The organism is Luethyella okanaganae, assembly GCF_042660285.1.
Lineage (GTDB): Bacteria > Actinomycetota > Actinomycetes > Actinomycetales > Microbacteriaceae > Luethyella > Luethyella okanaganae.
Genome location: NZ_JBHSTP010000001.1, coordinates 1,265,492 through 1,493,884, shown reverse-complemented (window position 1 = coordinate 1,493,884; position 228,393 = coordinate 1,265,492). Strand labels below are relative to the sequence as shown.

General features: G+C 65.7%; 214 protein-coding genes, 3 tRNA genes, 1 other RNA gene and 1 pseudogene (1 of these 219 running past the window's edge). 137 read left to right on the top strand and 82 right to left on the bottom strand.

Annotated elements, in window-relative coordinates; translation table 11 throughout:
• Positions 1-1,487, bottom strand: the 5' portion of a protein-coding gene (locus ACFQB0_RS07050; RefSeq protein ID WP_386729269.1) for an AMP-dependent synthetase/ligase. It extends 343 nt beyond the left edge of the window; 1,487 of the gene's 1,830 nt are visible here — the first part of the coding sequence; the start codon lies at positions 1,485-1,487; the stop codon falls past the left edge of the window.
• 175 nt (positions 1,488-1,662) lie between these two features.
• Here ACFQB0_RS07050 and ACFQB0_RS07045 point away from each other — a divergent pair, with 175 nt between their 5' ends.
• The 3 genes from ACFQB0_RS07045 to ACFQB0_RS07035 all read left to right on the top strand — a co-directional run bounded on the left by ACFQB0_RS07045 (position 1,663) and on the right by ACFQB0_RS07035 (position 4,831).
• On the top strand, positions 1,663-2,610 hold the full coding sequence (locus tag ACFQB0_RS07045; protein ID WP_386729266.1) for an ROK family glucokinase: 948 nt from the start codon (positions 1,663-1,665) through the stop codon (positions 2,608-2,610).
• A 67-nt stretch (positions 2,611-2,677) separates the two neighbouring features.
• On the top strand, positions 2,678-3,367 hold the full coding sequence (locus tag ACFQB0_RS07040) for a lysophospholipid acyltransferase family protein (RefSeq protein ID WP_386729263.1): 690 nt from the start codon (positions 2,678-2,680) through the stop codon (positions 3,365-3,367).
• A gap of 90 nt (positions 3,368-3,457) precedes the next feature.
• Positions 3,458-4,831 carry a class II 3-deoxy-7-phosphoheptulonate synthase gene (locus ACFQB0_RS07035; protein WP_386729261.1) on the top strand — a complete coding sequence of 458 codons (1,374 nt, stop codon included), beginning with the start codon at positions 3,458-3,460 and terminating at the stop codon, positions 4,829-4,831.
• Between the two features lie 104 nt (positions 4,832-4,935).
• Here ACFQB0_RS07035 and pknB read toward each other — a convergent pair whose 3' ends face one another.
• Positions 4,936-6,849 carry a Stk1 family PASTA domain-containing Ser/Thr kinase gene (pknB, locus tag ACFQB0_RS07030; RefSeq protein WP_386729258.1) on the bottom strand — a complete coding sequence of 638 codons (1,914 nt, stop codon included), beginning with the start codon at positions 6,847-6,849 and terminating at the stop codon, positions 4,936-4,938.
• An 83-nt stretch (positions 6,850-6,932) separates the two neighbouring features.
• Positions 6,933-8,282 carry a muramidase family protein gene (locus ACFQB0_RS07025; protein ID WP_386729255.1) on the bottom strand — a complete coding sequence of 450 codons (1,350 nt, stop codon included), beginning with the start codon at positions 8,280-8,282 and terminating at the stop codon, positions 6,933-6,935.
• A 147-nt stretch (positions 8,283-8,429) separates the two neighbouring features.
• Here ACFQB0_RS07025 and ACFQB0_RS07020 point away from each other — a divergent pair, with 147 nt between their 5' ends.
• Complete coding sequence (locus ACFQB0_RS07020) at positions 8,430-8,771, top strand: Rv2175c family DNA-binding protein (RefSeq protein WP_386729254.1); 342 nt, start codon at positions 8,430-8,432, stop codon at positions 8,769-8,771.
• 198 nt (positions 8,772-8,969) lie between these two features.
• Positions 8,970-9,410 (top strand): SRPBCC family protein, encoded by a 441-nt coding sequence (locus ACFQB0_RS07015; protein WP_386729251.1) that lies wholly within the window; start codon positions 8,970-8,972, stop codon positions 9,408-9,410.
• Positions 9,411-9,454: 44 nt separating this feature from the next.
• Here the strand turns inward: ACFQB0_RS07015 and ACFQB0_RS07010 are convergent, their stop codons facing one another.
• Positions 9,455-10,576, bottom strand: a complete 1,122-nt coding sequence (locus ACFQB0_RS07010; RefSeq protein WP_386729248.1) for a polyprenyl synthetase family protein — start codon at positions 10,574-10,576, stop codon at positions 9,455-9,457.
• A gap of 76 nt (positions 10,577-10,652) precedes the next feature.
• Here ACFQB0_RS07010 and ACFQB0_RS07005 point away from each other — a divergent pair, with 76 nt between their 5' ends.
• The 21 genes from ACFQB0_RS07005 (at position 10,653) to dnaE (ending at position 34,617) form a co-directional block, all read left to right on the top strand.
• Entirely contained in the window at positions 10,653-11,030 is a 378-nt protein-coding gene (locus ACFQB0_RS07005; RefSeq protein WP_386729246.1) for a DUF3040 domain-containing protein, read from the top strand.
• Positions 11,031-11,393: 363 nt separating this feature from the next.
• On the top strand, positions 11,394-11,825 hold the full coding sequence (mraZ, locus tag ACFQB0_RS07000) for a division/cell wall cluster transcriptional repressor MraZ (protein ID WP_386729243.1): 432 nt from the start codon (positions 11,394-11,396) through the stop codon (positions 11,823-11,825).
• 100 nt (positions 11,826-11,925) lie between these two features.
• Entirely contained in the window at positions 11,926-12,879 is a 954-nt protein-coding gene (gene rsmH, locus ACFQB0_RS06995; protein WP_386729242.1) for a 16S rRNA (cytosine(1402)-N(4))-methyltransferase RsmH, read from the top strand.
• The gene (locus ACFQB0_RS06990; RefSeq protein WP_386729239.1) at positions 12,876-13,514 is read left to right on the top strand and encodes a hypothetical protein; all 639 of its coding nucleotides are present in this window, start codon (positions 12,876-12,878) and stop codon (positions 13,512-13,514) included. Before rsmH ends, ACFQB0_RS06990 begins: the two co-directional genes overlap by 4 nt.
• 38 nt (positions 13,515-13,552) lie before the next feature.
• The gene (locus tag ACFQB0_RS06985) at positions 13,553-15,328 is read left to right on the top strand and encodes a peptidoglycan D,D-transpeptidase FtsI family protein (RefSeq protein WP_386729236.1); all 1,776 of its coding nucleotides are present in this window, start codon (positions 13,553-13,555) and stop codon (positions 15,326-15,328) included.
• Positions 15,329-15,341: 13 nt separating this feature from the next.
• Complete coding sequence (locus ACFQB0_RS06980; protein WP_386729233.1) at positions 15,342-16,886, top strand: Mur ligase family protein; 1,545 nt, start codon at positions 15,342-15,344, stop codon at positions 16,884-16,886.
• Positions 16,887-18,299, top strand: a complete 1,413-nt coding sequence (locus ACFQB0_RS06975; RefSeq protein WP_386729232.1) for a UDP-N-acetylmuramoyl-tripeptide--D-alanyl-D-alanine ligase — start codon at positions 16,887-16,889, stop codon at positions 18,297-18,299. It begins immediately after the preceding gene.
• Complete coding sequence (gene mraY, locus ACFQB0_RS06970) at positions 18,296-19,390, top strand: phospho-N-acetylmuramoyl-pentapeptide-transferase (RefSeq protein WP_386729229.1); 1,095 nt, start codon at positions 18,296-18,298, stop codon at positions 19,388-19,390. Before ACFQB0_RS06975 ends, mraY begins: the two co-directional genes overlap by 4 nt.
• On the top strand, positions 19,375-20,949 hold the full coding sequence (murD, locus tag ACFQB0_RS06965; RefSeq protein ID WP_386729226.1) for a UDP-N-acetylmuramoyl-L-alanine--D-glutamate ligase: 1,575 nt from the start codon (positions 19,375-19,377) through the stop codon (positions 20,947-20,949). The genes mraY and murD overlap by 16 nt, the downstream gene beginning before the upstream one ends.
• Positions 20,915-22,195, top strand: a complete 1,281-nt coding sequence (gene ftsW, locus ACFQB0_RS06960; protein WP_386729223.1) for a putative lipid II flippase FtsW — start codon at positions 20,915-20,917, stop codon at positions 22,193-22,195. The genes murD and ftsW overlap by 35 nt, the downstream gene beginning before the upstream one ends.
• Positions 22,192-23,292, top strand: a complete 1,101-nt coding sequence (locus ACFQB0_RS06955) for a UDP-N-acetylglucosamine--N-acetylmuramyl-(pentapeptide) pyrophosphoryl-undecaprenol N-acetylglucosamine transferase (protein ID WP_386729221.1) — start codon at positions 22,192-22,194, stop codon at positions 23,290-23,292. The genes ftsW and ACFQB0_RS06955 overlap by 4 nt, the downstream gene beginning before the upstream one ends.
• A 46-nt stretch (positions 23,293-23,338) precedes the next feature.
• On the top strand, positions 23,339-24,739 hold the full coding sequence (gene murC, locus ACFQB0_RS06950; protein WP_386729219.1) for a UDP-N-acetylmuramate--L-alanine ligase: 1,401 nt from the start codon (positions 23,339-23,341) through the stop codon (positions 24,737-24,739).
• A gap of 103 nt (positions 24,740-24,842) precedes the next feature.
• On the top strand, positions 24,843-25,781 hold the full coding sequence (locus ACFQB0_RS06945) for an FtsQ-type POTRA domain-containing protein (RefSeq protein WP_386729216.1): 939 nt from the start codon (positions 24,843-24,845) through the stop codon (positions 25,779-25,781).
• A gap of 149 nt (positions 25,782-25,930) precedes the next feature.
• A complete protein-coding gene (gene ftsZ / locus ACFQB0_RS06940) occupies positions 25,931-27,136 on the top strand; it encodes a cell division protein FtsZ (protein WP_386729213.1) in 1,206 nt (401 codons plus the stop codon).
• Between the two features lie 27 nt (positions 27,137-27,163).
• Positions 27,164-27,841: a YggS family pyridoxal phosphate-dependent enzyme gene (locus ACFQB0_RS06935; RefSeq protein WP_386729210.1), complete on the top strand. Its 678-nt coding sequence runs from the start codon at positions 27,164-27,166 to the stop codon at positions 27,839-27,841.
• Positions 27,842-27,876: 35 nt separating this feature from the next.
• Positions 27,877-28,359, top strand: coding sequence for a cell division protein SepF (locus ACFQB0_RS06930; RefSeq protein ID WP_386729208.1), 483 nt, complete (start codon positions 27,877-27,879; stop codon positions 28,357-28,359).
• Positions 28,360-28,366: 7 nt separating this feature from the next.
• Positions 28,367-28,663: a YggT family protein gene (locus tag ACFQB0_RS06925; RefSeq protein WP_386729206.1), complete on the top strand. Its 297-nt coding sequence runs from the start codon at positions 28,367-28,369 to the stop codon at positions 28,661-28,663.
• A 127-nt stretch (positions 28,664-28,790) separates the two neighbouring features.
• Positions 28,791-29,489 carry a DivIVA domain-containing protein gene (locus ACFQB0_RS06920; protein WP_386729204.1) on the top strand — a complete coding sequence of 233 codons (699 nt, stop codon included), beginning with the start codon at positions 28,791-28,793 and terminating at the stop codon, positions 29,487-29,489.
• Positions 29,479-30,084, top strand: coding sequence for a signal peptidase II (gene lspA / locus ACFQB0_RS06915; RefSeq protein WP_386729201.1), 606 nt, complete (start codon positions 29,479-29,481; stop codon positions 30,082-30,084). The genes ACFQB0_RS06920 and lspA overlap by 11 nt, the downstream gene beginning before the upstream one ends.
• A 4-nt stretch (positions 30,085-30,088) precedes the next feature.
• On the top strand, positions 30,089-31,009 hold the full coding sequence (locus ACFQB0_RS06910) for an RluA family pseudouridine synthase (protein ID WP_386729198.1): 921 nt from the start codon (positions 30,089-30,091) through the stop codon (positions 31,007-31,009).
• A gap of 140 nt (positions 31,010-31,149) precedes the next feature.
• Positions 31,150-34,617, top strand: coding sequence for a DNA polymerase III subunit alpha (dnaE, locus tag ACFQB0_RS06905; protein ID WP_386729195.1), 3,468 nt, complete (start codon positions 31,150-31,152; stop codon positions 34,615-34,617).
• A 26-nt stretch (positions 34,618-34,643) separates the two neighbouring features.
• Here dnaE and ACFQB0_RS06900 read toward each other — a convergent pair whose 3' ends face one another.
• Positions 34,644-35,174, bottom strand: a complete 531-nt coding sequence (locus ACFQB0_RS06900) for a flavin reductase family protein (protein ID WP_386729187.1) — start codon at positions 35,172-35,174, stop codon at positions 34,644-34,646.
• A gap of 104 nt (positions 35,175-35,278) precedes the next feature.
• On the opposite strand from ACFQB0_RS06900, the gene hisD reads away from it, so the two are divergent.
• The 3 genes from hisD to ACFQB0_RS06885 all read left to right on the top strand — a co-directional run bounded on the left by hisD (position 35,279) and on the right by ACFQB0_RS06885 (position 38,230).
• Positions 35,279-36,583 (top strand): histidinol dehydrogenase, encoded by a 1,305-nt coding sequence (gene hisD / locus ACFQB0_RS06895; RefSeq protein ID WP_386729184.1) that lies wholly within the window; start codon positions 35,279-35,281, stop codon positions 36,581-36,583.
• A gap of 62 nt (positions 36,584-36,645) precedes the next feature.
• On the top strand, positions 36,646-37,119 hold the full coding sequence (gene nrdR / locus ACFQB0_RS06890) for a transcriptional regulator NrdR (protein ID WP_386729182.1): 474 nt from the start codon (positions 36,646-36,648) through the stop codon (positions 37,117-37,119).
• 49 nt (positions 37,120-37,168) lie between these two features.
• Positions 37,169-38,230, top strand: coding sequence for a quinone-dependent dihydroorotate dehydrogenase (locus ACFQB0_RS06885; protein WP_386729179.1), 1,062 nt, complete (start codon positions 37,169-37,171; stop codon positions 38,228-38,230).
• On the opposite strand, the gene ACFQB0_RS06880 is transcribed toward ACFQB0_RS06885, so the two are convergent.
• On the bottom strand, positions 38,208-39,284 hold the full coding sequence (locus tag ACFQB0_RS06880) for an App1 family protein (RefSeq protein WP_386729176.1): 1,077 nt from the start codon (positions 39,282-39,284) through the stop codon (positions 38,208-38,210). The two genes, ACFQB0_RS06885 and ACFQB0_RS06880, sit on opposite strands and share 23 nt — an antisense overlap.
• Positions 39,285-39,454: 170 nt before the next feature.
• Between ACFQB0_RS06880 and ACFQB0_RS06875 the strand changes: the two genes are divergently transcribed.
• The 5 genes from ACFQB0_RS06875 (at position 39,455) to ACFQB0_RS06855 (ending at position 43,338) form a co-directional block, all read left to right on the top strand.
• Entirely contained in the window at positions 39,455-40,078 is a 624-nt protein-coding gene (locus ACFQB0_RS06875; RefSeq protein WP_386729173.1) for a TetR family transcriptional regulator, read from the top strand.
• A gap of 95 nt (positions 40,079-40,173) precedes the next feature.
• Entirely contained in the window at positions 40,174-40,986 is an 813-nt protein-coding gene (locus ACFQB0_RS06870) for an ABC transporter ATP-binding protein (RefSeq protein WP_386729170.1), read from the top strand.
• Positions 40,983-41,672 (top strand): ABC transporter permease, encoded by a 690-nt coding sequence (locus ACFQB0_RS06865; protein ID WP_386729166.1) that lies wholly within the window; start codon positions 40,983-40,985, stop codon positions 41,670-41,672. The genes ACFQB0_RS06870 and ACFQB0_RS06865 overlap by 4 nt, the downstream gene beginning before the upstream one ends.
• A complete protein-coding gene (locus ACFQB0_RS06860; protein ID WP_386729163.1) occupies positions 41,669-42,406 on the top strand; it encodes an ABC transporter permease in 738 nt (245 codons plus the stop codon). The genes ACFQB0_RS06865 and ACFQB0_RS06860 overlap by 4 nt, the downstream gene beginning before the upstream one ends.
• A gap of 2 nt (positions 42,407-42,408) precedes the next feature.
• Positions 42,409-43,338: an ABC transporter substrate-binding protein gene (locus tag ACFQB0_RS06855; RefSeq protein WP_386729161.1), complete on the top strand. Its 930-nt coding sequence runs from the start codon at positions 42,409-42,411 to the stop codon at positions 43,336-43,338.
• Between the two features lie 145 nt (positions 43,339-43,483).
• On the opposite strand, the gene ACFQB0_RS06850 is transcribed toward ACFQB0_RS06855, so the two are convergent.
• The 3 genes from ACFQB0_RS06850 to ACFQB0_RS06840 form a co-directional block, all read right to left on the bottom strand.
• Positions 43,484-44,170, bottom strand: a complete 687-nt coding sequence (locus tag ACFQB0_RS06850) for a DedA family protein (RefSeq protein ID WP_386729158.1) — start codon at positions 44,168-44,170, stop codon at positions 43,484-43,486.
• Between the two features lie 68 nt (positions 44,171-44,238).
• The gene (locus ACFQB0_RS06845; protein ID WP_386729155.1) at positions 44,239-45,171 is read right to left on the bottom strand and encodes a M56 family metallopeptidase; all 933 of its coding nucleotides are present in this window, start codon (positions 45,169-45,171) and stop codon (positions 44,239-44,241) included.
• Positions 45,172-45,175: 4 nt separating this feature from the next.
• Positions 45,176-45,553, bottom strand: a complete 378-nt coding sequence (locus tag ACFQB0_RS06840; RefSeq protein WP_386729153.1) for a BlaI/MecI/CopY family transcriptional regulator — start codon at positions 45,551-45,553, stop codon at positions 45,176-45,178.
• A gap of 92 nt (positions 45,554-45,645) precedes the next feature.
• Here ACFQB0_RS06840 and ACFQB0_RS06835 point away from each other — a divergent pair, with 92 nt between their 5' ends.
• From ACFQB0_RS06835 to cydC, 4 genes are read left to right on the top strand one after another with little or no spacing between them, the layout of a single operon-like run.
• The gene (locus ACFQB0_RS06835; RefSeq protein WP_386729151.1) at positions 45,646-47,052 is read left to right on the top strand and encodes a cytochrome ubiquinol oxidase subunit I; all 1,407 of its coding nucleotides are present in this window, start codon (positions 45,646-45,648) and stop codon (positions 47,050-47,052) included.
• Positions 47,053-47,061: 9 nt separating this feature from the next.
• The gene (cydB, locus tag ACFQB0_RS06830; RefSeq protein ID WP_386729148.1) at positions 47,062-48,087 is read left to right on the top strand and encodes a cytochrome d ubiquinol oxidase subunit II; all 1,026 of its coding nucleotides are present in this window, start codon (positions 47,062-47,064) and stop codon (positions 48,085-48,087) included.
• Positions 48,088-48,140: 53 nt separating this feature from the next.
• The gene (gene cydD / locus ACFQB0_RS06825) at positions 48,141-49,811 is read left to right on the top strand and encodes a thiol reductant ABC exporter subunit CydD (RefSeq protein WP_386729146.1); all 1,671 of its coding nucleotides are present in this window, start codon (positions 48,141-48,143) and stop codon (positions 49,809-49,811) included.
• Positions 49,804-51,660: a thiol reductant ABC exporter subunit CydC gene (gene cydC, locus ACFQB0_RS06820; RefSeq protein ID WP_386729143.1), complete on the top strand. Its 1,857-nt coding sequence runs from the start codon at positions 49,804-49,806 to the stop codon at positions 51,658-51,660. Before cydD ends, cydC begins: the two co-directional genes overlap by 8 nt.
• 52 nt (positions 51,661-51,712) lie before the next feature.
• Here cydC and ACFQB0_RS06815 read toward each other — a convergent pair whose 3' ends face one another.
• Positions 51,713-52,528 carry an aminotransferase class IV gene (locus ACFQB0_RS06815; RefSeq protein ID WP_386729140.1) on the bottom strand — a complete coding sequence of 272 codons (816 nt, stop codon included), beginning with the start codon at positions 52,526-52,528 and terminating at the stop codon, positions 51,713-51,715.
• 41 nt (positions 52,529-52,569) lie between these two features.
• On the opposite strand from ACFQB0_RS06815, the gene ACFQB0_RS06810 reads away from it, so the two are divergent.
• The 5 genes from ACFQB0_RS06810 (at position 52,570) to holA (ending at position 61,248) form a co-directional block, all read left to right on the top strand.
• The gene (locus ACFQB0_RS06810) at positions 52,570-54,003 is read left to right on the top strand and encodes an anthranilate synthase component I family protein (protein WP_386729138.1); all 1,434 of its coding nucleotides are present in this window, start codon (positions 52,570-52,572) and stop codon (positions 54,001-54,003) included.
• Positions 54,004-54,222: 219 nt separating this feature from the next.
• Positions 54,223-56,808, top strand: coding sequence for a leucine--tRNA ligase (leuS, locus tag ACFQB0_RS06805; protein ID WP_386729135.1), 2,586 nt, complete (start codon positions 54,223-54,225; stop codon positions 56,806-56,808).
• A 123-nt stretch (positions 56,809-56,931) separates the two neighbouring features.
• Complete coding sequence (locus tag ACFQB0_RS06800) at positions 56,932-57,627, top strand: ComEA family DNA-binding protein (RefSeq protein ID WP_386729132.1); 696 nt, start codon at positions 56,932-56,934, stop codon at positions 57,625-57,627.
• On the top strand, positions 57,624-60,026 hold the full coding sequence (locus ACFQB0_RS06795) for a ComEC/Rec2 family competence protein (RefSeq protein WP_386729130.1): 2,403 nt from the start codon (positions 57,624-57,626) through the stop codon (positions 60,024-60,026). The genes ACFQB0_RS06800 and ACFQB0_RS06795 overlap by 4 nt, the downstream gene beginning before the upstream one ends.
• A gap of 178 nt (positions 60,027-60,204) precedes the next feature.
• On the top strand, positions 60,205-61,248 hold the full coding sequence (gene holA / locus ACFQB0_RS06790; protein WP_386729127.1) for a DNA polymerase III subunit delta: 1,044 nt from the start codon (positions 60,205-60,207) through the stop codon (positions 61,246-61,248).
• A gap of 104 nt (positions 61,249-61,352) precedes the next feature.
• Here the strand turns inward: holA and rpsT are convergent, their stop codons facing one another.
• From rpsT to ACFQB0_RS06775, 3 genes are all read right to left on the bottom strand, one after another.
• On the bottom strand, positions 61,353-61,613 hold the full coding sequence (rpsT, locus tag ACFQB0_RS06785; RefSeq protein ID WP_386729125.1) for a 30S ribosomal protein S20: 261 nt from the start codon (positions 61,611-61,613) through the stop codon (positions 61,353-61,355).
• A 118-nt stretch (positions 61,614-61,731) separates the two neighbouring features.
• The gene (locus ACFQB0_RS06780; protein ID WP_386729122.1) at positions 61,732-62,484 is read right to left on the bottom strand and encodes an alpha/beta fold hydrolase; all 753 of its coding nucleotides are present in this window, start codon (positions 62,482-62,484) and stop codon (positions 61,732-61,734) included.
• Between the two features lie 4 nt (positions 62,485-62,488).
• Positions 62,489-63,385, bottom strand: a complete 897-nt coding sequence (locus ACFQB0_RS06775; protein ID WP_386729120.1) for an NAD-dependent epimerase/dehydratase family protein — start codon at positions 63,383-63,385, stop codon at positions 62,489-62,491.
• 293 nt (positions 63,386-63,678) lie between these two features.
• Between ACFQB0_RS06775 and lepA the strand changes: the two genes are divergently transcribed.
• The 3 genes from lepA to hemW are packed head-to-tail and all read left to right on the top strand — an operon-like array spanning position 63,679 to position 67,421.
• Complete coding sequence (gene lepA, locus ACFQB0_RS06770) at positions 63,679-65,529, top strand: translation elongation factor 4 (RefSeq protein WP_386729117.1); 1,851 nt, start codon at positions 63,679-63,681, stop codon at positions 65,527-65,529.
• A 5-nt stretch (positions 65,530-65,534) separates the two neighbouring features.
• Positions 65,535-66,182: a DUF1990 family protein gene (locus ACFQB0_RS06765; RefSeq protein ID WP_386729114.1), complete on the top strand. Its 648-nt coding sequence runs from the start codon at positions 65,535-65,537 to the stop codon at positions 66,180-66,182.
• Between the two features lie 9 nt (positions 66,183-66,191).
• On the top strand, positions 66,192-67,421 hold the full coding sequence (hemW, locus tag ACFQB0_RS06760; RefSeq protein ID WP_386729112.1) for a radical SAM family heme chaperone HemW: 1,230 nt from the start codon (positions 66,192-66,194) through the stop codon (positions 67,419-67,421).
• A gap of 7 nt (positions 67,422-67,428) precedes the next feature.
• Here the strand turns inward: hemW and ACFQB0_RS06755 are convergent, their stop codons facing one another.
• Together ACFQB0_RS06755 and ACFQB0_RS06750 are read right to left on the bottom strand one after the other, a co-directional pair.
• Positions 67,429-67,803: a DUF4870 domain-containing protein gene (locus ACFQB0_RS06755; RefSeq protein WP_386729109.1), complete on the bottom strand. Its 375-nt coding sequence runs from the start codon at positions 67,801-67,803 to the stop codon at positions 67,429-67,431.
• A gap of 126 nt (positions 67,804-67,929) precedes the next feature.
• A complete protein-coding gene (locus ACFQB0_RS06750; protein WP_386729107.1) occupies positions 67,930-68,367 on the bottom strand; it encodes a DUF4870 domain-containing protein in 438 nt (145 codons plus the stop codon).
• 209 nt (positions 68,368-68,576) lie between these two features.
• On the opposite strand from ACFQB0_RS06750, the gene hrcA reads away from it, so the two are divergent.
• The 15 genes from hrcA to leuA all read left to right on the top strand — a co-directional run bounded on the left by hrcA (position 68,577) and on the right by leuA (position 86,086).
• The gene (gene hrcA / locus ACFQB0_RS06745; protein WP_386729104.1) at positions 68,577-69,599 is read left to right on the top strand and encodes a heat-inducible transcriptional repressor HrcA; all 1,023 of its coding nucleotides are present in this window, start codon (positions 68,577-68,579) and stop codon (positions 69,597-69,599) included.
• A gap of 75 nt (positions 69,600-69,674) precedes the next feature.
• Positions 69,675-70,781 (top strand): molecular chaperone DnaJ, encoded by a 1,107-nt coding sequence (gene dnaJ / locus ACFQB0_RS06740; protein WP_386729101.1) that lies wholly within the window; start codon positions 69,675-69,677, stop codon positions 70,779-70,781.
• A gap of 309 nt (positions 70,782-71,090) precedes the next feature.
• Positions 71,091-71,831 carry a 16S rRNA (uracil(1498)-N(3))-methyltransferase gene (locus tag ACFQB0_RS06735; protein WP_386729098.1) on the top strand — a complete coding sequence of 247 codons (741 nt, stop codon included), beginning with the start codon at positions 71,091-71,093 and terminating at the stop codon, positions 71,829-71,831.
• A gap of 19 nt (positions 71,832-71,850) precedes the next feature.
• Positions 71,851-72,243, top strand: coding sequence for an HIT domain-containing protein (locus ACFQB0_RS06730; RefSeq protein ID WP_386729096.1), 393 nt, complete (start codon positions 71,851-71,853; stop codon positions 72,241-72,243).
• A 61-nt stretch (positions 72,244-72,304) separates the two neighbouring features.
• Positions 72,305-73,324 carry a PhoH family protein gene (locus ACFQB0_RS06725; RefSeq protein WP_386729701.1) on the top strand — a complete coding sequence of 340 codons (1,020 nt, stop codon included), beginning with the start codon at positions 72,305-72,307 and terminating at the stop codon, positions 73,322-73,324.
• An 11-nt stretch (positions 73,325-73,335) separates the two neighbouring features.
• On the top strand, positions 73,336-73,797 hold the full coding sequence (gene ybeY, locus ACFQB0_RS06720) for an rRNA maturation RNase YbeY (protein WP_386729093.1): 462 nt from the start codon (positions 73,336-73,338) through the stop codon (positions 73,795-73,797).
• Positions 73,798-73,800: 3 nt separating this feature from the next.
• Complete coding sequence (locus ACFQB0_RS06715) at positions 73,801-75,120, top strand: hemolysin family protein (RefSeq protein WP_386729091.1); 1,320 nt, start codon at positions 73,801-73,803, stop codon at positions 75,118-75,120.
• Positions 75,113-76,012, top strand: a complete 900-nt coding sequence (gene era, locus ACFQB0_RS06710) for a GTPase Era (RefSeq protein ID WP_386729088.1) — start codon at positions 75,113-75,115, stop codon at positions 76,010-76,012. Before ACFQB0_RS06715 ends, era begins: the two co-directional genes overlap by 8 nt.
• Positions 76,013-76,015: 3 nt before the next feature.
• Positions 76,016-77,224 carry a sensor histidine kinase gene (locus tag ACFQB0_RS06705; RefSeq protein ID WP_386729086.1) on the top strand — a complete coding sequence of 403 codons (1,209 nt, stop codon included), beginning with the start codon at positions 76,016-76,018 and terminating at the stop codon, positions 77,222-77,224.
• The gene (locus tag ACFQB0_RS06700; RefSeq protein WP_386729083.1) at positions 77,221-77,892 is read left to right on the top strand and encodes a response regulator; all 672 of its coding nucleotides are present in this window, start codon (positions 77,221-77,223) and stop codon (positions 77,890-77,892) included. The genes ACFQB0_RS06705 and ACFQB0_RS06700 overlap by 4 nt, the downstream gene beginning before the upstream one ends.
• Before the next feature lie 126 nt (positions 77,893-78,018).
• Complete coding sequence (locus tag ACFQB0_RS06695) at positions 78,019-78,780, top strand: ABC transporter ATP-binding protein (RefSeq protein WP_386729080.1); 762 nt, start codon at positions 78,019-78,021, stop codon at positions 78,778-78,780.
• The gene (locus tag ACFQB0_RS06690) at positions 78,780-80,189 is read left to right on the top strand and encodes an ABC transporter permease (RefSeq protein WP_386729078.1); all 1,410 of its coding nucleotides are present in this window, start codon (positions 78,780-78,782) and stop codon (positions 80,187-80,189) included. The genes ACFQB0_RS06695 and ACFQB0_RS06690 overlap by 1 nt, the downstream gene beginning before the upstream one ends.
• Before the next feature lie 149 nt (positions 80,190-80,338).
• Complete coding sequence (locus tag ACFQB0_RS06685; protein ID WP_386729075.1) at positions 80,339-81,679, top strand: alpha/beta hydrolase; 1,341 nt, start codon at positions 80,339-80,341, stop codon at positions 81,677-81,679.
• Positions 81,676-84,168 (top strand): rhomboid family intramembrane serine protease, encoded by a 2,493-nt coding sequence (locus ACFQB0_RS06680; RefSeq protein WP_386729073.1) that lies wholly within the window; start codon positions 81,676-81,678, stop codon positions 84,166-84,168. Before ACFQB0_RS06685 ends, ACFQB0_RS06680 begins: the two co-directional genes overlap by 4 nt.
• A gap of 139 nt (positions 84,169-84,307) precedes the next feature.
• A complete protein-coding gene (gene leuA, locus ACFQB0_RS06675; protein ID WP_386729072.1) occupies positions 84,308-86,086 on the top strand; it encodes a 2-isopropylmalate synthase in 1,779 nt (592 codons plus the stop codon).
• Between the two features lie 57 nt (positions 86,087-86,143).
• Here the strand turns inward: leuA and ACFQB0_RS06670 are convergent, their stop codons facing one another.
• Complete coding sequence (locus ACFQB0_RS06670; protein WP_386729069.1) at positions 86,144-86,803, bottom strand: trimeric intracellular cation channel family protein; 660 nt, start codon at positions 86,801-86,803, stop codon at positions 86,144-86,146.
• A gap of 71 nt (positions 86,804-86,874) precedes the next feature.
• Between ACFQB0_RS06670 and recO the strand changes: the two genes are divergently transcribed.
• The 4 genes from recO to ACFQB0_RS06650 all read left to right on the top strand — a co-directional run bounded on the left by recO (position 86,875) and on the right by ACFQB0_RS06650 (position 89,311).
• Complete coding sequence (gene recO / locus ACFQB0_RS06665; protein ID WP_386729066.1) at positions 86,875-87,609, top strand: DNA repair protein RecO; 735 nt, start codon at positions 86,875-86,877, stop codon at positions 87,607-87,609.
• Positions 87,606-88,409: an isoprenyl transferase gene (locus tag ACFQB0_RS06660; RefSeq protein WP_386729064.1), complete on the top strand. Its 804-nt coding sequence runs from the start codon at positions 87,606-87,608 to the stop codon at positions 88,407-88,409. Before recO ends, ACFQB0_RS06660 begins: the two co-directional genes overlap by 4 nt.
• Before the next feature lie 66 nt (positions 88,410-88,475).
• Positions 88,476-89,183, top strand: a complete 708-nt coding sequence (locus ACFQB0_RS06655) for a DsbA family oxidoreductase (protein WP_386729062.1) — start codon at positions 88,476-88,478, stop codon at positions 89,181-89,183.
• The gene (locus ACFQB0_RS06650) at positions 89,180-89,311 is read left to right on the top strand and encodes a hypothetical protein (RefSeq protein ID WP_386729060.1); all 132 of its coding nucleotides are present in this window, start codon (positions 89,180-89,182) and stop codon (positions 89,309-89,311) included. Before ACFQB0_RS06655 ends, ACFQB0_RS06650 begins: the two co-directional genes overlap by 4 nt.
• 165 nt (positions 89,312-89,476) lie before the next feature.
• On the opposite strand, the gene ACFQB0_RS06645 is transcribed toward ACFQB0_RS06650, so the two are convergent.
• Entirely contained in the window at positions 89,477-89,971 is a 495-nt protein-coding gene (locus ACFQB0_RS06645) for an aminoacyl-tRNA deacylase (protein ID WP_386729058.1), read from the bottom strand.
• Positions 89,972-90,004: 33 nt separating this feature from the next.
• Here ACFQB0_RS06645 and dusB point away from each other — a divergent pair, with 33 nt between their 5' ends.
• The 11 genes from dusB to ACFQB0_RS06590 all read left to right on the top strand — a co-directional run bounded on the left by dusB (position 90,005) and on the right by ACFQB0_RS06590 (position 103,071).
• The gene (gene dusB / locus ACFQB0_RS06640; protein WP_386729055.1) at positions 90,005-91,165 is read left to right on the top strand and encodes a tRNA dihydrouridine synthase DusB; all 1,161 of its coding nucleotides are present in this window, start codon (positions 90,005-90,007) and stop codon (positions 91,163-91,165) included.
• A gap of 4 nt (positions 91,166-91,169) precedes the next feature.
• A complete protein-coding gene (locus tag ACFQB0_RS06635; protein ID WP_386729053.1) occupies positions 91,170-92,429 on the top strand; it encodes a deoxyguanosinetriphosphate triphosphohydrolase in 1,260 nt (419 codons plus the stop codon).
• A gap of 229 nt (positions 92,430-92,658) precedes the next feature.
• Positions 92,659-94,524, top strand: a complete 1,866-nt coding sequence (dnaG, locus tag ACFQB0_RS06630; protein ID WP_386729050.1) for a DNA primase — start codon at positions 92,659-92,661, stop codon at positions 94,522-94,524.
• 155 nt (positions 94,525-94,679) lie between these two features.
• A complete protein-coding gene (locus tag ACFQB0_RS06625) occupies positions 94,680-96,311 on the top strand; it encodes an ABC transporter substrate-binding protein (RefSeq protein ID WP_386729048.1) in 1,632 nt (543 codons plus the stop codon).
• A 91-nt stretch (positions 96,312-96,402) separates the two neighbouring features.
• Entirely contained in the window at positions 96,403-97,491 is a 1,089-nt protein-coding gene (locus ACFQB0_RS06620) for an ABC transporter permease (RefSeq protein WP_386729045.1), read from the top strand.
• 1 nt (position 97,492) lies between these two features.
• The gene (locus tag ACFQB0_RS06615; RefSeq protein ID WP_386729043.1) at positions 97,493-98,572 is read left to right on the top strand and encodes an ABC transporter permease; all 1,080 of its coding nucleotides are present in this window, start codon (positions 97,493-97,495) and stop codon (positions 98,570-98,572) included.
• Positions 98,569-100,257: an ABC transporter ATP-binding protein gene (locus tag ACFQB0_RS06610; RefSeq protein WP_386729041.1), complete on the top strand. Its 1,689-nt coding sequence runs from the start codon at positions 98,569-98,571 to the stop codon at positions 100,255-100,257. Before ACFQB0_RS06615 ends, ACFQB0_RS06610 begins: the two co-directional genes overlap by 4 nt.
• Positions 100,258-100,262: 5 nt before the next feature.
• Entirely contained in the window at positions 100,263-101,123 is an 861-nt protein-coding gene (locus tag ACFQB0_RS06605; RefSeq protein WP_386729039.1) for an ABC transporter ATP-binding protein, read from the top strand.
• Positions 101,120-102,118: a D-isomer specific 2-hydroxyacid dehydrogenase family protein gene (locus ACFQB0_RS06600; RefSeq protein WP_386729036.1), complete on the top strand. Its 999-nt coding sequence runs from the start codon at positions 101,120-101,122 to the stop codon at positions 102,116-102,118. Before ACFQB0_RS06605 ends, ACFQB0_RS06600 begins: the two co-directional genes overlap by 4 nt.
• Positions 102,119-102,215: 97 nt before the next feature.
• A tRNA-Asn gene (locus ACFQB0_RS06595) sits at positions 102,216-102,288 on the top strand.
• Between the two features lie 540 nt (positions 102,289-102,828).
• On the top strand, positions 102,829-103,071 hold the full coding sequence (locus ACFQB0_RS06590; RefSeq protein WP_386729699.1) for an SOS response-associated peptidase family protein: 243 nt from the start codon (positions 102,829-102,831) through the stop codon (positions 103,069-103,071).
• A gap of 353 nt (positions 103,072-103,424) precedes the next feature.
• Here the strand turns inward: ACFQB0_RS06590 and ACFQB0_RS06585 are convergent, their stop codons facing one another.
• On the bottom strand, positions 103,425-103,832 hold the full coding sequence (locus ACFQB0_RS06585; protein WP_386729033.1) for a hypothetical protein: 408 nt from the start codon (positions 103,830-103,832) through the stop codon (positions 103,425-103,427).
• A 35-nt stretch (positions 103,833-103,867) separates the two neighbouring features.
• The gene (locus ACFQB0_RS06580; protein ID WP_386729696.1) at positions 103,868-104,818 is read right to left on the bottom strand and encodes a DUF2599 domain-containing protein; all 951 of its coding nucleotides are present in this window, start codon (positions 104,816-104,818) and stop codon (positions 103,868-103,870) included.
• Between the two features lie 975 nt (positions 104,819-105,793).
• On the opposite strand from ACFQB0_RS06580, the gene ACFQB0_RS06575 reads away from it, so the two are divergent.
• The 6 genes from ACFQB0_RS06575 to ACFQB0_RS06550 all read left to right on the top strand — a co-directional run bounded on the left by ACFQB0_RS06575 (position 105,794) and on the right by ACFQB0_RS06550 (position 110,198).
• Complete coding sequence (locus ACFQB0_RS06575; RefSeq protein WP_386729030.1) at positions 105,794-107,023, top strand: sensor histidine kinase; 1,230 nt, start codon at positions 105,794-105,796, stop codon at positions 107,021-107,023.
• Positions 107,020-107,682, top strand: a complete 663-nt coding sequence (locus tag ACFQB0_RS06570) for a response regulator (RefSeq protein ID WP_386729027.1) — start codon at positions 107,020-107,022, stop codon at positions 107,680-107,682. Before ACFQB0_RS06575 ends, ACFQB0_RS06570 begins: the two co-directional genes overlap by 4 nt.
• Before the next feature lie 156 nt (positions 107,683-107,838).
• Positions 107,839-108,156: an SHOCT domain-containing protein gene (locus tag ACFQB0_RS06565; RefSeq protein ID WP_386729025.1), complete on the top strand. Its 318-nt coding sequence runs from the start codon at positions 107,839-107,841 to the stop codon at positions 108,154-108,156.
• Positions 108,157-108,265: 109 nt separating this feature from the next.
• On the top strand, positions 108,266-109,171 hold the full coding sequence (locus tag ACFQB0_RS06560) for a sensor histidine kinase (RefSeq protein ID WP_386729022.1): 906 nt from the start codon (positions 108,266-108,268) through the stop codon (positions 109,169-109,171).
• On the top strand, positions 109,168-109,896 hold the full coding sequence (locus tag ACFQB0_RS06555; protein ID WP_386729019.1) for an AzlC family ABC transporter permease: 729 nt from the start codon (positions 109,168-109,170) through the stop codon (positions 109,894-109,896). The genes ACFQB0_RS06560 and ACFQB0_RS06555 overlap by 4 nt, the downstream gene beginning before the upstream one ends.
• Complete coding sequence (locus tag ACFQB0_RS06550; RefSeq protein ID WP_386729016.1) at positions 109,893-110,198, top strand: AzlD domain-containing protein; 306 nt, start codon at positions 109,893-109,895, stop codon at positions 110,196-110,198. The genes ACFQB0_RS06555 and ACFQB0_RS06550 overlap by 4 nt, the downstream gene beginning before the upstream one ends.
• Before the next feature lie 83 nt (positions 110,199-110,281).
• Here ACFQB0_RS06550 and def read toward each other — a convergent pair whose 3' ends face one another.
• Positions 110,282-110,848 carry a peptide deformylase gene (def, locus tag ACFQB0_RS06545; protein ID WP_386729014.1) on the bottom strand — a complete coding sequence of 189 codons (567 nt, stop codon included), beginning with the start codon at positions 110,846-110,848 and terminating at the stop codon, positions 110,282-110,284.
• Positions 110,849-110,888: 40 nt separating this feature from the next.
• On the opposite strand from def, the gene ACFQB0_RS06540 reads away from it, so the two are divergent.
• The 4 genes and pseudogenes from ACFQB0_RS06540 to ACFQB0_RS06525 form a co-directional block, all read left to right on the top strand.
• A complete protein-coding gene (locus ACFQB0_RS06540; RefSeq protein WP_386729011.1) occupies positions 110,889-111,803 on the top strand; it encodes a DMT family transporter in 915 nt (304 codons plus the stop codon).
• Between the two features lie 151 nt (positions 111,804-111,954).
• Positions 111,955-113,214: a glycosyltransferase gene (locus ACFQB0_RS06535; RefSeq protein ID WP_386729008.1), complete on the top strand. Its 1,260-nt coding sequence runs from the start codon at positions 111,955-111,957 to the stop codon at positions 113,212-113,214.
• A 10-nt stretch (positions 113,215-113,224) separates the two neighbouring features.
• Positions 113,225-113,298: transfer RNA gene (locus tag ACFQB0_RS06530), tRNA-Ile, on the top strand.
• A gap of 150 nt (positions 113,299-113,448) precedes the next feature.
• A pseudogene (locus tag ACFQB0_RS06525) lies at positions 113,449-114,174 on the top strand (DDE-type integrase/transposase/recombinase); the annotation flags it as partial.
• 323 nt (positions 114,175-114,497) lie between these two features.
• Here the strand turns inward: ACFQB0_RS06525 and ACFQB0_RS06520 are convergent.
• The 3 genes from ACFQB0_RS06520 to ACFQB0_RS06510 all read right to left on the bottom strand — a co-directional run bounded on the left by ACFQB0_RS06520 (position 114,498) and on the right by ACFQB0_RS06510 (position 116,979).
• On the bottom strand, positions 114,498-116,186 hold the full coding sequence (locus ACFQB0_RS06520; protein ID WP_386729006.1) for an Eco57I restriction-modification methylase domain-containing protein: 1,689 nt from the start codon (positions 116,184-116,186) through the stop codon (positions 114,498-114,500).
• 140 nt (positions 116,187-116,326) lie between these two features.
• A complete protein-coding gene (locus ACFQB0_RS06515) occupies positions 116,327-116,737 on the bottom strand; it encodes a DUF6527 family protein (protein WP_386729004.1) in 411 nt (136 codons plus the stop codon).
• Complete coding sequence (locus ACFQB0_RS06510) at positions 116,734-116,979, bottom strand: hypothetical protein (protein ID WP_386729001.1); 246 nt, start codon at positions 116,977-116,979, stop codon at positions 116,734-116,736. The genes ACFQB0_RS06515 and ACFQB0_RS06510 overlap by 4 nt, the downstream gene beginning before the upstream one ends.
• 181 nt (positions 116,980-117,160) lie before the next feature.
• Between ACFQB0_RS06510 and ACFQB0_RS06505 the strand changes: the two genes are divergently transcribed.
• The gene (locus ACFQB0_RS06505) at positions 117,161-117,787 is read left to right on the top strand and encodes an alpha/beta fold hydrolase (RefSeq protein WP_386728998.1); all 627 of its coding nucleotides are present in this window, start codon (positions 117,161-117,163) and stop codon (positions 117,785-117,787) included.
• A gap of 237 nt (positions 117,788-118,024) precedes the next feature.
• On the opposite strand, the gene ACFQB0_RS06500 is transcribed toward ACFQB0_RS06505, so the two are convergent.
• Positions 118,025-118,912 (bottom strand): CPBP family intramembrane glutamic endopeptidase, encoded by an 888-nt coding sequence (locus ACFQB0_RS06500; protein ID WP_386728996.1) that lies wholly within the window; start codon positions 118,910-118,912, stop codon positions 118,025-118,027.
• Between the two features lie 140 nt (positions 118,913-119,052).
• Between ACFQB0_RS06500 and ACFQB0_RS06495 the strand changes: the two genes are divergently transcribed.
• The gene (locus tag ACFQB0_RS06495; protein WP_386728994.1) at positions 119,053-120,246 is read left to right on the top strand and encodes a sensor histidine kinase; all 1,194 of its coding nucleotides are present in this window, start codon (positions 119,053-119,055) and stop codon (positions 120,244-120,246) included.
• A complete protein-coding gene (locus ACFQB0_RS06490; protein WP_386728992.1) occupies positions 120,243-120,884 on the top strand; it encodes a response regulator in 642 nt (213 codons plus the stop codon). Before ACFQB0_RS06495 ends, ACFQB0_RS06490 begins: the two co-directional genes overlap by 4 nt.
• Positions 120,885-121,012: 128 nt before the next feature.
• On the opposite strand, the gene ACFQB0_RS06485 is transcribed toward ACFQB0_RS06490, so the two are convergent.
• Positions 121,013-121,630, bottom strand: coding sequence for a hypothetical protein (locus ACFQB0_RS06485; RefSeq protein WP_386728990.1), 618 nt, complete (start codon positions 121,628-121,630; stop codon positions 121,013-121,015).
• A 190-nt stretch (positions 121,631-121,820) separates the two neighbouring features.
• On the opposite strand from ACFQB0_RS06485, the gene ACFQB0_RS06480 reads away from it, so the two are divergent.
• Positions 121,821-122,717: a COG4705 family protein gene (locus tag ACFQB0_RS06480; RefSeq protein ID WP_386728987.1), complete on the top strand. Its 897-nt coding sequence runs from the start codon at positions 121,821-121,823 to the stop codon at positions 122,715-122,717.
• On the opposite strand, the gene ACFQB0_RS06475 is transcribed toward ACFQB0_RS06480, so the two are convergent.
• Complete coding sequence (locus ACFQB0_RS06475; protein WP_386728985.1) at positions 122,659-123,996, bottom strand: sensor histidine kinase; 1,338 nt, start codon at positions 123,994-123,996, stop codon at positions 122,659-122,661. The genes ACFQB0_RS06480 and ACFQB0_RS06475 overlap by 59 nt on opposite strands.
• 23 nt (positions 123,997-124,019) lie before the next feature.
• Complete coding sequence (locus ACFQB0_RS06470; protein ID WP_386728982.1) at positions 124,020-124,682, bottom strand: response regulator transcription factor; 663 nt, start codon at positions 124,680-124,682, stop codon at positions 124,020-124,022.
• Positions 124,683-124,786: 104 nt separating this feature from the next.
• Here ACFQB0_RS06470 and ACFQB0_RS06465 point away from each other — a divergent pair, with 104 nt between their 5' ends.
• Complete coding sequence (locus tag ACFQB0_RS06465; RefSeq protein ID WP_386728979.1) at positions 124,787-126,499, top strand: bifunctional 3'-5' exonuclease/DNA polymerase; 1,713 nt, start codon at positions 124,787-124,789, stop codon at positions 126,497-126,499.
• 99 nt (positions 126,500-126,598) lie between these two features.
• Positions 126,599-127,441, top strand: a complete 843-nt coding sequence (locus ACFQB0_RS06460; RefSeq protein WP_386728977.1) for a DUF1684 domain-containing protein — start codon at positions 126,599-126,601, stop codon at positions 127,439-127,441.
• Between the two features lie 34 nt (positions 127,442-127,475).
• Here ACFQB0_RS06460 and ACFQB0_RS06455 read toward each other — a convergent pair whose 3' ends face one another.
• Positions 127,476-128,018 (bottom strand): PadR family transcriptional regulator, encoded by a 543-nt coding sequence (locus tag ACFQB0_RS06455; protein ID WP_386728975.1) that lies wholly within the window; start codon positions 128,016-128,018, stop codon positions 127,476-127,478.
• Between the two features lie 239 nt (positions 128,019-128,257).
• On the opposite strand from ACFQB0_RS06455, the gene ACFQB0_RS06450 reads away from it, so the two are divergent.
• Entirely contained in the window at positions 128,258-128,779 is a 522-nt protein-coding gene (locus ACFQB0_RS06450) for a DUF3145 domain-containing protein (RefSeq protein ID WP_386728973.1), read from the top strand.
• Positions 128,780-128,951: 172 nt separating this feature from the next.
• Here the strand turns inward: ACFQB0_RS06450 and ACFQB0_RS06445 are convergent, their stop codons facing one another.
• The 6 genes from ACFQB0_RS06445 to aceE all read right to left on the bottom strand — a co-directional run bounded on the left by ACFQB0_RS06445 (position 128,952) and on the right by aceE (position 136,601).
• On the bottom strand, positions 128,952-130,187 hold the full coding sequence (locus ACFQB0_RS06445) for a beta-ketoacyl-[acyl-carrier-protein] synthase family protein (RefSeq protein ID WP_386728971.1): 1,236 nt from the start codon (positions 130,185-130,187) through the stop codon (positions 128,952-128,954).
• Positions 130,188-130,288: 101 nt separating this feature from the next.
• Complete coding sequence (locus ACFQB0_RS06440; RefSeq protein ID WP_386728969.1) at positions 130,289-130,537, bottom strand: acyl carrier protein; 249 nt, start codon at positions 130,535-130,537, stop codon at positions 130,289-130,291.
• Positions 130,538-130,598: 61 nt separating this feature from the next.
• Positions 130,599-131,603: a beta-ketoacyl-ACP synthase III gene (locus ACFQB0_RS06435; RefSeq protein ID WP_386728967.1), complete on the bottom strand. Its 1,005-nt coding sequence runs from the start codon at positions 131,601-131,603 to the stop codon at positions 130,599-130,601.
• Positions 131,600-132,553 (bottom strand): ACP S-malonyltransferase, encoded by a 954-nt coding sequence (locus ACFQB0_RS06430; protein WP_386728965.1) that lies wholly within the window; start codon positions 132,551-132,553, stop codon positions 131,600-131,602. Before ACFQB0_RS06430 ends, ACFQB0_RS06435 begins: the two co-directional genes overlap by 4 nt.
• A gap of 108 nt (positions 132,554-132,661) precedes the next feature.
• On the bottom strand, positions 132,662-133,825 hold the full coding sequence (locus ACFQB0_RS06425) for a PucR family transcriptional regulator (RefSeq protein WP_386728964.1): 1,164 nt from the start codon (positions 133,823-133,825) through the stop codon (positions 132,662-132,664).
• A 49-nt stretch (positions 133,826-133,874) separates the two neighbouring features.
• Positions 133,875-136,601 carry a pyruvate dehydrogenase (acetyl-transferring), homodimeric type gene (gene aceE, locus ACFQB0_RS06420; RefSeq protein WP_386728961.1) on the bottom strand — a complete coding sequence of 909 codons (2,727 nt, stop codon included), beginning with the start codon at positions 136,599-136,601 and terminating at the stop codon, positions 133,875-133,877.
• A 180-nt stretch (positions 136,602-136,781) separates the two neighbouring features.
• Between aceE and ACFQB0_RS06415 the strand changes: the two genes are divergently transcribed.
• Complete coding sequence (locus ACFQB0_RS06415) at positions 136,782-137,258, top strand: peroxiredoxin (protein ID WP_386728959.1); 477 nt, start codon at positions 136,782-136,784, stop codon at positions 137,256-137,258.
• A 116-nt stretch (positions 137,259-137,374) separates the two neighbouring features.
• Here the strand turns inward: ACFQB0_RS06415 and ACFQB0_RS06410 are convergent, their stop codons facing one another.
• Positions 137,375-138,109 carry a hypothetical protein gene (locus ACFQB0_RS06410; RefSeq protein ID WP_386728956.1) on the bottom strand — a complete coding sequence of 245 codons (735 nt, stop codon included), beginning with the start codon at positions 138,107-138,109 and terminating at the stop codon, positions 137,375-137,377.
• Between the two features lie 106 nt (positions 138,110-138,215).
• On the opposite strand from ACFQB0_RS06410, the gene ACFQB0_RS06405 reads away from it, so the two are divergent.
• Positions 138,216-138,291: transfer RNA gene (locus tag ACFQB0_RS06405), tRNA-Val, on the top strand.
• Positions 138,292-138,511: 220 nt separating this feature from the next.
• Here the strand turns inward: ACFQB0_RS06405 and gap are convergent.
• Positions 138,512-139,510 (bottom strand): type I glyceraldehyde-3-phosphate dehydrogenase, encoded by a 999-nt coding sequence (gap, locus tag ACFQB0_RS06400; RefSeq protein ID WP_386728953.1) that lies wholly within the window; start codon positions 139,508-139,510, stop codon positions 138,512-138,514.
• Positions 139,511-139,604: 94 nt separating this feature from the next.
• On the opposite strand from gap, the gene ACFQB0_RS06395 reads away from it, so the two are divergent.
• Complete coding sequence (locus tag ACFQB0_RS06395) at positions 139,605-140,057, top strand: MarR family winged helix-turn-helix transcriptional regulator (RefSeq protein ID WP_386728950.1); 453 nt, start codon at positions 139,605-139,607, stop codon at positions 140,055-140,057.
• 57 nt (positions 140,058-140,114) lie between these two features.
• Here the strand turns inward: ACFQB0_RS06395 and ACFQB0_RS06390 are convergent, their stop codons facing one another.
• Entirely contained in the window at positions 140,115-140,681 is a 567-nt protein-coding gene (locus ACFQB0_RS06390) for a TetR/AcrR family transcriptional regulator (RefSeq protein WP_386728948.1), read from the bottom strand.
• A 71-nt stretch (positions 140,682-140,752) separates the two neighbouring features.
• Between ACFQB0_RS06390 and ACFQB0_RS06385 the strand changes: the two genes are divergently transcribed.
• Entirely contained in the window at positions 140,753-141,328 is a 576-nt protein-coding gene (locus ACFQB0_RS06385) for a dihydrofolate reductase family protein (RefSeq protein WP_386728947.1), read from the top strand.
• Positions 141,329-141,426: 98 nt separating this feature from the next.
• Here the strand turns inward: ACFQB0_RS06385 and ACFQB0_RS06380 are convergent, their stop codons facing one another.
• The 5 genes from ACFQB0_RS06380 to ACFQB0_RS06360 all read right to left on the bottom strand — a co-directional run bounded on the left by ACFQB0_RS06380 (position 141,427) and on the right by ACFQB0_RS06360 (position 146,759).
• Positions 141,427-141,864 carry a hypothetical protein gene (locus ACFQB0_RS06380; protein WP_386728944.1) on the bottom strand — a complete coding sequence of 146 codons (438 nt, stop codon included), beginning with the start codon at positions 141,862-141,864 and terminating at the stop codon, positions 141,427-141,429.
• Between the two features lie 295 nt (positions 141,865-142,159).
• Complete coding sequence (gene soxR / locus ACFQB0_RS06375) at positions 142,160-142,618, bottom strand: redox-sensitive transcriptional activator SoxR (protein WP_386728942.1); 459 nt, start codon at positions 142,616-142,618, stop codon at positions 142,160-142,162.
• On the bottom strand, positions 142,615-144,168 hold the full coding sequence (locus ACFQB0_RS06370; protein ID WP_386728940.1) for an MFS transporter: 1,554 nt from the start codon (positions 144,166-144,168) through the stop codon (positions 142,615-142,617). The genes soxR and ACFQB0_RS06370 overlap by 4 nt, the downstream gene beginning before the upstream one ends.
• Before the next feature lie 298 nt (positions 144,169-144,466).
• Positions 144,467-145,480, bottom strand: coding sequence for an MFS transporter (locus ACFQB0_RS06365; protein ID WP_386728937.1), 1,014 nt, complete (start codon positions 145,478-145,480; stop codon positions 144,467-144,469).
• 10 nt (positions 145,481-145,490) lie between these two features.
• Positions 145,491-146,759, bottom strand: coding sequence for an MFS transporter (locus ACFQB0_RS06360; protein WP_386728935.1), 1,269 nt, complete (start codon positions 146,757-146,759; stop codon positions 145,491-145,493).
• Positions 146,760-146,830: 71 nt separating this feature from the next.
• Between ACFQB0_RS06360 and ACFQB0_RS06355 the strand changes: the two genes are divergently transcribed.
• Positions 146,831-147,799 carry a GlxA family transcriptional regulator gene (locus tag ACFQB0_RS06355; protein ID WP_386728932.1) on the top strand — a complete coding sequence of 323 codons (969 nt, stop codon included), beginning with the start codon at positions 146,831-146,833 and terminating at the stop codon, positions 147,797-147,799.
• Positions 147,800-147,979: 180 nt separating this feature from the next.
• On the opposite strand, the gene ACFQB0_RS06350 is transcribed toward ACFQB0_RS06355, so the two are convergent.
• Complete coding sequence (locus ACFQB0_RS06350) at positions 147,980-148,573, bottom strand: TetR/AcrR family transcriptional regulator (protein ID WP_386728929.1); 594 nt, start codon at positions 148,571-148,573, stop codon at positions 147,980-147,982.
• A 62-nt stretch (positions 148,574-148,635) separates the two neighbouring features.
• Here ACFQB0_RS06350 and ACFQB0_RS06345 point away from each other — a divergent pair, with 62 nt between their 5' ends.
• Positions 148,636-149,481: an SDR family NAD(P)-dependent oxidoreductase gene (locus tag ACFQB0_RS06345; protein WP_386728927.1), complete on the top strand. Its 846-nt coding sequence runs from the start codon at positions 148,636-148,638 to the stop codon at positions 149,479-149,481.
• A 207-nt stretch (positions 149,482-149,688) separates the two neighbouring features.
• Here ACFQB0_RS06345 and ACFQB0_RS06340 read toward each other — a convergent pair whose 3' ends face one another.
• Complete coding sequence (locus tag ACFQB0_RS06340) at positions 149,689-150,576, bottom strand: PhzF family phenazine biosynthesis protein (protein ID WP_386728924.1); 888 nt, start codon at positions 150,574-150,576, stop codon at positions 149,689-149,691.
• A gap of 30 nt (positions 150,577-150,606) precedes the next feature.
• Here ACFQB0_RS06340 and ACFQB0_RS06335 point away from each other — a divergent pair, with 30 nt between their 5' ends.
• Positions 150,607-151,263, top strand: coding sequence for a TetR/AcrR family transcriptional regulator (locus ACFQB0_RS06335; RefSeq protein ID WP_386728922.1), 657 nt, complete (start codon positions 150,607-150,609; stop codon positions 151,261-151,263).
• On the opposite strand, the gene ACFQB0_RS06330 is transcribed toward ACFQB0_RS06335, so the two are convergent.
• A complete protein-coding gene (locus tag ACFQB0_RS06330) occupies positions 151,214-152,905 on the bottom strand; it encodes an MFS transporter (RefSeq protein WP_386728919.1) in 1,692 nt (563 codons plus the stop codon). The genes ACFQB0_RS06335 and ACFQB0_RS06330 overlap by 50 nt on opposite strands.
• 147 nt (positions 152,906-153,052) lie before the next feature.
• On the opposite strand from ACFQB0_RS06330, the gene ACFQB0_RS06325 reads away from it, so the two are divergent.
• Positions 153,053-153,442 carry a MerR family DNA-binding transcriptional regulator gene (locus ACFQB0_RS06325; RefSeq protein WP_386728917.1) on the top strand — a complete coding sequence of 130 codons (390 nt, stop codon included), beginning with the start codon at positions 153,053-153,055 and terminating at the stop codon, positions 153,440-153,442.
• A 476-nt stretch (positions 153,443-153,918) separates the two neighbouring features.
• Here ACFQB0_RS06325 and ACFQB0_RS06320 read toward each other — a convergent pair whose 3' ends face one another.
• Positions 153,919-154,230: a helix-turn-helix domain-containing protein gene (locus ACFQB0_RS06320; protein WP_386728914.1), complete on the bottom strand. Its 312-nt coding sequence runs from the start codon at positions 154,228-154,230 to the stop codon at positions 153,919-153,921.
• Between the two features lie 578 nt (positions 154,231-154,808).
• On the opposite strand from ACFQB0_RS06320, the gene ACFQB0_RS06315 reads away from it, so the two are divergent.
• The gene (locus ACFQB0_RS06315) at positions 154,809-156,623 is read left to right on the top strand and encodes a hypothetical protein (protein ID WP_386728912.1); all 1,815 of its coding nucleotides are present in this window, start codon (positions 154,809-154,811) and stop codon (positions 156,621-156,623) included.
• 409 nt (positions 156,624-157,032) lie between these two features.
• On the opposite strand, the gene ACFQB0_RS06310 is transcribed toward ACFQB0_RS06315, so the two are convergent.
• On the bottom strand, positions 157,033-158,337 hold the full coding sequence (locus ACFQB0_RS06310; RefSeq protein ID WP_386728909.1) for a LuxR C-terminal-related transcriptional regulator: 1,305 nt from the start codon (positions 158,335-158,337) through the stop codon (positions 157,033-157,035).
• Positions 158,338-158,466: 129 nt separating this feature from the next.
• Here ACFQB0_RS06310 and fdhA point away from each other — a divergent pair, with 129 nt between their 5' ends.
• A complete protein-coding gene (gene fdhA, locus ACFQB0_RS06305; RefSeq protein WP_386728907.1) occupies positions 158,467-159,687 on the top strand; it encodes a formaldehyde dehydrogenase, glutathione-independent in 1,221 nt (406 codons plus the stop codon).
• 46 nt (positions 159,688-159,733) lie between these two features.
• A complete protein-coding gene (locus ACFQB0_RS06300) occupies positions 159,734-160,135 on the top strand; it encodes a GlcG/HbpS family heme-binding protein (RefSeq protein WP_386728905.1) in 402 nt (133 codons plus the stop codon).
• 93 nt (positions 160,136-160,228) lie between these two features.
• Here the strand turns inward: ACFQB0_RS06300 and ACFQB0_RS06295 are convergent, their stop codons facing one another.
• Positions 160,229-160,384 (bottom strand): hypothetical protein, encoded by a 156-nt coding sequence (locus tag ACFQB0_RS06295; protein WP_386728902.1) that lies wholly within the window; start codon positions 160,382-160,384, stop codon positions 160,229-160,231.
• Positions 160,385-160,571: 187 nt separating this feature from the next.
• Between ACFQB0_RS06295 and ACFQB0_RS06290 the strand changes: the two genes are divergently transcribed.
• Complete coding sequence (locus ACFQB0_RS06290) at positions 160,572-161,276, top strand: metal-dependent transcriptional regulator (RefSeq protein WP_386728901.1); 705 nt, start codon at positions 160,572-160,574, stop codon at positions 161,274-161,276.
• Between the two features lie 17 nt (positions 161,277-161,293).
• Here the strand turns inward: ACFQB0_RS06290 and ACFQB0_RS06285 are convergent, their stop codons facing one another.
• From ACFQB0_RS06285 to ACFQB0_RS06270, 4 genes are all read right to left on the bottom strand, one after another.
• Positions 161,294-161,548 (bottom strand): TFIIB-type zinc ribbon-containing protein, encoded by a 255-nt coding sequence (locus ACFQB0_RS06285; RefSeq protein ID WP_386728899.1) that lies wholly within the window; start codon positions 161,546-161,548, stop codon positions 161,294-161,296.
• A gap of 60 nt (positions 161,549-161,608) precedes the next feature.
• Positions 161,609-162,856 carry a sodium:proton exchanger gene (locus ACFQB0_RS06280; protein ID WP_386728897.1) on the bottom strand — a complete coding sequence of 416 codons (1,248 nt, stop codon included), beginning with the start codon at positions 162,854-162,856 and terminating at the stop codon, positions 161,609-161,611.
• A gap of 506 nt (positions 162,857-163,362) precedes the next feature.
• Positions 163,363-163,656, bottom strand: coding sequence for a hypothetical protein (locus tag ACFQB0_RS06275; RefSeq protein ID WP_386728894.1), 294 nt, complete (start codon positions 163,654-163,656; stop codon positions 163,363-163,365).
• 137 nt (positions 163,657-163,793) lie between these two features.
• Positions 163,794-164,741 carry an NADP-dependent oxidoreductase gene (locus tag ACFQB0_RS06270; RefSeq protein ID WP_386728891.1) on the bottom strand — a complete coding sequence of 316 codons (948 nt, stop codon included), beginning with the start codon at positions 164,739-164,741 and terminating at the stop codon, positions 163,794-163,796.
• Between the two features lie 70 nt (positions 164,742-164,811).
• Here ACFQB0_RS06270 and ACFQB0_RS06265 point away from each other — a divergent pair, with 70 nt between their 5' ends.
• Positions 164,812-165,768: a GlxA family transcriptional regulator gene (locus ACFQB0_RS06265; RefSeq protein WP_386728888.1), complete on the top strand. Its 957-nt coding sequence runs from the start codon at positions 164,812-164,814 to the stop codon at positions 165,766-165,768.
• A 178-nt stretch (positions 165,769-165,946) separates the two neighbouring features.
• Here the strand turns inward: ACFQB0_RS06265 and ACFQB0_RS06260 are convergent, their stop codons facing one another.
• Both ACFQB0_RS06260 and ACFQB0_RS06255 read right to left on the bottom strand, forming a co-directional pair.
• Complete coding sequence (locus ACFQB0_RS06260) at positions 165,947-166,348, bottom strand: RidA family protein (RefSeq protein ID WP_386728886.1); 402 nt, start codon at positions 166,346-166,348, stop codon at positions 165,947-165,949.
• 123 nt (positions 166,349-166,471) lie between these two features.
• Positions 166,472-167,899: an MFS transporter gene (locus ACFQB0_RS06255; RefSeq protein WP_386728883.1), complete on the bottom strand. Its 1,428-nt coding sequence runs from the start codon at positions 167,897-167,899 to the stop codon at positions 166,472-166,474.
• A gap of 92 nt (positions 167,900-167,991) precedes the next feature.
• On the opposite strand from ACFQB0_RS06255, the gene ACFQB0_RS06250 reads away from it, so the two are divergent.
• Complete coding sequence (locus ACFQB0_RS06250; protein ID WP_386728880.1) at positions 167,992-168,417, top strand: winged helix-turn-helix transcriptional regulator; 426 nt, start codon at positions 167,992-167,994, stop codon at positions 168,415-168,417.
• A gap of 63 nt (positions 168,418-168,480) precedes the next feature.
• Here ACFQB0_RS06250 and ACFQB0_RS06245 read toward each other — a convergent pair whose 3' ends face one another.
• Positions 168,481-168,687, bottom strand: coding sequence for an imine reductase family protein (locus ACFQB0_RS06245; RefSeq protein WP_386728877.1), 207 nt, complete (start codon positions 168,685-168,687; stop codon positions 168,481-168,483).
• 53 nt (positions 168,688-168,740) lie between these two features.
• On the opposite strand from ACFQB0_RS06245, the gene ACFQB0_RS06240 reads away from it, so the two are divergent.
• The 3 genes from ACFQB0_RS06240 to arfB all read left to right on the top strand — a co-directional run bounded on the left by ACFQB0_RS06240 (position 168,741) and on the right by arfB (position 170,119).
• Entirely contained in the window at positions 168,741-169,157 is a 417-nt protein-coding gene (locus ACFQB0_RS06240) for a MerR family transcriptional regulator (protein WP_386728874.1), read from the top strand.
• Positions 169,154-169,582, top strand: coding sequence for a carboxymuconolactone decarboxylase family protein (locus ACFQB0_RS06235; protein ID WP_386728871.1), 429 nt, complete (start codon positions 169,154-169,156; stop codon positions 169,580-169,582). Before ACFQB0_RS06240 ends, ACFQB0_RS06235 begins: the two co-directional genes overlap by 4 nt.
• Before the next feature lie 114 nt (positions 169,583-169,696).
• Complete coding sequence (gene arfB / locus ACFQB0_RS06230) at positions 169,697-170,119, top strand: alternative ribosome rescue aminoacyl-tRNA hydrolase ArfB (RefSeq protein ID WP_386728869.1); 423 nt, start codon at positions 169,697-169,699, stop codon at positions 170,117-170,119.
• Positions 170,120-170,140: 21 nt separating this feature from the next.
• Here the strand turns inward: arfB and ACFQB0_RS06225 are convergent, their stop codons facing one another.
• Together ACFQB0_RS06225 and ACFQB0_RS06220 are read right to left on the bottom strand one after the other, a co-directional pair.
• Positions 170,141-170,863 (bottom strand): TetR/AcrR family transcriptional regulator, encoded by a 723-nt coding sequence (locus ACFQB0_RS06225; RefSeq protein WP_386728867.1) that lies wholly within the window; start codon positions 170,861-170,863, stop codon positions 170,141-170,143.
• 20 nt (positions 170,864-170,883) lie between these two features.
• Positions 170,884-172,341 carry an MFS transporter gene (locus tag ACFQB0_RS06220; RefSeq protein WP_386728864.1) on the bottom strand — a complete coding sequence of 486 codons (1,458 nt, stop codon included), beginning with the start codon at positions 172,339-172,341 and terminating at the stop codon, positions 170,884-170,886.
• Between the two features lie 215 nt (positions 172,342-172,556).
• Here ACFQB0_RS06220 and ACFQB0_RS06215 point away from each other — a divergent pair, with 215 nt between their 5' ends.
• The 5 genes from ACFQB0_RS06215 (at position 172,557) to rnpB (ending at position 175,898) form a co-directional block, all read left to right on the top strand.
• Positions 172,557-173,459 carry a DMT family transporter gene (locus ACFQB0_RS06215; protein ID WP_386728862.1) on the top strand — a complete coding sequence of 301 codons (903 nt, stop codon included), beginning with the start codon at positions 172,557-172,559 and terminating at the stop codon, positions 173,457-173,459.
• A 9-nt stretch (positions 173,460-173,468) separates the two neighbouring features.
• A complete protein-coding gene (locus ACFQB0_RS06210) occupies positions 173,469-174,290 on the top strand; it encodes a Nif3-like dinuclear metal center hexameric protein (protein ID WP_386728859.1) in 822 nt (273 codons plus the stop codon).
• A 59-nt stretch (positions 174,291-174,349) separates the two neighbouring features.
• Positions 174,350-175,087 carry a zinc ribbon domain-containing protein gene (locus tag ACFQB0_RS06205; protein WP_386728857.1) on the top strand — a complete coding sequence of 246 codons (738 nt, stop codon included), beginning with the start codon at positions 174,350-174,352 and terminating at the stop codon, positions 175,085-175,087.
• Entirely contained in the window at positions 175,087-175,509 is a 423-nt protein-coding gene (locus ACFQB0_RS06200) for a reverse transcriptase-like protein (RefSeq protein WP_386728854.1), read from the top strand. The genes ACFQB0_RS06205 and ACFQB0_RS06200 overlap by 1 nt, the downstream gene beginning before the upstream one ends.
• A 15-nt stretch (positions 175,510-175,524) precedes the next feature.
• An RNA gene (gene rnpB / locus ACFQB0_RS06195) (RNase P RNA component class A) lies at positions 175,525-175,898 on the top strand.
• Between the two features lie 22 nt (positions 175,899-175,920).
• Here the strand turns inward: rnpB and ACFQB0_RS06190 are convergent.
• From ACFQB0_RS06190 to map, 3 genes are all read right to left on the bottom strand, one after another.
• Complete coding sequence (locus ACFQB0_RS06190; RefSeq protein ID WP_386728852.1) at positions 175,921-176,616, bottom strand: response regulator; 696 nt, start codon at positions 176,614-176,616, stop codon at positions 175,921-175,923.
• Positions 176,617-176,822: 206 nt separating this feature from the next.
• On the bottom strand, positions 176,823-177,584 hold the full coding sequence (gene ppgK / locus ACFQB0_RS06185) for a polyphosphate--glucose phosphotransferase (protein ID WP_386728849.1): 762 nt from the start codon (positions 177,582-177,584) through the stop codon (positions 176,823-176,825).
• 10 nt (positions 177,585-177,594) lie between these two features.
• The gene (map, locus tag ACFQB0_RS06180; protein ID WP_386728846.1) at positions 177,595-178,476 is read right to left on the bottom strand and encodes a type I methionyl aminopeptidase; all 882 of its coding nucleotides are present in this window, start codon (positions 178,474-178,476) and stop codon (positions 177,595-177,597) included.
• Positions 178,477-178,488: 12 nt separating this feature from the next.
• Here map and ACFQB0_RS06175 point away from each other — a divergent pair, with 12 nt between their 5' ends.
• Positions 178,489-178,677 carry an SPOR domain-containing protein gene (locus ACFQB0_RS06175; RefSeq protein WP_386728844.1) on the top strand — a complete coding sequence of 63 codons (189 nt, stop codon included), beginning with the start codon at positions 178,489-178,491 and terminating at the stop codon, positions 178,675-178,677.
• Positions 178,678-178,756: 79 nt separating this feature from the next.
• Here the strand turns inward: ACFQB0_RS06175 and panB are convergent, their stop codons facing one another.
• Positions 178,757-179,611: a 3-methyl-2-oxobutanoate hydroxymethyltransferase gene (panB, locus tag ACFQB0_RS06170; RefSeq protein ID WP_386728842.1), complete on the bottom strand. Its 855-nt coding sequence runs from the start codon at positions 179,609-179,611 to the stop codon at positions 178,757-178,759.
• Positions 179,612-179,756: 145 nt separating this feature from the next.
• Between panB and glnA (ACFQB0_RS06165) the strand changes: the two genes are divergently transcribed.
• Both glnA (ACFQB0_RS06165) and ACFQB0_RS06160 read left to right on the top strand, forming a co-directional pair.
• Positions 179,757-181,094, top strand: a complete 1,338-nt coding sequence (gene glnA, locus ACFQB0_RS06165) for a type I glutamate--ammonia ligase (protein ID WP_386728839.1) — start codon at positions 179,757-179,759, stop codon at positions 181,092-181,094.
• An 18-nt stretch (positions 181,095-181,112) separates the two neighbouring features.
• A complete protein-coding gene (locus ACFQB0_RS06160) occupies positions 181,113-184,145 on the top strand; it encodes a bifunctional [glutamine synthetase] adenylyltransferase/[glutamine synthetase]-adenylyl-L-tyrosine phosphorylase (protein WP_386728837.1) in 3,033 nt (1,010 codons plus the stop codon).
• A gap of 74 nt (positions 184,146-184,219) precedes the next feature.
• On the opposite strand, the gene glnA (ACFQB0_RS06155) is transcribed toward ACFQB0_RS06160, so the two are convergent.
• Entirely contained in the window at positions 184,220-185,644 is a 1,425-nt protein-coding gene (gene glnA / locus ACFQB0_RS06155; protein WP_386728836.1) for a type I glutamate--ammonia ligase, read from the bottom strand.
• A gap of 137 nt (positions 185,645-185,781) precedes the next feature.
• Here glnA (ACFQB0_RS06155) and ACFQB0_RS06150 point away from each other — a divergent pair, with 137 nt between their 5' ends.
• Positions 185,782-186,261 carry an RDD family protein gene (locus tag ACFQB0_RS06150; RefSeq protein WP_386728833.1) on the top strand — a complete coding sequence of 160 codons (480 nt, stop codon included), beginning with the start codon at positions 185,782-185,784 and terminating at the stop codon, positions 186,259-186,261.
• Here the strand turns inward: ACFQB0_RS06150 and ACFQB0_RS06145 are convergent.
• The 3 genes from ACFQB0_RS06145 to lipB are packed head-to-tail and all read right to left on the bottom strand — an operon-like array spanning position 186,246 to position 188,622.
• Entirely contained in the window at positions 186,246-186,953 is a 708-nt protein-coding gene (locus ACFQB0_RS06145) for a DUF4191 domain-containing protein (protein WP_386728831.1), read from the bottom strand. The genes ACFQB0_RS06150 and ACFQB0_RS06145 overlap by 16 nt on opposite strands.
• A gap of 47 nt (positions 186,954-187,000) precedes the next feature.
• Complete coding sequence (gene lipA, locus ACFQB0_RS06140; protein WP_386728829.1) at positions 187,001-187,990, bottom strand: lipoyl synthase; 990 nt, start codon at positions 187,988-187,990, stop codon at positions 187,001-187,003.
• The gene (gene lipB / locus ACFQB0_RS06135) at positions 187,987-188,622 is read right to left on the bottom strand and encodes a lipoyl(octanoyl) transferase LipB (RefSeq protein ID WP_386728826.1); all 636 of its coding nucleotides are present in this window, start codon (positions 188,620-188,622) and stop codon (positions 187,987-187,989) included. Before lipB ends, lipA begins: the two co-directional genes overlap by 4 nt.
• A 162-nt stretch (positions 188,623-188,784) precedes the next feature.
• On the opposite strand from lipB, the gene ACFQB0_RS06130 reads away from it, so the two are divergent.
• Positions 188,785-190,311: a hypothetical protein gene (locus ACFQB0_RS06130; protein ID WP_386728825.1), complete on the top strand. Its 1,527-nt coding sequence runs from the start codon at positions 188,785-188,787 to the stop codon at positions 190,309-190,311.
• A 29-nt stretch (positions 190,312-190,340) separates the two neighbouring features.
• On the opposite strand, the gene sucB is transcribed toward ACFQB0_RS06130, so the two are convergent.
• The 3 genes from sucB to ACFQB0_RS06115 form a co-directional block, all read right to left on the bottom strand.
• Positions 190,341-191,825, bottom strand: coding sequence for a 2-oxoglutarate dehydrogenase, E2 component, dihydrolipoamide succinyltransferase (sucB, locus tag ACFQB0_RS06125; RefSeq protein WP_386728822.1), 1,485 nt, complete (start codon positions 191,823-191,825; stop codon positions 190,341-190,343).
• Positions 191,826-191,889: 64 nt separating this feature from the next.
• Positions 191,890-193,260: a dihydrolipoyl dehydrogenase gene (gene lpdA, locus ACFQB0_RS06120; RefSeq protein ID WP_386728820.1), complete on the bottom strand. Its 1,371-nt coding sequence runs from the start codon at positions 193,258-193,260 to the stop codon at positions 191,890-191,892.
• Between the two features lie 105 nt (positions 193,261-193,365).
• Positions 193,366-194,850: a leucyl aminopeptidase gene (locus ACFQB0_RS06115; RefSeq protein WP_386728819.1), complete on the bottom strand. Its 1,485-nt coding sequence runs from the start codon at positions 194,848-194,850 to the stop codon at positions 193,366-193,368.
• A 122-nt stretch (positions 194,851-194,972) separates the two neighbouring features.
• On the opposite strand from ACFQB0_RS06115, the gene ACFQB0_RS06110 reads away from it, so the two are divergent.
• The 5 genes from ACFQB0_RS06110 to ACFQB0_RS06090 all read left to right on the top strand — a co-directional run bounded on the left by ACFQB0_RS06110 (position 194,973) and on the right by ACFQB0_RS06090 (position 200,887).
• On the top strand, positions 194,973-195,905 hold the full coding sequence (locus tag ACFQB0_RS06110; RefSeq protein ID WP_386728816.1) for a proteasome assembly chaperone family protein: 933 nt from the start codon (positions 194,973-194,975) through the stop codon (positions 195,903-195,905).
• A gap of 9 nt (positions 195,906-195,914) precedes the next feature.
• A complete protein-coding gene (locus tag ACFQB0_RS06105; protein ID WP_386728813.1) occupies positions 195,915-197,246 on the top strand; it encodes an MFS transporter in 1,332 nt (443 codons plus the stop codon).
• A gap of 251 nt (positions 197,247-197,497) precedes the next feature.
• Positions 197,498-198,886, top strand: a complete 1,389-nt coding sequence (locus ACFQB0_RS06100) for an RNA polymerase sigma factor (protein ID WP_386728810.1) — start codon at positions 197,498-197,500, stop codon at positions 198,884-198,886.
• A gap of 4 nt (positions 198,887-198,890) precedes the next feature.
• A complete protein-coding gene (locus tag ACFQB0_RS06095; protein WP_386728808.1) occupies positions 198,891-200,156 on the top strand; it encodes a MurT ligase domain-containing protein in 1,266 nt (421 codons plus the stop codon).
• Positions 200,153-200,887 (top strand): type 1 glutamine amidotransferase, encoded by a 735-nt coding sequence (locus ACFQB0_RS06090; RefSeq protein ID WP_386728806.1) that lies wholly within the window; start codon positions 200,153-200,155, stop codon positions 200,885-200,887. The genes ACFQB0_RS06095 and ACFQB0_RS06090 overlap by 4 nt, the downstream gene beginning before the upstream one ends.
• Before the next feature lie 3 nt (positions 200,888-200,890).
• Here ACFQB0_RS06090 and ACFQB0_RS06085 read toward each other — a convergent pair whose 3' ends face one another.
• A complete protein-coding gene (locus ACFQB0_RS06085; protein ID WP_386728803.1) occupies positions 200,891-201,127 on the bottom strand; it encodes a DUF7455 domain-containing protein in 237 nt (78 codons plus the stop codon).
• 209 nt (positions 201,128-201,336) lie between these two features.
• On the opposite strand from ACFQB0_RS06085, the gene ACFQB0_RS06080 reads away from it, so the two are divergent.
• Positions 201,337-203,415, top strand: coding sequence for a DNA gyrase/topoisomerase IV subunit B (locus tag ACFQB0_RS06080; protein WP_386728800.1), 2,079 nt, complete (start codon positions 201,337-201,339; stop codon positions 203,413-203,415).
• A gap of 10 nt (positions 203,416-203,425) precedes the next feature.
• Here the strand turns inward: ACFQB0_RS06080 and ACFQB0_RS06075 are convergent, their stop codons facing one another.
• Complete coding sequence (locus ACFQB0_RS06075; protein WP_386728797.1) at positions 203,426-205,897, bottom strand: DNA gyrase/topoisomerase IV subunit A; 2,472 nt, start codon at positions 205,895-205,897, stop codon at positions 203,426-203,428.
• Positions 205,898-206,066: 169 nt separating this feature from the next.
• Here ACFQB0_RS06075 and ACFQB0_RS06070 point away from each other — a divergent pair, with 169 nt between their 5' ends.
• Complete coding sequence (locus ACFQB0_RS06070; RefSeq protein WP_386728794.1) at positions 206,067-207,116, top strand: alkaline phosphatase family protein; 1,050 nt, start codon at positions 206,067-206,069, stop codon at positions 207,114-207,116.
• Between the two features lie 7 nt (positions 207,117-207,123).
• Here the strand turns inward: ACFQB0_RS06070 and ACFQB0_RS06065 are convergent, their stop codons facing one another.
• Positions 207,124-207,723 carry a DUF3043 domain-containing protein gene (locus ACFQB0_RS06065; protein WP_386728791.1) on the bottom strand — a complete coding sequence of 200 codons (600 nt, stop codon included), beginning with the start codon at positions 207,721-207,723 and terminating at the stop codon, positions 207,124-207,126.
• A gap of 38 nt (positions 207,724-207,761) precedes the next feature.
• On the opposite strand from ACFQB0_RS06065, the gene ACFQB0_RS06060 reads away from it, so the two are divergent.
• The 5 genes from ACFQB0_RS06060 to ACFQB0_RS06040 all read left to right on the top strand — a co-directional run bounded on the left by ACFQB0_RS06060 (position 207,762) and on the right by ACFQB0_RS06040 (position 212,875).
• The gene (locus ACFQB0_RS06060; protein WP_386728788.1) at positions 207,762-209,183 is read left to right on the top strand and encodes a dipeptidase; all 1,422 of its coding nucleotides are present in this window, start codon (positions 207,762-207,764) and stop codon (positions 209,181-209,183) included.
• 90 nt (positions 209,184-209,273) lie between these two features.
• Positions 209,274-209,630, top strand: coding sequence for an iron-sulfur cluster insertion protein ErpA (gene erpA / locus ACFQB0_RS06055; RefSeq protein WP_386728786.1), 357 nt, complete (start codon positions 209,274-209,276; stop codon positions 209,628-209,630).
• A 201-nt stretch (positions 209,631-209,831) separates the two neighbouring features.
• Positions 209,832-210,719: an aa3-type cytochrome oxidase subunit II gene (ctaC, locus tag ACFQB0_RS06050; RefSeq protein ID WP_386728783.1), complete on the top strand. Its 888-nt coding sequence runs from the start codon at positions 209,832-209,834 to the stop codon at positions 210,717-210,719.
• Between the two features lie 3 nt (positions 210,720-210,722).
• The gene (ctaD, locus tag ACFQB0_RS06045; RefSeq protein WP_386728781.1) at positions 210,723-212,459 is read left to right on the top strand and encodes an aa3-type cytochrome oxidase subunit I; all 1,737 of its coding nucleotides are present in this window, start codon (positions 210,723-210,725) and stop codon (positions 212,457-212,459) included.
• Positions 212,459-212,875 (top strand): cytochrome c oxidase subunit 4, encoded by a 417-nt coding sequence (locus ACFQB0_RS06040; RefSeq protein WP_386728778.1) that lies wholly within the window; start codon positions 212,459-212,461, stop codon positions 212,873-212,875. Before ctaD ends, ACFQB0_RS06040 begins: the two co-directional genes overlap by 1 nt.
• On the opposite strand, the gene ACFQB0_RS06035 is transcribed toward ACFQB0_RS06040, so the two are convergent.
• The 5 genes from ACFQB0_RS06035 to ctaE are packed head-to-tail and all read right to left on the bottom strand — an operon-like array spanning position 212,876 to position 217,990.
• Positions 212,876-213,709 carry a methyltransferase domain-containing protein gene (locus tag ACFQB0_RS06035; RefSeq protein ID WP_386728776.1) on the bottom strand — a complete coding sequence of 278 codons (834 nt, stop codon included), beginning with the start codon at positions 213,707-213,709 and terminating at the stop codon, positions 212,876-212,878.
• A 32-nt stretch (positions 213,710-213,741) separates the two neighbouring features.
• A complete protein-coding gene (qcrB, locus tag ACFQB0_RS06030) occupies positions 213,742-215,337 on the bottom strand; it encodes a cytochrome bc1 complex cytochrome b subunit (RefSeq protein WP_449280267.1) in 1,596 nt (531 codons plus the stop codon).
• Between the two features lie 35 nt (positions 215,338-215,372).
• Positions 215,373-216,446 (bottom strand): cytochrome bc1 complex Rieske iron-sulfur subunit, encoded by a 1,074-nt coding sequence (gene qcrA / locus ACFQB0_RS06025; protein WP_386728772.1) that lies wholly within the window; start codon positions 216,444-216,446, stop codon positions 215,373-215,375.
• A gap of 38 nt (positions 216,447-216,484) precedes the next feature.
• A complete protein-coding gene (qcrC, locus tag ACFQB0_RS06020) occupies positions 216,485-217,297 on the bottom strand; it encodes a cytochrome bc1 complex diheme cytochrome c subunit (protein WP_386728769.1) in 813 nt (270 codons plus the stop codon).
• A 24-nt stretch (positions 217,298-217,321) separates the two neighbouring features.
• On the bottom strand, positions 217,322-217,990 hold the full coding sequence (gene ctaE / locus ACFQB0_RS06015; protein WP_386728767.1) for an aa3-type cytochrome oxidase subunit III: 669 nt from the start codon (positions 217,988-217,990) through the stop codon (positions 217,322-217,324).
• Positions 217,991-218,094: 104 nt separating this feature from the next.
• Here ctaE and trpD point away from each other — a divergent pair, with 104 nt between their 5' ends.
• Complete coding sequence (gene trpD / locus ACFQB0_RS06010) at positions 218,095-219,147, top strand: anthranilate phosphoribosyltransferase (RefSeq protein ID WP_386728764.1); 1,053 nt, start codon at positions 218,095-218,097, stop codon at positions 219,145-219,147.
• A 33-nt stretch (positions 219,148-219,180) separates the two neighbouring features.
• Here the strand turns inward: trpD and glpK are convergent, their stop codons facing one another.
• Both glpK and ACFQB0_RS06000 read right to left on the bottom strand, forming a co-directional pair.
• Positions 219,181-220,695 (bottom strand): glycerol kinase GlpK, encoded by a 1,515-nt coding sequence (gene glpK / locus ACFQB0_RS06005; protein WP_386728761.1) that lies wholly within the window; start codon positions 220,693-220,695, stop codon positions 219,181-219,183.
• 90 nt (positions 220,696-220,785) lie between these two features.
• On the bottom strand, positions 220,786-221,559 hold the full coding sequence (locus ACFQB0_RS06000; RefSeq protein ID WP_449280265.1) for an MIP/aquaporin family protein: 774 nt from the start codon (positions 221,557-221,559) through the stop codon (positions 220,786-220,788).
• 202 nt (positions 221,560-221,761) lie between these two features.
• Between ACFQB0_RS06000 and dhaK the strand changes: the two genes are divergently transcribed.
• The 4 genes from dhaK to ACFQB0_RS05980 all read left to right on the top strand — a co-directional run bounded on the left by dhaK (position 221,762) and on the right by ACFQB0_RS05980 (position 224,507).
• The gene (gene dhaK / locus ACFQB0_RS05995; protein WP_386728758.1) at positions 221,762-222,763 is read left to right on the top strand and encodes a dihydroxyacetone kinase subunit DhaK; all 1,002 of its coding nucleotides are present in this window, start codon (positions 221,762-221,764) and stop codon (positions 222,761-222,763) included.
• A gap of 9 nt (positions 222,764-222,772) precedes the next feature.
• A complete protein-coding gene (dhaL, locus tag ACFQB0_RS05990) occupies positions 222,773-223,411 on the top strand; it encodes a dihydroxyacetone kinase subunit DhaL (RefSeq protein ID WP_386728756.1) in 639 nt (212 codons plus the stop codon).
• The gene (gene dhaM, locus ACFQB0_RS05985; protein WP_386728754.1) at positions 223,404-224,120 is read left to right on the top strand and encodes a dihydroxyacetone kinase phosphoryl donor subunit DhaM; all 717 of its coding nucleotides are present in this window, start codon (positions 223,404-223,406) and stop codon (positions 224,118-224,120) included. The genes dhaL and dhaM overlap by 8 nt, the downstream gene beginning before the upstream one ends.
• Before the next feature lie 108 nt (positions 224,121-224,228).
• The gene (locus ACFQB0_RS05980; protein WP_386728753.1) at positions 224,229-224,507 is read left to right on the top strand and encodes a hypothetical protein; all 279 of its coding nucleotides are present in this window, start codon (positions 224,229-224,231) and stop codon (positions 224,505-224,507) included.
• Between the two features lie 64 nt (positions 224,508-224,571).
• On the opposite strand, the gene ACFQB0_RS05975 is transcribed toward ACFQB0_RS05980, so the two are convergent.
• The 4 genes from ACFQB0_RS05975 to ACFQB0_RS05960 all read right to left on the bottom strand — a co-directional run bounded on the left by ACFQB0_RS05975 (position 224,572) and on the right by ACFQB0_RS05960 (position 227,909).
• Entirely contained in the window at positions 224,572-225,822 is a 1,251-nt protein-coding gene (locus ACFQB0_RS05975; protein ID WP_386728752.1) for an MFS transporter, read from the bottom strand.
• Positions 225,815-226,198: an ArsR/SmtB family transcription factor gene (locus ACFQB0_RS05970; protein ID WP_386728750.1), complete on the bottom strand. Its 384-nt coding sequence runs from the start codon at positions 226,196-226,198 to the stop codon at positions 225,815-225,817. Before ACFQB0_RS05970 ends, ACFQB0_RS05975 begins: the two co-directional genes overlap by 8 nt.
• A gap of 90 nt (positions 226,199-226,288) precedes the next feature.
• Positions 226,289-227,014, bottom strand: a complete 726-nt coding sequence (locus tag ACFQB0_RS05965; RefSeq protein ID WP_386728747.1) for an ABC transporter permease — start codon at positions 227,012-227,014, stop codon at positions 226,289-226,291.
• Positions 227,015-227,048: 34 nt separating this feature from the next.
• Complete coding sequence (locus ACFQB0_RS05960) at positions 227,049-227,909, bottom strand: ABC transporter ATP-binding protein (RefSeq protein ID WP_386728745.1); 861 nt, start codon at positions 227,907-227,909, stop codon at positions 227,049-227,051.
• Between the last annotated feature and the right edge of the window lie 484 nt (positions 227,910-228,393).

Genomic DNA, 228,393 nt, shown 5'->3' with positions numbered 1-228,393 from the left:
TGATCGCCGACCACGATGACCTGGCCGACGAGCGGGTTGGCACGGATCGGATCCTCGAGTGCAGCCGGCGCGACGTTCTTACCGCCGGCCGTGACGATGATCTCCTTCTTGCGACCCGTGATCGTGAGGAAGCCGTCCGAATCGAACGAGCCGATGTCGCCCGTCTTGAACCATCCGTCGCGGAAGGCCTCGGCCGTCGCCTCGGGATTCTTCCAGTACTCCTCGAAGACGCAGATGCCTTTGACCTCGATCTCGCCGTCGTCGGCGATCCGGATGGCGTTGCCGGGCAGGGCGGGGCCGACGGTTCCGATCTTCGACTTGTTGGCGAGGTTGACGGACACCGGCGCGGTGGTCTCTGTGAGTCCGTAGCCCTCGAGGATCACGATGCCGAGCGAGTGATAGAAGTGGCCGAGCCGGGAGCCCAGCGGCGCAGAGCCCGAGACGGCGTATTTGACATTGCCGCCCAAGGCGGCTCGCAGCTTTCCGTAGACGAGCTTGTCGAAGAGCTTGAATCTGAGGGCGAGCCCGAACGGGACCTTGCCTGCCTCGACGGCCTTGGAATGCTCGACGGCGACGTCTGCCGCAGCCCGGAAGATCTTGCCCTTGCCGCCGGCCTCGGCCTTCTGCTCCGAGACGTTGTAGACCTTCTCGAAGACCCGGGGTACGGCGAGCAGGAAGGTCGGCTTGAAGCTCGCCATCGAAGGCAGGAGCTGCTTGGTGTCCGGCTGGTGACCGACGCGCACTCCCGCGTGGACGCACAGGACCGTGATGAAGCGGGCGAAGACATGCGCGGTCGTGATGAAGAGCAGCGTCGAAGCGCCGTTCTCGTCGTTGAGGACCTCTTTGAGCGCGACGGCGGAATTGCGCGAGAGCTCGACGAAGTTCGAGTGGGTGAGCACACATCCCTTCGGCTTGCCGGTCGAGCCAGAGGTGTAGATGAGGGTCGCGATATCGCTGCCGACGGCGAGGTTGCGGCGGCGTTCGATCTCTTCGTCGGGAACCTCGACGCCGGCGGCGGAGAGCTTGTCGAGGTCTCCGAGGTCCACCTGCCAGACGGGACCGATCGCGGGGAGGTCCGGGTGGACCTCGTCGAAGCGGGCGAAGTGGTCGGGTGTCTCCAGGATCACCGCGATCGCCCCGGAATCGCTCAGGTTCCAGCGGACCTGGCTCGGAGAACTCGTCTCGTACACGGGAACGAGCACGGCACCGGCGAACCAGACGGCGAAGTCGACGAGAGTCCACTCGTAGCGCGTCTTGCACATGAGCCCGATCTTGTCGCCGGGCTGGATGCCGGAGGCGACGAGGCCTTTCGCGAGAGCGACGACCTGAGCATGGAACTCCGCGGTCGTGACTGGCAGCCATCCGCCGTCCTTCGGCAGGGAGAAGAGCACGGAATCGGGCGTCGTTGTGAGGCGGTCGATCAACAGCTCGGTGCAGTTTGCCTCGGGATCGGCTGGGACGACAACAGGTGTGGCGAACTCTGGCACGGCAACTCCTTTGGTACCGGTGAAGACTGGTTCTTTGCTCTGATCGCAGCGTATTGGGCGATCGGAGAACGGGTCGTCGCCGGCGAAACTGGTTTACTACACTCTAAATGGTGTGCGGAGCCCTTGGTCCATCGGCCCGCATGCCTTCCCTCCACCCCACGAAAGGTCACGGCACGTGCACGCGATCGGAATCGACATTGGCGGTACCAAGATCGCCGGAGCCCTCGTGGATGAGTACGGAACGATCGTGCGGTCGGAACGTGTTCCCACGCCGGCCGGCGATTCCGTGCTCATCGAGGACGCGGTCGTCGGCATGATCCGGAGCCTCTCGGACGGCGAGGACGTCGTCGCGGCAGGCGTCGCCGCCGCCGGCTTCATCGACGCCGCTCAGTCCACCGTCTATTACGCGCCCAACATCAACTGGCGCAACGAGCCATTCCGGGTGAAGCTCGAGGCCCGCCTCGAGCTTCCCGTCGTCGTCGAGAACGATGCGAACGCGGCCGGCTGGGCGGAGTTCCGCTACGGCGCCGGTCGGCTCTACAGCGACATGGTCACTCTCACGATCGGCACAGGGGTCGGCGGGGCCATTGTCGCGAGCGACCGGCTCTTCCGGGGCGGCTTCGGCGCCGGCGCAGAGCTCGGGCACGTGCGTATCGTCCCCGACGGGCTGTCTTGCGGGTGCGGTGCCCGTGGCTGTATCGAGCAGTACGGATCCGGTCGGGCGCTTCTGCGTATGGCCAACGAACTCGCCGACGCCGGTGGCATCGGTCAGACACTCGCCGACGTCCGGCGACGCAACGGCAGACTGAGCGGCAAGGATGTCGCCGTGCTCATCGATGCGGGCGACGGCGGCGCTCTCGCCGCGCTCCGTCAGCTCGGCCACTGGCTCGGACAAGCCTGCGCGAGCTTCTCGGCCGTGCTCGATCCGCAGGTCTTCGTGTTCGGCGGGGGAGTGTCCGTCGCCGGCGATCTGCTGCTCGACCCGATCCGATCCTCCTTCCTCGACCATCTGCCCGCGCGTGGGTACCACCCGGAACCCGACTTCCTCGTCGCCGAACTCGTCAACGACGCGGGCGTCGTCGGTGCGGCCGACCTGGCCAGACTGAGGGCCGGTCAGGGCTGATACCGACGGTCACCACCGGTTCTACGACCGCGCGGTATCCTGATTCGAGATCGACGAGGAGACGCTGATGTTCTACTGGCTGATGAAAAACATCGTCGTCGGGCCGATCCTGCTCGCGATCTTCCGGCCCTGGGTAGTCGGTCTCGAGAACGTTCCCAAGAACGGCGCGGCGATCCTCGCCAGCAACCACCTCTCCTTCATCGACTCGATCTTTCTGCCTCTCGTCGTCGAGCGCCGTATGGCCTTCCTCGCCAAGAGCGAGTACTTCACCGGCAAGGGGCTCAAGGGGTGGGTGACGAAGGTCTTCTTCACGGCGACGGGGCAGCTCCCTATCGATCGCTCCGGCGGCAAGGCCTCGGAGGCATCGCTCAATACCGGACTCGGCGTGCTCGGCCGCGGCGAACTGCTCGGCATCTATCCTGAGGGAACCCGCAGCCCCGATGCCAAGATGTACCGGGGCCGCACCGGTGTCGCACGGATGGTGCTCGAGGCCGGTGTACCCATCGTTCCCGTCGCGATGATCGACACCGAGAAGGTCATGCCTATCGGTGTGCGCATTCCGAAGGTGCGTCGAATCGGGATCATCATCGGAGAGCCCCTCGACTTCAGCCGCTTCGACGGCATGGAGGGCGATCGCTTCGTGTTGCGTTCCGTGACCGACGAACTCATGTACGAGCTGAACAGACTCAGCGGGCAGGAATACGTGGACGTCTATGCGAGTTCCGTCAAGGAGCAGCGGGCAGGTCTTTCACGATAGGCTTTTCCACGTTTGGCCGTCAGCATTGCGGCAGTCACCCCCTTCCGGTGCCGCACCCGGCGCCGTTCACGAGAAAACAGGAATAGTCCCGTGGCAGACCACACCGAACCGGTCGTATTGGCAGAAGAGTCTGTGATTGCCGGTCTGGACCATTGGCGTACCCTTCCCATCAAGCAGCAGCCGAACTGGCCCGACACGGACGCGGTCGCCGCCGCATCCGCGGAGCTGGCCACGCTCCCTCCGCTCGTCTTCGCAGGCGAGGTCGACATCCTCCGCACCCGGCTGGCCTCCGCCGCCCGTGGTGAGGCGTTCCTGTTGCAGGGCGGCGACTGTGCCGAGACCTTTGCCGGCGCGACCGCCGACCAGATCCGCGACCGGGTGAAGACCGTGCTGCAGATGGCCATCGTCCTCACCTACGGCGTGTCCATGCCGGTCGTGAAGATGGGGCGTATGGCCGGTCAGTTCGCGAAACCGCGTTCGAGTGACAGCGAGACCCGCGGCGATGTGACCCTGCCAGCGTACCGCGGTGACGTCGTCAACGGCTACGATTTCACGCCGGAATCCCGGGCGGCCGATCCGGCCAGGCTGATCAGGGGCTATCACACCGCGGCCTCGACGCTGAACCTCATCCGGGCGTTCACTCAGGGCGGTTTCGCCGACCTGCGTCAGGTGCACAGCTGGAACCAGGGGTTCGCCGCCAACCCGGCGAACCAGCGCTACGAGAAGCTCGCCAAGGAGATCGATCGTGCCATCCGGTTCATGGCCGCCTGCGGAGCCGACTTCGACGAGCTCAAGCGCACCGAGTTCTACACTGGCCACGAAGCTCTGCTCATGGACTACGAGCGACCGATGACCCGCATCGATTCGCGCACGGGTACGCCGTACAACACCTCGGCGCACTTCCTCTGGATCGGCGAGCGCACGCGCGAGCTCGACGGCGCTCACGTCGACTTCCTGTCGCGGGTGCGCAACCCCATCGGGGTGAAGCTCGGCCCGGGCACGACCCCAGAGGCCATGGTCGAACTCGTCGACAAGCTCGACCCCGACCGGGAGCCTGGTCGGCTCACGTTCATCACGCGGATGGGGGCAGACAAGATCCGCGATGTGCTTCCACCGCTGCTCGAGGCGATCAAAGGGAGCGACGCGAACCCGGTATGGGTCGCTGACCCTATGCACGGCAACGGTCTGACGACCCCGACCGGGTACAAGACCCGTCGTTTCGACGACGTCGTCGATGAGGTCAAGGGCTTCTTCGAGGCGCACCGGGCTATCGGCACGAACCCAGGCGGCATCCACGTAGAGCTCACCGGCGACGATGTCACCGAGTGCCTGGGCGGTTCGGAGCAGATCGACGAGGCAACTCTCGCGACCCGGTACGAGTCGTTGTGCGATCCGCGCCTCAACCACATGCAGTCGCTCGAACTCGCCTTTCTCGTCGCAGAGGAGCTCGCAGCCGCTCGCTAGCGCAGACCGTCTCGTCGGCTGTTGCGCGGGACTCGTCTCGTCTCGCGGACGGATACTGCTCCACGTAACCGGAGGTGTCTGCGCGGCGCCTGGATCCGTCGACCTCAGTCGCCCGGATTTCCGAAGTAGATCTTGACGGTCGAGCCGCGCTTGAGCTCCTTTCCCGCATCCGGTCGCTGGTAGTTCACCGTCAGCACTCCTTCCGTGAAGCCGGGGATGTCGGCGACGACCACGAAGCCGAGTGCCTCGAGTTCCGTGCGTGCCGCCGCGATCGTCTTGCCGATGACCGTGGGGACGGCGACGACGTCTTGGCCCTTGGAGACGCGCAGGGTGAGCGTGTCCGAGACGCGGACCGGGGCGTTGCTCGCCCTGACGGCGGCGATGACGGTGTCCTTGGGGAACTCGTCGCTGAACTCGGGCTCGCCGGGGACGGCCGACAGGCCGACGCTCTGGAGCATCGCCGTCGCCCCCGCGACCGACTTGCCCGCCACATCCGGGATCGGTCCGACGGAGACGACGAGGGTGATCTTCTGCTTCTCGGGATACTGCTCTCCGAGAGGGTTGCCGTCTTTGTCGAGTGCAGCGATCACGATGCCGGCGGGGACCTCGGAGGAGAACTCGCGAATCGAGTCTCCGACGGTGAAGGCGGCGAGTGCTTGCCGTGCCGCATCCTCGCTCAACCCGGCGACGGCTGTAACGGGCAGGATCGCCGGTCCCAGAGAGATGAAGAGGGTCACGGTCGAGCCCTTTCGGACGCTCTGACCACCGGCGGGATACGTTCCGGACACCGCGCCCTCCGGAACGTCGGCATCGTTGCGCTCCGAGAGCGAAACGGCGAGTTCGGTGCCTTCGAGCAGAGCGGTGGCGTCCTCCTTGGTCTTTCCCACGACCTGGGGAACCGAGACCTGGGAACCCGGCCCGGCACCGAAATACCAACCGGTCCCTCCCGCGAGCGCGGCGAGCAGAACGACGAGCGCGAACAGCCAGTAGCCCTTGTGTTTGCGCGATGCAGCCTTCGCGGCGAGTCTGGTCGTGCTCGAGGGTTCGACAGGACCAGTCCGGTGCTTCGGCACCGTTCCGCCGAGGATCTGCGTCTCCGCGTCGGCCGTGAGCGGGTCGATGCCGTTCGGCAGGAGCATCGTCGGCTGGATTCCCGCCACCGCGGTCGCGGGATCGCGCACGAGTTTCTCGACATCGAGCAATTGGTCGAGCATCGCCCGCGCATCCCGAGGACGATCCTCGGGATCCTTGGCGGTGGCCCAGAGCACGAGTTCGTCGAGTTCGCGGGGAACCGTGGGGTTCTTGCTGCTCGGCATCGGAACGGAGTCGTTGGCGTGCTGGTAGGCGATCTGCATGGGCGCCTCGCCGACGAACGGCTGCTCGCCTGTGAGCATCTCGTACATCATGATGCCGAGCGCATAGATGTCGCTTCGTGCATCCGCAACGCCGCGGGTCACGAGTTCGGGGGAGAGGTATGCGATCGTACCGAGCAGCGCCTGTCCCGTCGCCGTGTTCGCGCTAGCGGCCCTGGCGAGTCCGAAGTCGCCGATCTTGATGCGACCATCGTCTGCGAGCAGCACGTTCTCAGGCTTGAGGTCGCGGTGCACGATGCCTGCCTTGTGCGCCGCGGCCAGTCCACCGAGCACGGCCTCCATGATGTCTATGGTCTGCTCGGGGGTCAGTTTGCTGTAGTCCTTGAGCAGATCCCGCAGTGTGATTCCCGGAAGGTACTCCATGACCAGGTAGGCCATGTCGGAGTCTTGACCCTGGTCGAAGACATTGACGACGTTCGGATGCGCCAGCCGGGCGGCCGAGCGCGCCTCCTGCACGAACCGGCTCTTGAACGTGTTGTCGTCGGCCAGATGACCGTGCATGATCTTGATCGCGACGCGGCGCTCGAGGCGCAGATCGGTCGCGAGGTAGACGGTGGCCATGCCGCCCCGCGCGATGCGCGAGCGCACCTGATACCGGCCGTCGATCAGACGTCCGAGCATGGGGTCGGAAGGCGTGGTTGTCACCGTTCGAGTGTATTAACTCGAATGCCTTTCAGCCCGATAAAACACCGTGAAGGCAGGCAATTGGCATGCGTTCGTGACCTCGATCAACCCAATTCGGCTAGCCATGCGCGCGCTGAGTTCTCCCAGGTGGCGTAGTAGCCGGGATATGCGGAGATCTGCACGGCCTGAGCGGCTTGGGTCACGGACAGCGACTCCCAGCCGGGAATGTCGAGCAAGCCGAGTGTGGCACCCGGATTCGGGTTGCTCGCGCCGCCGAAGAACGCGAGGCTGGCCCGCACGGGGTCCATGGCCTGTTCCGGGGTGCCCCAGCCGGCGCTCGGGCGTTGTTGGAAGAGCCCCAGCGAGTCGCGGTCACCGTAGTCGACGTTCCTGAGCCCCGATTCCTGTGCGGCGGCGGCCAGGGCGATGACGATGCCTTGATCGCTCACATCCAGTGAGCGGGCGACCGCGATGATGATGAGGGCGTTGCCGCGCATTTCGTCGCTCAGGGCGATCACCGGGGCTTGAGCGGGGTCGACGGTCGGTACGGGGGCAGGCTCGACGGCGGGGGCAGAGCCGGTCGGGATGACGATCGTCTGACCGGGATAGATGATGCTCGACCAGCCGAGTCCATTCGCATCGAGGATGGCCTGGATGGAGACTCCGGCGGTTTTGGCAATATCACTGACGCTGTCTCCCGACGCGATCGTGTAGCTCGAGCCACTGGCGTCCGCCTGTGGCGGCTGGGCCGACGGTGTCGTCTCAGCGGGCGTGGTCGGAGTGGAAGGGGTCGAGGCCCCTGCATCCGGAAGGACGATTGTCTGCCCGGGGAAGATGGGGCTGTTCCGATCGAGGCCGTTGGCCTTCAGCACGACGTCGGTGGTGAGGCCGCTGGCATCGGCGATGCCGCTGATCGTGTCGCCGGCTTGCACGGTGTGACGGGCGATCTCGGACGATACGGAAGCAGGCGCCTCGCCCGTCGCCGCGCCGGACTCACCGAGCCGTAGCTGCTGGCCCGGGAAGATGAGGCTCGACCAGCCGAGTCCATTGAGTGCGAGCACGGATGCCGTGGACAGGCCGAACCGGGCTGCGACGCCGCTCACGGTGTCGCCGTCGCCGACCGTGTAAGTCGTCGGCACCGGCTCCATGCTCGCGCTCCCCGTAGCGGCGACCCGATCGCCGCTGCGGGGAGCGCTGTGCGGCTCCGGTGTGACAACGCGCGGCTTGAGCTGACGTTTGACGGTCGTGGCGGCCTCGGCGGGTGCAACCAGATTGAAGGTCATGGCGATGGCGCTGACGAGGATGACGGGGACGGTCGTCAGCAGCTTGCGGCATCGGGCCGCACGTCCGAGCGGGGCACGGTGGCGTGGTCGACGGAATGCGTCCTCCGAGGCGGGATACATTGCCGGACGCGCGGCATCGGTGGCGTTCACTCGCTCGACGATGATCGACATCGAAACTCCCGTCGCTCTCTTACGCGGTTCTACGCTGGCACAGAAGTGAAGAAGAGTCAACCAATGTGACCAGAGTGACAAGGGTCTGCGTATTCGTAATGTCGCGGAGTGGTTGGACGTTCCCGTGCGACGTGGCAGTCTTGATGGGTGACCGACGCGTTCTCCAATCGCCAGTGGCTGACCATTCCTGACCTCGTCGACATTCTCGGAGTCAGCCCGAGTCGGATCCATCGACTCTTCGAAGACAGGCACCTGCTCGCCGCCCGCATCGACGGCGTGCTCAAGGTTCCGGCCGACTTCATCGAGGGGACGGAACCACTCGGCGAGCTGCGCGGGACGCTTTTCGTGCTCGCCGATGACGGATTCAGCGACGACCAGGCGATGCGCTGGTTGCTCGAGGAGGATGAGAGCCTGCAGACGGCGCCCATCGACGCGCTCAAGGCCGGCCGAAAGTCCGAGGTCAGGCGTGTCGCGCAGGCCCTGGCCTGATCTCACGACTCCGACCGTCGAAGCGGTGAGTGTTCCTGTGTCGGCGAGATCGACTGTCTCGACGAAGGCCGCGCTGAGCGACCATGGACCTCTCGCCGGTTGAAAGCGATCTTGACGATACGCACTTGGATGTCATGTCCAACCAAGCGGTAAGAACCATTGGTTGACCGGCCAAGCCGGCTGCGAAGGAGAACAACCGTGACAGACGAACTGACCATAACCCGCACCTTCACCGCGCCCCGCGAGCTCGTCTACGCGGCGTGGACCCGACCGGAGCACTTTTCCGTGTGGTTCGGCACCGAGGCGGTCGACGTGCCGCTCGACACCATCTCGATGGACGTGCGGATAGGCGGCGTGTGGACCGCAGTGATGCATCTGCTCGACGGCAACACGATTCACTGGCATGGGAAGTACACCGAGGTCGATCCGCCCAGACGCCTGGCCTTCACGATGGACGACGATCCTTCGAACGACTCGCACGAGCCCGTGACCGTGGCGCTCGCGGAGATCGACGGAGGCACTGAGATGACGCTGACCCAGCCCCGCGGCGGATTCGCCGACGAGCAGCTGGAGCAGACGGTGGTCGGCTACAACGGTTTCTTCGACGCGATGGAGAAACTGCTCGCCGCACAGCTGTGAGGGATGTCCTCCGTCTCGCCGCCGCTCGGCGGCACAGCGATGCCCTAGGCGTCGCGGTGGGTGACCGTCTCGGCCAGATCGCTCAGCCGACGGCGCGCGAGACGGCTGAGGCGTGCATCTGTCATCGTGGTGACGGCGCGCACGACGTTGCGTGAGATGAGCGCCTCGACCTCGTCGACGGCTCCCGATTCGCGGATGGTGCTCTGCAGCATGCGCACTTGGGTCTCGTCGAGTCCCGCGTCGCCGAGCAATTCGTCGAGGATGCGGCGTGTGCTGGCGGGAACCCTCTCGCGGGTGAGCGCGATGAGCACGGTGCGCTTGCCCTCGCGAAGATCGTCGCCACTCGGCTTTCCCGTCACCTCCGCGTCGCCGAAGACGCCGAGGAGGTCGTCGCGCAGCTGATAGGCGATCCCGAGGGGGAGTCCGAAGCTGCGGAGCGCATCGAGCTGAGCCGTGTCGCCCCCTGCCATCGCTGCGCCGATCACGAGAGGGGCTTGGACGCTGTATTTCGCCGACTTGTAGACGATGACGCGTTCCGCGCGACTGCGCAGCTCGTCCTCCGGGCGGCGAAGCCACGCGCGTTCCTCGAGGATGTCGAGGTATTGCCCGGCCGTGACCTCGGTGCGCATGCGATTGAACTCGGAACGCGCCGTACGGGCCGCGCTGCGGTTCTCCAGTGGGTCGAGGCCGGCATCGATCAGTTCGTCACTCCAACCGAGCAGAAGGTCGCCGAGGAGGATTGCGGCGGCGCGGCCGTACTCGATCTCGCTGCCGGCCCAGTCCGCTTCGGCGTGCAACGTCTCGAAGAGCTTGTGCGCGGATGCCGCTCCGCGGCGGGTGTCGGAGTTGTCGATGATGTCGTCGTGCACCAGCGCTGCGGCGTGGAACATCTCGAGGGCCGCTGCGACCGTGACGACCGGCGAGAGATCGGCGACAGGGGTGCTCTCGGCGAAGGGATCGAAGTTGTCGTCGATCCCCGAGACGCTCTGCCATCCCCAATAGCAGAACAAAGCCCGGAAGCGCTTGCCACCGCTGAGAAACTGCCGTGAGAAGTCGAGTAGCGGGGTGAGGTCCTGGCTGATCGAGGCGACAATAGAGGTGCGGTCTGCGAGGAACTCATCGATGCGGGAGTGAACCAGGTCGACCAGTTGGGTACTTTCAGCCACTCGCCTAGCCTAGCCATCGCCCCGGCGGTAGACTTGATTGTTATCTCGGCACGATCCCGAGCCTGAAGGGAATGAGATGCCACTTTCGGAGCAGGAGCAACGCCTCCTCGAAGAGATGGAGCGCAGCCTCTATCACAATGATGCCGACTTCGTGGCGACAGTCGGGGCTCGCCGTGGCCGGCCGAACTATCGAGCCATCGCGCTTGGAGTCCTCATAGCCGTCGCCGGAATCGTCGCTCTCATCACCGGTGTCGCACTCCACCAGCTGGCGATCGGCATCGTGGGATTCGTCGTGATGTTCGTCGGCGTTCTCATCGCCATCACGCCCTCGAAGCGCTCCGTCGCCGAGGAGCCGAAGGGCCCGACGTCGTCGGCGAGCGGCGCCGCCGCACAGCGCGGGTTCATGGATCGCCTGAACGATCGCTGGGACCGCCGACAGGACGGTCAGGGCTAAGCCGCCCGGCAAGCACCACCTTCCTCCACCTGGGGCCGATCGCATGATCGGCCCTTTTTCGTGCCCTTCTCCCCTCCCTCCCCCTCCCCTCCCGCTCCCGCGAGACTGCGTGAATCGACGGTTAGAAGGCTCTTTTCGACGATTCACGCAGTCTCGCGGGAGCGGGAGAGGAACAGAGGGGGAGGGGAGAGGAAGAAGGAGGCATAGGTTGCTCCATTTTCCTCCACCGGCCAGATCCCAGTAAATACAGGAGAAATGGCGAGCTATCTTTGTCCATAATGGCGAATTTCGTTGAGTTGTGGTGGATTGTGGAGTAAAGTGGAGTGATACCTGGACCTTGGCCGGAAGAACGGGGGTGATGCCGTGTTCCTTGGTACGTACGAGCCGAAGCTCGACGAAAAAGGACGCATCATCCTTCCGGCGAAATTTCGGGACGAGTTCTCGACGGGTGTCGTGATGACCCGCGGTCAGGAGCACTGCATCTATGTGTTCAGCACGCGCGAGTTCGAGGACCTGCACGAGAAGATCCGCCAGGCCCCGGTCACGAGCAAGCAGGCTCGCGACTACCTGCGTGTCTTCCTCTCCGGCGCGAGTGCCGAGACCCCGGACAAGCAGCACCGCGTCACGATTCCAGCCAATCTGCGCGGCTATGCGGGGCTCGAGAGGGAACTCACCGTGATCGGTGCGGGCAGCCGCGTCGAGATCTGGGACACCGAGGCATGGGAAACCTACCTCGCCGAGCAAGAAGCGACATTCGCCAATACGAACGAGGAGGTGATTCCGGGATTGTTCTAGTTCCTGATCTCTGACTCCCAGCCGATCACTCCCTGGCGCACTTCCCCGGCGCCAGGTCGACCGGATGGGGATCAGGATTCGGGAGCACACCCGAGAAACCATGGCACTCAACGACATCCACACCCCCGTCATGCTCGAGCGTTGCGTCGAGCTGCTCTCTCCGGCCCTTCAGCGGCCCGGCGCCGTCCTCGTTGACGCGACCCTCGGGATGGCCGGTCATGCCGAGGCCTTCCTCCGTCGATTTCCCGAACTGCGTCTCATCGGCCTCGACCGCGACCTCGAGGCACTCGCGATCGCCCGGCAGCGCCTCGCGCCGTTCGGGGACCGCGTCCAGACGGTGCACACCGTCTACGACGGCATCCTCGACGCTCTCGACGGCTTGGGCATCCCCGAGGTCGACGGCGTTCTCTTCGACCTCGGCGTCTCCTCGCTCCAGCTCGACCGTGTGGAGAGAGGATTCTCGTACTCGAAGGATGCGCCGCTCGACATGCGCATGGACACGACATCCGAGCTGACGGCTCAAAGCGTGCTCGCCGAGTACTCGGAACTTGAGTTGCGTCGCATTTTTCACCAATACGGTGAAGAGAAGCTGGCCGCTCGCTATGCCCGCGCCATCGTGCGTGCCCGCGAGAGGGAGCCGTTCGTGCGCTCGAGCCAGCTCGTCGCGGTGATCTCGGATGCCACCCCCGTCGCCGCGCAGCGCGCGGGTCATCCGGCCAAGCGGGTCTTCCAGGCCCTTCGCATCGAGGTCAACCAGGAGCTCGCCGTGCTCGAGCGCGCGATTCCCGCCGCGCTCGGCGTTGTCGCCGTTGGAGGACGGATCGTCGTGCTCGCCTACCAGTCGCTCGAGGACCGCATCGTCAAGCGGGCCATCGCCGCGGCATCCAGCTCGACCGCCCCGACGGGGCTGCCCGTCGAACTGCCAGAGCATCGCCCCGAGTTCGTCCTGCTCGTCAGAGGCGCGGAGCTCGCGAGCGAAGCGGAGAAGACCGACAACCCGCGCGCGACTCCCGTTCGACTGCGCGCGGCGGAACGCCTGAGGAGGGCAGCATGAGCGACAACCTCGCGCGGATACAGCTGCCGAACTGGCTGGACGGCACCGAGCCGAACCCTGCAGACGAGCACCGTCGGCGGATCGAGATCGTCGCGTCGCGGGAGCAGCGGCGTGCGCGACCCCGACTCGCCTATGCGCTCGTCGCCGTCGCCGGGATCGTGGTCATCGTCGTCGCCCAGCTGCTCATCAGCGTCGGCCTCTCTCAGGGCGCATACGAGATATCGTCGCTCCAAGGCGCCCAGAAGGAACTCGCCCGAACCGCGCAGACTGTGTCTGAGGACCTCGACCGGGTGAGGTCGCCACAGTACCTCGCCGCGAACGCCGAGGCGCTCGGCATGGTCACGAACGCGAGTCCCGTGATGCTGCGGCTCTCGGACGGCGCAGTCACCGGTCTTCCGGCAGGCGGCGCGGAAGGAGCCCCAGGGGCATCCGCCCTCGTACCGAACTCGCTGCTCACCGGCGTCCCGCTCGTGACGCAGCTTCTCCAGGCGGGAGGGCAGGGTGCCTCTGCTCCCGTGCCTGCTCCGACCAGCGTTGGAGCGGCGGGATCGGGCACGCCGGACGTACCTCCTGCCACTCCTGCCGCGTCCCAGTTACCGTTGCAGAACGGTCTTCCCTCCCCGACGACGCACTAGAAGACGCGGCGACGAGTCGCGAGAATGAGGAATGTGGAGTGGCGCTCAACACTCGATCGAGCAGACGTCGGATAGCCGTCTCGGCACTCGCGCTCCTGGTGATCGTGGCCGTCTTCGTCGTGCGGCTCGTCGACATCCAGGTGGTGCGCGCAACAGAGCTCAACGACGAGTCGCGCGACAAGCGCTCGGTTCCCACCGCGATCGACGGAGTCCGCGGCGACATCGTCGACGCCAACGGGGTCGTGCTCGCCGGAACCGTCATGCGCTACGACATCACGATCTCGCCCAAGAACGCCAAGGACTTCGAGCGGGACACGGATGCCGGTCAGGTCACCGTCACCGTGGCCAAGGCCGCCGCGGAACTGGGCGCCGTGCTCGGCATGAGCGGTGACAGCATCCTCGAGATCATCCGGCAGTCGCTCACAGACGATCCGAAGTCCGACTTCGCCTATGTGGCGAAGATGGTCGACACCAACGCCTTCAGGGCGGTCGAGGCGCTGAAGATCCCCTGGGAGGTGCCGTACCGGCACATGGCGAGGACCTATCCGAACGGCGCGGTCGGTGGCAACCTCGTCGGCTTCGTCGGTTCGGAGGGTGAGCCGCAAGCGGGTCTAGAACTCGGCCAGGATCAGTGCCTCGCCGGCCAGGATGGCGAGGAGGTCTACGAGAGGGGAGCCGACGGCGTGCGGATTCCGGACAGCACGGTGACGACGAAGGCGGCCAAGGAAGGCGGCAGGCTCATGCTCACGATCGACTCCGACCTGCAGTGGTTCGTGCAGCAGGCGCTCGCCGAACAGGCCCAGGCTGCTGGAGCCTCGTGGGGGACGGTCGTCGTGCAAGAGGTCAAGACCGGCAAACTCCTCGCGGTCGCCGACTATCCATCGGTCGACCCGAACAACGTGAACGGAACCGAAGAGCGCGATCGCGGCTCCCGTGCATTCACGGCGTCGTACGAGCCGGGGTCAACGTTCAAGGCACTCACCGCGGCATCTGTGATCGATGCGGGTCAGGCCGACCCGCTCAGCCAGGTCGTCGCACCATATCGCATCATCTTTCCGAACGGTGCGAACGTGAACGACTCCGCGGGACACGGGGATCTCAACCTCACCCTCGGAGGTGTGCTGATCGAGTCGTCGAACACGGGCATGTCGCAGTTCGGTGAACGGCTAGGCGATCATCAGCGTTACGACTACATGACCAAGTTCGGCCTCGGTACCGCGACCGAGGTCGGCTTCCCCTCAGAGGATGGCGGGATCCTGCATCCGTGGGAGCAGTGGGACAATCAGACCAAGTACGCCACGATGTTCGGCCAGGGGCTCACGACGACGGCCGTGCAGTTGGCGAGTGTCTATCAGACGATCGCCAACGGCGGAGTGCGTCTGCCTGTTCAGCTGACGGAGGGCTGCAAGCAGGCCGATGGAACGATGACTCAGAAGCCGAAGACCGACGGGGTTCAGGTCGTGTCGCCGGCTGCAGCGCGGTCGACGGCCGACATGCTCGAGATGGTCTACCAGCGGGGCTGGCTCGCCGACGCCTGGAAAATCCCCGGATACCGGGTCGCCGCGAAGACAGGAACCGCGCAGATGCCGGATGGAAACGGCGGCTACTCCCATGGCTATCTCGTGTCCGTCGCGGGTTTCGCTCCCGCGGACGACCCGCAGTACGTCGTTTCGGTAAGCTTGGCTGACCCGGTGAATCAGAATTCTTCTGCGGCTTCGGCTCCGGTCTTCCAAGAGATCATGAGTCAGGTGCTCAAGAAGTACCGGGCAGTTCCATCCGGCGCTCCTGCGCCCGACCTGCCAGCCAGCTGGTGAGAAAGAGGGTCATGTGACCGGACCGGCTCCAACGGCCCTCCGACCGCAGCATCCCGCATCCCGCTCGTTGTCCGGCCTCGTCGACGCCTTCGGCCTCGACGCGCGCGGCGACATCGACGGCCTCGAGGTGACGGGCGTCAGTCTCAGCACGGCAACCGTACAACCCGGCGACCTCTATGTGGGGGTGCCGGGGCGCAACGCCCATGGCGCGAGCTTCGCCGAGGCTGCGCGCGAGGCTGGAGCCATCGCGATCCTCACGGACGAGGCCGGTGCGATCATCGCGGCGGGCTCCGGGCTGCCCGCGCTCGTCACGCCGGATGCGCGCGCGGCGCTCGGCGACGTGGCCGCCTGGATCTACCGTACCGACGAGAACCCGGCGACCCTTTTCGCGGTGACCGGTACCAACGGCAAGACCTCGGTCGTCTACCTGATCTATGCGATCCTCGGCCAGCTCGGCGTCGTCGCGGGGCTCACCTCGACGGCCGAGCGCCGCGTCGGTGGGGTCGCCGTCATGAGTTCCCTGACGACCCCGGAGGCGAGCGAGCTGCACGCCCTGCTCGCCCGGATGCGCGAGGCCGAGGTGCGCGCCGTCGGCGTTGAGGTGTCGGCACAGGCGCTCAGCAGGCATCGCGTCGACGGCCTCGTCTTCGACATCGCCGGCTTCACCAACCTGAGCCACGACCACCTCGACGACTATGCAAGCCTCGAAGACTATTTCCAGGCCAAGCTCGAGCTCTTTCAGCCCGATCGTTCGAAGCGAGGCGTCGTCACGGTCGACTCCGCGTGGGGCAAGCGCATCGCAGACAGCTCCCGCATTCCCGTGACGACCCTCGCGACGGGTTCGGAGGTCGATGCCGAATGGCGGGTGACCGTGATCGAGGAGACGGCCGAGCGCACGATCTTCGCCCTCGAGGGGCCGGATGGGCGCCGTCTCGAGACGAACGTTCCGCTGCTCGGCTGGTTCATGGCTGCGAACGCTGCCCTGGCGATCGTCATGCTCGTCGAGTCCGGCTTCGACCTCGACGCCATCGCTCACGCACTGGATCGGGACGGCGGGATCGATGTGTATATTCCGGGCCGCACCGAACGGATCTCTGGCGAGCGTGGACCAACCGTCTACATCGACTACGGCCATACGCCGGACGCCTTCCTCAACACCCTCGATGCGGTTCGCAAGACCACGAACGGTCGGGTCATCATGGTCTTCGGAGCCGACGGCGACCGCGACACGACGAAGAGGGCCGAGATGGGAGCGATCGCGGCACGCGGATCTGACGCCGTCGTGATCACCGACTTCCATCCGCGTTTCGAAGACCCCGCCACCATCCGCGCCGCACTGCTCGACGGTGCTCGTGCCGCCGTTCCCGACGGCGAGTTCTACGAGATCCCCGATCCGCGCGCGGCCTTCAGGGCTGCGCTTGCGCTGGCGAAAGAGGGGGATTCCGTGCTCTACGCCGGCCCCGGCCACGAGGACTACCAGGAGGTCGCTGGAGTGAAACTGCCCTACTCCGCGCGCGACGACGCCCGACTCGCCCTGCGGGAAGCGGGGTGGATGTAGATGATCGCTCTCTCTCTTTCGGAGATCGCCGTGGCCGTCGACGGCGAACTGCGTCTCGGCGGCTCCGTCGCGACGGGCGAGACTCTCGTCAGCGGCCTCGTCCACACCGATTCGCGCGATGTGGAGCCGGGTGACGTCTTCGTCGCGAAGCCGGGGGAGTTCACCGACGGCCACCTCTTCGCATCGAGCGCGGTCGAGAACGGTGCCGCACTGCTCATCGTCGAGCGCCCGCTCGATCTCTCGGCTCCGCAGATCGTGGTCGGCGACGCCGTTGGCGCGCTCGGCGCGCTCGCCGCCGAGGTCGTCGCACGAGTGCGGGCACACGGGCGGCTGAGGATCGTCGGCGTCACGGGGTCCAACGGCAAGACCACGACGAAGAACCTGTTGCGCACCGTGCTAGAGAGGGTCGGATCGACGATCGCGCCGAGGGCATCGTTCAACAACGAGGTCGGGGCACCGCTCACGATGCTCGAACTCACCGACGACACCGAGTTCCTGGTGTCGGAGATGGGTGCGAGCGGCGTCGGCGAGATCGCGCGGCTCATACGCATGGCGCGCCCGGACATCGGCGTCGTGCTCAAGGTCGGGCTCGCCCACGCGGGCGAATTCGGTGGCATCGACGCCACCGTCGAGGCGAAGGCCGAGATGGTCGTGGATCTGCTCGAGATGGATGTCGCCGTGCTCAACGCCGACGACCCACTGGTCGCGCCCATGGCGGACAGGACCCAGGCGCGTGTCGTCTGGTTCGGCATCGGGCCCTCCGCGGTGGTGCGGGCGAGCGACGTGCGGGTGACCGCACGAGGGACGAGCTTCGTGCTGCATCTCTCGTCGGGTGAGTCCCGACCCGTCATGTTCCGCGTGCTCGGGGAGCACCACGTCATGAACGCTCTGGCGACCGCTGCCGTCTCGGAGGTCCTGGGCGTTCCGATCGACGACATCGTCGCGGCGCTCGAATCGGTCGAACTCGCCGAACGGTGGCGCATGCAGGTCATGGGTGGAGCCAATGGAGTGACCGTCATCAACGACGCCTACAACGCGAGTCCGGATTCGATGACCGCCGCGCTCAAGACGCTCGCTCAGATCGCAGGGCCCGGTCGGCGAACCGTCGCAGTTCTCGGGGAGATGAGCGAACTCGGTGAACTCGCGGGCGAGGAGCACGATCGCATCGGGCTGCTGGCCGTTCGGCTCAATATCTCGCAGCTCGTCGTCGTCGGCCCCGCGGCACGGCGGATGCACATCAGCACGATCAACGAGGGCTCGTGGGACGGAGAGTCGCTCTACGTCGACACGCCGGACGAGGCGCTCGAACTGCTCGCTGAGAGCGTGAAACCGGGGGACACCGTGCTCGTGAAGTCATCGAACTCTGCCGGTCTGCGGTTCTTGGGCGATCGCCTGGGAGAATTGTTCTCGTGAGAGCCCTCCTGACCGCCGGTGCGCTGTCACTCGCATTCACCCTGTTCCTGACGCCGTTGTTCATCAAGCTCTTCCACAAGCTGCAGTGGGGCCAGTTCATCCGCGATGACGGTCCGAAGACGCATCACGCGAAGCGCGGGACGGCGACGATGGGCGGGATCGTGCTCATCGTCGGCGTGCTGTTCGGGTATTTCATCGGAACCATGACCGCGGACGAGCCGCCGACGGCGTCAGGTCTGCTCGTGCTCTTCATGATGGTGGGTCTCGGCCTCGTCGGCTTCGTCGACGACTTCCTCAAGACTCGCAAGCAGCGGAGCTTGGGTCTCGGCGGATGGGCGAAGATCGCCGGTCAGGTGATCGTCGCCGGGGTGTTCGCCGTGCTTGCCCTGCAGTTCCCCAACGAGGCCGGCGCGGTGCCGGCCTCGACGCATGTCTCGTTCGTGCGGGAGCTGCCGATCAACTTCATGGTGCTCGGCACCTACCTCGGCGTCGCGGTGTTCATCGTCTGGATCTGCTTCATCGTCACGGCCACATCCAATGGTGTGAACGTGACCGACGGCCTCGACGGCCTGGCCGCTGGGGCGTCGATCCTCTCGATCGGAGCCTTCGTCGTGATCGGCTTCTGGCAGTTCAACCAGTCATGCTTCAGCGCAGAACTCGACAAGGTCGACGCCTACAAGTGCTATGGCGTGCGGGATCCGCTCGACCTGGCGATCATCGCGGCCGCCATCGCGGGCGCGCTCATCGGCTTTCTCTGGTGGAACACCTCGCCGGCCCAGATCTTCATGGGCGACACCGGCTCGCTCGCCCTCGGCGGAGCCCTCGCAGCCCTCGCCATCCTGAGCCAGACCGAGCTTCTGCTCGTTCTCGTTGGTGGCCTCTTCGTCATCGAGACGGGCTCGGTCATCGTGCAACGCGCCTACTTCAAGGTGACGAGGGGCAAACGCATCTTCCTGATGAGTCCGGTCCATCATCACTTCGAGCTCAAGGGCTGGGAGGAGATCACCGTCGTCGTGCGGTTCTGGATCATCGGAGGGCTGCTCGTCGCCGCGGGAGTCGGAACCTTCTATCTCGAATGGCTGTCGAGCTAGTGTCCGATCCATCGGCAGGTCCGGGCGACGGCGGAACACGACTCGACGGGCTGACCAGCTGGCAGTCAGACTGGCGTGGCCTGCGCGTCGCCGTTCTCGGCCTCGGCGTCACTGGTTTCGCCGTCGCCGACACCTTGACGGAGCTCGGCTCAGAAGTGCTGGTCGTGGCTTCGCAGGCCCAGGACGAGCGGGCGAAGCTGGTCGAGGTGATCGGTGCTCGGCTCGTGCAGACCGACCTCACATCGGTGCCGCAGGATCTGATCGATTTCGATCCAGGGGTCGTCGTGGCCTCGCCGGGTTTTCATCCCGACCATCCCTTGTTGGTCTGGGCGGCAGAGCGGGGTGTTCCCGTCTGGGGCGACATCGAGCTCGCCTGGCGTTTGCGCGACAAGGTCGTGCGTCCCGACGGCACGCCTGCGAGCTGGATTCTCGTCACGGGCACGAACGGCAAGACCACGACCGTGCGACTGACCGCTACGCTCATCGCCGCGGCGGGGCATCGGGTCGCTCCGTGCGGCAACATTGGCATTCCGGTGCTCGACGCGATCCGCGACCCGCAGGGCTGGGACTTCCTCGTCGTCGAGCTCTCCAGCTATCAGCTGCACCATATTCGCCGCGACGGCATCGGATCCCTCTCGCCGCTCGCAAGCGTGTGCCTCAATCTCGCAGACGACCACTTGGACTGGCACGGCACGCCGGAGGCCTACCGCGAGGCCAAGGCCACCGTCTATGCCAACACGGCGATCGCCTGCGTGTACAACAAGGCGGATGCCGCCACCGAGGCGATGGTGCGCGACGCCGAGGTCTCCGAGGGTGCACGGGCCATCGGGTTCGGACTCGGTGTTCCCGGTCCGAGCGACTTCGGCATCGTGGACGGCATCCTGTGCGACCGCGCATTCCTCGACGATCGGCATCGCAGCGCCATCGAGCTCACCACTCTCTCAGAACTCGCCAGGGCGGGCCTCGACGCACCGCACGTCGTGGCAAACATCCTCGCCGCGAGCGCGCTCGCGCGGGCGGTCGGCGTCGAGCCGGCCGTCATCCGCGACGCGCTCGGCGCATTCCGTCTCGACGCGCACCGGATCGAGACGGTGGCCGTGAGCGGAGGCATACGGTGGGTCGACGATTCAAAGGCGACGAATCCGCATGCTGCGATGGCGTCGCTGCGGGCATATCCTTCCGTCGTCTGGGTCGTCGGGGGACTGCTCAAGGGGGTGGACATCGACACCCTCGTGAGTGGGCAGGCGTCGCGCCTACGCGGCGCGGTGATCATCGGCGTCGACCGTTCCGCTTTGCGAGAGGCATTCCGGCGACACGCGCCAGAACTGCCCGTCTCGGAGGTCGACACGGATGACACTGGTCAGGTGATGCCGAACGCGGTCAGACTGGCCGCCGAGATCGCGCAGACGGGGGACACCGTGCTCCTCGCACCGGCAGCGGCCTCGATGGACCAGTTCTCCGACTACGGGGAGCGTGGTGCGCTGTTCGCGCAGGCCGTTCGCGAGTTTCTAGGAGGTGAGGCGGGTGAGCAGTCCGCCTCGGGTGATTCGCCAGCCTAGGCCGCAGAGCGCGCAGCGTTCTGGGGACCGGCCGCAGTCCGCGCAGGCCGACGAGGACTCCCGCGGCTCATCCGCCCGCATCTCACTCGGCCGCGTCTTTCGTGCAGAGGGCTCCAACTACTTCCTGCTGCTCGGAACGGCACTGTTCCTCGTCGTCTTCGGACTCGTCATGGTGCTCTCGTCCTCCTCGGTCGATTCGCTCGTGGGTGACCAGGGCTCGTTCGGCGGGTTCCTCCGGCAGGGGATTTTCGCGATCGTCGGAATCCCACTCATGCTCATCGTGAGCCGCTTTCCGATCGCGTTCTGGAAACGGTTCGCCTTTCCCATGCTCGCGATCTCCTCGTTCCTGCAATTTCTCGTGGTCGTGACCCCGCTCGGCATCACCGTCGGCGGCAACACGAACTGGCTCGCCATCGGTCCCGTCCAATTCCAGCCGTCCGAGGGCATCAAAGTAGCTCTCGTCATCTGGTTGGGGCTCATCGTGAGTCGTAAGCAGGACGTTCTCGACGACTGGCGGCGCGGCTTCCTGCCGATCCTGTTGATCGGCGGAGCGGCGATCGGCCTCGTCCTGCTCGGCGGGGATCTCGGCACGGTCATGATCATGGCGGCGATCCTGATCGGCGCGATGTTCTTCGCCGGCATCCGGTTGCGGATGCTCGCGGTGCCGCTGGTCGGCGGTGCGGCCGTGTTCGGCGTCGTCGCGATCGCGAGCCCGAACCGTCTGCAGCGCATCACGGCGTTCCTCGGCGACACCTGCGACGACTACGTCAACTCCTGCTGGCAGACGCAGCACGGCAACTATGCCCTCGCCAACGGCGGGATCTTCGGCGTCGGCCTCGGAGGGTCGAAGGCGAAGTGGTCCTGGCTGCCCGCCGCGGACAACGATTTCATCTTCGCCATCATCGGAGAGGAGCTCGGCCTCATCGGCGCCATCGTGGTGCTCGCTCTCTTCGTCCTCCTCGCCTTCGCCTTCATCCGGATCATGCGAGCGAGCGACGACATGTTCGCGCGGGTCACGACGGCGGCGGTCATGGTCTGGGTGATCGGGCAGGCCTGTGTCAACATCGGTGTCGTGCTCGGAGTATTCCCTGTCCTCGGTGTTCCTCTTCCGCTCATATCGGCGGGTGGCACGGCTCTGCTCACGACCCTGCTCGCGATCGGTGTCGTGCTCTCTTTCGCTCGAACCGCCCAGGCCGAGCAGCGGTCGGACCCGTCCCTCGGCCGATCGGGTCGTCATCCCCGATGAGCACGTACCTTCTCGCCGGTGGCGGCACCGCCGGTCACGTCAACCCATTGCTCGCGGTCGCCGACAGGATCCGTCGCGACGATCCCGACGCCGTCGTGCTCGTGCTCGGCACAGCGGAGGGACTCGAAGCGCGGCTCGTTCCCGCACACGGCTATGAACTGCTCACGATCCCGCGTCTGCCGTTCCCACGCCGACCAGACCGGCGGGCTGTCACATTCCTGTCGCGGCTGCGTGCGACGATAGCGACCGTCGAGCGCATCGTCCGTGATCGCGGTGTTGAGGTCGTCGTCGGCTTCGGCGGGTATGTGTCGACACCCGCCTACCTGGCGGCCCGGCGGGCGGGGGTGCCGATCGTCATTCACGAGGCCAACGCCAAGCCCGGTCTGGCGAATAAGCTGGGCGCGCGCTACACCTCGTATGTCGGAGTCGCCTTCCATGGCACGCCGCTGCGCAACGCGCAGTTCGTCGGGATGCCGTTGCGTACCGAGATCGAGGGACTCGACCGCTCCGCGATCAGGCCGGAAGCACTCGAGACCCTGGGCTTGCGAGCCGACCGTCCGACGCTGCTCGTGACCGGCGGATCCCTCGGAGCGCGCCGCATCAACGAAACGATCGTCTCAGAGGCCGCGGCGCTCGTCGGCATCGGTTGGCAGGTGCTGCACATCGCGGGAGAGAGAGCCGACATCGACGATCCCGGAATCGAGGACTACCACCTGTTGTCCTACTGCGATCGGATGGACCTCGCTCTCGCCGCTGCCGACTTCGCCGTCTCGCGAGCCGGTTCCGCGACGGTGAGCGAACTCAGTGCTCTCGGCATCCCCGCCGTCTACATCCCATATCCTGTCGGCAACGGCGAGCAGCGGTTCAATGCCGCTGAGGTGGTCGGGGCCGGCGGGGGGGTTCTCGTCGACGATGCGGTGTTCCTTCCCGCGTGGGTGCGCGGGCGACTCGTGCCGCTGCTGTCCGATCGGGCCGGGATCGACGCAATGGCGGGGTCCGCCGCGTCCGTTGGAGTCATCGACGGTTCCGCGCGAATGGTGACGCTTATCGCGCGCGCTGTCGAGGGCAATCAGCGGAATCCGGGTCGCGACGCGTAACGTTGAGCCAGCGCATCGGAAGACAGTCGAAAGAAGAGCAAGCACCGTGACGATCAAACCCGACCTCAGCATCACCGTTCCCGACGAACTGGGTGCGGTGCATTTCGTCGGTATCGGCGGCTCGGGAATGAGCGGCATCGCCCGGCTCTTCCTGGGTGCGGGCCACACCGTGACCGGTTCCGACGTCCGAGACAGCGCGAACGTCCAGGCGCTGCGGGATCTCGGCGCCGAGGTGCACATCGGGCATGATGCGGCGAACATCGGCGACACCGACACACTCATCGTGACCGGCGCGCTCTGGCAGGACAATCCCGAATATGTCCTCGCCTTGGAGAAGGGTCTTCTGGTTTTGCACCGCGCGCAAGCCCTGGCATGGCTCATCCGGCACCAACGTCTGATCTCGGTCGCGGGCGCCCATGGCAAGACCACCTCGACCGGCATGATCGTGACGGGCCTGCTCGGGCTCGGTGAGGACCCCAGCTTCGTGAACGGTGGTGTCATCGACACGCTCGGAGTCAGTTCGGCGCGCGGCGGCGGCGAGCTCTTCGTCGTCGAGGCGGATGAATCCGACGGCTCCTTCCTGCTCTACGACACCGCGGTAGCGCTCATCACCAACGTCGACCCGGACCACCTCGATCACTACGGCTCGCTCGGAGCCTTCGAGCGCGCGTTCCTCGAGTTCGCCATGAATGCGAGCGAGTTCGTGGTCGTCTCGTCCGATGACGCCGGCGCCGTGCGCATCTCGGATCATCTCGACGGCAAGCGCGTGATCACCTTCGGTGAAGACGCCGCGGCGGATGTGCGCCTGCACTCGGTGGTGACCGACGGCCCGGTCTCGTTCAGGCTCGTCTGGGATGGCCGCGATTATCCCGCGACGCTCACGGTGCCCGGCCGGCACAATGCCGTCAACGCAGCCGGCGCCTTCGCCGTCCTGGTCGGTCTCGGCCTCGACCCAGCCGATTCGCTTGCGGCGATCGCCGAGTTCGGCGGAACGGAACGCCGCTTCCAACTGCACGGCATCGTCGGCGGCGTGAGTGTCTACGACGACTACGCCCATCACCCGACCGAGGTCGCCGCGGCGCTCTCGGCAGCACGCACCGTCGTCGGACGGGGCAGGATCATCGCCGTCCACCAGCCGCATCTGTACAGCCGGACCCGCCTGTTCGCGAAGGAGTTCGCCGAGGTTCTCGAGAAGTACGCCGATCAGACCGTCGTGCTCGACGTCTATGGCGCGCGAGAGGACCCTGAGCCCGGGGTGACCGGGGCCATCGTCTCTGAGCTGTTCTCCGATCCTGCACGTGTCTTCTTCGTGCCCGATTGGCAGCAGGCCGCCGACTACACGGCCTCGATCGCCCGAGACGGCGATTTCGTGATCACCCTCGGCTGCGGCGACGTGTATCGGATCGTGCCGCAGCTGCTGGACTCGTTGAAGCGGGCGCGCGGATGACGCATCACGAGGCATGAAGCGACCTCGAGGCTTCGAGCGGCCGACGCCTCCGATACAGCCGCAGGACCCGGCCGCGTCTGGCGCTGGGCGATCGAGCCAGCAGGTGCCGCGAGCGCGCCGCGAGCGCGCGGGGAAGAAAGGGCAGGAGGTTGACACCGAGACCCTCTCGATCATCCATCCATCCGAGGTCGCGGACACCGCGCGCATCACACCTCTCACAGCACGCATCGAGGATGGTTCCGGCGACGGGCTTCCGAGCGGCTACTCCTCCGACGATCCGTCGCGTCCACTGTCCGCTCGGGCCCAGTGGCGGGCTGCGAAGAGAGCGCGGCGCAGCTATGAGCGCGCCGAGGTGCGGCGCTTCACCCGGCACTCCCGGCGGCGGCGTCTGAACTGGATCATCGCGGTCGCCGCGGTCGCCGCGCTCATGCTCTTCGTGGTGGTCGGCGCGTTCTCGCCGCTCATGGCCCTGCGCACCATCCAGGTCGAGGGCGCTGCCCGGGTGAATCCGGCTGACGTGGTCGCCGTCCTCGACGATCAGCTAGGAACGCCGCTGCCGCTCGTGGATTTCGGTCGAGTCCGTTCCGATCTGTCGCGGTTCATCCTGATCCGCAGCTACTCCACCGAGAGCCGTCCACCGGGAACGCTCGTCGTGCGCATCGTCGAGCGTGATCCGGTGGGCGTGATCCGGGCTCAGACGGGATTCGACCTCGTCGACCCAGCCGGAGTGGTCGTCCAGACGACCCAGGAGCGTCCCGAGGGATATCCGATGCTCGAGGTGCAGGGTGCGGCGGGGCTCGCTGCCGCCGGCGCCGTCGTGCAGGCGCTGCCCGCCGACATCCGCACGCAACTCGACACGGTGCGCGCCGCGACGAAGGACGATGTGAGCTTCGTGCTCGCCGGGGGAGCCAACGTGGTGTGGGGAAGCGCCGAGCAGTCCGCCATGAAGGCGATCGTCCTGAGCAAGCTCATGGCCGTCGCGCCGTCGAGCGAGGTCTCGGCCTATGACGTCTCTTCGCCGAACAGTCCCGTCTACCGTTGAGCAAGCTCCCCGTGCGCTGAGACTTTCCGACACGCGGGCGCGCCTCCGACCCGATTCCCGGCGTGCGCCTACTTTCGAATCAGGAATTGCATACTCAGCATAACTTTAAGCTTTGACTAGAACTTTAGAGTTTCCACCGGAGGCCGGACGTGTCATCAAACCAGAACTATCTCGCCGTCATCAAGGTCGTCGGAATCGGCGGCGGTGGCGTGAATGCCGTCAATCGCATGATCGAGCTCGGGCTCCGCGGGGTCGAGTTCATCGCCATCAACACAGATGCTCAGGCGCTGCTGATGAGCGACGCCGATGTGAAGCTCGATGTCGGACGTGACCTCACGCGTGGGCTCGGCGCAGGAGCCGACCCCGAGGTCGGTCGTCGTGCGGCCGAGGATCATGCAGAAGAGATCGAGGAGGCCCTCGCGGGGGCCGACATGGTCTTCGTCACCGCGGGAGAAGGCGGTGGCACCGGAACGGGAGGCGCCCCCGTCGTCGCCCGCATCGCGAAGTCGATCGGCGCGCTCACCATCGGAGTCGTCACCAAGCCGTTCAGCTTTGAGGGCAAGCGCCGCCAGGCCCAGGCCGAGACCGGCGTCTCGACCCTGAAGAACGAGGTCGACACTCTCATCGTGGTCCCGAACGATCGCCTGCTCGAGATCAGCGACCGGGGCATCAGTATGCTCGAGGCGTTCTCGACGGCCGACCAGGTGCTCCTCGCCGGCGTGCAGGGCATCACCGACCTCATCACGACCCCTGGTCTCATCAACCTCGACTTCGCCGACGTCAAGTCGGTCATGCAGGGTGCCGGTTCGGCACTCATGGGCATCGGCTCCTCGCGGGGCGCCGATCGTGCGATCAAGGCGGCGGAGCTCGCTGTCGCTAGCCCGCTGCTCGAGGCGTCGATCGATGGCGCGCACGGTGTTCTGCTCTCCATCCAGGGTGGATCGAACCTCGGCATCTTCGAGATCAACGATGCCGCCCGTCTCGTTCAGGAGGCCGTGCACCCGGAGGCGAACATCATCTTCGGTGCGGTCATCGACGACACGCTCGGCGACGAGGTGCGCGTCACCGTCATCGCGGCCGGCTTTGACGGCGGTGAGCCGCAGACCAAGCAGAGTGACGCGCGTCGCTCGAGCTTCGTCACCGCCGGCGTCGGCGCGGCGGTTGGGGCCGGTGTCGGCGCAGCTTCGGTCGGAATCGGCGAGAGCGTCGAGGAGGTCTCCGAGTTCGACATCGAAGAACTTGTCGACTCGTCGGCCTGGTCTTCAGCGGACCAGGCCGCCGCGGACTCCGCCGTCGTCGATCCGGCCTTCGCCGACGACAGCGATGACCTCGACATCCCCGACTTCCTCAAATAGTCGGGCCGTGTGTCATCCGATCAGGCTATGAGCGAAGCGGGACTCGCTGAACGTCTGGCGTCCGTGCGGGCCGGTATCGCCGACGCCGCCGCCGCGGCCAGCCGTTCCCCCGACGACGTGACGACCATCGTCGTCACCAAGTTCCACCCCGCGTCGCTCATCGCCGACCTTGTCGGGCTCGGCGTGCACGATGTCGGAGAGAACCGTCACCAAGAGGCTCAAGCCAAGGCGGCCGAACTCGCCGCGCTGCCGCTGACCTGGCATTTCGTCGGCCAGCTCCAGAGCAAGAAGGCCAGGCAGGTGCGTGCCTATGCCGACGTCATCCACTCGATCGATCGCTCGTCGCTCGTGAGCGCGCTGGCATCCGAGGAACAGGCGGTCGACTGTTTCGTGCAGCTCAACCTCACTGACGATCCCGGCCGTGGTGGCGTCGGTCCTGCGGGGCTCTCGGCCCTCGTCGACGAGGTGCTCACGGCACCGGGGCTTCGGTTGCTCGGACTCATGGCGGTCGCACCCCTCGACGAGGAGCCGCGCCGGGCGTTCGCACGCGTGCGGGAGCTCTCCGAGTCGATCCGCAGTCAGGCACCGGATGCCGTCGCCCTGTCGATGGGGATGTCGCAGGACTATCGTGACGCGATCCTCGAAGGGGCGACACACCTGAGAATTGGCACGGCCATTACCGGGAATCGGCCGAAGCCCCATTAATCTCGAAGTAGACGATTCCCGACACGGAGGTAGCAATGTCCAACCCGCTCAAGAAGACCATGGTCTACCTGGGATTGGCAGACGAAGAGCTCGAGTACGGCGAGCCTGCTGCACCCGTCACCCCCGTCAGTCATGCGCCATCGGCCAGCAAGGGTGCCGCCCCGGTGACCCCGCTGCGCAAAGCCCCGGTCGCGAAAGCCCATCACTCGGCTCATGGCGCGCCGTCTGCGGACATGAATGAGATCCTCACCGTCCACCCTCGCCAGTATCGTGACGCCCAGGTCATCGCGGAGAGCTTCCGTGACGGAATCCCCGTGATCATCAATCTCTCGCAGATGAGCGATGGCGACGCTCGTCGCCTCATCGACTTCGCGAGCGGCCTGTCACAGGGCCTCTACGGCAAGATCGAGCGCGTGACGAACAAGGTCTTCCTGCTCTCGCCCTCGCACGTCGTCGTGTCAGGAGAGAACGGCGAGAACGAATCCGATGTCGAGGCGTCGTTCTTCGCACAGTCATAATTAGCAGGTGTCTGTCATCTCCCTCCTCGCGGGGATCGCGTATTTTCTCCTGCTCATCTATTTCTTCGTGATGTGGGCACGTTTCGTGCTCGATCTCGTGCGCACCTTCAATCGTTCCTGGCGCCCGCGCGGCCTTGGCCTTGTTCTCGTCGAGGCCGTCTTCGCGGTGACCGACCCTCCGATCAAGCTGTTCCGGAGGATGCTCCCACCGCTTCGGCTGGGCGCTGTCGCGTTCGACTTCGGCTGGAGTCTCACCATGCTCGGCGTGATCGTCGCTATGACGGTCGTCGGTGCCTTCCGCTGAGCGGATGCGGGTATTCTGAGTTGGTGACGTTGTCGGGTGGCGTTCCGTGCGATTCTCCGCCGGACTTTGCTACCGTTAGTCGAACGTTGTTCACATGTTCGCAATTGAGTTCTAAGGGTGGAAAGCCATGGCGCTAACTCCGGAAGATGTAGTCAACAAGCGGTTTCAGCCGACCAAGTTCCGAGAGGGTTACGACCAGGACGAGGTCGACGACTTCCTCGACGAGGTCGTCGTGGAGTTGCGTCGCCTGAACGCAGAGAACGATGAGCTTCGTCAGCGTCTCGCTGCAGCGGAGTCGCTCGGCGGGGAACAGGCCGCCGCGGCGCCTGCGCCTGTGCCGACCTTTGCCGAGCCGGTCGCCGTCGCCGCGGCTCCCGTCGTGGCCCCGGTTCCCGTCACTGCCCCGACGCAGAGTGCCGAGGACCTGGAGCAGACCAGCAGCACCAACCTGCTGCAGCTGGCTCGCCGCCTGCACGAGGAGCACGTGCGCGAGGGCATCGAGAAGCGCGACGCGCTCATCGCCGAGGGCCACGCGACCGCCGCTCGTGTCGTCGCGGAGGCGGAGGCCAAGCAGCGCGCCCAGATCGGGGCGCTCGACCAGGAGCGTATCGGCCTCGAGACCCGCATCGACGAACTGCGCACCTTCGAGCGCGAGTACCGTGCCAAGCTCAAGTCCTACATCGAGGGTCAACTGCGCGAGCTCGACTCCTCGAGTGTCAACGCTCCGGTCGCCGGTGCGTCGACGGCGGGCTTCGGCTCGCCGGTGAGCGCGAAGCCAGAGGGCGAGGGGGCACAGGCTCCGAGCTTCCAGGGCTTTGGCGGCTAAGGCCGCGGCGAAGGTCAGCGCCACGGCGCTTGTCGTACTGGCCGTCGTTGCGCTCTGCGCCTATGGACTCGACCAGTTCAGCAAGTACCTCGTCGTCATGAACCTGAGCGAGGGGGAGGTGGTTCCGGTGCTCGGAGGCGTTCTGCAATTGCAGTTCGTTCGGAACCCCGGGGCCGCCTTCTCGATCGCAAGCGGGATGACCTGGATCTTCACGATCATCGCCTCGGCGGTGATCGTCTTCATCGTCTGGTTCGCACGGCGCATCCGTTCCCTCGCCTGGGCGGTCGTCTTCGGACTGCTACTCGGGGGAGTCCTCGGGAATCTCACGGACCGGTACTTCCGGGAGCCAGGCTTCGCCGTCGGGCACGTCATCGACTTTCTCTCGACGCCGTGGCTCATCCCAGCGATCTACAACATCGCCGACATCTGCATCATCTCGAGCATGGTGCTGTTCATGATCCTCACCATCCGCGGAGTCGGGCTGGACGGGACGCGGATCGTGCACGCGAAGCCGAAGGAACGCTCGGAACCGGTCGACGACGCCGTCAGGGATGCTCCGACCGACCGGTCCGCGAGCAACACCGCCGTCTCCTGACGACATGGAGTCCCGTTCCTTTCCCGTCCCCGACGGACTCGATGGCACGCGTGTCGACGCTGGTCTCGCCAAACTCCTGGGCTTCTCACGCAGCCTTGCGGCCGGAATCGCCGAGGCCGGGGGGGTCACCCTCGACGGCGTTCTCGTCGATAAGGCCGACCGGCTGCACGCCGGCTCCTGGCTCGAAGTGAGTTGGCGGCCGAAGGACGAGCTCTCGATCGTGCCGATCGCGGTTCCCGATCTCGCCATCGTCTACGACGACGACGACATCGTCGTGGTGAACAAGCCGCCTGGGGTCGCGGCGCATCCCTCCGTCGGCTGGACGGGACCGACCGTCGTCGGGGCGCTCTCTGCGGCGGGATACCGGATCTCCACTTCGGGGGCGGCGGAGCGCGCCGGCGTCGTGCACCGGCTCGACGCAGGCACGAGCGGTCTCATGGTCGTCGCGAAGTCCGAGCACGCATACGCCTCTCTCAAGCGAGCCTTCCACGACCGCGAGGTGCAGAAGGTCTACCACGCCGTCGTGCAGGGCCATCCAGACCCGCTCGCAGGAACGATCGATGCGCCGATCGGGCGCCACCCGCGCTCGGACTGGAAGTTCGCCGTCGTCGCCGATGGAAAGCACTCGATCACCCACTACGAGACGCTCGAGGCCTTTCCGTATGCGTCACTGCTCGAAATCCACCTCGAGACGGGGCGAACGCATCAGATCCGGGTGCACATGGCCGCGCAACGGCATCCGTGCGTCGGCGACTCGATGTACGGAGCGGATCCCACCCTGTCGGCGAGGCTCGGACTGGAGCGGCAGTGGCTGCACGCCGTTCGGCTCGCCTTCGCGCATCCGCAGAGCGGCGAGTGGGTGTCATTCGATGCCGACTACCCACCGGATCTACGGCACGCTCTCGATGTCCTCGGGGAGGATTAGGCTGGAGTCTCAGCCGGCAGCATCCGCGCCGTCCGAGCAGCCAGCCCGTTCATCAGCAGTTCAGTAGCCAGTTAGCCGGAGCAGTCTTGTCCTCACGTGGCGATTCGTTCGTTCATCTGCATGTCCACAGCGAATACTCCATGCTCGATGGTGCCGCACGTGTAAAGCCACTCATCGATGCGGCCGTCGAGCAAGGGATGCCGGCCGTCGCCGTGACCGACCATGGCAACGTCTTCGGCGCCTTCGACTTCTGGCGCACTGCGACCGAGGCGGGCATCAAGCCGATCATCGGCACCGAGGCCTATGTGACCCCTGGCACTCATCGCGGCGACAAAACACGCGTGCGTTGGGGCAGTGGCGGGCAGGACGACGTCTCGGGGGCCGGCGCATACACGCACATGACCCTGTTGTCGGCGAACAACACGGGCATGCACAACCTGTTCCGGCTCTCGTCTCTGGCCTCGATGGAGGGCTACTACTTCAAGCCGCGAATGGACAGGGAGATCCTCTCCTCTTACAGCGAAGGGCTTATCGCGACGACGGGATGCCCGAGCGGCGAGGTGCAGACCCGGCTGAGACTCGGCCAGTACGACGAGGCCGTCAAGGCCGCAGCCGACTTCCGCGACATCTTCGGCAAGGAGAACTACTACGCCGAGATCATGGACCACGGGCTCGACATCGAGCGGCGCATCATGGCCGACCTGATCAAGCTCGCGAAAGAACTCGGTCTGCCCCTCGTCGCGACCAACGACCTGCACTACACCCACGCTCACGACGCGACGAGCCATGCCGCTCTGCTGTGCGTGCAGTCCGGGTCGACGCTCGACGATCCCAACCGGTTCAAGTTCGATGCGGACGAGTTCTATCTGAAGTCCGCAGAGCAGATGCGCCAGCTCTTCCGTGACCACCCCGAGGCCTGCGACAACACCCTCCTCATCGCCGAACGCTGTGACGTCGGCTTCGACACCGCGGCCAACTACATGCCGCGCTTCCCGGTGCCAGAGGGCGAGACCGAGGACAGCTGGTTCGTCAAGGAAGTCGACAAGGGTCTCGCCTATCGCTACCCGGACGGCATCCCAGAGCTTGTCCGCAAGCAGGCCGACTACGAGGTCGGCGTCATCTTGCAGATGGGTTTCCCGGGCTACTTCCTCGTCGTCGCCGACTTCATCAACTGGTCGAAGGACAACGGAATCCGCGTCGGTCCCGGCCGTGGCTCCGGCGCCGGCTCGATGGCGGCGTACGCCATGCGCATCACCGACCTCGACCCGCTCCAGCACGGTCTCATCTTCGAGCGCTTCCTCAACCCCGACCGCGTCTCCATGCCCGACTTCGACGTCGACTTCGACGACCGTCGCCGTGGTGAGGTCATCAAGTACGTGACCGAGAAGTACGGCGAGGAGCGCGTCGCGCAGATCGTCACCTATGGAACGATCAAGGCCAAACAGGCGCTCAAAGACTCCTCGCGCGTGCTCGGCTTCCCCTTCGGAATGGGAGACAAGCTCACCAAGGCGATGCCGCCGCCCGTCATGGGCAAGGACATCCCGCTGACCGGCATCTTCGACAAGAACCATCCGCGCTACAAGGAGGCTGCGGACATTCGCGCGGTCGTGGAGTCCGATTCCGACGCCAGGACCGTCTTCGACACGGCGCTCGGCATCGAGAACCTCAAGCGGCAGTGGGGTGTGCACGCCGCTGGCGTGATCATGTCGAGCGACCCGCTGATCGACATCATCCCCATCATGAAGCGCGAGCAGGACGGCCAGATCGTCACACAGTTCGACTATCCGGCCTGCGAGTCGCTCGGACTGATCAAGATGGACTTCCTCGGTCTGCGCAACCTGACGATCATCAACGACGCGCTCGACAACATCGAGGCCAACCGCGGCATCCGCCCCGTGCTCGAGGACCTCGACCTCGACGATCGTGAGGCATACGAGCTGCTGTCGCGGGGCGACACGCTCGGAGTGTTCCAGCTCGACGGTGGGCCTATGCGATCACTGCTGCGCCTCATGAAGCCAGACAACTTCGAGGACATCTCGGCGCTCATCGCACTGTATCGCCCTGGGCCCATGGGGGCGAACTCGCACATCAACTATGCCCTCCGCAAGAACGGGCAGCAGCCCATCTCGCCGATCCACCCCGAGCTCGCCGACTCCCTCGCCGAGATCCTCTCCACCAGTTACGGCCTCATCATCTACCAGGAGCAGGTGATGGCCATCGCGCAGAAGGTCGCGGGCTTCTCGCTCGGCCAGGCCGACATTCTGCGCCGTGCCATGGGAAAGAAGAAGAAGTCCGAACTGGACAAGCAGTTCGAGGGCTTCGAGGCCGGGATGCTGGCGAACGGCTACTCCAAACCGGCGGTCGATACGCTGTGGGACATCCTGCTGCCGTTCTCCGACTACGCCTTCAACAAGGCGCACTCGGCGGCGTACGGTGTCGTGTCGTACTGGACCGCCTACCTCAAGGCGCACTATCCGGCCGAGTATATGGCCGCGCTGCTGACGAGTGTCGGCGACTCCAAAGACAAGATGGCGCTCTACCTGAACGAGTGCCGGCGCATGGGGATCAAGGTGCTACCGCCGGACGTCAACGAGTCGATCGGGTTCTTCGCCGCCGTCGGCAAGGACATCCGGTTCGGCCTGGGCGCCGTGCGCAACGTCGGTGCGAACGTCGTGGACGGCATCCGGCTCGCCCGTGAGCAGAAGGGGCGATTCGAGTCGTTCCACGATTTCTTGCGCAAGGCGCCCATCCACGCAGCCAACAAGCGCACCATCGAATCACTCATCAAGGCGGGCGCCTTCGACTCGCTCGGTGCGACCAGGCGGGCGCTCGTCGAGATCCACGAGCAGTCCGTCGAGTCGGCGGTGAAGATCAAGCGCGACGAGGAGAACGGCAACATCGGGTTCGACTTCGACAGCCTGTTCGACGATGCCGGCGATTCGCCGACGTCCGAGGTGCCCGACCGGCCCGAGTGGGCGAAGCGCGACAAGCTCGCTTTCGAGCGTGAGATGCTCGGCCTCTACGTCTCCGACCACCCGCTCGCCGGTCTCGAGGTGCCGCTCGCGAAGCACGCGGGCACCTCGATCGCCGATCTGATGGCGTCCGAGGCCCTCCAGGACGGCGAGACCGTGACGATCGCAGGCCTCGTGACGAGTGTGCAGCACCGCACGGCCAAGAACTCCGGCAATCAGTACGGCATGATCCAGGTCGAAGACTTCGGCGGCGAGATCACGGTCATGTTCATGGGCAAGGCCTACCAGGAGTTCGCCTCGGCACTGCTCGGCGACTCCATCGTCGTGGTGCGCGGTCGGGTGAGTCTTCGCGACGACGGCATGAACCTGCACGCCTTCAGCCTGTTCAGTCCGGATCTGGGTCAGGGCGTGGAGAACGGCCCCGTAGTGATCTCGATGCCAGACAGCCGTGCGACGACCGACACGGTCACGGCGCTCAACGACGTGCTCGTCAGGCACGCCGGTGAAACCGAGGTGCGACTCAAACTGGTCAAGGGCTCGACGGTCCGTGTCTTCGAGGTGCCGTATCCGGTGCGGGTGACCGCGGATCTCTACGGCGAGCTCAAGAGTCTGCTCGGACCGAACTGCCTCGCGTAGCCGTGCGGCGTTCCCGCTCCGGCCGCTCAGACCACGTCGCCAGGGGTACGGTACTGACGTTTGTGATAGAGCAGGGGAGCGTCGTCGTCGCCGAGCTCGCCAGCCTCGATGTGGACGACAATCACGGCGTTGTTGTGCACGTGCAGTCGCTCGACGATTCTGCCCACCATCCACGAGGTCACGTCGTCGAGGATCGGCAGACCGCCGGGTCCCGCGCGCCAATGATCGCCGATGAAGCGCTGGGCGTTGTCGCCGGCCATCTTCTCGGCGACCGGACGGTTGCGCACACCGAGCATGTGGATGGCGACGCGATCCGTCTCGGCGATCGCGCGCCACGTGCTGGAGGACCGTGCCATGTTGAAGGTCGCCAGCGGAGGAACCGCCGAGAGGGACGCGAGCGAGGTCGCCGTGAAGCCGACGGGGTTGCCATCAGGATCGAGCGCCGTGATGACCGCTACGCCCGAGGCGTGCCGCCGGAACGCTCGCTTGAAGGCGAGGAGATCCTCCGGGGTCGCCGCACCAGCAGCCGGTGCCGCGGCGGCGGAGAACTCGGTCACGGGAGGAGTCGGTGTCTCGTTCATACGTCTGCATCAATCATGGAGAGACCTGCGGTATTCCCCGGACCGTTCGCGTGGGCGTCAGCCAATACACTGAAGGGGCCATGATCCAGAACATCGACCTCCGGGGACTTCAGCTTAGTCCAGCCGAACTGCTCGCAGCCGTGCCGCGAGCGGCCACCGACGTCTCGGCCGCCAGCGAGATCGCCGCCGAACTCATCGCCGACGTGCGGGCACGCGGCGAAGTCGCGCTCCTCGACCAGGCGGAGCGGCTCGACCGGGTGCGGCCGGAGGCCGTCCGGGTGCCAGCCGAGCATGTCGACCAGGCGGTGGCGGCTCTCGACCCCGCCGTGCGCCGTGCCATCGAGGAGACCATCCGCCGCGTGCGCCGTGCGAGCGCCGCTCAGGTGCCTCCGGCAGTGACGACGACTCTCGCCGATGGAGCGACCATTCTGCAGCGCTGGCAGCCGATCGGTCGCGTCGGACTGTACGTTCCCGGCGGCAAGGCCGTCTACCCGTCGAGTGTCGTCATGAACGTGGTTCCGGCTCAGGTCGCCGGGGTCGGCTCGATCGCGCTCGCCTCGCCGCCGCAGAACGCGTTCGATGGTCGGGTGCACCCGACGATCCTCGCGGTCGCGGGTCTGCTCGGCATCGCAGAGATCTACGCGATGGGTGGAGCGGGGGCCGTTGCTGCGCTCGCCTACGGCGTGCCCGCCATCGGCCTGGATCCGGTGCAGCTCGTCACCGGCCCCGGCAATGTCTACGTCGCGGCGGCGAAGCGGCTCATCCGAGGGCAGGCCGGTATCGACGCAGAAGCCGGTCCCACAGACATCCTCGTCATTGCGGATGCCGCAGCCGACCCCTCGCTCATCGCAGCCGATCTCGTGAGCCAGGCCGAGCACGACGAACTCGCCGCCGCCGTGCTCGTCACCGACTCGGCCGATCTGGCCGTCGCCGTCGAGGAGAAGCTCGGGGAACTCGCGGAGAGTACGGCACACAGCGGGCGGGTCACCGCGGCTCTCGGCGGCACTCAGTCCGCGATCGTCCTCGTCGACGACCTCGGGGTGGCCGCGGCATTCAGCAACGCCTTCGGCCCAGAGCACCTCGAGATCCAGACCTCCGAACCGGAGACGACGCTCGTGCTGATCGAGAACGCCGGGGCGATCTTCCTCGGCCCGAATTCGCCCGTCAGCCTCGGCGACTACGCCGCCGGTTCGAACCATGTGCTCCCGACGGGCGGGCAGGCACGCTTCTCCGCTGGTCTCGGCGCGTCGACGTTCCTGCGCTCGCAGCAGATCGTCAGCTACAGCCGCGAGGCGCTGCGTGAGGTGGCCGATCACATCGCCGCCCTGTCGACTGCTGAGGCGCTTCCGGCGCATGGCGATGCCGTCGCCGCGCGGTTCGCCTGATTCAGGACCGAGACGGGCGTCGCAGCCGGGCGCCTCTCGCATCGCGCTAGGCTTGAGCCACGATGTTCTGTCCGTTCTGCCGCCACCCGGACTCCCGGGTCATCGACTCCCGCACGAGCGATGACGGCCTCTCGATCCGTCGCCGTCGGCAATGCCCGGAATGCGGTCGTCGTTTCAGCACGACCGAGACAGCCAGCCTCAGCGTGATCAAACGCAGCGGGGTCGTCGAGCCGTTCAGCCGCGAAAAGGTCGTTCTCGGTGTGCGCAAGGCTTGTCAGGGTCGCCCCGTGACCGACTCCGACCTCGCCGTGCTGGCGCAGAAGGTGGAGGAGACGATCCGCTCGACGGGTGCCTCGCAGATCGAGGCGAACGACATCGGCCTCGCCATCCTGTCGCCGCTGCGAGACCTCGACGAGGTCGCCTATCTCCGTTTCGCAAGCGTCTATCAAGCGTTCGAATCACTCGACGACTTCGAGTCGGCCATCGATCAGCTGCGTGTCGAGCACGGCAGGCTGCCCGCGAGACCGCAGGAGTAGGCCGGGGCGGAGGCCGGTCGGCCGTCGCGCCCGGTAATCTTACAGCGCCATGTATCGCATCCTCTTTTCTCTCGTCCTGTCCAGGCTCGACCCCGAGCGTGCCCACCACCTCGCCTTCAGCGTGATCCGGGCGCTCCCGGTTCTGGGCTTCGGTCGTCTCGTGCACCGCTTCACCCGCCCGCGCAGCGACCTCTCGGTGCAGGCTCTCGGACTGCATTTCGAGACGCCATTCGGGCTCGCCGCCGGATTCGACAAAGATGGCAAGGCCGTCGTCGGCCTCGGACAGCTCGGCTTCGGACACGTCGAGGTCGGCACGCTCACGGCACACGCTCAGCCGGGCAATGAGAGACCGCGTCTGTTCCGCCTTGTCTCCGACCGGGCCGTGATCAATCGGATGGGCTTCAACAACGGCGGGTCGAGCGCGGCGCGCGAGCGGCTCTCGCGGGTACGTGCCACTCGGGTGCGGCCGGTGCTCGGCGTGAACATCGGTAAGAGCCGCGTGACCGCCGTCGCCGACGCGACGGAGGACTATCTGTCGAGTGCGCGCGCCCTCGCGCCCGTCGCAGACTATCTCGTCGTGAACGTGAGTTCGCCCAACACCCCTGGACTGCGCGGACTGCAAGAGCTCGAGTTGCTCGCTCCGCTCCTGGCTGCGGTCAAGGAGGCATCCGGATCGACGCCGTTGCTCGTGAAGATCGCACCGGACCTGCTCGACGAGGAGCTGCGCAAAGTCGCCAGGCTCGTCGTCGACCTCGGCCTCGACGGTATCATCGCCACGAATACGACGGTGGCCCGAGGGGGACTTCGCACCCCGGCGCCCGTTGTAGAGGCGGCCGGTGCCGGGGGGCTCTCAGGAGCACCGCTCGCGGAGCGATCGCTCGCGGTGCTCCGACTCATCCGCGCGAACGTCCCCGACGCCTTGTGCGTGATCTCGGTGGGCGGTGTCGAGACCGCCGAGGACGTCAGAGCACGGCTCGACGCGGGCGCCACGCTCGTGCAGGGATACACGGCGTTCCTGTACCGAGGTCCGCTCTGGGCGATGCAGGTCAACCGCGGCCTGGAACGGCTCGCGATCGCGGGCCGGTCGGCTAGAGGAAACCAAGTTCGGTGAGCTGGTCGGCGAGGCCGGAGCCGTCAGGAGCGTAGACCCATGGCACGCCCGTGTCGCGGCGGGCCTCCGCCTTGGAGCGCCCGCCGGCCAGAACCGCCTCGCCGGTCGAAAGCTGCCGGATGGCGACGGCGGCGACGTTCCGCGGTCGCCTGGTCGCGAACTCGCCGTAGATGTCCTCGTCGTGCTGGCCGTCGTCGCCGACCAGGAGCCAGCGGATGTCGGGGAACTCCTCGGCGAGCCGCATGAGATTGACGCGCTTGTGGTCCTGTCCGCTGCGGAACCAGCGATCGTGGGTCGGCCCCCAATCCGTCAGCAACAGGGCACCGGCCGGGTAGAGATTGCGGGACAGGAAGCGGGTCAGGGTCGGGGCGACGTTCCAGGCTCCCGTCGACAGATAGATCACCGGTGCGCCCGCGTGCGAGTTCGCGAGGCGTTCGAGCAGCACGGCCATCCCCGAGGTGGGAATGCGGGCGTGCTCGTCGAGCACGAAAGTGTTCCAGGCCGCGAGCAAGGGCCGTGGGAGCACGGTGACCATGACGGTGTCGTCGACGTCGGAGATGACGCCGAAGCGCACGGCGGGATCGACCACGTAGATGGGAGCCTCGACGGGGGCAGAGCCGCCCGCCGTTAAGGTCGCCGAGTGCCAGCCGGGGGTGAGGCCGACGGGAACGACGGCGTCGACCACCCCGCCACGGTCGGAGCGAACCTCGATCACAGTGCCATCGACCTCGATCCGCACGGTGACGTATCCCAACGGGACACTCGTGAAACTGCGCCAGCCTCGGATGCCCTGCTCGCGTCGCCGCTGGCGTCGCCGCAGGACGCGCTCTGATCCCGATCCCTCCGAGACGGGGCGGGAGAGCAGCACCCGGCACAGGATGCGCGCCCACTCGGTGGAACCGTAGCCGGAGTACGGGATGACCGTGGGACGGTGGCCGCGTTTGCGGGCCCAACGTTCCCTGCGCTCGTGCACCCAGTCCTCGACGCGTGCAGCGCCGTGCGGGGTCGCTGCGCGGGCGGGGCGCACCGGCTGGGGTTCGGGGGTCTCGGCCACGACCTCAGTCTTTCACGTCGCCCCGTCTTCGCCGCACTGTCAGATATTGGAGCAATGTGGAGGAATCCCAACTAGAGTTGAATTTCGTATGTCGAGGAGGAAACGTGCCGGTAGGGGACCTAATTGGGGCGGACGATCCGAGTGCAGCATTGGCTGTACGGACGGAGCCGATGCAGCAGCGAAGTGCGGAGCGCTTGAATGCGCTTCTCGATGCGGCAGCGGAGGTTGTCGACGAGGTCGGCTTCGATCGCGTCACGACCGCGATGATCGCCGAGAGAGCGGGTGCCTCAATCGGCACCGTCTACCGGTATTTCCCGGACCGGGTGGCGGTGCTGCATGCCCTGCGCGATCGTTCGGTGCAGCGGTTCCGTCTGCGCGTCGCCAATGAGATGATCGGCCGGAACCCGTCGAACTGGTGGGATGCTATCGATTGCACGGTTACGGCGTTCGTGGATCTCTACCGCACAGAGGCCGGGTTCCGGATCATCCATTTCGCCGATCGCGAACGCGCCCCGCTGCCCGGAGAGGACATCGAGGCCGGGTTCTTCGCCTACCGGCTCGCGAACGTACTCGCCGAGGAGTTCGGCCTGCCCGGCGGACCGGAGCTCACCTTCCGTCTCGAAGTCATCGTGGAGATGGCGGACGCCCTGCTCTCACGGGCTTTTGTGACCGACCCGCATGGCGACGAACGGTTCATCGCCGAATGCCGTTCGATCATGCACGCTTACCTCGTCAGCCACTACGGAACATCGTCGACGCATAGTCCGGACGACGGGCGAGCGCGTCGATCCTGACATTTTTCACGATCTCCTTTCGCTCACGCACCGAATGGTGTTTGTGTAGACCTCTGGCACGTGTTGATCCGACCCATTCGAGGAATGAGCCACCTATGATCGAGTTCCGCTCGGTGACGAAACGATTCCCCGACGGCACGCTTGCCGTCGAGGACTTCAGTCTTGTGATCCCGTCCCGCAAGACGACGGTTCTCGTGGGCTCATCCGGGTCTGGCAAGACGACCCTGTTGCGCATGATCAACCGCATGGTCGACCCGACGAGCGGCACCATCGCGATCGACGACACGGATGTCTCGACGGTCGACCCGGTCAAACTTCGTCGCAGCATCGGCTACGTCATGCAGAACTCGGGGCTGTTGCCGCACCGCAAGGTCGTCGACAACGTCGCGACCGTCCCGATGCTGCGCGGTACTCGCAAACGCGAGGCACGTGCGCACGCGCTCACGCTGCTGGACACGGTCGGGCTGGATCGCTCGCTCGCCGACAAGTACCCGAGTCAGTTGTCGGGCGGGCAGCAGCAGCGGGTCGGCGTAGCGCGTGGACTCGCCGTAGATCCCAACATTCTGCTCATGGACGAGCCATTCGGAGCCGTCGATCCGCTCGTTCGCGCTGAACTCCAGCAGGAATTGCTGCGGTTGCAGGGCGAACTCGACAAAACCGTCGTGTTCGTGACGCACGACATCGACGAGGCGTTTCTGCTCGGCGACCAGGTCGCGATCCTCAAGACGGGCGGACGGGTCGCCCAGATCGGCACACCGAGCGAGATTCTGGCGCAGCCGGCCGACGACTTCGTCGCCAGTTTCATCGGAGCAGATCGCGGGCGGCGGGCGTTGCACCTCACCGAGATCGACGGGCGCCGGCTCGTCGTGGACTCCGAGGGGCGCCCGGCCGGAGTGCTCGCTTCGTGAACTGGCTGTGGTCGAACCTCGATCTGGTCTGGCAGCTTTCGCTGGCCCATGTCGCGCTCAGCGTGCTTCCCGTCGTGCTCGGTTTCGCGATCTCCCTGCCGCTGGGCTGGCTCGCTCATCGGTACCAGGTCGGCCGCAGCGTGCTGTTCACGACCGCGACCGTGTTGTTCACGGTGCCGTCGCTCGCGATGTTCATTGCGCTTCCCGCGGTCATCGGCACGAGCATCCTCGACTCCGTCAACGTCGTCATAGCTCTCACGATCTACGCGGTCGCGCTCATGCTGCGCGCGACCGCGGATGCGCTCGACTCGGTCGACGCCGACGTGCGCCAGTCCGCGACGGGGGTGGGCTATTCGGCGTGGCAACGGTTCTGGCTGGTCGAGCTGCCGCTCGCAGGACCCGTGCTCCTCGCTGGCCTGCGCGTCGTCTCGGTGAGCACGGTGAGCCTCGTCACCGTCGGCTCGGTGATCGGGGTGACGAGCCTCGGCTACCTGTTCCTCAACGGATTCCAGCGGAACATTCCGATCGAGGTGGCGAGCGGAATCATCGCAACAGTGCTCATCGCCCTGATCTTCGACCTGGCGCTCGTCGCGCTCGGCACCTTCCTTCTGCCCTGGAACCGTCGGCACCGGCGCGCTGCGTCGCCGACGACATTGCGGGTCTCGGAGGCGGCGGGTATCGGATGACTCTGTTTCTTGCCGCGATCGCATGGATCTTCGATCCGGCCGCCCACTCCGGGCAGAACGCACTGCCGACGCGCATCGCCGAACATCTCGGTTACACCTTCGGTGCCGTGCTGATCGCCGCCGTCATAGCACTCCCGGCCGGCTATCTGATAGGTCACACCGGCAGGGGGCGCGAGCTGGCGGTCTCGTTCACGGGGGGTATGCGTGCGCTGCCGAGTCTCGGCATCCTCATCCTGTTCGCCCTGGGGCTCGGCATCGGCTTCAAGGCGCCTCTGCTCGCCTTCGTGATCCTCGCGATACCGCCGCTGCTCGCCGGCGCCTATGCAGGGATCGAGGCGATCGACCGCTTGACGATCGACGCGGCGCGCGCGGTCGGCATGACCGAGTGGCAGATTCTGGTCACGGTCGAGATCCCGCTCGGGATGCCGTTGCTCATCGGAGGCATCCGCGCCGGCGTGCTCCAGGTGGTCGCGACCGCGACGCTCGCCGCCTACGTCGGCGGCGGTGCACTGGGTGGCTACATCTTCCACGGCATCAGCACGAAGAACTACATCGAGATGCTCGGAGCCTCCATCGTCGTCACCGCGCTCGCCCTCGTGCTCGAGGGACTCTTCAGCGTTACCCAGAAGGCCGTGGTTCCGCATGGAGTGTCCGCGGGTCGCGCGAAGATGGTCCGTGTGCGGCCGTCTCGGCCACGCACGGCGGTGACATACCCCATCGAGAAAGGGAAATAACCATGTTCACAGCACGAAGAGGCCGGCTCGCGTTCGTCGGTGCCGTCGCGGCCCTGGCGGTCGCGGCCCTGGCCGGTTGCGCATCCGGCAACCCGTTGGGCGCCGCCAGCACCGATTCTGCCGGCGGATCCTCCGGCGCCATCGTCGTCGGCTCGCAGCAGTACTATTCCAACGAGATCATCGCCGAGATCTACGCGCAGGCCCTCGAGGCCAACGGGTTCACGGTCGAGCGCAAGTTCAACATCGGTCAACGGGACGCCTATCTTCCGTCGCTCGAGAACGGCGAGGTCGACCTGTTCCCCGAGTACACGGGCAACCTGCTGCAGTACTACGTTCCCGACACCCAAGCACGCACGAGCGACGACGTGTACGCCGCGCTCGCCGACGCCCTGCCGAAAGGTCTCCGTGTCCTCGATCAGGCCGCGGCAACCGATCAGGACTCCTACGTCGTGACCAAGGAGTTCGCCGACGCCAACAAGCTGACCTCGATCGGGGATCTCGCCTCGGTCACCACCCCCCTCACGCTCGGCGGCAACTCCGAGTTGGAGACCCGTCCTTACGGTCCGAAAGGGCTCAAGGCCACCTATGGCGTCACGATCGGCTTCATCGCGATCGAGGACAGCGGCGGACCCCTCACCCAGCAGGCGCTCAAGGACGGAACCGTTCAAGTGGTCAACATCTACAGTGCGGATCCCAACATCAAGGCGAACAACCTCGTGACGCTCGAGGACCCCAAGGGCCTGTTCCTGGCATCCCACGTCGTCCCCCTCGCCGGCGACGGGGTGACGGATGAAGCCGCAGCGGTCGTCAACAAGGTTCAGGCGGCACTGAGCGCATCCGATCTCGTCGCGCTCAACTCGCTCAGCGTGAACGAGCAGGAGTCGGCCGACACGATCGCCAAGGGCTGGTTGGCCGAGAAGAAGCTGTTTTAGTCTCTCATCAGCCGAACCACGGCCGCGTCCGTCCCGCAGGATGGGCGCGGCCATGTCGTTTCTCCTCGCGATGGCCATCCCCCGGAATGGGGGCGCGATGACTTCGTAGCAGTACAGTGGCGCGGTCGCTCCTGCACCGATGTGATCAGCGAGGCTGGAGGTCGTCGGATGGCGCCTGCCTGCCCTCGCCGCGGTCCGGCTCCATGTGCTTTGCCTCGCTGCGCTGCAGCAGCCTCTTGGCGACGACGACGAGCACGACGAAGACGACGATGACGCCGACGAAGATGTAGCCTGCGAAATGCAGTTCCTCGGCGAGCTCCCGGTAGCCACTGGCGACCAGCGATCCGACCGTCACATAGGCAAAGGCCCAGATAAGGCACGCGGGGACGGTCCAGGCCATGAAGGTGCGGTAGCGCATCGTGCTCATGCCGACGGTGACCGGGATGAGGGAGTGCAGCACCGGCAGGAACCGCGAGGTGAAGACGGCGATTCCACCGCGCCTGGTCAGGTAGCGTTCGGCGCGGCGCCAATTGTCCTCCCCGATCGTGCGTCCGAGCCTGCTGCGCCGGACATGCGGTCCGAACCATCGCCCGAGGGCGAAACCGATGCTCTCACCTGTGAGAGCGCCGATCACGACGGCGACGACGAGCGAGATGTACTGTACAGGGTTCTCGACGGCGGTGCTCGCCACGATCACGATCGTGTCGCCGGGGACGACGAGGCCGATGAGGATCGAGGTCTCGAGCATGATTCCAACGGCGGCCAGGAAGGTTCGCGCGACGGGGTCGACGGTTTGAACGATGTCCAGGATCCACGTGAGAAGCTCGTTCACGTCATCGAGCCTAGGCTGTCGCCCGCTCACCAGCCGAAATCACGAGCAGAGGTTCTGAGCGCTCAGGCTCAGAGCAGCAGGAGCAGGGACACGACCGGAACGGTGAGGAGGCCTACCGCCACGGCCAGGACGAGCGCGCGGCTCAATGCGGGGAGCGGCTTCCGCGGTGCGAGCAGGCGGGAGATGCGCGCGTTCACGGTGGACGCGTCGGCGGCAATGGTCGCTGCGCCGTCCCGGGCGTAGCCCACCCCGTCCCAGGGTGAGCCGACGAGGGCGATCGTGGTCGCGAGCGTGTATGCATCGACCTCGCGTTCCGCCTCGTCGTCTGCGAGCATCTCGACGAGCAGCGTCACGGCGTGCTCGGCCCGATTGGCGATCGGAAACCAGGGGAGTGCGCTATCCCACGCCTTGAATGCGAGCAGAACCAGATGGTGATACTGCCGTAGATGGGTGCGCTCATGCGCCAGCACCGCGTGGAGTTGCTCGGGCTCGAGCAGTTCGATGAGCCCCTCGGAGAGCACGGTGATGGTGCGGACTCCCGGCAGGCAATAGGCGACCGGCGCCGGATGATCGAGCACTCGCGCGTCGGGGCGATCGGGCATGGGTGAGCTCAGGAGATCCACGAGTGCGTGATGCCGCCGCCTCTGCCTCTCCGTGCGCACGGCAGTGTCGACGAGATTGAGGAGCAGATGGGTGCCGAGGAGGAGCGCGCCGCCGATCGCGACGATGTGGGTCGCGCCGATGTCGGCCGGGAGTGGACCGGAGAAGAGATGCCCGAGCAGCACGCTCACCCCGGCGGGCAGCTCGCCACCGAATGGGACCAGGCCGTAGACGAGGAGCGCTCCGATCATCGACAATCCGCCTGCGAGGGCAACGGCCTGCCACAGTGCGAGAGCGATGCCCGGCGCGCGCGAAGGCCAGGACGCACGCGAGAGCGCTATGGGAACCGGCCAGGCGAGGAGGACGGCGAGTGCGGCGAGTGCGCCGCTCGCGAGGTACACGGCCTTACCCGTGCTGACGCGGAGCGAGCAGCTTTCGCAGCGTCTCGGCCTCGTGTGGCGTGACCTGTCCGACGAAACGCGCGAGAGCGGCATCTCTGTCAGGGGAACTGCCCAGGACCTCGTGCATGAGCTCGGCCGTATGCTCGGCTCGACTCGTGACCGCCCGGTAGAGATGGGGCCGGCTCTCGCGAGTGCGGGAGACGAATCCCTTGTTCTCCAGCCGCGTCAGCACAGTGAGAACCGTGGTCGTCGCCAGCGCGCGGCGGCCGGATGCTCCGTGTGTCACCACGAGCCGATCGCGGAGTTCGTTGGCCGAAAAGGCGGAATCCTGATCCCATAGGATGTCCATGACGGATCGCTCGAGATCGCCCAAAGTCGCCATGTACTCAGATTACCGTTTTGTCGCGAGATGTTCTACGCTCAGTAGAAGAAGAGGGTTCTACATCGTGTAGAACACGATCGCAGGGAGTGCGAGTGAACGAGTTTCTGGATCCGTTGCTGCTGTCGCGCTGGCAATTCGGCCTCACCACTGTCTACCATTTTCTCTTCGTGCCGATCACGATCGGTCTCGCGACGACGGTGGCGATCTTCCAGACGGCTTGGGTGCGCACCGACAAGGCGAAGTACCTGCAGCTCACCAAGTTCTTCGGCAAGATCTTCCTCATCAACTTTGCGATGGGCGTCGTCACCGGGATCGTGCAGGAGTTCCAGTTCGGCATGAACTGGTCCGACTACTCGCGGTTCGTCGGCGACGTGTTCGGAGCGCCGCTCGCGCTCGAAGGCCTGCTCGCATTCTTCCTCGAAGCCACGTTCATCGGTCTGTGGATCTTCGGATGGGACAAGCTCCCGCGCCGACTCCACCTCGCCACGATCTGGCTCACCGCCATCGGAACCATCCTGTCGGCGTATTTCATCATCGCTGCCAACGCGTTCATGCAAAACCCCGTCGGCTTCGAGATCAACGACACGAAGGGCAGAGCCGAGCTGACCGACATCGGTGCTCTGCTCGCCAACAAGGTTGCCCTCGCGGCGTTCCCGCACACGATCTTCGCATGCTTCATGGTGTCGGCCGGCCTCGTCATCACGGTCGCGGCGTGGCACCTCGCTCGCAATCAGCACCTCGACACCATGCGTCCAGCGCTCAAGTTCGGCCTCTGGATGATGGTCGTCGCCGGTGTCCTCACGACCCTCGCGGGCGACCAGCTGAGCCTCGCGATGGTCTCGACGCAGCCGATGAAGATGGCCGCGGCCGAGGCTCTCTACAACACGGCCGGGCCGGCGTCCTTCTCGATCTTCACTCTCGGGACGCCAGACGGGGTGCATGAGCTCTTCTCGATCCGCGTGCCCTACCTGCTGTCGTTCCTCTCGACCCATACCTTCGACGGCACGGTCGAAGGCATCAACGATCTGCAGGCACAGTACACGCAGCTCTACGGTCCTGGCGACTACACGCCTATCATCTGGGTCACCTACTGGTCGTTCCGCTGGATGATCGGTCTCGGTCTCCTGCATGTCGTCGTCGCGGTCGTCGGCCTCTGGCTCACTCGCAAAGGACGCCACCCCGGGAACAAGTGGGTGTGGAAGGCGGCGATCTGGTCGTTCCCGCTCTCGCTCGGCGCCATGATCGTCGGCTGGGTCTTCACCGAGATGGGCAGACAACCCTGGCTCGTCTTCAGCCTTCTCAAGACGGAGAACGGGGTGTCGCCCGGTGTTTCCGGCGTCGAGGTCCTCATCTCGCTCCTCGCATTCACGCTCATCTACGGCGCCCTCGCCGTCGTCGAGTTCACACTCATCAAGAAGGCCGTCCAGAAGGGGCCGGACGACGTCAGCGAGCCTGACCCGGAGACCGGCCGCATCCAACCCGTTGCGACGGTCTACTAGGAGGAACTCATGGATCTCGGCACTCTCTGGTTCTGGATCGTCGTTGGCCTCTTCGTCGGCTACTTCGTGCTCGACGGTTTCGACTTCGGCGTGGGCATGTCCCTGCCGTTCCTCGGCAAGGACGAGGTCGATCGCCGTGTGCTCATCAACACGATCGGTCCTGTCTGGGACCTCAACGAGACCTGGGTCATCGTCGCGGGAGCCTCGTTGTTCGCGGCGTTCCCCGAGTGGTACGCGACGCTGTTCAGCGGTTTCTACCTCGCGCTGCTGCTCATTCTGCTCGCGCTGATCGCACGCGGAGTCTCCTTCGAATACCGGCACCAGCGGCCGGAATCGCGGTGGAAGAGATGGTTCGACGGCATGATCATCGTCGGCTCTGCTGTTCCCGCATTGCTCTGGGGGGTCGCCTTCGCCAACATCGTGCAGGGGGTGCCGCTCGACGCCGACCACAACTACACCGGAACGCTGTTCGATCTGCTCAATCCCTATGCACTGCTCGGGGGGCTCACGACCCTGCTGCTCTTCTTCACACACGGCGTGGTCTTCGTGTCGCTGAAGACCATCGGCGACATCCGAGAACGGGCGCGCGTCCTCGCCGTCCGATCCGGCGTCGTGACGATCGTGATCGCCGCGGCCTTCCTGGTCTGGACGGCCTTCGTGGCTGCTTTCTCGCCCGCCTACCTCGTGCTCGCGGCCTGCGCGGCGACCGCGCTCATCGGAGCATGGGTCGCGAATCTGCGCGGCGCGGAGGGGTGGTCGTTCACCCTCATGGCCGTGACGATAGCGCTGGCCGTGATCGCGCTCTTCGCGGCGCTGTTCCCGGATGTCATGCCGGCGAGCAACGACTCGGCGAACAGCCTCACGATCGAGAACGCCTCGAGTTCGCCGTACACGCTCGCCGTGATGAGCTGGACGGCGCTCATCTTCCTACCGCTGATCGTCGCCTACCAAGGCTGGACGTACTGGATCTTCCGCAAGAGGATCGGCCGCGCGACGATCGATGCCGCCCACCCGGAGAGCACGCCGGTGGCGTGACGTCTGCGATGCCGCGTCACGTCGCTCACCAGAATCCGCACTAGCCTGACATCGTGCGTCCCATCGATCCCCGGCTGCTTCGTCGTGCCTCCGCGATGCGTGGCTTCCTCGCCGGAGGCGCGCTGCTCGGCCTCCTCCAGACGATCGCCGTCATCGCGTTCGCCTGGCTGGTCTCGCAACTCGTGACACGGGGGATCGCCGGGACGCCCCCTGCCGAGCTGGCGCCGCTGTTCGCGGCACTCTCCGCCGTCGTGATCGTGCGTGCCCTCACGATCTGGGCGCTCGATGCCGCTGCGATGAGTGGTGCCGCTCGGGTGAAGAGCCAGTTGCGTGCCCTCATGCTGGATGCCGTCGCCAGACTCGGTCCCTCCTGGATGCGAGGCCGCAGCACGACGAGCGTCGCGACGGTGATCGGAACAGGCCTCGACGCCCTCGACGGCTACTTCGCCAAATACCTTCCGCAACTCATCCTCACGGCCGTCGCGACCCCGGTGCTCGTCGCGGTGATGTTCTGGTGGGACCCGCTCAGCGGTGTCATCGTGATCATCGCCCTCCCGCTCATCCCTGTGTTCATGGTTCTCATAGGGTGGGCCACCCAGGCTGTGCAGCAGCGGCAATGGCAGACACTGCACCGTCTCTCGAACGGATACCTCGACGTGGTCGGTGGACTCTCGACCCTCAAGATCTTCGGCAGGCAACATCGACAACTGGAACGCATTCGCGCTGTGACCGACGAGTATCGTGCGGAGACCATGAAGGTGTTGCGGATATCGTTCCTCAGCGGGTTCGTGCTGGAACTCGCAGGCAGCCTCTCGGTCGCACTCGTAGCTGTGTCGGTCGGCCTGCGGCTGCTCGACGGGCAGCTGAGTCTCGCTGTCGGGCTCTTCGTGCTCCTGCTCGCTCCGGAGGCCTTTCTGCCCGTGCGCAACGTCGGAACCCAGTTCCATGCCGCGGCCGACGGCGTCGCGGCCGCCGAGGAGGTGTTCGAGATTCTCGATGCCGCCGACGTGGCGTCCACCGCTCCGGCGCATAGCAGGCCGTCTTCGCCTGAGCCGCCTTCGCACGGACAACCTTCGCCGGGGCGACGCGGCGCCGACGCGCTCCGGCTCCACGGGCTGAGCATTCGGCACGGCGAGCGGCTCGTCGTCGAGGGCTTGAGCGCGACGTTCCCGGCCGGTCGGCTGAGCGTCGTCTCCGGACCGAGTGGGGCGGGCAAGTCGACGCTGCTCGCAGCACTCCTCGGCTTCGTCGCCTACGATGGCGAGATCCGCCTCGGCGGCGTAGAGGTCGCGAACCTCGGCCGAGACTGGCTCGCCTGGTGTGGGCAGGACCCTGCGCTGTCGGCTGGTTCGGTTGCCGACAATATCGCGCTCGGCAGTCGGTCGCGAGACGAGGTGCTCGTGGAGCGCGTTCTCAGGCAGGCCGCGGCGGATGAGATCGCGGCCGGAACCCCGCTCGGCGTCGGCGGCTCGGGAGTCTCCGGGGGGCAGGGCCAGCGGATCGCGATCGCACGCGCCCTCTATCGTCTTCACGAACGCGGGTGCCCGGTGCTCGCGCTCGACGAGCCCACTTCCGCCCTCGACGAGGTGAACGAGGCGCGCGTGATCGCGACGCTGCGGGAGATCGCAGGCGCCGGCACCGTCGTGATCGTGGTGAGTCACCGGCCCGCGGTCATCGCCGCCGCGGACGAAGTGCTCGAAATCGCCGAGGTGATGCATGCCTGAGACGGGTGCGGTAAGGCTGGGAACGGAGGCCGCGGCCGCAGGCACCTCATCGCCGGAGGCCGCCGAGAGCGAGGGCCTGGCAACGGAGGGCTCGCTAGGAACGCTTCGTGCTGTGACCCGCCGCGTGCTGCGACTCGCTCAACCGGGGCCGGCTCGCTTCGCCCCGGGACTGATCGCCGGGCTGCTCGGAGCACTCTCGGCTGTCGCCCTGCTCGCGACATCCGCTTGGCTCATCACCCGCGCAGCGGAAGAACCGCCCATCCTGTTTCTCTCCATGGCGGTCGTCGGGGTGCGCGCCTTCGCGCTGGCACGTGCGTCGTTCCGCTACCTCGAAAGGCTGTTGAGTCACGACGCGGCCTTCCGTCAGCTGGCCGGCCTGCGCATGGCGGTCTTCGAGCGTCTCGTGCCGCTCGCGCCCGACGGGCTCGCGCGCACTCGCCGCGGCGACCTCCTGGCACGGCTCGTGCACGATGTCGACGAACTGCAGAACCTGTCATTGCGCGTCGTGCAGCCCCTTCTGATCGCCGGACTCGTCGTCTCGTTCAGCGTCGTCGGCGTGTGGGTCATCGTACCAGCGGCCGGTGCTACGCTCGCGATCTGCCTCGCGGTCGCCTTCGTGTGCGGAACCGTCGTGAATGCGGCCATCTCCGCTCGATCGGCGAGACTGCTCGCCCCGTTGCGCGGCGCCTTCGCCGACGAAGTTCTCGACCTCGTGACCTCCATCGACGTTCTCACCGCCTTCGACGCCGTCGACGATCGCCTGGAACGTCTCGCAACGGCGGATGAACGACTCCGCCGCACCTCGATCCGTCTCACCGGCGGGGCAGGGCTCGCTGCGTCGGCGCTCTCGCTCAGTGCGGGAGCGGCGACACTCCTCGCGATTCTCGTCGGCGTGCCGGGCCTGGGCGACGGCAGCCTCGACGGCCCACGATTCGCGGTGATCGTCCTCGTGCCGCTCGCCGTGTTCGAGGTGTGTGGAATGGTTCCGCTCGTGGCGGGCGCGTGGCGTCAGGTGCACACGAGCGCCGAACGTGTCGCGACGATCGTGCCCGAGCGCGTTCCCGCAGGCATCCCCGTCGACCCCGACGGCGGCGGAGGACCTCTCACGGTCCGCGAGGGCCCGGCCGGCACCCGGCCAACCCCGCGGATCCGGCTCAGTGCGCTCAGCGCCCGATGGCCGGCGTTCGCTGAGGACGCGGGCGACGACGGCTCACGTCTCGCATTGCGGGGGATCGACCTCGACATCGCGCCGGGGGAACGGGTGCTCGTTCGCGGCGCGAGCGGGTCAGGCAAGACCACACTCGCCCACGTGCTCGTTCGATTCCTCGACTACGAGGGTAGCCTCCGTTTCGGCGAGCACGAGGCAAGCGGGTTGTCGCAGGATTCCGTGCGCAGCGTCGTCGGCCTGTGCGAACAGCGACCGTGGCTGTTCGACGCCGATCTGCGGCAGAACCTCCTGTTCGCACGCGATACGGCGAGCGACGACGAGCTCTTCGCCGTGCTCGAGCGGGTCGGTCTCGCGGAGTGGGCGCGGGACCGCGGCGGCCTGGACGCCCGGCTCGGCGAACGCGGCGCCCTCGTCTCCGGCGGCCAGACACAGCGCATCGCGCTCGCTCGCGCGCTGCTCGCCGGGTTCCCTGTTCTCGTGGTGGATGAGCCGACCGCGAACGTCGACCGCGCCCAGGGCGAGCGGCTGCTGCGTGACATCATGGCGGCGACCCGGGATGTCGGCGATGTCGTGCGCACCGTCATCCTCATCTCGCACGACGAGGTTCCCGAGGAGCTCGTGACCAGGCGCGTGCTGCTCCAGGAGGGGCGCGTGCTCAGCGACTCCGGCCGAGGGCTCTGAGCCTGCGACCTTTCCTGGTCCTCGGGCTCAGTCCTCCGGCCAGTCCTCGGGCTCAGTCCTCCGGCCAGTCCTCCGGCTTGGTCAGAGGCTTGCGCAACAGCGTGAGTCGACGCCGCCATATTGCCAGGAGCCGATCGTCGGCTGCGAGCTCCGGCCCGTCGACGATGCTCGTGACCTGCCGGATGCCGTGCAACGCGTTCACCGCCCAGACCACGCAGCCCCCGAGTCCGCCGGGCAGGACGCTCTCGCCGTGGGTCTCCACTCCGAAGGCTGCGGCGAGCACCATGATCGTGCGCGCCGTCACGCTGTCCACTCGTGCCATCTCGGCCGGCGGATGCCGGAGCGCTCCGTGGCGCCACCACAGCAGCGCCGTCGTCGAGCCGTCGACGATCGAGCCGTCCGGTGTGAGGATCATCGCCTCCTGGGCGCCGAGTCGTTGCGCCCGCTGCCTGAGCCTCATGAGCGCAGGGATATCGGGACCCTTGATCGAGGGAACACGGCGAGGGTCGGGGACATCCGGCACTGCGAGCGTGAGCGCCGTTCCGAGCCCCGGTGCCGGTCTGAGCCGAAAGCGGAGTTCGAGGCCTCCCTCGTGTTCGAGCAGTTCGACGCGCGGAAACCAGAGACCGTCGCGGGGGATCGCCGCGAGGCTCGCCGCCCAGAACGCTGCGAGCGCAGCCGTATCCGCCCAGCCGACGGATGCCGCCGAGCGTTCGAACCGTTCGCGATGCAGTTCGAGTGCACGGACGAGGCCGTTCTCCACGAGCCAGGAGTCCGCGACCTCCAGTCGCGGCTCCGACGTCTCGCACGATTCGATGAGTCGCAGCCCGCCGGACAGCCAGCGGTAGGCGGCATCGGTCTCGGTCATCGCTCTCCTTCGTGTGCGGCATGTCGCCCTAGGCTAGTGGGGTGACCGGGCAGATCCGCAGTGTGCTTCTCGACGGCTGGTGGGATCCGGCGTTCGTCTTCACCGCACTGTACGCCCGGGAGGCGTACGCCTTCTGGCTCGACGGTGGAACGAATGCCAAGAACGGCATGAGCTACCTCGGGGCGGCGCTGGCCGGCAGAGTGGTCACGGCATCGGTGGACGACGGGACAGTGACGGTCGCGCGCCCCGGTGATCCGGCGGGGAACGTCGAACCCGCGACGATCTTCGAGTTCCTCCGCGAAGACCTCGCGGCGATCCCGATCGACGATCCAGGAGGAACCGGTGGTTTTCGCCTCGGCTGGGTCGGCTGGCTCGGCTACGAGCTCGCCGCCCAGACGACGGGCACGCCCGTGCACGAGGCGTGCACCCCCGACGCGGCGTTCATGTTCGCCGATCGCGCCATCGCCTTCGATCATCGGGCGGGCACGGTCACCCTGCTCGCCCTCGAGCGCGGAACGGATGCCTCCGGCGCGACGGAGGCCTGGGCGCGAGCCGTGCGCGAGCGCCTCGGCGATGCCGGGGCGGCGGGTCGCGACGGGCGGGGCGACGACGGTTGCGCCTCCGTGACCGACGAACGGACCCCTCCCACCGCGCGTTGGCGTCACTCGCCGGAACATTACGAGACTCTCGTTCTCGCCTGCCAGGACGCGATTCGCCGTGGGGACGCCTACCAGCTCTGCCTCACCAACGAGATCGAGGTCGACAGCAGCCCCGATCCGCTCGATGCCTATCTGCGCTTGCGCTCTTCGAGTCCGACGCATCACGGCGGGCTGCTGCGTTTCGGCGGCGTCTCGCTGTTGAGTGCGAGCCCTGAGCAGTTTCTCAAGGTCACGGCAGACGGCCTCGTGACGACCAAGCCGATCAAAGGCACGCGCGCGCGCGCCGCCGGATCTGCGCGCGATCGGCAGGTGAGGGCCGAGCTCGAGGCGAGCGACAAGGAACGGGCCGAGAACCTCATGATCGTCGATCTCATGCGCAACGATCTCGGACGCGTCGCGGCACTGGGGTCCGTCACAGTGTCAGAGCTGCTCGCGGTCGAAAGCTATGCCCACGTGCACCAGCTCGTCAGCACGATCCAGGCTCGTCTGGCTCACGGACTCACGGGAGTCGACGCCGTCGAGGCCTGTTTTCCGGCCGGGTCGATGACCGGGGCGCCGAAGTTCAGCGCGATGACGATCCTCGACGGTCTGGAGGGCGGGCCACGCGGTGTCTACGCTGGTGCGTTCGGCTATTTCGGGCTCGATGGCGCCGTCGACCTCGCGATGGTGATCCGGTCGATCGTGCTCGACCGCGACGGCGCCAGGATCGGAACGGGGGGTGGCATCACCGCCCTCTCTGTTCCGGTCGAGGAGATCGAGGAGACGCGCGTCAAGGCACGGGCGCTGCTCGCGGTCCTCGGCGTGGTCGACCGCTAGATGGCCCTCCTCGTTCTGCGCCATTTCCGGCGTTCCGCGCCGTCGCGGTGGTGCGGAACGCAGAAAGTGGTGCGGAACCCGAATCGGATCGGCGCTCACCGGGGTCAATGGGCATGCGCCGAGGTTTAGTACGCTGGAACCTCGGGTCACAGCCAGGTTTCGGCGGCCCGCCTCCGAGCGAAAACGCTCCGATCCCACATCCGTACGAATGAGAGTCACGTGGCACACGAGCAGGAATCCGCGAGCAGCACGCACGACGACGTCGATGTCTACGACTTCGCTGCCGTCCAGGAGAAGTGGCTGCCCGTGTGGGACGAGCTCCAGCCATTCCGCTCAGGCGATCCCGCCGACACGCGCCCGCGCAAGTACGTGCTCGATATGTTTCCCTATCCCTCCGGAGACCTGCACATGGGTCACGCCGAGGTCTACGCTCTCGGCGACGTCGTCGCGCGTTACTGGCGCCATCAGGGCTTCAACGTCATGCACCCCATCGGTTGGGACTCCTTCGGGTTGCCGGCGGAGAACGCGGCGATCAAGCGCGGCATCGACCCGCGCGGCTGGACCTACGACAACATCGAGCAGCAGAAGCGCAGCATGCGCCTCTACGCGGCATCCTTCGACTGGGAACGTGAACTCCACACGAGCGACCCTGAATACTACAAGTGGAACCAGTGGTTGTTTCTGCAGCTCTACGAGAAGGGCCTGGCCTATCGCAAGGACAGCTGGGTCAACTGGGACCCGGTAGACCAGACGGTGCTCGCGAACGAGCAGGTCCTCGCCGACGGAACCTCCGAGCGCAGCGGTGCGGTCGTCGTCAAGAAACGACTGACCCAGTGGTACTTCAAGATCACCGACTACGCGGACCGCCTGCTCGACGACCTCAACCAGCTCGAGGGGCACTGGCCGGCCAAGGTGCTCAACATGCAGCGCAATTGGATCGGTCGCTCTATCGGAGCCGACGTCGAGTTCGAGATCGAGGGGCGGCAAGAGCGCGTCCCGGTCTTCACGACCCGTCCCGACACGCTCTGGGGTGTGACGTTCATGGTCGTCGCCCCCGATTCCGAGCTCGCCGCCGAGCTCGTCGCCGGTTCGAGCGCCGTGGTGCGGGAGCGCTTCGCCGAGTATCTGACCCAGGTGCAGAAGAGCACAGAGATGGAGCGCCAGAACACCGACCGCGAGAAGACGGGCGTCTTCATCGAGCGCTTCGCCGTGAACCCCGTCAACGGCGAACGCCTGCCGATCTGGGTGGCGGACTACGTGCTTGCAGACTACGGTCACGGCGCGGTCATGTCGGTTCCCGCGCACGACCAGCGCGACCTCGACTTCGCACGTGCATTCGACCTCCCCGTGCGCGTGGTGGTCGACACGAATGCGCCCGTGACCGGGGTCATCCCCGTCATCCCCACCGACGAGAATGGCGATCCCTTTCTGCCGGACGACCTGCTGCCGCTCGACCCGAAGTCGACGGGCGTCGCGCTCACCGGCGACGGTCGCATGATCAACTCCGGCCCGCTCGACGGGCTGAGCAAGGGCAACGCGGTCAAACGGACGATCGAGCTGCTCGAGGCGGAGGGCCGTGGTCGCGCGGCCAAGAACTATCGTCTGCGCGACTGGCTCATCTCGCGTCAGCGCTACTGGGGCACGCCCATCCCGATCATCCATGGAGAGGACGGCGCCGAGATTCCCGTGCCAGAGGATCAGCTGCCGGTGCTGCTCCCGGACGCGGAAGGACTCGACCTCAAGCCGAAGGGCACCTCGCCGCTCGGCGGCACCGAGAACTGGGTCAACGTTCCCAACCCGATCGACGGAACGCCGGCCCGCCGCGACGCCGACACGATGGACACCTTCGTCGACAGCTCCTGGTACTTCCTGCGCTTCCTCGACCCGAACGACGACACGCGGGCGTTCGACCCCAAGCAGGCGGAGAAGTGGGCGCCGGTCGATCAGTACGTCGGCGGCGTCGAGCACGCCATCCTGCACCTGCTCTATGCGCGCTTCATCACGAAAGTGCTCTTCGACCTCGGTTATCTGAGTTTCACCGAGCCGTTCACAGCGCTACTCAATCAGGGCATGGTGATTCTCGACGGCGCCAAGATGTCCAAGAGCAAGGGCAATATCGTCTACTTCACCGAGGAGGTCGAGAAGCACGGCGTCGACGCCGTGCGTCTGACCATGGCTTTCGCCGGCCCGCCGGAGGACGACATCGACTGGTCGGACGTCTCGCCGGTCGGCTCCGCGAAGTTCCTCGCCCGTGCCTGGCGGGTGGCCAATGACGTGACGAGCGAACCCGAGGTCGATTGGAGGACCGGCGATGCGGCACTGCGCCGCATCACCCATCGCTTCCTCGCCGATGCCCCCGGTCTCGTCGAGGCCTTCAAGTTCAACGTCGTCGTCGCGCGCCTCATGGAACTCGTCAACGCGACCCGCAAGGCCATCGACACGGGGGCCGGCCCCGGTGACGCGGCGGTGCGCGAGGCCGCGGAGGTCACCGCAATGGTGCTCGATCTGTTCGCGCCGTACACGGCCGAGGAGATGTGGCAGAGGCTCGGCTATGAGCCGAGCGTTGCTCTCGTTCAGTGGCGCAAGGCGGATCCGGCGTTGCTCGTCGAGGAGTCGGTGACCGCGGTCGTGCAGGTGGACGGCAAGGTTCGTGATCGGATTGAGGTCTCGCCGAAGATCTCGATGGAGGAGCTTGAGGCCCTCGCACGTGCCTCGGCGGCCGTGCGGCGCACGATCGGGGATCGGGAGATCGTCGCTGTGATCGTCCGAGCGCCTCGGGTCGTGAGCATCGCTACGGTGGGCTAGTCGTACTGTGGGCTAGTTGTACTGCTGGCCCGGAACTCCTGCACGTTCCACGATCGTTGGGGGTGTTGCACAGAAGCCGTTGGTGTCGCGGCGGCACGTCGCTCGACTGCCTAGGCTGCCGCTATGGATCCGCCGCAGGAGAGTGAGGGGATGGCTCGGCTTGCGCCATCGGCTCGAGCGGTGTCGACTCGGGTGCGGCTCGGGGTCGGTGCTGCCGTCGTGCTCATGATCGCCGCCCTCGCGATCTCGGTCGTGATCTCGGCGGCGGGTGCTGGCGGTGAGACGACGACGCTCGGTTCCGCGGGTTCGGACTCGGTCACTTCGGATGCCAGGGTCGGTGCGGGCGGGTCGGATCCGGTCGCGGTTCCGGAGGCTGACTCTACGGCGATCGCGTTCGTGCATGTTCTTGGTGCTGTGCGCACGCCCGGTCTCTATGAGGTGCACGATGGCGCCCGTGTCGTCGACGTTGTCGCGGCGGCGGGAGGCTTCGGCGAGAACGCCGATCCGGCCGGAGTCAATCTGGCCAGACCGGTGAGCGACGGGGAGCAGCTCTATGTTCCGCAGATGGGGGAGGTGCCTGGCCCCGGTCGGGCGCCTTCTGACGCCAGACCGGGGTCGGCCGGCGGGGGACTCGTCAATCTGAACCGTGCGACGGCGGTGGAGTTGGAGTCGCTCCCGCGGATTGGTCCGTCGCTCGCGCAGCGGATCCTTGACTGGCGGGATGCGAACGGGGGCTTCTCGAGTGTTGACGAGCTGCGCAACGTGACAGGCATCGGCGACAAGACGTTCGACGGGCTGAAAGATCGTGTGGCGGTGTGAACGCCGAGTCGAGACTCGCTCTTCCCGCCGGAGCGGCCTGGCTGGCCGGCATCGGCGTTGTCACGGCGACAGATGCCGCCTGGGGCATCGCCGCGGGACTCTGGGCCGTTGCCGGCCTGGCGATCGCGGCGAGCCTGCTCTTCGGCCAGCGCGGATGGCGGTCGGCCCTGCCGATGCTCGCCCTGTGCTGCACGGCTGCGGCCCTCGTGAGCAGTGTGGTCGCGGTCACGGCGCCCGCACGTCAGCCGTCGGCTCTCGTCGCGGCGGCCGACGCGCATCGCGAGGTGACGATGACCGCGACCGTGCTGACCGTGCCGCGCGAAAGCCGGTCCGGCGGCGCCTTCGGTGAGATGAGCTCGCGCGTGCGTTTCACCGCCAGGATCGAAGAGATCGGGTTCGGCACGTCGGGAGCACGCGACATCGTTCCCGTGCACGGCGGAATCCCGGTTCTCGTCTTTGCCGAATCGCCGTCGACGCTTCCGGAGCCGACGGGGGATCCCTCGAATCGGGAGGGCGCGCTCGAGATCGGCACCGTCATCCGTGCGTCTGGATCCCTCGTCGAGACCGATCCCGGCGAGCAGAACGCGTTCCTCGTCTTCGCGCGAGAGCCGCCCCTCATCGAGACGGCTCCTCCCGGGCTTCTCGCGTGGGCGTCGGCGATACGCGCGGGACTCTCGCGGGCGGCGTCCGCGCTCCCGGGCGACGGAGGGGATCTGCTGCCGGGTCTCGCCATCGGCGACACCCGTGCTGTGAGCGCCGCGCTCGATGCTGACATGAAGACGAGTTCGCTCAGCCATCTGACCGCGGTCTCCGGGGCCAACTGCGCCATCGTGATCGCGGGAATCATGGCGCTCGGCGGCCTGGCGGGTCTGGCCCGCTGGCTGCGCATCGCCCTAGCGCTTCTCGTGCTCGGCGGATTCGTCGTGCTTGTGACGCCGGAGCCGAGCGTTCTGCGTGCGGCGACGATGGCGGCAATCGTCCTGCTGGCGACGGTTTCGGGGCGTCGAAGCCGCGGTGTGCCGGCGCTCGCTCTCGCCGTTATGACGCTCGTGGTGTTCGACCCGTGGATCAGCAGGAGCTACGGCTTCGCACTCTCCGTGCTCGCCACCGCGGGCCTGCTCGTGCTCTCCGGCCCGCTCACCGGGATGCTGGCGCGCTGGATGCCGCTCGGCCTGGCGGCCGTGATCGCCATTCCCCTCTCGGCTCAGCTCGCGTGTCAGCCCGTTCTGGTCTTGCTCAGCCCGAATCTCTCCCTTTACGGCGTTCCGGCCAATCTGCTGGCAGCGCCTGCTGCCCTCTTGGGCACCGTCATCGGGCTCATCGCGTGTCTGCTGCTCCCGGTGCTTCCGAGCGTCGGCTTCGCGTGCGCGCAACTGGCGTGGTTGCCTTCCGCGTGGATCGCCGCCGTCGGGCACGCCGTCGCACGGCTCCCGGGTACGCGACTGCCCTGGCTCGACGGTATCGCCGGCGCCGTACTGCTCGCCATCGCGACCGCGATCGCCCTCAGACTCGTCGTCCGGCGCACGCGATCCGGCCGGGCACTGGTGACGGACACCGCGGCTGCGGCCGTCCTCATCGCCCTCCTCGGCGGCTATGCGGGCACACTCGTCGGCGTCGGCGTCGGTCGGACCCTTGCTCGTCCACCCGACTGGCAGATCGCCGTTTGCGACATCGGGCAGGGGGACGCCGTGCTCGTCCGCAACGAAGAAAGCGTCGCACTCGTCGATGCCGGCCCCAGCCCCGCCCCACTCACCGCCTGCCTCGATGCGCTCGGCATCGACCGGATCGATCTGCTCGTGCTCACCCACTACGACCTCGATCATGTCGGCGGTGCTGACGCGGTCGTCGGCCGGGTCGATGTCGCTCTCGTCGGAGAGCCCGAGAACTCCGCCGACGAGCGGCTCACGGATCGACTGGCGGCCGGAGGCGCCAGGGTCGTGCAGACCGCACGCGGAGATCACGGAACGCTGGGCTCACAGCGCTGGGAGGTGCTCTGGCCGCTGCGCACTGCATCGACGATGCGGTTCGGCAACGACGGCAGCGTGACGATCTGCTTCGAGGGCAACGGCATCCGTTCGATCTTTCTCGGGGATCTGGGGGAGGAGTCGCAACAGGCCATGCTCGCGGCCGTGCATCCCGAAGCCGCGGATGTCGTCAAGGTCGCCCATCACGGCTCTGCGAACCAGAGCGCCGCGCTCTACGATCGTCTGGGGGCCACGGTCGGTCTCATCTCGGTCGGGGTCGACAACGGTTACGGCCATCCGACGCGCGCTCTGCTCGACATCCTCGATGCTGCGGGAACCAGCGCCTTCCGCACCGATCTCGACGGAATGATCCTCGTCGCCCACGATCCGGGATTCGACGGAGGTCTCATCGTCTGGTCGGAGCGCGGAGGATGAGACTTCCTCTTCTCCTTCTCCTTCCCCGAGACTGCGTGAATCGTCGGATAGAGGGCTCTTTTCGACGATTCACGCAGTCTCGCGGGGAAGCGGCACAACCATTGATCGGCCATTGATCGGCTGCGCCGCGGGCGACGGCGGTCACGGTTAGGCTGGAGAGAGAGGGAAAGGGAGGCGCGTGACCGTTCGAACCACCACGGCAGCGGGTCGATCGGGCGCGTCGACCCGAGCCAAGACCGTCGCCATTCCGCAGCTCGCCTGGAATCAGGTGCGTCCGGCCCCCGTGGTGCTGGTCTCGGGCACCGAGTCGTTCCTCGCCGAGCGAGCCATAAGGCAACTGCGCGATTTTCTCAAGGGCGAAGACCCGAGCCTCGAAGTCAGCGACATCGAGGCGGACGGCTACGTACCAGGCGAGCTACTCACCGTGGCCAGCCCGTCGCTCTTCGGCGAACCCCGCATGATCCGGGTCGCCTCCGTCGAGAGATGCACAGACTCGTTCATTGCCGAGGCCATCGAGTATCTGCAGAATCCGGCGGATGACACCTATCTTGTGCTGCGACACGGCGGCGGCGTCCGAGGGAAGAAACTGCTTGATGCGCTCCGCGGCGGGCTCGGCGGGGGCATCGAGGTGGTGTGCGCCGAGCTCAAGAAGGACGCCGAGAAGTACGACTTCGCCGTCGCGGAGTTCAGGGCCGCCGGGCGGAAGGTCGCGCCCGGCGCTCTGCGCGCGCTGGTCTCGGCGTTCTCCGACGACCTCGCCGAGCTGTCGGCGGCCTGCCAGCAGCTCATGTCTGATTCGAGCACCGAGATCACCGAAGCGACCGTCGATCGCTACTACAGCGGTCGGGTCGAGGCCAACGCCTTCAAAGTCGCGGATGCCGCGATCGCCGGCCGCCATGGCGAGGCCCTCATCACGCTCAGGCACGCGCTCTCGTCCGGTGCCGACCCGGTGCCGATCGTCGCCGCCTTCGCGAGCAAGATCCGCACCATGGCGAAGCTCTACGGTGCCCGCGGCGGCTCCGCTCAGCTTGCTCAGCAGTTCGGCCTCGCTCCGTGGCAGGTCGACCGTGCACGTCGCGATCTGCAGGGCTGGACCGAGGGCGGCCTTGCGGCGTGCATCGAAGCACTCGCCGAGACCGACGCGAACGTCAAGGGCGGCGGACGAGACCCGGTGTTCTCGATCGAACGCCTCGTCGGCGTCATCGCAGGCCGGGGGCAGTAGCCGCCGGAGGACTTCGTGCTTTGGAACCGCGAGGCGGTGCCGAAATGCGGAACGGCCCCGTCGCGGTGACGGGGCCGTTCGACGCTGTTCGCGTGAAGCGGTGCTTAGAGCGCGGCAACCTTCTTGGCAATGGCCGACTTGCGGTTCGCAGCCTGGTTCTTGTGGATGACGCCCTTGCTCACAGCCTTGTCGAGCTTCTTCGTCGCCGTCTTGAGGGCGGTGGCCGCTTTGTCCTTGTCGCCGGTCGCGAGCGCGGTGCGGGTAGCGCGGATCGCCGTCTTGAGTTCGCTCTTGACTGCTTTGTTGCGCTCCTGAGCCTTCTTGTTGGTGCCGATGCGCTTGATCTGCGACTTGATGTTTGCCACGTTGAGTACGTCTTTCCTTAGTGTGTGGATCCGGATGTTGCCGCGCGGCGGGAGGGCGCATCGCGGCGAAATCGTGTGGGGTGGGACCCACACGCAAGCCAACGAACAACTTTAGCAGTTATCCGTTCGCCCCGACAATCGGCGATCCGTCGGCGGAACCCGGGGAGAGTTCGCCAAGTGCGTCGCATACGACGCCTGTGAACTCGTTCGGTTTCACCAGGCTCACGAGATGGGTCGCTCCGGGAACGATCACGAGGCAGCCGTTGGCGCATGCAGCGAGGAAGCGGCGCTCTTGCGCACGGAAATGGTCGAATTGGCCGTTGACCAGCCAGACCGGCCCCGGATACTCGGCGAGCCGCGCGAGCGGGTCGAGCGTTCCCGCCTCTCGCAGGCCCGAACTCATCACATCGAGGGCGACACCGCCGGCTCCGATGTCGGTCGCTCCCGGCTCGGGAACGAAACACCTGACCATGAAGTCGTTGAGCCCACGTCCCCGATCCGGCAGGGCATGGATCGCGGCGGCGAGACCGCGGTAGCTCGCAAGAGCGGGTCCCCGAGGGCTTGTGCAGCAACTGGCCGCGACGAGCCCGGTGACCTTGCCAGGGTGCTGCGCCGCATACTCGATCGAAAGATAGCCGCCGAGGGAGAGGCCGACGAGCAGCACGGGTCCTCCGAGCGCGTCCACGCCGTCATCGATGATCCGCAACGCCGAGTCGATGGTGAACTCCTCACCGAGGCGTGCGCCGTGTCCGGGTAGGTCGATCGCTGCAGCCTTGTGGCCGGCAGCGCCCAGCGCCACAAGTTGCCTTCGCCACATCGTCGCTGATGTGCGGATGCCGTGCACGAAGAGAACGGGCGGCGTATCGGTCATGCCCTCAATGATGCAACGAAGCGCGGGGCTGCGGCGCGTAAGAGCCGTGCAGGAGCTCTTCGATGAGTGTGGGGGCTGTCGGCTTCCAGCCGAACGTCTCGCGAGCATGGGCCCCCGAGGCCTGCTGGTCGAGGAGGAGGGCGTCGGCCAGGCCTGCGCCGAGGCGTTCCCGACTGGCCTCGACCGTCTCGGCTTCGACCCCGCCGACCACTCCGGCCGCCTGAGCGACGGCCTCGCCGAGCTCACGGACGGTCGGGTTCACGCCGCTCGCCCCGATGACGTAGTCGTGTTGGGATGCGGACTCGAACGCGAGGAGGTAGAGCATGGCGAGGTCGTCGACGTGCACGCTCGTCCAGTGCTGCGCACCGTCGCCGATGAGGCGGATGGCCGGAGCGACCCCTGAGCCGCGCGGGGCGTCGACGAGGAGGCGCGCGAGACCGGAGCCGTGCCCGTACACCGCGGCGGGAGCGATCACGACCGAGTTCACAGCCGATGCCTCGCGGATCAGCCGCTCGTTGGGGGCGCGCCACGCCGTCAGCGCCACGGGCGCGATCGGAGAGTCCTCGGTGATCGCGGCGTTGTCGCCGAAGCTCCAGATGCCGCCCGTGTGCACGAAACGGTCATCGCGACCGGCGAGGGTATCGAGCACTGCGGGAACGAAGACGGGGTCGACATCACGGGCCGATGCGGTGTGGATCACGCCCTCGCTCTCGACCGCGAGTCTCCTGACCAGCTCGGCGTCGCCGGCGTCGCCGACGAGCGCGGTCGCCCCGGAACCTTCGAGTTGTGCCGCCTTCTCGGCGGTTCGGACGAGCGCCGTGACCTCATAGCCGGCAGCCAGGAGACCGCTGAGAACGGATGAACCTATGTAGCCGGTCGCGCCGGTGAGAAGAATGCCCATGGACTTCTTCAACCCTGTGAGGCTCGAAAGCTTCCCGATCCCCGCAGAACTTCTTGATCCCGGTGACTTTTCCCGATGGGCGTGCGGGTCGGGCTTCTCCAGACGGATCGAGCCGCGCGCTCTGGCGGTCGCCTCGAGGCTCATGGGAAGCTCGACCGGTTCGCCGCGGCTGTCTCCCTCGCGAGCCGAACATGCTCCGACGGCGATCCGGGAGCGCGTGGAACCCGATCGAAGGGGCCGGCCGGCCGTGCCGGTCGGCGCGGCCGCATCCGTCATGGGAGAATTGTCGCACGATGTCCCCACGAGCTTTGAAGGCCCTCGAGCCCGCCGCCACCGACCCAGCGTTCATTCGCAACTTCTGCATCATCGCGCATATCGACCACGGCAAGTCCACCTTGGCCGATCGGATGCTTCAGATCACGGGGGTCGTCAGCGACCGCGATATGCGAGCCCAGTACCTAGACCGCATGGACATCGAACGCGAGCGTGGTATCACGATCAAGAGTCAGGCCGTGCGCATGCCCTGGCAGCTCGACGCTCAGACCTTCGCGCTCAACATGATCGACACGCCGGGGCACGTCGACTTCAGCTATGAGGTCTCCCGCTCCCTGGCCGCTTGCGAAGGGGCCATCCTGCTCGTGGACGCGGCGCAAGGCATCGAGGCACAGACGCTCGCGAACCTCTACCTCGCGCTCGAGAACGACCTGACGATCATTCCCGTGCTCAACAAGATCGACCTGCCTGCCGCTGACCCCGAGAAGTACGCGAAGGAGCTGGCGAGCCTCATCGGCGGTTCGCCCGACGACGTGCTGCGGGTGTCGGGAAAGACAGGGACGGGCGTCGATCGGCTGCTCGACCGGGTCACCGAGCTGATCCCGCCGCCGATCGGCGACTCCGGGGCTCCGGCCCGCGCCATGATCTTCGACTCCGTGTACGACAGCTACCGCGGTGTCGTCACCTATGTGCGCATGATCGACGGCACGCTCAGCCCACGGGAACGCATCCAGATGATGTCGACCCGTGCCACCCACGAGATCCTCGAGATCGGCGTGAGCGCGCCGGAGCCCGCGCCGAGCAGGGGCCTCGGGGTCGGAGAGGTCGGCTACCTCATCACCGGCGTGAAGGATGTGCGCCAGTCGAAGGTCGGCGACACCGTGACGACGGCGGTGAAACCGGCGACCGAGGCGCTGCCCGGTTACACGGAGCCGCTTCCCATGGTGTTCTCCGGGCTCTACCCGATCGACGGCAGCGACTACCCGGAGCTCCGCGATGCGCTCGACAAGCTGAAGCTCTCCGACGCCGCCCTCGTATACGAGCCCGAGACCTCCGTCGCCCTCGGCTTCGGCTTTCGCTGTGGCTTCCTCGGATTGCTGCACCTCGAGATCATCACGGAGCGCCTGAGCCGCGAGTTCGGCCTCGACCTCATCACGACGGCTCCATCGGTGATCTACGATGTGACGACGGAGGACGGGAAGACCGTCAAGGTCACGAACCCGAGTGAGTTCCCGGTCGGCAGGATCGCTGGCGTCCGAGAGCCGGTCGTCAAGGCCGCGATCCTCGCGCCGAAGGACTATGTCGGTGTCATCATGGAGCTCTGCCAGGGCCGCCGCGGAACCCTGCTCGGCATGGAGTACCTCGGCGAGGACCGTGTCGAGATCCGCTATACGATGCCGCTCGGCGAGATCGTGTTCGACTTCTTCGACAACCTCAAGTCGAAGACCGCCGGCTATGCCTCGCTCGACTACGAACCGGCCGGAGAGCAGGAGGCCGACCTCGTGAAGGTCGACATCCTGCTCCAGGGCGAGCAGGTCGACGCCTTCAGCGCGATCGTGCACCGTGACAAGGCCTACGCCTATGGTGTTCTCATGACCGGTCGATTGCGCGAACTCATCCCACGCCAGCAGTTCGAGGTCCCGATCCAGGCGGCGATCGGCGCGCGCATCATCGCGCGTGAGTCGATCCGTGCCATGCGCAAGGACGTGCTCGCCAAGTGCTACGGCGGTGACATCACCCGCAAGCGCAAGCTCCTCGAGAAGCAGAAGGAGGGCAAGAAGCGCATGAAGATGGTGGGTCGTGTCGAGGTTCCCCAGGAGGCCTTCATCGCGGCGCTCTCGGGCGACACGGAGAAGAAAGAGAAGAAGTAGTTCCGATGAAGCGTTCGACGTTCACCGATCAATCGGTCACCTATGGGGCGATCGGCGGAGCGATGGCACCCGATCTGATGAGCTACCCGCCGAAGGGCTATCGTCCGGCCGAGCACACGACGAGGCTCGGCAGCGGTGCCGAACGCTACGCGACGGCCTCAGCGTCACTCATGACCTGGGGCATCCAGCGCGGCAGTGGCATGGAGGTGACTGAGACGCATCCGGGCACTGGACGCCAGTACGTCGGGCTCGCCTTCGGTGTGGACGGCACGCCGCTCGGGCAGCAGCCTGCTCAGCAGCCCGAGGAGCGGTTCGGCCCGGACGGCACGCCGTACATCACGTCGGGGATGACCGCGGTGTTGCGGATCAGGCTCTGGTTCGTTCCCATCTCGGCGCCCGCGCGCGTCGTCTATGTGATCGACGAGCCGAGCCGAACCGGTTTCGCCTACGGAACCATGAAGGGACATCCGATCAGTGGGGAGGAGCTCTTCCTCGTCGAGCACCGAGAAGACGACTCTGTCTGGCTGACGATCCGCTCCCTGTCGCGGGGGAGCACCCCGCTCTATCGCTTCGCCTGGCCGATCGTGCGCTGGCAGCAGGGCGTGTACGTCAAGCGCTATCTCCGGGCATTGCACCCGGCAGCATCGGCCTAGGCGGCACGGATGCCCGGCGCGCTGCCGATCGCCGACCCGGCTCCTTCAGACGGGCTCCTCCCGGCGACCGCGGCGATCGGCGCTCTCGAGCGCACTCTCAGCGTCTACGTCCACGTGCCGTTCTGCCGGGTGCGATGCGGGTACTGCGACTTCAACACTTACACGTCAACCGAGCTGCGCGGAGTCGGCCGGAGCGACTATGCGGACGAGGCCGTGCGCGAGATCATCGACGCAGCCCGCATCCTCGACGTATCCGGGATCCCCGAGCGTGCCGTCTCGACCGTCTTCTTCGGTGGAGGCACTCCGACCCTACTGCCGTCAAGCGACCTCGCGCGCATGACCGCCGCGGTGCGTGACACCTTCGGCCTCACGACCGCGGCTGAGATCACGACAGAGGCAAACCCGGACTCCGTGGACGCCGGCTACCTCGTTTGCCTGCGCGAGGCTGGATTCACCAGGGTGTCGTTCGGCATGCAGTCGGCCGTTCCCCATGTGCTCGCGACGCTCGAGCGCACCCACGACCCCGAGCGGGTCGCGCTCGTGGTCGAATGGGCGCGTGCGGCGGGGCTCGATGTCAGCCTCGACCTGATCTATGGAACCCCGGGGGAGTCACTCGACGACTGGCGACGCAGTCTGGAGCACGCGATCGCCCAACGACCAGATCACCTCAGCGCCTATTCCCTCATTGTCGAGGACGGCACCAAGCTCGCGCGGCAGATCACGCGTGGCGAGGTCGCACGGCCGGACGAAGATCTCCAGGCCGACATGTACGAGCTCGCCGACGCGCTGCTCGGCGCGGCCGGCTACGAGTGGTACGAGGTGAGCAACTGGGCCCGCGATCCCACGCACCGTTCGCTCCACAACCTCGCCTACTGGTGGGGCCAGGACTGGTGGGGCGTCGGACCGGGGGCGCACAGCCACGTCGGCGGTGTCCGCTGGTGGAACGTCAAGCATCCCGCCGCCTATGCGGAGCGCGTACGCGGCGGGGTGTCGCCGGCGGCGGGGCGGGAGACCCTTGGCGCCGAAACCCGTGAGGTCGAGCGCGTGCTGCTGCTCACCCGTATTCGCGATGGGATCCCTGTGTCGACGCTTCCCGTCGCCGGACGCCGAGCCGTCGCCGGTCTCATCGCCGACGAACTCGTCGACGCGAAAGCCGCCCTTTCAGGGTCAGTCGAACTGACCCTGAAAGGGCGGCTTCTCGCGGATGCCGTCGTACGCCGGTTGCTCGCAGACGACTGACGCGGAATCAGCTCACGAACTTGATCGTGAGTGGGTACGTGTAGGGCTGACCCTGATTGGCCTTGACCGCGGCCATGATGCTGAAGATGATCGACAGGATCCATGCGGCCAGAATGATGAAGAGGCCGATGATGATGATCGAGAGGATTCCGCCGACGATGTACGCGATGACGAGCGTGATCTGGAAGTTCAACGCCGTCGCGGTGTGCGCGCGGATGAACGGCCCCTTCTCCTTGAGCACGAGGTAGCCGATGAGGGCGGGGATGAAGTTGAAGAAGATGCCGCCGATGTGGATGAGAGTCGCCCACAGCTTCTCGTCGGCCGGGCTCAACGGAGTCGGAGCCTGATAGGGATTTGCGGGGGGCGGGGTTGCGTCAGACATTCGGTCTCCTTGTCGGTTCCCAACATGCAGGGAAGGGCTGGTGACGTTCGGTTTCACCATAGTGGCATACCTTCGGGGGTCACGACCGCTTCGGGACGGTCGTGACCCCCGAAGGGCGGTGCGTGGTTACTTGATCAGGCGCAGGGCGAAGGGATAACGGTAAGGCTGTCCGTCCTTGGCCTTCAGGAAGCCCATGATCGAGAAGATGACGCTCACGATCCAGGCTGCGAGATAGACGAAGACGCCGATGAGCACGAAGGTGAGGATCCAGCCGACCACATAGGCGATCAGGATGGTGATCTGGAAGTTGAGTGCTTCCTTAGCCTGGGCGTTCGTGAACTGACCGCGGTCCTTGAACACGAGCCAGATGATGAGGGATGGCAGGAAGCCGAGGATCCCGCCGAGGTGGGCGAATGAGGCCCACTGGATGTCCTCGGCCTGGGTGAGCGGCGCGGCGACGACAGGGGTCCCCCCAGGCACTGGTTGCTGCGGCGGCGGAACCTGTGGCGGTTGCTGACCGAGATTCGGGTCTTGGGGAGGCTGTTGCGAATTCGGATCGCTCATTGTCGTGCCTTTCAGACGATGGTGCATTTCAACGTTGCCGATTGGACAGTGCCTGCCCGTCTTACCGCGCAAAGGTCGTCGTGCGGTACATGCCTAAAGTACTGCCGAGAAACACTTTGGGGCAATGATTGCCGATCGGCATGTCGCGGTATGATTAGCACTCATATACGACGAGTGCTAACAGAATGACGATCGAGGAGGCGCAGGGTATGGTTTCTGAACGCGGCCTCGAGGTGCTGCGCGTGATCGTGCAGGACTATGTGGCGTCGCGCGAGCCCGTCGGATCCAAGTCGATCGTCGAACGTCACGCCTTCGGAGTGTCGGCGGCCACCATCCGCAATGACATGGCCCTTCTCGAGGAGGAGGAGCTGATCGCGGCCCCGCATACCTCGTCCGGCCGTATTCCCACCGACAAGGGCTATCGCCTGTTCGTCGACCAGCTCGCCGATCTGCGCCCACTCAACTCCGCGCAACGGCAGGCGATCGAGACCTTCCTCGGTCAGGCGGCCGATCTCGACGAGGTGCTCGCGCGCACCGTTCGTTTGCTCTCCCAGCTCACCCACCAGGTCGCCCTGGTCCAGTATCCCTCGCTCAACCGTGCGAGGGTACGCCACATCGAACTGGTGCCGCTCAGCCCGACACGTCTGCTCTCCGTGCTCATCACCGACAGCGGGCGGGTGGAGCAGCGTGTCATCGAGTCTCCGCATTCGGCCGACGAGCAACTGCTCGGCGATCTGCGTGCACGGCTCAACGTCGCGCTTTCCGGACTGGACATGACGGACGCAGCCGAACGCCTGCGCACCATCACGGAGCTCGTTTCGGCCGACAATCGTGAGCTCGCCGCGGCCATCGCCGAGACTTTGATCGAACAGGTGCTCGCGAACCGGCAGGAGAAGCTCGTGATGGCAGGAGCGGCGAACCTGGTGCGCACGGAGGAGGACTTCACTGGAAGCGTCTACCTGGTCATGGAGGCGATCGAAGAACAGGTCGTGCTGTTGCGTCTCTTCGGCGAGATGGCTGTGGACCAGCATGGCGTCTCTGTGAGTATCGGGCGCGAGAACGCGGCGTTCGGACTGGCCGAGACCTCTGTGCTCACGAGCGGCTATACCTCTTTGGGTGGCGAGTTGTCGCGTCTCGGTGTGCTCGGCCCGACCAGGATGGACTATTCGAACAACATGGCGGCGGTCCGGGCCGTCGCCCGGTACCTGTCCAGGCTGCTGGGCGAAGACTAGCGAGAAACGACGTCGTCCCGAACATGAGATGTGTGTGTACTGCGCCGCGATCGGGACCGGAAAGGAACGGCCGGAGTGGCTGACCACTACGAAGTACTCGGCGTGTCGCGCGACGCGACAACAGACGAGATCAAGAAGGCGTACCGGCGGCTGGCGCGCGAATTGCATCCCGACGTGAACCCGGGCGCCGAGGCATCCGAGCGGTTCAAGGAGGTCACGCACGCCTATGACGTGCTGAGCGACGCGAAGCAGCGCCAGCAGTACGACATGGGCGGTGGTCAGGCCGGTTTCGGAGGGGCGGATTTCGGCGGCTTCGGCGACATCTTCGAGACCTTCTTCGGCGGCGGAGGCGGTGGGGGGCGCCGTGGGCCCCGATCGCGCCGGGAGCGCGGCCAGGATGCGCTCATCCGGGTCGAGGTCGATCTCGACGAGATCATCTTCGGCACCCACCGAGAGATCGAAGTCGATACGGCTGTGCTGTGCGATACCTGTCATGGCTCGTGCTGCCAGCCGGGAACGTCGCCGGTCACCTGCGACATCTGTCACGGAACGGGGAGCATCCAGCGAGCCGTACGATCGCTGCTCGGGAACGTCATGACGTCGAGCCCATGCGGCACCTGCCGTGGCTATGGGACGGTCATCGCGACCCCGTGCGTCACCTGTCAGGGTCAGGGCAGGGTGCGCGCCCGCCGCACGGTGCCCGTCGACATCCCCGCCGGAGTCGACACGGGCGTGCGCCTGCAGATGCCGGGCAGCGGTGAGGCCGGTCCAGCTGGCGGACCCAACGGCGATCTCTACCTCGAGATGAAGGTGCGTCATCACGAGGTGTTCAGCCGCGACGGCGACGATCTGCTCGCGACGATCGAGGTGCCGATGACGGATGCGATCCTCGGCACGACCGCGACGGTGCACGCCCTCGACGGCGACGTGGCCATCGAACTGCGCCAAGGGGTGCAGAGCGCCGATGTGATCACGATCAAGGACCGCGGTGTCACCAGACTACGCGGCAACGGTCGCGGCGACCTCAAGATCGGGGTGCAGGTGGTCACGCCGTCGAAGCTCAGCGGCAGGGAGCGCGACCTCATCGAGCAATTCGCGAAGAGCCACAAGCAGCCGCCACCGACCCTGTCGCACTTCCAGCAGGGTCTCTTCGCCAAGCTGCGCGATCGGTTCCTCGGCTGATTCTCTGTGACGGCAGGCGGCCCCATCCGGCTGGGAGTGCTCACGATCTCGATCGGCAGGAGACGAGCTGATCCGACGCGTCGAGGCGGCGAGCGATCCCGGCGTCCTGCGACGGATGACCGTGATCGGTGAGCAGCTGCCGGAGCGTCTCGGTCAGGCCGGCCTGGATCGCTGCCGATCGCGTCCCTCCGACACGGTGCGCGGATGGGCCGGGGAAGCGGCGCGGGCTCGTACCAAGCCTGGTGAGAGGCGCGTCGCTGTGCACCTGAGTGAGCCCGGACGAGGTTCTCAGCGGCTATGTTCCTATGTGTGAGCTCATTCTTTCTCCGAGAAGACCTCGAGGCCGACGCGGTCGAGAGCGGCGGGGTCGTCTCGGTGGTCGGTGCCGAGGCGAAACATGCGGTGACCGTCAACCGTATCCGCGTGGGAGAGACGGTTTCGATCGGCAATGGACGCGGCCTCGTCGCCACGGGACCCGTCGTGCGTGCGGACGCGGGCGAGCTCGTGATCGAGGCCAGCGTCGTTGAGAACGTCCAGGCGCCGTCGCCACGGCTCGTGCTTGCGCAGGCACTGGCCAAAGGTGATCGCGACGAACTCGGTGTTCAGGCGGCGACGGAACTGGGCGTCGACGCGGTCATCCCCTGGCTGGCGCGGCGCTCGGTCTCGCGCTGGGAGGGACAGAAGGTCGCCAAGGGTCGCGAACGCTGGGCGAGCATCGTGCGAGAGGCGACGAAACAGTCGATCCGGGCCTGGCTGCCCGTCGTGGCCGGACTGCACTCGACCGCGCAGCTGGCCGCCCTCGCCGCTGACGCGCACCTCCTCGTGCTCGACCCGGCCGCTGACCTCGCCATCACCGAGTTCGCGTTCGAGCGCGACGACCGGGACATCGTGCTCGTCGTCGGCCCGGAAGGCGGCATCGCGCCGGCGGAACTCGACGCGTTCGCGGCCGCCGGCGCCGCACGCGTGCGCTTGGGTGGGACCGTGCTGCGCACTTCGACGGCGGGACCCGCCGCGATATCCGTGCTCAACGTTCGGCTGGCACGCTGGTAGCGCCGCTTAAGATAGAGCTATGTCCTCCTCCGGCGCGATCCCAGCGAATCCCGTTTCGACGAATTCCGAGCCATCTGTCTTCAGCCGCATCATCGCCCGGGAGATTCCGGCGACGATCGTCGCCGAGACCGACCGGGTGATCGCGTTCAAGGACGTCGCGCCGAAAGCGCCCGTGCACGTGATCGTCACTCCGAAGACCGAGCAGTATCGCGATGTCGTCGAACTCGCAGCCGGTGACCCGGCGCTTCTCGCCGAACTCGTCGCCGTCGCGACGGATGTGGCGGCCGTCGAGGCCGGCGGCCAGTTCCGGCTCATCTTCAACACCGGCGCGAACGCCGGACAGACCGTCTTCCACGTGCATGCCCATGTGCTCGCTGGAAGACTCGAGGAGGGTTCGCTTGGCTCCGAGTGACGAGCGATTCAGTGCGGGCTCCGTGCCTGCCGAGGCCAGATTGCACGTCGACGGCATCGCCATGGTGCGCCTGCTCGGGCCCCAGGACCGTCTGCTGACGACGATCGAGAAACAGTATCCGGCTGTCGCCGTCCACGTGCGCGGCAACGACATCACCGTGAGCGGCTCGCCCGACCAGGTCGACGCCGTGCGCCGTCTCATCGAGGAGCTTCAGCAGATGGTGCGCAACGGCCAAGACCTCAGTCCGGTCGAGGTGACGAGTTCGGCGAGGATGCTCGATGCCGACAGTTCCTCGAGCCCTTCCGAGCTTCTGAGCCAGGCCATCCTCACCACGCGGGGCAGGAGCATTCGGCCGAAGACGCTCGGCCAGAAGAAATACGTCGACGCGATCGACGAGAGCACCATCGTGTTCGGCATCGGTCCGGCCGGAACGGGCAAGACCTATCTCGCCATGGCGAAGGCCGTGCAGGCACTGCAGCGCAAGGAGGTCAACCGCATCATCCTCACGCGGCCGGCCGTCGAGGCCGGCGAACGGCTGGGCTTCCTGCCCGGCACCCTCACCGACAAGATCGACCCCTACCTGCGCCCGCTCTATGACGCGCTCAACGAGATGATGGATCCCGAGCTCGTGCCCAAGCTGCTCGCGGCGGGAACAGTCGAGGTCGCGCCGCTCGCCTACATGCGCGGTCGTACCCTCAACGACTCCTTCGTCGTGCTCGACGAGGCGCAGAACACCACGCCAGAGCAGATGAAGATGTTCCTCACCCGTCTCGGTTTCGGATCGAAGATGGTCGTCACGGGCGACATCACCCAGGTGGACCTGCCGATGGGAGCATCCGGTCTGCGTCTGGTCACCCGGGTGCTCGACAACATCGACGACATCCATTTCGCGCTTCTCACGAGCGAAGACGTCGTGCGTCACTCCCTCGTGGGCCGTATCGTCGACGCCTATACCGACTACGATGCCCAGAAGCAGGCGCAACGGTTCGAGCGAGAAGAGGCCCGTGAGTTCGCGAATCGTGCGGAACGGCGCGGCTCCGCGCCGCGTGATCGCCTGCCCAAGCGCGGCCCCCGTTTCTGAGAGGTCGGATCATGAGCATCGAGATCAACAACGAGTCCGCGATCGAGGTCGATGAGGCCGCCATCCAGCGGCTCGCCGTCTTCGCCCTCGACGCGATGCATGTGCACCCCGACGCCGAGCTCGCGATCGTGCTCGTCGACGAGGGCGCCATGGAGCAGCTCCATGTGCAGTGGATGGACGAACCGGGCCCGACGGACGTGTTGAGTTTTCCGATGGACGAGCTCCGTCCCGGCACAGAGGACATGCAGACCCCTCCCGGCCTTCTCGGCGACATCGTCCTGTGCCCACAGGTCGCGCAGGCGCAAGCAGAGGCGGCCGGCCACAGCGCCCTCGAAGAGCTGCTCTTGCTGACCACTCACGGCATTCTGCACCTGCTCGGCTTCGACCATGCCGAGGCGGCGGAGGAGAGGGAGATGTTCGGCATCCAGCGGGACATCCTCGTGGGCTTCGCCGTGCAGGAGCGTAGACGTTAGCGGATGATGATCGCCCTCTTCATCGTCGTCGCCTTCCTTCTCGTGGCTTTCGGAGGGCTCATGGCAGCGGTCGATTCCGCCATCACCGCGCGGTCGCGAGCCGATATCGCCGAACTCGCCGAGAGCTCGCGGGCCGCGAAGTCCCTGAGGGCCATCGCGGGGGAACCCGGCGCGCATCTCAACGCCGTCGGCTTCATGCGCATCATCGCCGAGACCACTGCGGCGGTGCTCGTCACCCTGGTGTTCGCGTTCACGGTCGAAGAGCTCTGGATCGCACTGCTGCTCTCCGCGCTCATCATGACTGCCGTGTCGTTCGTGCTCGTCGGCGCGAGCCCGCGCAGCGTCGGCCGGGCGAACTCCGAGATCATCCTGAGGCTCACGGCGCCGCTCGTGCACTTCCTGCGCGTGCTGCTCGGCCCGGTCGCGAATGCGCTCGTCGCGCTCGGCAACCGGGTCACCCCCGGGCGGCCCAAGCTCGGCACCTTCGCATCGGAGGAGCAATTGCTCAGCATGGTCGACGAGGCGACGGAGCTCGACGTGCTCGAGGAGGACGACCGGGAGCTCATCCACTCGATCTTCGAGTTCAATGACACGGTCGTGCGTGAACTCATGATTCCTCGCACCGACATGGTCACGATTCCGGGATCGGCCGGTATCGGGCTGGGGATGGGACTCTTCCTGAGCACAGGGGTCTCCCGTATGCCGGTCATGGCAGGGGAGGTCGACGACGTCCTCGGCATCCTCTACCTGCGAGATGTCGCGAAGCTCAGCTACGAGCGGCCGATCGATGCCGAGCACATCACGGTGTCTGAGCTCGCCCGTCCGGCGCTCTTCGTGCCCGAGTCGAAGAAGGCCGACGAACTGCTGCGGCAGATGCAGCTCGAGTCGAACCACCTGGCGATGGTCGTCGACGAGTACGGCGGGATCGCCGGACTCGTGACCCTCGAAGACCTCATCGAGGAGCTCGTCGGAGACATCTCCGACGAGTACGATCGCGAGGTCGTCGAGATCGAGGAGCTCGGTGGCGGGCACTACCGGGTGAGTGCGCGGCTGCCCGTCGACGAACTGGGCGAGCTCTTCGGACTGGAGCTCGACGATGACGACGTCGATTCGGTCGGCGGTCTTCTCGCCAAAACACTGGGTAGGCTGCCGGTGTCCGGCTCCGCTGTGACCACGAGCGGGCTCGTGCTCACAGCGGAGCGGACGGAAGGCCGGCGCAAGCGCATCAGCACCGTGCTTGTCGAACGCGATGAAGCGCTTATCGACGCCCAGACGGCATTTCTCGAAACGAACGGCGACGAAGGAGCACAGCATCGTGACTGACAGCGAGTATCGCGCGGGGTTCGTCTCGTTCGTCGGGCGGCCCAATGTCGGCAAATCGACGTTGACGAACGCTCTCGTTGGCGAGAAGGTGGCGATCACGAGTTCGAAGCCGCAGACGACGCGGCGTGCGATCCGCGGCATCGTGCACCGGGGGGAGGGCCAGCTCATCCTCGTCGACACCCCGGGCATCCACCGTCCGCGCACCCTGCTCGGCGAGCGGCTGAACAGTCTCGTGCAGTCGACCCTCGGCGATGTCGATGTGATCGGCTTGTGTTTCCCGGCGAATGAGCCGATCGGCCCTGGCGACAGGTTCATCAATCAGCAGCTCGACGAGTTTCCGCGCGCGAAGAAGGTCGCGATCGTGACGAAGATCGACGCCACATCGAAGTCGCAGGTCGCCGCCCAGCTGCTCGCGGTAGCCGAGCTACGCGAGTGGGAGGCGATCGTCCCGATCTCGGCTGTGAACAATATTCAGCTGGACACCCTGACGAAGGAACTGCTCCGTCTGCTCCCCACCTCGACGCGCCCGCTGTACCCTGCCGAGACCGTCACGGACGAAGGCATCGAGGAACGTATCGCCGAGTTCATCAGGGAGGCAGCGTTGGAGGGCGTCACCGACGAGCTTCCCCACTCGATCGCCGTCACGATCGACGACATGATCGAACGCGACGACCAAGAGCTGCTGGAGATCTACGCCAACCTATTTGTTGAACGAGACAGCCAGAAGGGCATCATCATCGGCAAGTCGGGCAGCCGCCTGAAGGAGGTCGGTGCCCGTGCACGTCAGCAGATCGAAGGTCTCGTCGGCAAGAAGGTCTTTCTGTCGTTACGGGTGAAGGTCGCCAAGGACTGGCAGCGCGATCCGAAACAGCTCGGACGCCTCGGCTTCTAGACCATGTTGCTGCGCAAGCTCGAAGGATCCCAGCTCGCCGTCGACATCGTCGTCGGATCGCTGTTTCTGCTGCTGATCGGGCCGATCACGATGGTCAGCACCCCTCGGGACGGCATCGTCGTGCTCGTGCTGTCCACGGCGCTCTCGATCCGGCGGCTATCGCCCGTCCTCTCGCTCGCGACGGCCTGGCTCGGTGCGTTTCTGCAGATGGCGTTTCTGAGCGACCTCCAGGCCGCAGACATGGCGATCCTCGCCGTTCTCTACGCGACGGGAGCATACGGCGAACGGGTCGTGCGTATGCTAGGCCTGATCTCCGCGGGGGTCGGAGCCGTCATCGCCGGAGCCTACCTCGCGATCCTCCTGCCGCTCGTTCGCTCCGAGAACCCCTTCGGCGTCAACGCGATGTCGACCGTGCTCGGGTTCCTCCTCATGATCGTCGCCGCGATCGCACTGCTCACGCTGTCGTGGACGCTCGGCTTGCTCGCGCGCACCCGTCGAGCGTCCAAGGAGAGCAGGCAGCAGCAGCTCGAGGCGCAGCGTCAGCAGGAGCGCGCACAGTACGCCGTGGTCGTCGAGCAGGAGCGGAACCGCATAGCCCGGGACATGCACGATGTCGTCGCGCACTCGCTGGCTGTCGTGATCGCCCAGGCCGACGGCGCACGCTATGCGGCGCAGAACTCACCGGCGGTGGCGGGCGACGCCCTATCGACCATCTCGAGCACGGCCCGTGAGGCCCTCGCCGATGTGCGCCTGCTGCTCGCCGAGTTGCGGCACAGCGAGGCCGAGGGACCGCAACCCACGATCGCCGACCTCGACCGACTCGTCGATCAGCTCCGCGCCACAGGGCTCACCGTCGAGGTGCGCCACGAGGGGCTCCCGGTGCCGCTCACGGCCGGACATCAGATCGCGGTGTACCGCATCGTCCAAGAGGCGCTGACGAACGCGTTGAGGCATGGCGACCAGAACCGACCTGTGATGCTCGACCTCGTCTGGCGCGCCAACGGCCTACACCTGGTCGTCTCGAGCGCGATCGCCTTCCCCCCTCGTCACCCGCACGCCGCCGGAGCGGGTGTCGGCCACGGCATCCCCGGGATGCGGGAGCGCGCGGCGCTGGCCGGAGGCACTCTCACGGCCGGTCCGACGCCGCAGAACCGATTCGAAGTGATCGCCTGGATCCCAGCAGTGCCTGGTCCGGCTGGAGGGAACGCATGACCGACGCCAAGAGGATCCGCGTAGCGCTCGTCGACGATCAGGCACTTTTCCGTGCAGGGGTCCGCATGCTCATTCAATCGCAGGACGATCTCGAATTCGTGGGTGAGGCCGGCGACGGCAGAGAAGGCGTCGCCCTCGCTGCGACGGCAAGACCCGATGTGATCCTCATGGACATCAGGATGCCGGTGCTGGATGGCATTGCAGCCACGGAGGCGATCATCATGGAGGCGGGGCGCACGGGGTGGGAGCCTCGAGTCCTCATCCTCACGACCTTCGACCTGGACGAGAGCGCCGCGCGCGCCATCCGCAGTGGTGCGAGCGGCTTCGTGCTCAAGGACGCCGAGCCGGAGTTCCTGCTCGCGGCGATCCGCACCGTGCATGCGGGCAATGCCGTGATCGCGGCCTCCGCGACGCGCGAGCTGTTCGAGCATTTCGCCCCTCAGGCTCCGACGCTGCTTGTTCCGCCCTCCTACGACTCGCTGACGGCGAGAGAGCGAGAGATCTTCCTGCTCGCCGCACGCGGACTGAGCAATGCCGAGATCGCCGCGAGTGAGTTCCTCAGCGAGGCGACCGTCAAGACGCACATCAGCCGCATTCTCGGGAAGCTCGAGCTGCGTGACCGTGTGCAGCTCGTGGTCTTCGCCTTCGAGCACCGTATCGTCGAGTGAACAGACCCAGGGGAAAGGACAGGGTGCTCCGCGAGCTATGTCCGGCGCAGAAGTCATCCGTTGGATGTATGTCGCACCCTCCTTGCGCATGATTCGCCGTGGGGCGGTGCTTTCTATGGTGGGAGCATGGAGATTCAGCCGTCAGATTTGGGCCTCATCGCCCGTGTGGCCAACCTTAGCAAGTCCTATGGTGCCGGAAGCGGAGCCGTCACAGCTCTCGATGGGGTGTCCATCGGCATCCGGCGCGGTGAGTTCACCGCGATCATGGGACCGAGCGGTTCCGGCAAGTCAACGCTGATGCACGTCATGGCCGGTCTCGACAACCCGAGCGGCGGTCGGGCATGGCTCGGCGACACCGAGATCACGGGAATGGGGGACGGCCAGCTCACGGTGCTGCGTCGACGCCGCGTCGGATTCGTGTTCCAATCCTTCAACCTCGTGCCGACCCTCGACATCCGAGGGAACATCATGCTGCCCTTCGAGCTCGATGGTCGCAGGCCGACGAAACAGGAGAAGGATTGGGTCGAGCACCTCATCGTGTCGCTCGGGCTGGAGAAGCGGCTCGGTCACCGGCCGCATGAGCTCTCCGGCGGTCAGCAGCAGCGCGTGGCGATCGCCCGTGCGCTCGGCACCCGTCCCGACCTCGTCTTCGCCGACGAGCCGACGGGCGCGCTCGACTCCCGCACTGGCCGCGAGGTGCTCGCACTCCTCGGCGCTGCGACACGCGAGTACGGGCAGAGCATCGCGATGGTGACCCATGACCCGATCGCGGCCAGCCACGCCGACCGCATCCTCTTCCTCGCCGACGGACGGGTCGTCGACGACCGTCCGCGTTCCTCGGCCGAGGACATCTCCCGCATCATGCTCGGCATGGAGGCGGTGGTCTGATGGCCGGGCAGTATGCCGCCTCAGGCAAGACCAGGGACCACGGCTCGAGTATCGTGGTCGCGGCCCTCAGCTCGGCGTTCGGCGTCGTCCTGCTGCAAGCGACCGGGGTGATCGCAAGCGTCGTCGCCGCCGACTCCGAGGTTGGCGGCGACGGGTCCGTGCGCTTCGGCCTGACGATCGTGACGGCCGTCTTCACGATGATCGCCGTCTATGTCGGGGCGATCGTGACCGCGAACACCTTCGCGACGATCATCGCCGGGCGGGTGCGTTCGATCGCCCTGCTGCGCCTTATCGGTGCCCGTGCGGCGACGGTGCGGTGGGCCGTCGCCTCTGAAGGCCTGCTCGTCGGCGCCGTCGGCGCGGTTCTCGGTGCGGCGCTCGGAATGGCGGTGACGCTCGGCGCCATCGCACTCGGCACTCGGCAGGGCTGGCTTCCGCGTATCGAATACACCCTCGGCGACCCTAGTGTCCTCCTTCCGGTCGTCGTCGTCGCCCTCACGACCTGGGGGGCGGCCTGGGTCGGCTCGCGCCGGGTCGTGACCGTCTCGCCCATGGAGGCCACGGGGGCGTCGGTCGATCAGACGCGCGAACAGACCGTGCGCCGCCGTGGACGCAACGTGACCTCGATGCTTCTCGTGGTCTCCGGTCTTGGAGTGCTGGCCCTCGGAGTCTTCGCGGGCCTGTTCTCAATCGTCGGCCTCCTCGTCGCTTTCCTCGGAGGCCTGCTCTCCTTCACGGGCATCGTTCTCGGCGCGCACCTCGTGATGCCGCCTGTGCTGCGCCTGGTCGGCCGGATGCTCGGCTCGCGCCCGTCGGCCCGGCTCGCGGCCGAGAACGCCGTCCGTTTTCCGGACCGCAGCTCTCGCGCCACGATCGGGCTCGTCATCGGAGTCACTCTTGTCACGATGTTCGCCGTCGCCATGCAGAGCTATCGCGACATGACCATCGCCTCCTTCGCCGACGACCCGGAAACCGCCGCGATGATCGAGCAGTCCCTCACCGTCACGACGGCTATCTTCACCGCTCTCGTCGGGTTCTCTGCCGTCATCGCGGCGGTCGGCCTCGTCAACAACCTCTCGCTCAGCGTGCTGCAGCGCACGCGCGAGCTGGGCCTCTTGAGAGCGCTTGGGTTCACGGGCAGGCAGGTGCGGGGGATGATCCTCGCTGAAAGCGCCCAGATGACCGTCGCCGCGATCGGCCTCGGTCTGGTGCTCGGAGTGTTGTACGGCTGGGCGGCGGCCCAATCGATGCTGGGATCCTTCTCACATTCGCTCCTCGCTCCGTCGATTCCTTGGCCGGTCATCCTGGTCACGGTGGCCGGTGGCATCGTGCTCACCCTTGTGGCATCCGTCGCACCGGCCCGTCGGGCCACGACCGTCTCGCCGGTGCTCGCCCTCGCGGTCGAATAGCGATGCTGCATCCGCTGGATGAGTGCTGAAAGCCCGCTGAGAAGGACCACAGAGGCGCGCGCCACTCAGCGGACTGTCTGCGGCGTCTGCATAATGGCTGATGAGCCCTCGCCGGATCCTCCGCGCGACGGGACGAGGAGGCCGAGCACGTGTTCGACTCGATGCTCGATACGAACATCACCGGTGGATGGCTCCTGGTCGCGGTCTATGCCGTCCCGGCGTTGCTCGCCGCCGTGACCGTCCTGCGGAGGCCGACTCGCCGCTGGCCGACCGGTCGCTGGACAGCTCTGGTGCTTGGGGCCTGCGTAGTCGGGGCGGGGGTGGGTCTGCTCACGACCTGGCTCGTGGGCGATGTCTTCGATGTGTTCGGCGTAACGCTCAGTCCGGTGGTGCGTGGGGCGGTGGCCTTGTGCTTCGCCGGGATGCTCCTGGGGCTCCTCGCGCTCCGGCGGAGCGGAACCTGGCATCGCGTCGCTGCGATAGCGCTCGTGCTCACGGTGCCCATCGGAGCCGCCGCGACGATCAACATCGATTTCGGTCAGTTCGTCACGGTTCGGGAGGTGCTCGGGCTCTCGACGATCCCGAAGGCGGTCCTGCCCGCCATCACCGCAGCACAGGGCGGGCCGACGACGAGCATCGCCGAGTGGACCGCGCCGGCGGACATGCCGCGCGCCGGTCGCGTCGGCGAGGTGAGCATCCCGGGCGTCGTGTCGGGTTTCGCCGCCCGCCCGGGTGTGGTCTACTTGCCGCCAGCAGCTCTCGTCTCCGATCCTCCGCATCTTCCCGTGGTCGTGGCATTGTCCGGACAGCCGGGTTCGCCGAGCGACGTCATCAATGCCGGGCACCTCGCGACGGAAATGAACACCCTCGCCAGCATGCACGATGGACTCGCCCCGATCGTCGTCATTCCCGACCAGCTCTCGGCGGCGCACGATGTCAATCCCCTGTGCGTCGACTCACCGATCGGCAATTCTGCGACGTACCTGACGGTCGATGTTCCGGCGTGGATCCGCAGCCATCTCAACGTCGCATCCGATCGCGTCAATTGGGCTGTTGCCGGTTTCTCGCAGGGCGGAACCTGCGCCATCCAGCTCGGCGCAGCCAGATCGGATCTCTTCGGCGCGATCATCGACGTCTCTGGCGAGCTCGTGCCGACTCTGGGCAGCAAGGCCGAGACGATCGACAAGGGCTTCGGAGGAAAGCCCGACGCCTACGCCGCCGCACAGCCTCTCGCACTGCTCTCCGCGCACGCGCCATACTCCGATACGACCGCGATCTTCGTCGTGGGCTCGAACGACGCGCGGTTCGCGCCGTTCGCGCAGAAACTATCGGAGGCCGCGCAGGCTGCAGGCATGAATGCGAGCTATCTGGAGGCCCCGGGGAGCGCTCATGACTGGGTGACGGGACGATTCGGGCTCTCGACCGGGATCGCGATGCTCTATCCACGGTTCGGCCTGGGATCCACCGATGTACAGGCGACGACACCATGACGGCACTCATGCGATGGTTGAGGGGCGGCGTGCGTGGCGCGCGACGGCATCCGGTCACGCTGACGCTGCTCGTCCTCTCGATACTGTTGTCCGTTGCAGCCTTGGTGGCGACGAACACCCACCCCGAGACGTTGCCACAGCTATTTGGCGTCGGTAGTGACACCATCTTCCGGCATGGCCATTGGTATACGGCGGTTACGGCGGTGTTCTTCAGCGGCGGCGTTCTCTCCTTGGTCGTGACCGTGCTGGGAATCGTGTTCCTCGTCGGCGCCTCAGAACGGCTCATCGGCAGCGTGCGCACGATCATCGCCTACCTCGTGACGGGCGCAGTCGGGCTGGCCGCCGGTCTGCTCGTGCAGTTCGCGCTGCAGGGGAGCACGGAGGAGTGGGTGAGACGCGCGCACGCACTGAACATCCTCGACCCCCTTGTTCCGGTCGCGGGGACGATCATGGCCGCGAGCACGGCGGCCGGCCCGCTGTGGCGTCGGCGCATCCGGGTGCTCGGAATGTCGGTGCTGATCATGTTCCTGCTTTACTCGGGGCAGCCAGGCGACCTCTACCGGGTTCTCGCCGCGGCAGCGGGTCTGCTGATCGGGCCGCTCCTGTTCCGCCGGGCGCCGCAACCCGCGCTCGTGCGCAGCAGCAGCCATGAATCACGCACGCTTCTCGCGACCCTGGTGGCGATCATGGCCGTCGGCCCCGTCGTGACGATCTTCTCCCCGCATCGCCTCGGCCCGCTCGCCCCGCTCGGCGAGCTCTTCGTCAACGTCTTTCTTGGGCACGGGGTACAGGATGCCTGTCGCAACAACGCATTCACCCACGATTGCATCCGCGAGCTCGCATTGACCCGTCTCGATGGGCCCGGGCCGGTGCTGCTGACGGTGCTGCCGCTCGTCGTGCTCGTCATCGCAGCGTACGGGCTGCTCAGGGGCAGGAGGGCCGCCGTCTGGTTGGCGGTCGGCGTCAACGCCCTCCTCGCCGCGCTCGCGGCCTTCTACTATGGGTTCCTCCCCGGCAGCGGCGACGACTACGTGCTCGACCTGAGTGGTTCCCGGCAGTGGGAGCTGGTGGCGATGCTCGCGGTGTCGACCGCCGTTCCACTCGTCATCGCCGTGCTGCTGTTCGTCAAGCGGGCGAGTTTTCCCGTGCGTTCGAACCCCCTCCGGATCCGCACGTCCGCGATCGCCCTGGCGATCTCGCTCGTGGTGAGTGCCTCCGCCTACCTGCTTCTCGGCATCGTCGACCCGGGTGGCTTCGAACCCGCGGTCGACGTCATGACCCTTCTCTACGATCTGCCGGAACGCTTCGTGCCGATCGGGTTCCTCGGCGTCGAGAAGATCGCCTTCGTGCCCGTGGACGATGTGACTCGCGCGGTCTTCCTCTGGATCGGTCCCGTGTTCTGGGGAACCTTGGCCGTCTGCTCGTTCGCCGTGTTGCGCTCGCCTCGGGCCGAGGACGTTCCCGGCGCGACGGGGCGCTATCGTGCCCTTCGCCATGCGGGCGGCGGCGGCAGCCTCGGCCATCTGGGGGTCTGGTCGGGCAACGGTCACTGGGTGTCGCAGGCCGGTGATGCCGCGATCGCGTACCGGGTCGTCAACGGCTTCGCCCTGACCGTCTCCGAGCCGGTATGCGCGCCGGAGCGGACGGAGGCTGCCGTCCGCGACTTCGTGGTCTTCTGCGACGAGCGGGGGTGGACTCCGGTCTTCTATGGCGTGCACGAGGAGCTTGTGCCCGTCTTCGAGGCCATCGGCTGGTCGACGGCGCGTATCGGCGACGAGGTCGTTCTGCGACCCACCACGTGGTCGATGGTCGGCAAGAGCTGGCAAGACGTCCGCTCGTCGATCAACCGAGCCGCTCGAGCCGGAATCCATGCCGAGTGGACGCAGTGGTCCCGGCTCGCTCTGAGCCAGCGTGCGCAACTCGCGGCGATCTCGGAGGAGTGGGTCGCCGCCCACGGACTGCCCGAGATGGGATTCACCCTGGGGGGGATCGACGAGCTCGCCGATCAGGATACCCGGCTCATGCTCGGGGTCGGCGATGGCGGCCACGTCGAGGCGGTAACGAGTTGGATGCCGAGCTACGACAGCGACGGCGCCGTGAAGGGTTGGACGCTCGATTTCATGAGGCGGCGCTCCGGTAGCATCAACGGGCTCATGGAGTTCCTCATCGCCGAGGTCGTGTTACGGGCGCAGCGCGAGGGACTCGAGTTCGTCAGCCTGTCGACGGCGCCGTTCGCGAACGCTCTCGACACCCCGGCCTCGCCACTCGAGCGGGTGCAGCGTTTTCTCGGCGACACACTCGAACCCGCATACGGGTTCCGTTCCCTGTTGCGGTTCAAGCGCAAGTTCCACCCGGAGCTGCTCCCGCTCAGCATGGCGTATCCCGATCCGCTCGCTCTTCCCGCCATAGGCGCGGCCGTGCTCCGCGCCTATCTGCCCGAGCTCTCGCTGGGCGACAGCGTCAGGTTGCTGCGTGTGCAGGTCGAGTAGCACATCGCAAAGTGCTAGCCTTAGAGCGTGATTCATGGTCTGCTCCTCCTTAGCTGCCGCGACGAGTCCTAGTCTCAGGCCTCACTCGTCGCGGAGTTCGTCGTTGGCTGACCACCACTCGCGAGGAGAACAACAGACCATGAGAAACAACCAGAAACCGTCGGCGATGCCGATACACCGCTACCGCCCGTATCACGAGCAACTCGTCGTCGACCTGCCGGATCGTTCCTGGCCGTCAGCGCGCATCACACAGGCTCCGCGGTGGTGCGCAGTCGATCTGCGTGACGGCAATCAGGCTCTGATCGACCCGATGAGCCCCGAACGCAAGCGGATCATGTTCGATCTGCTCGTGAAGATGGGCTTCAAGGAGATCGAGGTCGGATTCCCGAGCGCGAGCCAGACCGACTTCGACTTCGTGCGCAGCCTCATCGAAGAGGGCGCTATCCTAGACGACGTCACGATCCAGGTGCTCACTCAGGCGCGCGATCACCTCATCGAGCGCACGTATCAGTCGATCGTCGGGGCCAAGCAGGCGATCGTGCACCTGTACAACTCGACGAGTGTGCTGCAGCGAGCCGTCGTGTTCCGTCAGGACAAGCAGGGCATCGTCGACATCGCCCTGCACGGCGCTCGCATGTGCCGCGAGATGGAGACGACCGTGCCCGGCACGACCGTCTATTACGAGTACTCGCCCGAGAGCTATACGGGAACGGAGCTCGAGTTCGCCGTCGACATCTGCAATCAGGTCATCGAGATCTTCGAACCCACCCCGGAACGCAAGGTCATCGTCAACCTGCCCGCGACAGTCGAGATGGCGACGCCCAATGTCTACGCCGACTCGATCGAGTGGATGAGCCGGAATCTGGCCCACCGCGAGAACGTCATCCTCTCGCTGCACCCGCACAACGACAGGGGTACGGCGGTCGCCGCAGCCGAACTCGGCTACATGGCCGGCGCCGACCGTATCGAGGGCTGCCTGTTCGGCAATGGCGAGCGCACCGGCAATGTCGACCTCGTCGCGCTGGGCGTCAACCTGTTCACGCAGGGCATCGATCCGCAGATCGACTTCTCGAACATCGACGAGGTCAAGCGCACCGCCGAATACTGCAACCAGCTCAAGGTTCACGAACGCAGCCCGTGGGCGGGTGACCTCGTCTACACGGCGTTCAGCGGTTCGCATCAGGATGCGATCAAGAAGGGCTTCGAGGCCATGGCTGCGGATGCCGAGGCTCAGGGTGTCCACACCGACGACCTCGTCTGGGCCGTCCCCTACTTGCCCGTCGACCCCAAGGATCTCGGCCGCAGCTACGAGGCCGTCATCCGCGTCAACTCCCAGTCCGGCAAGGGCGGCGTGGCCTACCTGCTCAAGAACGATCATGCCCTCGACCTGCCGCGTCGATTGCAGATCGAGTTCTCGGGGGTCGTGCAGGCGAAGACCGATGCCGAGGGCGGCGAGGTGACGAGTGAGGAGATCTGGCGCATCTTCCGGGATGAGTACCTGCCGGCGCCCGCGACGCGGTCCCACGAGCGCTGGGGCCGGTTCGAGCTCATCGCCACGCGCACGTCGAGCGATCAGAGTGGCACGGTGAAGCTCAGCGTCGACCTGCGCGATGACGATCGCGAGTCCACCGCGGAGTCATTCGGCAACGGTCCGATCGCGGCGTTCCTGCGTGTCCTGGCGCAGCGGGGCATCGCCGTCGACCTGTTCGACTACTCGCAGCACGCCCTCTCGGCGAGCGGAGACGCAACGGCCGCGGCCTACGTCGAGCTCGAGGTCAACGGTCTGAGGCTGTGGGGTGTCGGGATCGACGCCGACACGTCGACAGCCTCGCTCAAGGCAGTAGTGTCGGCCGTGAACCGCGCACTGCGTGCGACGGCTCCTGCGCAGGCATCCGTGCCGGAGCCTGCCGCTGTCTGAGGAGTGACGGTGGAGCTCGTCTGAGAGTGGTATGTCGAGCGTCGGGGCTGCTATAGATCAGCCGCGACGCCAGCGCGGCCAGCTTCCGATCGCCCGCTGCTCGGGCAGGCTCCAGCCGAACCGCACGGAGAGCAATCGGATCACGGCGGTCAGGATCACACAGGAGATTCCCGCGATCGTGATCGGCACGCGCAGGGTGGCGAGGATGACGAGCAGCGCAGACCCCACGCCGGCCGCGACCGCGTAGAGCGAGCCGACGTGCATGAGCGCGATCGGAAGGTTGAGCATCATGTCGCGCAGGATCGACCCTCCGACCGCTGATATGATCCCGACGAAAGCCGCAGGAACCTCGGGGACGCCGTAGGCGAGGGCCTTCGTCACTCCGATCGCTCCGAAGAGGCCGATGGTCACCGCGTCGAGTCCGATGATGAGCGGGTTGAGACGGCTGAAGAGCCGTTGCAGCGCCATGCCGAGCAGCGCAGCCCCCGTGGCGACCGGCAGATACCAATTGCTCGCCATCGCCGCTGGCAGCTGGTTGATGAGCAGGTCGCGCAGCAGACCGCCGCCGAGCCCGACGACGATGCCGATGAGGGCCACGCCGAGCAGATCGATCCTGCGGTCCTTCATGCGTCCGGCGAACATCGCGCCCTGAATGGCACCGATCCCGACGGCGGTGAGGTCGAGCCATAGGGGGGTGACGAAGAGGGGGGTGCTCATGCATCCATGTATATCAAGCCCTGAGCACGCGCCTACGCCCGGTTTGCTCGCGGCAGCGGGATAATTGACTGGTGCCTGTCTATCGTGATGAAGCCGTCGTGCTGCGCACCCACAAACTGGGTGAGGCGGACCGCATCGTCACGCTGCTGACCCGTCAGCACGGCAAAGTGCGCGCGGTCGCTAAGGGCGTGCGGCGCACGGCGTCGAAGTTCGGCGCCAGGCTCGAGCCGTTCATGGTCGCTGACGTGCAACTCTATGAGGGCCGTAGCCTCGACATCGTCACACAGGCTGAGTCGATCGGCTCCTACGGTGCCCTCATCGCCGACGACTACGCGAGCTATACCGCGGCGAGCGCGATGGTCGAGACGGCAGACAAGCTCACAGAGTCGGAGGGTTCGCTGCAGCAGTATCTGCTGCTCGTCGGCGCACTGCGTTCCCTGTCACGGCGCGAGCACGGGGCGAGCCTCACGCTCGACTCCTACCTCCTGCGAGCGCTGTCGATGGCCGGATGGGCGCCGAGCTTTCAGGATTGCGCGCGGTGCGGTGCGCCGGGCATGCACTCGGCCGTCGTGGTACAGCTCGGCGGAGTGGTCTGCGACGATTGCGCGCCGCCGGGCGCTCCGCGACTGGACGCCGCGACGATCGAGCTCCTCGGCGCTCTGCTCGCGGGCGACTGGGCGCATGCGGAAACCGCGGAGGAGGGGATCCGGTCCCGGGCGAGCGGTGTCGTCGCCGCATACGTCCAGTGGCATCTCGAGCGCGGCTTGCGTTCATTGGCGCACGTCTCCCGGGAGGTCGTTCCGTGACGCCGAAACCCTACACGCACAAGGACGCCGTCGAGTACCGTTCCCTCGACTGGACAGGGCTCTACCCGCCGACGCTTCCCGCGAGGGCGGTCCCCGACCATGTCGCCGTCGTCATGGACGGCAACGGTCGCTGGGCCAATGAGCGCGGTCTCACTCGTATCGAAGGGCATAAGGCGGGAGAAGCCGCGTTGCTCGACGTCGTCGCGGGTGCGGTGCAGATCGGTGTCAAGCACCTCAGCGTCTACGCCTTCTCGACCGAGAACTGGAAGCGTTCGCCCGACGAGGTCCGGTTCCTCATGGGCTACAACCGCGACGTATTGCACCGGCGTCGCGACCAGCTCAACGAGTGGGGGGTGCGGGTCCGCTGGGCAGGGCGGAAGCCGCGGCTCTGGGCATCCGTCGTCAACGAACTGCAGTTCGCCGAGAGGCTCACCGCTGCCAACGACGTTCTGACTCTGACGATGTGCGTCAACTACGGGGGACGCAACGAGATCACGGATGCCGTGCGCGCGCTGGCCGCCGACGTCGTCGCCGGGCGTCTGAAGCCGTCGGCGATCACCGAGAAGGCGATCGCCCGGCATCTCTACACGCCCGAGATGCCGGATGTCGACCTGTTCGTTCGCAGCTCGGGGGAGCAGCGCACGAGTAACTTCCTGCTCTGGCAGAGCGCTTACGCCGAGATGGTCTTCCTCGACACGCTCTGGCCCGATTTCTCCCGGGTGGACCTCTGGCGGGCGATCGAGCTCTACGCCTCGCGCACCCGCCGGTTCGGCGCCGCCGTCGACGCGCCGAAAGGTTAGGCTCGCACCGCAGGGAATCTCGCACCGCCGGGAATACGGCGGGGACGGCCCGCTGTTGGCACCAAGGTGAGTGAACCCATCAGTGAAAGTGAACCCAGTGAACCCATCAAGGTCGACATCTGGTCGGATATCGCATGCCCGTGGTGCTACATCGGCAAGCGCAAATTCGAGGGTGGCGTGAGCGCTTTCGGCGAAGACCCGGACTCACCCCAGGTGATCGTGGAGTACCACAGCTTCGAACTCTCCCCGGACACCCCCGTCGACTTCGACGGCAGCGAGATCGACTTTCTGGCCGGCCACAAGGGCATGCAGAAGGAACAGGTCGTGCACATGCTCGACCGGGTCACGGGAATCGCCCGGGCGACGGGACTCAACTACGACTTCGACATCCTTCAGCACACGAACACCGTGAAGGCGCACCAGCTACTGCACTATGCCAAGGCCAAGGGGCTGCAGCTCGAGACCGTGGAGCGCCTCATGCGGGCGTACTTCACCGAGGGCCGTCATGTCGGCCGGATCGAAGATCTCGCCGATCTCGCCGCGGAACTCGGACTCGATCGCGACGACGTGGTGCGGTCGCTGACCGACGACGAGTTCCTCGGCGAAGTGCGCGCAGACCAGGCACTCGCCCGCGAATACGGCGTGAACGGTGTGCCGTTCTTCGTGATCGACGGCACGTACGGTGTTTCCGGGGCTCAGGAATCGGGGGCGTTCGTGCAGGTCCTCCAGCGGGTTCAGGCCGAGCGCTCTGCAGCCGAGGAGTCCATCGCGTGACCGATCCCGACGCATCCCCAACGATGACCGAGGCCACCGAGGTCGTGGCCCCAGGCGCGATGCCGGCGCTCACGCTGATCGGCGATACCGATGTCGGCGTTTGCGAGGGCGATAGCTGCGCGATCTGAGCCGATGGCCGACCGAGGCGGGCTATGACGCGCTCAAGCACCCCTGGGATGCGTTCCGGGGGCAGCGTTACGCCATCGTGCTCGATCCGGACGGCAATCCCGTCGACCTGTTCGCGGCTCTGCCGACTCGGCTGGCCGGTTGAGTCGGCGTCATGCAGGCAGGGGCTACTCTGGGTCGCTGATGTCCGCCACGATAGCGTCGAAGGCCCGAATCAGCTCATCAGCATCGACGAAGGCGCTGAAACCGTGTGCACCGGCGCCCATGGCGACCCGACGGCCGACGATGGCAGCATCCGCGAAGACCGGCCAGGGAATCGTACTGCCGAGCGGGGTGATCGTGCCGCGTTCGTAGCCGGTCGCGTCCAGGGCGCGCGAGGCGTCCGGCAGTTGCAGCTTGTTGACCCCGACCACGGCTCGCAGCTTGGACCAGGAGATCTTGCGGCCGCCGGGAACCAAGGCGAAGAGGAAGGTGTCGTCGCTGCGCTTCACCACGAGCGTCTTGACGATGCCGGACGGCTCGATTCCGAGAATCTTCGCCGCCTCATGCAGGCTGTTCGCGACGGGGCGCACCCTCACCTCGATGTCGAGTCCGCGTGCGGCGGCATCCTGGGTCACCCGGCCGATCCCGGGATTCTCCTGTTCGATCTCGGCATTCGTCATGGCGGCGGCGGCTTTCTGGGAGAATCGAGGAACATGTCTGCCCCCACAACACTAAGCCCAGCACCCCGACTCACGATCGGCTCGCTCGAACTCGACGTCCCCGTCGTGCTTGCGCCGATGGCCGGCATCACCAACACCGCGTTCCGCCGACTCTGCCGTGAGTTCGGGGCCGGCCTCTACGTGAGCGAGATGATCACCTCGCGCGCTCTCGTCGAACGCACTCCGGAGTCCATGCGCCTCATCACCCATCACGAGAGCGAGACCCCCCGGTCGATCCAGCTGTACGGCGTCGATCCGAAGACCGTCTCGGAGGCGGTGACCTTGCTCGTCGCCGAGGATCGTGCCGACCACATCGACCTGAACTTCGGATGCCCGGTGCCCAAGGTCACCCGCAAGGGCGGTGGCGCGGCCCTGCCGTGGAAGCTGGGGCTGTTCCGGCAGATCGTCGAGGGGGCGGTGAAGGCTGCCGGAGACGTTCCGCTCACCGTCAAGATGCGCAAGGGCATCGACTCCGACCACCTCACCTACCTCGAGGCGGGTAGAGCGGCAGAAGGCGCCGGCGTCGCGTCGATCGCCCTGCACGCTCGCACAGCGGCGGAGTTCTACTCCGGGCAGGCCGACTGGCCGGCGATCGAGAAGCTCAAGAACGCCGTCTCGGGCGCGCCTGTGCTCGGTAACGGCGATATCTGGTCGGCAGAGGATGCCCTCCGGATGGTGCGCGAGACCGGATGCGACGGCGTCGTCGTCGGCCGTGGTTGTCTGGGTCGTCCCTGGTTGTTCGGCGACCTCGCGGCGGGTTTCCGCGGCGAGATCCGAACGTTCCGTCCCGACCTCGGCCAGGTCGCCGTGACATTCCGCCGTCACGCCGAGCTGCTCGTCGAGTTCTTCGACAGCGAGGAACGCGGCTGCCGCGACATCCGCAAGCACGTCGCCTGGTATTTCAAGGGCTATCCGGTCGGGGGCGAGCTGAGGGCCCGGCTGGCGACGGTCGAGTCGCTGCAGCACCTCGACGACCTGCTCGCGACTCTCGATGGGGACCTGCCGTACCCGGGCGAGGGCGCCGAAGGGCCACGCGGCCGGGCAGGCACCCCGAAGAGTCCGGCGCTCCCCGACAGGTGGCTCGAGTCCCAGGAACTCGTCGGCGACGACCGCACGACCCTCGTCGACGCGGAACTGGACACCAGTGGGGGCTGAGACCATGGCGAGCAACCGTCTTTTCGGAGGCTACGGCGAGCGCGACGCCGAGCGGTGGTTGCCGGAGGAGCACTCATCGCGACGCAGCGACTTCGCTCGCGACCGGGCGCGTCTTCTGCACTCGAGTGCCTTGCGCCGGCTCGCTGCGAAGACCCAGGTGCTCAGCCCGACCGCCGGTCTCGACTTCGCCCGCAACCGGCTCACGCACTCCCTCGAGGTGGCCCAGGTCGGGCGAGAGCTCGCCTCGAGCCTCGGACTCGATCCCGATGTCGTCGACACGGCCTGCCTCGCCCACGATCTGGGGCATCCGCCGTTCGGCCACAACGGCGAGAAGGCTCTCAACGTCTGGTCTGCCGACATCGGCGGCTTCGAAGGGAATGCTCAGACCCTGCGGCTGCTCACGCGCCTCGAGCCCAAGGTGTTCGGGGTCGACGGGCGCAGCTACGGACTCAACCTCACCAGGGCGAGCCTCGACGCGAGCTGCAAGTACCCTTGGCCGGAATCGACCTCCGTCGCCGATCCGAGTGGTCGAGCCAAATTCGGCTTCTACCGTGACGATGTCGCGGTGTTCGACTGGATGCGTGCCGAGGCTCCGGAGCGACGGCTCTCCATCGAGGCCCAGGTCATGGACCTCTCCGACGACATCGCCTACTCGGTGCACGACTTCGAAGACGCGATCGTGAACGGGTATATCGACGTCGCCGCGCTCGGCGCCCGTGTCGATCACGAGGCGCTGGTCGGTTCCATGTATGAGTGGATCGGCGGGGCGATCCCGCACGACGAGCTCATCGCTGCCTTCGACCGGCTCGACTCGCTCGACGGCTGGCTCAGCGGCTGGGATGGCAGTCGTAGCGACCAGGGTCGGCTCAAGAACCTGACCAGCCAGCTGATCGGACGGTTCGCGCACGCCGCGACGGAGGCCACACGGTCGGCGTTCCCGCTGGCGAGCCTCATCCGCTTCGACGCCGACGTCGTCGTGCCGCGCGAGATCCAGGCGGAGATCGCGGTGCTCAAGGGGATCGCCGCCGCCTTCGTGATGTCTAAGAACACGCGTCAGCCGATCTACCACCAGCAGCGCCAGGTGCTCACCTCGCTCGCCGAGGTGCTCTACGGCTCGGCGGAGCGGCATCTCGACTCCGGGTTCGCCGAAGACTGGCGTTCGGCTCCGGATGACTCTGCCCGCAAGCGCGTCATCGTCGACCAGATCGCGAGTCTCACCGACCAGTCGGCCATCGCCTGGTACGAGCGGCTCGTCCAGGACTGAGTCTTTCCCGCCCCCTCCGCATTCCCTGTCCGAGTCCGTGCCATCCGTCTCGTCCGACGATGTCGCGGCACGGGAGGAGATCGTGGGATGGGGAGGCCGCTTTTGACAGTGTGAGCCTCCTTTCCTGCCGAAGGCCTCCGGTGCTGCGTCGTCGTCGGGAGTGTCGGGAGCATAGGGACGGCATCCACAGGCAGGCTTGGGAGAGCTGGCGGCGAACTAGGATTGGGGGATGGCCGGCCGCATTCGACAGGGAGACATCGAAGAGGTCAAAGCCCGCACGAACATCGCCGACATCGTCGGCGAGTACGTGAGCCTGAAGTCCGCAGGTGTCGGCTCGATGAAGGGCCTCTGTCCCTTCCACGACGAGCGCAGCCCGAGCTTCCACGTGCGTCCGCAAGTCGGCTTCTACCACTGCTTCGGCTGTGGCGAGTCGGGAGACGTCTATTCCTTCCTTCAGAAGATGGACCATGTGAGCTTCACGGAGGCCGTCGAACGGCTTGCCGGTCGGATCGGTCTCGAACTGCACTACGAAGACGGCGGAGGACCGAGCGATCACGGCAATCGGGCTCGTCTTCTGGCCGCGAACCAGGCCGCCGCCGAGTTCTTCGTCGCACAGCTCGGCACCCCTGCGGCCGATCCTGGTCGCCGCTTCCTCGGCGAGCGCGGGTTCGACGCTCACGCTGCAGCGCGCTTCGGCGTCGGATTCGCCCCCAAGAGTTGGGACGAGCTCACCGGGCACCTGCGCGGCAAGGGCTTCACGAATGAGGAGCTCGCGGCCTCCGGACTCGTCTCGAGCGGCGACCGAGGCGTCTACGACCGCTTCCGTGGCCGTTTGGTCTGGCCGATCCGTGACATCACCGGGCAGACCGTGGGTTTCGGGGCGCGCAGACTGCTCGACGACGATCCCGGCCCCAAATACCTCAACACCCCGGATACCCCGGTGTATCACAAGGCCCAGGTGCTCTACGGCCTCGACCTGGCCAAACGCGACATCTCGCGGGCACGTCAGGTTGTCGTGGTCGAGGGGTACACCGACGTCATGGCTTGCCATCTCGCAGGTGTCACCACAGCCGTCGCCACCTGCGGAACGGCCTTCGGCATCGACCATATCAAGGTGCTGCGCCGTGTGCTCGGCGACGACTCGAGCATCGGCGAGGTCGTATTCACCTTCGACCCGGATGCGGCCGGGCAGAAGGCCGCGATGCGTGCCTTCAGCGAGGAGCAACGCTTCGCGGCGCAGACCTACGTTGCCGTGGCCCAGGACGGCCTCGATCCCTGCGATCTGCGGCTCACCCACGGCGACGATGCCGTGCGCCGCCTCATCGACACGAAGAAGCCCATGTTCGAGTTCGTGATCCGGCAGCTTCTCGCACAATACAACCTCGACACCGTCGAGGGCCGCATCGCCGCGTTGCGGGCTGCTGCCCCCGTCGTGGCCGACATTCGCGATCCTGCGCTGAGGCCGGGATACTCGCGGGAACTCGCCCGCCTGCTCGGTCTCGAGCTCACGGAGGTGACCCGCGCTGTTGCGGCGGGTCACCGTCAGCACGGAGCCGAACGAGGTGCGCGCCGGGAGCCTGTCACCGACCCTGCGACAGCGCCAGCCCAGGAAGCCGCGCGACCGTTCTCGATCACCGAGCTGCCCGGGGACCCGGCGACCAGACTGGAACGGGATGCGCTCATGGCGATGTTGCAGCAGCCGCGACTCGTCGGTGCAGCCATGCTTGGCCGGGCGGCGCAGAGCGGGATGAGCCACCCCTCGCTCACCGTCGTGCGGGACGCGGTCGCGGCCAACGTGCCGCACCTCGATGCGGTGGACTGGATCGATCGCGTGATCGCCGACGTTCCGGAGACGCTGCGCCCTCTTGTGCAGCAACTCGCCGTCGCCCCGATCCCCGAGCGCAGCGAGCGGGAGCTCGAGGTCTACGTGCGGGGAATCGTCACCTCGCTCGTCGATCGAGACCTGTTGCGGCACAAGGCGGAACTACTCGGTCGCCTGCAACGCAGCGATCCAGCCGATCGAGCGAACTCTGTCACCATTCAACGGGCGCTCATGGCGATAGACGCCGAACGGAACACGCTGCGCGCCGACTGACTGGAGAGGTTGCAGCTCCGTAAAGAATCGCCGTTCAACGGTCAGAATGCTAGAGCGTCCTGACCTTGTGTGCTAGGTGTATCCATACAGCAATGCGCGGGGATGCCTGTGGCGTTCCCCGCGCGTATGACACCAACAGGAAGAGGTATACGGATATGACATCCGCATCCACGAACGGCAAGCGCGTTCTCGCTGTCGCAGCCGGAATCACGGCAGCGGCACTCGTGCTCGCCGGCTGCTCCGCCGGATCCGGCGGCGGCACGGCCAGCGGTGGCGCCATCACAATTGGCACCACCGACAAGGTCACCACGCTCGACCCGGCAGGATCCTACGACAACGGATCCTTCGCCGTGCAAAACCAGGTGTTCCCGTTCCTCATGAACACCCCGTACGGCAGCCCGGATGTCGAACCCGACATTGCGGAGTCGGGTCGGTTCACGAGTGACACCGAGTACACGGTCAAGCTCAAGCCGGGACTCACTTTCGCGAACGGCCACAAGCTGACCTCTTCCGACGTCAAGTTCACCTTCGACCGTCAGCTTGCGATCGCCGACGAGAACGGGCCGTCGTCGCTCTTGTACAACCTCAAGAGCACCGAGGCCGTCGACGACACCACCGTCGTCTTCCACCTCAAGGCGGCCAACGACCAGGTCTTCCCGCAGATCCTGTCGAGCCCTCCCGGCTCGATCGTCGACGAGGAGGTCTTCTCGGCCGATTCGGTCACCTCCGACGACGACATCGTCGCCGGCAACGCATTCGCCGGCCCATACGTCATCACAAGCTACGACTTCAACAATCTCATCGGCTACAAAGCGAACCCCGACTACCAGGGACTGCTCGGCAAGCCGAAGACGGATGTCGTCAACGCGAAGTATTACGCCGACGCCTCGAACCTCAAGCTCGACGTGCAGGAGGGCAACATCGACGTCGCCTTCCGCAGCCTGTCGGCGACGGACATCGAGGACCTGCGTGGGAACGACAAGGTCAAGGTCGTCGACGGTCCCGGTGGTGAGATCCGCTACATCGTCTTCAACTTCGACACGCAGCCCTATGGTGCTACGACCGCCGAGGCCGACCCGGCCAAGGCTCTCGCCGTTCGTCAGGCCGCTGCCGACCTCGTCAACCGCGAAGAGATCGCGACTCAGGTTTACAAGGGAACCTACACCCCGCTGTATTCCTACGTGCCGGCCGGCCTGACCGGTGCAACCGAGTCCCTCAAGAAGCTCTACGGCGATGGCAACGGCGGTCCCGATGTCGGCAAGGCGAAGGCGACCCTGGAGGCCGCCGGCGTCTCGATCCCCGTTGCGCTGCACCTGCAGTACAACACGGACCACTACGGCCCGGGCTCCGGCGACGAGTACGCGCTGATCAAGGACCAGCTGGAGGCATCCGGTCTGTTCTCGGTCGATCTGCAGTCGACGGAGTACGTGCAGTACGTGAAGGACCGTACCGCCGACCTCTACCCCGCTTATCAGCTCGGCTGGTATCCGGACTATTCCGACGCGGACAACTACCTCACGCCGTTCTTCCTCACGGAGAACTTCATCCACAACCACTACGCCGATCAAGAGGTCAACGACCTCATCCTGCAGCAGGCCACCACGGCTGACCCCGCTGCGCGCACCGCACTCATCGAGAAGATCCAAGACAAAGTGGCGGCTCAGCTGCCCACCCTGCCGCTCCTGCAGGGTGCTCAGGTCGCCGTGACGGGAACAGACATCAGCGGTGCCCAGGAAACGCTCGACGCGTCCTTCAAGTTCCGCTACGGGGCGCTGGCGAAGGGCTAGCGACAGAAACGGCTAGAGTTGCTCTAGCTCCAACGGCGGGGGCGGCCCGCGAGATTGGGCCGCCCCCGCCTCTGCAATCGAATAGGTAGGCATGACCACTGTGGCAACGGCGCCAGAGGCCAAAACACGGCCGAACGCGCGCAAACGCTCGTCTTCAGGGGGAGGACTCGGCCGGTATCTCCTGGTCCGCTTTCTCCTGATCGTTCCGACCATCTTCATCCTCGTCACGATGGTCTTCGTTCTGATGCGTACGACCGGCGATCCGATCACCGCGTCGCTGGGCGGCCGGCTCGGACCGGAGCAGCTCGCGGAACGCATCCACGAAGCGGGCTATGATCGCCCGATCGTCGTGCAGTACCTCGAGTACCTCGGCCAGATCCTCTCCGGTGACTTCGGCATGACGATCAGCACGAACCGGCCGGTCCTGGAGGTGCTCACGAGCTATGGTCCCGCGACGTTCGAACTCGCCTTCTACGCTCTCATCGTCGCGTTCCTCGTCGGAATCCCCCTCGGAATGGTCGCGGCCTACTTCCGTGACAAGGCACCGGACGCCTTCTTCCGTGTCTTCGCCATCCTCTGCTATGCGACACCGGTCTTCTTCGCGGGTCTGCTGCTCAAGCTCGTCTTCTCGGTGTGGCTCGGCTGGCTCCCGGTCGCCGGGCGCGCTACGACAGGCTCCGAGCTGCAGATGCAACTGGTGCCCGGCAGGAGCGGCTTCTACACGATCGATGCGATTCAGACGGGCGACCCGGCCGTGGTCGTCGATGTTCTTTCGCATGCCGTGCTGCCGGGGATCGCGCTCGGACTGCTCACGGCGGGTGTGTTCTTGCGGCTTGTACGCACCAACGTCATCGGCACTCTCTCGACCGACTACGTGGATGCGGCACGCTCACGGGGCGTGAGCGAGTTCCGCCTCGTGCGCAAGCACGCGTACAGGCCGGCCCTCATCCCCATCATCACCGTCATCGGCCTGCAGATCGCCGTGCTGCTCGGCGGAGCGGTGCTCACCGAGACGACGTTCGAGTGGAAGGGTCTCGGCTTCATGCTGAGCGAGTTCCTCAAAGCGCGCGACTTCGTGGCTGTGCAGGGCATCGTGGCGCTGCTCGCCGTCATCGTTGCCATCACCAACTTCATCGTCGACGTCATCGCCGCTCTGATCGACCCGAGGGTGAGGTATTGACATGACCACGGTCGCATCGCACCTCGTGCCTCGACGCAAGAAGAGCCTCTGGCGGCGACTTCCCGTCGTGCACCAACTGCGGCAGAGTGTCGGCCTGCAGCGTGGCATGCTCATCACCGGCCTGGTCATCACCGGTGCCTTCGTGCTCACGGCGGCGTTCGCGCCCTTGCTCGCGCCGTACGGATTCAGCCAGTTGCGCGCCGGGGGAGTCGCCTTCGGCTCGCAGCGGCCACCGTCGGTCGAGCACCTGCTCGGCACCTCCGTCGGTGGATACGACGTTCTCTCCCGCGTGCTCTGGGGAGCGCAGACGGCCTTGTTCGTGATCGTGGTCGCCGTGATCCTGTCGATCTTCGCGGGGGTCGCCCTCGGTCTCGTCTCCGGCTATTTCGGAGGCTGGCTCGATCGTGTTCTCGTCGTCGTGTGCGATGCCGTCTACGCGTTCCCGTCGTTGCTGCTCGCGATCGTCATGTCCATCGTGATCTCGGGAGGACGAGCGAACCTGGTCGGCGGCATCCTCGCCGCAGCCATATCGATCACGGTCGTGTTCATCCCGCAATACTTCCGGGTGATCAGGGCTGAGACGGTGCGGATCAAAGCCGAGGCATACGTCGAGTCCGCACGGGTACTCGGTGCGAGCAATTCGCGCATCATGTTCCGGCATGTGCTGCGCAACGCAACGCGCACCCTGCCTCTCATCTTCACCCTCAACTCCTCCGAGGCGATCCTCACCCTCGCTGGGCTCGGTTTTCTCGGTTTCGGCATCGAGCCGACCTCGGCCGCCGAGTGGGGCTACGACCTCAACAAAGCACTGTCCGATGTGACAAGCGGTATCTGGTGGACCTCGCTGTTCCCCGGCCTCGCGATCGTGCTCGTCGTGCTCGGCATCACCCTCATGGGCGAGAGCCTCAACGACCTGGCCGATCCGCGCCTGCGTGGCCGCCGGGCCGTTGCGCAGGCCTCGGGGACCGTCGCCGAGACCTCGGTCGTGCCGGGTGGCACGCTCGAGGCCGGTCCGGGCGGGCTGGCCGGTCTGCAAGACGGAGAAACGTTCGACGAGCACGGAATCGAGGTCACGTCATGAGCAACGTCGTCACGATCGAGAGACTCGGGGTCTCGTTCTCCACGGATGCCGGGGCGGTCAAGGCCGTCGACGATGTCAGCCTGACCGTCGCGCGAGGCGAGGTGCTCGCGATCGTCGGCGAGAGCGGCAGCGGAAAGACCGTGACGGCCAAGACCATCCTCGGCCTGCTGCCGGAGACGGCGACGGTGCACGGCGCCGTCATCCTGAGCAGCAAGGACGGTTCGAGTCAAAACGATGTCGTCACCCTGAGCAGGAAGCAGCTGCGCGGGGTGCGTGGCACCGACGTCTCCATGGTCTTCCAGGAGCCGTCGATCGCCCTCAATCCGGTGTACACGGTCGGATGGCAGATCGCCGAGGGCATACGGGCGCACAGCGACATCTCGAAAGCCGAAGCGAAAGTCAGAGCCATCGAGATCCTCGGACGAGTCGGCATTCCCGACCCGGAGACTCGTGTCAACTACTACCCGCACCAGTTTTCGGGAGGGCAGAAGCAACGTGTCGTCATCGCGATGGCGCTCGTGCTCGATCCCGGTCTCATCGTCGCAGACGAACCGACCACTGCGCTCGACGTGACCGTGCAAGCCGAGATCCTCGAGCTCTTGCGTCGCTGCCGGGACGAGTTCGGCACCTCCATCGTGCTCATCACGCACAACATGGGCGTCGTCGCCGACCTCGCAGACCGCGTCGCGGTCATGTACCAGGGCAAGGTCGTTGAAGAAGCTGACGCTCAGACGCTCTTCACCGCCCCGCGGCACGCGTACACGAAACGGCTTCTCGCCGCTGTTCCGCACGTCGGGCAAGGCACCGTGAATGCCGCAGCGCGTGCCGAGGCACGGGCGGCGAGCTGGGCAGGGCAGAAACCCATCGTCGTGGCAGAAGACCTCCGCGTCGAGTATCCGGGCCGGCTCGGACGTGCCGGCTTCACCGCCGTCGACGGCGTGAGCTTTGACATCCGCGCCGGCGAGGTCCTGGGACTCGTGGGGGAGAGCGGCTCAGGCAAGACCACGATCGGCCGGGCGATCGGCGGGCTCACCAGGGTCACGGGCGGGTCGCTCTCGGTGCTCGGCCAGGAGATGAACGGTGTGCGGGAGCGCGCGTTCAAGAAGGTGCGCAGTCAGATCGGCTTCGTCTTCCAGGATCCGGCCTCGAGCTTCAACCCTCTTCTCACGATCGCAGACTGCGTCGCAGAGCCTCTCGTCATCCATGGCCTGGCGGAGAACCCTGTGGACGCCAGAGGACGCGTCGACGAGCTCCTGGAGGCTGTCCAGCTTCCTCGCGCGTACGGGGAGCGATACCCGCACGAGCTCTCCGGAGGTCAGCGTCAACGCGCGAGCCTTGCGCGCGCCCTCGCTCTGGAGCCGACTCTGCTGATCGCGGACGAACCCACCTCCGCGCTCGATGTCTCCGTTCAGGCCCGGGTGCTCGAGCTGTTCGCCGAACTGCAGCGTGAGTTCGGCTTCGCCGCCTTGTTCATCAGCCATGACCTCGCCGTCGTCGACATACTCGCAGATCGCATCGCCGTGCTCTACACAGGCAGGCTCGTCGAAGAGGGGACGGGAGCCGAGGTGCTCGGTGCGCCGCAGCATCCTTATACACAACGCCTGCTCGCCTCGCTTCCGGTGCCGAATCCTGCCGAGCAGGCGCTTCGGCGCGAGGAGTTGCGGCGTCTGCGTGAGGCAGACTAGTTTTCATGGGGAAAGCGGCGCACGGGTATCCGATCAGCACGAGCGATCTGACGATCGAGTATCCGCCGCATGGTGCGAGCCCGGCCTACGTCGCCGTGCACGGTCTCAACCTGCGCGTGTCGCCGGGGGAGGTGCTCGGTGTGCTCGGCGAGAGCGGATCCGGCAAGAGCACGCTCGCGAAGGTGCTCTCCGGCGCGTCCATCGACGCGGGCGGTGACAGCCGTCCGGTCATCACCGGAGGAGACGTGATGATCTTCGGCGTGCCGCTGCGCAGGCTCTCCCGGCGCAAGGCCGCCCGGCTCACCTTCGACGTCGGCTATCTCGCCCAGGATGCCGGATCCACCCTCGAACCGACCTTCACGGTTGCCGAGATCGTCGGCGAGCCCATCTTGTTGCGTGACAAGCACTACAACCACAAGGCTCTCGAGGCACGGGTGGTGACGATGGTCGATGCGGTGCGTCTTCCGCTCGGCCTGCTGAACACCTACCCTTACGAACTCAGCAGCGGTCAGCGACAACGCGTAGCCCTGGCACGTGCGCTCGTGCTCGCTCCGGAGCTGCTCATCGCCGACGAGCCCACGGCCGGTATCGACGTGACGGTGCGGTACGCCGTCATCGACCTCATCGCCGAGTTGCAGAGGCAGAGTTCGTTCTCGGCGGTCGTCGTCAGTCATGATCTCGCCGTGCTGCGTCGTGTCGCCGATCGCATCGCGGTGTTGCAGCGCGGTGTGCTCGTCGGCTTGGGAACCATCGACGAGGTCTTCGAGGATCCGCGGCACCCCTACATCGCGCGTCTCATGGAGACTCTGCCGGGAGCCTTCGACGAAGACGGGTCCAGTGACGCCGGAAGAGACGGGACGCGATGAGCGCATCCGCACGGCACCGAGCCGTGTTCGGCGCCCCCGTTCGGCCGTTGCCGTCGGAGCGGCGCCCCACGTCAGGACCGATCGCGATCCTGCCGGAGCCAGAACCCGATTTCGAAGCCGCCGTCGCGGCGGCCGGTGGTACGGTCTCCGAGCTCTCCGACGAGACACGAGGACTCGTCTGGCTGAGCTATGAGCGGTCTGCGGAGCTCGGTGCCGTTGTCCACGCGAACCCGCAACTCGAGTGGGTGCAGCTTCCCTGGGCGGGCGTCGACGGTTTCGCGGAGGTCCTGCGCGCCGAGAACCGGCCAGGGTTGCTGTGGACGAGCGCGAAAGGGGCGTACGCCCAACCGGTCGCCGAGCACGCCCTCGCACTGAGCCTCGCGCTCATGCGCATGCTGCCGAAGCGCGTCCTCGCCCGGCACTGGAACAGCGAGCCCGAGGGCGTCTCCCTCTTCGGGCGCAACGTCGTGATCGTCGGAGCCGGCGGCATCGCGCTCGAACTCGTCCGGCTGCTCAAGGCGTTCGATGCGTGCATCACGATCGTGCGTCGCCGCGCGAAAACGGTCGAAGGCGCAGTGGCGACGGTGACGAGTGATCGACTTCACGAGGTGTTGCCGTCAGCGGATCTCGTGATCGTCGCGGCGGCGCTCACCGGCGGAACGAGGCATCTCCTCGGTGATGCGGAATTCCAGGCTATGCCGGAGTCGGCATATGTCGTCAATGTCGCGCGCGGTCCCTTGGTCGACACAGACGCGCTCGTCGCAGCGCTGCACGCCGGAACCATCGCCGGAGCGGGGGTTGACGTCACCGATCCGGAGCCGTTGCCAGACGGCCATCCGCTCTGGACGGCGCCGAACTGCATCGTGACACCGCACATGGCGGACACCCCCGAGATGACGGCGCCGCTGCTCGCCGAGCGCATTCGACTCAATGTCGAGGCGTTCATGGGCGGTGCGCGCTTCGTGGGCGTCGTCGATCCCGAGGCCGGATATTGAGCTCCGCGCCCGATTGCTCTGGTAGTTGCCGCCTCGATTTTGTGGGGGCGAAACCTTTGGTAAAGTAGCTACGCCGCGATGCGATTCGCAGTGACATTCCTCGATAGCTCAATTGGCAGAGCAATCGGCTGTTAACCGATAGGTTCTTGGTTCGAGTCCAAGTCGGGGAGCGAAAGGCCACCATGGGCTCCACCCCTGGTGGCCTTTTCTGTCGCCGTCCTCATGCCGAGGGTCGCGTGCGTCCCACTCGGAGGGATTACCAGACTCTTCGTGGACTGATGACGCAGTACACAGGACTTTCGCAAGCCCAGATCGCGCTCTACTGCACGCCGACTCGACGATGCGACATCCCACTGTGTGGTCGAGAAGCTAGGAGCCTTGGTCTGAGAACTATTGCGTCAGATGCAACACCGCAAAACCCCTGGTCAGCGCCCTTAGACGGGCTGCTGCGATCCCAGCGCGAGTGGCGGCCGATAGTTTTGGCTTCTCCATAAACACCGCTGCGCGATGGGCAGCGCTATCAGGAGGCATCTGGGCAGATTACTCGGAGCTAAGAAACGCCGAGTCGAGCCGACACCGCCGGGATCACTCGTCCGAGCTATGATTCCGTACCTTCCTCTGATGGAAAACTTCGTCACAGAATATGAGCGCCCCGCAGATACAAGCCCCGATCTCGTCACGTTCTTTGACATTGACTCGGAGGGGAGGACCTGCCGCGCCCGTCGTGGAACGTCAAACCCACCGATCAGGTTCCGCTCGTACTCGAGTCCGATCGCAACGGCACGGTGACCCGACGCCTGGAATCCGCTCGCTGGTCTCTCGTAGCGCCCTTTACCAAGCAACTCGTCTCCAAATACCCCACCTTCAACGCCAGGTCGGAGACGGCTGCAGAAAAGGCCACATTTGCAGCATCCGTTCGCTCTAAGCGGGCAATCATTCCGATTTATATGTAGCGCTCGACAGAGAATTGCCGCGACTGCTAGTAACCAAGCGCTCCGGCCACGACTTTAGCTCTGGCGATCGGCGGGCATGGCCCGCGGATGCCGTCATCCTCGTCGTAAACCTCGTCCGGCGCCCGCGCGAGTCGACCTAGGATGTCGTCGGCCACGCACAGGGCACAGCTGTGGCCGGGAACGGGCAAGGCGTCGAGGACCTGCAGGCGCCAGGGCTGAGCTGCGAACCGCAGCACCCGTCGTCGAGCTGCGATGCTGCTCGTCCGCAAGTAATCGCTTTGACGAGGCCTGCTTTTCCAAACCAAAGCAGGGGTGTTCCTCAAGGAGCACCCCCGCTTCAGTAGAAGTCCGCGTCAGTCGCTGCTGGCGGTCCACGTTCCTTCGACGACCTGGAGCAGTTGGAACCGCTCATCGGGCGTCAGCGCGTCCTCGAACTCGATGACGAGCCGGTCCGACCGGTAGAAGTCGGCGTCGCTATAGATGACGGACTGCCGCGCGAGGTCCAGCGACTGATACCGGTAGATCACGACACCATCACCGACGACGCCTTCTACGCAGCCACGACGATCGCCGCAGGCATCCGCGGTTGGAGCCGAGGCGTTCGCGAAGCCGGGGAGGTCATCGCGCACCACGTCTGCAAGCGTGATACTCGGGCGAGAATCGTCAGTGAGCGATCGCGCGAGTGCTGCAACGCCGGTCGCCAGCAGCGCTCCCACCACGAAGGCAGCTAGGGCGATGAGCAGCACTCGAGGGATGGACACGCCCTTCTGGCGCGGAACCGCAGGCATCATAGTGTTCACCAGTTGCACTTGTGGGCGAGGACGTTCCCGTAGTTCGCATTCGCGGGCCGAGAGAGTTCAAGGTCCCAGTGGAAGCCAGCGCCGATGATGGCTCGGCCCCAAATCGCGTGGCAGAGGTACTGCTGCCGGAGGCTCGCGCTGTTGTTCACAGCCGCCCATTGTGACGTGAACTCCTCCAGACCTGCAGTGCTCATAATGGTAAGACCTTGCAGCGACAGGCCCATAGTGACACCCCAGAGGGTCAGACGGCCGGAGTAGACGTTCTGGCCTGCGTAGGTTCCGTTGCGGTTGACCGTCATCGGGCTAAACAGGCGCTGTCCGAGCCACGGGTCTGCCGAGATGGGGTATTGGTAGTCGCCAGAGGCGTGGTCGACAACCTGAGTGATCTCCGAACCCTCAACGAGGTAGTGCGTCGGCACCGCGGTGCCGGCGGCGTCGAAGGCCCACGCCGGCGCGACGCCGAGCACCAACTGACCGTTCGCGCCCGTGGCGAGAAGAGCCCCACCCTCGTCCTGCGTCAGCACGACACCTTCGGGCAGTTCGACGGCGATCGCATAGTTCGATGGTGCGTCAGGCGTCTCGATCACGAAGACGACCTGCAGCGACCCGTCGGCGCGATCGAGCGGCACCGTCGAGGAGTTGTCTCCGTTGTCGATCACCTCGACACCATCCTGGGAGACGCTCACTGCCACCGCATCCTGTGCCGCGAGCAGCTGCACGGACAGCGGATTCTCTCCGAGCGCCGACACCGACACGTCCGAGACATCCTCGATGGCTGCGGCATCGCTCGACGCACTTCCGGGGGCCACGAGGTCCGTCGCCTCCTCGGTCGACACGTCCTGCATGACGGGGATCTCCGTCGGCACGGATTCGAGGATCGAGACGACGTCGTCAGCCTTGGAACCGGTGGCGTTGGCCGCAGTCGCGCTGAGCAGCGATGCCGCCATCACCGCCGACGTTTCAAGAGGTGTCGCGTTGGCGGATGTAGCCCCCAGCGCGATACCACCGTCACAGCAAAGGTGATCGTGGACCGGCCCTTTTTGAGAAATTGCAAGGAGTCTCCTAGATTTCTTGCGGGTAGGAGGGAGAGTCCCCGGCTCCATTTTCAGTATGGGTCGAATGCTTGCCCCGGCACAGTAGGCGCTTATGAGGACACGCACGCTCCCGGCAGCCATCGAGCGCAGGGGAATTCTGGGCGCATTGATCGAGAGAGGCGCGATGAGCTAGGAGCGATGAGCGAAAGAAGCGAATCACCAGGTGCTCGACTCGCGCCGGTCACGTCCTTGCGGGTCTAGGAATTTGTCGTCGATTGCGAGGGTACAGAGGACTGGTTGACGACCAGACCACAGCTGCACAAATTCGCTCACGAAGATCCCAGCTAACATCCGAATGGTGAAGCAGCTTCATCGTTGTCCAACAACGGTCCGCAGCCAGACCTCGATGTAATCCCTGTTCTAGCAGAGCCCGGTGCTTCGGAAGCCTGCCACTGTGCCGTAAGTGGAGCCCTCAGCGAGGCAACTGGCGGGACCAGGCCACTTCACGATCCAGCTGACCAGGTTCTGAAAATGGACGGACGTGATGGGCACGGCGGATCGGAGGCCACGCCAACGGCACAAGCCGAACCACTCGAGGAAGCGTTGTCCCCGAACGAGCCAGAGTAGAAAATACCTAACTGCGATGACAAAGGGCAGAGTAGCCTCGCTGCACGTGCGGACGTTTCGCGGTGATTCCGCACGTTGCTCTAATGGAAAACTTCGATAAGGAATATAAGCACTCCGCCGATACTTCCACGGATCGTCGGCGATCTACTCGTACCCTCATGGCGCGAGCGTATACCGCCCGGCACGATACTCCCGAGGGAGTACCTGCCATCGCGCCCGTCGGCGGATGCCGCTCGCAGGAGGCGTCGCTACGATCGATGCATGCGACACTCTGCCCCGCATGAGCACTGGTCTGGCGCGCACCCGGCCGGAGAATGGCGGCCGGGCAGCGGGTTGAGCAGACCGTGGTCGTGGAACCAACCGGGCGGGTTTACGCGTGGCGCACGATGGTTCCCCGTGGTGTTCTCGCAGCTGATCCAGTTGCCCGTCGTCGTATGGGCGCTCTTCGGCTGGCACGGCTGGGTGCAGTCCGTCATCGCGGTTCTCGCCTTTCTGTCCTCCTACCTGCTCCTCTGGCTTGTCTGGCAGCCGGGACCGGCGCTGCTCTGCGTGGCAGTGCTCACGGTCCCCGCGATCATCCTGGGCGACGGGCCACCGCTCGCGGCGGTTCCGCTCGCCTTCGCCGTCGTCGGCGCGACCGTGCGGGGCGCTCGTGCATGGGTGTGGAGCACGGTCGGGGTCGGGGTGATCGCGGCGATCGCCTACGCCACCCTCGTGACCGAGCGTCCGTTCAGCGTCGTTCGGCCTCTGCTCGTCATGCTCGTGCTGAGCCTGCTCGTCGGGCTCGGCGAGGTCATTCGCAACCGGCGCGAACGTTTCGCGGAGTACCGGGTGGCGCAGCAACGGCACCGGCAGAGCGAGGCCGAGCGGGAGCGTCTGCGCATCGCGCGAGAGCTTCACGACGTGCTCGCGCACTCGCTCTCGTCGATCAACGTTCAGGCCGGGATGGGCCTGCACCTCATCGACGATCAGCCGGCGAAGGCCGCTGAGGCGCTGGCCAACATCAAGGAGACGAGCAAGACGGCCCTGGACGAGGTGCGCGGCGTCCTCGGCTTTCTGCGCTCCGGCACGGGGGAGGGCGCCCCGCTCGTGCCCGAACCGGAGCTTGCGCGTCTGCCCGCCCTCGTCGAGTCCGTCGCGGGCCTCGGTGTCGCCGTCGCCCTGGAGGGCGGGCTGTCGCCGACCGCCTCCCTGCTGGAACAGCGCGCGGTGTACCGTATCGTGCAGGAGGCGCTCACGAACATCACGCGGCATTCGAACGCGACGCACGCGACCGTGCGGTTGGAGTCGTCGGTCGGGCTCGACACGGTGACGGTCGTCGACGACGGCACGACGGAGCATCCCGAAGACGAGCTCGCAGAGGGTCGCGGTCTGCTCGGCATGCGAGAGCGGGCCCAACTGCTGGGCGGAACGGTTGAGGTCGGTTGGCAGGCGGGCGGAGGGTTCGCCGTCGTGGCGCGGCTGCCGCATGCCGACGGGGCGCGCCCGTGATCAGCGTCTTTCTCGCAGACGATCAGGGTCTCGTCCGCGGCGGGTTCCGGGCGTTGCTCGAGTCGGAGCCAGACATCGAGGTCGTCGGCGAGGCCGCTACCGGTGCGGACGCCGTCTCGGGCATCGTCGCGACCAGACCGGATGTCGTGCTCATGGACATCCGCATGCCCGACAGAGACGGGCTCTGGGCCACCCGCGAGCTCACCGCGCGCGCCGACCTCGCCGGAACCCACATCGTGATCGTCACCACCTTCGAACTCGACGAGTACGTCGCCGACGCGATCCGGGCGGGGGCGAGCGGCTTTCTCGTGAAGGACACCGAACCCGTCGAGCTGATCCGGGCCGTCCGTGTCGCGGCGGCGGGTGAGGCCCTGCTCTCCCCGGGGGTGACCCGGCGGCTGCTCGCCCGTGTCGCCGCCGGGCTCAAGGATGCGCCGCCGAACGGCGTGCTCGACGTGCTCACCGAGCGCGAGCGCGAGGTGCTCGTGCTCGTCGGCCACGGACTCAGCAACGACGAGATCGCCGAGCGGCTCGTCCTCAGCCCCCTCACCGCGAAGACGCACGTCTCGCGCATCATGAGCAAGCTCGGCGCCCGCGATCGCGTGCACCTCGTCGTCGTCGCCTACGAGACGGGGCTCGTGCGGCCCGGTTGGCAGTGACCGACTGCGGCATCGCCGGACGTTCGCAGAAACACCGGAGTACTCCTGGGGGAGCAGGCGAAGTGCCTGCCCTCGGCGGATTCGCTCCGGTGGCATCGACGCGAAGCTGAGGGTGCGATCGAAAACGATCGTGCTCTCAGACCGATTGGATGCACCATGTTGTCAACACTTTTCGCCACGAACGTCGTGGGGCACTTGGGCGGACTGTGGATGGGCGGGTTCGGCTGGCTCTTCCTGCTGGTTCCGCTGTTCTGGATCGGGGTCGTCGTGCTGATCGTCGCCCTCGTGGGACGCCGATGGCATCGCTACGGCCACGGCTACGGCCACGGCCCCGGCTACGCGGGCGGGCCGCACTGGCACGCCTCGACGAGCGCGGAACAGACGCTCTCTGAGCGTTTCGCCCGTGGCGACATCGACGAGACCGAGTATCGCGCCCGACTCGAAGTCCTGCGCGCGAACCGCAACGTCGGTTGAAGCCCTGCGCGGGAGGGTCCGGATGTGTGGCATCCGGACCCGTCGTCGCTAGTAAAGTCTCTTTCGGGGCGTACACCGCGCGCCCGTACGCGATCACGAGGAGACGGGCATGGCCGACTGGCTGCAGAGCGACGGCGTGGCGACGACCCTGTTCGTCGTCGGGATCGCCCTCGCGCTCGTCGCCTCGGTCGCCATCGCACTCTGGATTCGCGCTGCGAGGGAATTGCGCGGCAGCGACCGGGACTGGACGGGTGCCGAGCGCACCCGCATCGACCTTGAACTGTCGCTCGCCGAACAGACCGCTCGTCTCGGCATCGTCCGGGAGTTGCAGGATGTCGCCGTTCACTCCGTGTCGCGCCTCATCACCCAGGCAGAGGGAGCCCGTTACACCGCGGAGAGTGATCCCTCCGCCGCAGTGCGCGCGGTGTCGAGCGTGGTAGAGTCCGGCCGCGAGGCCCTCGGCGACATGCGCCGGGTGCTCACCGTCGCCCGCGAGGGCGAGTCGGTGTCGGCGACCCAGCCCGGTCTGCAATCTGCACGCGACCTTTTTCGGGTCATGCGAGACGCAGGTCTCACGATCTCCTTCGAGGAGACCGGAGAGCGTTACGATCTGAAGCCGGGTGCCGAGCTAGCGGTCTTCCGTATCCTGCAGGGGGCGCTCGCCAACGCCCTCAAGCACGGTGGCACGGGAACGGAGACCCGGGTCTCGTTCGCCTGGACCAGAGACGGGCTGCAACTTCTCGTCGACGACGACGGCATCCGTGCCGCCGCTCGTCGTGCTGGCCACGATCCCAACGAACTCTCGCGCGAGGCGGCGTACACGATCGACGACGACCTCAAGGCTCTCACCGAGACCATCACCGGTGCGGGACTCAGTCAGATGAGACAGCGCACGGAGCTTTTCGGCGGTGTCTTCAAGGCGAACACGGTCCCAGGAGTCGGGTTCTCCGTCTCCGCGGTGTTCCCGGCGCTCCGTTTCCACAACGGTATTCACGGCGTGAACCTCGTCAGGTGACCGGGCGTCGCTCCGTCGCGGAGGGTGCGCCTCCGGGGCGTCGCACCTCGGACGAGCGTGCCGTCATCCGTGCCGGACTGGCCGTCGGGCTCGCGACCGCGGTCTACGGCCTCTCGTTCGGTGCGCTATCCGTCGCGTCGGGCCTCGATGTGTGGCAGAGCTGCTTCCTGAGCCTCGTCATGTTCACGGGTGGCTCGCAGTACGCGCTCGTCGGCATCCTCGCCTCCGGCGGTCTCGCCGCCGGACCGTCCGCGGTGGCGAGCGCGGCTCTTCTCGGCACTCGCAACGCGATCTACGGCATGCGTATGGCACCCGTTCTCGGTGGTGGCTGGTGGCGCAGATTGGCCGCGGCCTGGGGCACGATCGATGAGTCGACAGCCGTGGCTCTCGCGCAGCCTACTGGGCACCTCAAACGGATCGGGTTCTGGGTCACGGCTGCTGTCGTCTTCGTCGGCTGGAACCTCACGACGCTCGGTGGTGCCTTGATCGGCGACGCCCTCGGCGACCCACGCGCCTACGGTCTCGACGCGGCGGCGGCTGCCGCGTTCCTCGGGCTGCTCTGGCCGCGCCTCAAAGGCCTGCAGGCTGGAGCGGTCGCGGCCGGCGCTGCGGTCGTCGCCGCCGTCGCGACGCCGATCCTCATGCCGGGACTTCCGGTGCTCGTCGCGGCCACTGTCGCGGTGCTCGTCGGCGTCTTCAACGTGGGCGGGGAGAAGAGCCGATGACGATGTGGCAGATCGTGATCCTCGCCTCGATCGCGTGCCTCGCGATCAAGATGGCCGGATACCTTGTTCCGCCTCGCGTGCTCGAGAATCCAGCGTCATCGCGCATCGCCGATCTGCTGACGATCGCGCTGCTCTCCGCGCTGATCGCCGTGCAGACCCTCGCCCAGGGGCAGAGCGTCGTCATCGACGCGCGGGTTCCCGCGGTGATCGTGGCCACGGCGCTCTTCGCGTTGCGGGTGCCGTTCATCGTGGTCGTCTTCGTCGCCGCGCTCGTCGCCGCAGGCATCCGCGCGCTCGGCTGAAGCCGCCGTCGTGGTTCGGCGTCGTGCGTTCGAGGCCAGCGGCTCAGCGTCCTCCCGGCCGCTTTGCTCGTCGATGGGCCGGCTCAATCTTCGAGGTCGTCGACGCCGGGCAGCCAGCTGTTGCCTGGGATGCCCCAGCCGCGCTTGCGGATGATCCTGGCGGCGAGACGCTGGTAGTCGTTTTCGATCCTGTCGACGTAGAGGATTCCATCGAGGTGGTCGAACTCGTGTTGGAAGATACGGGCGAGCCAGCCTCCCGCAATGATCTCGAACGCGGCGCCGTCGAGGTCGACCGCGCGCAGCATGGCTTTCTCCGCGCGTCGGAGCGGGAAGCGTTCGCCGGGGAACGAGAGACAGCCCTCGCACTCGTCGTCCTCATCGGCAGGGCGCACCGTGCTCGGAGTGATCCAGAGCTCCGGGTTGACGGCGACTCCGCGCCATCTGGTTCCCTCGTCGTCGACCCAGCCGTAGGTGAAGAGGCGAAGCGGGACTCCGACCTGCGGCGCTGCGAGGCCGACGCCAGGGGCGGCGTCCATCGTCTCGAACATGTCGTTGACGAGCGAGCGCAACGAGTCGTCGAAGTCGGTAACAGGCGCGGCGGGGGAGTGCAGCACGGGATCTCCGGAGATCCGGATCGGGAGTACGGCCATTCGCCAAGAATATCGGGCCCCCGCAGGTTAGGGTCTTTGGGTGGACCTCGAACTGACGGATCTTGTGGAGTTCACCCGCGACCCCCGACAGGTGTTCGGTATCTTCCTCGCGCTCTTCGGCGCCGTCTTTCTCTCGCTCGGCGCGCAGTTCCAGCACCGGGGAGTCGCAAAGGTCGAACGCAACACTCAGGACACCAATGGTGCGGGACTCAACGTTCGGCAGCTGCTCCTGTTGCTCGCGCGACCTTCTTGGGTCTTGGGCACGCTCATGCTCGGGTTCGCGATCGTGCTGCAACTGTCGAGCCTCGCCCTCGCACCGATCATCGTCGTGCAGCCGCTCGGGGCGGTCGCCCTCGTGATGACCTCGATCGTCAACGCGAGGGTGAGCGGGGTCAAGCTCAACCGCAGATCTGTCATCGCCATCTGCTTGTGCGTCGGAGGTGTCGGCCTCTTCGTGACGATCGCCGCGTTCACGGCGGTCGACAAGCCCGTGACCGGTGATGACCTGATCACGATCCTGATCATCCTCGCGTTCGTGCTCGTCGCCTTCGCACTCGCGTTCGTCTTTTTGCGCACGAAGTTCAAGGCGCTGTTCTATATCATCGGCGCGGGCGTTCTCTACGGTTTCGTCGCGACCCTCGCAAAGGTCATCATCAACCGCATCCAGCACTCGAATTTCGAGTGGCTCACTCTGGTTTGCGTGGTCGCCCTGCTGCTCGCCGCAGGTCTTGGCGCCTACTTCGTGCAGAACGCCTACTCATCGGGTCCGCCCGACCTCGTCATCGCCGGGCTCACCGTCGTCGATCCGCTCGTCGCGGTGGGGATCGGAATCTTCGTGCTCAAGGAGGCTTCCCAGGCTCCGTGGTGGGCTGATGTGGGGTTCGCTGTCGCGGGGGTCATGGCCATCTCGGGCGTCTTCATGCTCGCGAAGTACCATCCGCAGACGCAGAATTGACGACCGCGCCTTTTTGAGGCTCGCCGCGTCACAATGGATCGCGTAGCATGGGCGGTTTAGAATAGGCTCCTAGCTGATTCCGCCCGAAGGCGGACCTCGAATTTCTTGCCGGATGAATCTTCCCGGCCCAGCACTGTAGGGATCATTCCACTTGACTGATACGCCTGGATCGCATATCGCCGCACCCGCGGATGGCACGCAGACGGCGCAGAGGCCGTTGCGCGTGCTCATCGGGGCCGACACCTTCGCTCCGAACGTGAATGGTGCGGCCCGTTTCGCCGAGCGCCTCGCCGCGGGACTCGTCGCCCGTGGCCACGATGTGCACGTCGTGGCGCCGGCCGCCTCGCGCAGGCACGGCACGTGGATCGAGGAGCACGAAGGCCAGGCGATGACCGCGCATCGGCTTTATAGCTGGCGCTGGTATCCGCATGACTGGTTGCGGTTCGCCATCCCATGGCGGATTAAGCAGAACTGCGCCCGCATCCTCGACGAGGTGAAGCCCGATGTCGTGCATTTCCAATCACACATCATCGTGGGGCGTGGGCTGTCGATCGAGGCCGCGAAGCGCGGTATCCGCATCATCGGCACCAACCACTTCATGCCCGAGAACATGCTCGAGTTCACCCTGCTGCCGAAGGGGGTGCAGGAGCGTGCGATCCGGATGGCGTGGCGTGCGGCCCGGCGCACCTTCGACCGAGCCGAGGCGGTGACCACGCCGACGCAGCGCGCGGCGCAGTTCCTCGAGAAGTTCACGGGACTCAACGGCGTTCGTGCGATCTCGTGCGGGATCGATGCGCACAACTACTCTCCGAACTTCGAGCCGCGTGCCGAGAACCGCGTTCTCTTCGTCGGACGGGTGACCGGTGAGAAGCAGATCGATGTGCTCCTCAAGGCGATAGCGTTGCTGCCGGCCGAACTCGACGCGAAGCTCGAGATCGTGGGCGGCGGCGACCAGATGCGCAATCTGCAGCATCTCGCCGAGACGCTCGGCATCGCCGATCGTGTCATCTTCGACGGTTACGTGACGGATGAGAAGCTGCGCACCGCCTACTCGCGCGCGACGGTGTTCGCGATGCCGTCGATCGCCGAACTGCAGAGCATCGCGACCATGGAGGCCATGGCCTCGGCTCTTCCCGTGGTGGCGGCCGATGCGATGGCGCTGCCGCACCTCGTGCACGATGGTGACAACGGATTGCTGTTCGAGCCGAGCAATCCGCGAGACATGGCGGTCAAGCTCCGCACTGTGCTGGAGATGGCGCCGTCGGAGCTCGAGGCCATGAAACGCGCTTCACTGCGCCTCATCGGGGCTCATGACATCCAGCGCACGCTCTCGACCTTCGAGAGCCTGTATCGTGGTGAGCCGGTGATCGACCCGATCATCGACGTAGCACCCGCGGCCTCGCCGGAGTAAGCGGGAGCACGGGGCGTTAGCTCAGCCGGTTAGAGCAGCGGACTCATAATCCGCCGGTCGCGGGTTCAAGTCCCGCACGCCCTACAAACCATATAAATACAGGCAATGGCGACCCTTGATAGGGTCGCCGTTTGTTATGTGATGTATCAGGACATCTCTGACGAAACTGCATCAATGGATCTCTGACCCTTCGGGGTGGTTTGGTTCTGGCACTTCGGGCTCGATCTTTGAGGGATGAGCCGTGTCGAGCCTGTTGATCCGCGTGTCCGTCTTGCTATCGTCCAGTGGCCTTCCGATGCGCCTCGGGGTGCGGTGACGACGTTCTGCGCGGAGCACAACATCTCGCGGGAGAGCTTCTATGCGATCCGGAAACGCGCGCTGATTGATGGGCCGGCGGCGGCGTTGGAGCCGCGGTCGCGGCGGCCGAGGCGAAGCCTGTCGCAGGTCACGGAGGACATCGTTGAGCAGGCGGTCGGGGTTCGGGCGGTGCTGGAGCGCTCCGGCTTGGACCACGGCCCGATCAGCGTTCACGAGAAGATGCTTTCACTCGGGATGGCCGCGCCGTCGACGGCGTCGCTGTCACGGATCTTCCGTGATCAGGGAGTGGTCAGGGTGGAGCCGAGGAAGAAACCTCGGGCCTTGTATCGGCGGTTCGTCTATCCCGCGCCGAACGCGTGCTGGCAACTCGACGCGACCGAATACGTGCTCACCGGTGGTCGCAAATGTGTGATCTTCCAGCTCATCGATGACCACTCAAGGCTGGCGATCGCCTCCCACGTGGCCTGGGGCGAAACCTCCGAAGGCGCCATCGCTGTCGTTTCCAAAGGGATCGCGGCGCACGGTGTTCCGCAGCGTTTGCTTAGTGATAACGGGGCTGCGTTGAACCCGTCCCGCCGCGGAGTGCTCGGCCAGCTCGTGAGCCTCATCTCGAAGGGTCTCGCGGGTGTTGTCAGCATATCGCTGCCGGAAGTCTTCGCCGCGGCTCTGGACGAGTTCTTCGACCTTTTTCTTGCTGCGGGATGCAGCTGCATACCAGTCGCCGCGTTCTGCTTCCGACCCGTGTGTGAGGTCGGAGTCGTTGAGCCACATGACCATGGACGGCCGGACCCAGCGCTGCTCGCTTGACTCGAGCTCGTCATCCCAGACAGCACCGAGGTAGATCATGGCCGCGATGCTGGCTGCGGCTAGCGGGTTGCTGAGAACGGTGTCGAATGCTGCCCGAGGAAAGATCATCTCGAGTCGATCTGCGCAGTCTTGAACACCTACGACTGGCAGATAGATCGTCATGACGTCAAAGCTATCCGGTAGGCAGACTCGATGGCGGCATCCAACTCGGTCCCGTCGAGATCGTTCCAGGCTCGCAGCACATCGTGGTCCGGCAGAGGGAGGGCTTCGAGCTCATAGGCGCTCACGGCGACGGAGCCAGAGATGCACCGCATCAGTCGGTCAAAGGTCGGCGACGCAAGGACGCGTGCGAGCGTCGAAAGCGTGAGACTCGGCGCCGCTGTGTTGGGGCGTAGCACGTTGATGTGGTTCTCGATGACGACATAGCCGCCATTTGCCGTGAGCTCCGACTCGTTGAGTGTCGCGACGATCAATCGCCGCTCCTGCTCAGGGGCGGTAGTGCGCTGCACAAGAACAGCAGGCGTGCGGAGAAGCATCACGGATTCGTCGTTCTTGGCCGACAGCGTTAGATAGCGGAGCGAGTCGCGCGCCCGAGCTCGGTGGATCTCTCCGTCTTGCATGTCGACCGCCCAAATGACGCGCGCGCGGTTCTTAGCTTTCCGAGCAAAAAGGTCGTCGCGGCGTCGGTTCCAGACGAGTGGTCCAGTGGAGGCCTGCCATCCGCAGTCCCTCAGCGTCAGCGGCAGGGACGACGCCGCAGCTGCCGTAGCGGCGTCGCGCGATTCTCGTGGGAGAAGCCACGGTTCGCTCGTACGCGGCGACGGCACCTTGACGACATCGGTCACATGCCCGTTGATCCGAGTGATGGTGGTCCGGCGTGCACGCTTGGGGGTGAACACAGCGAGGCAAGTCTCTTGTAGGACACCGCCGAACACGCCGTCGCGGTCATGGACGAACATCATGCTGCGCAGCGGGGCCTTCTCGCTGAGTCGCTCGCGGAGCCGATGGAAGTACAGCCCGGCCGAGAATGACGTAGGCACAAGCGCACCGATCGCGCCGTCAGGTGCAGTCCTGTCCAACGCCGATGCCATGAATAGGCCGTACAGATTCGCATGGCCGAAGAGCGTGTCGGCAAACTGAGCTCGGCGCTCGGGAGTGAGCGTTTGGCGCCCATACGGGGGATTCATGATCCACGAGTGGGCGGGAGAGAGATCCGGATCCAGCCCGTCTCCCACCCGCACCAGCTCGGGCAGCGGACGGCGGCGAGCGGACGGAATGCGTGCCCAGGTCGGCAGCATCTCAGCCGCAAGTACAACATTCGCGAGGTAGACCGCCCACGGATCGTTGTCGATACCCTCGATCAAGTTGGGTAGCGAGCTGAGTACCAGTGATGGGTCCACATTGGCGCTCGCGCGGAGGTGCTCCCGGAGGGGCGCTATCAAAAGCGCGCCGCCGCCGACAGCCGGGTCGCGAAGGAGCCCAGGGAGCCGGTGGTCATCGACACCGAACCCCATCGCTGCTCGCGTCATCTTCCAGAGATGCTCCGCGAGATCCCTCGGCGTGTAGTGACGGCCATGCTGAGCGCGCTCGTGAAGATCGAGCGAGCCGACGTAGGCTGTTCCGAGCGCCCAGGGATCGGTCGTGGATGGGGTGTGGTCCGAGGTCGACAGTTGTGCCGGGGGCCTCGCTTCCAGGTCAGCCAGCAAGTCGCCAGCAACCGCTTCGAGGCCGGCCTGAGCCACCTTGGTTTGCCACCAGGAGGCCAGCCCGACGGCCGCCTCCGCGTAGCCCGAATTGCCGCTTTGGGGTGCACCGTCCGGGGCTGCGGAGGCGGCGGCAGGGGTCATGTTGTCCACGATAGTCAGCCCGTCCGACGTTGTGTAACTGCCCCGCCGTTTGGCGCTTTGGCTGGGGCCGAGAACTGCGCGTGCCCTCTGATTCGGCTACTCGACCTCTGCCCTCTCCCAGACAGCGGGCAGGTGCGGGTCTACTTCGTGAGGGCGTGCACCCAGGCGCGAAGTCGCGACCATGCAGCGCTGAGCGCGTTCGGAGCGCTCTCTGGCTGCGTAACAACGGCGTCGCGGTCATCGCGCACGCCCTGAGCCGCTCGCTCGTCCGACCACTCACCTGCCCAGACGACGCGGTTGCGCCGGATGAAGTAGTGCGACTTGCACGGGAGCTCCCAGTTGCCAATCGACGGGCTGAGCGAGATCGTCTCGCCGTCGAACGTCAGCGTCCATTGCCCTGGGTGAAGCGGCGTTGAGACTCGCTCGCCACACCCGTCGCAATAGAGATGCATGACCGCGCCGAACTCTGGTGCCATATACACGACGCCATCCTCGAGCTGCTCGGGGATGTAGTCGACGAACTCGAAGGTGACGGAGTTCCGGCGGGTCATTCGGGCTGGTCCTCGTTCAGCAAGTGGTTGCCGTCGATCGTGTACGCCGAGTAGTGCTCCTGCTCGAGGTCAGCGTAGAAGCCAAACAGCTTCTTGGTCCGACCACCATCGGCTGCGAGAAACACGAAGTCCATAGACAGGAGCTCTTCGCATGTGGTCTCGTCGATGTGGTACGGATGCGGCTGCACTCCGCGCCGCATGGCCGCGTAGCGCTCGACGAAGTAGTCGACCTTGAACGGCATCGCGGCGAACTCTTCCTTGCGCGCCGCACCGGGTGCACGGAAGGCGTTGTGCTGCAGAAAGCGATCGCCGTCGTAGAGGGATCGAGCGCCGGGGCGACGCCGATCCCGGTCACTCTTTCCGGGCTCGGCACTGCGCCCGATCCCGCAGTCATGACGACCGGAAGACGGCCTCGCGCGGCGCGTGCTCGCTCAGCTGACGGACAGGGGCGTCACGCGGTTCGCGATCGTGGGCCACGACTGGGGAGGGACCGTCGGATACCTGATCGCCGCGCTCGCCCCCGCATCGGTGAGCGCCGTCGTGGTGGTGGAGGAGATCCTCCCCGGCATCGACGTCGACATCACCGAACCCGGTCATGACCATTACCCCGCATGGCACGGCCCGTTCAACCGCGCACCGGGGCTCGCCGAAGCTCTTGTCCCCGGGCGAGAGCCGGCCTATTACGGCACCTTCCTGCGGCAGAGCGCTGGACCAGCTGGACTGGATGCCGCGACCGAGCAGTCCTATCTTGCCGCCTATGACACCCCGGGCTTCCTGGAGGCGGGGTTGGCTTACTACCGCACCCGCGATGCCGACATTGGTGATGTCCGTCTGTTCGCCTCGAACCCTATCGTTACACCGGTGCTCGCGATCGGCGGACGCTGCGCTATGGCACCGCCGTCTCGAACGGGCTGCTCACCCTCGCCAGCGATGTCACCGGCGTTGTGCTCGAACGGTCCGCTCACTATCCCCCGAGCAGGAGCCCGACGAGTTCAACAGCGCGGTCGTGCGGTTTCTGAATCGACACCACTGACCACAAGCCCGCACTGACTGACCATGCCCGCACAGACGCTCGAACGGTCGTATTCCCGCGATTCCACGAGCGGGAGCCCGGACCCGTCGGGTGCCTCCTGCGAGACCGGGTCGGGGCGAGTCTGGCGGGCGCTCCACACGGTCGGATGCTTCCCGACGCCGGTGAATCGGTGTCCAGACGCAGCCCGCCAGAGAGACCTGCCGAGATGACGAGGATCGTCGCCGCGCCGCCGGTGTCGATCGCGGGTGTTGCGCTCACGGCTTGAGGATGACCCGATGGTGTCGGAGTGCCGAGATTATGAGCGCAGCGCCTACGGCGGTGTGGAGAGCGCCGATCACGACCCAGGAGAGTGCCGCGTCGACCTCTGGGAGGAGAACTGTTGCGGCGGTGTTGCCGAGGTGGAGGCCGCCATGCACGCCCACTGCTGACCAGAGTGATCCGGTCCACAGCAGCATGCCGACGGCGAGCAGTGAGAACCCGAATGGCGGTGCGAGGTAGAGCAGCCGCTCGGCGAGCGTCTCTTGGCCGCCGTTTGAGGCGAGATGGACGACGGTGAACGAGAGCGTCGTCACGGTGATCGCCAGGATCGGTCGGGCCCGAAGCGTCGAGAGTAGCCAGCCGCGGAACAACAGTTCCTCGGGGATCGCCTGGAGCAGAAACGACTGGGAGACGAGCGCGATAAGGCTGAAGGCGATGGGTGCCGAGGAGCCGTGGTTGGCGGTGCCTGCGACGGGTCCCGTCGAGGGCAGCATCGCGACCGCGGCGATGACGAGTCCGCCTGCGACGATGATCGCGAGCAGCAGCCACCCGGCTGAGCTTGCGGTCCACCGCCAGCCCGCATCGCGGATGCCGCGGCGCTCGACGAGTCGCATCCAGGCCCAGCCGGCGAGCACGACGATCGCGGGCATGCACGCCTGCATGAGTACGAACACTGTGAGCGAGGTGGGTGTTGCCTCTGACAGCAGGTTTCCTGGCACGAGCGCGAGCAGTGCGGAGAGACCAACGACGACGAGGTTTGCCCCGAGCAGAATCACGATTGCGACCACGATGCGCACGGTGATGCCGAGTGGGCCGAGTCCGAGCCTTGGGCCGGTGGACAGGGTCTCGGGGTGGGTTTCCGGTTGCGTGTCGACGGTGTCCATACGCGGTACGTTACGGTGCCTTCTCGGTGTGGCGCCGCCTGCCGGGGTCACTGGCTGCCATGACCCACGTCATGCGAGGACGGCAGCGGACATGACCTGGGTCATGTCTGTGCGCCCCCAGGATCCCTACACTGGGGGCTATGCCTCCGCCTTCTTCCCGCCGTACGGCGCTCCTGGACTGGGCCGCGGGGATCGGGCTCGCTGGCCCGGCGTTCGTCATGCTGCAGTCTGCCGACGTGCGGCCTGTGTGGATCACATGGATACTGCTGAGCGTGATCGTGGCATCCGTCGCCGTGTGGATCATATGGCGGCGTGTGCCGCGGCTCGAGCGTGTAACGGCTGTTGCGTTCGCGCTGTGCGCGGTCGGTAGCCTGGTCGTTAGCGACGGGCCGCTGGCGTTCGGTACCGTCTGGGTGGCGTGTCTCGTGCTCGCACGAACCTTCAACGGTCTTGTGGCGCTCTACTACACGACAGTGCTGTGTCTCATGGTCATCGTGCTGCACGCCGTGACCGGCAGCTCATGGGAGACGATCACGATCGAGACCGTCAGCACCGCGGTGCTTGCAGGCTTTGGGGCCGCCTTCGCGCTCGTGCTCCACGATGGCGAGCGCGTCGAACGTGAACGCGAGCGCCTGAGCGCTGAGCGCGAGGCGACGCTCGCGAGCCTCGCGCACGCGAATATGGAACTGCAGCGCAGGCAAGGCTCCGAGCAGGATCTCGCGCTCGCTCAGGAGCGCGAGCGGGCAGCTCGCGAGCTTCACGACGGACTCGGGCACCGGCTTACCGCCGTCGGGCTCTCGCTCGAGTTCGCCGGACGCGTGCGCGATCGCGACCCCGAGCGCGCATGGCTGGAGCTCGCCCGTGCGCGCACGATCGTGAGCGACGCGCTCGACAACATGCGCAGACTCGTGCGCGCGATGCATCCCGTCGAGCTCGGCGCCATGCGCGGCACCGACGCGTTTGCCGCGATCGCCGATGCCTTCCGTTCGACCGGGCTCGACATCCGGGTGACGGTCGACGGGGCCAGGGAGCTCTCGCGCGAGCATTCGCTGCTGCTCGTGCGGTTCGTGCAAGAGGGGCTCACGAACGTCGTCAGGCACGCTGACGCGAGTCACGTCGAGCTCCACGTACGCGCACACCCTACGGGGGTCGAAGCGTCGATCGAGGATCTGGGCATACGACCCGCCCCGCCCGGCGGCGAGGGATTCGGTCTGCGCTCCCTACGCGCGCGTGCCGAGACCCTCGGCGGCTCGCTCGATGCACGCCCCACGCCGCACGGCTTCCTGATGCGGATCTCGCTGCCCAGTGAATCGGGAGCGCTGATCATGGCGTGAGTGTCGTACGTGTGCTCATCGTCGACGACCAAGAGCTGCTGCGCCGCGGACTGCGCATGCTGCTGGAGACGGAGGAAGGAATTGAGATCGTCGGCGAGGCAGAGCATGGCATGCGCGCGCTTGCGATGATTCCCGACGTGGCACCCGATGTCGTGCTCGCCGATGCCAGAATGCCAGTGCTCGACGGTTTGGCGTTGGTCGAACGCTGCGCGAGAAGCCACCCCGGCCTGCCCGTGCTCGTACTCACGACCTTCGATGACGCCATACTCGTCCGCTCCATGCTCGACGCGGGTGCGGCGGGATTCCTGCTCAAGGATGTGTCGACCGATGCGCTTGGCGAGGCGATCAGGCAGGTCATGCGCGGCGGCCTCGTCATCGACCCTCGCGTTGCCCGAGCGGCAGTGCAGCCCCCAGCACCCGAACCCGCACTGCCGCAACTCTCCACAGCGGAACGCGCCGTCGCAGAACTCGTTGCGCTCGGACTGCCGAACGTGGAGATCGCCGAACGCCTCGTCCTCGCGCACGGCACCGTCAAGAACACCGTATCGGTGCTGCTCCGCAAGCTCGAAGCACGCGATCGAACCACGCTTGCACTCCGGCTCGCGCGCGAACTCGACCCGGGGCAGCCAGCTGGCTGACTCGGCCGATCCACGGGTCGCGGCTCGGGTGACGGCTGGTCTCGCGCGGTTCGCACGTGAAAGCGAGCGTGTGCCTGGTGCCAGAGCCGACGCACCCACATTCGTCCCGGCGACAACCTGCTGTGGCCCTAGCTGCTCGGTGAGACGACGCTGGGGTCGACGACCTCCGCGACCAGCGGGCGGTCCGGGGTTGCCTCGCCGAGGAGCCATACGTGTGCTTCGGCGCCGACACTCGGCACCTGCGTCTGAAGGATGTACCTCGGCGATTCGCGAGGCGGGCGCCACTTCGCCACGAGTCGCGATGCGTCTGCGAGGCCGAGAGTGAGGATGAACGAGTTGACCGTGCCGTCCTCGGCCACCCGCACGTCCCGACTCATGACGTGACCGTGGATCAGCCTGGCTTCGGCACGGGCCACGGCCCATTGCTCCTGCATCCGGATCTCCTCATCGGCCTCGCGTATCGCAGCGAAGTAGGCCACCCACAGCGCAACGGGCAGACCGATCAGCATCAGCGAGAAGAGGAGATCGAACCACCAGCCGGGTGTCTCTTCCGTCCATAGGATGTACAGGGACCCGGCGAAGAGTGCGGTTCCGACCGTGAGCACCAGTGCCATCAGCACGCGACCGATGGAGCCCATGCGCCGCTCGAAGCGCAGCGTCTCCGGTGGTGTCGGCGGGAAGCCGAATGTCGACAACAGGTGCACCACGTGCCCGGTGCCCGGTTCGCCCGGTGATACCTTCGCCATGGTCCGATCCTATGTGTCGCCAGCCCGGGTCCTGGCGGGTGGATCGACCGCACGCGATGGCTCGTGCTCGGGATCGGGGGAAGGCGCCTCCGCCAGCTCCGGTGGACGAGCCGCGTCGCAGTGTTCCCGTCGATACGGTCTCGATCACGTAGTCATGTGGCGTGCAGCTTCAACGGGGCAGGCTCGGGGCATGACTATTCCGCACGAGAACACACGTCCGGCTCCCACCTCGGCACCGATGCAGCCGTCAGAATCGGAGCGTCGAACCGCACGCGCAGACGTGACGGCGCGCATGCTGAACAAGGTTCCTCAGGTCACCATCTTCTTCTGGATCGTCAAGATCCTCTCGACCACGGTCGGCGAGACAGGGGCCGACCTGCTCTCGTCGAGTCTTCACTGGGGGCTGACGATCACCACCTGGGTGATGACGGGCATTCTGCTGGTAGCGCTCGTCATCCAGTTCCGCACACGACGATATGTGCCGTCCGCCTACTGGTTCACCGTGGTGCTGGTGAGCATCGTCGGCACCCTCTTCACCGACAACCTCGTCGATCACCTGGGCGTCCCCCTGCTCACCGCGACGATCCTGTTCGCCGTGGCGCTCGGAGCGACGTTCATCGCCTGGTTCGCGGCAGAGCGCACACTGTCGATCCATACGATCGTGACCACGCGGCGCGAGACGTTCTACTGGCTTGCGATCCTGTTCACCTTCGCGCTCGGCACGGCTGCCGGCGATTTTCTGGCCGAAGGTCTCGATCTCGGATACTCTGTAGCCGGTCTCGTGTTCGCGGGGATGATCGTGCTCGTCGCGATCGCGCACTACGTGTTCAGGATGAACGGCGTCGTCTCATTCTGGCTCGCCTACATCCTCACCCGACCGTTGGGCGCGTCACTGGGCGACTACCTGTCGCAGTCGCAGCGCAATGGCGGTCTCGGCCTTGGGACCATCGGAACCAGCGCGGTGTTTCTCACCGTCATCGTCGTCGTCGTGGCATCCTTCACGGTCATCGAGCGACGAGCGCATGCCGTCAGGAAGACGTCGCGGCCGGTAGCTCTCCGCGACGGCGCGTCGCTCGCGGAAGGATGATCACGAACGCCGTCTCATCGGCCTCGGCGATCAGCTCGACGTCGCCACCCGCCGCCCGCGCGAGGCGGCGGGCCAATGAGAGTCCAAGACCGGCTCCGGGGCTTCCGGGATCGCGATATCCGGGCGCGAAGAGCTGAGCAGGGTCGACGGAGATCCCCGCGCCGTCATCGACGATCCGGACCTCGATATTCTCGCCGTTCGGCCGGGCCGTCACGTCGATCCGCGAGGTCGCGTAGCGCAGCGCGTTCTCGAGGACGGGTGAGAGCGCGCGAATCGCCACGTTCTCAGGCACGGCGAAGAACAGTGTGCCGCCCGGATCGAAGACGAGTTCGCATCGCCGATTCAGATTCATCGGAAGGGCAGACAGTTGTTCGAAGACCCGTTCAACGGCGACCGCGTCCTCCTGGAGGAAGGATCCGCGCGCGAGCGATAGCAGAGTAGTGATCGAGTCTGACATCTGCTCGGCGGATACTGCGATCCGCTCGAATCGCTTGTGACCCTGTGCACCCATCCGTTTGTCGGCTCCCGCGAGTTCCGCTTCAGCACGGATCACGGTAAGCGGGGTACGCAGTTCGTGTGCGAGCTCGGCGGTGAGCCGCTGCTCAGCCAGAATCGTTCGCGATACCCGTTCGAGCAGCCTGTCGAGCACCCGACCGAGTTGCGTGATCTCGTCGCCGCCGTCGCCCAGTTCGAATCGCTTGTCGAGTTCGTCTTCGCTCCACTCTTCGGCCCGCCGCGCCATCACGGCCACCGGCGCTAGCGCGCGCCCGACCGTCCACGCCGCAAGCAGACTCATCCCGAGCGACACAAGGAGTCCAAGACCGGCGCTGCCGGCGATGGCGTATCCCACTGTCGTGCGGTAAGGGACCAGGGCGACTCCGACGACGACGGTGCCGAGCCGTGTGCCGTCGAGAACGATGGGCTCGGCGCGCAGGCGCCAATCGTCGATCTCGACGACCGTCGTCTGCTCGACTGTACCGAGCGAATCGGCGGTTCCGGTCAACGGGCCGGATGTCTCGGGACCCTCCTTAAGGCTTCCGGACGAATCGTAGATCCACGCGAGTTTGTCGAGCGCGGCGTCCGGTGTCTCACGGACCAGCAGGGAGCCGCCATCGGGTTCGACCGTCGCGATGACGGCCGCGGATCGATCCCTCAACGCGCCGTCGATCTCGTCGTCGACGACTGCGTCGAGCACGATCGCCAGGAGTGCGACGAGCATCCCCATGCCGATCGTCGTGATGATGGCCGTTGCCAGGACGATGCGACGACGCACAGACATCGCGCGGAGTGTGCGACGCACCGTCACCGGAGCACGTACCCGACTCCGCGCACGGTTTCTATCACCGACGCCGACTCGAGCTGCTGGAGCTTGGCGCGCACGCGTCGCACATAGGAGTCGATGGTGTTCTCATGGACCTGCGCCCCGTGAGGCCAGGCTGTCGAGACGACATCGCGTCGTCGCACGATCGAACCAGGGTGAGCGGTGAGTGCAGCCAGCACGCGGAACTCCGTCGGGGTCAATCCGACCTCCGCGTCGCCGAGGCGGACGGAGAGTCGCTGCGGGTCGAGCCGCAGCTTCGAGCTCTGCTCAGGGAGCGGACGTCGGCGCCGCGACAAGGCATCGACTCGCACGAGCACCTCCGCCAGGGCGAAGGGTTTTGTAAGGTAGTCGTCGCCCCCGGCGTGAAAACCCGTGACGAGATCGTTCAACGCTCCCCGAGCGGTGAGGAAGAGCACCGGGGCGAATTGCCCGCCCGCGCGCAGTGCCTGGCACACGTCCCGCCCGTCGGAATCAGGCAGGCCGATGTCGAGGATGATCGCGTCGAGCCGTCGCTCTTCGCCGAAGAGCGAGATCGCCTCGACTCCGTTGTGCGCGAGCACGACCGAATGATCGTTCCGACGCAGCGCCTCGTCGAGTGCGCGACGAATGAGCGGGTCGTCTTCGCACACACCGACCAGGGCCATGGTGACCATGGTACGGATGGAGGGCCCTCTGAAGAGATCGTTCAGCAAACTACCAGCAGTCAAGCAGTAACCCGCCTGTCGGCGGCTGGCGGGAGAATAGGGGCGTGTATATCATCGTCGCTCGGTCGTCGTCGACAACCGTGACGATCACTGAATTCGGTGACGACAGCCTCTGTTTCGAGTCCGAGGGCGTCGTGACGACGATGGCGGAGGCTGATTTCGCCGCTTTCGTAGCTGAACGCGAGACCGAGGCGCCACGCTGGGTGTGGGACGACACAGCACGCTGGTACGCGAGACTTCTGGATGCCGGGGTGCGTGTGCAACGGTGCCACGACCTGCGGCTCTGCCACTCCATCCTGCGCCACTCCGAACTCACCGCAGCCACGTCCTTCGCCCGCGCGGAGCCCAGCCGTTGGGATGCGCCGATCGTCGCGGACACTGTGCCACCACGGCACTCGACCCTCTTCGATCTCTCGGGCACTGAGGAACAGGCCGTCGACGACAGTCTGGAGGAGTTCGGTAGACAACGTGCGGCCCTGGCCGAGAGCGCGGATTCGGGGCGCCTACGGCTCCTGCTCGCCGCGGAATCGGTCGGGGCGCTCACCGCCGCCGAGATGCGTCGCGCCGGTCTGCCGTGGCGCAGCGACGTGCACGACGAATTGCTTGCGGAGTTGCTCGGCCCTCGGGTTCTGCACGGAACCAGGCCCCGCCGACTCGAGGAGCTCGTCGCCCTCATCCGGGGTGCCCTCGACGATCCGCGCGTCAATCCCGATTCCCAACAGGATCTCCTGCGCTCTCTCACCCGCACGGGGCTCATGGTCGCTTCGACCAGGGCATGGGAACTGCGCGAGATCGAGCATCCTGTGATCGAGCCGCTCCTCGAATACAAGAAGCTGTCGCGACTGCTCAGCGCAAACGGCTGGGCGTGGATGGACGCCTGGATCGTCGATGGGCGTTTCCATCCCGATTACGTTCCCGGTGGGGTCGTGACGGGGCGCTGGGCGACGAGCGGTGGCGGTGCCCTGCAACTGCCTAAGCAGGTGCGGGCGGCGGTCAGGCCGGATCCCGGTTGGAAGCTCGTGGTCGCGGATGCCGCCCAGCTCGAGCCGCGGGTGCTCGCGGGAATGGCTGCGGACACTGTGATGGCTGCGGCCGGCCGCGGCACCGACCTCTATGCCGGCATCGTCGCGAGCGGCGTCGTCGAGACCCGTGACCACGCCAAGGTCGCCATGCTCGGTGCGATGTACGGCGCGACGACGGGGGAGAGCGGTCGTCTGCTGCCGCGGCTTGCGCGGGCCTATCCGAGGGCCATCCACCTCGTCGAGGCCGCGGCCCGGGCCGGTGAGCGGGGCGAGAGCGTCAGCACACGGCTCGGACGGTCGTCGCCGCGACCGGGCGGGCGCTGGCAGGAGGTTCAGTCGCGCGCGTCACAGCCGGGGGCGTCAGGGTCGGAAGAAGCCAAAGCCCGCAGTCAAGCGCGTGACTGGGGTCGGTTCACCCGAAACTTCGTTGTGCAGGGGAGTGCAGCGGAATGGGCTTTGTGCTGGATGGGCGAGTTGCGCAAGGCTCTGACCGCGCTGGGATCCACGGGCGGCTCTGCGGCGAACGCATCAGGGCCCGTCTTCGCGCGGGTTCCCCACCTCGTGTTCTTCTTGCACGACGAGGTGATCGTGCATACCCCGACCGAGTTCGCCGACGCCGTCGCCGAAGCGGTGGTCGAGTCGGCGAATGCGGCGGGCCGGCTTCTGTTCGGCGAGTTTCCCGTGGACTTTCCTCTCGGGGTGGCGATCGTCGACAGCTATGCTGACGCGAAGTGACCCGTTCGGAGTCCTCCCTGCGCCCGCCGCGGCGGCGCATGCGCGCAATAATCCGGAGGTCGTTCTGGTTGACTGTGAGAACCTAGGCGATTGGACACCATGAGCGACACGATTCCGACCACCGCAGCCGAGGAGCGCTACGCGGCTTTCCGTGAACGGCGCGCAGAAGCGGTGACTCGCCCGCAGGGACACCTCGCCCTCGTCAACACGCAGTGGATCACCGGCGATCCTGGCTCGGCTCAGCCGGTGTGGGGCGTCCCTGGACTGTGGTCTCCGCTTCCCGCGGGCGAATCGGGGCTCAAAGTCACGGCTGCGGCCTCCGACGGCATCCTGGTCGACGACGCGATCGTCGACGGGGACGTCATCGTCGGCGGGCATGATGCGGTGACGCCGTCGGAGCTCCGCTTCGGCGACACCGTCACGGGCTCCGTCATCGGTGGCGAGCGGGGCGACTACGCTCTGCGGATCTGGGATGCCGCCTCCGAGGCGATCCAGGACTTCGGGGGCATCGACGCCTTCCCCTACGATCCTGAGTGGGTTGTCGAGGCGCGTTTCACCCCGATCGCCAGCGGGGGAAGCGTCGACATCGCCCACCTCGGAGACGACGGGCGCACTCGTTCGAAGGCGCTCCCCGGCACCATCGAGTTCAGCCACGACGGCGCCGAGCGCTCCGTCGCAGCCTTTCAGGACGATGACTCGCTTCTGCTCGTGTTCGGAGACGCCACCAACGGAGACACCACGTACGGCGTCGGGCGGTTCCTGCGCGTGGTTCCCCGAGCGGACGGCACCGTGCTCCTCGACTTCAACCGGGCCCACATCCCGCCGTGCGGTTTCAGCTACAACTTCAATTGCCCGATCCCGCCGGCGCAGAACCGATTCGACTTCCGGATCGAGGCAGGAGAGAAGAACGTGCTCAACAGGCGGGGCGGACTCCTGCACTAGGCGGCTGTCGCGACGGCCGCGTTAGCCTGCGTTGCTACGCGGCGGGGCGACGGCCACGTTTCGGGCGCTGCGCGTCGAAGCCGTGAGCCAGCTGCGGCGGCATGGCGAGCCTCTCCTCGACGGCATCCAGCCAGCCGAGGGCGGCTGCGGCCAGTGCCGAGGCCGCCGTCGCCGCGAGGTCCGCCGTGAACTCGGCGGTTCGGGATGCCTCAAGTGCCCAGTGCTCGCGGTATTCCCTTACCACGGCGCCCGCATCGTAGGATGGCAGGCTGACCGCGATGAGTACCCGATCCAGCATCTCCGACCATTCCTCACCCGGCGAAGCGATCGTGGAGCCCAGCCACTCGGAGGCCTCGCGCTCGCCCTGTTCCGTCAGCCGGTAGAGCGGAAGGCCGTCGTCGGTGGTTCCGGCCGGTTCCACCGATCCGCCCCTGGTCAGTCGTTCCAGGGTGGCGTAGACCTGCCCGACGTTGACGGAGCGGCGCCCGAGGGTGCGGGCATCGAGTTCTCCATGGAGTTGGAACCCGTAAGCCGGCCCGATGGTGAGGATCGCCAGGATTCCGCTGCGCACCGACATCGTGATCCGCCCCCGATTCTGATCGTCGTATCACTAAATACATACCGAGAATAGAGATTTATGCGCTGTGTGCCGTCGCGACACGCCGGGAGCGGATTCATGATCACACGGTTGTAATTCGGACTCGGCGTGCGGCATAATTCACGTAACGACAGCAATGTCGACCAATTTCATAGCACGTCGTGGCATCCGGTTCGAGGTCGTTGGGGAAGACGCACCTCACACGAACGGAGAAAACCATGACGGAACCGACAGCCCGTCAGGCACCGACTGCACGGGGAGTCATTTATGTCCACTCGTCGCCGAAGGCCTTATGCCCTCATGTCGAGTGGGCGGCAGGGCGTGCCCTCGGCCATGCTGTGAATTTCAGCTGGGCCGATCAGCCTGTGCTCAAGGGTGCACAACGCACCGAGTTCTACTGGGAAGGCGAACGCGGCACAGGAGCGCGTATCGCCTCGGCTCTGCGTGGCTGGGAGCATCTGCGTTACGAGGTGACCGAGGACGCCGGGCTCGGCACCGACGGCGGCCGGTGGCTGCATACCCCCGATCTCGGCATCTTCTATGCCCAGACCGACACCGCGGGCAACGTCGTGATTCCCGAGGATCGCATCCGCTACGCGATGGAGGTCGGTGGCGCCAGCGCTATCGAGCTCCATCGCGAGCTTCGTCTCGCGCTCGGACAGGCTTGGGACGACGAACTCGAGGCGTTCCGCCACGCGAGCGACTTCTCATCCGTCGTCTGGCTGCACAAGGTCGGCTGAGACGGGAGGAGAACGGGGAGCCTCGGTTCAGGAAGAGTGGCGTGATGCGCGTGAGTTGGTGATTTCCCGGCGGCGCGTAAACGAAACATCCTGAACCGTCCACAGGAAAAGACCCCGACCGGTGGCTTACCGGTCGGGGTCCTTCTGCGTTCTGCCTCTGCCTGGCCGAGGCTCAGACGTTGCGAAATGCGACGACAGCGTTGTGCCCGCCGAAGCCGAAGGAGTTGCTGATCGCGAGCAGATCGCCCGCTCCGAGCGAGCGCGGCGACCGCACGACATCGAGGGGAATCTCGGGGTCCTGATCGACGAGGTTGATCGTCGGGGGAGCGACCCTCTCAAAGAGCGCCTTGACCGTGAACATCGCCTCGATCGCCCCGGCGCCACCGAGGAGGTGACCTGTTGAGCCCTTCGTCGCCGAGACGGGGATGCCTTCGAGCAGGTCGCCGAAGACGCGACGGAGCGCGTTGTACTCTGCGATGTCACCGACCGGGGTGCTCGTGGCGTGAGCGTTGATGTGGGCGACGTCGGCGAGTGCGGCGTCGGCGCCGCGAACGGCGGCGATCATAGCGCGCGCAGCGGCAGTACCTTCCGGGTCCGGTGCGGTGATGTGGTAGGCGTCGCTTGTGACCGAGCCGCCAAGAAGTTCGGCGTAGATGCGCGCCCCACGGGCCTTGGCGTGCGCCTCTGTCTCGACGACGAGCGCAGCAGCACCCTCGCCGAGCACGAAGCCGTCGCGGGAGACATCATAGGGGCGGCTCGCCGTCGCTGGGTCGTCGTTGCGTTTGGAGAGCGCCTGCATAGCCGCGAAGGAGGCGATGGGGAGCGGGTGGATGGCGGCCTCAGAGCCTCCGGCGATTACGACATCCGCGAGCCCCTGCCGGAGGTGGTCGTAGGCGTTGACGAGGGCCTCCGTGCTCGACGCGCAGGCCGAGACGATCGTGCGGATGCCGGCACGAGCGTGAAGGTCCATGCCGATGGCCGCTCCTGGGCCGTTCGGCATGAGCATGGGAACGGTCATCGGCAGGACACGTCGTGGCCCGCGTTCGCGCAGGGTGTCCCAGGCGTCGAGCAGGGTCCATACACCTCCGATCCCGGTCGACCAGTCCACGGCGAGGCGCTCGGGCTCCACCTCGGGGGATCCTGCATCCGCCCAGGCCTCACGACCGGCGATGAGCGCGAACTGGCTAGAGGGGTCGAAGCGCTTGGTCTCATGGCGTGGCAGCACGTCGGTCGGCTTGACCCTGGCCTGTGCGGCGAAGGTGACGGGTAGCTGGGTCTCCTCGACCCACGGGTAGTCGAGGGTGCTGGAACCGGACTCGCCTGCGAGCAACGCGGACCAGCTGTCCGCGGCGGTTCCGCCGAGCGGCGATGTCGCGCCGATCCCGGTGATAACGATTTTCTTGGTCATAACGGCAAACTCTCCGAGGAACGAGGGGATAGGCAGACGCGCCCGATCAAGCGGGCCGGTCGGCGGCGAAAGGCAGGCCGGCCCGCTTGTCCCGGTACTACCTAGCCCTGGGCCTTGACGATGAACTCGACGGCGTCGCCGACGGTCTTGAGGTTCTTGACCTCTTCATCGGGAATCTTGACGTCGAACTTCTCCTCGGCGTTGACGACGATGGTCATCATCGAGATGGAGTCGATGTCGAGGTCGTCAGTGAACGACTTGTCCAGCTCAACCGTGTCGGTTGCAATGCCGGTCTCGTCGTTGATGAGTTCGGCCAGGCCGGCAAGAACTTCTTCGGTGGACAATGCCATTGTTATCTCCTTGGGGTATTTCGTTTGACCGTCACTTAGTTTAGGGGGACGGCAGGATTTCTCAGGGAAGTACGACCACCTGGGCTCCGAAAACCAGCCCGGCGCCGAAGCCGATCTGCAGCGCGAGTCCGCCGCTCAACCCGGGGTTCTCTTCGAGCAGACGATGGGTGGCCAGCGGGATGGATGCGGCGGAGGTGTTGCCGGTCGTGGCGATGTCGCGCGCGATGGCGACGGACTCGGGCAACTTGAGCTGCTTGGCGAACTCGTCGATGATGCGCATATTGGCTTGGTGCGGAATGAACGCGGCGAGATCCTCCGGGGTGATGCCCGCAGCGTCCAGAGCCTCTTTGGCGACCTTTGCCATGTCCCAGACGGCCCAGCGGAACACCGTCTGGCCCTCCTGGCGGAGCGTCGGCCAGGGCGCCTCACCGCGACTGTATTCGATGAGCGTCGCGTTCATGCCGACGGCGTCGGCCTTCGAGCCGTCCGATCCCCACACGGTGCGCGAGATGCCTGGAAAATCGCTCGGGCCGATGATGACGGCTCCGGCACCGTCGCCGAGCAGGAAGGAGATGCTGCGGTCGGTGGGATCGACGATGTCCGAGAGCTTCTCGGCGCCGACTACGAGGGCGTAGTGTGCGACGCCGGTGCGGATGAGGGCGTCAGCCTGTGCGATCGCGTAGGCATAGCCCGCGCAGGCGGCGTTCATGTCGTAGGCGGCGGCCGGATTGGCCCCGACCCGGTCGGCGACGACCGCAGCCATCGACGGCGTCTGCTGCGAGTTGCTGATGGTGGCGATGATGACGGCGTCGATGAGCTCCGGGACTATCCCCGAACGTGCGATGGCCTCGCGGGCGGCGGCCGTCGCCAGGTCGACAGCGAGCACGTCCCGGCCTGCGCGCGTTCGGGTCACGATGCCGGTGCGCTGTTGAATCCATTCGTCGGAGGAGTCGATCGGTCCGATGAGATCCTCGTTCGGCACGGCGTTCTCGCCGCGTGCAGCACCGACCGCGTAGATGCGGGTGTATGCCGGGCCGTGCGACTGCTGCAGGGTTGGGCGTGTCATTCTGAGCTTCCTGTCGTGGGGGGCGCGGCCTCGGCCTGCTGATCGATGAGTTCGAGGGCTGCCGGAAGATCGTCCGGGGTCTTGATCGCGACTGCTGGAACGCCTGAGAGTCCCCGTTTTGCGAGACCGACGAGCGCGCCGGCAGGCGCGACCTCGATGATGCCGGTCACTCCGCCATCCGCGAAGGACCTCATGCAGAGGTCCCAGCGCACGGGCGACGACACCTGGCCGACGAGGAGGTCGACGAAACGCTCTCCGGATGCCACGATCCCTCCGTCGTGGTTGGTCCAGATCGGCAGGGTCGGATCGGTGGGGGAGAGCCCGGAGGCCACGGCGGCGAGACGATCGACGGCCGGCTTCATATAGCGGGTATGGAATGCACCGGCGACCTGCAGGGGAAGCACCCGGGCGCCAGCCGGTGGTTCGTCTTTCAGGGCGGCGAGAGCGTCGAGCGCCCCCGCGACGACGAGCTGCCCGCCGCCGTTGTAGTTGGCCGGTTCGAGTCCGAGTTCGTCGAGGCGAGCGAGCAGCTCGGCCTCCCCGCCGCCGAGCACTGCGCTCATTCCTGTCGACTCGTGGGCGGCGGCCTGCGCCATCGCCGCCCCGCGTTCGCGGACGAAGTGGATGGCGTCGTCGTCACTCAGAATGCCCGCGCCGGCTGCGGCGGTGATCTCGCCGACGGAGTGGCCGGCGATGCCGCCGATGCGTTCACGGCGACCGCCGGCGAGGAGTGCCCGGAGGGTGAGGAGTCCTGCCGCGACGATGAGCGGTTGAGCCACAGTGGTGTCGCGGATGGTGTCGGCATCGCTCGTGGTGCCGTGGGCGACGAGATCGATGCCGGCGGCATCCGAGAGGGAACGCAGACCTTCGGCGAAGTCCGGCTCTGCGAGCCACGGCTCGAGAAAACCGGGAGTTTGGGAGCCCTGACCGGGGCAGACGACGACGATCACTTCTCTAGTTTGCCAATCTCGTTTGTGGTCGGCGTGTGGATGCGCGACAAGGTATTAGCGATTCGCTTGTCGTTGAAAGATAGTCCAAGCGCATAGCCATAGTGGAATCTATCGTTTTCGGGGAAGACCGTCGTGGTCGCTGATGGAGCCGATGATGAGCGCTGCCTGCAGGATGAGCGCTTCGCGTGCTCCCGTCGCATCCCAACCGATGACCTCCGAGACTCGCTTGAGCCGGTAACGCACCGTGTTGGGGTGCACGAAGAGCTCGCGGGCCGTCGCCTCGAGGGAACGGCCGTTGTCGAGGTAGCACCAGAGGGTCGCGAGCAGCTCGGTCGAGTGCGCCTGCAGCGGCCGGTAGATGCGATGGATGAGGGTCGCCCTCGCGAGCGGATCGCCTGCGAACGCGCGCTCGGGAAGGAGATCGTCTGCCTGGACGGGTCGCGGAGCATGCCGCCAGGAGCGGGCGACGGCGAAGCCGGCGAGGGCGGCCTTGGCGCTTTTGGACGCGTCGACGAGATTCGGCACCTCGTGGCCGAGCACGAGGTAGCCGGGGCCGAAGCTCGGTTCGAGCTGTCCGGCGATCTCCATGAAACTCAATGCGCGAGCCGTTCCGGTGGCCTCCTCGTCTCCGCTGGGGGTGGGATGCGAGCGCCCGATCACGAGCACGAGACGATTTCCCTGCACCCCGATGAGCACATCGGCGGACATGTGCCGTGCCGAGCGTCGGAGCTGGTCGACGTCGAGCATCTTCGGGGTCGTCCCGACGAGCACGGCGACCTCGCCGTGGCCGTGCCAGCCGAGCGCCGCGATCCGGCTCGGCAGCTCGTCGTCGTACTCGCCGCTGAGAATCGAGTCGACGACGAGGGCCTCGAGTCTGGCGTCCCACAGGCCGCGCGCCTCTGCGGCCCTCGCATACACGTCGGCTGCGGCGAAGGCGATCTCGCGCGAGTAGAGCAGGATCGCCTCCCTCAGCGGCTCGCTGCCGTTCTTGACCCTTTCCTCGACGACCTCCACGACGACCCGGATGAGTTGCAGGGTCTGTTGCAGGCTCACCGAGCGCAGCAACTCGCGTGGGGCGGCGCCGAAGACATCGGCGGCGATCCACGGTGTGGACTTGGGGTCGTCGAACCACGAGATGAAGGAGGTGATACCCGCCTGCGCGACGAGGCCGACCGCGGACCGCCGTCCCGGCGGCATGTCCCCGTACCAGGGCAGGGTGTCCTCGAGTCGTTTGAGCGTGGCCGTCGAGAGCTCACCCGAGATGGTGCGCAACCAGACGAGCGTTTCTTCCTTGGTTTTCGGAGTGGGCGGCACGGGGCGGTTAGCTCTCGCCCCCGGCCGAGCCGGTCGTGCCGGCGTTCACGTCGTGGAGACGATACTTCCCGATGGCCTGCGACGGAAGGTTGCGGTCGACCTCACCGCGGGCCGCAAGCATCTCGAGTGTGCGCACGACGACAGACGGTCCGTCGATCGTGAAGAATCGACGGGCGGCGGCACGGGTGTCGGAGAAGCCGAAGCCGTCGGCCCCGAGCGTCGCGTACTGCCCGGGAACGAACTGGCGGATCTGGTCCGGCACGCTGTGCGAGAAGTCCGTCACCGCGACGAACGGCCCTTGCGCGCCGCCGAGCTTCTGCCACACGTATGGCGTTCGCGGCGCGGCGTCCGGGTTCAGGAAGTTGTGCTCGTCGGCTGCGAGGCCGTCGCGGCGCAGTTCCGACCAGGAGGTGACCGACCAGACGTCTGCCGAGACGCCCCAATCTTCGGCGAGCAGCTGTTGTGCTTCGAGAATCCATGGGACGGCTACGCCGGATGCCAGCAACTGGGCTTTCGGGCCGGAGACGGCCGACTCCGAAAGCTTGTAGATGCCGCGCACGACGCCGTCGACGTCGAGATTCTCCGGCTCGGCAGGGTGGATGATCGGCTCGTTGTAGACGGTGAGATAGTACATGACGTTCGGGTCGGGGTGGACGCCGCCGTACATGCGCTCCAGGCCACTGTGGACGATGTGCCCGATCTCGTATCCGTATGCCGGATCGTAGGACACCACGGCCGGATTCGTCGAGGACAGGACGAGCGAGTGACCGTCGGCGTGTTGCAGGCCCTCGCCCGTCAGCGTGGTGCGACCGGCGGTCGCACCGATCATGAAGCCACGGGTCATCTGGTCGCCGGCCGCCCAGATCGCGTCGCCGGTGCGCTGGAAGCCGAACATCGAGTAGAACACGTAGACCGGGATGAGCGGCTCGCCCTGCGTCGAGTACGACGTTCCCACGCTGGTGAAGGCCGCGATGGCCCCTGCCTCGTTGATGCCGACGTGCAGGATCTGTCCCTGCGGGCTCTCCTTGTAGGCGAGGAGGAGCTCACGGTCGACGGAGGTGTAGTGCTGTCCGTTCGGGTTGTAGATCTTCGCGGTCGGGAAGAACGCGTCGATTCCGAAGGTGCGCGCCTCGTCGGGGATGATCGGCACGATGCGGTGACCGAAGTCCTTCGAGCGGATGAGGTCCTTGAGCAGGCGGACGAAGGCCATGGTGGTGGCGATCTCCTGCGTTCCGGATCCCTTCTTCGAGACCGCGTACGCCGAGTCGTCCGGCAGGTTGAGCTGCGTGTACTTGACGCGGCGTTCCGGCAGGTAACCGCCGAGCGCGCGACGGCGCTCATGCAGATACTGGATGGCCTCGTCTTGCTCGCCCGGGTTGTAGTACGGCGGCAGGTATGGGTTCTCCTCGAGCTGAGCGTCCGTGATCGGGATGCGCATAGCGTCGCGGAACGTCTTCAGATTGTCGAGCGTCATCTTCTTCATCTGGTGAGTCGCATTGCGGCCCTCGAAGGACGGCCCGAGGCCATAGCCCTTGATGGTCTTGGCGAGGATGACAGTCGGCTGGCCTGTGTGCTCCGAAGCGGCTTTGAACGCGGCGTAGACCTTGCGGTAGTCGTGACCGCCGCGTTTGAGCCCCCAGACCTCGTCGTCGCTCAGGTGGCTGACGAGCTCGAGGGCGCGCGGGTCGCGTCCGAAGAAGTTCTCGCGCACGTAGGCTCCCGACTCGGCCTTGTAGGTCTGGTAGTCGCCGTCAGGGGTGACGTTCATGAGCGTGCGCAGCGCGCCGTCGTTGTCGCGGGCGAGGAGGTCGTCCCATTCGCGACCCCAGACGACCTTGATGACGTTCCAGCCGGCACCGCGGAAGAAGCTCTCGAGCTCCTGGATGATCTTGCCGTTTCCGCGCACCGGTCCGTCGAGACGCTGCAGGTTGCAGTTGATGACGAAATTGAGGTTGTCGAGACCATCGTTCGCTGCCACCTGGAGCTGCCCGCGGCTCTCGACCTCGTCCATCTCGCCATCGCCGAGGAACGCCCAGACCTGCTGGTCGCTCGCGTCCTTGATGCCGCGGTTGGTGAGGTATCTGTTGAGCTGTGCCTGGTAGATCGCGTTGATGGGTCCGAGACCCATGGAAACCGTGGGGAACTGCCAGAACTCGGGCATGAGCCGTGGGTGCGGGTACGACGACAGACCGTTGGGAGCGTGCGACTTCTCCTGACGGAAGCCGTCGAGCTGATCGGCGCTCAAGCGGCCCTCGAGGAAGGCGCGGGCATAGGTGCCGGGGGAGGCGTGGCCCTGGATGAAGATCTGGTCGCCGCCGCCGGGGTGGTCCTGGCCGCGAAAGAAGTGGTTGAATCCGACCTCGTAGAGCGCCGCCGAGGACGCATAGGTGGAGATGTGGCCGCCCACCGCGATGCCGGGTCGCTGGGCGCGGTGCACGAGCACGGCTGCGTTCCAGCGGATCCAGGCGCGGTAGCGGCGCTCGATCTCCTCGTTACCGGGGAACTCCGGCTCGTTCTCGGGCGCGATCGTGTTCAGGTAATCGGTGGTCGGTACCATCGGAACGCCGAGATGGAGCTCCTTCGAGCGCTTCAGCAGGCTGAGCATGATCTCTCTCGCGCGCTCGTGGCCGTGAGCCGCGACGAGCGAGTCGAGCGATTCATTCCACTCGGCGGTCTCCTCCGGATCCGAATCCACGTGACTTACCGAGTACGGGTCCTGGTCGTTGACAGTCACACTCGACCTTTCTGTGTGTGGGCAGATCGTGCCTCAAGGAGCGTGCCGCACTATTCAGCAGGTCGGATCACGACCAGGCACCACGCCATCCTATTGATTCTATTTCAGGCGCGCTCGTACGCGACGGGGTTAGGATACGTGCTTGCGACTGTGCCGCACTCGGCCGGAAAGGAACGAACCATGGCACTGGAGAACGACACCCAGGCACCCGACTTCGAACTCGCCAACCAATTCGGCGAAGTCGTCCAGCTCAGCCGCTACCGCGGACGCAAGGCGGTGGCCATCGTCTTCTTCCCGCTCGCGTTCTCTGGAATCTGCAGCGGAGAGCTCTGCCAGCTGCGCGACAACTTTGCGTTGTTCACCGATCACGACGTGGAGATCATCGGCATCTCGGTCGATTCCAAACACACCCTGCGCGCGTGGGCCGAACAGGAAGGGTACGGATTCCAGCTACTCGCCGACTTCTGGCCGCACGGCGATGTCGCCAAGGAGTACGGCGTCTTCCTCGAGGACAAGGGTTTCGCGAACAGGGCGACATTCTTCATCGACGCGCAGGGCATCATCCGGGCGAGTTTCATCACTGCGCCGGGTGAGGCGCGTTCTCTCGCCGCCTACCGGTCTGCTCTTGAGGAGCTGCGCCTCAGCGTCTCGGCTTAGCTGGCAGGCGGTCTCTTCACTTTCGCGCCAATTCCTGCGTTCCGCGCCGCCAGGAATGGCGCAGAACACAGGAATTGGCGTAGAACCAGGGCCAGCGTGAGTTCCTCCGATGCGCACTAGCCGAGGATGTTCACGGCGCGCGAGATCACGAGCGCGAGCAGGATGAATCCTGTGAGCGCCTGGACGGCCATGAACATCTTCGTGCGCGTGCGCAATGGCATCGCGTCCGTGGGGCTGAACGCCATCATGTTCGTGAGCGACACGTAGAGATAGTCGACGAAGCCGGGTCTCCAGTCGCCCCGTTGCGACGACTGCCGGGTGACCTCGACGACGGCGTCCCTGTGATCGTCCTGCGGGAAGGCGAAGTCGGCGGGTGGAAGCTGGTCGCGTGACAGCGTTCCGCGAGCGACAGGACCGCCGCGGTCGAGATCCCAGTAGAGCAGGCCGAAGGCGATGACATTGGTGACCCACACTTGCAGAGCGGTCAGCAGCACGCGCGGGCCGTTCGCGGTTCCGCTGAGAAGTTCGCCGATGACCGAGAGCACGTTGATCTGATTCGCCACCACGAGGAGTGACGTCAGAACGATCGACATCCAGCGAGACCATTGTGTCTCTCTGCTGAGGCGATGAGGGTTGAGCACGAAGAGCGGCAGCAGGATGAGCAGGACCAAAGCGATCGCGAGGTAGCGCAGCGCTGCCGTCCCAGGATTGCTGACGAGGGCGTAGAGCGCGAGCGCGACGACGAGGCCAGTCAGGGCAGGCCAGCGCGTCTCCGCACGGCGCTCCTGGTCGGGGGATGCCTGAGCTTGGCTGGTGTCGTGATCGGATCCTGGGGCGTGAGGGTCGTCCATGCCGCGAGTGTATGCGCCACGGCTCGTTCATGCACCTCGGCACGCTGCATCCGTTCGCGCGTCGATATGATGGTCGAGAAGTCGCGAGCACTCAAGTGCTTGCGATGGGCCTTTAGCTCAGTTGGTAGAGCGCCACGTTTACACCGTGGATGTCATCGGTTCGAGCCCGGTAGGGCCCACCAGAGCGTCGTTGTTCAAACCGACGACGTTTCCGGTTTGAAGTCCAGATTCCGCCGTCTGGTGCTGTCGTGTGGAGGTCGTTACCGATGGTGGTCATGGCGACGTTGACGATGAAGATGTCGGCGATGGAGAGTGCGTATCCAGAGAGGAGCACGGCGAGACCGGCACCGCGAAGGCGCGGTGTGTGGGTGCGGACATGCTGGTCGTCACGGTTCGCCCACCTCAGCCGATCAGCGAGACGAGGTCGAGGAGCCGGTTGGAGTAGCCCCATTCGTTGTCGTACCAGCCGACGACCTTGACCTGGCGTCCGTTCACGCGTGTGAGGCCGGCGTCGAACACGCACGATGCCGGGTCTCCGACGATGTCCGAACTCACCAGCGGTGCGTCCGTGTAGTGCAGGACTCCGGCCATCGTTGTTCGTGCGGCTTGCGCGAAGTGCTGGTTGATCTCCTCCACGCTCGTGCCACGCTCGACGGTCACGGTGAGGTCGGTGATGGACCCGACGGGTACCGGGACTCGTAACGCGTATGCGTCGAGGCGTCCGGCAAGTTCCGGCAGGACCAGCCCGATCGCTTTGGCAGCGCCGCTGGAGGTGGGGACGATGTTGAGCGCGGCGGCACGGGCCCGGCGTAGGTCTTTGTGTGGTCCGTCGTGAAGGTTCTGATCCTGGGTGTAGGCGTGGACGGTGGTCATCATGCCCCCGGTGATTCCCACGGTGTCGTGGAGGACCTTGACCAGCACGGCCAGGCAGTTGGTCGTGCAGGAAGCATTCGAGATCACCGTGTGCTTGTCGGCGTCGTAGGTGTCCTCGTTTACCCCGAGAACCACCGTGGCGTCCTCGCCCGTTGCCGGGGCGGCGATGATGACCTTCCGTGCGCCGGCATCGATATGGCCGCGGGCGCGGGCAGCGTCGGTGAACACGCCGGTCGCCTCGATCACGATATCGACACCAAGAGCACCCCAGGACAGCGATGCGGGATCCCGCTTGCTCAGGAACCGCACCGGTTGCCCGTCGATCACCAGGTCATCGCCGGAGACGGTCACGTCACCGGGGAACCGGCCCAGCACGGAGTCGTGCCGGAGAAGGTGCGCCATCGTCTCCGGTGCCCCCAGGTCGTTCACCGCGACGATCTGCACATCCGTCCCTGCACGGGCCGCGAGGGCGCGAACAACGTTTCTCCCGATCCGGCCCAACCCGTTGATCCCCACGCGCACTGTCATCTGTCTGCTCTCCGATCCGAGGCTCCGCCACCGGGCGGTGGTCACCATCACGATAACATAAGAAATTTATCTAAACTGTTGATACGATCGACGGGTGAGTGAGCTGGACGTGGATGCGCTGGTCGGGACGATCGTGGACTTCAACCGCTTCTTCATCCGACTGCCGATGAGGGAGAAGTTGCCGTTCACGACCCTGTCGGTCATCGACACGCTCGCCAGCACCGGACGGCCCATGCGCCTGTCGGAGTTGACCAAGACCGAACAGGTCACCCAGCCCCGCTTGACACAGCTCATCGCTCAGCTCGAACGCGACGGCCTCGTTGCCCGGGAACCCGACCCCCGGGATCGTCGCGCGACGCTGATCCAGCTCACCGAAGAAGGCCACCGGATCACCCGCTCCCGTCACCAAGACCGCGTCGACCGCCTGCGTCCCCTGGTCGCCCAGCTCACCGACGAGCAGCGCAAAGCCCTCGCCGGCGTCCTCCCGGCGCTTCGACACCTCACCGAACTCGCGGATGAGCCCCGCCCGGGAACGGTTGATAAATAGTTGTTGCTGGCCAGAAGGTTGTTGACGCGCGCTTCTTCGTAGGGCTGAAACCCGGGGTCACTGGAGGATGCGGTCGACCAACTCGTCTATGGCGGCGTCGACGGACAGTCCGGTGTCGAGTGGCGCGGTAAGGTGATCGAGCATGAGTCCGTCAACGGCGTAGTGAAACAGGGCGATCTCGGTTCGCCCTCCGGGCAGACCGGAGTCGCCGTTGAACGCGACATCTTCCTGGAATGCTCGTTGTCGCCACGCTCCGAGCGTTGCGGCGATAGCGGGGCGTCGAGCAGCTTCCAACCGAAGCTCGAAGAGGGCGAGTGGCACGTGCGGGTCAGCGCTGAGTCGTCGCACGACGTCGCGCAGGTAGTCGGCAAATAGTGCCCGGTCAGGAGACCGGGCGTTACGCGAAGGAACGGCCTCGGGATCGGGCGTGAGTCGCTCTCCGATGCGGTCGACTAGTGCGGAGATGAGATCGTCGCGGGTCGGGAAGTAGTTCGAGGCGGTGCCGCGTGGCGTGCCGGCCGCGGCGTCGACAGCGCGGTGGGTGAGACCGCGGGCTCCCTCCTCGGCGAGCACGCGGATCCCAGCGTCGGCAAGAGCGGAGCGTCGTTCGTCGTTGCGAGCCATATCGCCAATGCTAGCCAAACCACGACTCCTGTTGTACTCTAACCACGACAAATGTCGTGATTGGAGACGCTATGCGAGACCTCGTCTATTACGTCGCCGTCAGCATCGACGGATATATCGCTGACCCGGCAGGCGGGTTCGATGCATTCCTCGTCGAAGGCGACCATGCGTCGGTGGTGTTCGACGAATACGCGGATGCGCTACCCGCGCATGCACACGCAGCGTTGGGAATCGAGCCGCCAAGAACGCGATTCGACACGGTGATCATGGGGTGGAACACGCTCACCCCCGCACTCGATATCGGTATCGCCAGTCCCTATCCGCACCTACGTCAGATCGTCGCGAGCCGCCACCCACGCGACGTCGACCCGGCAATCACCCTCACCGACGATCCACTCGCCATGGCGCGCAGCCTGAAGCAGGAAGACGGCCTGGACGTCTGGCTCTGCGGTGGCGGCGAGCTCGCAGGCACGCTCCTGCCGGAGATCGACCACCTCGTCCTGAAACGCAACCCCATCGTCTTCGGCTCCGGCATCTCCATATTCGGCAACGTCCCCTACGAACCGCGCGCGTTCGCTCTGACCGGAACCCGCTCGTTCGAATCGGGTGTCGTGATCGAGGAGTACGTCTCCCGTGGCGGCGCGTGACCACATCATCAACTATCAACCGCGCGATCCGGAGACGTTGGCGCGGGGTCAAAGCGGCATTAGCGATGGGACATCGAGGACCTCCTCGTCGGAACGGGTCAGGTCCGCTTGCGGCTCGCGATCTCGTCAGAGAGCTGCTGCACACGGGCGGGGTCCGCGTCCCGGGCAAGGGCGACGTAGTGGTCCATGACGGCCGGCCGGTAGCGCACGGGCAACGTCTGTCCTGGGGCGAGCCGGGTGAGCTCGGTGATCGTGAGGCCTTCGTCTGCGATACCGCGGAACGATATGCCGTCGGCGGTCTCCACGTCGAACATCAGGACCACGCGTGGATTGCTGTTGACCTCCCGCCAGTCGACGAGAACCCCGAGCGCAAGCGCCCCCGTACGCAGTTCCGCATTGCGCTTCCGTGCATCACTGCTCAGGAACGGATTCGGGGCGACGCCCGGGAAGTCGGGCCCGACGCCGAGCGATTCCCGACTCAGGTCGGGCCTGAGCTGCTCCATCAGATCGTTGAACTTCTTCTTCGAACCGAACATCCTGACCTCTCCCTCACACCGATGCCGGAATCTCGGCCTGGCGCTTCGCCTCACCGCGATTGTACGTCGTGGCCATTCCCTTCCGGCCAGGGCGTCCCGTCGGTATCGGGAGCATCCCCTCGATCAACGACGACTGGGCATCCGAGAGCAACTAAAAACGCGACACGGGACCAAGTTCAAGCCAGAACACTCAACCTTTGTCAGACACACTAGCTGTAGTTCGACAACTCGGTCGAGCCATCAGCGTGCCTCGTGCGCCGTGATGGCTCGGTGTTGAGTCCGGTTGCTGTGGAGGTCATGTTCCGTTGAGGAGTCGGCGTGGGCCGGCGCCGGTTTCTCCGAGCTGGTCGTTCTGGTTGGCGAGCAGGCAGCGGTCGATGGACAGACATCCGCAGCCGACGCAATCGGTGAACTTGTCCCTGAGCTGTTCGAGGTGTTTGATTCGTCGATCGAGTTCGGTCTTCCATTCTGCGGTCAATCGCTCCCAGTCCTGCCGGGTAGGCGCTCGGTCGCTCGGGAGGATCTCCAGTTGCTCGCGAAGTGTTGCGAGGGAGATGCCGACTTGCTGCGCGATCTGGATCAGGGCGACCCGGCGCAGAACATCTCGTCGGTAGCGGCGCTGGTTACCGGAGGTGCGGGTGCTGGTGATGAGGCCCTGACGTTCGTAGAAGTGCAGCGCGGACACGGCGGCGCCGGAGCGTGCCGCCACCTCGCCGACGGTGAGTTCGGTCTGTTGCCAGTTCGGTCGTTTCATTCGCCGGTCCGCGCTTCCTTGTCATCGATGGCCGGGGTCGGACGGGAACGGTTGAGGAGCACGGAGACCAGGGTTCCCGTCAGCAGGAGGAGGCCGATGTTGATGCCGGCGACGAGGTGGAGCCCTTCGGTGAAGGCCTGCCGCGCTGCGGTCAGGAGTTCGACGGCGGCGAGTTCAGGAAGGGTCTCTGCCGCGGCCACGGCGCCGGCGAGGGTGTCGGTGACCGCTGCTGCATCCTCGGCTGGCAGGGCAGTGGCGGCAGATGGCGGGAGCCGGGTATGGAACATGGCCGTGCCGATGCTTCCGAGGACGGCGATGCCGAGGGCTCCGCCGAGTTCCGGCGCTGTCTCGGACAGGGCCGATGCCTCGCCTGAGCGTTCCGGTGGTGCCGAGCCGACGACGAGGTCGGTGGCGAGGGTCATCATTGCGCCCAGGCCGAGGGAGATCACCACGGCGCTGACGACGAGCACGGGCAGACCACCGCTTGGTGTGACCTGGGTGAGTCCGGCGAACCCAGCGGCGGCGAGGACAAGACCCGAGCTGACGACCCGGCCGGGGCGCGCCCAGCGGATCAGCATCGGGGCGAGGGTGGACCCGACGATCACGCCGGCGGCTGCGGGCACGGTCCATAGGCCGGCTTGTAAAGGTGAGAGCCCGAAGACGAGCTGGAGATACTGCGCGAGGTAGAAGTTGATCCCGAACAACGCGAACACCCCGAACAACAAGGCACCGAGTGACACGCTGAAGGCGGACGAACGGAACAGCGTCAAGTCCACCAGGGGCGCATCGAGCCGCCGCTGGCGGCGGATGAACACCCCGCCCATGAGCAGGCCCACCACGGTCATGCCGGCGCTGAGCCACCACTGCCCGCCTTCGGCGAGGGTCTTGAGCCCAGCGATGACGGCGAGCACCGCGAACAACGACAGCGCAGCACTCGGCACATCCATCCGCGCCGCCTCCGGCCGCCGCGACTCCGGCAGGAGGATCCGGCCGACGATCAAGAACACCACGGTGATCGGTGCGGCGATGAGAAAGACCATGCCCCACCAGTAGTGTTCCAGCACCCACCCCCCGATCAGCGGTCCGATCGCGGTCCCGCCGGCGACGCTGGCGATCACCACCCCGACCGCGACGGTGCGCTGCCGGGAGTCGGCGAACATGGTCGCCACCAGCGCCAACGACGTGGGCATCAGCGTCGCGCCCGCGACCCCGAGCAAGGCGCGGGTGACAATCAGCATCTCAGCGCTATGTGCGTAAGCGGCCGCCACCGAGAGCACCCCGAACGCCGTGGCGCCGATCAGCAGCAACCGCCGTCGCCCGATCCGGTCCCCGAGCGTGCCCATCGTGACGAGGGACCCGGCGAGCAGGAAGCCGTAGATGTCGATCATCCACAGGGACTGCGCGCTGCTCGGAGACAGGTCTTCGGCGATAGCAGGCAACGCCAGATTGGGGATGGTCAGCTCCAGCGACGCCAGTAGCGTCGGCAAGGTCAGCACAGCCAACCCCACCCACTGCCGCCTGCCGGCCAGCACCGATGTCGTCACGCTCATACCGTCAAAACTAGAACCTCAATAATAGTTCAGGTCAAGGCCCGCTCCAGATGAATTCATCCAGGATCGAGCGGCGGACTGGTTCTGAGCGCTGCAATCGGTTGGTGGGACTCGGGTCTCGGCTCGGGGCTGGACTCGAACAATGTCGCGCTGGGCGGAACGCCTGATCTCGATGCGGGTGATGTCGGCCGGTGACTGTTCACGTATCTCCTGTGTATCGTCGCGTGATCGCTGTCCACGCCCTTGTGTGCTCTACAACGCCAGGGGCGAGCTCTTTGGTCTGGTGATCGTTCGGTCGTCAGGGGTTGTCTTCTCTTGGCTGCATGTCGTGCGAACCCTTTAGGTCGACGGCAGCGACGAGTGAGGCCGGGATGGGCCGGAATTGTTGTGGATGGCGTGCGATATGTGTCGCGTATATGGCGACGATCATCGCGAGGAGGGCACCCGCGAGATACAGGGTGGTGAGTGAGCTGTGGTCGAGGAGGGCTCCGCCGAGCAGAGCGCCGAGGGAGATGGTTGCTTGAAACGAAGCCGTGAAGTAGATGGCTGCGGGCTCTGAGTGGTCAGGTAGTGCTTTGCTGAACCATGAGCTTGTCGCGGCAGGTATCGCCCCGTAGGCGGCGCCCCAGATGCTTATCGTGATCACGACGATGGCGTGGTTGGGTGCCAGGATCGTCGCGGTGGTCAGGCTGGCTGCGATAGCGGCTGCGGCGACGGCGAGTGCGGCTTCGGGGCGGGTGGGGGCGAATCGGCCTGCGATCGTGTTGCCTGCGATGCCTGCTGCCCCGTAGACGAGGAGAAGGGCCCCAACGACGGTGGGGTTCAGAAGCGCTTCGTCTTCGAGGAACGGACGCACGTAGGAGTATGTGCCGAAGTGCGCGAGCACGATCAGGGAGGTGCTCAGGAGTCCGGTTTGCACGCCGCGGCGCCTCACGAGTCCCGCGAGGTGACGGAGTCCGAGGGCACCGTGAGGTGCGAGTGGCGGCAGGACGATCGTTGCGGCGATGAGGGTCGCAGCCGTGAGGGCGGCTGCTGCGAGGAACGGCACGCGCCATCCTGCCGCGTCGCCAAGTAGTGTGCCGAGAGGGACACCGAGAACCGATCCGAGTGGTACCGCCGAGAATATGATGGTCGTCGCTCGACGCGCGTGTGCCGTTCCGACAAGTCGCGCACCGATACCGGCGGTGATCGACCAATAGGCGCCGATGACGAATCCGACCAGAACTCGTGCCGCCATCGCTATCGCGAAGTTGGGCGCTACTGCGGCGATGACGTTGGCCACGGTCAGGATCGCGATCAGTGCGATGAGCATGACGCGTCTGTCAACACGGCTGCTCGCTGCCGTCGCCAAGGGTGCCGCGATGGCCGCGAGGCTCCGGGTTCTTTGTGCGGGTGGAGGTGGCGCCCAGCAGCCAGGCGGTGGAGCCGGCTGCGACCGCGAGCACGAGCAGCAGTGCCTGCGCGGGCTGCCAGCCGAGGGCGGATTGCGCGAGGGTCAGTGCCATGGGTAGTGCGAAGCCCAGGTAGCTGAATGACTGATAGATGGCGGTGGCGGTCCCGAGCCGAGCCGGGTCGGCTACGCGTTGCACTTCGGTCAGACCGGTGAACTGGGCGAGCCCGTACGCGGCGCCCAGGACGAGCGAGGCGAACAGGACCGCCAGGAGAGACGCGGCGGCTGCGGCCCACGCGGCTATGGCAAGGCTGACGACGACGCCGGTCATCGATGACAGGAGCAGGCGTCTGCTCCCCAAGACGGCGAGGCGTGCCGCGAGGGGCTGGATGAGCACTCCCGCGAATGCGGGGAGGGCTGTGGTGACCGCAGCGAACATCAGCCCGGCTCCACCGGCGGAGTCGGCGACCTGAGCGGGGAGGTAGGCCAGGGCGATCGTCGCCGTGCCGAACACCCACGGCGCGAATGGCAGCATCACCACCATCAGGTAGCGGCTCAAGGGCCTCGACGTCGCCTGCGGAGCCGGGAGCCTCTGATCGACTCGTGCGCGCTCGTCGGGGGCCGAGTGCACGGCGATCAGGGCGCATACCGTCACAATCAGCTGTGGCAGGTAGGCGGTGATCGCGGGCTGGGCCGCCCACTGCGCGATGAGCCCGGCTACCAACGGCCCGCCGCCGAAACCGACCGTCATGGCAACGGTCGATCGCCGCGGCCCTGTCTGGGCCAGACCGTGCGATGCGGACAGTTCACGAATCCACGCGGCGCCCGCACCGAACGCGAGGCCGCTGCTGACACCTGCGAGAAGCCGTCCGGGATAGAGGAACCACGTCTGGACCGACCCGAGCATCAACGCCGCCGTCGCCACGATCGAGACCGACAAGGCGGCCTGCACGACACCGCGCCGTCCCGCCCGATCCGACCAGCGTCCGCCGACGAGCAACGCAGGGATCAGGCCGACGGCGTAGAGGGCGAACATCAGACCCGTCGCCGACGATGCGACGCCGTCTCGCTGGTACAGCACGATCAAGGGGGCGAACTGGTTGGCGCCCCAGCCGATGGCGGTCAGCGCCACCGCTGGACGCCACCAGGTCCGGGCGGTGGATCTCACGGATCTTGCCGGGCGCACTGCCGCGTTCGTCATGTGTTCCAGTGTTCGGGCCTGTGAGTGCAAGCAACAGTGACCGATAAGACAGGTAATGTATGATTTCGGTCATGGCGCATAGTGTCGCTCTCGCACTCAGTGATGGAGTACCGATCTTCGAGCTCGCGGCGCCCTGCGCCGTTTTCGGCACCGACCGATCCTGCCTCACCACCGACGACTGGTACGAGTTGAAGGTCTGTGCACCGGCAGGCGCGCGCGTCGACGCCTGGTTCACCGCATCGACGCCCTACACCTACGAGGATCTGCTCCACGCCGACACCGTGATCGTCCCGGCCTGCCACGACGAGGCACTCAACCCGCCAGCCGATCTCGTGGACGCCGTGCGGGAGGCCTACCAGCACGGTGCGCGCATCGTGTCGATCTGCACAGGAGCCTTCGTCCTCGCCGCGGCCGGCCTGCTCAGCGGACGCCGGGCCGCGACCCACTGGCTCCACGCGACCACCCTCGCCGAGCGCTACCCCGACATCGACGTCGACGCGACAGCGCTCTACCTCGACCAAGGACGAGTCCTGACCTCGGCCGGCAAATCCGCGGGCACCGACCTCTGCCTCCACATCGTCCGACAGGACTACGGCGCCCAGATCGCCAACCAAGTGGCCCGACGCCTTGTCGCCCCGCCGCACCGCGAAGGCGGCCAAGGACAATACACGGACCCGTCAGAACCACGCCTGTCCCACGACACCCTCGGGAACGCGATGGACTGGGCCCTCCACCGTCTCGATCAACCAACCACGATCGAGCAACTCGCCGGACGGGCACAACTGAGCGTGCGCACCCTCAACCGGCACTTCCATGCCCGGGTCGGCACGAACCCTCTCGACTGGCTCAATAGCCAACGCGTCCGACGAGCACAGCTACTCCTTGAGACCACCGACCTCGCAATCGAACACGTCGCTGCCCGCTGCGGATTCGGCACGAGCGTCGCGCTCCGGCGACACTTCCGCCAACTCCTCGACACCACGCCCGACAACTATCGCCGAACCTTCAACACCGCCGCCAAAGGCACTCGCATGATGTGACACCAGCGCATTCGCGGAAGACTCGGAGCGGCATGCATGGCCGCGGCCGGCCCAACCGACCCGGCAAGTGCCAGCGTCGATATTGACGAGAGCACCTGTTCGCGGCTTTGTCGGCGGCGGGCGCAGTCCATGGACAGGGGCGGATTTGATGACAGCGGTGCCGGGACCTGTCCGTGATCGTCAACCATCGGTGCCGTGGCCGAGCGTTGCGTCGAGGAGGTGATCGACGTACGCGGCGTCGAGGTGCTCGCCGGTGATCAGCAGCCGGTAGTAGAGCGCTCCGTAGACGAGGTCGATCAGGATCCCGGGTTCGACGTTTTGCCGGTGCGGCTGCTCTCGGGCTACTTGCTCGAGGAGCCTCGTGGCGGCAGCTCGTCGATCGGCGACAAATCGGTCTCGCAGCGCAGTCGCGAGCTCGAGGTCGTGCTGGCTTGCTGCGACGAGCGCGATGAAGGGCCTGCGTGCGGCGGGCTCGTTCATGAGTTCCGCTACACGGTGCACTTGGGTGCGGAATCGCTGGATGGCCGTGCCGGTGGCGGGGGCCGCGAGTTTGTCACTGGTCGCTTCGGTGAAGGCGTCCATCAGGACCGCTGCCTTGTTGGGCCACCATCGGTAGATCGTGTTCTTGCTGACTCCGGCGTGGGCGGCGATCTCGTCGACAGTGAGCCCGGGTAGCCCCTCGTCCGTCAAGAGCTCACGAGCTGCTTGGAGCACGGCGCGGCGCGCCCGTTCGCTGCGCGGCCGTCCGGTCCGCGGGTTTTCATCCGTGTGCATGACGACTACTCTATCAATTACGATACTGATCGATCAGTATCGAAACGTTGGAGGAGGTTTTCATGACCGAGGCAGTCAGTGACCAGGTGTGGTTCATCACGGGAGCGGGTTCCGGATTCGGACTGGCACTGAGCAGGGCGGTGCTCGCACGTGGCGGCCGGGTCGCGGCGGCCGTCCGGTCGGTCGAGGACCCGGTGGTTGTCGCGCTGCGAGAGGCCGGGCAGGAGCGTGTGTGCTTTCCGCAGCTCGACGTCACTCGCCCGGAAGAGGTGCGGCGCGGGGTCGACCAGGCGGTGGCACAGTTCGGTGGCCTGGATGTTGTCGTCAACAGCGCCGGGCGAGGCTCGTTCGGCTCGTTGGAGGAGACACCGGACACCGAGGTGCGGGATCTGTTCGAGGTCAACGTCTTCGGTTCCTTGAACGTGATCCGGGCAGTGCTTCCGATCCTGAGGAAGCAACATCGTGGGCACCTGGTGCAGTTCTCCTCCTTGGCCGGTATCGCGCCGGCTGCCCCAGGGCTGGCGTCGTACGCGGCGACAAAGTTCGCTGTGGAGGGCTTCGCCGAGGTGCTTTCTCAAGAGGTGGCGCACCTCGGGATCGGGGTGACCATCGTTGAACCAGGCGACTTCGGCACAGGATTCGGCGGCGCTCTTCACGTGACACCTCCCGCACTGCCGGACTATGCGGACAGCGTCGGGCGGGCGGCGCAGGCGTTTGCGTCCATGGACCCGGCACTGCTGGGCCACCCCGACAAGGCGGCAGCCGCGATCATCGACGCCGTCACGAGCGGCAGCCCTCCGCTGCGTCTGGCCCTCGGCGATGACGCCGTCGACGCCATCAAGACCAAGCTGAGCAACCACCTCTCCGAGGCGCGAACCTGGGAAGGGGTCGGCCGCGGAATGCACTGAGCCAGCCACCGTGCATGGCTGAGTTCGAGGCCGGGCTCAACGAGGCAGTGATCACCCTGATCCGATCTGCACGAAAAGGCGAGAACCCGCCGGCCCGGCACGCGATTCCTCAAACCTCTTCCATAGCTAGCGGCCGGGAGTCTGGGACTGGCCGAAGCCTCAGCTGACGTCCACCAACGCTGTGCCGTGCTCTGGAGGTAGGTCCGTTTAGTCGGGATCACTGATCGCGATCGCGGTTCCGCTGACGGTGATTGCCCGGTGGTTGGCTGTGATGTCGACGAGGATCTTGCTAGGGCGGCCCATGTCGTCTCCTTGGTGTATCGCGACGGTGACCGGTGGCCGGACCAGATCGAGTTCACGCAGGTACGCGCCGAAGGCGGCTGCGGCAGCACCGGTGGCTGGATCTTCGTACACGCCCCCGACCGGAAACGGGTTTCGTGCGTGGTAAAGGAGGTCGTGTTCGCGCCAAACGAGGTCGATCGTCGTGAGATCGCGCTCCAGCATGAACGCTTTCAGGCGCTCGAAGTCGTAGTCCAGCTCCGCCAGACGACCTCTCGTGCGTGCGGCGATGATCAGGTGGCGAGCGCCGGCTGATGCGAACCTCGGTGGCAGCTTTTGATCAAGTTCCGTGTGCCGCCAACCGAGCGCAGCGAGCGCCTCGTCGAGATCCCCGGCGCTTACGGGCTCCACTCGGGGGGTGACGCTACGTAACGAGGCGGTGATCCGCCCGGTGGAGTCTGTGTGTGTGGATACGGGCACCGTGCCGGCGGCGGTGTGGAATGTGAGCTCGCCGGTGCCGTCGAGCTCGGCGAGTGCGACAGCGCTGGCGATCGTCGCGTGGCCACAGAACGGGACCTCGGCCTCGGGGCTGAAGTAGCGCACGTCGTAGTCACTCGGGGTGCCGCTTCGCACTGTCAGGAATGCCGTTTCGGAATACCCGACGGCCTGGGCGATCTGGAGCATCTGATCCCCGTCGGCGCCCGATGCGTCAAGAACGACACCGGCCGGGTTGCCTCCGTCAGGCCGGTCGGTGAAGGCTGCGTACCGAAGGACTCGCGAGTCGTATCGAGTCGTGGTTGATTTGTGCTGTTTCACGGCTGCCTCCATCGTAGTTAGACTCAGAGTATGATCTTAGACTCAGAGTCTAATAATGATGTACTGCTTGGCCGGCGTGAGCGCCGTCAGGTCGAGATGCGCGAGCGGATCGTCGATGCGGCAGCCGCATGCTTTGCCGAACAAGGCTTCGATGCCGCCACGATGGACGACATTGCGGCGCGTGCGGATGTCGCGCGAGCCACGATCTTCAACCACTTCGGCGAGAAGCAGCAGCTCTTGGTCGCCTACTTCGACCGTCGCCGGGCGTGGCTTTTCGCTCTGCTCGACGAGGTCGCGGACACCCAGGGACGCGCCGTCGCCAGACTAATTCGCGTCACCGACGCCTTGTCCCGCATCTATGAGGGCGACGCGCACGAGGCACGCGCAATGCTCGATGCGTGGCGACGGATGTCCGACGCGTACGGGAAAGGCGCCGCGGTGGCCGATGTGTTCTGCACTGTGATCGAGTCGGGCCAGGCCGCCGGCGAGTTCGAGGCACACCTCGATGCACGCGCTGCCGCGCTAGCGCTGTTTGACGCCTGCATCGGCGCGATCACTCGGTGGCTGGAATTGTCTGAGCCTAGGCCTGAACTCGGCACCGCCCTGCACACTGCGCTCAACGTCGTCGTCAACGGGATCAGAGCCAGCCATCCAACCGGCCGCGCTGGAACTGGAACAGCCTCATAGCGGCCGTTCGCGTTCTTCGGAACGCGACGCGGGGTGGCTTTGCCTGCATGGGTATCAGCGCCCGGCCGTTGTCGTCACGCTCGGGTACCTCCACCGTCACCGAGCATTGCCGGGCAAGGGGAACCGTGAGATCGGCAGTATCCACGTCAGCCTCGTTGCTGGGCACTCGGCCCCTGGTGGTGGCCATCACGACGCAAGCAAGCGCAAGGAGCAGGAATGCGGCCCCCGTGGTTATGGCCGATTGTCCGGCGTTGAATGCGGACTGAGCCGCCTCAAGTAGCGTGCCGCTCATCTCTGTGGGCAGTGTGTCTGCGGTCGCGACGGCATTGTGGAGGGACTGCCCCGCCTGCTCGGCATCGGCGGCGTCGAGACCTAACGGCAACGAAAGTGTGCTGCGGTAGACGACTGACGCGGCGGATCCGAGTATGGCGATGCTCAGTGCAGCGCCGAGTTCGGAGCCTGTCTCCGACAATGCCGAGGTTGAGCCTGCGTGGTCGGAAGGCGCTGCGGCGACTGTGAGGTCGGTAGCGAGGGAGAGGAATGCGGTGACGCCGATGCTCAGCACGACCCCGCCGGATAGTACGAGTACGAGTGACTGCGTGGGGGTGGCTAGTGCGATGCCGAACAGACCGATACTGGCGGCGACCAGCCCGAGGACGATGACGCGCGGTTTCGACAGCTGAGCGATGAGGATGCTCGCCAGAATCGCGCCGCCGATGCCGAAAACGGCCATCGGGATCATCGCTAGCGACGCCAGCAGCGGCGAGAGTCCGAGCACGAGTTGCAGGTACTGGGCCAGAGACATACTCGGGCCGGTGAGAGCGAACATCCCGACCGCGACGACCAGCAGTCCGAGCCGAACACCGGGCACGCGGATCAGCTCGCGGTCGATTAACGGGTGCCGTGCACGGCGCTGGTGCCACAAGAACCCGGCACCGGCGGCGAGCGTGACGGCTAGCAGTAGCCACTCGATCATGCCCCAGACACCGGAGGTGGACTGCTTCAGCAACGCCATGGCCGAGAGGACGAGGGTGAGACCGATCAGAGCGCCGACAAGGGGCAACGGTGCTGTTGTGTCGGCGCGAGACTCCGATACCCACAGTCGTAACCCGACCAGCAGGAGAACCACGGCGGGGGCGTTGATGATGAATGCTGAACCCCAGGGGAAGAACGCCAGAAGTCCACCCGCAACCACCGGCCCCAGCGCGCCGCCCGCAGCGAACGCCGCCGTCCACAGGCCGATTGCTCGGGCGCGCTGCCGCTCATCGGTGAACGTCGTCCTGATCAGCGCGAGGGTTGACGGCATGAGGGTGGCGCCGCCGACGCCCATCGTGGCTCGGGCGAAGATCAGCCACTCGGCCGACGTCGAGAACGCCGCAGCCACCGAGGCAAGCCCGAACAACACTGCTCCGACCACGAGGAGGCGGCGGCGACCGATGCGATCGCCGATCCTGCCCGCTGGAATCAGCAGCGCCGCAAGGACGAACCCGTAGACGTCCATGATCCACAGCAGCTGCGAACCGGTCGGACGCAGGTCTTCGCTGAGTGCAGGCACCGCGAGGTACAGCACCGTGAGATCCATCGACACGATGACTACAGGCAGCAGCAGTGTTGTCAAAGCCAGACGCTGGCGCGTGTTCATGCCAACCTCCTGCGCAGGGGGTGGGCAGTGCGGGAGGCGTCAGCTATCCGCGCGGGGTCGTCGCGGCTGCTATCGGGTGGGTACTTTTGTCTCATGTAGTCGACGCTAAGACTTGAACATTAGTTGAAGTCAAGTCATGCTGGATGCGTGGCCCTCACTATCACCCGTGCCTCCGAGTTGCTCACCGTCGGTGAGGTCGCCGAACTCAGCGGAACCGCAACCTCGGCGATCCGGTTCTATGAGCGGCGAGGGCTCATCGAGTCACAACGCACCTCCGGTAACCAGCGCCGGTACCAGGCATGGGTGCCCTGCGTGGTTCGTGTGGCCAGAGTGGCCCAACGCGTCGGGTTGTCAGTCCAAGAGATCGCCGAGGTGCTTGAGGGCGTCCCTGATGAGCCGACACCGGAGGACTGGCAGCGGCTGACCGACTATCTCATCGCGGACGCCGAACGTCGGATTGTAGAACTTCACGAGGTGCTCGCGGACCTGAGATCTGAGACCAAGCGCTGCGATCTCTCAGGCACTCGGCCCGCGTAGGTGCGCCTCCGTAGACTCGACCGAGCAGCCAAGCCGTCCGACGAGCCCGCTCCGGCTTCTCCGCGCCCGCTCCGGCTTCTCCGCGCCCGTATCTGTTCGAGTGACTCTTCGCTGAGGGTCAAGTCCTTGGCGAGTGGGATCCTGAACAGTTCTTACGGTCTCCCAGACCCCACGGGGTTCCAGTTCGTGAAAGGTTGCATCATCGGGGGCTTACGTGGCTGGGTTGCCGTATGCATCGTCGTCTCCTTTCAGAAGTGTGTCGACGGCGGATGAGCCCGGCGTACTGGCACCGCGCTTGATCCAGCACATAGTCGGTATCGTGATAGACCGTTATCATTGTGATGTGCCCTTCGGGCTTACTGCCGCACGGCGTGTTCGCGGCCAGCGCGATCACGTTACCGGCCTTGACCGGCTCCTGGCCGAGCTCGCTGAACAGGACTGGCGAGTCGTCTCGAGCTGCGATGACCTTCATGCGCTCATACGCGAGCGGCCCGACTGGACGATGAACGGGTCTGTGTGCGGGCGAGGATGGGTGATAGCGGGCGGAGGTGACCGGATTCGATCCCGAGCTGCGTGGCGACCTGCGCCAGAGTCATACCGGCGGCGTAGAGCCGGGCGGCGTCCTGGCGGATCACGTCGGACAACTCCGGTCGGCGTGCGGCCAACCCCGCCTGCCGAGCGATCTCGCGTACTGTGCCCCGGTGCACGTTGAACCGTGTTGCCAGTTGCCTCACCGGTACCCCAGCGGCGTACTCGGCGACCAATTCGCCCCGATTGGAGACGCTCAAACGGGTTTGAGACTGACGCGAATCTCCGCGGACTGGACCGCGCTGATCGGTGATCCGAGCGCCGCGCGTACGCGCCCGATGCACCGACGATCCCCGTAGAACACGGGAGATCAGCGATCCGAGCGGCTTCCGGGGGTTTGAGAAGCTCCCACGGAGGTCCACAAATGTTGGATGTTCAACCTTCGATATCAGCGAGTTTGGCACCCTTTCCCTGCTGCACCGCTGCGTCGTAAGCCGGCGCATCGGCGTGCAAAGCCCGATCGAACAGCGCGTCGAAGGGCTCACCATGGTCGGCAGCGAGGTGTCTGCCTCCTCGATCTCGTAGATGTTGCTGCGGTCGAAGAATGCTTGGTTGCAGATGCGGCATAGCGAGTCGGCGAACCCCGGCCAGGGCGTCGGTGTCAGGACAACAGCACGCGCCGTGCCAGTTAAACAGCAGGTCAGCCCCAGCCGAAGCTGTCAGAACATCTTCATTGCTAATCAGACAGTCCCGGTGGGTACGGCATTCCGCGAACAGCTTGGCCGCGTCCCCGGCTCCAGCGTTCTCATTGCGACTGGGAGGCGGCCTATCTTTTGCCGTGGATGCTGCTGGCGTTCTGCTCGCTCGTTGGGTATCGAGGCGAGCGGTTCTTGGACAGCGCGAGGATGAGCGCGCAAGGGGCGCCCGACGATCGCGCGATATCGAAGACGTTGCCGAGTTGCTGGAGCATCGAGAAGGCTTCGGACGCCGCCCGGCCCATCGGCGCGCCCTGGATCTCATCATCGGGCGTTGCGCGGTGGACTTTAGCCGTCTTTGTACTGGATGTTCTGGATCTTGTACTGGAAACGACACCATTGATGACTACGGCGAAGAACTACCGTCGCCTCCGCGCCGCAGCGCCGCAGCCCTCTGCGCCGTCGGCGTTCCCATTTATGATGCGCGTGTGGACTTATCAGACTGGCTCTTTTTCCCGCTTGTTGCGTTGACGCTGACCACGTTGCTGCTGCTATTGCTCCTCGGGGCATCGGTTGTCTATCCACGTAGTTGGGATGTAACGGCTCGCGCTGCTGCGCTTCGCGAGATCGAACGTCGCTTTGCCGGCCTTGGGCCACGTTCACAATCGGATCTCATCGCCGCGGATCGTATGAGTGGCCCTGACATCAGTGCCTCCGGCGACGACGGGCTGGCAAGCTCTGTCCTCGATGTCGTCTTGGTGTTGACTAACGCCTCAGATCGGGCCGAGCTTGATACTGAGCTGACTGCTCTTCGAGACAAGCTCGAGATGACTGCGGTGAGACGGCAGGTCCGCCTTGTCGCCAACGTGTCGAGCATCCGACTTGCGAGCTATCTTTGGGTGGCCGGCAACTTCCTCTGTCAGGCGCGGTTCGCGTTTGTCGGTTTCATGTGGTTCTTCCCACGGGCTTTACCCTTCCTCGGGAAGCGATTGCAGAAGCACGGTGGAGTCCTCGCGTTGATCGGCGTCGTGGTCGGACTGTTGTGGGCGGCGATCACTCGTGCCACGACACCGAAGGATTCTCCGTTCGACTGGCTAAGCCTGGTCGGCAATATCGCTCTTGTTTTTACCATCGCCGGCATCGTCGTAGCTGTCCTAGGGCTATACAAAGCGATCCTGGTAGCTCGATTCGGCGAGACTCGTCAGTGGACGTTACGTGGCATTTTTAGCGCTGTCGTTCTCATGCTCGTCCTGCTCATCGTGATGATTCTGAGCCTCTCCGGCGTCTTAGCTGAGTGGCAACGTCACCTTGCCCGTTGGACGCAGAGCATTGACATGACCGAGGGCGTGGGCAGGTGGATCGGCGCGGCACTAATGGCTGTCTTCATCGGCTATGTTCTCTTGAACATCTACCGATGGATCCGCAACCCGGCGATGAGTCTTAGCGACAGACTTTGGATGCTTGCTGGCGCACCCCTTCTGCTACTGATGCTCGCGCTCGTAATCTTCTTCGCGCTTGACATCTCTTTCGCGACGTTCGATTGGATGTTTCTCGCAGGCGTTTGGGCGATTTTCGTTCTCGCAGCTCTTGCTGGGATCGTAACCTGTATCGAGTGGGTACAGAAGTACGTGCTCCTCAAAAGACTCGGCCGGGCTGTCCCGAAGAAAGGCTTCCGGTGGTGGGCGCTCGTCACCTGGGCTCTCTCCGGTCTCATCCTTAATGGAGCCTGGCCGCACATGGTCTCCTCCAGCCTGGACGTTGATAACTCACCCCTGTTCGTCACCGTCTTCAGTGCCCTGAACCTACTACTGGGACTATGGACTCTCGCCACGTTCCCCGGACTCATCATCACGCTCCTTTACGCGCGGAGAGTCTGGAAGGCCTTCGAGATCCTCCGCTTCGACCAAGCACCCCCTCACCCCGACCTCGCGGAGACCGACAGCACGCAACCCGAATAGGCGTGCCCCGCGCAAGTCATGGCCGCAATGCACGCCACCGATCCGAAACAGGAGCCCTACTTACTCACTTACTCAACTGAGGACGAGGGCCTCGCGATCGAATCCGACCGCCCTCATCCAGCACCGCCTGACGTACCATGTCATCGCCAATGCCCAAATGATGAGCGATCTGCGCGAGCGTTATCCCGCTCTCGTACAGGGACGAGGCTCGCTGTCTTTCCTCGGCGTCCATACCCGTTGCTCGGTTGCCCGTTTGTCGGGTGCGGGCCGGGACACTGGACGGCCTGGCTCCATGCGTAGGGCTACGACGTCGAGGGTGTCGATCCTGTGCCAGCGTTCATCGATCACGCCCGTCGTTGTTACCCAGATGTGCCGTTCCATGTCGGGCAGAAACCGCGGAGCCGTCGCCTCAGGGGCGGGCGGCGCCCGGCCGGTGCGCCAGGACGAACGCGGTCGCTTCGGCGCGCGACCTGACGCCCAGTTTGCGGAAGATCTTTGCGACGTGGAATTTGACCGTGTTCTCACTGATGCTCAGGTTGGTCGCGATCTCGCGATTGCGCTGCCCCGCGATCAGCAGCCCCAGCACCTCGGCCTCGCGCGGGCCGAGATCCCATTCCGACGGTGCAACGGCGGAAGCAGTGGGCGGATCCAGGGGCATCGCCACCGACATCTCTGTTCCCCATCCCGGAGTGGCCTCGCGTGAGAGCCTGCCGTTGAGGGCGACCACGCGCTGACGCACGAGGCGAAGCTGCACGCTCTCGTCGGAGAGGTCACCGGGTCCGTCATCACGAACGTTGATCAGCAGGTTCGTCCCGTCGCAATCCCATTGCACGCGTACACGGCTGACATCGTGCCGGTCGACCAGGGCGAGGATCAAGCCGCGTACGACCGCACGCGCACCGTGCGCGATCTCGCTGGGCAGCGCGCGTCCGTCGATCGGCGGCTCGACGAACTGGACATCGATGTCGCGGTAGCGCACGAGCGGCCGCAGGTCGTCGCGGAGGCGCTCGAACGCAGTCGTGACGGGCTCCTCAGTGAAGGTGCGGACGCGATCGCTCGCGGTACGCAGATGGACCATCCCTTCGGCGGCGGTCTGAGTCGCCGTTCGCCGCGCCGCGCGGTCGTCCAGGGTCGAGGACCGCAGCACGGCAAGGACGGATTCGAGCGTCGTGGAGTACTCGTCGGCCAATTCGGTCAGCGCCTCCATGCGCACGCTCGTCGTCGCGCGCGCGCGTTGCAGATAGTCGGGGGGCGCGGTATCGGCCAGTTCCTGGACCCGCAGGGCCACGATGTTCCAAAGCTCCAGCACCGCCGCATCGCTGTGCTCACCGCCCGCTTCAGCGAGGACCAGCAGGGCGCCGTTGGTCGACAACGCCTGGAACGCGTCGACATCTCCGGATGCGGTCTGAATCGAGCCTCGCCGTGTGTGCCCCGGTCCGAGCATCCGTCGCAGTTCGTCCAGCGCGAGGAAGGAGACTCCATCGACGAACGAGTCCGCTCCCGCGCCCTCTCGCTGCGCTCCCGCGGCGTCAGCTACGAGGAAGACGAGGGCGGAATGCGAGATCAGCGGAGCGAGGAAGGTCGACAGTCGCTGCGGAATGAGGGTGGGCGGTGCGGTGAGTACTTCAGCCAGCCCGCGAAGGGTGTCTACGCCGCGGGCAGCGTCGGTGTAGGCGACATCATCCTGAACCGAGTTTGCCGTCGGTGGGCTCATGCATCCAGCCTATGGCTTCCTACCCGTTCGGGTAGGGGGAACGACTCCGAGGAGGGATCGCACTACACGAACGGAACGATCAAGCTCGAAGAGAGCGAGCACGAGTCGCTCCGAGAGGAAGGACAGAGGATGTCTGGAAATAGAGCGGTCGCCTACGAGGGGCCCGGTGTCGTGAAGGTGATCGACACGAACTACCCTGACTTCGAGCTGCATGACGGCCCCGGCGTAAACCCCGCCAACATCGGTCGGAAGATCCTGCACGGGGCGATCCTGCGCACCGTGGCCACGAACATCTGCGGATCCGACCAGCACATGGTACGGGGCCGCACTACCGCACCCGCCGGATTGGTGCTCGGTCACGAGATCACCGGCGAGGTCGTTGAGGTGGGTCCGGACGTCGAGTTCATCGAGGTCGGCGATATCGTCTCGGTGCCTTTCAACATCGCCTGCGGCCGGTGCCGCAACTGCAAGGAGGGCAAGACCGGCATCTGTCTGAACGTCAATCCCGATCGGCCCGGCAGCGCGTATGGCTACGTCGACATGGGTGGGTGGGTCGGCGGTCAGGCCGAGTACGTGCTCGTGCCATACGCTGACTGGAATCTGCTGAAGTTCCCGGACCGCGACCAGGCGTTGGAGAAGATCCTCGACCTCGCGATGCTGTCCGACATCTTCCCCACCGGCTTCCACGGAGCCGTCACCGCCGGCGTGGGCGTCGGCTCGACCGTGTACATCGCCGGCGCCGGACCTGTGGGTCTTGCCGCGGCCGCCGGTGCGCAGCTGCTCGGAGCAGCCGTCGTGATCGTCGGCGACCTCAACGAGGACCGCCTGGAGCAGGCGCGCAGCTTTGGGTGCGAGACCGTGAACGTCGGCGAGGGCTCGGTGCCCGACCAGCTTGAGCAGATCTTGGGCGCGCCGGAGGTCGACGCCGCGGTCGACGCCGTCGGCTTCGAGGCGCGCAGCGAAGGACACGGCGCACAGGCGAAGGAGGCACCCGCCACGGTGCTCAACTCGCTGATGGGCGTGACCGCCGCAGGCGGGGCGATCGGCATCCCGGGTCTGTACGTCACCGGGGATCCGGGTGCCGTCGACGATGCCGCCAAGGTCGGGTCGCTGTCGATCAGTCTCGGCACCGGGTGGGCGAAGTCGCTGTCGTTCATGACCGGACAGTGTCCGGTCATGCGCTACAACCGTCGGCTCATGATGGCGATCCTGCACGACAAGGTGCACATCGCCGCCGCGGTCAACGCGAAAGCGATCACGCTGGACGACGCCCCGCAGGGCTATGCCGAGTTCGATGCGGGCGCTGCCACCAAGTACGTCCTCAACCCCAACGGCTACATCGCCGCCTGACCCTGATCTCGATTACGAGTTCAGCGAACACCTAAGGAGCACAAGCATGTCCAATGTCACCCTCGAGGATGCCCGCCGTGTCATCGCCGCCGCAGAGAAAAAGGCCGACGAAATCGGCCAGCCGATGAACATCGCGGTCGTCGACTCCGGCGGCAACCTCGTCGCACACGTTCGCCAGGACGGCGCGTGGATCGGGAGCGTCAACATCTCGATCAGCAAGGCCTGGACCTCGAAGGCCTTCGACATCTCCACCAAGGATCTCGGCGACAATTCACAGCCGACCCAGCAGTTCTTCGGCATCCACACCACGAACGGGGGCAAGGTCGCGATCTTCGCCGGCGGCATCCCTCTCGTCCGCGACGGAGTTGTGGTGGGCGCGGTGGGTGTCAGCGGAGGCTCGGGCGAGCAGGACCACTCCGTCGCCGAAGCCGGGCTAACCGCCTTCTGACCCCTCGTTCGTGCCAGCAGAGGATCGAGTGCTTTAGCCGAGGACTCGTTATCGTGAGGACTCGTGCTGAGGTTTGCGCGGGTCTTCACCTCGCTACCGAGGGTGCCCCTGCGACATCGAGCAGAACCCGCCGCACGGCGTCGACGTCCCGTCGAGGGCGGCCATCAAGAGCTGGGGGAGTCGGGTGGGGGCGTCCAGGATTCCGGGCCGCACCTCGAGCACGGAGTGGAAGAGCGCGATCTGAGCCATCAGATCTCCGGAGTGGTACAGCGAACAATCTGGACAGTGTGCACTTCATGCATGTCCGCTATCCGGAGCAAGGGATCGCGCCGCCATGAATTTGTCAGATCCCTTGACTGGCTCCCGTCGACGAGAGCCGGGTTGGACTGGGCTGATGGAGATGGCTGGGTCCAGCTCTTCTCGTTAAGATTGGGCTATGCCTCGTCCACAGATCAGCACTATGGCGGAGGACTACCTTCAGGTGATCTGGAAGGCGCGGGAGTGGTCGGATCGGCCGATTGCGACGAACGAGATTGCTGCGACTCTGGGGGTCACGGCCTCGTCGGTTTCGGGGAATTTGAAGAAACTCGCTCGGGACCGGCTGATCGAGTACGAGCCCTATGGACGGATCGACCTGAGCGACACTGGGCGCGCGATCGCCATCGAGGTGGTGCGTCGGCACCGGCTGATCGAGACCTACCTGGTGCAGCGTTTGGGATTCGCGTGGGATGAGGTGCATGAAGAAGCTGACCTCCTTGAGCACGCTGTCTCCGATCGTGTGCTCGATCGGATCGATGAGGTGCTCGGCCGGCCCGATCGCGACCCTCACGGCGACGCGATCCCCAGGTCGGATGGAACGGTGGAGCGATCCTCGGCGCGGCGAGTCAGCGACGTGGAGCCCGAGCGATTCGGGACGATCGTTCGGATCTCGGATCGGGAACCCGAGCTGTTGCGATACCTTGACGAGCGAGGCATCAGGGTCGGAACGAATCTGCAGGTCCGGTTCAGGTTTGAGGCGGCTGGGTCGCTCTCGATTTCGGCGTCGAATGATGACCAATCGGACAGTGTGGTTCTGGAGTTGCCGATGGTCGCCGCCGACGCAATGTGGATGAGTCTCGAACCACAGGACGGTCGAGGCTGAGCAATTCTGCCGAGTGTTCAACCGAAGAGGTCGCCAAGCCAGCTCTCCGGGCCGCTGCGACGCCGGGCGGGCTGCTGACCATCACGCCGGGTATCAGAGCGCCCGCCGTCGTGGTAGTCCTTGTGACCTCCGATCGGACCGGTTGAGCGGTCGATGATCTTGTCCAGTTCGCCGCGGTTGAGCCAGATGCCGCGGCAATCGGTGCAGTAGTCGATTTCGATGCCGCTTCGCTCGCTTATGACGAGCTGCGTGCCGTCTGTGGGGCATTTCATGGATTCATCCTTGTCGTCGTCGGTTTGTCGGTCTTGGTCGGGCGTTTCGGGTCGGCTTCGTCAGCGTCTTGAACTCGCAAGCTCCTGGTCCAATTCCGGGATGGTTGCCCTCCGGAAGGGTGCTGCCAGTGTCGGCAGGATGTCTTTCCGGTGGATGACAATGGCGACGATCGCGACGCCGATCTGAATCGCGCTGAGGATGTAGCGTCCGGTGGTGTCGGTGACGAGGAACTGGATCGCGAACAGTGCGGCGAGCCCGATCGCTGCGGTTCGATGGAACCGGAGTGCGACGATGATCGCGACGCCCATGACCGTTTGGCTCGCAGTGAGGACGAACTCCTCGACCTGACGGGCATCGAGCGCGAGGTCGGTTCCGCCGCCACCGAAGAAATGGGCGACGGGGAGTGAGCCGACAAGGAGACTCCACTGGTTGATCTTCGAGGCGATGAGCGTTCCGATCGCCGCTGCCCCCATCCCGCGCAGGGCGAAGAGAACGGCCACGATGAACTCCGGCGCTTCAGATGCCAGCGGTGCCAACCATTGCACGAGGAAGTAGCTGTCGATGCCGAGCGCGCTTCCCGAGTCGACGAGCGCGGTTGCGAAGGGTTCGGCGGACGCCAGGATGATCGCGGCCGCCACGACGAACATCCCCGCAACGGTGATGCGCCGGGCTCGTTGAGGCAGGTTCGCGATGTGCGCGGCCATGCCGACGAACTCCTTCTCCCCGTCGTCGTGGACTCGACTCGCTCGCCACAGGTAGGCGACGAAGACGAGGATCAGGAGGATGCCGAACCAGATCGGAATCATCCCGATGAGTGGGATCGCAAACGCGACCACGGCGAGAATCGCGAGGAACCCAATGTCCAGCCGGCTCGTTCCGGGGAGTTGCAGGAATGTCGGCTTCGCCGTGTTGTTGCGCACTGCCGCCTGACGCGCGACGATGAGCGCGACCATAACCACGAGTGGCCAACCGAAGCCGAGAAGAAGACGGTTCGACCCGGTCATGTTCGCCGCCGCGAACTGCTCATACGAGGCATCGAACCCGGACCGGAACGCGTAGTACAGATCGACCGCGTACTCGGGAAGTACGGCAATGAGGGCGAGGATCGCGATCGCGAGGGCGCCCGAGATGTCCTTCTGTGCTGCCTCCGCCGCCCAGGCGAGCAGGAACGACGCTGCCACGACGGCTCCGCCGAAGACGAACAGATCGACAACCGGGTTCGGGGCGAAACCGGTGATGCGGAAGATCACCGCAGGTGAGGCGATCGCAAGGCAGAGGATGATGCGCCGAAGCAGCGGAGCTGGCATGGTGTGTCCTTCGGTCTTGTCCTGACCGGAAGAACGCGTTGCGGAGCCTCGGCCAAGGGTGATGGCCGAAGGTCTCGTTCGCCCGAAATCCATCGGGTGGCACGCCGGGCTGGTCTCTGTGACCGCCAGTATGTCGACGTACCGCGTCACCCGCACCTGATGCGGGAGGTGGGAACTACTCCCCTTCGATGACTCAACTCTGCCAACCACACCCCCCATGAGTCCACGCTTATCTGAAGTTGAGGCACCCTGTATTTGTAAGTGCACAACCTCCAGAAATATAACGCCGGAACGTAGCGGATAATCTGACCGCTGTGAGGTTTGGGCGAGATGCTTGTCGCGCAGAGAAGCAACGAAAGCACGTGGTCGAATGGGAGCTTGACCACGTGTTTATCTGAACCCGGCACGATTCCGTCGACGACCCCATCTCAACGAGTCAGCCAAGCTGTCAGTTCTGCTCGATGACCGTTGATGCCGGCGGTGAGGGCGAACAGCATCGAAACGCCTCAGAATGTGACCGTCGACGACCCATCCACCAGCACCACTCTCGATGTGCCGACCGTGGAGTACACGATCACCCTGCCCGCCCCTGTGACCGGGATGAGCTCGAGGCGGTCGGCATCGTGCTCAAACAGGGGCGCACGCTCACTGTCTGCCGTCTCGACGTCTACGCCCACACCGCCAGAAACAAGGCGCTGATAGCGGCCGGGCAGCAGACCCTCATCCGTGTACAGACGTGAACCCGACTGGCACCAGGAGCCGCCCCGCACCTTCTGCTCGAACCCGAGGAGAGACGACAACCGATGGATGAGCTATCCCGAGACCGGAGCGGGGCGCATCATGTCGGCGGGCGATGGAGAAGGGTATAACTGCCTGCTGCGCACCGTCGTAGCTGGTCACGGGGACAGATCTCCGTCGACACCGTTGACCTGACCCGTCACACGGTGAGGACGATCTTTCCTGCGACGTGGCCAGTCTCGCCGAGTTCGTGGGCGCGGTCGGCGTGCTGCAAGGGGTAGGTGGCGGCGATCGCGGGCCGAAGGGATCCCGCACGGATCAGAGCCGCGATCGCTTGCATGCCCGCCTGGTCGCCTTCGACGAGCATCAGTTCGTGGCGGGCACCGATCGCTGAGGCTTCGGCTCGGTGGTCGGTCGCCTTGTTGAGGGCGATCGAGACGATGACTCCGCCGCCAGGCCGGAGAGTTCTCAAAGATCGTGGGATGTAGTCGCCGCCGATCGTGTCGAGAACGGCGTCGATATCGTGCGCGATCGTCGAGAAGTCGTCGCGCGTGTAGTCGATGACCTCGTCCGCGCCAAGCGATCGGACCAACTCGTGATTCGACGCGCTCGCCGTGCCGATCACGTAGGCGCCACGGGCCTTCGCGATCTGCACGGCGAGATGGCCGACCCCGCCGGCGGCGGAGTGGATGAGGACCCGCTGCCCCGGTCGCACATCCGCGGTATCGACGAGCGCCTGCCAGGCTGTCAGTGCTGCCAGCGGCACGGCTGCGGCAGCCTCGTGATCGATGTTCGCCGGTTTGGGGGTGAGGTGCCGTGCGGGAGAGACGACGAATTCGGCGGCGGCTCCGTGCCCGTGGGGGTAGGGGAGCATCCCGAAGACCTCGTCACCGGGTTTGTGGATGGTGACGCCGAGGCCGACCTCTTCGATGATGCCCGACACGTCCCAGCCGAGCACTTTCGGCCCGTCCCCGAGGAAGCCGGGGACGCGACGGTGCACCCAGTCGGCCGGGCTCAGACCCGTCGCGCGAACCCTGACGAGTACCTCGGACGGTCCAGGATCCGGTCGCGTCTGCTCGGTCAGCGAAAGGACCTCCGGGCCGCCGAGAATATCCTGGGTGAGTGCCTGCATGGTGTGCTTTGTCATAAATCCAGATTCGTCCGGTTGTGGCGTCGCTGCGAGTGGCCTGATGGACAATATATGAGAGGATCGGGCCATGCATCGGATCGTCGTTCTCGCATCCGAAGGGGTGCTGCCCTTCGAATTGAGCATCGCAACGCGACTGTTCGGCTCGGCGTTCGACGAGAAGGGGCAGCCACTGTACGAGGTGATGACCTGCTCGCCGGACGGACGGCCGGTTCGTACGGCGTCGGACTTCACCATTGTCGTGGCCCATGACGCATCCATTCTTGGGACAGCGGATACCGTCATCATTCCCGCAGCGGAACACCATGCAGACATCACCGGGCCGGAGCGGCTTTCGAAGGAACTCGCTGCGGCACTCGCCCTGGTTCCATCGTCTGCGCGTCTCGCCTCGATCTGCCTGGCCTCGTATGCGCTTGCGGCGGCGGGTTTGCTCGACGGGCATCGTGCCACCACTCACTGGAATCGAACGGAGCACTTCCGGGCCGCGTTCCCTGCGGTCGACGTGGAAGTCGACGTGCTCTATGTGCAGAGCGGACGGATCTTCACATCGGCGGGCGCTGCGGCCGGAGTCGACCTGTGCCTGCAGTTGATCCGCACCGATCATGGCAGTCGGATCGCGAACGACGTCGCCAGGCGTTGCGTCATCCCGCCCTGGCGCGACGGGGGACAGGCGCAGTATGTGGAGAGGCCGGTGCCCATTGCGGATGATGCGAGCACGTCGGCGACCAGGGCGTGGGCACTCCGGCATCTCGGGCGGCCGCTGCCTGTCGCCGCGCTGGCGGAGCATGCCACTATGAGCCGTCGCACGTTCACCCGACGATTCCGCTCGGAAGTCGGGCTGAGCGTCGGGGAGTGGCTCACCCGGCAGCGAATCGATCTCGCCAGAACGCTGCTCGAGACCACCCGACTCTCGATCGACCAGGTCGCCGAACAGGCTGGTTTCGGAAGCGCCTTCACGCTTCGCGACCATTTCCGAGCATCCCTTGGCACCTCACCGAGCCGATACCGGCGCAGCTTTCACGAATAGCAGCACCCCACCCGCGTTGTTGTGACCTTGTTTCCTTTGCCGCGCCGCGGGGTGGCGGCGAGCATCCGCCGTCTGAGTGTTAGGTGCGCACAGGTTCTTGCCGCCCACATCGATCCCGCGCAGCAACGCGATGTATGACGGCATCAACGCCCCCGGCGTTCGGCCGACGGTCTGACCTTCATCGCAGCACGGCGGCGACCGCGCTGATTTCGACGAGCGCGCCGGGCATGCCCAGCCCGGCGACACGCGCCCCGGTCACTAGGGCCGGTTCATCGGACGCGAGCTCCAGCGCGATCGCCCCGTACCCCGCCGCGAGGTCGACGCCGTCGACGAAGAGCACCGTCCAGTGCACGACGTCTCCGAGGGTCGCGCCGGCCGCGGCGAGTGCGGTCTTCGCGTTCTCCAGGGCGCGGGCGGACTGCAGGGCCACGTCGCCTTCGCCCACAATCGAGCCGTCGGCATCGACGGCGTTCTGACCCCCGACGTAGATGGTGGTCGCGCCGGGCGGCACGATGGCGACATGGCTGAAGGCCGGGCTGGAGACGAGCCCCTGGGGGCGGAGGCGCTGGATCGATGTCATGCCCACATGATCGCATAGACCGCCGAACCCGAACAGCTCACCGAGAGAAGCCTCGTTGTCTGGAAGAAGTTCAGGTCAGATGCTTGCCGTCTCGCGAGTTTCGCAGAGGAGAACGGCCGTGCCTCAGCTGGCTTCCTGGGCGGAGATGAGACGTTGACGAGCCAGCGTGACGAGCCCGAGGAGCAGGGCCAGCGCGGCGGCGATGGCGGGGACGATCAGTGCGCGTTGGTAGTCGCCCAGCATGGCTGCGTCGTGGCCGCTCCCGACTAGGACGATAGTGACGAGTGAAACTCCGAGGGCTGCACCGAATTGGAAGCCGGTGTAGACGACGCCACCTGCGACCCCGTGCCGGGACTCGTCCACACCTTCAACAGCGGCGGCGGCCAGCGGGCCGTAGATGAAGGCGAAGGCGACGCCGAGCAACAGCAGCGATGGCAGAAGGTCGAAGAAGCCCGAGGACCCGTCCACGCGCGGGGTCAGGAGGAAGGCGAGAGCCACGGCGAACAAGCCTGCGATCATGACCGGGACATTGCCGAATCGGTTCACGAGCCTGGGTGTGAGGAGCGGAGCGATGATCAGTTCCACTCCCATCGCTGCGAAGGCCAGACCGGTCTGGAGAGGACCCCAGCCCAGATATTGCTGCAGGAACAGGGTCAGCAGAAACTGCCAGGCGAAGAACGCTCCGATGAACAGCAGCCCGACCGCGCTGGCCCACGGCAGCAATCCCTGCGTGAGCACTCCGGAGGGGATCAACGGTTCAGCGACTCGGCGCTCGATGATGAAGAATGCGACGAACAACGCCGCTGCCAGCGTGAAAGCGACGATTCCGATGGCGTCGCCCGGGTTCTCGCCGACCGTGACGATACCGTAGACGAGCGCGACCATGGCGATGGTGAGAGTGGCTGCCCCGCCGAGATCGAACCGTCCGGACCGTGCGCTCGCGTGAGCGACTGAAGCGGTACGCGGGACGAAGGCCCATCCTGCGGCCAGGAAGATCGCGCCGATGAGTGCCGGGGCGAAGAACACCCACTGCCAACCGAGGGAGGTGAGGAGTCCGCCGGCGACCACGCCGAGGAGGAACCCGGAGGCGCCGATCGCCCCGTAGATCGCCAGCGCCTTGTTGCGTCGTGGGCCTTCGGGGAAGCTGGTGGTCAGCAGGCTGAAGCCGGCCGGGGTCATGAACCCGGCGGTGGCGCCGGTGATGAAGCGCACCAGGACCAGCACCCACGCCTCCTGTGCGAGTCCGCCGAGGGCTGAGAAGACGACGAACACCGTGAGCGCGATGAGGAAGACCCGGCGTCGTCCCATGAGGTCGGCGACGCGGCCTCCGAGGATCATGAAGCCGGCGTAGGCGAGTACGTAGGCGCTGATCACCCAGTGCGCCGAACCGGTGGCGAGGCCGATGTCGGCGGCGATGCTGGGCACAGCGATGTTGAGCATCGCGATATCGATGCCTTCCAGGAACAGTGCGCCGGTCACGACCGCCAGAACGCCCCATGTGCTCCTCGCACCCGCTCGTGCGAGCGGCTCTGATGTCTTCGCTTCAACCACAGAATGCTCCTCGGTAACACAACAGATCTCAGTCACTACTTGTAACCGTGACCAGGATCAGTCACCATGGTGAGGTGGCACAAGAAGGCACTTTGACATCACTCGGTAACCCAGAAGTAACTGAGCAGGCGTCCGCTTGCTGCCCTGACGGGCGCGACGCGTTCCAGTGGGACGTGCGCGAGGACTGCGGGGTCCGTCAGATCCTCGACCGCATCGCGGACAAATGGTCGCTTCTGGTGATCGCGCTCCTGGAAGAGAAGACGATGCGGTTCGGTGAACTCGGCCGCGAGATCGACGGCATCAGCAAGCGGATGCTGACCGTGACGCTCCGCAACCTCGAACGCGACGGGCTGGTCCACCGACAGATGTACCCCGAGATACCCCCACGGGTCGAGTATCGGCTCACCACGCTCGGAGGCACTCTTCTCGGCACCATCCAGTCCCTCGTCAACTGGACCGAGGAACATCAGGTGCAGATCGCCCTCGCCCGCGAGAGATTCGATGACACCACTGAGTGAAGTCTTCGTTCTGGGAGCGGTTGAGGTATCCACCTGATCGCTTCGAGAACCCTGGAAGGCGCTTCACTCGCGTGCCCGTCGGCCGCTCTGCTGAAAATGGCAGCGACGGTCTGGGGGCAGGGTCGTGTCGATCCCTGAGTGTGCCGAAGAGTCGACGAAGTGCCGCATTGTTGTCGCTGCTGATGCGACAGTCGAGATGCTCGCCAGATGGCTTCGGTCGTCTGCATCTCGGGAGAATGCGGGACCGCTCTCGGTAGCGAGCCTGATCACACCGCCACATCATGGCTTGACGTGGAGTGCGCTCCAGGTTTTAGGCTCAGGGTATGGCAATGAAAGACGCGTTCACCCAGCAGGAGTCGACCCTGACGATCGCGGAGGTCTCTCAGCTCACCAAACTCTCGGCCGACACTCTGCGCTACTACGAAAAGGCCGGCCTGATCGAGCGGGTGGGTCGCACGACCGGCAACCAGCGTCGCTATGCCTCCGCAGACCTGGCCTGGCTGGAATTCTTGCTTCGGCTCCGAGAGACCGGGATGTCGATCGCTGACATGAAACGCTTCGCCCGGCTCCGGGCGGTAGGAGATGCGACCATTCCCGACAGGATCGCCATGCTCCGCGACCATGCCGGGGTCCTTGCCACCCACATCAGCGCACTTCAACAGAACGCACTCGCCCTGAACGACAAGATCACCCACTACGAACAGCAGCTGAACTCAGAGAAGAAAGCAGAACGACGATGATCGACGATACCGCAAGCACTGTGGGTCACTCTCGGGAGGAGTCCTTCGAACGCGGGATGGAAGCCCTGACCGCGATCGACGGCGCCGGCGGCCAGAAAGTCATCGACTCCCTGGCCGATATCTCGCCCGAGCTCGGGCATCAGGTCGTCGCCTGGGCCTTCGGGGAGATCTACGTGCGACCAGGTCTGGCCCCTCGCGACCGCCAACTGGTCACACTCGGCATGCTGACCGCTCTGGGCGGCTGCGAACCCCAACTCGAGGTGCACATCAACGCTGCCCTCAACGTCGGACTCACCACGGACGAGATCGTCGAAGCGCTCCTGCACTCCGCGGTCTACTGCGGCATGCCCAAAGCCCTCAACGCCACCTTCATCGCCAAAAAGGTCTTCGGCGAACGCGGCCTGCTCACAGCCCAAGCCGCCTAGGCTCTCCCGACCCATAGCTGCCGGGGCGAATCGGTATCCCAGCAACCCAAAGCCACATCCGGCTGCAATTTCTCGCTGAAGCCTCCCCGGGTGACATCGTGCGACGCTTGATGCATGGACTTGGATGTGGCACCCACACTCATGATTCCAGCGACCGAACTCGCTTGGCGGTTCTCACGTTCATCGGGTCCCGGCGGTCAGCATGTGAACACCTCTGAGAGTCGCGTTGAGCTCTCGTGGAATATCGCGGACTCGTTGGCGCTCTCTGAAGCCCAGCGTCAGATGTTGCTCACTCGTCTCGGTCGTCGTCTCGTGAACGGTGCGGTCACCGTCGCGGCCTCCGAACAACGCTCCCAGCTGCGCAATCGCGAGATCGCGCTCGAAAAGCTGGCAGTGCTCGTTGCCGCCGGTCTTGCTCCCGATGCGACTCCCCGCCGAGCGACTAAGCGCACTCGCGGCTCAGACCGTCGGCGCCTCGCAGCAAAGCAACAGCGATCGGCCACCAAGAAGCAACGTCAGCGGCCATCTGCTGAGTAGCCTCCTTGCGCATCTGGTCGCCTAACGGAGACCGCGGACGATTCCGGTCGTCACCGCACTCAGGCCGGCCCGGAAGTGTTCGGCCGGATCGACCGTGGGAGCGTCGGAGACGTACTCGGCAATGTGAGGGTAGTCGCCTGTGCCGAGCATACGTGAGATGTATGGCTCGATTGCGCGTTGCCAGTCCTCTGCGCTCATGCCCGTTCGGGTCTGCTCGTTGTGCCGGGCGAGTTCCTGGCCGACGGCGCCGGTGACGTAGGCGTCCAGGACGCCGACGCCCCAGGCTCTGCGCTCTGCAGGCAGGCCTTCCTCTCCAAAGATCGAGAGAGCCACCTCCAGCCGCCGCATGCCGTTGGGTCCGAGTGTTGGACGTGCGGCGGGGATGATCGACCACGGATGCCGTAGCGCGGCGGCACGTCGTTCCTCTCCCAATACGGTCAGGTCAGCCGCCCAGTTCCCGCTCGGTATCCCGGCCAGGGTGTGCTCGCCGATGACCCGATCGAGCATGAGGTCGATCAGGTCGTCTTTACCGCCGGGCAGATGCCGGTAGAGCGACATTGGACCGGAACCGAGATCGGTGGCGACGCGGCGGATGGTGACCGCGTCCATCCCGTCGGTGTCGGCGATGCCGATCGCGACCGTCACGATTCGGACCCGGTCGAGCCGGGCCGTGTTGCGGGGGCGTAGAGGCTCGACCTCCCAGATCGGAGTGAGCGCCGGGGAACCCGGATCGGTGGTGGCCATGGCTTCCATTCTCTCTTCTTTCAACGCTGGAGCTCTGCGTTCTCGCGACCCTTGCGGGGGAGGAGCGTCGTGATGAGCGCCGCGGCGACCACGAACCCCGCTGACCAGCCGAGGGCGGTGCTGAGTGCGTGAGAGTATCCCGCCTCGTCTCCCACGGTGTGAGCGAGCACCGTGAAGTAGACCGTGCCGAGGGTCGCGACGCCGACCGCGTTGCCGAGTTGCTGGACCGCGGTGAGGCTGCCGGACGCAGAACCCACCTCCTGGTCGTCGACGCCGGCCAGAACGATGTCGAAGTACGGGGCGATGGCCATGCCCATGCCGATTCCGACCACTCCGAGGGGAACGAGCAGAGGCCAGGCGCTCAGACTGCCGCTCAGAGCCGCGGTGAGCAGGATGATGGTCAGGAATCCGGCCAGGACCGTAGCGAAGCCGATGAACATCGTGCGGCGGGAGAGGCCGAGAACCTGAGAGAGGACGAAGCCGACGATCATGCCGACCGCCTGGGGAGCCGCCGCAAGCCCCGCCTGCAGTGGGGTCATGCCGAGCCCGAGTTGGAAGAACAGGGCGAACAGCAGCGAGGAGCCGAGCATCGCACCGAAGAACAGCGCACCGACCCCGAGCCCGGCAAGGAACGCACGCTTGGCGAACAGCGACGGAGTGACCAACGTGGATCGTCCCGCCCGCTCGCGGGCGGCCTGCGTCACGGCGAACACGATGAGGGCAAGAAACCCTCCGCCGATGATCGCGATGATCCACCATGGCCACGAGTACTCCCGGCCGTGTACCAAGCCGAAGACGACGGCGCCCATTCCCAGCGCGGCAAGCAGTGCACCCCCGATGTCGAGCCCGACTCGGCGGTCCGGCGTCGAAGGCGGCAGGATGATCGCCCCCGCGATGATGATGGCGACGCCGATGGGAATGTTGATGGCGAAGATCATCCGCCACCCCCAGCCGAAGTAGTCTGCATCGACGAGCCAGCCGGCGACGATCGGGCCGCCGACTCCACCGAGCGCGAGTACCGGGCCGGTCAGCCCGAAGGCGACGCCCACCTTGTCCGGAGGAAAGCTCGCCTTGATCAGGCCCAGCGCCTGCGGGACCATCATCGCGCCGAGCAGTCCCTGCGCGATGCGCACGCCGATGAGCATGTCGGGAGAGGCCGCGGTCGCTGCCAGGAGCGAGGCCAGGGTGAAACCGGCGATCCCGACGAGGAACATGCGCTTGCGGCCGAACATGTCGCCCAGCCGGGCGCCGATGAGAAGGCCGGCAGCCATCGCGAGCGTGTACCCGGCGGCGAGCCACTGGATGAACTCGTCGCCACCGCCCAGATCGCGTACGATCGACGGCCCCGCGATCGTCGTCACCAAGGAGTCGAGCAGATCGAGCAGATCGCCCATGAGCACGACCGCCACCACCGCCCACCCGGCCAATGCACGAGCCGGGGTCGTCGGCGCCTCCACTGTCACGCGGCTTTCTGTCATCCCGGCCTCCTCGTTTGATAACAATGTACGCTAATAGAACAATGTACGCTAATCACGAGCGCTTGTCCGTGGATCCGGAGTGCGATGGCCGAGCTCACCCCGGGCTGAAGCGGCCCGCAGAACCCGGAGAATCAGGGTTGTAGGCTTGGCGCCGGAAGGTTTGAGAAGCGCCCACGAACGCGCAGGGGGGTCGAGTGCAGCCGAGGTTTCGAGGTGTGCTGCCGCTTCTGCTCGCCTCGGCGCTCTGGGGCACGACGGGGACGGCCGCCCACTTCCTGCCGTCAGAGGTGAGCCCGCTTGCGACGGGAGCGGCGACCATGACGGTCGGTGGGGTTCTGCTCTTCATCGTCTCAGTCCACGACGCGACGCAGGTGCTTCGCGACCGTGTCGCGCTGCGCTGGCTCATCCCCGGCGCGCTCGGGGTGTTCGCCTATCCGCTCGCGTTCTACAGCTCGATGCATCTCGCCGGCGTCGCGGTGGGAACCGTCGTCTCGCTCGGTTCAGCGCCTGTTTTCGCCGCCGTCATCGAATACGCCGTCGATCGGCGGGCGATCGGCTCGCGCTGGGCGGTGAGCACCGCCCTGGCCGTTGCAGGAGTCGTCCTCCTGGGGCTCGGCGGTCACGGAACAGGTGACGGTGACGCGGCCCCCGCGCTCGGGATCCTGCTCGGGCTGCTCGCCGGTTTCAGCTACGCGCTGTACACGTATGCATCGGAGCGTGTGATCGCTCGCGGGCACGAGCCACATGGTGTGATGGGGAGCCTCTTCGGCTTCGGCGCGGTCCTTCTCCTGCCCGTGCTACTGGCGACCGGTCAGCCGTTGACCCAGTCGTCGCAGAGCGCCGCGATCACGCTGTATCTCGCGCTCGGTCCCATGTTCGTCGCCTACCTGCTCTTCGGCGCCGGTCTGCGCTGGGTACGCAGCAGTACGGCTACCACGATCACCCTCCTCGAACCGCTCGTCGCGACCATGCTCGCGGTGATCGTCGTCGGCGAACGTCTCGGTCCTCCCGGCTGGATCGGCCTGGCGCTCGTGATTCTCGGGGTCGTGCTCCTCGTGCTTCCGCGACGCTCGGCGGAGGGAGCGGTCGACGGCTTGCCGACCGCCCCTCGACTGTAGGCTGGAACGGTGCCAGCATCCCTCGCAGACGTCAGCCGCATCGTCCACGGACTGTGGCCTCTCGAAGGCGCCGAGAGCTGGGATGCCCCCGGCCTCGTGAGCGGCGATCCGGGTGCGCCCGTCCGGCGTATCCATCTCGCGGTCGATGCCGTTGCGGACTCTGTCGACGAGGCGATCGCCGCCGAAGCCGAGCTGCTGCTGGTGCATCATCCGCTCTTGCTGCGCGGTGTGACGAGTGTCGCCGAGGACCGCTACAAGGGCGCCATCCTCGCCCGGCTGATCCGGGCGGGCTGCGCGTTGCTTGCCGCCCATACGAACGCGGACATCGTGTCCGACGGAGTGTCGGATGTGCTCGCCGGGCGTATCGGCCTGCGGGATGCCCGACCGATCCGCCCGGGAGTGGACCCCGCGGTCGGCGTCGGACGCTTCGGGACTCTGCGGGAGCCGACGACGCTCGGACGGCTCGCTCGTTCACTCGCTGAGATCCTTCCGGCGACCGCGCCGGGTGTGCGCGTCTCCGGCGACTACGATGCTCTCGTGCGAACCGTCTCGCTCTGCGGCGGTGCGGGCGACTCGCTCCTCGGCGAACCCGCGGTCACGGCTTCCGATGTCTACATCACTTCGGATCTGCGCCACCATCCGGCGTCCGAGGCGCGTGAGCAGGCCAAGCTCTCCGGTCGCGGCCCCGCACTCATCGACGTGTCACACTGGGCGAGCGAATGGTTGTGGCTCGACACGGCTGCCGAGCAATTGCGTGCTGCGTTGCCCGGGACCGACATCACCGTGAGCGAACTTCGCACCGACCCCTGGGACTTCGTGATCGTGCAATAGCCACGACGACGGTCATCGCGGTCGCACCGCACTTGCAGGATTCAACAGAGGAGACACACGTGAAGGCAAGCCCGGCGGAGCAGAAGGAACTGCTACGACTGCAGGCCATCGACACCCGGATGCAGCAACTCGACCACCAGATGAAGAACCTTCCTCAGGAGGCCACGATCGCGGCACTGACGTCGCAACTGGACGGGGTGCGACGACGTCACACGGCAGCGCACGGCGAACTCGAGGACGCCAGGATCGAGCTGACCCGCCTGGAGTCGGACGTCGCCGTCGTCGAGGCCCGGGTCGCACGCGACGCCGATCGCTTGCAGCACACCTCCTCGGTCAAGGATGTGCAGGCGCTCGAGGCCGAACTCACCTCGCTGCACAAACGGCAGAACGACCTCGAGGAGATCGAGCTCGCCGTCATGGAGCGCGTCGAGGAGCGCGAGGCCGTTCTTGCCGGCGTCGTCGAAGAGCGTGACCGCATCGCCGACGACATCGGCGTCGCGCAGCAGGAGCGTGACCGCGACCGTGCCGAGTTGCAGGCCCGGCGGATCGAGCTCGAACGCGATCGTACGGCGGTCGCCGCCGAGGTGGCTGAGCAACTGCAGGCGCTCTATGAAAAACGCCGTGTCGCAGGTGGTGGTCTCGGCGCCGCGCTGCTGCGCGCGCGTACCTGCAACGGCTGCAACATCACTCTCACGGGGAACGATCTCGAGTCCGTGCGCATCGCCGGCGACGACGAGGTACTGTTCTGCCCCGACTGCGACAGGATCCTCGTGCGCACGGAAGAGTCGGGCATCTAGTGGCGCGATCCTTCATCGTCGAAGCAGACGGAGGCTCGCGTGGCAATCCGGGCCCGGCCGCGAGCGGGTCCGTCGTGATCGATACGACCACGGGCGAGATCCTCGCCGAGATCGGCGTCTTCCTCGGGGTGACGACGAACAACGTCGCCGAGTACCGCGGCATGGTCGAGGGCATTCGATGCGCACTCGAACTCGATCCAGACGCCACCGTTCATGTGCGCATGGACTCGAAGCTCGTGGTCGAGCAGATGTCGGGAAGGTGGAAGATCAAACACCCAGACATGCAAGCGCTCGCTGCCGAAGCGCGGCAGCTCATCGGAGCGAAGAAGGTCACTTTCGAATGGGTGCCGCGTGCGCAGAACTCGCGGGCGGACGCCGTCGCGAATCGCTCGATGGACCTCGGAACGAGCTTCGGACTGTAAGCTGGACATCGCGAATGGGTCGGCAAGACGGTCGCGTCGCCTGGAGACAGGCGCCGAGGAACGTCCGGGCTCCACAGAGCAGGGCGGTGGGCAACACCCACCCGGGGCAACCCGCGAGACAGTGCCACAGAAAGCAGACCGCCTCCGGCTTCGGCCGGCGGTAAGGGTGAAACGGCGGTGTAAGAGACCACCAGAGGCCGGGGTGACCCGGTCGGCTCGGTAAACCTCGCCCGGAGCAAGGTCAGACAGGGAACGTTGAGGCTGCTCGCCGAGTTCCCGGGTAGACCGCTAGAGGGCTGCGGCAACGCAGTCCCGAGATAGATGGCCGTCCAGCACGGCATCCCCGGATGTCGTGGGGACAGAACCCGGCGTATCAGCCGGCCCATTCGCCCTCAGGCCGACGCCGCGAAACTAAGCCTCGTCCGGAACGAAACGGTAGCCCATTCCGGACTCGGTCATGAGGTAGCGCGGATGAGACGGCTCCGGCTCGAGCTTCTTGCGTAGCTGCGACAGGTAGAGCCTCAGATAGCCCGTGTCGCTCGTGTATTGGGGCCCCCATACCTCGGCGAGCAGGGCTTGGCGCGTCACGAGACGGCGAGGATGGCGCATGAGCACCTCGAGCACCTGCCACTCAGTCGGGGTCAGGCGCACGATCTCACCGCCGTTCGCGCCCTCCTTGCGCATAACCTGGCGGGCCGCGAGGTCGACCGTCACAGTGCCGAAGCGCACGACCGGCTCGTCGGTCGCGACGGGGGAGCGCCGCGTGAGCGCTCGGATGCGCGCGAGCAATTCGTCTACCGCGAACGGTTTCGTCATGTAGTCGTCTGCTCCCGCATCGAGTGCATCCACCTTGTCGGCGGAGTCGCTCCGGCCCGAGACGACGAGGATCGGGACGGTGCTCCAGCCACGCACGGTCTCGATGACTTCGATGCCCGTCAGCTGCGGCGTCCCGAGATCGAGCACGATGAGGTCGGGGTGATGTGCCACCGCATCGCCGATCGCCTGCTTGCCGTCGTGCGCGACGAACACCTCGTAGCCCTGGGCGGCCAGTGTGGTCTGGAGCGTCCGCTGGATCTGCGGATCGTCGGCGGCGATCAGGATCTTCACTCCGCGCCCCCTCGGCTTGTGATCGTGCGTGCGGCCACAGAGAGGGAGATGACCATCGTCAGTCCTCCCACCGGAATGCTCTCGGGTTCCAGTGTGCCATCCATCTCTTCGACCTACCCCTTCGACGGTGCGAGTCCGAGTCCGGTCCCCGTCGGGTCTTCGGTGTCGCCGAGGTCTGCGGGCCGTGAACGCAGATGAGGCGGGACTCAACCGGGGAAGGTCACGGCCAAGGCCGCGGCACCAAGGATCCCGGCATTGTTCCTATGCACGGCAGGCACGATCGGCGTGCGGAGCTCCAGCAGGGGAATGAAATCCTCTTGCTTCTTGGATACCCCGCCGCCGACGATGAAGAGGTCGGGGGAGAACAGCACCTCGAGGTGATCGTAGTATCGCTGCAGGCGAGCGGCCCATTTCTCCCAGCTGAGGTTCTCGCGCTCCATCGCCGAATAGGCTGCCTGTGACTCGGCGTCGTGCCCGTCGAGTTGAAGGTGTCCGAGCTCGGTGTTCGGCACCAGCACGCCGTCGTGGATGAGCGCCGAACCGATCCCGGTGCCGAGCGTCGTGAGGATCACGACCCCCGGCACACCCTTGGCTGCGCCGAAGCGCGTCTCGGCGTAGCCTGCCGCATCCGCATCGTTGACGAAATGGATCGGGGTGGAGAGGTGCTCTTCGAACAGTTGTTCCGCGGCGAGGCCGATCCACTTCTCGGAGATGTTCGCGGCCGAGAGTGTGTAGCCGTTCTTCACGACGGCCGGAAAGCAGATGCCGATGGGAAGCGTGCCTTGGTCTTTGCGCAATGTCGTGAGGATCTCGCGCGTTGTCTCGACGACGTCTCGCGGTCGACCGCCCTCGGGGGTGGCGAGTTTGACCCGATCAGAGACGAGCTCGCCCCTCGTGAGGTCGACGATGCCGCCCTTGATCCCTGTGCCACCGATGTCGATTCCGATTGCATGTTGAGCCGAACCCATGTTCAGCACCCTACCGGGATCCACGCGACGATACCGTGAGCACCTCTGCACCGCGCTCCGTGACGACGAGCGTGTGTTCGAACTGCGCGGTCATGCTCTTGTCTTTCGTCGTGACCGTCCAGTCGTCGGCCCAGAGATCCCACTCGTGCGTGCCGAGCGTGAGCATCGGTTCGATCGTGAACACCATGCCGGCCTCCATGACGGTGTCGAATTCTGGTGCCGAGTCGTAGTGGGGGATGATGAGGCCGGAATGGAAGGCAGCGCCGACGCCGTGGCCTGTGAAGTCGCGCACGACCCCGTAGCCGAACCGGCGTGCGTAGGATTCGATGGCTCGTCCGATCACGTTGAGCTCGCGGCCCGGTGCGACCGCCTTGATGCCGCGATTGAGGGCTTCACGGGTGCGCTCCACGAGTAGGGCGACCTCCGGGTCGGCGGTGCCGACGATGAAAGTCCGATTGGTGTCGCCGTGGAAACCGTTCTTGTACACCGTGACGTCGACGTTCACGATGTCGCCGTCCTCGAGCACGGTTTCGTCCGGAATGCCGTGGCAGACGACTTCGTTGACCGAGGTGCAGCTCGACTTCGGGTAGCCCCGGTAGCCGAGGGTGGACGGATAGGCGCCGTGTTCGACGACGTACTCGTGCACGATGGCGTCGAGCTGCTCGGTCGTGACGCCCGCGCGGATGTGGTCGGCGGCCTCCTCGATCGCGTCGGCGGCGATCCGGCCGGACTCGCGGATGAACTCGATCGCCTCGGAACTGTAGACATCCGATCCTGTATACCGGGCGGGGGTCGCCTTGCCGACATACTCTGGGCGGCGGATGTCGGTGGGGACGGTGCGGAAGGGCGAAATCCGCCCCTGGATCAGGTGACCGGCGGAATTCTTGGGCATAGGATCAAGCTTATGGCCGAGGATGTCGATCACCAGTTCTGGTACAACCTGAAGACCGGCAAGGTCGAACAGGGCTACGAGTCGCCCTCCGTCGACCGTGTCGGGCCGTTCGCAACGCGCCATGAGGCGGAACACGCCTGGGAAAAACTGCGCGCGAACAGTGCGAAGTGGGCCGAGGAAGAGGCCGCAGAGGATCGCTAGCCAGGTCGGGCTCGACCGGTGGAGGCACGCTCAACCGGCGCGGACGAGAGGCTGAGCTGGGCTGACGTACCCGTCGCGGCTACTCGTAGCTGTGCTCCGGGGCGGGGTAGGCGCCCGAGGCGACGTCCTGGCGGTACTGGGTGACGGCCTCGAACAATACCGACCGTACGTTCGCGTACTGCCGTACGAACTTCGGCACGCGGCCGTCGCTCATGCCGGCGAAATCCGTCCAGACGAGCAACTGACCGTCGACGTCGGGGCCTGCGCCGACGCCGATCGTGGGAATCGAGAGTTGTTCGGTGACCTTCGCGGCGATCGCCGCGGGAACCATCTCCAGCACGACGGCGAAGGCGCCGGCATCCTGAACCGCGTGGGCGTCCTCGAGCAACTGCTCTGCACCGGCCCCGCGCCCCTGGATGATGTGGCCGCCGAGGCCGTGTTCGCTCTGCGGAGTGAAGCCGATGTGGGCCATGACCGGAATGCCGGCCTGCACGATCCGTTTGATCTGCTTGTGGCTGCGCATTCCGCCCTCGAGCTTGACCGCGTGCGCGCCGGTTTCCTTCATGAAGCGGATGGCCGTGTGGAGGGCGTCCTCTGGCCCGACCTCGTAAGACCCGAACGGCATGTCGGCGACGACGAGGGCGCGCGTCACGGCCTGCGCGACCGCACGGGTGAGCGGGATGAGCTGGTCGACCGTGACCGGCAGGGTCGTGTCGTAGCCGAGGACGTTGTTGCCCGCCGAATCGCCGACGAGCAGGAAGTCGATTCCGGCCTGATCGAAGATCCGCGCCGTCAACTGGTCATAGCTGGTCAGCCCGGTGATGGAGATGCCCTGTTCCTTCGCGTTCTGGAAGTGACGGGTTCGCACCCGTTTCGGACCGCCCTGCACCCCTCCGCCGTAGGGGTTGACTTCTTCCGCGGGCTGCTCTGGCATGCGACCAGTCTATGCGGCGTGCTGTTCGGCCCTGCGGCTGGGAACTGGCGCCCCCATTGGTTGAGCTTGTCGAAACCGGCCGGCTCACAGTGCCCCACGGCGAGGAGGCACCCACTACCCTAGAAGGCAGCGAGAAAGGGCGTGAATGGACAAGCAGCGCGACTTCGTTCTTCGTACCATCGAGGAGCGAGGGATCAAATTCATTCGGCTCTGGTTCACCGATGTCGTCGGCACCCTCAAATCGGTTGCCATCGCCCCGGCCGAGGTCGAGGGGGCCTTCACCGAAGGGCTCGGTTTCGACGGCTCGGCGATCGAGGGACTTACCCGCACCTTCGAGTCGGATCTGCTCGCACATCCCGACCCCACGACATTCCAGACGCTGCCATGGCGCGGCGATGTCGACCCAACGGCGCGCATGTTCTGCGACATCACGACGCCAGACGGTCAGCCCGCCGTTGCGGACCCCCGCAACGTTCTGAAGCGCACGCTCGAGAAGGCGGCCGATCGCGGATTCACCTTCTACACGCACCCGGAGATCGAGTTCTACCTCCTCAAGTCGTCGAAGTACGGCGAGAACGGGCCGGAGCCCGTCGACTCGGCCGGCTACTTCGACAATGTTCCAGGAGGCACTGCCCATGATTTCCGTCGTCGTTCCGTACGGATGCTCGAAGACCTCGGGATCTCCGTCGAGTTCAGCCATCACGAGGCGGGTCCAGGTCAGAACGAGATCGACCTCCGTTACGCCGACGCGCTGACGACGGCCGACAACATCATGACCTTTCGCACCGTCATCAAAGAGGTCGCTATCGAGCAGGGTGTCTACGCGACGTTCATGCCGAAACCGTTCTCCGATCATCCCGGCTCGGGCATGCACACGCATATGTCGCTCTTCGAGGGCGACGCGAACGCCTTCTTCGAGGCCGGTGCACAGTACCAGCTCTCGAAGGTCGGGCGACAGTTCATCGCCGGGCTGCTCAAGCACGCCCCCGAGATCACCGCAGTCACGAACCAATTCGTCAACTCCTACAAGCGATTGTGGGGCGGAGACGAGGCGCCGAGTATCGTCTGCTGGGGGCACAACAACCGGTCGGCCCTCATCCGAGTTCCGCTGTACAAGCCGAACAAGGGTCAGAGCGCGCGCATCGAGTACCGTGCGATCGACTCCGCGGCCAACCCGTATCTTTCCTACTCGCTCATGCTCGCGGCAGGACTGAAGGGCATCGAGGAGGGTTACGAGCTCCCCGAGGAGGCCGAGGACAACGTGTGGAGCCTGAGCGACACCGAGCGTCGGGCGCTCGGCTACCACCAGCTTCCGGCGAGTCTCGACCATGCGATCCAGTATTTGGAAGAGTCCGAGCTCGTCGCCGAGACGCTCGGCGAGCAGGTCTTCAATTATGTGCTCATGAACAAGCGCAAGGAATGGCGCGAGTACCGTACGCAGGTGACTCCGTTCGAGTTACGCAACAACCTCGAAATCTTGTAGCGACCGTTATCCACCGTGATGAGCGACGAGCAGTTCAGTCTGACCGAGCTCGCCAGAACGGGTTTCACGGAGTTCGGCCGTGCGGCTGAACTTCTGCGTGAACTGGCGTCGCTCTCGGGGGAGCCGGCACGTGTCCTGCTCCCCGCCTTCGCACGTGCTGCGGATGCCGACTTCGCACTCGATATCCTCACCAGCCTGCTGCGCTCAGCACCCGGGCAGGTTCGGCCGCTTCTCGCGGACCCCGCGGTGTCCGCGCGTCTTGTCACCGTTCTCGGCGCCTCACGCGGTCTTGCAGAGTTCTTCACCCGGCGTTCCGACCAGCTCGACGCCATCGCGCAGCCGCTCGTGGCTCTCCCCACCGCGGCGTATCTCGTGGAGGACCTGGTCGTGGTCGCGGCGGACGGGCCACACGGTGAGGCGGGCGGAGACGAGGCCGCCTGGCAGCGGTTGCGGGTGCGCTACCGCTGGTGGCTCGCCCGGATCGCGGCCTACGACCTCGAGCAGGACGATCCGGTCGCCGGTGTCGACGCCGTCGCCGCCTGTCTTGCCGACTTGGCCGGGGCCGCCCTGGAGTCGTCCATCCGGGTCGCCCGGCGTTCCATCAGCGCGTCAGGAGCGCCGACGGCAGGCCTCTTTCCCGCCGCGGAGGTCGACGCGACTCGGCTCACCGTCATCGGCATGGGCAAGGCGGGTGCCTCCGAGCTCAACTACGTGAGCGATGTCGACGTGATCTTCGTGGCCGAAGCCGATGCCGACTACGGGCTCGACAGCGGGCGCGCAGTGGAGATCGCGACGCGTATCGCCGTGCTCGCCATGCGCGGCATCGATCAGGCCGCGATCGAGCCGCCGCTCTGGGAGGTCGACCCGAATCTGCGGCCGGAGGGCAAGGACGGTGCGCTCGTGCGCACCCTCGACTCCCACCTCGCCTACTACGAGCGCTGGGCGAAGAGCTGGGAGTTCCAGGCTCTGCTCAAGGCGCGTCCGCTCGCCGGGGATCCTGGTCTGGGCGAGCGCTATGTCGCTGCCGTCGCACCGAAGGTGTGGAGCAGCGCCTCCCGGGAGAACTTCGTCGAGTCGGTGCAACGTATGCGGGAACGCGTGACCGACAACATCCCCGACGCCGAGGTCGAGGTGCAGCTCAAGCTCGGCCCCGGCGGCCTGCGTGACATCGAGTTCACCGTGCAACTGCTGCAGCTCGTGCATGGGCAGAGCGATCCGACCGTGCGGCAGGCCGGCACACTGGCCGCGTTGAGCGCACTGGCGGATGCCGGTTACATCGGTCGCGTCGAGGCCGCCGAGTTCGCTCAGGACTACCGTGTTCTGCGCCTCATGGAACACCGGCTTCAACTGGCGCGGTTGCGCCGTACGCATCTCATGCCACGCGACGACGACGCTCGTCGTGTGCTGGCGCGCGCCACCGGCCTGGCTATGGGTTCCGCGCAGCTCACGGAGCTCTGGACGGCGACGAAGCACCGGGTGCGCGGCCTGCACGAGCGGTTGTTCTACCGGCCGCTCCTCTCCGCGGTCGCCGCACTGTCTGCCGAAGGGCTCAACCTCACGAGTGCTCAGGCGGAGGCGCGACTCGCCGCCATCGGCTTCCGGGATCCGCGTGGCGCGCTTGCGCACATCGCCGCGCTCACTGCGGGCGTCTCCCGACGTGCGACGATCCAAAGGCATCTCCTGCCGGTGATGTTGCAGTGGTTCGCCGATGGCGCGGATCCGGACTACGGGCTCCTCGCCTTCCGGCGGTTGAGCGACGACCTCGGGGCGACCTATTGGTTCCTGCGTATGCTCCGGGATTCCTCCGGCGCCGCCGAACGCTTGACGCGGGTGCTGTCTGGCTCGCGTTTCGTGGGGGAGCTGCTCGAACGCATCCCAGAGTCCGTCGCCTGGCTCGAAGACGAGGACGAGCTCCGTCCGCGCTCGCTCGCCGCTCTGCAGGAGGAGACGCGTGCCGTGCTCGCCCGCCACGATACCCCGGATGCCGCAGCCACCGTTCTGCGCACGGCGCGTCGTCGTGAGGTGCTGCGCTTGGCGTTCTCTGCCATTCTCGACCTGTGCACGGTTGAGGAGCTCGGTCAGGGACTGAGCGACGTGACCGCCAACCATGTGAACGGCGTGCTCGACGCTATCCGACTCGGCGAGGACTCCTCGGGCGGCGGTGAGGGCGGCGGCATCGTTTTCGGCGTCGTCGGCATGGGTCGTTTCGGCGGACAGGAGCTCGGCTTCGGCTCGGACGCCGACGTCATGTACGTCTACCGCGCGGTTGGTCTCGAGCCGGAGCAGGCGCAGTACCGCGCGCAGCACATCGTGGCCGAACTGAACAGGCTGACCGAGGACCGTCGGCTTCCGCTCGATCTCGACATCGGTCTGCGCCCAGAGGGCAAGAACGGGGCCGTCGCCCGCTCGCTCGACTCCTACAAGGCCTACTACGCCCGCTGGTCTCTGACCTGGGAGGCGCAGGCGTTGCTGCGCGCGCGTGGAGTGGCAGGTGACCCCGCTCTGCTCGCGGAGTTCGAGGCCGCGGCCGACGTCGTGCGCTATCCGCGGAGCATCACCCCTCACGAAGTGCGAGAGGTCAAGCGCATCAAGGCCAGGGTCGAGAACGAACGTTTGCCTCAGGCGGCCGATCCGAAACGGCACCTCAAGCTCGGACGTGGTTCCCTCAGCGACGTCGAGTGGTTCGTGCAGCTGCTGCAATTGCAGCACGGGGCGGCCGTTCCAACCCTCCGCACGACATCGACGCTCGATGCCTTGCGTGCTGCGACGGAGTCGGGGCTCGTCGCGGAGTCGGATGCGGCGACGCTCCGGGCCGCGTGGCTGTTCGCCTCCCGCGCTCGCTCGGCAATGACGCTGTGGACCAACAAGACCTCGGACCTGCTGCCGAGCGACCGCACCCAGCTCGAGGGCGTCGCGCGGCTCATGAGCTATCCGCCGGGTTCGGCCAACCGCCTCGAGGAGGACTATCTCGGTGTGACCCGTCGAGCGAGGGCCGTCTTCGAGCGTGAGTTCTATGGCGTCGATGAGCGTTCGGCGCCGTCGACCGGATAGTGCGGCCTCTGGCGTGAATAGCGTGGGCCGCGCCTCCGGGAGGAGACGCGGCCCACGACCGGGTGCCGAGGCGGCTACACGCCGTAGTACAGCTCGAACTCGAACGGGTGCGGACGCTGGGCGAGCGGCTTGATCTCCTTCTCGCGCTTGTAATCGATCCAGGTCTCGATGAGCTCCGGGGTGAACACGCCGCCTGCGAGCAGGAAGTCGTGATCGGCTTCGAGCGCGTCGAGCGCGGCGTCGAGTGACGCGGGAACCTGCGGGATGTTCTTGGCTTCCTCCGGCGGAAGCTCGTAGAGGTCTTTGTCTACGGGCTCGTGCGGTTCGATGCGGTTCTTGATCCCGTCGAGGCCGGCCATGAGCTGAGCGGCGAACGCGAGGTAGGGGTTGCCGGAGGCGTCCGGAGCGCGGAACTCGATGCGCTTCGCCTTCGGGTTGGTGCCCGTGATCGGGATGCGGATCGACGCCGAGCGGTTGCCGGCCGAGTAGACGAGGTTCACAGGCGCCTCGAAGCCCGGGACGAGGCGGTGGTACGAGTTCACCGTTGGGTTCGTGAACGCGAGCACGGCGGGAGCATGCTTGAGCAGACCGCCGATGTACCAGCGGGCGACGTCCGAGAGTCCGCCGTAGCCGGCCTCGTCGTAGAACAGCGGCTTGCCGTCGCTCCACAACGACTGGTGGGTGTGCATGCCGGAGCCGTTGTCGCCGAACAGCGGCTTGGGCATGAACGTGGCTGTCTTGCCCCATTCGTTCGCGGTGTTCTTGACGATGTACTTGAACTTGAGGATGTCGTCGGCGGCATGCACCATCGTGTCGAAACGGTAGTTGATCTCGCCCTGGCCGGCCGTGCCGACCTCGTGGTGGCTGCGCTCGAGGACGAGCCCCGCATCCGTGAGTTTCAGGCAGATGTCGTCACGCAGATCGGCGTGCTGGTCGACGGGGCTGACCGGGAAGTAGCCGCCCTTGTACGGGGTCTTGTTGGCGAGGTTTCCGCCCTCTTCGACACGACCCGAGTTCCAGGCGCCCTCGCTCGAGTCGACCGAGTAGAAGCTCTGGTGCTGGTTGATCTCATAGCGCACATCGTCGAAGATGTAGAACTCGGCTTCTGGCGCGAAGAACGCGGTGTCGGCGATTCCGGTGGAGGCTAGGTACTTCTCGGCCTTCTTGGCCACCTGACGCGGGTCCTTGGCGTAGATCTCACCGTTGCGGGGGTTGTAGATGTCGAAGAGCATCACGAGGGTGCGCTCTGTGCGGAACGGGTCGACATAGGCGGTCGAGACGTCCGGAATGAGCTGCATGTCCGACTCGTGGATCGATGCGAAGCCGCGGATCGAGGAGCCGTCGAACAGCTGGCCGACGGTGAAGAACTCCTCGTCGACCGTCGAAGCCGGGATGTTGAAGTGCTGCTGCACACCCGGAAGATCGGTGAACCGGATGTCAAGGAACTTGACGTCGGTCTCTTTGATGAATGTGAGCACTTCAGACGAATCACTGAACATGTAGGACTACTCCAAGGGCTGGAACCGGAAGGCTGCGCCGTGCAACCATGACTGAGGGTAGGACGGGGGAGTTTCCCCGCGGTGACGCTTATGTTTCACGCATGTTACACGGGGTGTCGGCCGATAAACTGGATCCAATGCCTTCCGCCAAGCAACACCGGATGACTTTCGGCCGGCTCGCCCCGAGCCGGTGGCCCGGCGAACGTCTCGGGCTGCCCGAAGAAGGGTTCGGATCCGTCGGGCGCGCCGGACGACGGATCGGAGGCATAGCCATCGACTGGGCCACGGCCCTCGTACCATCCATCGCGTTCTTCGACTATGACGCCTGGGCGACGCTCGGCATCTTCGCCGTCATGCAGCTCGTCTTCATCCCGACGATCGGCGGCAGCATCGGCCACCGGATCGTCGGACTGCGGGTGATTCCCCTGACCGGGGGATGGGTTGGCGTCTGGCGTCCGCTCGTGCGCACCATGCTTCTCGTGATCGTGGTTCCCGCCCTCGTATGGGATTCGGACCAGCGCGGCTTCCACGACAAGGTCGCGGGAACGGTGCTCATCAGCTCGCGGAGGGCGGCGGGTGGTAAGTCGCGGACGACGTCCTCTCAGCGACCGCGCTGAGGGCGAGCCTTGAAGGGGTCGACGCCCTTCGGGATCGGCAGCTGGTTGCCGAGCGAACTGAGCCGGTTGTTCACGGCGAGAACCTCGGCCTTGGTCAACATCGGCTTGATGCGGGTGAGACGACGGGCGAGCTTGTGCAGTGCGACGGCATCGTCGTCATCGCCGACCGAGACGAGGGTGACGGGAACGTTGGGAAGCACGCGAGCGACCTTGCGCTTCTCCTCCTCGAGCATCCTGCCCGTGCGGCTCAGGGGTCCTTCGCTGATGAGCACCACGCCGCCGCGGCCGACAGCACGGTAGATGGCATCCTGGGTCTTGCCGTTGACGCTCACCGGCATCTCGCTGCCCACCCATCCACGCCGCAACGAACTGCGCAGCACGGCGCCGACGGCACCGGGCTGGCCTTCGATCTGCGAGTACGCGGCACGTTCGGCTCGGCGACCGAGGATGATCAGGGCGATGAGGACGCCACCGAGAACACCCGCGATGATCCACAGCGCGAGCGTGAGCCCATTGTCTCCGGCGAGCCAGAGACCCAGCCCGATGCTCGCCGCGATCGGAAGCAGGAAGCCGAGTGCCATGAACCATACGGCGTTCGAATCGTAGCGACGGGTCATCCGGAAGACCTGCCACATCTGCTTGAGGCGACCTGGTTCCTTGGTGGCGGATGACTTGTCCGTGCTGCGTGCCATGGTTTCTAGAATACCGAGTTGTTCGGGGCCGGGATGACCGCTCCCCGCTAGGAGACCGCCTGCGCGAAGCCCAGGGAGGCGTCGGCGAGGTGACGCAGCTGCTCCGGGATGTCGAGGCCCTTGTGTCGCATCGATTGCGCCCAGAGCCTACCGGCCCGGTATGAGGAACGCACCAGCGGACCCGCGAGCACGCCGAGGAAGCCGACGCCCTCCGCCTCTTCCTTGAGCTCCACGAACTCCTCGGGGCGCACCCAGCGTGCAACCGGGAGATGACGTGGGCTCGGCCGCAGATACTGGGTGATGGTGATGATGTCGGTACCCGCGTCGTGCAGGTCGCGCAGCGCCTGGCTGACCTCCTCCCGCTCTTCACCCATTCCGAGGATGAGGTTCGACTTCGTGATGAGTCCGGCATTGCGGCCCTGGGTGATCACGTCAAGTGAGCGGTCGTAACGGAACGCCGGGCGGATGCGCTTGAAGATGCGCGGAACCGTCTCGACATTGTGTGCGAAAACTTCCGGCTTGGCCGAGAAGACCTCGCCGAGATGCGTCGGATTGCCCGAGAAGTCTGGCACGAGGATCTCGACGCCGGTGCCGGGGGACTGGCGATGGATCTCGCGAATCGTCTCCGCGTACAGCCAGGAGCCTTCGTCGGGGAGGTCGTCGCGCGCCACGCCCGTGACGGTCGCGTAGCGCAGCTGCATGCGGAGCACCGATTCGGCGACACGACGAGGCTCGTCGGTGTCGTAGTCGGCTGGTTTGCCCGTGTCGATCTGACAGAAGTCGCAACGACGGGTGCATTGTGAGCCGCCGATGAGGAACGTCGCCTCCCGGTCTTCCCAGCACTCGAAGATGTTGGGGCAACCGGCTTCCTGGCAGACGGTGTGCAGATCCTCGCTCTTGACGAGTTCCTGCAGCTGCCGGTATTCGGGCCCCATCTTGGCCCTGGTCTTGATCCACTCGGGTTTACGCTCGATCGGAGTCTGCGCGTTGCGCACCTCGAGACGGAGCATCCGGCGGCCGTCGGGGGCGGCGCTCATGCCGCCACCGCCAGCTCGGCGAGGAAACGCGCCTGGATGGGAGCGATGAGCTGCTCGGGCTGGACGAGGTGACCGAGCACGTGTGACATGGTGGTCACTCCGGCGTCGCGAATGCCGCACGCCACGATCGTGCTGTACGGGGCGAGGGAATTGCTGCAGTTGAGCGCGAAGCCGTGCATTGTGACGCCCTCGGCTACCCGGATTCCGATCGCCGCGATCTTCTCTTCGAGTCCCTCGGCTCCGACCCAGACCCCGGAACGGCCGTCGACACGGTGACCGGTGACACCGAACTCCGCGAGGACATCGATGAGGATCCCCTCGAGCCTGCGCACGTATCCGACGACGTCGATCGGTTCCGCAAGGCGGAGGATGGGGTATCCGACGAGCTGACCGGGACCGTGCCAGGTGATCTTGCCGCCACGGTCGACGTCGATGACGGGGGTTCCGTCAGTGGGGCGTTCGTCGGGCTCTGTGCGTTTGCCGGCGGTGTAGACCGACTCGTGCTCGAGGAAGATGACGGTGTCGGGACGTTCGCCCGCGGCAACGGCACGATGGATGGTGCGCTGAAGGTCTAGGCCCTCGCTATACGGCACGGAGTTGGCGCTTAGCCCCGCGACGACAAAGTCGAGCATTCCGACAGTCTACGGGCCGTTCCTCTCCTGCACAGATGGCGCGCTGGAGCGTCTCTCCACTTTTGGGCGGGAACGGCGTCACGACCGGCGGCCGTGACGGATCATTGCCGGGTGAGACGACGACGGAGAGGTACATCGGCTGATGCTGGGGAGGGCACCGGCGTGACCGGTGTGACCGAGCTGTCGGAGATCGCCGGCTATCGGGTGGTGCGCAGGCTCAGATCCGGGCATCGTGCGGACGTCCATCTCGGGTATGCGCTCGCGATCGACGCCGCTGGAAAGGCAGGAGAGAGCACATCCGTCGAACTCACGGTGTTCCGGCCGGAGATCGACCTGGACTCTATAGACACCGAGGTCGCGGCGATGTGCGCTGTTCCGACGGGGGTGGCTCCGCGTCTCCACGATGTCGTCTCGGTCGCCGACGGCAGGGTGTGCCTCGTGACGGAGAGAGTGTCCGGGCCGTCCCTCGCGCATCTCGTGCAGCAGCGTGGCAGCATCCGCGCGGGCGAGGCCGTCACGATCGCGGCGACGGTCGTCGTTGCGCTCGGACGCTTGCACGATGCGGGATTCGCGCACGGGTCGCTCAGCCTGGCCGCCATCCGCTTCGACGAGAGCGGCAGGCCGCTCCTCTACGACCTCGCCGGTCTGCGCCGTCTGCCTGCGCAGGGTACTCCGTCGACCGCCCCGGAACGGCTGGCGAGCATCCGGGCGGACTACGAGCGGATGGCGACGCTCGTGAGCGAACTGTTGCAGGCTGTAGACCCGGCAAGCGTATCCGGCGGCGTCCGCGAGGAATTTTCCGCATGGATTCGGGAGCGGCTGAACGCTCGGCCTTTTCTTCCGTTCGCCGCGGATCTCGAGCGGCGCATATTCGCCATGGCCAGACCGCTCGCCGTGCGATTGACATCTCGGTCGGCTGGATCGCCGAATACCGGCGTGCCGGCTCGGGTCATCGCACCCGCGCGATGGCCGGTGTCCGTCGAGAGCGGCGGGACCGGTTCCGAAACCGCCGCCGAAGAAGGAAAGAACCCATCCGGTGGCGGATTCCTGAATCTGTTCCCGGCGCCCTCCGAGATGGTGAACACGATGGAGGCCGTGCTCGAGGCACGTCCGGTAGCGGCGTTCGTATCGCGTGCACGCCGGCTTTTCGATGGGCGTCGCCGACCGCTCGCCGTCGCGGCGTGCCTCTCGATCGCGATGATCGTCGTCGCTCTGACATTCATCCCTCCCGGTGACGCCCGGGACGCCGTGGACGGGAGAACCGGTCGGGGAAAGGATGAAGAGGATGGTCGCGACACGGGACTCGCGGGCTCGCCGCGTCGTGCCGACTATTCGATCGCTGTGAACGCCGACGATCCGATAGCGGCTGCGACTGCCCTCGTGGAACGTCGGGTGGAATGTTTTGCCTCGTCGTCGGTGATCTGCCTCGACGATGCCGTTGAAAGCGGTTCCCCGCTCGCGGCGGCCGACTCGGCCGCGATTCGACGCGCACAGCAGAACGACACCCACGCCGTGCCCGAGACGATCGGATTGTCAGAGGCGACGGTCGTCGAGAGGAACGGCAACGCCGCCCTCGTGGCAGCGACCAGGCAAGGCCAGAGCGTTTCCGGGGCCAACGATGAACCGGCCCCACTCTTGATGATCAAGGGTGAGGCCGGTTGGCGTCTTCGTGAGATCTTCGGTCCGTGAACGGAGGGAGTCCGATGGCGAGGTGGCGGCTAGATGCCGAGGTCGCCCTCGAACGCACCGCTCTCGAGACGGACCTTGACGGTCGTGAGAAAGCGGGCCGCGTCCGCGCCGTCGACGATGCGATGGTCGTAGGAGAGTGCGAGGTACACGGTCGAACGGATCGAGATCGCGTCGATGCCGTTGTCGGTCACGACGACGGGCTTCTTCGATACGGTTCCCGTGCCGAGAATGGCCACCTGCGGCAAGAAGACGAGCGGAGTGTCGAACAGGGCGCCACGCGAACCGGTGTTGGTCAAGGTGAATGTCCCCCCTGCGAGCTCATCGGGCTTGAGCTTGTTGTCACGCGTGCGGGCGGCGAGGTCGGCGATCTGCGCCGCAAGACCCGCAAGGTCGAGCGAGCTCGCGTTGTGCACGACCGGTGTGAGCAGTCCACGCTCCGTGTCGACAGCGATGCTCAGGTTCTCGTGGTCCGGGTAGACGATGGAATCCCCCTCGACGGTCGCGTTGATGATCGGGTAGGCCTTGAGCGCCTCAACGGCGGCAAGGGCGAAGAACGGCAGGAAGGAGAGCTTGTTGCCGGTCTTGGCGAGGAACTCGCCCTTGACCCTGTCGCGGAGCATGGCAACACGGGTGACGTCGACCTCCACGACTGTCGTGAGTTGCGCCGTGGACTGCATGGACACCACGGCCCTCTCGGCGACGACCTTGCGCAGACGCGACATCGGCTGGATCGTACCGCGCAGCGGCGAGACCTCGATCACATGCGCCGTCGGCGCCGTCTGTTCGGCGGTCGCCGTCGGAACCTGGGCCGAGAGCACATCCTGCTTGCGGATGCGCCCACCGACGCCGGTGCCGGTGAGGGTTGAGAGATCGACACCCTGTTCGTTCGCGAGCTTGCGGACGATCGGGGTGACGTAACCACCCGTTCCGGCGTGCGCGCCCGGGGTGTGGGCGGCCGCCTCAGTCTGGGCCGGAGAGGGCTCGGCCGCGACGGTGGCGACGGGCTCCGGCTCGATAACAGGAGTTGCGATCGGCTGCAGTACGGCGATCGGCTCGGTAGCGGCGATCGGCTCGGTAGCGGCGGCCGGCTCGGTAGTGACAGCCGGCTCGGTAGTGACGGCCGGCTCGGTGGTGGCGGCCGGAGGAGCCGCCATGGGGGCTGGCGGCGCGACGACGACGGGCACCGTGGCGACCAGTTCGGGCGCAACGACGGGCTCCGCAGCCGCAACCGGGGCCGCTTCGGCGGCGGGGGCTGCCGGAGCGCCCACCGCGTCTGAGCCGTCACCGATGGTCACGAGCGCTGTGCCGACCTCGACGGTCTCATCCTCCTGAACGAGGATCGCCTCGACGACGCCTGCGATGGGCGATGGGATCTCAGTGTCGACCTTGTCGGTCGAGACCTCCAGCAGCGGCTCGTCGACTTCGACGCGGTCGCCCACGTTCTTGAGCCAGCGGGTGACCGTGCCCTCTGTGACACTCTCGCCGAGTGCCGGCAGGCTGACGGATTCGCTCATGCGCTTGTCTCCTTCAAAAGCGGTATTCGCTAGTAGCTTATTGCGGTGTAGAGGCGTTGCCAGGCTAAAGCGCGTGCAGCGGCTTCCCTGCGAGCATGAGGAACGCCTCACCCATCGCCTCGTTCTGCGTTGGGTGCGCGTGAATGAGGGGAGCGATGTCCTCCGGATACGCTTCCCAGTTCACCGCGAGTTGGGCTTCGCCGATGAGCTCGCCGACACGGGCGCCGATCATGTGGACGCCGACAACGGGACCGTCGTTGACGCGGACGACCTTGATGGATCCGCTCGTTCCGATGATGGCGCTCTTGCCGTTGCCTCCCAGGTTGTACTCGTAGCTCGACACCTGCGCGCCGAACTTCTCGACCGCCTTGGCCTCCGTGTACCCGACCGACGCGACCTCCGGGTCGCAGTAGGTGACCTTGGGGATGTTGACGTCGTCGACGACGATCGGGTTGAGACCGGCGATCTCCTCGGCGACGAAGATGCCTTGCTGGAAACCACGGTGGGCCAGCTGGAGACCTGGGACGATGTCGCCGACGGCGTAAACGCCGGGGACGTTGGTGGCAAGCCGTTCGTTCGTGAGGACGAAGCCGCGATCCATGGCGACGCCGACCTCTTCGAATCCCAGGCCGGCGGTCGCCGCGCCACGGCCGACAGCGACGAGCAGGAGCTCGGCCTCGACGGTCTCGCCGTTCTCGAGGGTGAGGACGACTCCCGAGTCGTCCTGGGTCACGCCCTGGAAACGCACTCCGAGCTTGAAGTCGATGCCGCGCTTGCGGAACGCGCGCTCGAGCTGCTTGCTCACCGACTCCTCCTCGTTCGGAACGAGGTGCGGGAGAGCCTCGACGATCGTGACATCGGCTCCGAACGACTTCCAGACGCTCGCGAACTCGACCCCGATGACTCCGCCGCCGAGGACGGCGACCTTCTTCGGGACGAAGTCGAGTTCGAGGGCCTGTTCGCTCGTGATGACGCGACCGCCGATCTCGAGACCCGGAAGCGAGCGCGAATAGGACCCGGTCGCCAGGATCACATGCTTGCCGACGATGGAATCCTCGCCGACCTGCACGGTGGTCGGTGAGGTGAGACGCCCCTCGCCCTCGATCGTCGTGATGCCGCGTGCCTTGATGAGCCCCTGGAGTCCCTTCCACTTGCTCGAGACGATGCCCTCGCGGTAGGCGGTCACCGCTGCGACGTCGATGCCGTCGAAGGTCGTGTTGACGCCGAACTTCGAGGACTCACGGGCGTAGTCGGCGACCTCAGCCGAGTGGAGCAGCGCCTTCGTCGGGATGCAACCGCGATGCAGACAGGTGCCGCCGACCTTGCCCTTCTCGATCAGGCCGACGGTGAGGCCGAGCTGGACGGCACGCAGCGCCGCTGCATACCCACCGCTTCCGCCACCGAGAACGACAATGTCAAAATTCTGTTCCGACACCCAGTTACTCCCTCGTGCATCAGGATCCGTGACCTGGTCTGCGCCGCGTGATCGTGACACGTGGGCAGGCGACTAAGGCAAGTCATTCTTGCCCATACGACTGTACTACGGGCGGCCGTACTCCTCGGCCAAACGGATGAGGGCGCGAACGGATACCCCGGTCGGTCCTGCGCCCGTGAACCCGAATGCAGAACCCTCGTTGTTGGAGGGGCCTGCGATGTCGAGGTGGGCCCAGGGGATCGGAGTCTCGTCATCCTGCCGCGTGCCGACGAACTCGCGCAGGAACACCCCGGCCAGGAGCATCCCGCCCGCGGAGCTCCCGATCTTGGCATTGGCGATGTCCGCGACATCCGAGTCGATCGTCGCACGCAGCTCGCCGGGCAGCGGCATGGCCCAGAAGCTCTCGTCGACGGCCTTCGCGCTCTCGAGGACCTGGGCGACGAGCTCGTCGTCGCCCATGACCCCGGTATACCGGTTGCCGAGGGCCACGACCGCAGCTCCGGTCAACGTCGCGACATCGACGATCGCGTCCGGATGCTCCTCGCTCGCCGCGACGAGCCCGTCGGCGAGGACGAGACGACCCTCCGCGTCGGTGTTGAGCACCTCGACGGTCTGGCCGCCGCGGATGCGCAACACGTCGTTCGGGCGGATCGCCGTCCCCGACGGCATATTCTCGGCGAGACACAGCCAGGCCGTCACCCGCACGGGAAGGGCGAGCCGGGCAGCCGCGAGCGCGACGGCGAGCACGGTGGCCGCCCCGGTCATGTCGTACTTCATACCGACCATCGATGCGGGAGGCTTGAGCGATAGTCCGCCGGAGTCGAAGGTGATTCCCTTGCCGACGAGAGCGAGGTGCTTCGAGGCGTCGGCGGGGGAATAGCTCACCTTGACGAGGCGCGGCGGGCGCGACGATCCCTGGCCGACACCGAGGATCCCGCCGAATGCGCCGGCTGCGAGTTGCTCTTCGTCCCAGATGCGTATCTCGAGGGGCAGATCGGCTGCGACCGCAACCGCCCTGTCGGCGAAGCTCGCCGGAAACAGATCCGACGGCGGTGTGTTGACGAGGTCCTTGACGAGGCCGATCGCCTCGGCGACGGCGACGGCGCGGTCGATGATTGGCCGCTCGACCTCGGAGGCGGAGTGCACTGTGACGGCGCCGGCCGGGATCTTGGTCTTCTCTTTCGTCGTGTGACGGTACTCGGTGAAGGCGTATCCGCCGATCGCCGCACCCTCGAGCACGGCCGCCGCCTGTTCGGCCCCGGTGAGCGGGAGGGCGATCGCGACGGTGTCGACGCCGGTCAGTCGACGGACCGCAGTCCCGGCGGCATAGCGGAGTGCCTCCGCCGACGCCTCCGGCCCGAGGCCGACGATCGCAATGCTCTTCGCCCGTCCGATCACAGCCGGGATGCGGACGAGTTGGTCGCGCGCGCCGGTCACGCCGAACGCGGCGAGCTGCCCGCCGAGCTCGGAGTAGGCCGCGTCGGCGTGAAGGGTGACATCCCCATCCGTGCTGAGCGCGCCGACGACCACGACATCGGCGTCGGAGTCGATAGCGGGCGAGGTGGAAACCGAAAGCGTGGGAGACGTCATGGATCGATGCTATCGAGACGGTCTCGTCGCAATTACCGGTGCGGCGCCGGTGTTCGCTCTGGGCATGACCCATTGGGCCTGCATCAGGAGATCGGCCCTCTCCCGACACATAGAGTGGAAGCATGCGTGAGCCCAGCGAACTGTACATCCTGACTCCGGACGCCGCCGGCGTTCCCGAGGGGTTGCACATAGTCGCGGGCCTCACTGGCTTCGCCGACGCCGGTGGCGCGGTGAGCCAGTTCACCGAGTATCTCCTGAACACGCTCGAGAGCGTCGTGGTCGCCGAGTTCGATCCCGACATCCTGCTCGACTACCGGGCGCGACGTCCGATCATCTATTTCGACCAGGATCACCTGACCGGCTACCAGCCACCGTCCCTGCGTCTCTATCTGGCGAAGGACGAACTCGGCCAGCCGTTCCTGCTCCTATCCGGTTTCGAGCCGGACTTCCAGTGGGAGCGTTTCAGCCGGGCGGTCATCGACCTCGTCGAACGGTTCTCCGTTGCCACGACGACATGGGTTCACGCGATCCCCATGCCTGTGCCGCACACGAGGCCGATCGGCGTGACCGTGAGTGGGAACCGCAGCGAGCTGACGGAGTCGATGTCGGTGTGGCGCCCGCACACGCAGGTGCCGGCGAACGCCCTGCATCTCGTCGAGTATCGTCTGCAGCAGCTCGGGCATCCCACGGTCGGGTTCGTGCTGCTGATTCCGCACTATCTCTCGGACACCGAATACCCTTCCGCGGCGATTGCCGCGCTGGAGAGCGTGAGTGCGGCCACTGGCCTCATCTTTCCCACCGACCGCCTGCGCGAACAGGGACGGGAGTTCGTCGCGAAGATCGACGAGCAGGTTGCCGACAACGGTGAGCTGGCACGACTGGTGGGCACTCTCGAGGAACGTCACGACAGCTACATGCAGGGCACGACCCTGCGATCCCCCCTCACGGACGAGGACGGTGAGCTCCCGAGCGCCGATGAGATCGCCGCTGAGCTTGAGAAGTTCCTCGCTTTCAAACGCAAGAACGACGACGAGCCGCCAGCCGGCCGGGAGTAGTATCCTCAGGTGAACACCCGACGTGCCTGGCTGATCTTCGCCGTCGGATCGTTCGCCTATCTCGTCGCCGTCATGCAGCGCACATCGCTTGGCATCGCGGGTGTTGCTGCTGCGGACCGTTTCGGCAGCTCGGCGGCCGTGCTCTCGAGCCTCGCGGTCGTGCAGCTCATCGTCTACGCGGGCATGCAGATCCCTGTCGGCGTGCTCATCGACCGCTTCGGTTCGCGTGTGCTCATGATCTCCGGCACGGCGCTCATGATCATCGGCCAGGTCACGCTCGCCATGGCGCCAGACATCGCGGTCGCAATCGTCGGACGCATCCTGGTGGGTGCTGGGGACTCCACGCTCTTCATCTCGCTGATCCGTCTGATCAGCTCCTGGTTCTCCGGCCGCGCCGTGCCGCAGCTTTCGCAGTGGACCGGCAACATTGGTCAGCTCGGCCAGGTGCTTTCGGCGGTTCCGCTCGCGTGGATCCTGCACGGCTACGGATGGACGACGGCTTTCCTTTCGGCGGCAAGCCTGTCGGTCGTGGCGCTCACCGTCGTGATCCTCTGCATTCGCGATCGTCCTCTCGCCTCCGTCGAGCATCATCGCGCCAACAGCCTGCGTGCGGCGCTCGACCAGCTCCGTGCGAGTTTCCGTCGCCCGGGCACCCAGCTCGGGTTCTGGTCGCATTACGTCACTCAGTCGTCGGGTACCGTGTTCAGCCTGTTCTGGGGTTTTCCGTTCATGGTCTTCGGACTCGGCTACAGCGAGCAACTCGCCGCAAGCATGCTGCTTCTGCTGGTGGGCACCGGATTCGTGGCCGGCCCCATGCTCGGCCTCCTCACGGCCCGGTACCCGTTGCGGCGCAGCAACATCGTGCTCGCTATCGTCGCGGTCATGGGCGCCATGTGGACACTCGTGTTGCTGTGGCCGGGAATACCGCCTGTCTGGCTCGTCGGGCTCCTCATCGTGGTCATCGGCATTGGTGGACCGGGTTCACTCATCGGATTCGACTTCGCCCGAACCTTCAACCCGCTGCGCAGTCTAGGCTCCGCCAATGGAGTCGTGAATGTCGGAGGATTCTTCGCGAGTTTCGTGACGATGTTCCTCATCGGCGTCATTCTCGATATCTGGGACCATGTGCGGATCGCGGCGGGGCAGCAGAGCGATCTCTACGCCATCGACGGCTTCCGGATCGCCTTCGCCGTGCAGTACCTCGTCGTGGGCGTCGGAGTCGTCTTCCTCGTGCACGCGCGCCGTCGCACCCGACGAGCGATGCGGCGTGACGAGGGAATAGAAGTAGCCCCTCTCTGGGTTGCACTTGCGAGGGCGTGGAGGCGGCGCCAGGGCTCATAGCGAGTCGAGGGGGGAGCCTGAGGAACCTTATCGGGCGGGTTCTTCAGAGGATCCGTGCAATAATCGTCGGTAGGACCCGTTCTCGTCCTGGCAGCCTCGTTCTTTCGTTCGCGGCACGAATGCCTGGGACTTGACATGGGTCTTAGTAATGTCCATTTTTGGCTGCGGCCACGGATGATGCGCCGGGGCGACCCGGCCAGCTACCATCGGCGACTCACGCACCGGAGTCCGCCCGTCTGAGAGGTGTTCGAATGGCAACCCGTTCCACGAAGTCCGCCGCGACCGAGGAAGCTGCCCAGGCAACCAAGGACGCCCCGGCGAAGACCACTGCAAGACGTAAGGCTCCAGCGGCCGAGGCCACTGTGGTCGAGGGCGCCACGGTCAAGCCTGCCACGGCTCGCAAGCCTGCCACCCGCGGTGTCGCCGCCGAAAAGCCTGCCCCGCGCAAACGCGCCGCCGCGAAGAAGTCCGTGTCCGTCGAGGGTGAAGACGTCGTCGACGAGGACGTCGAGCCTGGCGATGACGAGGTTCTGGAAGACGTCGTCGTCGAAGCCGGCGATGACAAGGACGCGGACGACAAGAGTGTCGACGAGTCGGATGACTCCGAGGATGAGGACGCAGCGAAGCGTCCCAGCGCGGACGAGCCCCTTCCGACGGGCGCACTCGTGCTCTCTCTCGTCGACGATGACGACGAGGTGCCGGTCTACTCGAGTGCTATCACCGGTGCGACGGCCGACCCGGTCAAGGACTACCTGAAGCAGATCGGAAAGGTCGCGCTCTTGAACGCGGCCGAAGAGGTCGAGCTCGCCATGCGCATCGAAGCAGGTCTCTTCGCCGAAGACAAGCTCTCTCATCTGAGCGACGTCGAGAAGAAGTCGCAGCTCGGCCGTGAGCTGCAGTGGGTGGCCAAGGACGGAGCGCGGGCCAAAAGCCACCTGCTCGGGGCGAACCTGCGTCTCGTCGTATCACTCGCCAAGCGCTATACAGGCCGGGGTATGCAGTTCCTCGACCTCATCCAGGAAGGCAATCTAGGCCTCATTCGCGCGGTCGAGAAGTTCGACTACACCAAGGGCTTCAAGTTCTCCACTTACGCGACCTGGTGGATCCGCCAGGCGATCACCCGCGCCATGGCCGACCAGGCGCGCACGATCCGTATCCCCGTGCACATGGTCGAGGTCATCAACAAGCTCGCGCGCGTGCAGCGTCAGATGCTGCAGGACCTTGGCCGCGAACCCACTCCGGAGGAGCTCAGCCGCGAGCTCGACATGACCCCGGAGAAGGTCATCGAGGTGCAGAAGTACGGTCGCGAACCCATCTCGCTGCACACGCCGCTCGGCGAGGATGGCGACAGCGAGTTCGGCGACCTCATCGAAGACACCGAGGCAGTGGTTCCGGCCGATGCCGTCGGGTTCACCATGCTGCAGAAGCAGTTGGAGAGCTTGCTCGACTCGCTCAGCGAGCGCGAGGCGGGGGTCATCCGCATGCGGTTCGGGCTCGGCGACGGCATGCCGAAGACGCTCGACCAGATCGGCGACACCTTCGGCGTGACGCGTGAGCGCATTCGGCAGATCGAGTCGAAGACGATGGCCAAGTTGCGTCACCCCTCCCGTTCACAGTCTCTGCGCGACTACCTCGAGTAGGAACGTGGGCATCCGCTACGCCCCGGCGATCCTCATCGGACGCGCCATCAGGGTGCTCGCGCGCCTGCGCAAACCCGGTGGCGGGTCCGCGATCCCCGGACTCGTGGTCAACAGTCTGGCCCCGCGCTTCCTGACCACGACCCTCAATACGTTTCCCGATGGACTCGTGATCGTCTCGGGTTCGAGCGGCAAGTCCACCACCACGAAGATGCTCGTCGCGGCTTTGCGGGGCCATGGCAAGAGGGTGTTCACCAATCCGTCGACGGCGAACATCACCCAGGGACTCACTTCGGCGCTTCTCGAGCGGGCGAGCCTCACGGGGCGCATTGCCGGCGATATTGCAGTGCTCGAGATGGACGAGGGTCACGGCGCACTCATCGCCGACGAGCTCGAGCCGCGCCTCGTCATTCTCACGAACGTCATGGTCGACCAGATCGACCGCTTTCACGACCCCGGGATGGTTGCGGGAATGCTCGCCAAGATCGCGCGTCGGGCTAGCGTCGTCGTCGTCAACGCCGACGACGCGTTTCTCGAGGAACTCGCGGCTGGGCTCGCGCCGGAGGCCGTGGTCGAACGCTTCGGCGTGACGGCGGGTGTGCTCGCCGAGAGCCATCGTGGGCTTGGCCATGCGCGTGTTTCGGAGCACCGGCTCGACGGCGGCGGAGTGATCGTCACCGGCGTCGTCGGGCGCGTGGCGGATGTCGTGATCGATCGCGTCGCGAAACGCGTGCGCCTGCCCGCGCGGGGTACGCACTATGCCGTGGATGCCGCCGCCGCGCTGGCCGCCGCACGGGCGATCCTCAGTGAACGGTTCGACCCGGACATCGCGGTGTCGACGATCGGGGCCATCCCGCCGGTCTTCGGGCGTGGCGAGACCATCGAGGTGCGCGGCTCGACCGTCGAGTTCGTGCTCGTCCAGAATCCCGCGAGCTTCCAACTCAACATCGACCACCTCGAACCGGGTACCGATCAGATCCTGTTCGCGATCGGCTCCGACGTGCGCGACCCGAGCTATTTCTGGCCTGTCGACACCTCGCGTCTCGGCCGGGTCTCCATCGTCTCTGGTTCCAAGGCCTATGAGCTGGCGCTCCAGCTCGCCTACGACGGGGTGAGGATCGATCGTGTCGAGCCCGATCTCACCCGGGCCGTCGACGACTTTCTCGCGCTGCCCGCACCGCGTTCCGGGGTGAAGACCGTCATCTTCTCGGCCGACTCGATGCGGCGCACCCGCGCGCATCTGGGGCTGACCGCGGTGGGGGAGCAGGAATGACCGCTCAGATCACGATCGTCTCGCTCTTTCCAAGCCTGCTCGACACGAACGGCGACGCGGCGAATGCGCGTGTGCTCGCGAGACGTGCGGACTGGGCTGGTACAGCCGCACGCGTCGTCGTCGTCGAGAGCGTCGAGGACCTTCCGGCCGGTGTCGACGCCGTCGTGATCGGCTCGGGAACGGATGCCGACCTTCTGCCGGCGCGCGACGCCCTGATGACCCTGCACGACGAGTTGCGGCGCTGGGCGACCGAGGGTGTGCCGATCCTCGCGGTGGGCACCGGCTGGGAGCTGCTCAGCGGAGGCGTTGAGCTGGCGAACGGGACTGAGATCGACGGGCTCGGAGTGCTCCCAGGCCGTGCCGTGCCCCGGCAGGACAGAGTGAGCGACGACCTCGTCGTGACGTCCCGCTACGGTCGCCTCATCGGCTACGAGAACCACGCGCGCGACTACATCCATGCCGAGGGCTCTCCGCTCGGTCGGGTTCTCTACGGCAGTGGCAACGGACGGGACTCCCGGCAGGAGGGCGTCGTCATGGGCGATGTCTTCGGAACACACCTTCACGGTCCGGTGCTGGCGAAGAACCCAGGGCTGACCGACCACCTGCTCACGAGCGTCCTAGCACGCGAGGGGGTTTCGTACGCGCCGGCGGCCGGTGCCGGATTCGTCGACGAGATGGCGCGAGCCGCACGCAATCAGATTGCGGTGCGGCTCGGCCTCGATTCCGAATAGCGTCTAGTTGCGCGTGTCTTCGAGAAGTCGGCTGGACTCGTCGTGCCAGCTGTGTGCGACCTGTGCGAGCTTCTCTTGATGCTTGCGGCCGTGGTGTGCGCAGAACAGCAGTTCGCCGTTGTTGACGACGACGCGGATGTACGCCTGTGCGCCGCACGCATCGCAACGGTCTGCGGCGGTCAGCTGATGCGGGGTGTCGAGCTCGTCGACTGCACCATTCGGGTTGGCGATCTGTGACATGGGCTCCTCCTCCAACTCTGACTGCCGCGATCGTGATTCGACAGTGATGTGCTGACACTCCATGAAAGCACGGGCGCAACCGAGAAATGCCCTCATTGCAGGGTATTTCGCTCTGCGCGTAGATATCGTTCCGGTATCGGAGCGGGACCGTCGTCGTTTCGGGTGTCGGTCGCGGTCGGATGTCCGCGCGCTCGCTAGGCTTGACCGACGTGAGCTCTGACTATTCCGCCCGCCATCTCTCGGTGCTCGAAGGCCTCGAGGCCGTTCGCAAGCGTCCGGGCATGTACATCGGCTCGACCGATTCTCGCGGTCTCATGCACTGTCTCTGGGAGATCATCGACAATTCCGTCGACGAGGCGCTCGCCGGGCACGGTTCCGAGATCGCAACCGTGCTGCATGCAGACGGCAGTGTCGAGGTGCGCGACCGGGCACGCGGCATCCCGGTTGACATCGAGCCGAAGACCGGCCTGAGCGGTGTCGAGGTCGTGTTCACCAAGCTGCACGCCGGCGGCAAGTTCGGCAGCGGTTCGTATGCGGCTTCCGGTGGTCTGCACGGCGTCGGAGCCTCGGTCGTCAACGCCCTCTCGGAGCGCCTCGACGTCGAGGTCGACCGTGATGGCAAGACCTGGGCGATGTCCTTCCATCGCGGTGAGCCGGGTATCTTCACCGATACGGGCGAGCCTAGCCCGGACGCCCCATTCACGCCGTTCGAGCAGCGCAGCGAGCTGCGCGTCGTCGCTCAGGTCGCCAAAGGCGTCACGGGCACCCGGGTGCGTTACTGGGCGGACCGGCAGATCTTCACCAAGGGGGCCGATTTTCAGACCGAGGAGCTGCTCGGTCGTGCACGGCAGACGGCATTCCTCGTTCCCGGACTCGCGCTCGACGTCACCGATCAGCGTGGCGAGACGGCGCATACGACCTCCTTCCAGTTCGACGGCGGCATCTCCGAGTTCGTCGAGCATCTCGCGAGAGATGCCCCGCTCACCGACACCTGGCGCCTCACCGGCTTCGGCACCTTCTCAGAGACGGTGCCAGTGCTCTCCGATTCCGGGGCGATGGTGCCGACCGAGTTGCAGCGTGAATGCCACGTCGACATCGCGCTCCGTTGGGGGACCGGTTACGACACGGTCGTGCGCAGCTTCGTGAACATCATCTCGACGCCGAAGGGCGGAAGCCATCAGCTCGGTTTCGACCAGGGGCTGCTCAGGTTTCTGCGTGCGCAGGTCGAGCAGAACGCCCGTCGGCTCAAGGCCGGCTCAGACAAGCTCGAGAAGGACGATGTCCTGGCCGGGCTCACAGCCGTCTTGACGGTGCGCCTGCCCGAGCCCCAGTTCGAGGGGCAGACCAAGGAGGTGCTCGGCACGCCCGCGGTGCGTGCCATCGTCTCGAACGTGGTCTCGAAGGCTCTGGGGGAGCGGTTCTCGTCGAGCAGGCGCGACGACAAGGCGCAATCGGCCTTGCTGCTCGACAAGGTCGTCGCCGAGATGAAGTCCCGTATCTCGGCGCGAGCGCACAAAGAGACCCAGCGCCGCAAGAACGCGCTCGAGAGCTCCTCGCTTCCCGCCAAGCTCGTCGACTGCCGATCGAGCGATGTGGCGCACAGCGAGCTCTTCATCGTCGAGGGTGATTCCGCGCTCGGCACGGCCAAACTGGCCCGTGACAGTGAACACCAGGCGTTGCTTCCGATCAGGGGCAAGATCCTCAATGTGCAGAAGGCCAGCGTGTCCGACATGCTGTCGAACGCCGAGTGTGCCTCGATCATCCAGGTCATCGGAGCGGGCTCCGGCCGGAGCTTCGACATCTCGACGGCTCGGTACGGCAAGGTCATCATCATGAGCGACGCGGATGTCGACGGAGCGCACATCCGTACCTTGCTGTTGACCCTCTTCTTTCGTTACATGCGTCCGATGATCGAGGAGGGTCGGATGTTCGCGGCGGTCCCGCCGTTGCATCGCGTCATCGTCATGAACCCGGGCTCCAAGCCGAACGAGACGATCTACACCTATTCGGAATCGGAGCTCAGCGGCGTCCTGGCTGGGCTGAAGAAGCAGGGCAAGCGCCATCAGGACCCGATCCAGCGTTACAAGGGCCTCGGAGAGATGGATGCCGATCAGCTCGCGACGACGACCATGGACCGTCGACACCGGACCCTGCGCCGAGTGGGCATCGCCGACGCCGAGATGGCGGGTAAGGTCTTCGAACTGCTCATGGGCAACGATGTCGCACCGCGCAAGGAGTTCATCATCGACAGTTCTGACCAGCTCTCGCGCGAACGCATCGACGTCTGAAATCGATGCGTCACCCGATGCGGCTGCCGACGGCGCCGACGACGGCGTCGAGAGGCTGACCCGATGCGTCACGCTTTGCTCCGCCGTCCGGCAGGGTGCGCACCGAGCCGTCAGGCCCGACTCCGAGTGCCGGCGCTCGGCCGACCCAGGCGAGCGAGAGGGCGTCCTCGCCTTTGAGGAACCTCTGGGCACGCACCCCCCCGGTGGCCCGACCTTTGGCGGGGAACTCGGAGAAGTCGGAGACCTTGGCACTGCCAGGGTCGGTGCCGGCCAGGGTCTGGCTGCCTGTCGCGATCGTGACGACGACGGCCTCCGCGGCCGCATCGGCCCCCAGGCTCGTGAAATGGATGACGTGTGAGTTCGCACCGAGGTTGATTCCGGCCATGCCTCCGGCCGGGCATCCTTGCGGGCGCACTGACGAGGCGGTAAAACGCAGCAGTTGGGCGTCGGACGCGACGAAGACGAGCTCATCGTCCTCGTCGCCCTGCGCCACTCCGACGACCTCGTCCTTGGGCTTGAGACCGATGATCTCGAAGTCGGGCTTGCTCGGATAGGCGTCGGTGGTGACACGTTTGACGACGCCCAGTCGTGTACCGAGTGCGATGGAACGGTCGGAGTCGAGCGAGATGATAGCCAGCACCTTCTCGTCGCGGTTCGGCAGGGCCAGGTAGTCGCCCACCTTGACTCCGGCGGCGAGTTGCACGGAGGTGAGCGGCAGCACCGGCAGATCGACGGGGGTGAAGCGGATGAGGCGGCCGAGGCTGGTCACAGCGCCGATCTCGCTGCGACTCGTCGTGTCGATGGCCGAGCGGATCGCGTCGTGCTTGCTGCGACGCGGGGGAGACGGGATATCGGTCGAGGCGTCCTCGCCCGCAGGCAGATCGACGCGGGCTATGCGGCCTGTCGCGCTGAGGAAGACGCGGCACGGCGCATCGACGACCTCGAGCACGGTTGCGGCACGTTGAGCCCCGGTGCCGGCGATGCTCGGACGAGCCTCTGTCAGCAGGGTACGACGCGGCGTTCCGAACCGTTCGGCGATCTCCGCGAGTTCATCGGAGACGAGGGCCTTGATACTCGACTTGCTCGACAACAGGGCGACGAGCTCCTCGATCTCGGCACGGAGCTTATCGCGCTCGGCCTCCAGCTCGATGCGCGAGAAACGGGTCAGACGCCGCAGCTGAAGCTCGAGGATGTAGTCGGTCTGTGCCAGGCTCAGATCGAAGACCTCCATGAGGCGCTCTCGCGCCTGCGCCGTGTCGTCGCTCGAACGGATCACCTGGATGACCTCGTCGATGTCGAGGATCGCGATGAGGAGACCCTCGACGAGATGCAGGCGTTCCCTGCGCCGAGTCAGCCGGTATTCGGAGCGCCGGGTGACGACCGCGATGCGGTGGTCGACATAGACGAGCAGCAGTTCCCTCAGCCCGAGGGTCTGCGGTCCGCCACCGACGAGGGCCACGTTGTTGATGTTGAAGGAATCCTCGAGCGGGGTGAGCCGATAGAGCTGCTCGAGCACGGCCTCGGGGCTGAAGCCGGTCTTGATGCCGATGACGAGGCGCAATCCGTTCGTGCGATCGGTCAGGTCGGTGACGTCGGAGATCCCGTTGAGCTTCTTGGAGTTGACGCCGTCCTTGATCTTCTCGATGACCTTCTCGGGCCCGACCAGATATGGCAGCTCGGTGACGACGAGACCGGTTTTGCGGGCCGTGATGTTCTCGACGCTCACGCGTGCCCTGGTCTTGAAGCTTCCGCGACCCGTTGCGTAGGCATCTTTGATGCCAGACAGCCCGACGATGGTGCCTCCCGTCGGCAGGTCCGGTCCCGGAACGTACTCCATGAGGTCGTCGAGGGTCGCATCCGGGTGGGCGAGCAGGTGACGCGCGGCGCCGACGACCTCGATGAGGTTGTGCGGGGCCATGTTCGTGGCCATGCCGACTGCGATGCCGCTTGCGCCGTTGACGAGCAGGTTCGGGTACGCGGCGGGCAGCACGTCCGGCTGGGTGAGCTGGTTGTCGTAGTTCGGAACGAAGTCCACGACGTCCTCGTCGAGGCCTTCCGTCATCGCGAGTGCGGCGGCGGCGAGACGCGCTTCGGTGTAGCGGGATGCCGCGGGTCCGTCGTCGAGAGAGCCGAAGTTGCCGTGACCGTCGATGAGAGGGACGCGCAGGGTGAACGCCTGCGCCATGCGCACGAGAGTGTCGTAGATGGCGGTATCGCCGTGCGGATGCAGTTTTCCCATCACCTCGCCGACCACACGGGCCGACTTCACGTGGCCCTTGTCCGGGCGCAGACCCATCTCGTTCATCTGGAACAGGATTCGTCGTTGAACGGGCTTGAGGCCGTCGCGGGCGTCGGGGAGCGCCCGGGAGTAGATCACCGAGTAGGCGTACTCAAGGAACGAACCCTGCATCTCCGCGGCGACGTCGACGTCTTCGATGCGTTCGGTGAATGATGCGTCGGTGTTGCTGTCGTTGCGGGTCATCCGTTGTTTCTTGTCTGCGTGTGCCATGCGCCCTGGCGGGACGAAACACGCCCTGCTCTATGCCAGACTGGGCGCGATGCCCATGCTACCTGTCCGTAATTCCCGCGGTCCGCGGCTTGCCGATGTTCTCGAAAGTTCTCTTCTCAGTGTGCTCGGGCAGGAGAATCCGTTGGCGCTGCCGCCCGCACAGCATGCCGTCGTCGTACTCGCCGACGGACTCGGAGCCGCTGCGATCCGCTCCCGGACCGGGCACGCCCGGTTTCTCTCTGCCCGTCTCGGCAAGAACGACGTGATCGACGGAGTCTTCCCGGCGACCACGGCCGCCGGGCTTGCGACGCTCTGCACCGGCGTCGAGCCCGGCAAGCACGGTCTCGTGGCCTATCGAGTGCTCGATGCGGCGAACGACCGGGTCGTGAATCAGCTGAACGGCTGGGACGCCGACATGGATCCCGCGACCTGGCAACGGGTGCGCACGGTCTTCGAGAGAGCCGCGGACGTCGCCGTGCCCAGCTTCTCGATAGGTCCGGTCCGCTACAAGGGCTCCGGACTCACCGAGGCTGTGTTGCGCGGGAGTGAGTACCTCGACGCCGAGACCATCGGCGGGCGGTTCGACACGGCCAGGCGGGTCATCGCCTCGACCCCCGGCGCACTCGTCTACCTCTACGTTCCGGAACTCGACATGGCGGCGCACGCCCGCGGTTGGCAGTCGGACCGCTGGCTCGCCGAGCTGGAGACCCTCGACGCCGAGACGTCGCTCTTCGCGGCGTCTCTCGCTCCTTCGACGGGCTTGCTTCTCACCGCCGACCACGGCGTGCTCGATGTGCCGAGTACCAAGCACGTGCTCTTCGACACCGTGCCGGAGCTTGTGGACGGGGTGCGGCACGTCGGCGGCGACCCGCGCTGCCTCCAGCTCTATCTGGAGCCGGGGCTCGGTGGATCGGCCGCCGACGTCCTCGCTGAGGCCTGGCGGCAGGTCGAAGGGGAGCGTGCCTGGATCCTCACCCGTGGCGAAGCGGTCGAGGCAGGACTGTTCGGCGACGTCGACCCTGCCGTGTTGCCGCGTATCGGAGACGTCATCGTCGCGGCACGCAGGCTCGTGGCGTACTACGACTCACGCGATCGGAGCCAGGCCGGGCGCACGATGATCGGCCAACACGGAGCGCTCACCGACGAGGAGATGCGCATTCCGCTCATTCGCGCGGGAGCCTACGGGCGCTGACCCCGGATCAGCTCGGATACTGCCAGCGCTTCACCTGCGGCTTGGGAAGGCGCATCGGCCGCAACTGCAGTGCGCGCATGGCGGCATACCAGCGCACCTTCTCGACCTTCGTCTCGCCGAACTTGGCGGTCAGCTTCCTCGTGAGCAGGAAGCCGAGGACGACGCAATCGACGACGGCGACGATGAAGAACGCCCAGAGACCGAGGATGCCATACGTCTGCACCTCACGGCTGGGGAGAAAGGTCAGGATGATGACGAGGAACATCACCGGGATCATGATCTCGCCGATGTTGAATCGCGCGTCGATATAGTCGCGCACATAGCGCTTCTGCGGACCCCGGTCGCGGGCCGGAAGATACTTCTCGTCGCCGAGCGCCATGCCTATGCGCGCCTTTTCGCGCGCCTCAGCCGCCTTGGCGCGCGCATTCCGCGCGGCCTCCTTGCGATCGTTCGGAACGAGCGGGCGCTTGCGGGCCGCCTCCTGTTGTTTGCGGGTAGGGGTGGGGGTGCCCTTGCCCGCCTTAGCCTGCTCGGCGAGACGCGCCGCGGTTTCTTCAGCGGTCTCGATCACGGGCTCTGCGTCGTTGGACGCCTGGTTCTTTGCCACATCAGATCCTTGATTTCGGTTGCTTTAAGATTAGCCGCATGACGGATACCCCAGAGACACCCGTGACGACGAGGGACGCCGTGGCCGATGCCGCCGTGCGCACCGCCGTCGAGAACGGCCTTCCGACCACGATCGCGGATCTCACGGCGCTTGTGCGCATCCCATCGGTCTCGTGGTCGGCGTTCGACCCGGCCGCTGTCGAGGCCAGTGCCGAGAAGGTGGCCGAACTCGTGCGGGGGCTCGGCGTCTTCGAATCCGTCGAGGTCACACGGTCGGCGATCGAGGGGTCCGAGCAACCAGGGCAGCCGGCGGTCCTGGCGACGCGTGCAGCACGCAATGGGCGTCCGACGGTGCTGCTTTATGCGCATCACGACGTGCAGCCGCCGGGCAATGACGCGGAGTGGGAATCCGCCCCATTCGAGCCGACTGTCCGGGGTGACCGACTCTACGGTCGCGGCGCTGCAGACGACAAGGCCGGGATCATGGCGCATATCGCCTCGATCAGGGCGCTCGTCGAGACCTCAGGTCCCGACTTCGAACTCGGCCTCGCCATGTTCATCGAGGGGGAGGAGGAGTTCGGGTCCCGTTCCTTCGCTAACTTCCTCGCCGACAACCGCGAAGCGCTCGAGGCAGACGTGATCATTGTCGCCGACTCGAACAACTGGGACATCGACACCCCGGCGCTCACGATCGGCTTGCGCGGGAACGTCACCTTCCGACTGACCGTCACCACACTCGACCACGCCTCCCACTCCGGAATGTTCGGCGGAGCGGTTCCGGACGCCATGCTCGCGACCATCCGGCTCATCGCGACGATGCACGCGGAGGACGGCTCCGTCGCGGTCGAGGGCCTCACGAGCCATGAGCAGCAGACGCCAGAATACTCGGAGGAGCAGTTGCGCCTGGAGACGGGCCTGCTCGACGGGGTCGCCACGATCGGGCATGGGAGCATCCTGAACCGGATCTGGGCACAGCCGACGGTCACCGTCACGGGGATCGATGCGCCGAGCGTCGACAATGCCTCCAACACGCTCTCCCCCTCGATCTCCATACGCATCAGCTCACGCGTCGCGCCCGGGCAGCCGGCTCAGGAGGCGTTCCTCGCCCTCGAACGTCACCTGCGCGCGAATGCCCCATGGGGTGCGCGCCTCGAGATCGACGACATCGACACGGGGGAGGCCTTCCTCGTCGACACGAGCGGCTGGGCCGTTGCCGAAGCCAGGTCCGCCATGGCCGACGCGTGGGGGAAGGAGCCCGTGGACGTCGGCGTCGGCGGATCGATACCGTTCATCGCCGATCTCGTGAGGGTCTTTCCGAAGGCGCAGATCCTCGTGACGGGTGTCGAGGATCCGGACTCGCGCGCGCATAGCCCGAACGAGTCCCTCCATCTCGGGGTCTTCAAGCGCTCAGTGTTGAGCGAGGCACTTCTGCTCGCGCGGCTCAACATGCGTGGGGAATGATCTCAGCCGACATCCTGTTGACCGAGTTAGAATCTCTCTGGACTCCGGCGATCTGATGCGGGAGCCCCTGAAAGCGCATCGAGGAGCAGTATGACCGACACGACAACGACCAGTGTTTCAACCCACGGCGTCGGCCTCACGGATGCTGCGGCGTCCAAGGTCAAGAGCCTGCTCACGCAGGAGGGACGGGACGACCTGCGTCTGCGTGTCGCCGTTCAGCCCGGCGGCTGCTCCGGTCTCATCTACCAGCTGTACTTCGACGAGCGGGTTCTCGATGGCGATGTGCTCGTCGATTTCGACGGTGTCGAGGTGGTCGTCGACAAGATGAGTGTGCCTTACCTCGACGGCGCCTCGATCGATTTCGAGGACAGCATCCAGAAGCAGGGCTTCACGATCGACAATCCCAACGCGCAGGGAAGCTGTGCGTGCGGAGACTCGTTCCATTAGGCTCCATAGCTCACCTCCTCGGGAGATCATCCGAACGGATGGTCTCCCGAGTGCCTTTAAGGGGCGGATTCCGCTGGATTTCACGTACATGCCAGCGAGGTCGTCGCGTTGATGCACAACCTGGTGCGCTCTGCGGAGTAGGCTGGATCCGGTCAATGCACTTCCCTGTGAAGTGCCTACGAGTCTCCCGAAAGGTCACCGGTGCGCAACAATCGCCGACTCCGATGGGCTGCAATTCCGATCGCAGCGACGCTTGCCGTAGTTCTCGCCGGGTGCACCCAGGCGCAGCTCAACGGCTTCCTCCCGGGATTCGTGGAGGGCGAGAAGCCCGTCACGACGAACACCCAGATGGTCTCCGGTCTATGGACGACATCCTGGATCGTCCTTCTCATCGTCGGTATCATCACGTGGGGACTCATCATCTGGGCGGTGATCGTCTACCGCCGTCGTAAGGGCCAGACCGGGCTTCCGGTGCAGTTGCGCTACAACATGCCGATCGAGATCTTCTACACGATCGTGCCGCTCATCCTCGTGCTCGGCTTCTTCGCCTTCACCGCTCGTGACCAGGCGGCTATCGAGGAGCCGTTCGCCTCGCCCGACCTCAAGATCCAGGTCATGGCCAAGCAGTGGGCGTGGGACTTCAACTACGTCGACGACAACGTCTATTCGCCCGGCGTCCAGGGCAGCCCCGACGCGAACGGCCCCAAGGGCGCTCTCGTCGAGTCCGAACTGCCCACCCTCTATTTGCCCGTCGACAAGAAGATCGAGATCGCGCTCGACTCACGCGATGTCGTCCACTCCTTCTGGGTCATCGACTTCCTCTACAAGAAAGACATGTTCCCGGGCAAGACCAACTACATGTATGTGACGCCGACGAAGGAAGGCACGTACAAAGGCAAATGCGCCGAGTTGTGCGGTGAGTATCACTCGCTCATGCTCTTCAACGTCAAAGTCGTGTCGCAGGCCGAATACGACGACTACATCGGGTCGTTGCGCGCTGCGGGCCAGAAGGGTCAGCTCGGCCCCGAGTTCGACCGCAACCAGAATCTGCCGGGTACCGAAGCGCCGACGTCCGAGGAGGGGCACTAAGCCATGAGCATCGTCACAGCACCGGCTTCCACTCAAGAACGCACACAGCCGTTCGGCGCGTCGAAGGTCGGGCGCAAGGGCAACACCCTCGTCAAGTGGATCACCTCGACCGATCACAAGGTCATCGGGTATCTCTACCTGATCACCTCGTTCGTCTATTTCTGCATCGGTGGCGTCATGGCCCTGGTCATCCGTGCCCAGCTGTTCCAGCCGGGGCTCGAGATCCTGCAGACGAAAGAGCAGTACAACCAGCTATTCACCATGCATGGCACGATCATGCTGCTCATGTTCGCGACCCCGCTCTTCGCGGGATTCGCGAACGTGCTCATGCCGCTCCAGATCGGTGCGCCGGACGTCGCGTTCCCTCGCCTCAACGCTTTCGCCTACTGGCTGTTCAGCTTCGGAAGCCTCATGGCCGTCGCCGGCTTCCTCACCCCGCAGGGTGCCGCATCCTTCGGCTGGTTCGCCTATCAGCCCCTCGCGTCGACGACGTTCTCGCCGGGTATCGGCGGCAATCTCTGGATGCTGGGGCTCGGCGCGAGCGGTTTCGGAACGATTCTCGGCGCCGTCAACTTCATCACGACGATCATCACGATGCGTGCACCGGGGATGACCATGTTCCGCATGCCGATCTTCACGTGGAACACCCTCGTCACCTCGATCCTCATCCTGATGGCCTTCCCCGTGCTCGCGGCTGCTCTGCTCGCTGCCGCAGCCGACCGCGTATTCGGGGCGCATATCTACGATCCAGCCAATGGCGGCGTCATACTCTGGCAGCACCTGTTCTGGTTCTTCGGCCATCCCGAGGTGTACATCATCGCCCTGCCGTTCTTCGGAATCGTTTCGGAGATCTTCCCGGTGTTCAGCCGCAAGCCGATCTTCGGCTATAAGACGTTGATCTACGCGACGATCGCGATCGCCGCGTTGTCGGTCACCGTATGGGCCCACCACATGTATGTGACGGGATCGGTGCTGTTGCCGTTCTTCTCACTCATGACGATGCTCATCGCCGTTCCAACGGGCGTGAAGATCTTCAACTGGATCGGGACGATGTGGCGGGGTTCCGTCACCTTCGAGACGCCGATGCTCTGGGCGATCGGCTTTCTCATCACCTTCACCTTCGGTGGCCTGACAGGTGTCATCCTGGCATCGCCGCCGCTCGACTTCCACGTCTCCGACACCTATTTCGTGGTCGCCCATTTCCATTACGTCGTCTTCGGCACCGTTGTGTTCGCCATGTTCGCAGGCTTCTACTTCTGGTGGCCCAAGTGGACGGGCAAGATGCTCAACGAGCGTCTCGGGAAATGGCACTTCTGGCTGCTCTTCATAGGCTTCCATACGACCTTCCTTGTGCAGCACTGGCTGGGCGTGGTCGGCATGCCACGACGCTATGCGAGCTACCTGCCGACGGACGGCTTCACCTGGATGAACCAACTCTCGACGGTCGGCGCGATGATCCTTGGCGTCTCCCTCATCCCGTTCTTTCTCAACGTATACATCACGGCCCGCAAGGCGCCGAGGGTCTCGGTGAACGACCCGTGGGGCTACGGCGGATCCCTCGAGTGGGCGACCTCTTGCCCGCCGCCTCGCCACAACTTCACCTCGATCCCTCGTATCCGTTCCGAGCGTCCGGCATTCGATCTCAACCACCCTGAGGCAGCGGTTCCGCTCGGCATCGGTCCTGCCAAGGACGCGCCGGATGCCCCGACGTACGACATCGCTTCGGAGGAGGTCAAGTAATGCGCGCGAACATCAATCTGTTCTGGATACTGACGGTCTTCTTCGTTCTCACGTCGGTGGCCTACATCTTCTGGACGATCGCGGAGAACGGCCATGTCGAGTGGGTCGGTGCCGTCGCGTTGGGCTTGTGCGCGGTTCTGAGCGCCTTTATCGCGTTCTACCTGGGGCGTGTGCATGGTGCCCAGGGTGGCGAACTGCCGGAGGACCGCCTCGACGGCAACATCGACGATGGTGACGCGGAGCTCGGCTTCTTCAGCCCGTGGAGTTGGTGGCCGATCATGCTCGCGGGGTCAGCCTGTCTCCTGCTCCTCGGGTTGGCCGTCGGCTTCTGGATCGCATTCATCGCGGTCGGCATCGGCCTGATCAGCATCGTCGGCTGGGTGTTCGAGTACTATCGAGGGCTTTTCGCCCGGTGATCAAACCTCCCGTGGCCGGAACCGCAGCACGTCCACGCTGATCGTGACGGTGGCGGGCGATCGCCAGGAACTCTCGCTCTCAGCGGAGCGGTGATGCGCTGAGGGACCCATGTCGATGAGCGATGCCGCCAGTTCCGGCGTGACCGGGGTCTTCGCCATGGCGGTGTCGCGCGCGTCGAGGGCGAAGAGAGGCCCGGCGCTCTCGATGAGCCTTTCGGCCTTTTCTTCCGGCACAGCGAGCATGCCGGGGGCATCGCGGAACTCCCGGAAGTGCTCTGGCCGTGGCACAACGGCGAGGAGCCTGCCCGAAACGGGCGTCAGGATGCGGTGGAGCTCCGGCAGGTTGCGAGGGGCGAAGATGGAGAGCACGATGTCGGCCGAACCGCTGCGGAGGGGGAGCGGCGCCCAGGTGTCGGCGATCAGCCCGTCGATCGCTTGCGAACGCCGAACGGCGCGCGAGACGGCGCTAGGCGAGATGTCCTGTGCCAGCCCGCGGGCGTCGGGCGCTGCTGCCTCGAGCGCCGCCTCGAGATAGTGTCCAGTGCCGCAGCCGGCGTCGTGAACGCGTCGCGGAGGGGCGGAGGGAAGCAACGAGAGCAGCGCATCGCTGATCGGGGCGTAGGCGCCGCTCTCGAGCACACGGTCACGGGCATCCAGCATGGCCGCTGAGTCACCGATCAGCCCGGACCCCGCGCGAAGCGCGTTCAGGTAGCCGCGCTTGTTGACGTCGTAGCTGTGTCCGGTCTTGCAGCGGAGCGAGAGCGGGGGAGTAGCTTCGAGGTCCAGAAGACACTTCGGGCACCGCAGCCACTCAGACAGAGTCTGGAGTGTCATGCGGTGGCCGAAGAAAGGGTGGTGCCGGACGCCTAGTGGTGTTCGCCGTGCGACTGTTCGATTTCCGTCGAGGTCACCGGTGCGATGCGGTCTTCGAAGAACCACCGCGAGAGGCTCGCCCGGAGACGCTGCCCGAAGGTGATCTGCCCTTTCGCGTTCGGGCGGATCATGAGCGGCTTGTAGTCGCTGTAGTCCACGAGACGCCAGCGCTCGTATTCGTCGACGGGCTCGTGCACCTCGATGAACTCACCGCCGGGCAGTTTCACGATGCGCCCGGACTCGTAGCCGTGCAGCACGATCTCGCGATCCTTCTTCTGCAATGCGAGACATACGCGCTTCGTGATGAGGTAGGCGATGATCGGACCGAGGATCACGATCCCCTGGAGGGTGTGGATGACGCCTTCCATCGTGAGACGGAAGTGCGTCGCGATGATGTCAGAGCTCGCGGCTGCCCAGAGGCCCGCGTAGAACGTGACGCCGGCGGCGCCGATCGCCGTTCGGGTCGGAGCGTTGCGCGGCCGGTCGAGCACGTGATGCTCGCGCTTGTCGCCCGTGATCCACGCCTCGATGAAGGGGTAGACGAGCACGGTGACGATGAACAATCCGAGGCCGATGAGCGGCACGAGGATGTTGAACGACCAGGTGCGGTCGAGCCAGACGAACTCCCAGCCCGGTGGAATCAGACGCAAGGCACCGTCGGCGAAGCCGATATACCAGTCCGGCTGCGTTCCGGCGGAGACGGGCGACGGGTCGTACGGTCCGTAGTTCCAGATCGGGTTGATCGTGAACAAGGAGGCGATGAGGGCGAGAACACCGAAGACGATGAAGAAGAAACCGCCGGCCTTCGCCGCGTACACAGGAAGGATCGGGTAGCCGACGACCGTCTGCTGGGTCTTGCCCGCTCCCGGGTACTGGGTGTGCTTGTGCACGACCACGAACAGCAGGTGAAGGGCGATGAAGAGCACGACGATCGCGGGAAGCAGCAGGATGTGCAGGGTGTACAGACGGCCGACGATGTCGGTGCCGGGGAACTCGCCGCCGAACAGGAGGAACGAGATCCAGGTGCCGACGAGCGGGATGCCCTTGACCATGCCATCGATGATGCGGAGACCGTTGCCCGAGAGCAGGTCGTCGGGCAGTGAGTAGCCCGTGAAGCCCTCTGCCATCGCAAGGATGAAGAGCACAAAGCCGATCACCCAGTTGAGCTCGCGCGGCTTGCGGAACGCACCGGTGAAGAAGATGCGCAGCATGTGCAGACCGATTGCAGCCACGAACAGCAGAGCCGCCCAGTGGTGGATCTGACGCATCAGCAATCCACCGCGGATGTCGAAGGAGATGTCGAGCGTCGACGACATCGCGACCGACATCTCGACGCCCTTGAGCGGCACGAAGGATCCATCGTAGTGCACTTCAGCCATCGACGCCTGGAAGAAGAACGTCAGGAACGTGCCGGTGAGCAGGATGACGACGAAGCTGAAGAGTGCGACCTCGCCGAGCAGGAACGACCAGTGGTCGGGGAAGATCTTACGGCCGAACTCTTTGACGGTGCCAGAGATGCCCGTGCGCTCATCGAGGTAATTGGACGCCGCGGCGGTGAATCCGCCGGGCTTCTTCGCTGGCTCGTTCACGTCGGCTGCCGGCGGGCTCGTAGTAGTTGCGGTGCTCAATGACGCTCCCAGAAGCTCGGGCCGACAGGTTCGTGGAAGTCGCTCTGGGCGACGAGGTATCCCTCGGCGTCCACAGCGATCGGCAGCTGCGGCAGGGGCCGCGCGGCCGGACCGAAGATGACCGCACAGTGGTTGGCCACGTCGAACTGCGACTGATGGCACGGACACAGCAGGTGATGCGTCTGCTGTTCGTAGAGGGCGACAGGGCATCCGACATGGGTGCAGATCTTCGAGTATGCAACGATGCCGTCGTACGACCAGTCCTTGCGTTCCGGCAGCTCGTTGAGATCCTCCGGACGCAGACGCATGAGCAGGACGACGGCCTTGGCCTTCTCTTCCAGCTTGCCTGTCTTGAGTTCGTTGAGGCCCTCGGGGATCACGTGGAATGCGCTACCGACGGTGACATCCGCTGCCATGATCGGCGTACCGCTCGGGTCGAGGGCGAGACGGGTGCCTTTCTTCCACATGGTATGGGAGAGGAGCGCGACCGGGTTCTCGTTCTGAGGGCCGAGGCCGCGAAAGAGTACGATCGCGGGCAAGGGGAACGCGATGAGCGCTCCGATCAGGCTGTTGCGGATGAGCGTGCGGCGCCCGAATCCGGACTCCTCGTTGGCCTCCTGGAAGATCTCCACGGCGCGAGCCCTGGTCTCCTCGTCGCCGCGGACGGGGTGACGAACGTCGATGCCTTCCTTGTCGGACATGAGAGTCTTGGCCCAGTGGACCGCGCCGATTCCGATGGCCAGCAGGGCGAGGGCGATGCCGAGACCGATGAGGAGCGTGTTGAGGCGGACATCGCCGACGTTGTTCGACTCGATCGGGAACAGCATGTAGGCCGCGATGGCCCAGATGCTGCCGACGATCGACAGATAGAAGAGCGTGTAGACGGTGCGCTCGGCGCGCTTCTCGGCTCTAGCGTCCGTGTCTGTGACTCGCGCGCGGTGCGGCGGAAGACCAGGATCTGACAGGGCATCCCGTGCGGCGACGGCGGTGCCAGCGGATTCCTCCGCGTGCGCGGCGCCCGACGAATCGGCAGCGATGATCTCCCTGCCGCCGTTATCGTCCTGTGCCATGGTTCTCCTTTTCACGCTGTGTCATTGCCGGGCGCCGGTCAGTTCGACTTCGCCGTGATCCACACGGTCAGGGCGACAATGGTGCCGAGACCGAAGATCCAGATGAACAGGCCCTCCGCCACGGGACCGAGCGAACCGAGCTCGAAACCTCCGGGGGAGCGGTTGTCCTGAACGTACTTGAGGTACGTGATGATGTCCCGCTTGTCTTCTGGCGAGATGTTGAGGTCGTTGAACGCAGGCATGTTCTGTGGGCCGGTGACCATGGCCTCGTAGATGTGCACACCGGAGACATTCGTCAGCTCCGGAGCGAACTTGCCTTCGGTGAGGGCACCACCGGCTCCGGCGACGTTGTGGCACATGGCGCAGTTGATGCGGAAGAGTTCGGCGCCGTTCGCCGCGTTACCGCCGCCGTCGACGAGTTCTGGTGCGGGTATGGCCGGACCCGGAGCAAGCGAGGCCACGTAGGCGGCGAACTGCTTGATCTGCTCGTCGGTGAACTGCACCGGCTTCTGCTGGGCCTGCGGTCCGTTCATCTGCATCGGCATGCGACCGGTACCGACCTGGAAGTCGACGGATGCGGCACCGACGCCGATGAGGCTCGGGCCGTTTCCGGTTCCTTGGGCACTCATACCGTGACAGGTGGCGCAGTTGGCTTGGAAGAGCTTCTTGCCTTCATCGATCGTCTGCTGCGAGGCGATATCGGTTTCGGCCGACGCCGTGGTCGCGCTGAGCGCCGCGTATGCTCCACCGGTGAAGACGAGGCCGATCGCAAGCAACGCAACGGTCGCCAAAGGGTGACGACGTCCTGTCTTGCGGCTCACGCGAGCTGTAGCTTTTCTGTTCTCGGGCATGGGAAAGTAGTCCGCTCCTGATTCCTATTTGAGAACGTAGATGACCAGGAAGAGCCCGATCCAGACAACGTCGACGAAGTGCCAGTAATAAGAGACGACGATGGCGCTCGTGGCCTCCCGGTGTCCGAAATTCTTGACCGCGAATACGCGGCCGATGACGAGCAGAAAGGCGATCAGGCCGCCCGTTACGTGCAGGCCGTGGAAGCCGGTCGTGAGGTAGAAGGCCGACCCGTAGGCGTTGGAGTCGAGCGCGATGCTCTCGGAGACGAGCGTGGCGTATTCGAAGATCTGACCGCCGACGAAGATCGCTCCGAGCGCATAACTGAGGAAGAACCACTCGACGACGCCCCACTGCGTCGGTTTCCATCCCGTCGATCGCGGCTGCATGCGCTCTGCGGCGAAGACGCCGAACTGACACGTGAACGACGAAGCGACGAGGACAAGTGTGTTCGTGAGAGCGAACGGGAAGTTCAGTTGGCTCGCTTCCGCATCCCACAGCTCGGGGCTCGTCGAGCGGAGCGTGAAGTATATGGCGAAGAGCCCGGCGAAGAACATGACCTCGCTGCCCAGCCAGACGATGGTGCCCACCGCCACAGTGTTGGGCCGGTTGATCGCGGGCGCACTCGCCGGTTGAGTAATCAAGGTGCTCGTCACCGTTCCATTATGGCCGATATCGGAGCGCCGTTTTCTCATTGTCGGAGGCCTGTCGTGGCAATCTCGAGGTTAGGTTTGCCTAACTATCAAGGAATGAACACTGTGAATCCTCGGTGAATAGTGGTGCCGCATAGGATTGGGAAATGCTGGAAACTCAAACGTGGCCGTCCGTCCTCAGCTCCCTGCTCAACGGGCAAGACCTGAGCGTCGCGGATGCCGCGTGGAGCATGGAGCAGGTGATGACAGGGGAGGCGACCCCCGCTCAGCTCGCGGGTTTCCTCATCGCCCTGCGGGCGAAGGGCGAGACCGTCGATGAGATCGTCGGCTTCCGCGACGCGATTCTCGGGCACGCCGTCCCGCTGCCGGTCGACTCGATGGCTCTCGACATCGTGGGGACGGGTGGTGACAGATTCGGCACGGTCAACGTTTCGACGATGGCCTCCATCGTCGCGGCGGCATCCGGGGTGCCCGTGATCAAGCACGGCAACCGCGCAGCGAGTTCGGCGTCGGGTTCGTCCGATGTGCTCGAGGCGCTCGGCATCGATCTGACCCTCTCGGCCGAACGGGTCGCTGAGATCCTGAGTGAGACGGGCATCACCTTCGCCTATGCGGCGGCCTTCCATCCTGGGTTCCGACATGCAGCGGTCGCGCGCACGGATCTCGGTATTCCCACGGTGTTCAACTACCTGGGCCCGCTCTGCAACCCTGCCCGGCCCGAAGCCTCAGCTGTTGGCGTCGCCGCTCTGGACCGAGTGCCCCTCTTCGTCGGCGTCTTCCAGACACGTGGAGCCACAGCGCTCGTGTTCCGCGGTGACGACGGTCTCGACGAGCTCACGACGACGGGGCACAGCCATGTCTGGGAGGTGACGCGAGGAATGGTGACGGAACACGACATCGATCCCCGCGACCTCGGCATCAAGAGGGCGAAGATCTCCGACCTCGTCGGCGGCGATGCCGTGCAGAATGCGGCGATCGCGCGTGCTGTGCTCGCTGGGGAGAAAGGCCCGGTGCGCGACATCGTACTGCTCAACGCGGCGGCAGGCATGGTCGCCTATGCGCTTGCGAAGGATCCCACGCAGGTGCAGACGAGCATTCTCGAGCGTTTTGCGAACAAGATGACCGTCGCCGCCCAGACCATCGACTCCGGCGCGGCCACAGCCAAGCTCGAGCAATGGACGACCGCTACGCGACGCTAGCCGTACTGCCGAAGTCGCGTGGCCGCCATTCGCTCAGATGACGTCGGCGTCGACCCAGTTGAATGTTTTGGTGACGGCTTTCTTCCAGTTGCGGTTGAGGCGGTCGCGTTCGGCGGGGTCGAGGTGGGGTTCCCAGCGTGTGTCTTCTTGCCAGTTGTTGCGGAGCTCGTCGAGGTTTGACCAGAAGCCGGTCGCGAGGCCGGCAGCGTAGGCGGCGCCGAGCGCGGTGGTCTCGGCGACGACGGGGCGGATGACGGGAACGTCTAGGATATCGGCTTGGAATTGCATGAGGGTGTTGTTGGTGATCATTCCGCCGTCGACTTTGAGTTCGGTCAGGGGCACGCCGGAGTCGGCATTGACGGCGTCGAGGACTTCGCGGGTTTGGAAGGCAGTGGCTTCGAGAGCGGCGCGGGCGATGTGGCCCTTGTTGACGTAGCGGGTCAGTCCGACGAGGGCGCCGCGGGCGTCGGGGCGCCAGTAGGGTGCGAAGAGTCCCGAGAACGCGGGGACGAAGTAGGCGCCGCCGTTGTCATCGACAGTGTTCGCGAGGGTCTCGATCTCGGCCGCGGTGTCGATGAGTCCGAGGTTGTCGCGGAGCCATTGCACGAGGGAGCCGGTCACGGCGATGGATCCCTCGAGGGCGTAGTGCACGGGCTGGTCACCGAGTTTGTAGCCCACGGTCGTGAGGAGTCCGTTTCTGGAGTGCACGATCTCCTCACCGGTGTTGAAGATGAGGAAGTTGCCCGTGCCGTAGGTGTTCTTCGCTTCGCCGGCGTCGAAGGCGGCTTGCCCGAACGTCGCGGCCTGCTGATCGCCGAGGATGCCCGCGACAGGAACCTCGCGGAGCAGGCTCGAGGTGTGCACCGTGCCGTAGATCTCGGAAGATGACCTGATCTCGGGCAGCAACGATCTCGGCACATTGAACACCGCGAGGATCTCCTCATCCCAGGCGAGAGTCTCCAGATCCATGAACATCGTACGGCTCGCGTTCGTGACGTCCGTGGCGTGGATGCCACCATCGACACCGCCGGTCAGGTTCCACAACACCCAACTATCGGTCGTGCCGAACAACAACCCGCCCGCTTCCGCTCGAGCACGGGCACCGGGAACGTTCTCCAGGATCCAGACGATCTTCGTGCCCGAGAAATACGTCGCCAGTGGCAACCCGACCTTCTGCTTGAACCGCTCCACCCCACCATCAGCCGCGAGCCGATCCACGATGTCCTGCGTGCGCGTGTCCTGCCACACGATCGCGTTATAAACAGGCTCGCCCGTGAACCTGTCCCAGACCACCGCGGTCTCACGCTGATTCGTGATGCCGACCGCCGCGATATCATGACGAGTCAGACTCGCCTTCGCCAAAGCCCGGCCGATAGCCTCACGCGTGTTGTCCCAGATCTCTCTCGGATCATGCTCCACCCACCCCGCCCTCGGGAAGACCTGCTCATGCTCAAGCTGACCCGACGAAACCACTGACCCCGCCCCATCAAAAATAATCGCACGCGAACTCGTCGTCCCCTGATCAATCGCGAGAACATAACCGCCCATGATGTTTCTATCTCCTTGCATCGGCCGGGAACCGGCCATGAATGATGACGAAGCCAACCGGCCCGCCAACCCGAATCGGGTCGCCAACCGCTAACCGAGGATCGGCAAAAGCCAATGAGACGCCCAGCCAGCGAGAAGCCCACCGATGACAGGACCCGCGACGGGAACCCAGGAATAGGACCAATCCGAGGAGCCCTTGCCCTTGATCGGCAGAATGAAATGAGCGATCCTCGGCCCCAGATCACGAGCCGGATTGATCGCATACCCGGTCGGCCCACCCAAAGAAGCACCAATACCGATCACGAGCAAAGCCACTGGCAAAGCGCCCAACGCGGCCAGACCCGAAGCATCCCCATTACGACCGAAACCGATGACGACGAACACCAGCACGAAAGTGCCGACGATCTCCGTCACGAGATTCCATCCATAAGAGCGGATAGCCGGACCGGTCGAGAACACCGTGAGCTTGCTCGCCGCCTCTGGCTCCGCGTCAAAATGCCGCTTATAAGCGAGCCACACGACGACCGCACCCAGAACCGCACCCGGCAACTGCGCGCCGATATACGTCAGCACCGTAAGCACGTCAACGGGAACCGTCGTGCCCAGCGCGGCATTGCCGAACTCCGTCGCACCACTCGCGACGAGCCCGAGCGTGACGGCCGGGTTGATGTGCGCGCCCGAAGCGTAGGCCACGATGACGCCGACGAAGACCGCGAGGCCCCAGCCGAAGTTCACCATCAGAAAACCACCATTGAAGCCTTTGCTCCTAGCGAGAGCGACATTGGCAACCACACCACAACCCAAAAGAACGAGCATCGCCGTACCCACAAACTCCGAAAGAAAGATGATACCGAGACTGCCCACACTGACCTCCTTGCCTGACTTCGCATCGCCGGAACCACACAGCGGGGTCTTTCCTCCACACTACGTTCTGATCGGCAAGGGAGGAATGGACAGCGCGAATCTCCGGCGAACCCTACTTCGAGATGCGGCCAGCGCGTAAGTTTGGCAGGTGACCGCTCTGCGCCGGGCCGCGATGAGCCGATGCTTGATGGAGGGAAGACTCGTGAAGAAACTCATCAATGATCCGAAGAACGTAGTGAACGAGGCGGTTGCCGGATTCGCCGCCGCCCACGCGGATCTTGTCAGAGTGGAGTTCGACCCTGTCTTCGTCGTCCGAGCGGATGCTCCCGTCTCAGGCAAAGTCGGCCTCGTCAGCGGTGGCGGCAGCGGTCACGAGCCCTTGCATGCCGGGTTCGTCGGTCTCGGGATGCTCGATGCGGCGGTGCCTGGGGCGGTCTTCACGTCGCCGACACCCGACCCGATTCTCGCGGCGACGAAGGCCGTCGACGGCGGCGCGGGAGTTCTTCACATCGTGAAGAACTACACCGGCGACGTGCTGAACTTCGAGACTGCGGCCGACCTCGTCTCCGCGGACGGCTTAGAGGTGCGTTCCGTCGTCATCGACGACGACGTCGCCGTGAAGAACTCGCTCTACACTGCCGGACGACGCGGTGTCGCCGGCACCGTGCTCGTAGAGAAGATCGCCGGCGCAGCGGCCGAGCGCGGGGACACCCTGGACGCCGTCGCCGCCGTCGCCGAGAAGGTGATCGCGAACGTGCGGTCGATGGGTGTCGCTCTGACGCCCTGCGTCGTGCCGCATGCCGGTGAGCCAAGCTTCACGCTCGCCGACGACGAGATCGAGATCGGCATCGGCATCCACGGCGAACCCGGACGCGAGCGCATCAAGCTGGAGCCGGCCGATGCGATCGTCGACCGACTGCTTGCATCGATCGTCGAGGACATCCCGTTCGTGGCGGGCGACACGGTGTTGCTCTTCGTCAACGGAATGGGCGGCACTCCACAGATCGAGCTCTATATCGTGTACCGGCGCGCCGCTGAAGTGCTCGCCGCGCAGGGGATCGAGGTCACCCGGTCGCTTGTGGGCAACTTCACGACCTCGTTGGAAATGCAGGGGGTCTCCCTGTCGGTGTTGAAGCTCGACCACGAGTTGACCGCTCTGTGGGATGCACCCGTGCAGACGGCGGCGCTACGGTGGGGAAGGTAGGACACACGCATGAGTGTGGATGTCGCCTGGGTGGTCGCCTGGATGAAGCGGAGCGCGCAAGTCATATCGGAGCATCGCGTCGAACTGATCACTCTGGATCGCGAGATCGGCGATGGTGATCATGGCGAGAACATGGACAGAGGCTTTCAGGCCGTGTTGACCAAGCTCGATGACCTGCCGGCTGCGGCCACGCCGGGTGACGTTCTCAAACTCGTCGCGACGACGCTCATTTCGACGGTTGGGGGAGCGGCTGGTCCGCTCTACGGGACCGCCTATCTCAAAGCATCCGGCGCCGTCGGTGCCGAGACCGCGCTCGACGGTGCCGCGCTCGTCGCCCTGCTCACGGCAGCCCGTGACGGTATCGTGTTGCGTGGCAAGGCGGAGCCGGGAGACAAGACCATGATCGATGCCTGGACGCCGGCAGTCGTCGCCGCCGAGACCGCGCAGAGTTCGGGCGCGGGCGAGACGGAGATCCTGGCCGCTGCGGCTGCTGCGGCCGAGGCGGGTGCTGTCGCGACCGAGCCGCTCGTCGCCCGGAAAGGCCGGGCGAGCTATCTCGGCGAACGCGCGATCGGTCACCGTGACCCAGGGGCCCAGTCGACCGCGCTTCTCCTGCGTGCCGCAGCGGATGTCGCAGCCGGTGCCTGAGACGGAAGTCGAGGCTGGCACCGTGCATCCACAGCCCAGGGTCGGCATCGTCTTCGTGTCGCACAGCGCCAAGATCGCCGAGGGGCTCATCGAGCTCGCCTCCCAAATGGCCCCGACCGTGCTCATGTCCGCCGCGGGTGGAACGGATGATGGACGCATCGGAACGAGCTTTGAAAAGGTGACAGCAGGGATCTCGGCTGTCGACGCCGGTGCTGGAGTCGTCATCATCTGCGATCTCGGCTCTGCCATCTTGACCGCGGAGACCGCCGTCGATTTCCTCGACGACGATGTGCGGGGCCGCGTGCGCATCGTCGACGCGCCGCTCGTCGAGGGAGGCGTTGCGGCGTCGGTCGCGGCGGAGATCGTGGGGGGACTCGACGCTGTGGCGGCTGCCGCGGAATCCGCAGGAGCCACGTCTTCTGAGTTCGCGGTGGCGTCGGCGAACGCCCCGTCTGGCTACAGCCGGACCGTCGCCCTCGTGAACAAGGACGGCTTGCACGCGAGACCGGCCGCCCAGTTCGTGAAGCTTGCGAACTCCTTCACCGAACGGGTGACCGTGAACGGAACCGACGCACGGAGCCTGCTCGGGATCATGGCTCTCGGGCTGACGAAGGGCATGGTCGCCGAGGTTTCCTCGCCCGAGACTGGTTCTCGTGGCGCGGTGGACGCTCTCGCCGATCTCATCGAGACAGGGTTCGGTGAGCCGTGATGCCATTCATCGGAATCGCATAGCATAGCCGGGTGAAATATGTCAAATCGCGAGTATGATGTGCGCATGGCCCGGACGCGAGATGCTGCAGCAGCCGACAATGGGTTCGTGCACTTCTTCGAGTGGATGAACCGTAAGCTCTCTCCGGCGTTCGGCCCTCCGCCCGTGACGGAATACGGCGAGGCTGACCGGCCGACAAGGCTGGCGGCATGCCCCCTGTGCGGGCATCCGATGGGGGAGCACTTCATCGACCATTCGACGCCCAATACAGTACTGAACTGTCCCGTGATCGAGCACAAGCCGGTCCCCGACAACAGTTCTCCGCTTGGCGAGCTCGGGATGCCGGCGTCCGCCCGCCGCCTCGAAAAGATCGGCCGACGCAGCTAAGCCCCACGTCATCCCATCCGCCGAGACTGCATGAATCGTCGAATAGGGGGCGCTTTTTGACGATTCATGCAGTCTCGGCGGATGGGGATGGCTGAGCGGCCAGCTCTGAGGGTGGGCTCGGCGTGTGCCACGCGAGGCGTGCGGCGACGCCCGCGAGAATGCCGATTGCGGCAAGAATGACGGCGGTGGTGGGAAGGCCGAGCACTGATCCGAGGATGCCGGCCGCCGGGTAGGTCAGGATGAAGCATGCGTGTGAGAAAGAGAACTGTGCGGCGAAGACCGCTGGTCGGCTCATCTCATCCGAGGATCGGCGCAGGAGCCTCGCGGAAGGCGTCAGGATCAGCGACGTCGAGGCACCGAGGAGGCACCAGACGACGAGGAGGGCCGCCCACGCGTATCCTGTCGCCGGCACGGCGGTCAGGGCGGCGGTCGCGATGAGTCCGATGGGCAGAGCCGTGGCACCCGCCAGCATGATCGGCCGGTCAGGCAGCGTGTCGAGGATCTTTGGGAGGGCGAGCGCGACGAGCATCGAGCCGGCGCCGTAGGCGGCGAGGAGGAGTGCGACATCCGTCTGTGGTCGTTGGAGCAGCCCTTGAACGAGTACGACGGTGTTGACGATCACCATCGCGGTCGAGGTCGCGACCACGAGGTTCATGGCGAGGAGGCCACGAAGTTCGGGGGTGCGCCGGAATACTCGGACACCTCGAGTGAGGCGCTCGAAGAACGGCGTCTGCGGCGCAGGCCGAAGTCGCGGGAAGACGGTCGCCAACACGAGCGCGGCGGAGGCGACGAAGCCGACGGCCGTGCCGACGAACAGCCTGTGATAGCTCATGATGCCGAGAAGTATGGCTGCGAGGATGGGGCTGGCGAGCGCCTCGAGATCGTAGGCCAGCCGAGAGAGTGAGAGGGCTCGCGTGTACTGCTTCTCGTCGGGGAGTACATCTGGGATGACGGCCTGAAACGCGGGAGTGAACGTCGCCGAGGCGGCCTGCAGTACGAAGATCAGCACGAAGACCTGCCACACTTCGGTGACGAATGGGAGAGAGAAAGCGACTCCGGCGCGTAGCACGTCTGCGGAGATGAGCAGCAGCTTGCGCGGGATGCGCCCGGTGAGCGCCGCGATGATCGGCGCGACGCCGACATAGGCGAGCATTTTGATCGTGAGTGCGGTGCCGAGCACGAAGCCTGCATCGCCGCCCGCGATATCGAAAGCGAGTAAACCGAGGGCGACAGTGAGGAGGCCGGTTCCGATCAGGGCGACGACCTGGGCGCTGAACAGCTTTCGATACGACGGATTTCGGAGGACCTCAATCACGGGCGCCGCTCGCGACAGACCTCATGATGTGCGCGGACTGGTGATGCGCGGGGGAGTCGCCGAGCGTGTGCTCGGCCTGGAAAATCGCGTCTGCGACCAATTGACGTGCGTGTTCGTTCGTGAGTCGGTAGAACACATGGGTGCCTTCCTGCCTCGTGGCGACGATCCGGGCCAGACGCAGCTTCGCGAGGTGTTGGGAGACGGCAGCCGGCGACTTGTCGACGACCTCGGCGAGGCGGTTCACGGCCAGTTCCCCGTCGCGGAGCGCGAGGATGATGCGGATGCGGGTCGCGTCGGCGAGCATCGAGAACACCTCGACGGCCAGTTCGACGTAATGGCTATCGGGGGAGAGGCCGCATCTAGTATCTGCATTCATACGCAGATACTTACATTAAGAACCATCGATCGCAAGTCTGCCGCCACGGCGGGGGTGGCGCGGTCGGCGGGACTGACCACGGTCGTTCTGTTATCGGGCGTCCCAGCGGAACCAGCGAATGCCGACGAAGGCGAACACGATGACGTATCCGACGCAGGCTAGGAGCGAATAGGTGTCTTGATCGCTCCACGCCGTCTGGTTCAGCACGTCGGAGAACAAGGACATGAGGGCTCCGACGGGCGACCGCCCTGCGATCGATTTCACGGTGTCGCCGAGGATCCCGGTTTCGCCGAGGAGGCCGAGAAGCACCAGGATGATGAAGAGGATCCGGCCGATGGCGTTGATGGCGCTGGTGGATTGCACCAACCCGACGAGAGCCTGTCCGATTGCCAGGAACACGGCGGCACCGAGGATGGCGATGGCGAGCACCAAGGCGTACTGCCAGGTGCCCAGCGTCAGGCCGTGCAGGATGGCGCCGACGATGACCACGACGATGGAGGCGATCAGATTGGCGGCGACCTGAACACAGAGGCGACTGGTCATGATCGTCCAGGTTGGCGCCGGGCTCACACGGAGTCTTTGCAGTACACCGACCTCACGGTCGTGCGCGAGGGTCAGGCTGTAGCCCAGAAGGCAGGATGTGATCAAGCCGAGGGTAAGGGCCAAGCCGATGAGAGCTCCTGGCCCACCGAACCGCGTTTCAGCTTTTCCCAGTGTGGTGGCAACCAGGATCACGATCGGCAAAAGAATGCTCAAAAACGCCGAGACCCTGCTTCGGAGAAGAACGATGGCGTCGGCGCGAAGCAGCGAACGCATAGCCAAACCTATCGGGGGACGGGCGATGATCAATTCAGGCACGGATCTCACTTCCCGTCAGGCCGATGAACACGTCTTCGAGCGTCACCGAACCGTGTGCCACCTCCAGAACGCGAGGATCGTCCTTGTGTTTCGCGATGAGATCCGACGGGGTGCCGAGAGTGAGTAGAGCTCCATGATCGATGATCGCCACCCGGTCGCAAACCGCCTGCGCCTCTTCCATCGAGTGGGTGGTGAGCAGGATGCTGCCACCCTCGCCCCGCAGCTGCTCGATGCGTCGCCACAGTCCGCGCCTCGACTGAGGATCCAGGCCGGCGGTCGGCTCGTCCAGCAGCACAAGGAGAGGGTCATGAATCGTCGCGATGTACAGCGCCAGCCTTTTCTGCTGGCCACCGGAAAGCTGTTTGAATCGTTTGCCCACTTCTTGGTCGAGTCCGATCGTTCGCATGCTCGCGCCGATTTCTTCGTGAGACAAACGCACTCCGTACAACCCGCCATAGAGCCTTGCGATCTGCCCGATGCTCAGCTCTGCCTGGAAGCTGGACGATTGCAATTGCACTCCGAGGCGGGCTTTTGCCTCGAGCGGACGTTGTCGAGCATCGACACCATCCACGAGCAAACGCCCGGACTTGGGCTTCACCAACCCCTCGATGGCATTGAGCGTACTCGTCTTTCCCGCGCCGTTGGGGCCGAGCAAGCCGAAGATCTCTCCCCGATCGATCTGAAAACTGATGCCATCGACCGCGGTCCGTTGACCATAGATGACGAATAGATCGTCGACGCGCAACGCCGGCGGTGCTGCTGGTTCGTTCGATTCATTCATCAACAGCCAGTATCGTCGATGCGGCGAGAACGCACTATGTCGATGCTTGCCGTATTCGTCGGACTGCGGCATATGCTCCGTTGCGATGCACCGACGAATCGCCGCCCGAGCCGAGCGCATCGCGCTTTTGCCTGCCCTTTCTGCTGGCTCACGCACAGGGCGAAGCCCGGCTATGATCGGTGGTGTCGGAGCCGGCGACCCGGCGTTGGTGTTGGTGATGGTCGGGCTTTCTCGCGAGAGTCGATGCCACTCTCAGGCCCCTTTTGGTCCTCAATTCGGCGCAAGATGTTGAGCCACAGGTTGTATTGAGGCTTGGGTTCTTGATCAGTACGTTCGAATTATGAACTCAAGAATTCGATCCCTCCGGACGGTCGGTGCAAGCTCTGTCGCGGCCTTGCTTGTAGGAGCCGGGCTTGTGACCGGCGTTAGTGCAACAAGCAGCAGCGCAGCGAAGACAATAGAAAACACAACATTAGAAGTAGAACATGTCAATACGCCGGAGTTGCTAACGCCCTACACGTTCCCGCCATCGACTACTCCGTTCAGCTCAGTGTCA

What these genes read in the sequence shown, in the direction of transcription:
- ACFQB0_RS06480 (WP_386728987.1), top strand. Translation starts at nt 121,821, where the DNA reads ATGACTATTCCGCACGAGAACACACGTCCGGCTCCCACCTCGGCACCG.
- ACFQB0_RS06765 (WP_386729114.1), top strand. Translation starts at nt 65,535, where the DNA reads ATGAAGCGTTCGACGTTCACCGATCAATCGGTCACCTATGGGGCGATC.
- ACFQB0_RS06060 (WP_386728788.1), top strand. Translation starts at nt 207,762, where the DNA reads ATGACGGATACCCCAGAGACACCCGTGACGACGAGGGACGCCGTGGCC.
- ACFQB0_RS06615 (WP_386729043.1), top strand. Translation starts at nt 97,493, where the DNA reads ATGACCACGGTCGCATCGCACCTCGTGCCTCGACGCAAGAAGAGCCTC.
- ACFQB0_RS06910 (WP_386729198.1), top strand. Translation starts at nt 30,089, where the DNA reads ATGGAGTCCCGTTCCTTTCCCGTCCCCGACGGACTCGATGGCACGCGT.
- ACFQB0_RS06385 (WP_386728947.1), top strand. Translation starts at nt 140,753, where the DNA reads ATGCGAGACCTCGTCTATTACGTCGCCGTCAGCATCGACGGATATATC.
- ACFQB0_RS06930 (WP_386729208.1), top strand. Translation starts at nt 27,877, where the DNA reads ATGTCCAACCCGCTCAAGAAGACCATGGTCTACCTGGGATTGGCAGAC.
- ctaD (WP_386728781.1), top strand. Translation starts at nt 210,723, where the DNA reads ATGAGCATCGTCACAGCACCGGCTTCCACTCAAGAACGCACACAGCCG.
- ACFQB0_RS06575 (WP_386729030.1), top strand. Translation starts at nt 105,794, where the DNA reads ATGCGACACTCTGCCCCGCATGAGCACTGGTCTGGCGCGCACCCGGCC.
- fdhA (WP_386728907.1), top strand. Translation starts at nt 158,467, where the DNA reads ATGTCTGGAAATAGAGCGGTCGCCTACGAGGGGCCCGGTGTCGTGAAG.
- ACFQB0_RS06415 (WP_386728959.1), top strand. Translation starts at nt 136,782, where the DNA reads ATGGCACTGGAGAACGACACCCAGGCACCCGACTTCGAACTCGCCAAC.
- ACFQB0_RS06840 (WP_386729153.1), bottom strand. Translation starts at nt 45,553, where the DNA reads ATGGCGACTTTGGGCGATCTCGAGCGATCCGTCATGGACATCCTATGG.
- dhaL (WP_386728756.1), top strand. Translation starts at nt 222,773, where the DNA reads ATGAGTGTGGATGTCGCCTGGGTGGTCGCCTGGATGAAGCGGAGCGCG.
- ACFQB0_RS06300 (WP_386728905.1), top strand. Translation starts at nt 159,734, where the DNA reads ATGTCCAATGTCACCCTCGAGGATGCCCGCCGTGTCATCGCCGCCGCA.
- ACFQB0_RS06355 (WP_386728932.1), top strand. Translation starts at nt 146,831, where the DNA reads ATGGCGCATAGTGTCGCTCTCGCACTCAGTGATGGAGTACCGATCTTC.
- ACFQB0_RS06645 (WP_386729058.1), bottom strand. Translation starts at nt 89,971, where the DNA reads ATGACGAATGCCGAGATCGAACAGGAGAATCCCGGGATCGGCCGGGTG.
- ACFQB0_RS06090 (WP_386728806.1), top strand. Translation starts at nt 200,153, where the DNA reads ATGACCGCTCAGATCACGATCGTCTCGCTCTTTCCAAGCCTGCTCGAC.
- leuA (WP_386729072.1), top strand. Translation starts at nt 84,308, where the DNA reads ATGAGAAACAACCAGAAACCGTCGGCGATGCCGATACACCGCTACCGC.
- ACFQB0_RS05965 (WP_386728747.1), bottom strand. Translation starts at nt 227,014, where the DNA reads ATGCGTTCGCTGCTTCGCGCCGACGCCATCGTTCTTCTCCGAAGCAGG.
- ACFQB0_RS06460 (WP_386728977.1), top strand. Translation starts at nt 126,599, where the DNA reads ATGAGCGACACGATTCCGACCACCGCAGCCGAGGAGCGCTACGCGGCT.
- ACFQB0_RS06100 (WP_386728810.1), top strand. Translation starts at nt 197,498, where the DNA reads ATGGCAACCCGTTCCACGAAGTCCGCCGCGACCGAGGAAGCTGCCCAG.
- ACFQB0_RS07040 (WP_386729263.1), top strand. Translation starts at nt 2,678, where the DNA reads ATGTTCTACTGGCTGATGAAAAACATCGTCGTCGGGCCGATCCTGCTC.
- ACFQB0_RS06690 (WP_386729078.1), top strand. Translation starts at nt 78,780, where the DNA reads ATGGCCGGGCAGTATGCCGCCTCAGGCAAGACCAGGGACCACGGCTCG.
- soxR (WP_386728942.1), bottom strand. Translation starts at nt 142,618, where the DNA reads ATGAAACGACCGAACTGGCAACAGACCGAACTCACCGTCGGCGAGGTG.
- ACFQB0_RS06920 (WP_386729204.1), top strand. Translation starts at nt 28,791, where the DNA reads ATGGCGCTAACTCCGGAAGATGTAGTCAACAAGCGGTTTCAGCCGACC.
- hisD (WP_386729184.1), top strand. Translation starts at nt 35,279, where the DNA reads ATGATCCAGAACATCGACCTCCGGGGACTTCAGCTTAGTCCAGCCGAA.
- ACFQB0_RS06475 (WP_386728985.1), bottom strand. Translation starts at nt 123,996, where the DNA reads ATGTCTGTGCGTCGTCGCATCGTCCTGGCAACGGCCATCATCACGACG.
- ACFQB0_RS06225 (WP_386728867.1), bottom strand. Translation starts at nt 170,863, where the DNA reads ATGGCCACCACCGATCCGGGTTCCCCGGCGCTCACTCCGATCTGGGAG.
- ACFQB0_RS06235 (WP_386728871.1), top strand. Translation starts at nt 169,154, where the DNA reads ATGATCGACGATACCGCAAGCACTGTGGGTCACTCTCGGGAGGAGTCC.
- ACFQB0_RS06280 (WP_386728897.1), bottom strand. Translation starts at nt 162,856, where the DNA reads ATGCCAGCTCCGCTGCTTCGGCGCATCATCCTCTGCCTTGCGATCGCC.
- ACFQB0_RS06550 (WP_386729016.1), top strand. Translation starts at nt 109,893, where the DNA reads ATGACGATGTGGCAGATCGTGATCCTCGCCTCGATCGCGTGCCTCGCG.
- ACFQB0_RS06115 (WP_386728819.1), bottom strand. Translation starts at nt 194,850, where the DNA reads ATGACGTCTCCCACGCTTTCGGTTTCCACCTCGCCCGCTATCGACTCC.
- ACFQB0_RS07025 (WP_386729255.1), bottom strand. Translation starts at nt 8,282, where the DNA reads ATGTCGATCATCGTCGAGCGAGTGAACGCCACCGATGCCGCGCGTCCG.
- map (WP_386728846.1), bottom strand. Translation starts at nt 178,476, where the DNA reads ATGCCCAAGAATTCCGCCGGTCACCTGATCCAGGGGCGGATTTCGCCC.
- ACFQB0_RS06875 (WP_386729173.1), top strand. Translation starts at nt 39,455, where the DNA reads ATGCAGCAGCGAAGTGCGGAGCGCTTGAATGCGCTTCTCGATGCGGCA.
- ACFQB0_RS06360 (WP_386728935.1), bottom strand. Translation starts at nt 146,759, where the DNA reads ATGACGAACGCGGCAGTGCGCCCGGCAAGATCCGTGAGATCCACCGCC.
- glnA (WP_386728839.1), top strand. Translation starts at nt 179,757, where the DNA reads ATGGACAAGCAGCGCGACTTCGTTCTTCGTACCATCGAGGAGCGAGGG.
- dusB (WP_386729055.1), top strand. Translation starts at nt 90,005, where the DNA reads ATGTCTGCCCCCACAACACTAAGCCCAGCACCCCGACTCACGATCGGC.
- ppgK (WP_386728849.1), bottom strand. Translation starts at nt 177,584, where the DNA reads ATGGGTTCGGCTCAACATGCAATCGGAATCGACATCGGTGGCACAGGG.
- ACFQB0_RS06035 (WP_386728776.1), bottom strand. Translation starts at nt 213,709, where the DNA reads ATGACACTCCAGACTCTGTCTGAGTGGCTGCGGTGCCCGAAGTGTCTT.
- ACFQB0_RS06085 (WP_386728803.1), bottom strand. Translation starts at nt 201,127, where the DNA reads ATGTCACAGATCGCCAACCCGAATGGTGCAGTCGACGAGCTCGACACC.
- ybeY (WP_386729093.1), top strand. Translation starts at nt 73,336, where the DNA reads ATGAGCATCGAGATCAACAACGAGTCCGCGATCGAGGTCGATGAGGCC.
- ACFQB0_RS06750 (WP_386729107.1), bottom strand. Translation starts at nt 68,367, where the DNA reads ATGAGCGATCCGAATTCGCAACAGCCTCCCCAAGACCCGAATCTCGGT.
- ACFQB0_RS06695 (WP_386729080.1), top strand. Translation starts at nt 78,019, where the DNA reads ATGGAGATTCAGCCGTCAGATTTGGGCCTCATCGCCCGTGTGGCCAAC.
- def (WP_386729014.1), bottom strand. Translation starts at nt 110,848, where the DNA reads ATGGCCGTACTCCCGATCCGGATCTCCGGAGATCCCGTGCTGCACTCC.
- ACFQB0_RS05970 (WP_386728750.1), bottom strand. Translation starts at nt 226,198, where the DNA reads ATGAATGCAGATACTAGATGCGGCCTCTCCCCCGATAGCCATTACGTC.
- ACFQB0_RS07005 (WP_386729246.1), top strand. Translation starts at nt 10,653, where the DNA reads ATGCCACTTTCGGAGCAGGAGCAACGCCTCCTCGAAGAGATGGAGCGC.
- cydB (WP_386729148.1), top strand. Translation starts at nt 47,062, where the DNA reads ATGGATCTCGGCACTCTCTGGTTCTGGATCGTCGTTGGCCTCTTCGTC.
- ACFQB0_RS06700 (WP_386729083.1), top strand. Translation starts at nt 77,221, where the DNA reads ATGACCGACGCCAAGAGGATCCGCGTAGCGCTCGTCGACGATCAGGCA.
- ACFQB0_RS06310 (WP_386728909.1), bottom strand. Translation starts at nt 158,337, where the DNA reads ATGAGCCCACCGACGGCAAACTCGGTTCAGGATGATGTCGCCTACACC.
- ACFQB0_RS06220 (WP_386728864.1), bottom strand. Translation starts at nt 172,341, where the DNA reads ATGACAGAAAGCCGCGTGACAGTGGAGGCGCCGACGACCCCGGCTCGT.
- ACFQB0_RS06815 (WP_386729140.1), bottom strand. Translation starts at nt 52,528, where the DNA reads ATGACCGAGACCGATGCCGCCTACCGCTGGCTGTCCGGCGGGCTGCGA.
- cydC (WP_386729143.1), top strand. Translation starts at nt 49,804, where the DNA reads ATGCCTGAGACGGGTGCGGTAAGGCTGGGAACGGAGGCCGCGGCCGCA.
- ACFQB0_RS06265 (WP_386728888.1), top strand. Translation starts at nt 164,812, where the DNA reads ATGCATCGGATCGTCGTTCTCGCATCCGAAGGGGTGCTGCCCTTCGAA.
- ACFQB0_RS06605 (WP_386729039.1), top strand. Translation starts at nt 100,263, where the DNA reads ATGGGGAAAGCGGCGCACGGGTATCCGATCAGCACGAGCGATCTGACG.
- ACFQB0_RS06410 (WP_386728956.1), bottom strand. Translation starts at nt 138,109, where the DNA reads ATGGACGACCCTCACGCCCCAGGATCCGATCACGACACCAGCCAAGCT.
- ACFQB0_RS06285 (WP_386728899.1), bottom strand. Translation starts at nt 161,548, where the DNA reads ATGAAATGCCCCACAGACGGCACGCAGCTCGTCATAAGCGAGCGAAGC.
- ACFQB0_RS06610 (WP_386729041.1), top strand. Translation starts at nt 98,569, where the DNA reads ATGAGCAACGTCGTCACGATCGAGAGACTCGGGGTCTCGTTCTCCACG.
- ACFQB0_RS06470 (WP_386728982.1), bottom strand. Translation starts at nt 124,682, where the DNA reads ATGGCCCTGGTCGGTGTGTGCGAAGACGACCCGCTCATTCGTCGCGCA.
- ACFQB0_RS06600 (WP_386729036.1), top strand. Translation starts at nt 101,120, where the DNA reads ATGAGCGCATCCGCACGGCACCGAGCCGTGTTCGGCGCCCCCGTTCGG.
- ACFQB0_RS06565 (WP_386729025.1), top strand. Translation starts at nt 107,839, where the DNA reads ATGTTGTCAACACTTTTCGCCACGAACGTCGTGGGGCACTTGGGCGGA.
- ACFQB0_RS06040 (WP_386728778.1), top strand. Translation starts at nt 212,459, where the DNA reads ATGCGCGCGAACATCAATCTGTTCTGGATACTGACGGTCTTCTTCGTT.
- ACFQB0_RS06450 (WP_386728973.1), top strand. Translation starts at nt 128,258, where the DNA reads ATGACGGAACCGACAGCCCGTCAGGCACCGACTGCACGGGGAGTCATT.
- ACFQB0_RS06780 (WP_386729122.1), bottom strand. Translation starts at nt 62,484, where the DNA reads ATGACCGATACGCCGCCCGTTCTCTTCGTGCACGGCATCCGCACATCA.
- ACFQB0_RS06715 (WP_386729091.1), top strand. Translation starts at nt 73,801, where the DNA reads ATGATGATCGCCCTCTTCATCGTCGTCGCCTTCCTTCTCGTGGCTTTC.
- ACFQB0_RS06670 (WP_386729069.1), bottom strand. Translation starts at nt 86,803, where the DNA reads ATGAGCACCCCCCTCTTCGTCACCCCCCTATGGCTCGACCTCACCGCC.
- qcrA (WP_386728772.1), bottom strand. Translation starts at nt 216,446, where the DNA reads ATGGCACAGGACGATAACGGCGGCAGGGAGATCATCGCTGCCGATTCG.
- ACFQB0_RS06145 (WP_386728831.1), bottom strand. Translation starts at nt 186,953, where the DNA reads ATGGCACGCAGCACGGACAAGTCATCCGCCACCAAGGAACCAGGTCGC.
- ACFQB0_RS06240 (WP_386728874.1), top strand. Translation starts at nt 168,741, where the DNA reads ATGGCAATGAAAGACGCGTTCACCCAGCAGGAGTCGACCCTGACGATC.
- lipB (WP_386728826.1), bottom strand. Translation starts at nt 188,622, where the DNA reads ATGCTCGACTTTGTCGTCGCGGGGCTAAGCGCCAACTCCGTGCCGTAT.
- sucB (WP_386728822.1), bottom strand. Translation starts at nt 191,825, where the DNA reads ATGAGCGAATCCGTCAGCCTGCCGGCACTCGGCGAGAGTGTCACAGAG.
- ACFQB0_RS06350 (WP_386728929.1), bottom strand. Translation starts at nt 148,573, where the DNA reads ATGCACACGGATGAAAACCCGCGGACCGGACGGCCGCGCAGCGAACGG.
- glnA (WP_386728836.1), bottom strand. Translation starts at nt 185,644, where the DNA reads ATGTTCAGTGATTCGTCTGAAGTGCTCACATTCATCAAAGAGACCGAC.
- ACFQB0_RS05960 (WP_386728745.1), bottom strand. Translation starts at nt 227,909, where the DNA reads ATGCCGCAGTCCGACGAATACGGCAAGCATCGACATAGTGCGTTCTCG.
- ACFQB0_RS06520 (WP_386729006.1), bottom strand. Translation starts at nt 116,186, where the DNA reads ATGACCCCTGCCGCCGCCTCCGCAGCCCCGGACGGTGCACCCCAAAGC.
- ACFQB0_RS06730 (WP_386729096.1), top strand. Translation starts at nt 71,851, where the DNA reads ATGTCCTCCTCCGGCGCGATCCCAGCGAATCCCGTTTCGACGAATTCC.
- dnaE (WP_386729195.1), top strand. Translation starts at nt 31,150, where the DNA reads ATGCTCGATGGTGCCGCACGTGTAAAGCCACTCATCGATGCGGCCGTC.
- ACFQB0_RS06725 (WP_386729701.1), top strand. Translation starts at nt 72,305, where the DNA reads ATGGTGCGCCTGCTCGGGCCCCAGGACCGTCTGCTGACGACGATCGAG.
- ACFQB0_RS06075 (WP_386728797.1), bottom strand. Translation starts at nt 205,897, where the DNA reads ATGACCCGCAACGACAGCAACACCGACGCATCATTCACCGAACGCATC.
- ACFQB0_RS06330 (WP_386728919.1), bottom strand. Translation starts at nt 152,905, where the DNA reads ATGAACACGCGCCAGCGTCTGGCTTTGACAACACTGCTGCTGCCTGTA.
- ACFQB0_RS06510 (WP_386729001.1), bottom strand. Translation starts at nt 116,979, where the DNA reads ATGCCGTTCAAGGTCGACTACTTCGTCGAGCGCTACGCGGCCATGCGG.
- ACFQB0_RS06990 (WP_386729239.1), top strand. Translation starts at nt 12,876, where the DNA reads ATGAGCGACAACCTCGCGCGGATACAGCTGCCGAACTGGCTGGACGGC.
- ACFQB0_RS06800 (WP_386729132.1), top strand. Translation starts at nt 56,932, where the DNA reads ATGGATCCGCCGCAGGAGAGTGAGGGGATGGCTCGGCTTGCGCCATCG.
- ACFQB0_RS06560 (WP_386729022.1), top strand. Translation starts at nt 108,266, where the DNA reads ATGGCCGACTGGCTGCAGAGCGACGGCGTGGCGACGACCCTGTTCGTC.
- arfB (WP_386728869.1), top strand. Translation starts at nt 169,697, where the DNA reads ATGGACTTGGATGTGGCACCCACACTCATGATTCCAGCGACCGAACTC.
- ACFQB0_RS06390 (WP_386728948.1), bottom strand. Translation starts at nt 140,681, where the DNA reads ATGGCTCGCAACGACGAACGACGCTCCGCTCTTGCCGACGCTGGGATC.
- ACFQB0_RS06860 (WP_386729163.1), top strand. Translation starts at nt 41,669, where the DNA reads ATGACTCTGTTTCTTGCCGCGATCGCATGGATCTTCGATCCGGCCGCC.
- ACFQB0_RS06290 (WP_386728901.1), top strand. Translation starts at nt 160,572, where the DNA reads ATGCCTCGTCCACAGATCAGCACTATGGCGGAGGACTACCTTCAGGTG.
- ACFQB0_RS06335 (WP_386728922.1), top strand. Translation starts at nt 150,607, where the DNA reads ATGATCTTAGACTCAGAGTCTAATAATGATGTACTGCTTGGCCGGCGT.
- ACFQB0_RS06370 (WP_386728940.1), bottom strand. Translation starts at nt 144,168, where the DNA reads ATGAGCGTGACGACATCGGTGCTGGCCGGCAGGCGGCAGTGGGTGGGG.
- nrdR (WP_386729182.1), top strand. Translation starts at nt 36,646, where the DNA reads ATGTTCTGTCCGTTCTGCCGCCACCCGGACTCCCGGGTCATCGACTCC.
- ACFQB0_RS06515 (WP_386729004.1), bottom strand. Translation starts at nt 116,737, where the DNA reads ATGACCCGCCGGAACTCCGTCACCTTCGAGTTCGTCGACTACATCCCC.
- erpA (WP_386728786.1), top strand. Translation starts at nt 209,274, where the DNA reads ATGACCGACACGACAACGACCAGTGTTTCAACCCACGGCGTCGGCCTC.
- ACFQB0_RS06260 (WP_386728886.1), bottom strand. Translation starts at nt 166,348, where the DNA reads ATGACATCGATCCAGCGCCTCCGCCCCCAGGGGCTCGTCTCCAGCCCG.
- ACFQB0_RS06175 (WP_386728844.1), top strand. Translation starts at nt 178,489, where the DNA reads ATGGCCGAGGATGTCGATCACCAGTTCTGGTACAACCTGAAGACCGGC.
- ACFQB0_RS06500 (WP_386728996.1), bottom strand. Translation starts at nt 118,912, where the DNA reads ATGGACACCGTCGACACGCAACCGGAAACCCACCCCGAGACCCTGTCC.
- dnaG (WP_386729050.1), top strand. Translation starts at nt 92,659, where the DNA reads ATGGCCGGCCGCATTCGACAGGGAGACATCGAAGAGGTCAAAGCCCGC.
- ACFQB0_RS06620 (WP_386729045.1), top strand. Translation starts at nt 96,403, where the DNA reads ATGACCACTGTGGCAACGGCGCCAGAGGCCAAAACACGGCCGAACGCG.
- ACFQB0_RS06635 (WP_386729053.1), top strand. Translation starts at nt 91,170, where the DNA reads ATGGCGAGCAACCGTCTTTTCGGAGGCTACGGCGAGCGCGACGCCGAG.
- ACFQB0_RS06380 (WP_386728944.1), bottom strand. Translation starts at nt 141,864, where the DNA reads ATGTTCGGTTCGAAGAAGAAGTTCAACGATCTGATGGAGCAGCTCAGG.
- ACFQB0_RS06680 (WP_386729073.1), top strand. Translation starts at nt 81,676, where the DNA reads ATGACGGCACTCATGCGATGGTTGAGGGGCGGCGTGCGTGGCGCGCGA.
- ACFQB0_RS06365 (WP_386728937.1), bottom strand. Translation starts at nt 145,480, where the DNA reads ATGCTCATCGCACTGATCGCGATCCTGACCGTGGCCAACGTCATCGCC.
- ACFQB0_RS06110 (WP_386728816.1), top strand. Translation starts at nt 194,973, where the DNA reads ATGCGTGAGCCCAGCGAACTGTACATCCTGACTCCGGACGCCGCCGGC.
- ACFQB0_RS06870 (WP_386729170.1), top strand. Translation starts at nt 40,174, where the DNA reads ATGATCGAGTTCCGCTCGGTGACGAAACGATTCCCCGACGGCACGCTT.
- ACFQB0_RS06935 (WP_386729210.1), top strand. Translation starts at nt 27,164, where the DNA reads ATGAGCGAAGCGGGACTCGCTGAACGTCTGGCGTCCGTGCGGGCCGGT.
- trpD (WP_386728764.1), top strand. Translation starts at nt 218,095, where the DNA reads ATGCTGGAAACTCAAACGTGGCCGTCCGTCCTCAGCTCCCTGCTCAAC.
- ACFQB0_RS06160 (WP_386728837.1), top strand. Translation starts at nt 181,113, where the DNA reads ATGAGCGACGAGCAGTTCAGTCTGACCGAGCTCGCCAGAACGGGTTTC.
- glpK (WP_386728761.1), bottom strand. Translation starts at nt 220,695, where the DNA reads ATGGGCGGTTATGTTCTCGCGATTGATCAGGGGACGACGAGTTCGCGT.
- ACFQB0_RS06445 (WP_386728971.1), bottom strand. Translation starts at nt 130,187, where the DNA reads ATGACCAAGAAAATCGTTATCACCGGGATCGGCGCGACATCGCCGCTC.
- ACFQB0_RS06270 (WP_386728891.1), bottom strand. Translation starts at nt 164,741, where the DNA reads ATGACAAAGCACACCATGCAGGCACTCACCCAGGATATTCTCGGCGGC.
- ACFQB0_RS06485 (WP_386728990.1), bottom strand. Translation starts at nt 121,630, where the DNA reads ATGGCGAAGGTATCACCGGGCGAACCGGGCACCGGGCACGTGGTGCAC.
- murD (WP_386729226.1), top strand. Translation starts at nt 19,375, where the DNA reads ATGGCTGTCGAGCTAGTGTCCGATCCATCGGCAGGTCCGGGCGACGGC.
- lipA (WP_386728829.1), bottom strand. Translation starts at nt 187,990, where the DNA reads ATGAGCGCCGCCCCCGACGGCCGCCGGATGCTCCGTCTCGAGGTGCGC.
- ACFQB0_RS06705 (WP_386729086.1), top strand. Translation starts at nt 76,016, where the DNA reads ATGTTGCTGCGCAAGCTCGAAGGATCCCAGCTCGCCGTCGACATCGTC.
- ACFQB0_RS06435 (WP_386728967.1), bottom strand. Translation starts at nt 131,603, where the DNA reads ATGACACGCCCAACCCTGCAGCAGTCGCACGGCCCGGCATACACCCGC.
- ACFQB0_RS06775 (WP_386729120.1), bottom strand. Translation starts at nt 63,385, where the DNA reads ATGGGCATTCTTCTCACCGGCGCGACCGGCTACATAGGTTCATCCGTT.
- ACFQB0_RS06495 (WP_386728994.1), top strand. Translation starts at nt 119,053, where the DNA reads ATGCCTCCGCCTTCTTCCCGCCGTACGGCGCTCCTGGACTGGGCCGCG.
- ACFQB0_RS06580 (WP_386729696.1), bottom strand. Translation starts at nt 104,818, where the DNA reads ATGGCGGCATCGCTGCTCAGCGCGACTGCGGCCAACGCCACCGGTTCC.
- panB (WP_386728842.1), bottom strand. Translation starts at nt 179,611, where the DNA reads ATGCCAGAGCAGCCCGCGGAAGAAGTCAACCCCTACGGCGGAGGGGTG.
- ACFQB0_RS06955 (WP_386729221.1), top strand. Translation starts at nt 22,192, where the DNA reads ATGAGCACGTACCTTCTCGCCGGTGGCGGCACCGCCGGTCACGTCAAC.
- ACFQB0_RS06150 (WP_386728833.1), top strand. Translation starts at nt 185,782, where the DNA reads ATGCCTTCCGCCAAGCAACACCGGATGACTTTCGGCCGGCTCGCCCCG.
- ACFQB0_RS06440 (WP_386728969.1), bottom strand. Translation starts at nt 130,537, where the DNA reads ATGGCATTGTCCACCGAAGAAGTTCTTGCCGGCCTGGCCGAACTCATC.
- hemW (WP_386729112.1), top strand. Translation starts at nt 66,192, where the DNA reads ATGCCCGGCGCGCTGCCGATCGCCGACCCGGCTCCTTCAGACGGGCTC.
- ctaE (WP_386728767.1), bottom strand. Translation starts at nt 217,990, where the DNA reads ATGAGAAAACGGCGCTCCGATATCGGCCATAATGGAACGGTGACGAGC.
- ACFQB0_RS06455 (WP_386728975.1), bottom strand. Translation starts at nt 128,018, where the DNA reads ATGTCGGTGCGCAGCGGAATCCTGGCGATCCTCACCATCGGGCCGGCT.
- hrcA (WP_386729104.1), top strand. Translation starts at nt 68,577, where the DNA reads ATGGTTTCTGAACGCGGCCTCGAGGTGCTGCGCGTGATCGTGCAGGAC.
- ACFQB0_RS06295 (WP_386728902.1), bottom strand. Translation starts at nt 160,384, where the DNA reads ATGGCTCAGATCGCGCTCTTCCACTCCGTGCTCGAGGTGCGGCCCGGA.
- qcrC (WP_386728769.1), bottom strand. Translation starts at nt 217,297, where the DNA reads ATGCCCGAGAACAGAAAAGCTACAGCTCGCGTGAGCCGCAAGACAGGA.
- ACFQB0_RS06755 (WP_386729109.1), bottom strand. Translation starts at nt 67,803, where the DNA reads ATGTCTGACGCAACCCCGCCCCCCGCAAATCCCTATCAGGCTCCGACT.
- gap (WP_386728953.1), bottom strand. Translation starts at nt 139,510, where the DNA reads ATGACAGTGCGCGTGGGGATCAACGGGTTGGGCCGGATCGGGAGAAAC.
- rsmH (WP_386729242.1), top strand. Translation starts at nt 11,926, where the DNA reads ATGGCACTCAACGACATCCACACCCCCGTCATGCTCGAGCGTTGCGTC.
- ACFQB0_RS06625 (WP_386729048.1), top strand. Translation starts at nt 94,680, where the DNA reads ATGACATCCGCATCCACGAACGGCAAGCGCGTTCTCGCTGTCGCAGCC.
- ACFQB0_RS06345 (WP_386728927.1), top strand. Translation starts at nt 148,636, where the DNA reads ATGACCGAGGCAGTCAGTGACCAGGTGTGGTTCATCACGGGAGCGGGT.
- ACFQB0_RS06855 (WP_386729161.1), top strand. Translation starts at nt 42,409, where the DNA reads ATGTTCACAGCACGAAGAGGCCGGCTCGCGTTCGTCGGTGCCGTCGCG.
- ACFQB0_RS06975 (WP_386729232.1), top strand. Translation starts at nt 16,887, where the DNA reads ATGATCGCTCTCTCTCTTTCGGAGATCGCCGTGGCCGTCGACGGCGAA.
- lepA (WP_386729117.1), top strand. Translation starts at nt 63,679, where the DNA reads ATGTCCCCACGAGCTTTGAAGGCCCTCGAGCCCGCCGCCACCGACCCA.
- ACFQB0_RS06885 (WP_386729179.1), top strand. Translation starts at nt 37,169, where the DNA reads ATGTATCGCATCCTCTTTTCTCTCGTCCTGTCCAGGCTCGACCCCGAG.